Source organism: Saccharothrix sp. BKS2 (assembly GCF_047689505.1).
GTDB classification, from domain to species: Bacteria; Actinomycetota; Actinomycetes; order Mycobacteriales; family Pseudonocardiaceae; genus Actinosynnema; species Actinosynnema lopnurensis.
In genome coordinates this window covers 55,972-281,958 of the sequence record NZ_JAUQOL010000012.1, presented here as the reverse complement: position 1 = coordinate 281,958, position 225,987 = coordinate 55,972, and the positions used below count along the sequence as shown (strand labels likewise).

Here is a 225,987-nt window from a genome sequence, read left to right as displayed (position 1 = left end):
TGGTGGTGGAGTGCAGCACCACGTCCGCGCCCAGCTCCAGCGGGTTCTGGAGGTACGGCGAGGCGAACGTGTTGTCCACGACCAGCTTCGCGCCCGCCGTGCGCGCGATCTCCGCCAGCACCGCGATGTCGGCGATGTTCAGCAGCGGGTTGGTCGGCGTCTCGACCCACACCACCCTGGTGTTCGGCCGGACCGCCGCGCGCACCGCGTCCGGGTCCGACAGCGCCACCGGCGTGTGCTGCACGCCCCACTGCGACAGCACCTTGTCGATCAGCCGGAACGTGCCGCCGTAGGCGTCGTTCGGGATGACGACGTGGTCGCCGGGACGGCACATCGCCCGCAGGGCCGTGTCGGTCGCGCCCATGCCGGAGGCGAACGCGCGGCCGTGCCGCCCGCCTTCGAGCGCCGCCAGGCACTCCTCCAGCGCGGTCCGGGTGGGGTTGCCGGTGCGCGAGTACTCGAAGCCGCCGCGCAGCCCGCCCACGCCGTCCTGCGCGTAGGTGGAGGTGGCGTGGATGGGCACGATGACCGAACCGGTCGTCGGGTCCGGGTCCTGCCCGGCGTGGATGGCCCTGGTCGCGAAGCCGTGCCGGCCGCTGTCCGTCATGGTGCCAGGTTACGGCGGGCGCAAAAACAACCGCCCATCGGTGGAGGCCGATGGGCGGTTGGGGTGAGGAACCGGGTCACCACTGCTGCGGCGGCTGCTGCCCGTAGGGGTTCTGCTGCTGCGGCTGGCCGTAGCCGGGCTGCTGCCCGTACGGGTTCTGCTGGCCGTAGCCGGGCTGCTGCTGGCCGTAGGGCTGCTGGCCATGGGACTGCTGCTGCCCGTAGCCGCCCGCGCCCGGGTACCCGCCGGGGGCGCCGGTGTCCGGGACGTTCACCACGACGGTGCCCAGGATCTTGTCGGCCCACGTCTGCTTCTTCGCCTCCCACAGGGGGGCGAACCAGCCCGCGTAGCACGGCAGCGAGTCCACGGCGTGGCACAGGTGGCGGACGAAGGCGTTGCCGAAGCCGATCGGCTGGCCCGTCTCCTCCTTGATCAGCTTGATCTTGGCCATCTTCTTGCCCATGGACTGGCCGGTGGTGCCCGCCAGGTACCAGGCGTTGTAGATCTGGAAGCCCGTCACGAGCACGGCGCCGACGATCACCAGGATGAGGTAGACCGTGGGGTCGCCGACCAGGACGCCGACCAGGATCAGCAGGCTGAGCACGAGGCCCGGCGCGACGTAGTCGATCAGGGCGCCGAACGCGCGGCTGCCCCACTCGGCGTAGCCGCCGGCGGGTGCCGGGTAGCCGGGCTGCTGCCGGCCGTAGGGCTGCTGGCCGTAAGGCTGCTGCTGCCCGTACTGCTGGGGCTGGCCGTAGGGCTGCTGCCCGTACGGGTTGGCCTGCTGCTGGCCGTAGGCCGGGGGCTGGCCGTAGGGCTGCGGCTGCTGCCCGTACTGCTGCTGCTGGCCGTACTGCGGCGGCTGGCCGTAGCCGGGCTGCTGCCCGTACGGGGGCGGCTGCTGGGCCGGGAACCCGCCGGAGGCCGACGGCGGCTGCTGCGCCGGGAAGCCGCCGGAGGCCGGCTGCTGCTGCCCGTACGAGGGCGGCTGCGCCGTGGCGCCCGGCGCCACGACCTGCGTGGCGTCGGGGTTGGCCGCGGGCTGCGCGCCGGTGGTCGGGACGACCTGGGTCGCCTCCGACGGGGGGAACGCGGGGGGCTGGCCACCGCTCGGCACGACCTGGGTCGCGTCGGCGCCGGGCGACTGCGAGCCCTGCCCCTGCTCCTGGCTGTGACCGCCGAACTGCTGGTTGCCCGGCGGCTGTGGAGCGTTCATCGGAGTTTCCAACCCCCTTGGCACGGGCCGTAGGCGTACGAGTCGGTGGCCAACGCTAGCGGATCGCCCCGCGCCGGCCACCGGCAACCGGTCAACCCGCCCCGCTACCGACCTGCGAGGAAGCCCAGCACGTCCTGCCTCGTCACCACGCCGGCGGGCTTGCCGTCCTCCAGCACCAGCGCGCCGTCCGCCGAGGACAGCGCCCGCATGGCCGAGCCGATCGACTCGCCCGCGCCGATGGTCGGCAGCCTGGTCGACATGTGCTTGTCGAGCCGGTCGGTGAGCTGCGCCTTTCCGGTGAACAGCGCGTCGAGCAGGTCCCGCTCGTTGACCGAGCCCGCGACCTCCGCGACCATCACCGGCGGCTCGGCGTTGACCACGGGCATCTGGGACACGCCGTACTCGCGCATGATCGCCACGGCCTCGGCGACGGTCTCGTTGGGGTGGCCGTGCACCAGGTCGGGCATGGTGCCGTCCTTGCGCCGCAGCACGTCGCCGACCGTCGCGCCGGCCGCGTCCGGGGACAGGAAGCCGTACTGCGCCATCCACTGGTCGTTGAACACGCTGGACAGGTAGCCGCGCCCGCCGTCGGGCAGCAGCACCACGACCACGTCGTCCGGGCCCGCCCGCTCCGCCACGCGCAGCGCCGCCGCGACGGCCATCCCGCACGAGCCGCCGACCAGCAGGCCCTCCTCGCGGGCCAGCCGCCGGGTCAGCTCGAACGACTCGGCGTCGGACACCGCGATGATCTCGTCGCAGATGTCCCGGTCGTAGGCGTCGGGCCAGAAGTCCTCGCCCACGCCCTCCACCAGGTACGGCCGGCCGCTGCCGCCGGAGTAGACCGAGCCCTCGGGGTCCGCGCCGATGACCTGGACCCGCCCACCGGAGACCTCCTTGAGGTAGCGGCCGGTGCCGGAGATGGTGCCGCCGGTGCCGACGCCCGCGACGAAGTGGGTGATCCGCCCCCCGGTCTGCTGCCACACCTCGGGGCCGGTGCCGTGGTAGTGGCTGGCCGGGTTCTCCGGGTTGGCGTACTGGTTCGGCTTCCAGGCGCCGGGGATCTCGGCCACCAGCCGGTCGGAGACGTTGTAGTAGGAGTCGGGGTGCTCCGGCGGGACGGCGGTCGGGCACACCACGACCTCGGCGCCGTACGCCTTGAGGACGTTGCGCTTGTCCACCGACACCTTGTCCGGGCACACGAAGACGCACTTGTAGCCCCTGCGCTGGGCCACGAGCGCCAGGCCGACGCCGGTGTTGCCGGAGGTGGGCTCGACGATGGTGCCGCCGGGCTCGAGCTCGCCGCTGCGCTCGGCCGCCTCGACCATCCGCAGCGCGATGCGGTCCTTCACGCTGCCGCCGGGGTTGAGGTACTCCACCTTCGCCAGGACGAGCGGCCGGAGCCCTTCGGCGACGGTGTTCAACTTCACCAGCGGCGTGTTGCCGACCAGGTCGACGACGCTCTCGACGTACTCCACGGCGGCCCTTCCACTTCTTGGGATGACCCGCTGAGGGTATATGCCGGTCGCGGTGGCCGCCCCGTCCCGCGAGCGCCGCGCTTCGGCGTTCTCCGTCACGAGTGGTGGTCGCGCTGAACAAGCGTTAACTAGGCTGCACGTTCCACGTTGCGGCGAAACAAAGGAGTTCCGTAATGCCGGAAGCCGTGATCGTCTCCGCCGCCCGGTCCCCCATCGGGCGGGCGGGCAAGGGATCGCTCAAGGACGTGCGCGCCGACGACCTGACCGTGCAGGTGCTCAGGGCCGCGCTGGAGCAGGTGCCGCAGCTCGACCCGCGCGACATCGACGACCTCATGCTCGGCTGCGGCCTGCCGGGCGGTGAGCAGGGCTTCAACCTGGCGCGCGTGGTGGCCGTGCTGGCCGGGTACGACGGGCTGCCGGGCACCACGGTGACCCGGTACTGCGCGTCCAGCGTCCAGACCACGCGGATGGCGCTGCACGCCATCAGGGCGGGCGAGGGCCACGTGTTCGTCAGCGCGGGCGTGGAGACGGTGTCCAGCTTCGCGCGCGGCTCCTCCGACTCCTGGCCGGACACCCACAACCCCCGCTTCGCCGACGCCGAGGCGCGCACGGCCGCCGTGGCCGCGTCCGGCGCGGCCGAGTGGGTGGACCCGCGCTCGACGGGCGGGCTGCCCGACGTCTACGTCGCCATGGGGCAGACCGCGGAGAACCTCGCGCTGGCCAAGGGCGTGACGCGCGAGGAGATGGACGAGTTCGGCGTGCGGTCGCAGAACCTCGCCGAGAAGGCCGTCGCGGCCGGCTTCTGGGCCCGCGAGATCACCCCGATCACCCTGCCCGACGGCACCGTGGTGTCGGCCGACGACGGCCCGCGCGCGGGCGTGACGCTGGAGGGCGTGGCCGGGCTCAAGCCGGTGTTCCGCCCGGACGGCCGGGTGACCGCGGGCAACTGCTGCCCGCTGAACGACGGCGCGGCGGCCCTGGTGATCATGAGCGACACCAGGGCGGAGGAGTTGGGGATCACACCCCTGGCCCGCGTGGTGTCCACCGGTGTGTCCGGTCTCTCCCCCGAGATCATGGGCCTCGGGCCGGTCGAGGCGTCGAAGCGGGCGCTCGCGCTCGCCGGGATGTCGATCGGGGACATCGACCTGGTCGAGATCAACGAGGCGTTCGCCGCGCAGGTCATCCCGTCCTACCGCGACCTGGGCGTCGACCTGGACCGGCTCAACGTCAACGGCGGCGCGATCGCGGTCGGGCACCCGTTCGGCATGACCGGGGCCCGGATCACCACGACGCTGATCAACTCGCTCCGGTTCCACGACAAGCAGTTCGGGCTGGAGACCATGTGCGTGGGCGGCGGCCAGGGCATGGCGATGGTGATCGAGCGCCTGAGCTGACGCCGCGGCCCGGCCGAACGCGGAAGGACCGAACGCGGAAGGACCGAACGCGGAAGGACCGAACGCGGAAGGGGCGCCCCCGGTGACCGGGGGCGCCCCTTCCGCGTCTCGCGGAGTTCGGTCAGTCGCCGCTCTGGAAGTACGAGAGCAGGCGCAGGATCTCCAGGTACAGCCACACGAGGGTGGTCATCAGGCCGAACGCGACCCACCAGGCCCACTTGGCCGGCACGCCGGAGCGGATCATCTCGTTCGCCGCCTCGAAGTCCAGCAGGAAGCTGAACGCCGCGACGCCGATCACCACGAGGCTGAACACGATGGCGATGGGGCCGCCGTCGCGCAGGCCCATGTTCACGCCGAACAGGCTCATGACCAGGTTGCCCAGCATGAGCACGACCACGCCGACGGTCGCGCCGATGATCCACTTGGTCAGGCGCGGCGTGACGCGGATCGCGCCGGTCTTGTAGACCACGAGCATCGCGGCGAACACGCCGAGCGTGCCCAGGATCGCCTGCCAGGCGATACCGGGGAAGATGCTCTCGAAGACACCCGTGATGCCACCGAGGAACAGGCCCTCGGCCGCCGCGTAGGTCAGCACCAGCGGCGCGCTCGGGGTGCGCTTGAAGATGATGACCAGCGACACGACCAGGCCGACGATCAGGCCCGGCAGGACCAGCGTCATCGGCTTGACGGAGCCCGAGAGCACCAGCCACGCGGAGATGAACCCGGTGACCAGGGTCAGGCCGAGCGTCATCGCGGTCTTGGTGACCACGTCGTCGATGGTGATGGGGCGCTCACCGGTGGTGGGCGGCGCGCCCTGGTAGCCGCCGTACTGCTGTGCCTCGTTCGGCTGCCCGAAGCCTGCGTAATTGCCGTAACCGCCGCCTGTCGGCAGGTTGCGGAACGCGGGGTTGCTGCTGGTACGCACCTCGTCCTCCTGTGGCGTTCCTACGCCGTCACGGGGTCCAACGACCACACGAGTCGATTCGTTCCCGTCGGGTAAAAGTGATTTTACCCGGCTTGTCGATCTAGGCTCGACCGCCCGCCTGCGGAGCGTAGCCGCCCTTCCACCCCGCTGGCGGCTTGCCGAGGTGATCCGGCACCCGAAAGGCTGCCCACGGCAGCTCGTGCAGATCATGCGGACGCGCCACCAAGAGGGGTTGCAGACGACTATGTTGAGACGACTCGCGGGCGCGGCGCTGACCGCCGGCCTGGCGGTGCTCGCCGTCCCCGTCGTGGCGGACGCCCAGCCCGTCCAGGCGTCCCGGACCATCGGGCACGCGACCGCCGCCCAGGGCTACCTGGGCAAGGACCCGGCCGACCCGGACAACACCGACTGGCTGGGCGCCTACGACTGGGACGGCCAGCGCGTGTGGTGCGTGCAGTACTCGCTGTACGCGCCCCGCAGCGACCAGAAGTACGTCGACGGCGACGTGCTGCGGTCCAAGGGCGGCGTGGCGCTGTCCGCCGAGGTCGCGGCGAACATCTCCTACCTGCTGCTGCGCTACGGCAACACGACCTCCAACGACGAGGCCGCCGCGCTCGCGCACCTGCTGCACACGTGGACGTCCTACCCGGACCCCACCAACGGCGTGCACCTGCGCAAGGACGTCGGCTTCGTCGAGGTCGCCTACGACGAGAAGTTCCACTACGACGCGCTGGCCGCGAAGTTCCCCGCGGCGCGCGAGGCGGTCGACCGGTTCCGCGCCGACGCCGAGGCCAACCGCGGTCCGTGGACGACCAAGGTGACCGCCCCGGACAAGGAGCAGTTCATCGGCACCGCCGGCACCTGGCGGGTCGACGTCAACAAGGCGGGCGGCGGCCAGGTGACCGGCCTGCCGGTGACCGTGGAGCTGACCGACGCGACCTTGGAGGACGGCTCCACCGGCGGGCGGCTGAACACACCGACCGACGGCAGCCCGCTCGGCGTCGAGGTCGTGCCCACCGGCCCGAACCCGTCGTTCACGGTGAAGCTCGCGAGCCCGGCCGCGCAGCCCAAGGTGCGCGTGCCCGAGGGCCGCGACGACATGCAGCGGGTCGTCGCCACGGGCGGCGAGCAGGAGCTGACCGCCAACGCCTCGGTCACCGCGAAGACCCCGCCGGGCACCGTCCAGGTGGCCAAGACCGACGAGGAGACCGGCAAGCCGGTCGCGGGCACCGCGCTCAAGGTCACCGCCGCGGACGGCAAGACGCCCGCCAAGCGGCAGGACGACACCGACCTCACCGGCCCCGAGGGGCAGCCGATCGTGCTCCAGACCGGCGCCGACGGCCTGGCCACCGTGCCCGACCTCCGCACGCCGCAGGAGATCTGCGTGGTGGAGGTGGCCCCGGCCAAGGGCTACCAGGAGTACTTCGACCCGAACGCGCCGCCCAAGGCGTGCGGGAAGGTCGAACCCGGGCAGACGCTGGCGCTGGCGATGTCCAACAAGCCCGACAAACCCGTGGTGCCCATCACCATCCCGGCCGGCTCCGGTGAGCTCGTGGCCAGGGCGTCGTACACCTCCGAACCCCGGACGGGCGCGCTCGTCGGCTTCGGCGGCGTGGCGCTGCTCGGCGCGGCGCTGGTGGGCCTGCTGGTCCGGCGACGGGCGACCGCGCGACCGTGAGGGGCCCGACGGCGAACGCACTGCTGACCGGCGCGGCGGTGGCGGCCCTGCTCGCCTCCGCCGCGCTCGTCGCGACCGGGGGCGAGCGCGTCGCGCTGGCGGGCCGGGCGGAACCGGCCGAGGCCGGCGTGCCGCACCCGCTCGGCGACAGCGCGCGGGACGGGCGGCTCCCGGCCGGGATGCCCGCCGGGGCGAACGCGCCCGCGTCGCCGCCGCCGTCGGCGCCCGCCACCACCACCACGGCCCCGGCGCCTCCCCCGGCGCCGGCCGGGCAGCGCCCCGGCACGGTCCGGCTGCCGCGGGGCGGCCTGGCCACCCTGGTCCGCGCCGAGGTCTCCGCCGACGGCGTGCTGCCGGTCCCCGAGGGCATCGGCGAGGCGACCTGGTGGGGCGTGGACCTGGGCGCGGCCGAGGGCGCGACGGTGCTGGCCGGCCACGTGAACTGGCGTGGCGCCACCGGCCCGTTCGACGAGCTGTGGCGGGCCTCGGTCGGCCAGGACGTCACCGTGGTCGACACCACCGGCACGAGCTTCCGGTACCGGACCAGCGCGGTGGAGACCGTCCGCAAGGACGACCTGCCCCACCGCGCGGTCGAGCTGTTCGGCCCGCGCGGCGGCCACCGCCTGGTGCTGGTGACCTGCGGCGGGCGGTGGGTCGGTGGTGACACCGGCTACGAGGAGAACCAGGTGGTCACCGCCACACCGGTGACGTGAGGGCAACCTCCCGCCACACCCGGTCGTCCTGGTTGGTGTGAGGCGATGGGGCTTGGCGAGCACGGGCGTCGCGCTGGCGCTCACCCTGGTGGTGCTGGCCGTGATGGGGGCCCGCGACCCCGGCCCCACCGACGACGTGGGCGACCTGGCCTCCCCGCTGCCGATGGCGCCCCGCGCGACCACCGGCAGCAGCGCCGCCGCGGCCCCGCCGCCGACCGTGCCCATGCCCGCGGACCCGCCGGCGTGGATGCGCCGCGTGCAGCCCGGCGAGAAGCCGCCCCAGTTCGTCCTCTTCTCCTTCGACGGCGCGGCGTCCAAGGCGCACTGGGACCGCATCCTGCCGCTGAGCCGGGAGGTCGGGGCGCACGTCACCGGCCTGCTCTCCGGGGTGTACCTGATCGCCGACCAGGACGCGGCGACCTACACCGGGCCCGGCCACCCGACGGGGCGCTCGTCGATCGGGTTCGGCGGCAGCCGGGCGGACGTGGAGCTGCGGATCGGCTACCTCAACGACGCCATCGCCGCGGGCCACGAGATCGGCACCCACTACAACGGCCACTACTGCCAGGGCGACGAGCCCAGCGTGGGCCGGTGGAGCACCGAGCAGTGGGACCGGGAGCTGGACCAGTTCTTCGCCGTCATGGAGGAGGCGCGGGGGAAGGGCTTCGCGCTCGACCCGGCCGCCGTGCGCGGCGGGCGCACGCCGTGCCTGGAGGGCGACTGGGGCCAGGCGTTCCCGGCGATGAGGGGCCACGGCCTGGTCTACGACACCAGCCACGTGAGCCTGGGCGTGGTGTGGCCGTCGGTGCGGGACGGGCTGTGGGAGTTCCCCATGCCGGAGGTGCGCGTGCCCGCGCTGGACCGGCAGGTCGTGATGATGGACTACAACCTCTGGTACGCGCTCAACGGCGCCCGGGACGAGCCCGCGCGGGCCGACGACTTCAAGCAGGTCGTGCTGGACACCTACCGCTCGGTCTACCAGGCGGCGCTCAACGGCAACCGCGCGCCGGTGGTGGTGGGCAACCACTTCAACGAGTGGGCGGGCGGCGCGTTCAGCCGGGCCGTGGAGGAGTTCATGCGGGAGGCGTGCGCGCGGCCGGAGACGGTGTGCGCCACCTACACCGAGGTGATCCAGTGGATGCAGCTCCAGGACCCCGGTCTGCTGGAGCAGCTGCGGCGGATGCCTCCGGCGATGAACACCTCGTCGGGGGGTTAGCCCCACCGACCGCGGTGGCGCGGGCCCGGAGAACCCGGGCCGATGGCGATCGCGCCGTTCGAACGGCGCGATCGCCACGCGGCTGTTCGTCACCGGGAAAGCGGCGGGCAAACACATCGCGAACATCTTCGGGAAGTCGGACCCGCCGTTGTCCGAGGACGACAACCGACGGGTGCTCGCCGTACCCGCCTATTCGGATGGGGTGCAAATCGTTTCTTCGGCTAAGTACCATCTGGTTCAACTACGAAGGCGGAGGGTCTCCATGGGTACGACGGCGGAGTTGGCCGACGAACTGCTCGACGTGGTTCTCCGGCACTCACCGACCGGTGCGACGGTCCTCGGTGTGCCCGGTTACGACCACCTGCTCCCCGACCACCGCGCGGAGGCCGAGCAATCGCTGCGCGCGCGGGCCGCGGACATCGCGGAGCGCGCCCGCGCGCTGCCCTCCGACGACGACCCGGTGACCCGGGCGGTGGTCGTGCAGCAGGCCGGGGCGATGGTCGACCTGATCGACGCCCGCGGTGTCGAGTACACGATCACCGACACGTTCATGGGCGCCGTGGGCGAGCTGCTGACCGTCCTGCCGATGACCGTGCCGGGCGGCCCGGAGGGCGAGCAGGCGTACCTGGACCGGCTGGCCGGGGTCCCCGCGTTCCTGCGCGCGGTCGCCGAGCGGCACCTGGACGGGGCGGCGGCGGGCCGCACGCCGGTCCGGCACCTGGTGGCCAACGCCGTGGCCCACCTGGACCGCTACCTGGCCGCCGACGAGGACCCGCTGGCCAGGCCGTCGGGCGGCGAGGCGTTCGCCGCCGAGCGGGACCGGCTGCTGGCCGAGGTCGTGCGGCCCGCGGTGGCGGGCTACCGGGACGTCATCGCGGGCATCGAGGGCCGCCCGGCCGACCGGGTCGGGGTGGGCCTGCTGCCCGGCGGCCAGGAGATCTACGCCGCGCTGGCCCGCCTGCACACCACCACCGACCGCATCCCCGACGACCTGCACCGGACCGGTCTGGAGCTGATCGCCGGGCTGGCCGCGGAGTACGCCGAGGTGGGGCGGCGGGTGTTCGGCACGTCGGACGTGGCCGAGGTGTTCTCCCGGATGCGCACCGACCCGGCGCTGCGCTGGGACTCGGCGGAGGAGCTGCTCACCGCCGCCCGCGCGGCCGTGGCCCGCGCCGAGGAGGCCGCGCCGCGCTGGTTCGGCCGGCTGCCCGGGCAGCGCTGCCGGGTCGAGCCGGTGCCCGAGGCCGACGCGCCCGGCCAGCCGATGGCGTTCTACGCCCCGCCGTCGCTGGACGGCCTGCGCCCCGGCACCTACTTCGCCAACACCCACCGGGTCGGGGAGCGGTTCCGCTACCAGTCGGAGGCCACCGCGTTCCACGAGGCGGTGCCGGGGCACCACTTCCAGTTCAGCCTGGCGCAGGGCCTGACCGGACTGCCCGCTCTGCGCCGGTTCGCGCAGGTCACGGCCTACGCGGAGGGCTGGGGCCTCTACACCGAGCGGCTGGCCGACGAGATGGGCCTGTACTCCTCGGACGTGGCGCGGCTGGGCATGTTGGCGCTGGACTCGATGCGCGCGGGGCGGCTGGTGGTGGACACCGGGATGCACGCGCACGGCTGGAGCCGGCAGCGGGCGGTGGACTACCTGGTCGAGCACACGCCGCTGGCCCTGGTGGAGATCGAGAACGAGGTCGACCGGTACATCGCCGCGCCGGGCCAGGCGCTGGCGTACATGGTGGGCAGGCTGGAGATCCAGCGGCTGCGGGCGGGGGCCGAGCGGGCGCTGGGCGACCGGTTCGACGTCCGGGACTTCCACGACCTGCTGCTCGGCGGCGGCCCGCTGCCGCTGGCCGTGCTCGACGAGGTGGTCACCGCGTGGGTGGCCGAGCGGTCCTGACGTGGCGGGGGACTCCGGTGGCGGGGTCCCCCTCACGCGCGGCGCCGGGACCATGATCACCCGGTAGAAGGGTGAAACCGCGAACGGCGCAGGACGTGCCCCCGACGGGATTCGAACCCGTACTGTGACTCTTTTAAGGAGCCTGCCTCTTCCGATTGGGCTACGGGGGCAGCGGGGAGCTTAAGCCGTTACCGAGCGTTCGTGGGGCAGGTTCGATAGAAGTCGCCCGCACGGCTCAATGCGATCCGCTATTGCGCTCATTCAGGTAAAGGCCCCAGCGCGCTCATCCCGAGTACTACTTCGTGATAAGCGTCACACCGGAGTGCCTGTTCCAGGAGCTCATCCCGCAATGCTGCGGTGAAGCCGATACCAAAACCCATGGCCGTAGCAACCAGATATGCGGTTTGGGACAGATGTCCGACGTCCATTTGCACAACGCGGTACGCGCGGGCCGTGTCGTAGCGCCAACTCGTCCGTTCGAGGACCCCGGTGTAGGCCAGGACGAGCGGCGCCCGGCCGACCCACTCCTGGTCCCCCGCCGCCCTCGCCATCTCGGCCGGCTCCCACGCCACCCCGAGGGGCTCCAGGGCGTGGGTGAGGCCGTCGTAGTGGTACCAGCCGGGAGCCAGGCCGTCGACGCCGCGCGCGTGCGCGTAGAGCTCCACCGGGTGCCGCCCGCCGCCGGACGGGCTGGTCTTGAACACGGTGCCGGAGCGGCCGATCCGGGAGCGCGCGGGCGACGGGCCCGCCAGCACGGCCAGCAGGTCGCCCATCCGGGTCACCGACATCCGGCCGGGGCCGAACTCCCGGGTGGTGCGGCGGGCCAGCAGCACCTCGCGCAGGCCCCGGTCGCCCCACGCCGGTTCCTCCGAGGGCGGCGGCAGCAGCACGGCGGTGCCGCCGAGGCTGCGGAACGGGGCGGGGGCCGGGCGCACCGCCAGCTTGGCGTCCAGCGCCGCGTCGTGCTCGTCGGCGTCCTGGAACGGCGCGTCGACCAGGGTGCGGCTGGCGAAGTGGAAGTGCCGGGCCGCCTGGCCCCAGTCGCCCCAGCCCGCCAGCAGCCGGCGCTCCCGCTCGTGCCGCGGCGAGCCCTCCACCACCAGCACGCCCGCCTCGACCAGCTCGTCGACCACCTTGCGCAGCGCCGCGCGGTCGTCCTCGGCGAGCGGGGCCAGCAGCTCGTCCACGTCGGTGAACTCGGCGAACTTGCGGCACAGCAGCTCCGCCGTCTCGCTGATGGCGAACCGCCGGTGGTGCAGGTAGTCGTCCCAGACCACGGCGCCGTCCTGGTAGAACAGCGTCGCGTGCTCAGCGACCTTTGCCCGCACCCAAGAGCTCCTTGAACCGCGCCGCCACCCACTCGTGCACCGCCGCGGACACCCGGTGGTCCCCGGCGCGGTGCTCGAACCACCGCCAGTCGCAGTTGACGTTGACCTCCAGGAACACGTGGTCACCGCCCGCGACGAGCAGGTCGAACGCGGCCACCTGGAGGCGCCAGTGCCTGGCCAGCGCCAGCAGCCGGTCGGCCAACCCGCCCGGCACCTCGACGGGTGTCACCCGGACGGCCCCGGGATCCACCCACAGCTGCGCCGGGTCCAGCTTGTCGACCTGGAAGGCCAGGCAGCTCTCCCCCACCACGAACACCCGCAGCTCGGTCTCGGCGGGCACGTACTCCTGCACGATCACCGGCGCGGACTCGGGCACGTCGCCGGCGCGGCTGGTCTCCAGGGGGCGCGGGAACAGGCCGTGCTGCCTGCCGGGGCGCGGTTCCAGCAGGTGGCGGCCCGAGGTCTTGACGATGCAGCGCCCGCCGCCCGGCCGGGTGCGACCGGGGCGGGTGGTGACGGTGGTGCGCGGCACGCGCAGGCCGAACGCGGCGGCGTCGGCCAGCTGGGTGAGCCGGTCGAGGTGGGCGGTGGCGCGGCTGGGGTTGACGTGCGCCCAGTCGCCGCGGCTGGCCAGCCAGTTCGCCACCGAACCCCACTGGTCCACGGCGTAGGCGCCGGCCAGGGTGCCCGGCTCGACCGGGATGGAGGCGAGCTCGAAGTGCCGCCGCCACACCAGCAGCGGGCGCAGCAGCCAGCGGTCCAGCTCCAGCAGCGGCTGGTCGGTGTAGACGGTGAGCGGCAGGTCGACCGAGCGGTCGGCGTCGATGCGGGCCATCCGGATGCCGCGCTCGGCGAGCGCGACGGACAGCTCGTTCATCTCCATGTCGGCGGCGCGGGCGAGCACCAGCACGCAGGGCACGGGGCCGCCGTCGCCCTCGTCGACCATGCCGAGGCGGTGGACCTGCTCCTGGAAGTCCAGGCACCGGGGCTGCGACCGGAAGAGGTAGTCCTGGCCCTGGAGGAGGAGCGGGACGGGCGGCGCCGGTGCGGCGGGCCGGGGCGCGGGCGGCGCGGCGGGCCCGGTTTCCGCAGGTCTGTCGACCTCGGACGGGGGGACCCTCTCGTCCCCCCGTCCGGCGGCGGTCATCCTCAGTCGTCTTTCTTGCTGCAGAAACGCTTCTCCGCGGTGGCGTACTCGGCGGAGAACTCCGCCAGCGCGCGATCCTCGATCTCACCGCGGCGAAGCTGTGCGGCCAGCTCCTCGAGCGACATCGCGGTCACCTCTCTCCCACTGATGCATCACACATTCAGGCGATACATCAGCCGTATTCTTCGGATCACGTAACGCAATGTCAAGCCGATCGGAGCGTGGTTAGCCCGATCGGGTGCTCAAGTTGCGGCACTGAGCCAGACGGTCCTCGCCCGTGGCCACCCGAACGGCGCAGCGTGACGAGGACCGTTCGCGGATCAGCTCTTCACGGCCCGGTCGAACTCGGCCTTCGGCTCGTGGATCTGCCCGAGCGCGACCACCTCGCGGCCCGAGAACAGCGCCTGCGTCCAGTCCACGAAGACCCGGAACTTGCGGTTCACCGTGGGCATGAACATCACGTGGTAGCTGCGGTGCATGAACCAGGCGACCACGCCCTTGAAGCGCATCCCGTACACGTCCGCGACGCCCTTGTAGAGGCCGAGGCCGGCCACCGAGCCCACGTACTTGTGGTGGTAGTCCTTGGGCTTGTGGCCGCGCAGGGCGGCCACGATGTTCTTGCTCAGCAGCTTCGACTGGCGGATGGCGTGCTGCGCGTTGGGCACGCAGGTCGCCGACGGGTCCTCCTCGGTGCGCGAGAGGTCCGGCACGGCCGAGCAGTCGCCCGCGGCCCACACGCCCGGCAGGCCGACCACCTGCATGGCCGCCGTGCACTGCACCCGGCCGCGCGCGTCCAGCGGCAGGTCGGTGTTGCGCAGCACCGGGTTGGCCTTCATGCCCGCGGTCCAGATGATGGTGTCCGAGTCGAACTCGGTGCCGTCGTCGAGGACGACGTGGCCGCCCTCCATCGACTTCACCCGGGTGTCGAGGTAGCACCTGATGCCGCGCTTCTCCAGCTGCTCGACGGTCCAGACGCCGAGCCGGGCGCTCACCTCGGGCATGATCCGGCTGGTCGCCTCGACCAGCACCCAGTGCATGTCCTCGGGCTTGAGGCCCTCGTAGTAGCGCAGCGCGTAGCGGGCCATGTCCTCCAGCTCCGCCAGCGTCTCGATGCCCGCGAAGCCGCCGCCGATCACCACGAAGCTCAGCAGCCGCCTGCGCAGCTCGGGGTCGTTGGTGCTGGCCGCCTGGTCCAGCCGCGACAGCACGTGGTTGCGCAGGTAGATGGCCTCGCCGATGGTCTTCATGCCGATGCCGACCTCGGGCAGGCCGGGGATCGGCAGCGTGCGCGAGATCGCGCCGAGCGCCGAGACCAGCACGTCGTACTCGAACTCCTCGACGTGCCCGTCGGCCAGTTCGACCGTCACGGCCTTGCGCGCGTGCTCGACCTTGGTGGCGCGGCCGGTGACGACGTGGCAGCGCTTGAGCACCTTGCGCAGGGGCACCACCACGTGGCGCGGCTCGATCGAGCCCGCCGCCGCCTCGGGGAGGAACGGCTGGTAGGTCATGTGCGGCTGGGGGTCGATCACCGTCACGGACGCCTCGCCGGAACGCAGCTTCCTCTGCAACCCCAGCGCGGTGTACATGCCGACGTACCCACCGCCGACGATCACGATCCGTGTGGGTTGCGACTTCACAGCAGCCATACACACATGGTCCCACCGGGGACCCGGTTCACGCGCATCGGAGCACCCCGTTGTGACCACTGTCGCCGGGTGACGCCCGCCACCACCCGACTGACCAGCGCGTCGCGGAGAACCCGCTGAGAGGAACGATCCAGTTGTTCAGCTCGCGCTGAGCCGGGAGGCCCCTTCCCTCAGCCCCTGCGGCGCAGCAGGAGCACGGTCACGAGCACCAGTCCCACCGCGCACGCCAGCCCGATCAGCTCGACCGGCACGTCCGTTCGGCGGGCGGGCAGCAGGATGACCAGACCGGCCAGCGCGAACACGGAGAGTTGAACGAGGGCGAACCGCCTCGCGGGTGCCCCTAGCGCTTCCGGGTGAATCCTGGAGTGGAGCGGGAGGACCGCCGCGTAGGCGCACAGCACGTGCACCAGGTGCAGCAGGACCACCAGCGCGAGGACCGCCGGCCAGGACGGGCCGTCGGTGGCGAACACGGCGGCCACGGCCGGGTAGCCGATCAGCAGCGCCGCCGCGGCGGACGCCGGGATCGCCGCGGCGGCGACCGCGATCGCCAGGTAGAGCGCCAGGGCCAGGGGCTCGACCCCGACGGCGGCGAGCACCGCCGCCACCGCGCCGCAGGTGAGCGCGATGGCGGCGCGCAGCACCCAGCCGGGGAGGCCGGGGCGCAGCTCGATGCGCTCGCCGGGGCGCGGGTCGGGTTCGCCGGGGCGCGGGTTTGGTCCTCCGGGGTTCGGGTCGGGGTTCGCCGCGCCGGTCCCGCTGTTCGCGGGGCCGCTGACCGGGCCGGTCACCGGGTCACCCGCCGGGCCGCCCGCGCCTGCCGCAGCACGCCCCCGATCGGCGCGCCCCACGACACCACGGCCACGCCGTGCTGCCGCATCGCCTCCAGCCGCACGTCGTGCTCCAGCCGGATCACCTTCATCGCGCTCTCCTCCCACACCGACTCCCCGTCGGCCCGCAACCGCTCCGGCAGCACGTCCACCGCCAGCACGAGGTTGCCGCGCCGGGCCGCGTGCACGGCCAGCTCCACCACGTCGGCGTCCAGGAACGGCGACAGCACCACCACCAGCGCGCCGTGCGGCACCTGCTCGGGCCGCAGCACCGGCCGCTGCGCCCAGCCCGCCCACCGCGCGCACACCACCAGCTGGTTGCGCAGCCGCAGCAGCTGCCGCCGCCCCACGCCCGCCCGCAGGCTCAGCCGGGGCCGGGCCAGGTCGACCAGGCTCACCCGGTCCCCCTGCCGCAGGTAGCCCGCCGCCAGCGAGGCCGCCGCCCGCACCGTCCGGTCGAGGGTGCCGCCGCGCCGGGCCGTGGTGTCGCGCAACGCCACCGCCCAGTCGCCGACGTCCTCGCCCAGGTCGACCCGGGTGTCCAGGGCCAGCACCACGTCAGCGTCGGCCTCCGCGTGGTGCTCGCGGACGTGCAGGGCCCCGGTGCGCACCGACACGCGCCAGTCGATCCGCCGCAGCCGGTCGCCCGGCTGGAACGCCCGGATGTCGCGCAGCTCCACCGAGTCGCCCGGCCGCCGCGCCCGGTGCGCGCCGACGAGGCCCGCCGCGCGGGCGGGCAGCAGGCCGGCGGGCAGCCGCTCGACCGGCGGCAGGATGACCCGGCCGCGCTCGGGCGCGGTGACCGGGCCGTGCACCAGCAGCGCGTCCGGGCCCGCCACCAGGTGGTCGGGGCGCAGGTCGACGCCCTCGCCCCAGGCGTCGCGGCGCAGCACGAACCCGATCTCACGGGCCGAGGCGGGCAGCAGGTGCACCGGGCCGATGCCCTCGCCCGCCACCGGCAGGCGGATCGCCAGCACCTCCGCGCCGAAACCGGCGTCGACCTCGACCGAGGACTTCGCCGCGCCGACCTCGCCGGTGAGGGGCAGGCCGCGGACCCCGACCACCGGCGTGCCGCCGACCGGGGTGACCAGCGCGACCAGCGTGGAGATCAGCAGCGGCGCGCCGATCAGCACCAGCTCGACCCGGTGCAGCACCGCGCCCGCCACCACCAGGCCGACGCCCAGCACGAGCCCGCGCACCAGCGCGTCGGTGGGGTGCCACCGCGCGCCGCGCCCGCCGGTCAGCGCCTCCCGCAGCCGCTCCGCGCGGCTCACGAGCGGCTGCTCGCGGGGCCCGCCACCCGGCCCAGCAGCTCCGTCACGACCTCGACGCCGGTGGTGCCGGAGGTCCACGTCTCCGGGCGCAGCGTGAGCCGGTGGGCCAGCGCGGGCACCGCGCACTCCTTGACGTCCTCGGGCAGCACGAAGTCCCGCCCGTCGAGCACCGCGAGGGCCCGGCCGACCAGCACCAGCGCCTGCGCGCCGCGCGGCGACGCGCCGACCTCGACGGCCTTGTGCCCCCGGGTCGCGGCGGCGAGGTCCACGCAGTAGCGCAGCACGTCGTCGTCCACGCCCACCCGCTCCACGCCCTGCTGGAGGGCGAGCAGCCGCTCGGTGTCGAGCACCGGCGGCACCTCGGTCTCCTCCTGCCGGCGGACCAGCCGGCGGCGCAGCACCTCGACCTCCTCCTCCGCCGGCGGGTAGCCGACGTCCAGCCGGAGCAGGAACCGGTCCAGCTGCGCCTCGGGCAGCGGGTAGGTGCCCTCGTACTCGACCGGGTTGGCGGTGGCCAGCACGTGGAACGGGCGCGGCAGCCGGAAGGTGCGGCCCTCGACCGTGACCTGGCGCTCCTGCATGGCCTCCAGCAGCGCCGACTGGGTCTTGGGCGGGGTGCGGTTGATCTCGTCGGCGAGCAGCAGGCCGGTGAACAGCGGGCCCTCGCGGAAGGCGAACTCGCGCGTGCCCGGGTCGTAGAGGAACGAGCCGGTCACGTCCGCGGGCAGCAGGTCGGGGGTGCACTGGAGGCGCGTGAAGTCCAGCCGCAGGGCCTGGGCGAGGCTGCGGGCCATCAGCGTCTTGCCCAGGCCGGGCACGTCCTCCAGCAGCACGTGGCCGCCCGCGAGGACGGCGGCCAGCGCGAGCCGCAGCGACCGCTCCCGGCCCACGACCACCGTGCCGACGGCGTCGAGCACGGCCCTGGCCTCGGCGGCGATGGTGCTGGTGTTCGGCGGCGTCACAGGTTCTCCAACAGGTCGGCGAGCCGCGCGGGCCCCGGCAGGGGCGCGCCCGGGTCGGTGAGCAGGCGGTGCAGTTCGGGGCCGAGCAGGTCCGGGGCCCGGGGGTCGTCGAGGTCGGGCACGCCGTGCCGCTGGCGCAGGCGCGCCTCGGCGAGGCGGCGCAGGCGGGGCTGGACGCGCCGGGCGAAGCGGTCCTGGTCGACCGCGGCCTCCGCGAACCGGCCGGCCAGCCCGCTCGCCTGGGTGGACGTGGCGCCCGCGACCTGCGCCGGGGGCGGCGCCCAGAGCACGTCGGTGGCCCGCGGCAGGCACGAGACGAGCAGCGCCAGCGCGCCGACGGGCAGCGCGAGGACCGCCGCCCAGTGCACCGGCGCGCCCGCGCGGTAGAGGACGAACCCGGTGACGGCGACCCCGAGGAGCCCCACCGCGGCCGCCTTGCCCAGCGGGAGCAGCGGGGTCGCGGCGAACCCGGTCGCACGATCGTCCCCGGTCACCGCGGCCCCCGCACGACCCTCTCCAGCCCTCGCCCGGTCGCGCCCCGTCACCGCAGCCCCCGCACGATCGTCTCCAGCGCCTCGGTCGCGGCGCGGGCGTCGTCCCGGGTCACCGCGGCCGTGCCGAAGCGGGCCCGCTGGTACGCGCGGCGCAGCGCGGCCGTCGCCGCCTCGTCGACCCGGTAGCGGGCCAGCAGGTCGCCGGTGAACTCGGTGGAGGTCTGGTGGCCCTGCCGCGGCAACCCGCTGTCCCCGGCCGCCCGCTCCAGCGACAACCAGGCGGCGATCACCGCGTCGCCCGGCGGGCCGTCACCCCGTTCCCGCAGCTCCCGCAGCGCCTCGGCGGCGCGCCGGACGAGGATCTCGGGCGGCGCCGCGTGCCCCTCGTCGAACTCCGGGTTCTCCACCCCGCGCCCCGTGGCCCGCCGGCGGCGGCGCCGGGCCTCGGCGAACGCGTAGAGCAGGACCGCCAGCACGCCGACGACCGCGACCACCACGACGACGAGCACGAACACCAGGAACGACCCGGCCGCGGCCGAGCCCTCCACGTCGCCGAGCGGGACGGGGCTCCGGGAGGGCGGCGTCGGGGTGGGCGTGTCGTCACCGCCGCCACCCCCGCGGTCGACGTAGGTCACCGGCGACGTCCCGCGCGCGGCCAGCGCCACCAGGACGAGCGCGGAACCCACCGCGAGGGCGAGCGCGAGCCGGGGTTTCATGGCACCAGGATGCCCGGCACCCCCTGGTTCCCGCCGGGGTTTCGCGGCGGACGGGGTCCCGGACCGCCGCCCGCCACCCCCTCCCGCGACCCCCTCCCGCCACGCCCTCCCGCCACCCCTCCGGCCACCAACGGGCCCGGCAAGTGGTAACGCCTCCGCCCGGGGCGGAAAGCCCGCGCGGGACCGACCCCGCTCGTAGAGTTCCGGGCATGACCGACAAGGACACCGCCGACGAGCAGCCCGTCAACGACGAGTCCGCCGGCGCGGAGGACCTCCCCGCCGACGACCTCGTCACCACCCGGCACAGCATCACCGTCAAGCGGCGCAAGCTGAACTACACCGCGACCGCCGGCCGGGTCGTGCTGCGCCAGGAGGTGCTGACCGACGGCAAGTTCGACGGCCACCTGCCCAAGGCGGAGGTCTTCGTCACCGCCTACACCCTGGACGGGGCCGACCCCTCCCGCCGCCCGGTGACCTTCGCGTTCAACGGCGGCCCCGGCTCGTCCAGCGTGTGGCTGCACCTCGGCCTGCTCGGCCCGCGCCGGGTGGTCTCCGGCGACGCCGGCGCGCCCGTCCCGCCGCCGTACGACCTGGTCGACAACGCCGAGACCCTGCTCACGCACAGCGACCTGGTGTTCATCGACCCGGTGTCGACGGGCTACTCGCGCGCGGTCAAGGGCGAGAAGCCCGGCGCGTACCACGGGTTTCAGGGCGACCTGGAGTCCGTCGGCGAGGTGATCCGGCTGTGGACCTCCCGCAACGGCCGCTGGATGTCGCCGAAGTTCCTGGCCGGCGAGTCCTACGGCACCCTGCGCGCGGCCGGCCTCGCCGAGCACCTCCAGAGCCGCTACGGCATGTACCTCAACGGGCTGATGCTGATCTCCTCGGTGCTGGACTTCACCACCCTGGACTTCAGCGACAACAACGACGTGCCGCACACCCTGTTCCTGCCGACCTACGCGGCGATCGCGCACTACCACGGCCTGCACGGCGACCGGTCGCTGGAGGACGTGCTGGCCGACGCCGAGGACTTCGCCTCGCGCGACTACCCGTGGGCGCTGGCGCGCGGCAACCGGCTGTCCGCCGAGGAGCGCGCGGGCGCGGTGGCGCGGCTGGCGGCGCTGACGGGCCTGTCCGAGGACTACGTGGACCGGGTGGACCTGCGCGTCGAGCACGTGCGGTTCTTCACCGAGCTGCTGCGCTCGCGGCGCCTGGTGGTCGGCCGGCTGGACTCGCGGTTCACCGGGCCCGAGCGCGACCACGGGCGCGAGCACTTCAGCCAGGACCCGTCGTACGCGGCGATCCTCGGGCCGTACACGGCGGCGCTGAACCACTACGTGCGCACCGACCTCGGGTACGAGAACGACCTGCCCTACGAGATCCTGACCGGCAACGTGCGGCCCTGGTCGTACAAGGAGTTCGAGGGCACGCACGTGTCGGTGGCGGACAAGCTGGCCACCGCGATGCGCGCCAACCCGCACCTGAAGGTGCACATCGCCTACGGCTACTACGACGGCGCGACGCCGTACTACGCGGCCGAGCACGTGGTGGCGCACCTGCGGATCCCCCAGGAGCTGCACGACAACATCGAGTCGGCGTACTACCCCGCCGGCCACATGATGTACGTCCACGAGCCTTCTCGGCTTCAGCAGTCGAAAGACCTGGCCGACTTCGTGCAGGCGTCCTCGAACCGCTGAACCCCGGTCCGCCCGGTCGGGGATCGACCCCCGGCCGGGTGACCGCGCGCCTCAGACCTGGGAGAACGCGATCCCGTCGAGGATGTCGTGCTCGCTCGCCACCAGCTCGGTCACGCCGCGCTCCGCCAGGTGGTCGGCCAGCGCGCGCACGATCAGCGCCCCACCGCAGATGACGTCCACCCGGCCGGGGTGCACCGACCCGAGCGCGGCCCGCTCGTCGTGGTCCATGGCGAGCAGCGCGGCCGTGGTCTCCCGGACCTGGTCGGTGGTCAGCCGGGCCAGGTGGATCTCGGCCGGGTCGTAGCGCGGCAGCCCCCTGGCCACCGCGACCAGCGTGGTCACCGTGCCCGCGACGCCGATCCAGGTCTTCGCCCGGTCCACGGGCACGGCGTCGAACGCCTCGCCCAGCACCTCCCGCGTCACCCGGACGGCGTCCTCGACCTCGCGCCCGGTGGGCGGGTCGGAGCGCAGGCAGCGCTCGGTGAGCCGCACGCACCCGATGTCGACCGACCGGGCCGCCGCGACCTCGCCCCGGACGCCGTCCCAGTCGCCCAGCACCAGCTCGGTGGACCCGCCGCCGATGTCGGAGACCAGGAACGGGCCGTCCGCGCCGTCCAGGTCGGACACGGCGCCGGTGAAGGACAGCCGGGCCTCCTCGTCGCCGCTGATGACCTCGGCCTCGACGCCCAGCACCTCGCGGGTCATGGCGAAGAACTCGTCCTTGTTGGCCGCGTCGCGGGTGGCCGAGGTGGCGACCATGCGCACCCGCTCGGTCCCCTTGCGGCGCAACACGCCCGTGTAGTCGACGAGCGCGGCCCTGGTGCGCGCCAACGCCTCCGGGTGCAGCTCACCGGTCGCGTCCACGCCCTGGCCCAGGCGGACCACGCGCATCTCCCGGTGCACGTCGCGCAACCAGCGCGCGCCGTCGTCCGAGGTGGTCACGTCGGCGACGAGCAGGCGGATCGAGTTCGTCCCGCAGTCGATCGCGGCCACGCGCGCCATGCCTGGTCCCTCCGGTCGGTGGTCGTCCCACCGCCAGCGTAGTCCGCCGTTCAGGGGATCAGGCGGGCCGCATCGAGGAGGTCGTCGACGACGAGCCCACCGACGAACCGGTCGACGAGCTGGACCCGGCCGACGAGCTCGCGCCCGGCGTGGAGGCCGGCCCGGTCGTCGCCGCGGAGCTCTCCGCGGCCGTGGTGGTGGCGGTGGTCGTCGTCGTGGTGGTCGGCGTGGTCGTGGTCGTCGTCGGGCAGTTCGGCGGCACCGGCACGGTCGTCGTGGTCGTCGTCGGGGACGTCGTGGTGGTGCCGGTCGGGGTCGGCGTCCCGGTCGGGCACTGCGGCGCGGTCGTCGTCGTGGTCGTGGTGGTCGTCGTCGGGTTCGACGGGACCAGCGTGATCGTGGTCGGGTTCGTCGACGGCGGGTTCGTGGTGCTCGGCGGGGTGCTCGTCGACGGCGGGTTCGACGAGCCCGGCGGGGTGCCGCCCGGCGAGTCGCTGCCGTCGTCGCCGAAGTCGTCGTCCGAGCCGATCACGTCGGGGGTCGGCGTCACGCCGTTGGCGTACAGGTCGGCCCAGTACAGCACCGTCGCCACGTACGAGTTCGACTGGTTGTAGCGGAACACCGACCGGGCCCGCTGCTGCGGGTCGCCCAGGTCGGCGTCGTGGGCGCACAGGTAGTTGCCCGCGCCGATGGTGGCGTCGTAGACGTTGTTCGGGTTGCGCTCGCCGTCCTCGTTGCCGTCGGCCGCGTAGCCCGCCCAGGTCGAGGGGATGAACTGCATGGGCCCGACCGCGCGGTCCCACGTGGTGTCGGCGTCGAACCGGCCGCCGTCGGTGTCGCGGATCGCCGCGACGCCCGGCGAGCCGTTCAGCACCGGGCCGAGGATGCGCTCGACCGTGTCGCCGTTCTCCGCGACGCGACCGCCCCTGGCGTGGCCGGACTCGATGCGGCCGATGCTCGCCAGCAGCGGCCAGTCCAGGTTGCAGCCGGGCGTGGTCTCGGCCAGCCGGTCGGCCGCCCTCAGGTACGCGTCGAGCATGACGCCGGGGATGCCGTGCTGGCCCTCGCGCAGGAAGCCGCCCTCCAGCGGGGGCAGGTCGTCCTCGAACTCGCCGGGGTCGTCCGCGTCGGCCAGCAGGGACGCGCTCAGCTCGTCGGTCTCCGGCAGCTGGCCGGTGGCGCCCAGCGCGCCCCCGTCCAGGGCGAGCGTGCCGAGCACGTCACCGGGCCCCGGTGGGACGGCCTCGATGTCGGTCCGGCCCGCCAGGTTGACCCAGTCGAGCGGGACGCCGCCGTGCAGCAGCGTGGGGACCAGCATCGCGCCGATCGCGGCGGACGCGAAGCCCCACTGCCGAGGCGTCATCGTGCCCGGCCGGACCCTCGTCCGCTTCCTCGCCCGTCGCTTGGACTTCGGCACAGCCACGAACTCCCCATCGCCTCGTCACCCGGCCCCGCGATCCAGCCTGCCTGATCCGAACGGCGGTGTCACGGTGATGTGCCCGCTTTGTGCGTGGAGAACTGCCCGTAGGGTCAGTTTTTCACCTTTGACGCGCAATCCCCGCCGGGCCACTCGTCCGCCAACAGGTCCAGGGCCTCGTCGCCGAACGGGTTCACGCCCCGGCCGGCGGCCAGCGAGTGCGCCACGTGCACGTGCAGGCACTTGACCCGGCTGGGCATCCCGCCGGCGGTCACGGTGGTGCCCAGGGACTCGATCGCGTCCCGCTCGGCCAGGTACGCCTCGTGCGCCCGGAGGTACCGGCCGGCCAGCTCCTCGTCGACCGCGAGCCGGTCGGTCATCCCCCTCATCACCCCGGCGCCCTCCAGCGTGCTGACCAGGGAGGTCAGCCGGGGGCAGGTCAGGTAGTAGAGGGTCGGGAACGGGGTGCCGTCCTCCAGCCTCGGGTTGGTCCGCACGACCGCCGGGTGCCCGCCGGGGCACCTCGCCGCGATCGCCCTCATGCCGCGCGGGGCGCGCCCCAACTGCGCCGCGACCGCCGCCCGGTCCTCGTCGCTCACCGTCATCGCGCCGCCGCCGAATCCCACAACTGCTCGTACCACGCCTTGTCCTCGGCCGGCTTGGTCGCCGGTCGTTGCTGTTCCAGTTCGCGTTCCGCGTCACCGGGGAGCTGCACCACGTACGGTGTCTCGCCGGGTCGGACGTAGTGCAGCCGGCGCCGGGCCTCGGCCTCCAGGTGCGCCGGGTCGGCCAGCTCCCGCTTGCGCTGCTCCAGCCGCTCGACCTCGGCGCGCAGCGTCTCCTGCGAGGCGCCGACCTCGCGCAGCTCCTCGCGCTGCGCCAGGTACGTGCGCAGCGGCACGGCGATGCTCAGCGCCAGCGCGCACACCACCATGGCCAGCAGCGCGGCGCGGCGGGTGCCGGTCATGCCGAACGCGCCGCCGGTGCCGGCGCCCGCGCCCGCCCTGGTCCGGGCCCTCGACTGGGGCCGCCGCGCCTGCGGGCGGGCCGTCGACCCACCCCCGGCGGCCCTGCCCCTCGGGACCGGCCCCCTCGTGGTCGAACCCTTCGGAGTCGAACCCTTCGGGGCCGAACCCCCGGTGGTTGAACCCGGCGGCACCGAACCCGGCGTCGAACCCCGGGGAGCCGAACCCGGGGGGGCGGGCCCGCCCTTGGGTGGCGTCGACCTGCCCGGCGAGGGCGTCGGTCCGCCCTCGGAGGCCGCCGACCGCCGGGCCGCGCCCCCCGCCCGGTCGGTCCCCTGGCCGGGGGTCGCGCCCCCGGCGGTCCCGCCCCGGTCCGCGCGCTCGGCCGCCCGGCGGTCCCGGGCAGCCCGGGACCCCCGCGCGGCGTCGCGGCCGCGCCGGGGGTCCCGGTCCCGACGTGCCATCAGCCCTCCGGCGTGTACCGCGGGAAGGCCAGGTCGCCGGCGTAGCGCGCGGCGTCGCCCAGTGCCTCCTCGATGCGCAGGAGCTGGTTGTACTTCGCGGTGCGCTCACCGCGGGCGGGGGCGCCGGTCTTGATCTGGCCCGCGCCGACGGCCACCGCGAGGTCGGCGATCGTGGTGTCCTCGGTCTCGCCGGAGCGGTGGGACATCATCGACTTGTAGCCGTAGGAGGTGGCCAGCGCGACCGCGTCCAGCGTCTCCGACAGGGTGCCGATCTGGTTGACCTTCACCAGCAGCGCGTTGGCCGCGCGGCGGGAGATGCCCTCCTCCAGCCGCTCCGGGTTGGTCACGAACAGGTCGTCGCCGACGATCTGCACGCGCTCGCCCAGCTCGGCGGTCATCTGCACCCAGCCGTCCCAGTCGTCCTCGGACAGCGGGTCCTCGATCGACACCATCGGGTAGGCGTTGACCAGCTCGGTGTAATAGCCGGTCATCTGCTCGGCGCTGCGCTTGGTCTTCTCGAACGTGTAAGCGCCGTCCGAGAAGAACTCGGTGGCGGCCACGTCGAGGGCCAGCGCGATGTCGCGGCCGGGGGTGAAGCCGGCCTTCTCGATCGCGACCAGGATCAGGTCCAGCGCGTCGCGGTTGCTCGACAGCGCCGGCGCGAAACCGCCCTCGTCACCCAGACCCGTGCCCAGGCCCTTCGACTTCAGCACCGACTTCAGCGCGTGGTACGTCTCCGCGCCCCAGCGCAGGGCCTCGCGGAAGCTCTCCGCGCCGATCGGCGCGATCATGAACTCCTGGATGTCCACCTCGGTGTCGGCGTGCGCGCCGCCGTTGAGGATGTTGAGCATCGGCACCGGCAGGACGTGGGCGTTCGGGCCGCCGATGTAGCGGAACAGCTCCAGGCCGCTCGACTCCGCGGCCGCCTTCGCCACGGCGAGCGACACGCCCAGGATGGCGTTCGCGCCCAGGCGGGACTTGTCCGGCGTGCCGTCCAGGTCGACCAGCTTCTGGTCCACCACGCGCTGCTCGACGGCCTCGATGCCGACCAGCTCCGGACCGATCTCGTCGAGCACCGCGGCGACCGCGCGCTCCACGCCCTTGCCCAGGTAGCGCTTGGCGTCGCCGTCCCTCAGCTCCACCGCCTCGTGCTCACCGGTCGAAGCCCCCGACGGCACCGCGGCGCGCTCCAGCGTGCCGTCGTCCAGCGCCACCTCTACCTCGACGGTGGGGTTGCCTCGCGAGTCCAGGATCTCGCGGGCGCCGACCTGCTCGATGACCGCCACGTGCGCTCCCTAGTCAGACCATCTTCTGTATCGGTGACGAGCCTAGTTGGTGCAAGGTGTGGGACGGCCCCGGCTCGGGTGTTGGGGCCCGGGTCGGGAGGGGTTCACGCGTGGTTCACGTCTCGCGGGGTGGTGACGGCCCCCTGCTGGTGCTGCTGCACGGGCTGGGTGCGACGGGGTCGGTGTGGCGCGGAGCTGCGCGGACGTGGCCCGGGGCGTGGTTGGCGGTGGACCTGCCGGGGCACGGGCGGTCGGCGCCGCTGGAGCGCTACACGTTCGGCGCGCTGGCGGAGGCGGTGGCGACGGCGGTGCCCGCCGGGCCGGTCGCCGTGCTGGGGCACTCGCTGGGCGGCGTGGTGGCCCTGGAGCTGGCCGGCGGGTCGTCCGGGGTGGACGTGCGCGCCGCGGGCGCGGTGGGCGTGAAGCTCCGGTGGACCGACGACGAGCTGGCCAGGGCGGCGGGGCTGGCGGCGAAGCCGGCGCGGGTGCTCCCCACCCGGGAGGAGGCCGCGGCCTGGGCGGCGAGGCTGGCCGGCGTGCCGCTCCCGGACGGGGTGGTCGAGGCGGACGACGGGTGGCGGGCGGCGCTCGACCCGGCGGCGTTCGGGGTGGGCGCGCCGGACGTGGACGGGCTGCTCGCGGCGGCCCGGTGCCCGGTGGTGCTGGCGGCCGGCGAGGAGGACCCGATGTGCCCGCCGGAGCACCTGCTCGCGGCCGACCCGGGTGGAATCGTGCTGCCGGGGGTGGGTCACAACGCGCACGTGGAGGACCCCGCGTCGATCACGCCGGTGCTGGAGCGGCTCCACCACGCTCTGGTGGCCTGACACGCCGGTCCCGTCATCCGGTCGGCTGTCGTACGCCGGGCGGGTGCGCGGGTAGCGTTGATCGGACCATGACTGACGGCACCTTCGAGGCGTTCCGCCGGGCCGAGGCGCTGCTCGCGGAACGCCGACCGCTGGAGGCGCTGCGCGAGCTCGCCGTCGTGCTCGAAGCGGCGCCGGAGCAGGCGGGCGTGCAGCTGCTCGCCGGGCGTGCCTACCTGGGGTCCGCGCAGCTCAAGCGGGCCGAGGCGGCGTTCCGGAAGGTGGTGGAGCTGGACCCGAGCGACCACTACGCGCGGTTCGCGCTGGGTCGGACGCTCCAGCGGCAGAGCCGGTTGCCGGAGGCGTTGACGCAGCTGCGGATGGCGGCGGCGATGAACCCGTCGCCGGAGTACCAGGAGGCGTTGGGCGAGGTCAGCGCGCGGTTGGCGGTCGAGCGGGACCGCTGAGAGCCGCCGGTCCGGCGTCAGCCGCCGGTGCCGGCCCAGCCCCCAGCCCGGCTCCAGCCCCCAGCCGCCGGTGTCGGCCCGACCCTCGGTCCGGACTCAGCCCCAGCCCCCGGCCCGGCCTCAGCCCGGCCTCAGCCCCCGGTGCTGGCCCGCGCGTAGGCGTCGGCCCCGCTGAAGACCTCCTGGCCGTACTCGGTCGAGTTGTTGTAGTCCAGCACGGCGTCCCACCAGCCGGCGCCCGTGCCCAGGTCACGACCGCCCGAGCAGAGGTAGCGGGCGGCGGCCAGGGCCGCGTCGTCGATGTTCTGCGGGTCGGGCGCGGCGCCGTCGCCGTTCGCGCGGACCGCGTAGCGCGCCCACGTGGTGGGGATGAACTGCATCGGGCCGACCGCGCGGTCCCAGCGCGTGTCGCCGTCCAGGACCCCGCCGTCGCTGTCCGCGATGGCCCGGATGCCCGGTGACCCGTCCAGCGGGATGCCGACGATCGGGCTCGACGGGCGGCCGTCCTCGCCCAGGCGCAGGCCGCCGATGGTGCCGTGGTGCGACTCGATGCGGCCGATGCCGGCCAGCGTCGCCCACGAGATGCGGCACGCCGGGTCCTGGGTCCGCATCGCCAGGTCCGCGACGGCGTAGGCGCGCAGCGCGCGGGCCGGGACGTCGATCTTCTCCGACAGCGCGGCGGCCCACTGGCGCAGCGGCTCCGAGGTCTCGGTCACACCGGGTGAGACCCGGGGTTCACCCGAAGTGGGGACGTCACCACCCGAACCGGGAACACCGGCGCCTGGCTCGACCTCCTGGAACGGCACCGGGAACGGCGGGTCGGCGGCGTTCCTCGACGCGGACCGGTTGAACGTGGCCAGGGCCCAGGCGCCACCGGCCACGAACGCCAGCAGGAGCGCGACCAGCGCCAATCGTCCGACGAGGTTGCCGATGCGGCCGCGCGCCGGCGGGCGCGGCTCCTCGGTTTTCGACGGCGGCGGGAGGACCACGACCCCAGGCTACGTGCTCGTGACGCGTACTCCGGGGTCTCGACCCGAACAACCTCGCGTTCACGAACGGGGGACCTCGATTGGGGGACAGTCCAGGAGGGGTCAGGACCCGCCGGGTTCGGTCGGCGCGGTGGTGCCCGGGTCGGTGGTACCCGGGACCGTCGTGTCCGGATTGGTCAAGTCCGGATCGGTCGTGCCGGGCGCGGTCGGGACCGGGGTGGTGGGTTCGGTCGCGGGCGGCGCGGTCGTCGGCGGGACGGTCGTCGACGCGGTGGTGGGCGCGGTCGTCGGGTCGTCCGGCGAGGTGGGCCGGGGCCTGGTGGGCCACCCGGTCAGCACGGCGGAGGACGGCCGCGGCGACAGCGGTGGCGGCGTCGACCGGGACGGCTCACCCCGCGCCGGCCCGACGGGCACGACGGGCGCCGAGGTGTCGGGCCGGCCGGTCGGCACCTTCCCCCCTTGGAGCCCCCGGCGGTCCGCACCGGCCCGGACCGCGCCCGCCCGCGGCTCCGGTGACCGCGCGGGCGTGGCGGGCAGCGCGGTGGCCCGCGCGCTCACCGGCACCTGCCCGGTGACCCGCACGGCGTCGCCGGCCCCGGTGCGCGCCGGCGGCTCGGGCCGCGCGACCACCAGCACCAGCACGACCAACCCGCCCACCGCGAACAGCGGCGCCAGCACCACCGCCGACAGGTACCCGCGATGACTCTGCGTCAATGAACGATGACTCAACGTAACCAACCCCTGCCCCGATCTGGTGATGTCCATTGATCGGGTTCGGCCCACCGGTCGCAATGACCCCGGTGTCACACGCCTGGGTGGACTCGATCGGGTAAGCCGCCTGACCTGCCCCAACCGGCACGACCGGCTCACCCCAGCGGGGGCAGCTCGGGCGGGGTGGCGGCCGGGCGCGACTCCAGCGCCTCCAGCGCCAGCCGCACCGCCGTGTCCAGCTGCGGATCGCGCCCCGCCACCCGGTCCTGCGGCGTCACCACCACCTCGACGTCCGGGTCCACGCCGTGGTTCTCCACGCCCCACCCCGGCCCGGCGAACCACGTCGCGTACCGGGGCTGGGTCACCAGCGTCCCGTCCACCAGCGTGTACCGCATGTCGATGCCGATCACCCCGCCCCACGTGCGGGTGCCGACCACCGGCCCGATGCCCATCTCCCTGATCGCCACGTTCACGATGTCCCCGTCCGACCCGGCGAACTCGTCCGCGATCGCCACCACCGGCCCGCGCGGCGCGTCGTTCGGGTAGCTGTCGGCGGTGGTGTACCCGCGCGCCACCGACCAGCCGATGACCCGCCGCCCGAGCTTCTCCACGACCAGCTCCGAGGTGTGCCCGCCGCCGTTCTCGCGCACGTCCAGCACCACCGCCTCGCGCGCCAGCTCCACCCGCAGGTCGCGGTGCAGCTGCGCCCAGCCCGCGCCCGTCATGTCCGGCACGTGCAGGTACCCGACCCGCCCGTCGGACAGCTCGTGCGCCCGCGCCCGCCGGTCGGCCACCCACGCGTGGTAGCGCAGCGGCTCCTCGTCGGCCAGCGGCACCACCACCACGCGCCTCGGCCCGCCGCCACCGCCCGGCCGCACGGTCAGCTCCACCGGCTTGCCCGCCGTGCCCACCAGCAGCGGCGCGGGGCCGGTCACCGGGTCGACCTGCCGCCCGTCCACCGCCGTGATCGCGTCCCCCGCGCGCACCGCCACGCCGGGCGCGGCCAGCGGCGACCGCGCCGCCGGGTCCGACGTCTCGCCCGGGATCACCCGCACGACCCGCCACGCGCCCTGCTCGTCCCGCTCCAGGTCCGCGCCCAGCAGGCCCACGGCCCGGCCGCGGGAACTCCCCGAGGGGATGACGTAGGCGTGGGACGTGCCCAGCTCGCCCTGCACCTCCCACAGCAGGTCCACCAGGTCGCCGTAGCTGCCCAGCCGGTCCACCAGCGGACGGTAGCGCTCCAGCACGCCCGCCCAGTCCACGCCGCCCATGTCGGTGCGCCAGAAGTGGTCGCGCATGAGCCGACCTGCCTCGGCGTACGCCTGGCGCCACTCGGCCCCCCGGTCCACCACCACCCGCAGGCGGGACAGGTCGACGTCCACCGAGTCGTTGTCCTCCGCGTCGACCTTGCGGTCGGCGGGCACCACCCGCAGCTCGTCGCCGTCCTGCACGACCACCCGCTGCCGGTCGCCGGTCACCTCGAACGCGTCGACGTCGTCCACCAGCGCTTCCGCCCGGCACCTGGTCAGGTCGAACCGCTCCAGCACGGCGCGCGGCGCGCGGGCGGCGGGGGTGGCCAGGTTGTCGCCCAGCACGCCACGCAGCGGCGAGCGCAGCCACAGCAGGCCGCCCTTGGCGGCGGTGAGGCCGGCGTAGCGGGCGGCCGGCACGGGCACCGCCACCACCCGGTCGGCCAGGCCCTCCAGGTCGACCACGGTGATCGGGTTCTCGTCGTCCTTGTCCTTGTCCTTCTCGGCCGGGTCGTCGCCGACCGGGCGGCCCAGGCGCAGCGGGTCGAACGGCGACGGCGTGGTGGCCGCGAGCGGCACCAGGTGGGGGCGGCAGCCGGTGGGGAAGGACAGGTCGAACACGTGCGCGTCGTACACCGGGTCGAAGCTGCGCACGGACAGGAACGCGAGGTAGCGGCCGTCCTCGGTGAACGTGGGCGAGAAGTCGGAGAACCGCAGCGGGGTGACGTCCACGACGGACAGGTCGGTGGTGTTGGTCATCCGGATGTGCTGGAGCGGGCGCGGGCCGGGGTGCGACCAGGCCAGCCAGTTCGAGTCCGGGGAGAACGCCAGGTCGTCGACGTGCGGGTTCGCGCCCCGGAGGACCTCGCGCACCTCGCCGGACTCGACGTCGACCAGCAGCAGCCTGCCGTCGTGGGTGGCGACCGCGAGCCGCCGGCCGTTCGGCGACACGGCCAGCTCCAGCACGCGGCCGAGCCTGCCGACCGCCACGCGGCGCGGCTCGTCGCCCGGTTCGGCGCCGCCCACCGGGGAGAACTCCAGGCCCTCCTCGCCGTCGGCGTCGGTCACCCACACCACGCCGTCGCCGACCACGCGCGGCAGGCGGGCCCGCACGCCCGGCCGCTCGGCCAGCGCCCGGACCGGGCCGTCCCGGTGCGTCACCCAGTGCACGGTGCCGCGCACCTCGACCACGCTCGCGCGGCCGGTCCGGTCGGGGTGGAAGTCGTCGGGGTGCGGTGCGACGTGGCGGGGGCGGCGGGCGGTGCGCGGGCCGCCGAGGGAGACCTCCAGCCTGCGGGGCGTCGCGCCGTCGAGGTCGTCGAGGAGCCACAGCTCGCCCGCGTGCTGCCAGACGACCCGCGTGCCGTCGGTGGTGGCGACGCGCGCGTAGAACTCCTGCTCGGTGTGGCGGCGCAGGTCCTCGCCCGCCGGGGTCGTGGAGTAGAGGCTGCCGACGCCCTCGTGGTCGGACAGGAACGCGATCCGGTCCCCCACCCACAGCGGCGAGGTCAGCGAGGAGGTCAGTCCGGGCAGGATGCGCGCGAACCCGCCGTCGCCGGTGCGGTCGACCCACAGCTTGCCCGCCGCGCCGCCCCGGTAGCGCTTCCACCAGGCGGGGTCGCGGCCGTAGACGGAGGTGACGACGACCTGGCGGTCCGGGCCGAACGCCACGTCGTCCACCCAGCCGAACGGCAACCGGCGCGGCGGCCCGCCGTCGACGGGCAGGGCGTGGGCCCACTGCCGGTTCGCGGTCGCCTCGCCGGCGGTGGTGACCGCGACGACCTCGCCGTCCCCGGTCCACCCGCGCACCCCGGTGCACCACGAGCCCCAGTAGGTGAGCCGGGTGGCCTCGCCGCCCGCCACGGGCGCCAGGTGGACCTCGGGCGCGCCGTCCCGCCTGCTGGTCCACGCCAGGCGCGTGCCGGTCGGGTCGAAGCGCGGGGAGGACACCGGCACCTGGTCGGCGGTGACCCGCCAGGCCCGGCCGCCGTCGAGCGGCGCCAGCCACACGTCGTCCTCGGCCACGAACGTGACGAGGTCGCCGTGCAGGTGCGGGAAGCGGAGGTAGGCGGGTTCGCTCACCCCCTCGACGTTAGCGCCCCGGTGATCGCCCCCAACCCCACCCTCGCGAGTCGTACGCCCAGACCCCGCGAGTCGTACCTACAGACCCCCCGAGTTACACGTTCAGACCCCGCGAGTCGAACGTTCAGGACCACCGTGTCGAACGCTCAGGACCCCCGAGTTCCACGTTCACGACCCACGGCACGGCCTGAGCAGGTGCGCGAATGTGGAACTCACCCGTCCTGAGCGTTCGACACGGTCGACGTGGGTGTTCGACTCGCGGGCTGAACGTGTGGTTCGGGGGTGTGAACGTGCAACTCGGGGGGGTCTGGACGTACGACACGCGAGGTCTGGACGTACGACTCGCGGGTCTAGGTGGGCCAGTGGGTGCGCCAGGCTTCGGGAGGCAGGGGGGTGGTCAGGCCGGCGGTGCGGGCCGAGAGTTCGGCGGCGCGGACCCGCTGGGCGAAGGCGCGGGCGGCGGCGCGCAGCTCGGTTTCGGGGTCCTCGCCGGCCAGCTTGGCCAGGGCGGCCACCGCGAAGAGGGTGCTGCCGGTGTCGTCGCCGGTCGGGAGCAGGTCGGCGGGGAGGCCGGCGCGGGCGGCGCGCTGGACCAGCTTGGCGGCCAGGGCCACGGCGGGCTGGGTGGTGGCCACGCCGTCGAGGCTGGAGGTGCGCTGCTTCTCGGCCTGCTTCAGCTCCTCCCAGCGCTGCTGCTGGGTGGTCGCGTCGCGCACGGCCGGGTCGCCGTCGCCGGAGAACACGTGCGGGTGCCTGCCGACGAGCTTGGCGACCAGGTCGGCGGCCACCTCGTCGATGCCGAACGGGGCGGACGGGTCCTCGGCGGCGATGCGGGCGTGGAAGAGGACCTGGAGCAGCACGTCGCCCAGCTCCTCGCGCAGGGCCGCGCGGTCGCCGTCCTCGATCGCCTCCAGCAGCTCGTAGGTCTCCTCGACCAGGTACTGCCGCAGCGACTCGTGGTCCTGCTCCGCGTCCCACGGGCAGCCGCCCGGCGAGCGCAGCCGGTCCATCACGGCCGCCGCGTCCAGCAGCGGCGCGCCGGGGGTGCGGATCACCGGCGAACCGGCGGCCACCAGCGCGCGGGCCGCGGGCTCGGCCGGGTCGGTGGTCAGCAGCACCACGTCGGGGGCGGGGGTGAAGGCGGCGACCGGCGGTACCGGCTCGGCGCCCCAGACCCCCGGGTCCACGCCCTCCCCCGCGTACACCGCCGCCGCGCCGCGCACGGCGGGCAGCGCGGCGGCGGGCAGCACGGGGGCCTCCCCGACGAGGACGACCGTCACGAGTCGGTCTGGCGGGCCGCCGCCTGGAAACCGGACAGCTCGCCCTCCGAGGGCGCCAGGGAGATCGCGGTCGGGTCCCACACGCCGTAACGCGGGTTGACCTCGACCTCCGGGTTGCCCGCGAGCGTCTGCACCAGCCGCAGGCCGATCTGCTCCAGCAGCTGCGGCGTGAGCTGCTCGGTGGACGACTCGCCGGAGACCCGCACGTCGGTCTTGCGGTCGGTGACGTACGCGACGATCCACTGGGCGCTGCCCGGGTCCGGCGGGAACGCCACCACGGTGCCCGGCTCGACGCCGAACAGCGGCGACTGCACCGACTGCGGCGACTCGGCCGACCGCACCACCTGGCCGAGCCGGCCCAGGGACTGGCCCTGCTGGCTGCGCGGCGCGGCCTCGACGAACCCGGCCATCCGCCCCGGGTCCGCCGCGACCTGCTTGGCCTTCTCGACCGCGTCGGCGTTGTCCTCGGCGAAGAAGTAGTCGAACGTGACCTCCATCCGGTCCACGTACCGGCGCGCCAGCTCCACCAGCAGCAGCTGGTCGCGGGCGCGCTCACGGAAGGTGGCCGCGTCGTACACGGTGTTCTGCGAGGCCAGGTCCGCGCCGCCCGCCTGCTCGACGGACTCGGTCACGTCCTCCTCGGACACCGTGATGCCCTCGCGCCGCGCGGCCAGGTCGACGAGCTGGTGCTGCACGCCGAGCGTGACCAGCTGCCGGGAGACCTGGTCGAGCTTGCGCTGGTCGTGCAGCTTCCGGGCCTCGGGCTCCTTCTGGAGCACGACGTCCAGCCGCTGCTGCACGGTGTTCAGCGGCAGCGCGGTGTCGCCGACGATGGCGGCCGCGCCGACCTGGCTGGGACCGCTGCCGCAGCCCGCCACGAGCAGTGCGACGGCCGCGCCGATCAGGGTGAAGCGCCTCTGCACAGTCCTCACGACCGGTACCTTCTCACGACCGCGATGAAGCCCCCGTGACGGGGCTCACCGCCAGGGACCGCAGGAACTGGGCGCACCAGTCCAGCAGCTCCTGGTCGCGCAACTGGGGCGCGCCCATCCGGCCGCCTGCCGCTCCCTCCGTCGGCCTAGGCACGCTGACCGAGGAGGTCGCCTGCTTGTGCACCGCCTTGGGGTGCAGCCGCCGCAGCCGCACCAGCTGGCTGTCCTTCAGGTCCAGCGGCGTGAACCGGATGTTCTGGCCCATCAGCACCACCTCGGTCACGCCGTGCTCGCGGCACCCCTGCCGGAACCGCGCCACCGCCAGCAGCCGCTCCACGGGCAGCGGCGGCGTGCCGTAGCGGTCCTTCAGCTCGTCCCACACGGCCTGGAGCGCCGCCTCGTCGACCGCCGCCGCGATCTTGCGGTACGCCTCCAGCCGCAGCCGCTCGCCCGGCACGTAGTCGTGCGGGATGTGCGCGTCGACCGGCAGGTCCACCCGGACCTCGGCCGGCTCCTCCTCGCCGTCCGCGCCCGCACCCGCGTGCCGCCGGAACGCCTCCACGGCCTCGCCCACCAGCCGCACGTACAGGTCGAAGCCGACGCCCGCGATGTGCCCGGACTGCTCGGCGCCCAGGATGTTGCCCGCGCCGCGGATCTCCAGGTCCTTCATGGCCACGGCCATGCCCGCGCCCAGCTCGGTGTTCTGCGCGATGGTGGCCAGCCGGTCGTGCGCGGTCTCGGTGAGCGGCGACTCCGGCGGGTACAGGAAGTAGGCGTAGCCGCGTTCCCGGCCGCGCCCGACGCGCCCGCGCAGCTGGTGCAGCTGCGAGAGGCCGAGCAGGTCGCCGCGCTCCACGAGCAGCGTGTTGGCGTTGGAGATGTCCAGGCCGGTCTCCACGATCGTGGTGCACACGAGCACGTCGTACTCGTTCTCCCAGAAGCCCTGGATGATCTTCTCCAGCTTGTCCTCGTTCATCTGGCCGTGCGCGGTGATCACGCGGGCCTCGGGGACCAGCTCGCGGATGCGGCGGGCGGCCTTCTCGATCGTCGACACGCGGTTGTGCACGTAGAACACCTGGCCGTCGCGCAGCAGCTCGCGGCGGATGGCCGCGCCGACCTGCTTGTCGTCGTACGGGCCGACGTAGGTCAGGATCGGGTGCCGCTCCTCGGGCGGGGTGAGGATGGTGGACATCTCGCGGATGCCCGCCAGCGACATCTCCAGCGTGCGCGGGATGGGGGTCGCGGACATAGTCAGCACGTCCACGTGCGTGCGCAGCGCCTTGATGTGCTCCTTGTGCTCGACGCCGAACCGCTGCTCCTCGTCCACGATGACCAGGCCCAGGTCCTTGTAGCGCAGGCCCTTCTGGAGCAGCCGGTGCGTGCCGATGACCACGTCCACCTCGCCGTCGGCCAGGCCCGCCACGGTCTGCTCGGCCTCGGCCGCGTCGGTGAACCGGGACAGGCCCCGGACGTTCACCGGGAACGCGCGCATCCGCTCGGTGAAGGTGTTCAGGTGCTGCTGGGCCAGCAGCGTGGTCGGCACGAGCACCACGACCTGCTTGCCGTCCTGCACCGCCTTGAACGCCGCCCGCACCCCGATCTCGGTCTTGCCGTAGCCGACGTCGCCGCAGATCACCCGGTCCATCGGGACGCCGCTCTCCATGTCGGCCTTGACCTCGTCGATCGCGGCCATCTGGTCGACGGTCTCGGTGAACGGGAACGCGTCCTCCAGCTCCCGCTGCCACGGCGTGTCGGCGCCGAACGCGTGGCCGGGCGCGGACTGGCGGGCGGCGTAGAGCTGCACCAGCTCGGCGGCGATCTGCTTGACCGCCTTCTTCGCCTTGGCCTTGGTGTTCTTCCAGTCGCTGCCGCCGAGCCGGTTGAGCGTGGGCAGCTCGCCGCCGACGTAGCGGGACACCTCGTCGAGCTGGTCGGTGGGCACGAACAGCCGGTCGCCGGGCTGGCCGCGCTTGGACGAGGCGTACTCCAGCACCAGGTACTCGCGGGTGGCCCCGGCCACGGTCCGCTGCACCATCTCCACGTACTTGCCGATGCCGTGCTGCTCGTGCACGACGAAGTCGCCGGGCTTGAGCGCCAGCGGGTCCACCGCGTTGCGGCGGCGCGAGGGCATCCGGCGCATGTCCTTGGTGGACGTGCCGTGCCGCCCGCCGGTCAGGTCGGTCTCGGTGAGCACGACCAGGGCCAGCTCGGGCAGTGCGAACCCGTCCTCCAGCGCGCCCCGGACCACGGTGACCTCGCCCGGTCGGGGCGCCGCGGTGAGGGCGTCGGCGCAGGTGGCGGCCACCTCGGCGTCGCGCAGCTGCTCGGTGGCGCGGTGGGCGGTGCCCGCGCCGGGCACGACCAGCACGGCCGTGCCGCCGGCCGCGGTGTGCGCGCGCAGGTCGGCGAAGGCGCGGTCCACGTCGCCCTGGTACGCCTCGACGTGCTCGAGCTCCATCCGCAGGACGTCCGAGCCCTCGGTGGTGAGTTGGCTGAGGGTCCACCACGGCCGGCCGGCGGCGCGCGCGGCCTCGCCGACCTCGGCCAGGCCGCGGTAGGCCGACGCGCCCAGGTCGATGGGCGCCTTGCCGCCGCCCGCCGCGGCCATCCACGACGCCTCCAGGAACTCCTGGCCGGTGCGCACCAGGTCGTGGGCACGGGCGCGGATCTTCTCGGGGTCGTTGAGCACCACGTGCGTGCCCTCGGGCGCCACGTCGGTGAGCAGCTGGAGCGCGCCCTCGCACAGGGCCGGGATGAGGGCCTCCATGCCCTCCGACGGGATGCCGTTGGCCAGCTTCTCCAGCATCTCGTGCAGCTGGGCGTCGGCCTCGTGCTCGGCGGCGAGCGCGGCGGCCCGCGCCCGGATCTGCTCGGTGAGCAGCAGCTCCCGGCACGGCGGCGCGGTGAACGCCCGCACCTCCTCCGGCAGCGAGCGCTGGTCGGCGACGGAGAACGGGCGGATCTCGCTGACCTCGTCGCCCCAGAACTCCACCCGCAGCGGGTGCTCGGCGGTCGGCGGGAACACGTCCAGGATGCCGCCGCGCACGGCGAACTCGCCGCGCTTCTCGACCATGTCCACGCGGGTGTAGGCGAGGCCGGTCAGGTCGACGAGCAGCTGCTCGAAGTCGTGCTCGGAGCCGACCTCCAGGTCGACGGGCCGCAGCTCGCCCAGGCCCGGCGCCATCGGCTGGATCAGGCTGCGGACCGTGGTGACCACGACCCGCAGCGGGTTGTCGCCGGGGTGGGCGAGCCGGCGCAGCACCTGGAGGCGGGCGCCGACGGTGTCCGCGCGCGGGGACAGGCGCTCGTGCGGCAGCGTCTCCCAGGACGGGAACAGCGCCACCTGCTCGGGCCCGATCAGGTCGCACAGGACGGCCCGCAGCTCGTCGGCCTCGCGGCCGGTGGCGGTCACCGCCAGCACGGGGGTGCTGCCCGCCAGGGCCGCGGCGACCAGCGGCCGGGCCGCCGGTGGTCCCTCCAGCTCCAGTTCGGGCACGCCGACGGAGTCGACGAGGGCGCGCAGCGCCTTGTCGGGCAGGACGGCGGTCAACAGGCCGGACAGCGGACCGGGCTGGGGCATCGTGAGCAGCTCCCGGGGGCGATGCGGACAGACCCCTGCCCGGGACCTGGAGGAAGCCGCCGCGGGAGGGGTTCTCTGGACACCAGCCTACGGGCACGCCCGACGGGCCGCGCGCGGATTAGCGGGGACGGGAGCGGGGCGGGAGGCAGGGCTGGGGTGGGCGCACCACCGCCCACCAGGGCTGTTCGCGCGCGGGGGCGGAGCGCCCGGTCGACGCCCCGGCAGGATCACCCGATCGTGGTCGGTCGGGAGGAGCCGCCAGGGGGCGCGGAGGGGAGCCGCCGGGGCGCGGGGGGAACCGTCGGGGAACCGCGGGGCCGGAAAGCCGCGAAAGTCCGGAAGCAGCCCGGGGAAGGCCCCGCAGACGGCGAGCACACGGCCGACCCGTCATGCTGGGCGACATGCGCCGAGTCGTCGGGTTTGCCGCTGTCGTGGTGTTGGCCGGGTGCACGTCGCAGGAGGCCGGCGGCAGCGCCCCCTCCGCCGCCGCGCCCGCCGGTCTCGAGGTCGAGGTCGTGGCGTCCGGCCTGTCCCACCCGTGGGACGTCGGCTTCCTGCCCGACGGGCGGATGCTCGTCCCCCAGCGGCCCGGCCGGATCGCCCTGGTCGACGACGGCGCGGTGACCGACGTCGAGGCCGACCTCGGCGACGTGGCCGCCCGGGGCGAGGGCGGGCTGATGAGCCTGGTCGTGCACCCCGACTTCGACACCTCGAAGAGGTTCACCACCTGCTTCAACACCGACTCGGACGTGCGGCTGGTGACCTGGGTCCTCGACGGGACCAGGGCCACCAGGGTGAAGGACCCGCTGCTCGCCGGCCTGCCGAGCAGCTCCGGCGGGCGGCACTCGGGCTGCCGGATGGCGCTGGACGACGAGGGCCGCCTGCTCGTGGGCACCGGCGACACCGCGCGGGGCGAGGTCCCGCAGGACCTGGGCAGCCTCGGCGGCAAGGTGCTGCGGATCGACCTGGAGACCGGCGAGGGCGCGCCCGGCAACCCGTTCGGCGACCGGATCTACACCTACGGCCACCGCAACATCCAGGGCGTGGCCGTGCGCGAGGACGGCCTGGTCCTCACCGCCGAGCACGGCCCGAGCACCGACGACGAGGTCAACGTGCTCCAGCCGGGCGGCAACTACGGCTGGGACCCGTCCCGCGGCGGCACGACCGGCGGCTACGACGAGAGCGTGCCGATGACCGACCTGGAGCGCTTCCCGGACGCGGTGCCCGCGGCGTGGTCGTCGGGGCAGCCGACCGAGGCGATCTGCGACGCCGCCTTCCTGCGCGGCGCGCAGTGGGGCGACCTGGACGGCGTGCTGGCGGTGACCGCGCTCAAGGGCGAGAAGGTGCTGCTGTTCACCATCACCCAGGAGGGCGGGGTGCACTCGGTGGCGATCCCGCCGGAGCTGGAGGGCACCCACGGCCGGCTGCGCGGCGCCGAGTCGGGACCGGACGGCGCGCTGTACGTGACCACGTCCAACGGCGAGGACGACGAGGTCCTGCGGATCACCAACGGCTAGCGGTGGCGCAGCCGGGGCTTGTGGTCCATGTGCGACAGGCCGTTCCAGGCCAGGTTGACCAGGTGCGCGGCCACCTCGTCCTTCTTCGGCCGGCGCGCCTCCAGCCACCACTGGCCGGTCAGCGCCACCATGCCGACGAGGGCCTGGCTGTAGAGCGGGGCGAGCTTGCGGTCGTAGCCCTGCCGGGAGAAGTGCAGGCCCAGTATCGACTCGACCTGCGAGGCGATGTCGTTGAGCAGCGACGAGAAGGTGCCGCTGGAGGAGGCGACGGGTGAGTCGCGCACCAGGATGCGGAACCCGTCCGTGGAGCCCTCGATGTAGTCGAGCAGCGCGCACGCGGCCTGTTCGAGCAGTTCGCGCGGGTGCCCGCCGGACAGGGCGTTGACGATGTGGTCCATCAGGGACTGCATCTCGCGGTCCACGACGACCGCGTAGATGCCCTCCTTGCCGCCGAAGTGCTCGTAGACCACGGGCTTGGACACGCCCGCCCGGTGGGCGATCTCCTCGATGGAGGTGACCTCGAAGCCCTTCTCGGCGAAGAGGGCGCGCGCCACGTCGAGCAGTTGTTCCCGCCGCTCCTTGCCGGTCATCCGCACCCGGGGGACCGGTGTGTCGTCGCCGCGCCTTCTCCCGACCATTCAGACCACACTAAACACCCGCCCCTCGCGCCGGGCGCGAGGGGCGGGTGCGGTAAAGGGGCGTTGAGCTCACTTCTTGGCGGTGATCCGCGCCAGGCGCTGCTCGGTGGGCCAGCGCACGTCCGTCGCCCAGCCGAACTTCTCGAACAGCCAGATCGCCCGCGCGGAGATGTCGAGCTGACCGCGCTTGACGCCGTGCCGCGCGCAGGTCGGGTCGGCGTGGTGCAGGTTGTGCCAGGACTCGCCGAAGCTCAGGATCGCCAGCGCCCACACGTTGGCGGAGCGGTCGCGGGCGGCGAAGGGGCGGTCGCCCACCATGTGGCAGATCGAGTTGACCGACCAGGTGACGTGGTGCAGGAACGCGACGCGCACGAAGCCGGCCCAGAAGAACGCGCTCAGCGCGCCGCTCCAGGACATGGTGATCAGGCCGCCGAGCAGGGCGGGGGCGAGCAGGCTGATCGTGGTCCACAGCGGGAACAGCCGGTCGATCCGGACCAGGTCCTTGTCGGCCAGCAGGTCGGGCGCGAAGCGGGCGGCGTTGGTCTGGTCGCGGTTGAACAGCCAGCCCGTGTGCGCGTGCCAGAAGCCCTTGGCCAGCGCCACCGGGCCGGTGCCGAACAGCCACGGCGAGTGCGGGTCGCCCTCGCGGTCGGAGAACGCGTGGTGGCGGCGGTGGTCGGCGACCCAGACGATCACCGGGCCCTGGAGCGCCATGCCGCCCGCGATCGCCAGCGCGATCTTCAGCGGGCGGTTGGCCTTGAACGAGCCGTGCGTGAAGTAGCGGTGGTAGCCCACCGTCACCCCCATGCCGGCGAGGTAGTAGAAGACGACGAACAGCGCCACGTCCACCCAGCCCAGGCCCCACCCCCAGGCGAGCGGGACCGCGGCGAGCAGGGCCAGGAACGGCACGATGACGAACACGTACACGCTGAACTGCTCGACGTGACCGCGTCGTCCGCTGATCAGCGGCTTGGGCCCGCGGTCGGATCCGTCTTGCGGCCTGCTGTCCAGGGTGCTGGTCATACATCTACCTCTTGGGTTCGGGGCTACCTACGGGACCGTAACTTACGCAAGCGTAGGTTGGGTGACCCGATCCCGCCACACCCTGGCGGAAAGTCACGGCGTGTTCTCGGAAGCCGGGCGTGTCGGGCGCGTCGCGGGCATCATGCGGTGGTGGGTTCACCGAACGGTCGGGCACGACGTCGCACCAGGCTCCTCGTGATCACGGTGGTGGTGGTGTCGGTGCTGCTCAGCGCTGGTGCGCTGGGTGGCGGCTGGTACTACAGCGGCGAGCTGCTCGACCCCGCGAACGCGCGCCCCGGCTACCGCGACGAGGTCGTCTCGTCGACCGCCGGAACGGTGGTGTTGCGCGAGTCGAGGGTCACAGCGCTCCCCGGCACCTGGGGCCTCGTCTGGCCGGGCGGCAGCGCGGAGGTCGGCGCGGTCGTGGAGCGCGCCGGGGGCGGGGTGGTGCGCGAGCTGCGGGGCGCGGCGCCGCCCGACGGCACGCGGGTGCGGCTGGAGACGGCCGTGTGGCCCACCGACCCGCGGACCGCGCGCGGCCTGGACTACGCGGAGGTGCCGATCCGGACCGAGCTGGGGGACGCGCCCGCGTGGCTGGTGCCCGCGACCTCGTCCACCTGGGTCGTGGCGGTGCACGGCCGGGGCGGGTCGCGGGCGGAGGTGCTGCGGGTCGCGCCCACCCTGCACGCCCTGGGGCTGCCCGTGCTGGCCGTGACCTACCGCAACGACGAGGGCGCGCCGCGCTCCCCCGACGGGCTGTACCACCTGGGCGACACCGAGTGGCGCGACGTGGAGGCGGCGGTGCGGTACGCGCTGGAGCACGGGGCCCGCGAGGTCGTGCTCTACGGGTGGTCCATGGGCGGCGCGGTCGTCGGGCAGTTCCTGGGCCGGTCCGCCGAGGCGGGCGCGGTGGCCGCCGTGGTCCTGGACGCGCCGGTGGTGAGCTGGACCAGGACGCTGGAGCTCCAGTCGCGCCGGCGGGGCGTGCCGGAGGCGTTCGTGCCGGTCGCGGAGCTGGTCTCGGACTGGCGGGCCGACCTGGACTTCGACCGCTTCGACCTGGCCGAGCACCCGCCCGCGCACCGGCCGCCGACGCTGCTGGTCCACGGCGGCGCGGACGGCACCGTGCCGGCGGGCGCGTCGCGGGACCTGGCGGCCGCCGCGCCGGGCCTGGACTGGCCGGTGCGCTACGTCGAGGTGCCCGGGGCCGAGCACACCGCGGCGTGGAACGCGGATCCCGCCGCCTACGAGCGGGTGGTGGCGGGATTCCTGCGCGCGGAAGTCGTCCGCTGACCCGATCAGGCGATGGTTCGGCCACCCGGAGAGGCGATGTCCACGCCTGTTCACCGGGGACCAGAAGTGCATATGCACTGTCGCCACGACCCCAACTTTGACCCCCTGACCAGGCAGAACACGGTTAGTCATGATCGGGTTACCCAGGGCGTGCCGCCACTTGAGTGGTGCTGCTGACCTCCGAGGGGGACTCGTGACAACATGTCTTCGCGCGGTCGGGGCCAGCCCGGCCGTTCCGCCATGGTGTAAAGGCAGCACCTCGGATTTTGGTTCCGATGGTCCAGGTTCGAATCCTGGTGGCGGAGCGAGGGTCGGGTCGGGGCGTCCGGGTCGGCCGCCCTGCGTCTGCATGGGGGTGGGAGTCGCTGCACGGGGAAGCGGTCGACGAGCAGGGCAACGTGGCGCCGACGCTCCACGAGATGTCCGACGCGTGGCTGGTGGGCCGCGCCAGCGAACTCGTGGCCGTGGCCCAGAGCAGCCACCTCTCGGACCAGCTCGACGCCGCCCACGAGGTCGACGACATCCTCGCCGAGGCCCAGGGCCGCGGTGAGCCCCGGATCGTCGGCCAGCTCCTGCGCGCGGCCGCGGTGGTCCGGATCGTCACCCCCGGCCTGGTCGACCTGTCGGACTCCGTCCTGGACGAGATGCTGGCGCACTGCCGCCGGCACGGCCTGGTGGTGCTGGAGGCCGAGGCGCACGCGCTGCGCGGCCGCCGCTACCTGCTGGGCGGGTTCGAGGACAAGGCGCTCACCGAGGTCGCCGGCGGCCTGGCCATGCTGGAGGAGAACCTCACCCCCGACCCGGTGATGGACAAGCGCACCTGGGACCGGCTGCTCGCGTCCGCGCTCCAGACCACCGGCCTCGTGCTCACCCAGCTGGGCGTCTACGAGATGGCCGACGAGGTGCTGGCCCGCGCGCACAACGCGATCCGCGACAGCGCCAACCCGCACCTGATCTACGTGCACCTGGTCAACCGGGCCCGCCTGCTCATCGGCTGGGGCCTGCGCCTGGAGCGGGTGGACAACCTGGGCGAGGCGACCGAGCGGTTCGCCACCGCCTCGGCCATCGCCACCGCCTCCGAGCTGCCGTTCCGCGAGTCGCTGCACCCCGGCCGGCGCGACCGCTCCGCCGCCGAGCAGGTGCCGGTGATCGGCGCGGCCCACGCGCTGGCCAAGCCGGGGGCGGGGCACATCTCGCGGCTGTGGACGCTGCGCGAGCTGGCCATGTACGCGCGGGAGCTGATCATCGTCTCCATCGCGCTGGCCCGCTGCCTGGAGATGGAGGAGCTGCCGCAGCAGGCGCTCCAGGTCCTGCACGACGCCCGCGGCCGGCTGGAGCACGACACCTCCGAGCCGACCCTGATGCTGTGCCTGACCCGTGAGTTCGCCCGCATGTCCGGCCCCCGCGGCGAGCGCACGATCTCCGCCCTCCAGACCTACGCCAACGCGCTGGAGGTCGAGCTGTGGCTGATGCAGGAGGCCCGCACGGCCACCCTGCTCACCCGCCGCGACCACGAACGGCTGACCCGGGCGCACGGCGCGATCGCCCAGCAGGCGCTCCAGGACCCGCTCACCGGCCTGCCCAACCGCCGCGCCCTGGACGACCGCCTCGACGCGCTCATCAGCGCCCAGACCCACCCGATGGCCATCGCGCTGGTGGACCTCGACGGGTTCAAGGTGGTCAACGACAAGTACTCGCACGCCGAGGGCGACAACGTCCTGCGCGTGATTGCCAGCACACTCCGGAGCGCCCTGCGGGGTGACGACCTGGTGGCCCGGTACGGCGGCGACGAGTTCGTCGTGCTGCTGCCCGGCGCGCCGCTGCACGCCGCCGAGGCGGCCCTCGGCCGGGCCGTGGATGCCGTCGCGGAGCTGCCTTCCGACCTGTCCAGGGGGGTCACGCTGTCGGTCGGCGTGATCTCCGTGCGCCCCCTCGAAGCCGCCCACGCGGCCCTCGCCCGAGCCGACTCCGCGATGTACGCGGCGAAGCGCAGAGGTGGCTGCCGGGTTGCCGCCGTGGAGGGCGAGCCCTCCTCGGAGGCTTAGTATCAACACCTGGCGGGAGCCAGGTCTCTCCCGCCGCCAGGCACGCCTAGCTAGGGAGAGCGCTGATGCTTGAGGGTGTTCCCACCCCGGTCAGCACCATCGTCCTCGCGGCGGGTGAGGGCACCCGCATGCGCTCAGCCGTCCCCAAGGTCCTGCACCGCATCGCGGGCCGCTCCCTCGTGGAGCACGCGGTGCGCGCGGCCGCCGGGACCGACCCCGATCACCTGGCCGTCGTGGTCGGGCACGGCCGCGCCGCGGTCACCGAGCACCTCGACTCGCTGTCCACCGCGCTGGACCGCAAGGTCACCGTCGCGGTGCAGGAGGAGCAGAAGGGCACCGGGCACGCGGTCGGCTGCGGCCTGGCCGAGCTGCCCGCGGACCTCGGCGGCACCGTCGTGGTGACCTACGGCGACGCGCCCCTGCTGGACTCCGACACCCTGCGCGCCCTGCTCGTCGAGCACGGCGCGCGGGGCAACGCGGTGACGGTGCTGACCTCCGTGGTCGCCGACCCCACCGGCTACGGCCGGATCGTGCGGTCGGCCGCCGGCGAGGTGGAGGCCATCGTCGAGCAGAAGGACGCCACCGAGGCGCAGCGCGCGATCGCCGAGGTCAACTCGGGCGTGTACGCGTTCGACGCGGCCGTGCTGCGCGACGGGCTGTCCCGGCTGTCCACCGACAACGCCCAGGGCGAGCTGTACCTGACCGACGTGCTCACCATCGCGCGGTCGGACGGCCGGCGCGTGGGCGCGCTCGTCATCGACGACCCGTGGCTGGTCGAGGGCGTCAACGACCGCGTGCAGCTGGCGCGGCTGGGCGCGGAGCTGAACCGCCGCCTGGTCGAGGCCGCGATGCGCGCGGGCGCGACCGTGGTCGACCCGGCCACCACGTGGCTGGACGCCGACGTGCGGCTGGGCCGGGACGTGCTGGTCGAGCCGGGCGTGCAGCTGCGCGCGGGCACGGTGGTCGGCGAGGGCGCGGTCGTCGGCCCGGACACCACCCTGAGCGGGTGCTCGATCGGCGCGGGCGCGACCGTGGTGCGCACCCACGGCAGCGGCGCGGAGATCGGCGCGGGCGCCTCCGTCGGCCCGTTCGCCTACCTGCGGCCGGGCACCCGGCTGGGCGCGGACGGCAAGATCGGCACGTTCGTCGAGGTCAAGAACTCCGACATCGGCACCGGGTCGAAGGTCCCCCACCTGAGCTACATCGGCGACGCCACCATCGGCGAGCACTCCAACATCGGCGCGGCGAGCGTCACGGTGAACTACGACGGCGTGCGCAAGCACCGGACCACGATCGGCTCCCACTGCCGCACCGGCTCGGACAACATGTTCGTCGCGCCGGTGACGGTCGGGGACGGCGCCTACACCGGCGCCGGGACCGTCGTGCGGCGCGACGTGCCACCGGGCGCCCTGGGCGTGTCGGGCGGACCGCAGCGCAACCTCGACGGCTGGGTGATCACCCGCAGGTCGGGCACCGCCGCCGCGGAGGCGGCGGAGCGCGCCCTGTCGCCCGACAATGCAGGCACAACCGACGGAGGGCGCTGACGTGAACCCCACGATGGCCGGGACGCCGAAGAAGAACCTGATGCTGTTCGGGGGGCGGGCCTATCCCGAGCTGACCGAGCAGGTCGCCAAGCACCTGAACGTGTCGATCACCCCGCAGTCGGCCTACGACTTCGCCAACGGCGAGATCTTCGTGCGCTTCGAGGAGAGCGTGCGCGGCTGCGACGCGTTCGTGGTCCAGTCGCACTGCGCCCCCATCAACCAGTGGCTCATGGAGCAGCTGATCATGGTGGACGCGCTCAAGCGGGCCTCGGCCAAGCGCATCACCGTGATCATGCCGTACTACCCGTACGCGCGGCAGGACAAGAAGCACCGCGGCCGCGAGCCGATCTCCGCGCGCCTGGTGGCCGACCTGTTCAAGACCGCCGGGGCCGACCGCCTCGTGTCGGTCGACCTGCACACCGCGCAGATCCAGGGCTTCTTCGACGGCCCGGTGGACCACCTGTGGGCCATGCCGCTGCTGGCCGAGCACATCCGCGACAAGTACGCGGGCCAGGAGCTGACCGTGGTGTCGCCGGACGCGGGCCGCACCAAGCTGGCCGAGAAGTGGGCGGACACCCTGGGCGGCACGCCCATCGCGTTCATCCACAAGACCCGCGACCCGCTGCGGCCGAACGAGGTCGTGGCCAACCGCGTGGTCGGGCAGGTCAAGGACCGCCTGTGCGTGGTGATCGACGACATGATCGACACCGGCGGCACCATCACCAAGGCGGTCGAGCAGCTGCTGGCCGAGGGCGCGTCCGACGTGGTCATCGCGGCCACCCACGCGATCCTGTCCGGTCCGGCGGTGGAGCGGCTGCGCGACTGCGGCGCCCGCGAGGTCGTGTTCACCGACACGCTGCCGATCCCGGCCGAGAAGCGGTTCGACGCGCTGACCGTGCTGCCGATCGCCCCCCTGCTGGCCCGGGTGATCCAGGAGGTCTTCGAGGACGGCTCGGTGACGTCCCTGTTCGACGGCAACGCCTGACGCGGTGCGCCGCGAGGGGCCCCGACCGCCGGTGCGGTCGGGGCCCCTCGCTCGTTCACGGGCGCGGTGCGGGTGTGCTGTTCGGTGCGGGTGCGGGTGCGCGGTCGGTGGTCGGCCACGCCGCCGGCCCGGATCCACCACCCGTTCGGAGCACCACCCGAATGGCCCAACAGCACTGGACAGCGCGACCGGAACGCCCGCCTGAAGTCGAGCTGAACAGGGGGTTTCACCGGTGGGTGGCGGGGAAACAACCCCCGGTTGGGACTCGTCGCGGGTCCGGCTTACACTGGTCGGGTTGCCTCGGCGAGGGCGAGCTCCAAGCTCGGCGTGATCGACGCGGCGGTGTTGTGATGCCGCGCGTGTCCACCATCCGCGCGCACCCGCCGCCGCAGGCCGACAAGCCCCCGCTCCTCGCCAGCCCGACGTCAAGGCCATACCGTTAGGAGAGCCCCACCGTGTCCGAGGTCCGTCTCGCCGCAGAACAGCGCACCGAGTTCGGCAAGGGCGCCGCCCGCCGCACCCGCCGCGCAGGCAAGATCCCCGCGGTGCTCTACGGCCACGGTTCCGACCCGAAGCACCTGGCCCTGCCGGCGCTCGAGTTCGCCCGTGTCGTCCGCGAGCACGGTCACAACGCAGTGCTGACGCTGGACATCGACAACGCCAGCGAGCTCGCGCTGACCAAGACCGTCACCACCCACCCCATCAAGAACTACATCGAGCACGTCGACCTGCTGCTGGTGCAGCGGGGCGAGAAGGTCACCGTCGAGGTGCCCGTGGTCGTCACCGGCGAGCCCGCCTCGGGCACGCTGGTCCAGCAGGACCTGACGACCATCCAGCTGGAGGTCGAGGCCCTCAACATCCCCGACCAGGTCGAGCTGTCCATCGAGGGCGCCGAGGCCGGCACCCAGGTGCACGCCTCCGACCTGACCCTGCCGCAGGGCGCCACCCTGGCCACCGACCCGGAGGCCATGGTCCTCGCGATCGGCGCCGCGCCCACCGCCGAGCAGATGGAGGGCGGCGACGCCGCCGAGGCCGGCGAGGCCGGCGAAGAGGGCTGAGCCCATCACGTCGGGCAGTTCTGACGGCACGCCTCCCCCGCCTCACGGCTGGGGCGGCGTGCCGTTCCCGTACCTCAGCCCGGCGCAGGTGCGCTCGACGCGGTTCCCGCACAAGCGCGGCAAGGGCTACGACCCGGCGCAGGTCGACGCGTTCGCGCTGCGCATCGCCGACTCGCTGGCGGGCCGCGTGCCGCTGCACCCCGACCAGGTGCGCGGGGCCGTGTTCACCGAGGTGCCCGGCGGGTACGACCAGCGCGCCGTGGACGCCTTCCTGACGGCCCTGGAGCAGCAGCTGCGCAGCGGCCACGTGCCGCCGACCAGCCTCCAGAGCGGCGAGGCGCTGCTGGCGGTGAAGCTGGCGAGGTCGTCGAACGGCTACGATCGCGGCGAGGTCGACGCGTTCCTCGGCCGGGCCGCCGCGACGCTGGACGGCCGGGGCCGGATGACCTCGGTCGAGGTCCGCCACACCAGGTTCAGCACCACGTCGGGGCTCCGGCGCGGGTACCGGGTGGACGCGGTGGACGCCCTGTTGGACGAGCTTGAGCAGGAGTTGCGGTTCCGTGGCCGATGACGTGCACCTGGTCGTGGGGTTGGGCAACCCGGGCCCCAAGTACGAGGGCAACCGCCACAACGTCGGCTTCCTCGTGCTGGACGTGCTCGCCGACCGCGTGGGCGGCCGGTTCAAGGCGCACCGGGGCGGGGCGGAGGTGCTGGAGGGCCGGTTGGCCGGGCGCCGGGTCGTGCTGGCCAAGCCGCGCGGCTACATGAACACCTCCGGCGGGCCGGTGGCCGGCACCGCGAACTTCTACAAGGTGCCGCCCGCGTCGGTCGTCGTGGTGCACGACGAGCTGGACCTGCCGTTCGGCACGGTGCGGCTCAAGCTCGGCGGCGGCGAGAACGGGCACAACGGCCTGCGGTCGATCACGAAGTCGCTGGGCACCAAGGACTACCACCGGGTGCGCTTCGGCATCGACCGGCCGCCGGGTCGGATGGACCCGGCCGACTACGTGCTGCGCGACTTCTCGGTGGTGGAGCGCAAGGAGCTGGCGTTCGAGCTGGACCGCACGGCCGACGCCGTCGAGGCGCTGCTGGAGCTGGGGCTGGAAAGCGCCCAGAACAAAGTGCACTGAACAAAGTGCACTGAACGCGGTCCGCTGGACGAGGCGCACTGAACGAGCGCCACCGGCACGAGCGCCGTCGGCGCCCGAAGCGGGCGAGCAGGTGCCAGACCTCACCCGCGGGGCGCGGTCCAGGGGTGGCCCCGTCGACCGCGCCGCCACGTGCGCGAGTGCCCGCCGCGCCGCCGTCACCCCGCCCTCACCCCGCGGCGGGCACCAGGACCGCGGCGGCCGAGCGGCGCAGCTTGCCCGAGGGCGTCTTCGGCAGGCTGCCGGGCTTGAGCACGACCACCGAGTACGGCCGCAGCCCGACCGCGTCCACGACCCGCGCGCCGATCTCCTTGGCCAGCACGCGCACCGCCTCGTCGTCGCCCGCGAACCTCGACTCCACCACCACGGCGAACCGCTCGCGCCGGGTGCCCGCGTCCAGCCGCACGGCCACCGCGTTGCCCGCGCGCACGCCCTCGACGGAGGTCGCGGCGCGCTCGATGTCGGTGGGGTAGATGTTGCGGCCGCCCATGATGATCACGTCCTTGCGGCGCCCGCAGACCACCACCTGGCCGTCCACCACGTAGCCCTCGTCGCCGGTGTCGAGCCAGCCCTCGTCGTCGCGGGTGGCCCGCGGGCCGTCCACGGTGAGGTAGCCGGGGGTCACCGCCTCGCCGCGCACCCGCAGCCGGCCGACGCGCCGCTCCCCGAGCGCCTCGCCCGCCTCGTCGACGACCCGCACCTCCAGGCCCGGTAGCGGCGGCCCGAGCAGCGGGAACGCCCGCGCGTTGGGGTGGTCGGCCGGGACCGGGGCGGCGTGCTTGCCCGCCTCCAGCTCCTCCGGGTCGACCACGTCCACCGCCATGCCGGTGAACACGGGCGCGAACGCCACGCCCAGCGTCGTCTCCGCCATGCCGTAGGCGCACAGGATGCTCTCGGGGCGCAGGCCGAACCGCTCGCCCTCGTCGGTGAACGCCGTCACCGCGGCCGGGTCGATGGGCTCGGCCCCGTTGAGCGCGATGCGCAGCCTCGACAGGTCGTACGCGCCGTCGTCCACGCCCCTCATGCGGCGGGCCGCGATGGCGTAGGCGAAGTTCGGGGCGGCGGTGATGGTGCCGCCGTACCGGCTGATCAGGTCCGGCCACAGGGTGGGGCCGGCGAGGAAGTCGACCGGGGTGACCTTGACCAGTTCGAGGCCGAACAGCATGGGCACGGTCAGGAAGCCGACCATCCCCATGTCGTGGAACAGCGGGAGCCACGACACCATCACGTCGTGCTCCGGGTCCAGCTCGGCGGCGGTCCACATGGCCTCGGCGTTGGACCACAGGTTGCCGTGGGTGATCCGGACGGCCTTCGGGTCGGCGGTGGAGCCGCTGGTGAGCTGGAGCAGGGCGGACGCGTCCTCGTCCACCCCGACCGGCGCGGGCAGCGGGTCGCCGTCCAGGTCCTCGATCCGGCGGTAGGCGACGCCGTGCCCGTCGAGCACGTCGGCCAGGGCGTCGAACGGCGCGCCCAGCAGCACCAGCTCCGCGCCGATCATGCGCAGCACGCGCAGGGTGTCCTCGGCCCACTCGGCCAGGTCGGTGCGGGCGGTGGGCTGGTGCAGCATGGTGGTGCTGCCGCCCGCGAGCCACACCGCCTGCACGGCGGGCGCGATGGCCGCCGGGTCGCCCGCGAGGACCGCGACCGCCGCGCCCCGCTCGACGCCACCCGCCACGAGCGCGCCCGCCGCGCGGGCCGCCCGCTCGTGCACCTCCAGCCACGTCCGGCGGACCGGGGTGCCCGGCTCCCCCGTGGTCATGCCCTTGTCGCGCCCCAGGGCGCCCGCGGCGGTTGCCACCATCGTGTCCACGAACCGGCTCATGACCGCCAGGGTAGAGCGATCCGGTGGGCTCATTGAGCCGATAGGGCGAAACATCCGGCCCATCGGCCCGCGATACTCCCCGGTACACCACACGGAGGAGGTAACCGGGTGACCGGGTTCGACGCGCGTCAGCACACGCCGGCACACCCGGCGCCGCTGCTGAGCGCCCGCGACCTGCGGCAGGTCGCCTTCCACCGCCCGCCGCCCGGTCGACCGGGGTACGACGAGGGCCAGGTGGACGCCTTCCTCGACCGGATCGAGGAAACCCTGCTCGGTCGGGACGACGTGACCGAGCGGGACGTGCGCCGGGTCCGGTTCAGACCCGCGCTGCCCGGTTACCACGCGGCCGAGGTGGACGCGTTCATGGACCTCGTCGCGGACACCCTCGGCTCCACGCCGCAACGCCGCCAGGCGTCCGCGCCCGCCATCGGCGCGCACGCCACGTCCACCGGGATGCGCCCCGCGCCGCGGCTGACGCCCGAGGACGTGCGCGGCGTGCGGTTCCACAAGCCCAGGCCCGGCAACCGCGGGTACCACGAGGGCCAGGTCGACGCGTTCCTGGACCGGATCGAGGAGACGCTGGCGGGCCGGGACGTCCTGACCGCGACGGAGGTCCAGGACAAGGAGTTCGGCCACGCGCCACCGGGCACGGTCGGCTACGACGAGGACGACGTGGACACGTTCCTCGACCTGGTCGTGGTGACGCTGGAGCGCACCCCGCCCCCGCCGCCGACCCGGCCGCGACCGGGGCCGGGCACCCGGCCGCTGACCGCGCGGGACGTGCGCACGGTGTCGTTCGGCAAACCGCCGCGCGGGCGGCGCGGCTACCTGGAGTCCCAGGTGGACAGGTTCCTGGACCGCGTCGAGAACACCATGCTGGGGCAGGACGACCTGACGGCGGGCGAGGTGCGGGAGGTCCGCTTCAGCCGCCCCGTGTTCGGCCGGCGCGGGTACGACGAGAACGAGGTGGACGCGTTCCTGGCGCGGGTGGAGAAGCAGCTCACCGAGGGTCCGCCGCGACCGGCCGCGCTGCCCCCGATCACGTCGTGGAAGCAGCTGCGGCAGCTCAAGATCCCCCTGGCGGGCCCCGCCGCGCGCGGCTACCGGACGTCCCAGGTGGACCGGGTGCTGGAGGAGGTCGGCATCGCGCTGGACGGCATGGTCGGCGCGTCGGCGGCGGAGGTGGCCAAGGCCCGGTTCGCCCAGTCGCTGATGACCGGGCAGGGCTACGACTGCGCGTTCGTCGACGAGCTGATGCCGCTGCTGGTGGCGGAGCTGCGCCGCCGGGGGAGGTAGGGGCGCGCGGCCGGGGTGCCACGGCCGGGCGGGCCGCCGGAGGGGCCCGGAGCACCCGCGGCCCGGCGGGGTCGTCCCGTCGCGGGGCCCCGCCGGCGCGCCTCAGCCCTCCGGCGCCTCAGACCTCCGCACCCCGTCGGCCCTCCACGACCTCAGCCCTCCACCGTCTCCGCCGCCTCCAGCCACCGGGCCTCGACGTCCTCCGCCTCCGCCAGCACGGCCTTCAGCTCGGCGTCCAGGGCCAGCAGCCGCTCGGGGTCGGTGGCCGCCCCCGCCAGCTTCGCGTGCAGGTCGGTCTCCTTCTTCTGCAACGTCTCCAGCCGCCGCTCCAGGCGGGCCAGCTCCTTGCGCGCCGCGCGCTGGTCGGCGCCCGTCGTCGGGGCCGCCGCGGGCTTCGCCGCCGGGACCGCGACCTCCAGCTGCCGGTCGCGCCGCCGCAGGTACTCCTCGATGCCGCCGGGCAGGTCGGTCAGCCCGCCGTCGCCGAGGAGGGCCACCACCTGGTCGCACACCCGCTCCACCAGGTACCGGTCGTGGGAGATGACGACCAGCGTGCCGGGCCACGAGTCGAGCAGGTCCTCCAGCTGCTGGAGGGTGTCGATGTCCAGGTCGTTGGTCGGCTCGTCGAGCAGCAGCACGTTCGGCTCGGCCATCAGCAGCCGGCACAGCTGGAGCCGCCGCCGCTCGCCGCCGGACAGGTCGCCGACCGGGGTCCACTGCCGCTGCGAGGAGAAACCGAACCGCTCGGCCAGCTGCGAGGCCGACATCTCCTGCTTGCCCAGCACCACCCGGCGGGCGATCTCCTCGACCGCCTCCAGCACCCGCATCGAGCCGTCGAGGTCGTGCAGCTCCTGGCTCAGGTGCGCGAGCTTCACCGTCTGGCCCTGGACCCGGCGCCCCGTCACCAGCGGCTGCTCGCCGGCCAGCGCCCGCAGCAGCGTGGTCTTGCCCGAGCCGTTCACGCCGACGATGCCGACCCGGTCGCCGGGTCCGATGCGCCACGTCAGGTCGCGCACCAGCACGCGGTCCGGCACGGCGAGCGTGGCGTCCTCCAGCTCCAGCACCGTGCGGCCCAGGCGGCGCTTGGCGAAGGCCAGCAGCTCCACCGAGTCGCGCGGCGGCGGCACGTCCGAGATCAGCGCCTCGGCCGCCTCGATCCGGTAGCGCGGCTTGGACGTGCGGGCGGGCGCGCCGCGGCGCAGCCACGCCAGCTCCTTGCGGGCCAGGTTGCGGCGCTTCTCCTCGGCCGTGTCGGCCAGGCGGGCGCGCTCGGCCCGCGCGAAGATCCAGTCGGCGTAACCGCCCTCGTACTGCTCGACCCGGCCGCCCGTGACCTCCCACGTCCGGCTGCACACGGTGTCCAGGAACCACCGGTCGTGGGTCACCACGACGAGGGCGGTGCGCCGGGCCAGCAGGTGGTCGGCCAGCCAGCGCACGCCCTCCACGTCGAGGTGGTTGGTCGGCTCGTCCAGCACCACCAGGTCCAGGTCGCGCACCAGCGCCGAGGCCAGCGCGACCCGCCGCCGCTCGCCGCCGGACATGGTGCCCACCGGCGAGTCCAGCCCGAAGCCGGTGATGCCCAGGCCGTCGAGGATGGAGCGGACCCGCGCGTCCGCCGCCCACTCGTGCTCCGCGCCGTACCCGAGGGGGTCGAGCACGGCGTTGCGCACGGTCGAGCCCTCGGCCAGCTCGGTGCGCTGCGTGACCACGGCCATGCGCAGGCCGCGGTTGCGGCTGACGCGCCCGTCGTCCGGTTCGGCGACGCCGGCCAGCACCTCCAGCAGAGTGGTCTTGCCACCGCCGTTGAGGCCCACCACGCCGATCCGGTCACCCTCGCCGACGCCGAGGGACACGCCGTCGAGCAGCGGGCGCACGCCGAACGACTTGGACACGTTCTCAAGATTGACCAGGTTGGCCACTACCAGCACCTTCGTCGAGACGGGCGGAACGGTCGAGCTCAGGCGTGCACTTCCGGCGGGGTCGGCCGGGGCTCCTCGGTGCCGATCACGCGGGCGCCGTGCACCGGGCCCTGCGCGACGCGCACCGTCCGGCACACCCCCGCGCCCGCCAGCTCGGCCGCCACCCGGACCGCCGAGTCGCCGTCCGTGCACAGGAACGCGCAGGTGGGGCCGGACCCGGACACCATGCCGGCCAGCGCGCCCGCGTTCACGCCCGCCCGCAGCGTGCGCCGCAGGTTCGGGCGCAGCGAGACCGCCGCGGCCTGGAGGTCGTTGCCCAGCAGCAGCGCGAGCTGCCGCGGGTCGCCGGACGCCAGGCCCTCCAGCACCGCCTCCGCGTCGCCGACGCGCGGCGGGTCGCCGTCCGCGCGCAGCCGGTCCAGCTCGTCGAACACCTCGGGGGTGGCCAGGCCGCGCCGGTCGAAGGCGAGCACCCAGTGGAACGGGTGGCGCGCCAGCACGGGCACGATCCGGTCGCCGCGGTCGGTGCCCAGCGCGGTGCCGCCGTAGATGGCGAACGGGACGTCCGCGCCGATCTTGGCGGCCAGCTCGGCCAGCTCGTCCCGGGAGACCTCCAGCCGCCACAGCGAGGACAGGCCGACCAGCGTCGCGGCCGCGTCCGCGCTGCCGCCCGCCATGCCGCCCGCGACCGGGATGGACTTGCGGATCACCACCCGGACCTTCGGGTCCTCGGGGTCCCGGCCGACGTGCTCGGCCAGCACCCGCACCGCCCGCCAGGCCAGGTTGGACGCGCCGGTGGGCACCGAGTCGGCGCCCTCGCCGTGCACCTCCACCCCGGGGTCCTCGGCGATGGCGACGGTGACCTCGTCGGTCAGCGACAGGGCCTGGAAGATCGTCACCAGGTCGTGGTAGCCGTCCGCGCGCGGATCACCCACGGCCAGGTGCAGGTTGACCTTGGCCGGGACGCGGACGGTGACCGGGGGCGGGACGACAGCGAGCACGCCCTGAAGCCTACGGGCGTCCCGGGGGTGCCCGCGCCCACCCACCCCTGACCAGCACCGGATCCCCCGAACGCTCAACTCGGGGGTCCCGAACGTACGACACGACAGTCCCGAACGTACGACTCGCGCGAGTCGTACGCCCAGACCCCGCGAGTCGTACGTCCAGGACCCCCGAGTTACACGTTCAGGACGGTCAGACCGGGAGGACCGAGCCCGAGAAGGTGGCGGCGATGTAGTCCTTGACCTGCTGGGACTGGAGCAGGGCCAGCAGGTCCCGGACGCGCCGGTCGTCCTTCAGCTCGGCGCGGGTGACCAGGCCGTTGGCGTTGGGGTTGCCCTCGGTCTTCTCCAGCGCCAGGGCGTCGTCGGCCGGGTTGAGTCCCGCGTCGATGGCGTAGTTGCCGTTGATCACGGACGCGTCGGTGTCGTCGAGCGAGCGCGGCAGCTGGGCGGCCTCCAGCACGACGAACTCCAGGTTCTTCGGGTTGTCCTCGACGTCCCGGACCGTCGCGGTCCTCTCGGTGCCCGCCTTCAGCTTGATCAGGCCGTTGGCCTGGAGCAGCTGGAGGGCGCGCGCCTCGTTGGTCGCGTCGTTGGCCACCGCGATCCGCGCGCCGTCCGGCAGGTCGGCCGCGGCCCGGTGCCTGTTCGAGTACAGGCCCAGCGGTTCGAGGTGCACCGGGCCGATCCACTCCAGGTCCGCGCCGCTCTCGGCCTTGAACGTGTCCAGGTACGGCACGGTCTGGAAGTAGTTGGCGTCCAGCGACCCGTCGACCAGCGCGGTGTTCGGCTGCACGTAGTCGGTGAACTCCACCACCTCGATCCTCAGGTCCTTCGAGGCGGCCAGGTTCTCGGCCACGTACTTCAGCACCTGGGCGTGCGGGACGGGGCTCACGCCGACCTTCAGCGGCGCGCCCGGGTCGGAGGCGGCGCCGGTCGGGTCACCGCTCCCGCAGCCCGCCGCGGTCAGCAGCACGGCCAGCAGGGCAGCACGGATACGCATGTCGTTCCTTCGGGGGTGAGAAGCTCGCGGGGGTGTGCGAGAGAGGTCAGACGGAGGCGTGGCGGCGCCGGTCGACGGCCCGCGCCACGCGGTTGGAGGTGAACTGGATCGCGGTGGCGACGACCGCGAGCACGGCGACCGTGCTCCACAGGTAGCGGTCGTTGAACCGCTGGTAGCCCTCGCGCACGGCGAGGTCGCCGAGCCCGCCGCCGCCGACCACGCCCGCCATGGCCGAGTAGCCGAGCAGGGCGATCGCGGTCACGCCGATGGCGTTGACCAGCGCGGGCAGCGATTCGCGCAGCAGCACGCTGCGCACGATGCGGGTGGTGGAGGACCCGGTGGTCACCGCCGCCTCCACCACGGAGACGTGCACCTCGGACAGCACGTTCTGGACCAGCCTGCCGACGAACGGGATGGCGCCCACGGCCAGCGGCACGATGGCCGCGGTCGGTCCGATGGTGGTGCTGAGCAGGAGCCTGGTCAGCGAGGTGAGCACCACCAGCAGGACCAGGAAGGGCATGGAGCGGCCGAGGTCCACCACGAACCCGAGCACCTTGTGCGCCAGCGGCCGGGGCTTCAGCCCACCGGGTGCGGTGAGCTGGAGCCAGATGCCGACGGGGGTGCCGAGCAGGACCGCGATCAGGGTGGAGACGCCCACCATGTACAACGTCTCGCCGGTGGCGAGCAGGACCTCGTCGAACACGGTGGACCAGGGTGTCGCAGACCTCACGCAGCGACTCCCTGCGGCCCCGCCAGGGTCCGCCGCACCGAGCCGCCCGCCTCCGAGATCCACTCCAGCGCCGAGTCCGAGCGCTCGCCCTTCAGCCCGACGCGGAACCGCGCGACCGGGGTCTCCCCCAGCCTGGTCAGGCCGCCGCCCAGCAGGTTCAGCTCGATGCCGAACCGGTTGGTCACCTCGGGCAGCAGCGCGCCGACCGCGGCGAAGCCGACCAGCACCACGTCGGCGACCCGGTCGTAGGCGCTGTCGACCGCCGGGTTCTGGTCCGCGGCGGGCAGCAGCGACGCGGCCGTGCGGCTGCCGGCGTCGGACACCAGGTCGAGCACCTTGCCGTGCTCCACCACGCGCCCGTCCTCCAGGACCGCGACGTCGTCGCAGATCCGGCGCACCACGCCCATGTCGTGGGTCACCACGAGCACCGTCACGCCCAGCTCGGCGCGGGCCCGGTCCAGCACGGTGAGCACCGAGCCGGTGGTGTCCGGGTCCAGCGCGGAGGTCGGCTCGTCGGCCAGCAGCACCGAGGGCTGCGCGGCGAGCGCGCGGGCGACCGCGATGCGCTGGCGCTGGCCGCCGGAGAGCTGGTCGGGGTAGCTGCCGGCCTTGTCGGTCAGGCCCACCAGGTCCAGCAGCTCGGCGACGCGGGTGCGGCGCTGCGGCCCGGCCACGCCGGCGGCCTCCAGCGGCAGCGCGACGTTGCCCGCGGCGGTGCGCTGGCGCAGCAGGGAATCGCCCTGGGGCACGACGCCGATGCGCCGGCGGGCGGCGCGCAGGGCGGTGCCGTCGAGGGAGACGAGGTCGGTGCCGTCGACGCGGATCGCGCCGCTGTCGGGGCGCTCCAGCAGCGCGACGCACCGGGCGAGGGTGGACTTGCCGGCGCCGCTCGGGCCGACCACGCCGAGCACGGTGCCCGCGGCGACGTCCAGGTTCACGCCGTCCAGCGCGCGAACCTGCCCGGTACTCCCGGGGAAGGACTTGGTGAGGTTCTCGACAGTGATCACGTTTTCACTCCACGACTGCGTGCGGCAGCGCGCGCTCGGGGCGCGGGCGACCGGGGGTCTTCAGCTGGCAGGTGCGTCCGGACGGGGACGCGGCGGTGGGGAGGGGAGGAGCGCCGGGGCGATCAGCTCGTCAGCTGCGACAGCCGGAGACCGTGCGGCGGCCGTGGTCCACGACTCGCCGGCGCGTGAGCATTCGCATCCTGGGCACGTGATCCTCCATCGTTCCTGGCTGAAGCACCTGCCCCCAGGTGGGGTGGTTGCTGCGGCGTCGTGGAGCCAGGTCTCTCGGCCGCTCGGGATGGCAAGTCGAGTACACCTGAAGGACCCCGCCCGACGCAAGCCCGTAACGGAACCGTCCGGCAAATCACACTGATGGCCGAAAAGATCGATGTTTAGAGGGGGGTGGCGGCTTCGACTATCCGGATGAAGTCTCTGATACCGAGCTTTTCGCCGCGCGCGCCCGGGTCGACCCCGGCGGCCAGCAGCACGCGCTCGGCCTCGGCGGCCGAACCGGCCCACCCGGACAGGGCGCCGCGCAGGGTCTTGCGCCGCTGCGCGAAAGCCGCGTCCACCAACGAGAACAGCGCTTTGCGGTCCACAGTGGACAGCAGCTCGTGGCGCTCGAACGCGACCAGCGCGGAGTCCACGTTGGGCACCGGCCAGAACACGGAGCGGGACACCGGGCCCACCCGGCGGGCGTCGGCGTACCAGGCGAGCTTGACGCTGGGCACCCCGTAGACCTTGCTGCCCGGACCGGCGGCCATCCGGTCGGCCACCTCCGACTGCACCATCACCAGGCCGGTGCGCAACGACGGCAGCTCGGCCAGCAGGTGCAGCACCACGGGCACCGCCACGTTGTACGGCAGGTTGGCCACCAGCGCGGTCGGCGCGTGCGGCAGTTGCGCGACCGTGACGCGCATCGCGTCCGCGTGGACGACGGCGAGCCGGTCGGCCAGGTCGGGCGCGCGCTCGGCGACGGTGACCGGCAGGCGGTCGGCCAGCACCCCGTCGATCTCCACCGCCACCAGGGCCCGGCACGAGGGCAGCAGCGCCAGGGTCAGGGAACCCAGGCCGGGCCCCACCTCCAGCACGACGTCGTCCGGCCGCAGCGCGGCCGAGGACACGATGCGGCGCACCGTGTTCGGGTCGTGCACGAAGTTCTGGCCCAGCTTCTTGGTCGGGCGGACGTCGAGGTCGGCGGCCAGCCGACGGACGTCGGCCGGGCCGAGGAGCGCGCTGCCCCCCGGCCCGGCCGGCGATGAAGCTCCGGTCACGCGCCCATTCTTACGGCAGGCCCAGCTTGGACCGGCAGCCGGGCCACGCGGAGTAGCCGCCGCGGGCGTCGCGCAGCTTGGTCGCGATGGCGATCTGCTGCTCGCGGGACGCCTGGTGCGGGTACGCGGCGTACTGGCTGCCGCCGTAGGCGTCCCAGGTGCCCTTGTTGAACTGGAGGCCGCCGTAGTAGCCGTTGCCGGTGTTGATGGCCCAGTTGCCGCCGGCCTCGCACTTGGCCAGCGAGTCCCACACCGCGCCGTCCGGCGGCAGCTTGGTGCCGACCTTGACCTTGCGGGCCTTGGGCTCCTTGGTGATCTTCACGCCCAGCTTCTCGCGGGCGATCTCCTTGCCGTTCTTGGTGGTGACGCGGTAGGTGACGATCTGCTCGCCCGCCGCGCCCTCCTCCACGACCTGCTTCTGGCCCTTCATCATGGTGTCGTCCTTGACCTCCTCGACGGCCGGCTGCACCGGCTCCGTCGCGTTGATCACCGAGACACCGGTGCGGCTGATGTGGACCTCGGCGCCGCTGGTGATGCGCAGGTCCGAGGCCGTCTCGAGCTTGTCGTCCGGGCCCAGGGCGAGGTTCTCGACCCGCATGAGCTCCTCGACCGTCACCGCGGTCGTCCGGAGCCGGCGCGGCTCGTGCCCGCCGTCGTAGAGCGTGATCGTCTTGAGGCTCTTGACCTCCAGGGACATGCCCGAGAGCGGGACGTCCATGCCGCGCTCGTGGGAGACCCAGGCGCCCTCGTCCTCGATCCTGAGCTGGTCCAGGGCCTCGTCCACGGTGACCGAGCGGACCCAGCCCTCGCGCTGCTCGCCGTCCACGGTGGCCTTGACCAGGCGGCCGCGGTCGAGCGTGATCCGGCCGCCGTCGCCGACCTTGGCCTGGGGGCTCGGGCTCAGGGCGTCGTGCGCGCCGACCGTGATGCCCTCGTCGGCGAGGATCTCGCCGACGGTGCCCTCGTAGGTCCGCACGGTCTTGGCCTCGCCGTCCACGTCGACCGTGATCGACTTGTCCATGGCGATGGCGGTCGCGCCGCCGCCGGAGATCGTCACCAGCACGGTGGCGACCGCGGCCTTGAGGAAGCGGCGCTTCCACTTCCCGGCGGCCTCGACCAGGGCGGCGGGCGGGGCGTCGGGCCGCTCGGCGGCCAGGGCGCCCGCCACGCGGTCCTGGGAGACCTCGTCCGGGATGATGATCGGCGGGAGGAGCGTGGTCTCGGCGTTGATGAGCCGGATCAACTCGTCGACGTCGACGTTGGCGCTCGCGAGCAGCTCGTCGGCGTCGGGGCCGAGGACGTCGAGGACGTCGTTCGGCGTGATCGTGAAGACCGCGGTCTCCCAGTTCGCGTTGTCCCACTCGACGGACGCGGTCGGCCGCTCCAGGACGTCGACCGAGGCGGCCGGGACGTCTGTCACGGGCGTAAACCAGTCGGTGTCCTCGTTGAACGAGTTCACGGGGTTCCATACCTCCTGAAGGCGCGAAGTCCCGCAACGCGCACGGTCGTCGTCGGCGGTCAGCTACTGATCTCCGGCAACTCCCGTGCTGTTGGTCCTTCTCGCTTCTGGTGTGTCGACCCGCCCCGACCGCGGGTGCGCCCCGGCACTGGATACGTGGGGCACGGTCACGGGACCGTAACGGGTGTCGGGAGGTTGTGCAAACACCCCGGCAAGACTTGTGAGTTCAGTCACCCCGTCGGCGGTGCAGGGCGGTACTCCGTTCGTCGCAAGGAGCATCAGTGCTGCGCTGCGTCACGGAGCCCGAAGATCCGCTCGGCGTTCCGGGTGATCGCGGAGGCGAGTTCCGCCAGGTCAACCTCACGCAGGGTCGCCAGGTCCCGCAGCGTGTAGTTCGCGCAATAGGGTTCGTTCGGATGACCCCGGTACGGGTGGGGGGTGAGGAACGGCGCGTCCGTTTCGACCAGCAGGCGTTCCTCCGGCGTCCACCGCGCGGCTTCCCGGAGCGCGTGGGCGTTGCGGAAGGTCGCGGGGCCCGCGAAGGACAGCGTGAAGCCCCGTTCCACGCACCGCCGCGCGAAGTCGAGGTCGCCGGAGAAGCAGTGGAACACCACCTCGGCCGGCGCGCCCTCCTCGTCCAGCACCCGCAGGACGTCCTCGTGCGCCTCGCGGTCGTGGATCATCAGCGGCTTGCCGGTGTCCTTGGCGAGCCCGACGTGCCACCGGAAGGCGGCGCGCTGGTCCTCGGGGGAGGCGTGGTCCCAGTAGTAGTCCAGCCCGGTCTCGCCGATGGCGACCACGCGCGGGTGCCCGGCCAGCTCCGCCAGCACGGCCCGCTCGTGCTCGCCGAAGCCCGTGGTGCGCGTGGGGTGCAGCGCGACGGCGGCGAAGACCCGGTCGTCCCACGTGGCCGCCTCGGCGGCCCAGCGGGCGGCCTCCAGGTCGTCGGCGACGGTGATGACGCGGTCGACCCCGGCCGCGTTGGCCCGGTCGAGCAGGACCGCCACGTCCCGCGGGGTCTTCGCGCCGCAGGCGTCGAGGTGGGTGTGCGCGTCGACCACCGGCGCCGGGAGTGGTTCCGGCGCCGGCGGTCGTTCGCCCCTGCGCCCGGTCACCGGACGATCGGGGCCCACTCGGGGCCCTTCTCGCCCAGCTCCGGGTCGAGCTTCGCGAACAGCGGGGTCGGCTTGTCCAGCGGCCGGCCCACCTCGATCGGCGTGGACCCCCACGTCGCCTGCTCGGCGGCGTAGTCCCCGGTCAGCACGGGGTACTCGCGGTCGGGCACGTCGAGGTCGGCCACCTCGGTGATCTCCGGCTGCGCCGCCCACACGCCCCGGCCGCCCAGCAGCTCGTGCACCTTCTGCGCGGAGTGCGGCAGGAACGGCGTGAGCAGGGCGTTGGCGTCCTGGACGACCTGGAGGGCGGTGTGCAGGACGGTGTCCCGGCGCTCCGGGTCGTCCTTGAGCTTCCACGGCTCCTGGTCGGACAGGTAGCGGTTGGCCGCGCCGACCACCCTCATCGCCTCGGTCGACGCCTGCTTGAACCGCGAGCGGCGCAGGTGGCCGCCGACGACGTCGAACGCGGTGCGGCTCAGCGACAGCAGCTCGTGGTCGGCCTCGGTCGGCCTGGTCGGTCGCGGCACCGCGCCCACGTTCTTGTGGGCCAGCGAGATGGACCGGTTGACCAGGTTGCCCCACTCGTTGGCCAGCTCGAAGTTCGTGCGGCGGACGAACTCCTCCCAGGTGAAGTCGGTGTCCTGGTTCTCCGGGCCGGCGACCGAGATGAAGTAGCGCAGCGCGTCCGGGCCGAACTCGCGCAGGAAGTCGGTCACGTAGATGACCGTGCCGCGCGAGGTGGAGAACTTCGAGCCGCTCATGGTGAGGAACTCGGACGACACGACCTCGGTCGGCAGGTTCAGCGGGCCGAACGAGCCGGGCTCGCCGCCCTTCGCGCCCTGCCCGTTCTGGCCCAGCAGCAGCGACGGCCAGATCAGCGAGTGGAAGACGATGTTGTCCTTGCCCATGAAGTAGTACCCCTGGGCGTCGCCGGTCCAGAACTCGCGCCAGGCGTCCGGGTTCCCGCTGCGGCGGGCCCACTCGACGCTCGCGCTGAAGTAGCCGATCACCGCGTCGAACCACACGTAGAACCGCTTCATCGGCTGGTCGCGCCAGCCGTCCAGCGGGATGGGGATGCCCCAGTCCAGGTCGCGGGTGATGGCGCGCGGGCGCAGGTCGCCGATCAGGTTCCGGCTGAACTTGAGCACGTTCGGGCGCCACTCGGTGCGCGTCTGGAGCCAGGTGCCCAGGGCGTCGATGAACTGCGGCAGGTCCAGGAACAGGTGCTCGGTCTCGACGAACTTCGGGATCTCGCCGTTGATGCGCGAGCGCGGGTTCTTCAGGTCGACGGGGTCGAGCTGGTTGCCGCAGTTGTCGCACTGGTCGCCGCGGGCGCCGTCGTAGCCGCAGATCGGGCAGGTGCCCTCGATGTAGCGGTCGGGCAGGGTGCGGCCGGTGGACGGGCTGATCGCGCCCATCTCCGTCCTGGGGACGATGTAGCCGTTGCGCCAGAGGGAGAGGAACAGCTCCTGGACGACCTGGTAGTGGTTGCCGGTGGTGGTGCGGGTGAACAGGTCGTAGGACAGGCCCAGGCCGTGCAGGTCCTCGGTGATCACGCGGTGGTACTTGTCGACCAGCTGGCGGGTGGTCAGGCCCTCCTTCTCGGCCTGGACCGAGATGGGGGTGCCGTGCTCGTCGGAGCCGGAGACCATGAGCACCCGGTGGCCCGACATGCGCATGAAGCGGGAGAACACGTCGGAGGGGACACCGAAACCGGAGACGTGACCGATGTGGCGGGGGCCGTTGGCGTAGGGCCACGCCACCGCGGTCAGCACGGAGGCACTCATGCGTTAAGCCTACGGAGGGGGTGCGAGCGGGTTTGCGCGGGTGGGCGGGTCGGCCCGGACGGGTGACGCGGCGCGGCCGGGCCGGTCGCGGCGGTCGTGGACGCGGCCGTTGTCGATCACCGGCCGACGCCCGCCGGCGAGCGTCGGCCGCCGGTCACCCCCCGCTGATCGCGGCGTCGTACAGCGCCTTCTTGCTCACCCCCGCCGCCGCCGCGACCTCCGCCGCCGCCGTCTTCAGCCGCTCGCCGTCGGCCACGCGCTGCTTCACCTCGGCCACCAGGGACCCCATCGAGGGACCCTCGCCGGGTTCGGCCGGCGCGAGCACCACGGTGACCTCCCCGCGCACCCCGTCGGCCGCCCACTCGGCCAGCTCGCCCAGCGTCCCCCGGCGGACCTCCTCGTAGGTCTTGGTCAGCTCCCGGCACACCGCCGCCCGCCGGTCCGGGCCCAGCTCGGCCACCGCGTCCGCCAGGCTGTCGGCCAGCCGGTGCGGCGACTCGAAGAACACGCAGGTCCGGGGCTCGTGGGCGAGGCCGGCGAACCAGCGCCGCCGCTCGCCCGACTTCCGGGGCGGGAAGCCGTCGAAGCAGAAGCGGTCCGACGGCAGGCCCGAGACGGCCAGCGCGGTGGTCACCGCGGACGGGCCGGGCAGGCACGTGACCCGGATGTCCTCCGCCGCGCACGCCGCCACCAGCCGGTAGCCGGGGTCGGACACGCTGGGCATGCCCGCGTCCGTCACCAGCAGCACCGTCGAGCCCTCCCTGAGCACCTCCAGCAGGCCGGGCAGGCGGGCCTGCTCGACCTGGTCGTAGAAGCTCACCACGCGGCCCGAGGGGGTCACGTCGAGCGCGGCGGCCAGCGACCGCAGCCGCCGGGTGTCCTCGGCGGCGACCACCTCGGCCGTCGCCAGTGCGTCGACCAGGCGAGGCGAGGCGTCCCGAACGTCTCCGAGCGGAGTAGCCGCCAGCACCAAACGGCCTGATCCCGATACAGGTCTCACACCGCTCACCCTACGATCGGCCTCGTGAGCCTGATCGCACCGCAGTCCGCAGACGACGTGGTCGCCCCCGGGGAAGTGCCGGCGGCCGGCCCGCCACCGGGCAACGACCGCGAGTCGCGGGCCCGCTCGCTCGAACCCGGCCCGGTGAGCGCCCCCCTGCGGGGCTGGCTGATCACCCTGGCCGTGGCGCTGGTCGGCGGCGTGGTGCGGTTCTGGAACCTCGGGTTCCCGACCGACAAGGGCACCCCGATCTTCGACGAGAAGCACTACGTGCCCCAGGCGGCGCAGGTGCTGCGCAACGGCGGGTACGAGGACAACGCCGGCTACGAGCTGATCGTCCACCCGCCGCTGGGCAAGCAGCTGATCGCGATCGGCGAGTGGCTGTTCGGCTACGACGGCGTGGGCTGGCGGTTCGCCTCGGCGGTGGCGGGCACGCTGACCATCCTGCTGGTGGTGCGGATCGCGCGGCGGCTGACCCGGTCCGACCTGATCGCGGCCATCGCCGGCGTGCTGCTCATCGCGGACGGCCTGAGCCACGTGCAGTCGCGGATGGGGATGCTCGACGCCGCGCAGGCGTTCTTCGTGGTGGCCGCGTTCGCGTGCCTGGTGGTGGACCGCGACCAGGTCCGCGCCAGGCTGGCGGTGGCGGTGCGCGAGGGCTGGGTGACCGACTCGCCGTACGGGCCGTGGCTGGGTTTCCGCTGGTGGCGGTTCGCCGGGGGCATCTCACTGGGCCTCGCGTGCGGCGTGAAGTGGTCCGGCCTGTGGTACATCGCGTTCTTCGGCGTGATGTCGGTGCTGTGGAGCGCCACGGCGCGGCGGGCGGCGGGCGTGGAGCGGCCGTGGCTGGGCTCGTTCGCCAAGGACCTGCTGCCGTCGCTGTTCGCGCTGCTGGTCGTGCCGCTGCTGGTCTACCTGGCGACGTGGTGGTCGTGGTTCGCCTCGGAGACCGCCATCGACCGGCACGTGGTGGGCTCGAAGCTGCCCGACGACTCGTGGGTGCCCGACCCGCTGCGGGCGCTCTGGTACTACAGCTCCAACGTGTTCGAGTTCCACACCAACCTGGTGACGTCCGCGACGAACCAGCACCCGTGGGAGTCGAAGCCGTGGACGTGGCCGATGGGCCTGCGGCCGATGCTCTACTACTTCGAGGGCGCGGTGACGGGCTGCGGCGCGGCGACCTGCGTGGGCGCGATCATGCTGGTCGGCACGCCCGCCATGTACTGGCTGGCGTTCCCGGTGCTGGCGTGGGCGCTGTGGCAGGCGATCAGCCGGCTGGACTGGCGGTACGCGGCGGTGCTGGTCGGGTACGGCGCGGGCTTCCTGCCCTGGTTCATCAACGTCGACCGGCAGATGTACCTGTTCTACGCGTTGCCGATGGCGCCGTTCCTGGTGCTGGGCATCGCGCTCGCGCTGGGCGAGGTGCTGGGCCGCGCCTCGGACGGCCCGGAGCGCCGCGGCACGGGCCGCTTGGCGGTGGCCCTGTACGTCGGCCTGGTGGTGGCCAACTTCGTCTGGCTGTGGCCCATCCTCAACGGCAACCCGATCACCCCCGAGATGTGGGACGCCCAGAAGTGGCTGCCGTCCTGGAACTGAACCCGCGGTGACGGCGGCGGTCCCGGCCGCCGCCGTCGCGCTCCCGCCCGGTCAGGCCGGGGATCCGGCGTGCCCGGGAGCGGCCGCCGTCCTGGCGGTGACCTCGGGCCCGTCCTGCGAGGACGGCGCGGTGGACACCAGGGCGGGCGGCACGTCGGCGGGCGGCGTGAAAACCTCTTCCGGACGGATGCGCGGCGGCGGCGTCGACGTCCACGGCTTGAGGTTCTGCACGACGTTCTCGTAGAAATCGGTCACGGCATCGAGCACGGAATCGATGAACGAATTCCGGCCCGTTCCGCGCTTGCTCCCCATCGGCGTCGTGGTGGCCACCCGGAAACCGCGGATCTCCTTCGCCGGATCCACCACGAGAACCGCCGGGTCGGTCCTCACCACCCGCAGCAGCTCCGACGCGCCGGCACCGCGCCCGTGCAGCGTGAAAGCCTCCAGCCGAACGGTTTCCGGGGCGTCCTTCAACTGCCGGACCAGCCAGTTGACCCGCGTGGTGGGACGGCCTTCGCGGGGACCGTCGAAGTCGACGTGGCAGACGACCCGACCCGCGCGCAGGTCGGCGGTCACCTGGAGGGTGCCGACCGTGCCCGGGATGCGGATGCCACCGGTGAGGCGCCCGTCGGAGACGAGCTGCCCGACCTGCGAGGTGACGCGCAGCTGGGGCTCGGCCAGCTCCTTGCGGGTGAGGGCGGGCGTGACCTCCGCGCCGAGGCGACGGCCGAGCTGGAGGCAGGCGAAGCGGATCAGCGCGTCGAAGCGCACCGCGACCTCGGGGGCGGTCTTGTCGGTGGCGCGCAGCGTCCCGGCCTGGATCGCCTCGCGCAGCGGGACCCACGAGGCGCCCATGTCCTCGAACGCCATCGCGCCTGATCGCGGGTGCCCAGGTAGCGGATCAGCTCACCGAGGATTGCACGGCCGCCGCCGCGGGGGGCGCCGAGCGGTTGCGTGGGGGTGCGCCCGAATTCACGCACCGCGGACATCACCGCAAGCAACGCGGAAGTCGCTCGGCGTTCCTGTTCTTCCACGCCGTTGATCCCCGAAGTGGGAATCAGCCGGGCAGGTGTTACCGGAGCACCGCGCGTTCACCCTTTTGCCGCAACGGCCCGCACCGGGCACGGCGGACCCGACCGCCGCCGTGCTCGCGCCCCTCGGCCCGGGTCAGCGCACGGGCCGGGTCGGCGGCTCCGGCCGGTCGATCATCCTGGTCACCGGGCCCTCCTTGCTCAGCCCCGCCTGCGACAGCCACGAGGACAGCTCGGCCCGGATGGAGGCCAGCGACGGCCGCTTGGCCGGGTCCGCGTCCAGCGCGCTGGTCAGCAGCCGGGCGTGGGCGCTGCGCTGGGGCAGCTTCACGCACGGCTCGCCCTGCGCGGCCGCCATCAGCGAGGAGATCGGGTTCTCCCGCGACCCGCGCGGCGGGTGGCCGGTCAGCGCGTAGCTGACCGTGGCGGCGAGCTGCCAGGCGTCCGAGGCCGGGCTGGCGGCCTCGCCCCGGGCGGTCTCCGGGGCCAGGAAGTCGGGGGTGCCGACCATCATGCCGGTGGCGGTGAGCGTGCTGTCGCCCTTGGACCGGGCGATGCCGAAGTCGATCAGGTGCGCGGTGCCGTGGGTGTCGACGATGACGTTCGACGGCTTCACGTCCCGGTGCAGCACGCCCTCCTCGTGCGCGGCGACCAGCGCGTCGGCCATGTTCACCCACAGCCGGGCGGCCAGCGTGTCGGCCAGCAGGCCCTGCTTGAGCACCACCTCGGACAGCGGCTGCCCGTCGATGTACTCCATGATGATCGCCAGGCCGTCCGGGTCCTGCACGATGTCGAACACGCGCACGCAGTTCGGGTGCCGCACGGCCGCCAGGGCGCGGGCCTCGCGGACCATGCGCTGCTCGGTCTCGTTGTCCGGGGCGTGCGCGAGCTTCACCGCGACCGTGCGGGCCAGCTGCTCGTCCACGGCCAGCCAGACCGTGCCGAACCCGCCCCGGCCGAGCTGGCGGATGCGCCGGAACCGGCCGCTCGCCGGGTTCCACACCCTGCCGGAGTCGGTCACCGGGGTCGGGTTGGAGCCGCCCGTCGAGTGCCCGCCCGCGTTCGGCCCGAACGGCAGCGGACCGGGGGTGTCGGCCAGCTTGGCGGGCTGCTCCACGCGCGTGGGCGGGTAGGAGGCGGGTGGCCTGGGCGTCGGCTGCGAGGGTGCCGGCTGCGAAGGAGTGGGTTGCGAGGGCGCCGGCTGTGAGGGGCGCCCGTCGGCGACCCGCGTCGGCGGGTACTGCCGGTGGGGCGGCGGCACGGGCCGGTACGGCGCGGGCTGGTAGGGCGGGATCTTCGCGGGCTGGTACGGCGGCGGCTTCTCCGACTGGTAGGGCGGCGGCTTCTCGGGCTGGTACGGCGGCGGCTGGTGGGCCTGCGGCTGGGTCTGCTTGGGCTGCGACTGGGTCTGCTTGGGCTGGGACGGCAGCTGCTTCTGGGACGGCTGCTGCGGCGGCGTCCTGGACGCCGCGGGTTGCGGGTTCGGGTTCCCGCGATCGCGACCGGGGCGGTTGAGCATGGCGGTAGTCAACCCGAAAACCTTGACCACCAGGGAGCCCATCAGGGCGATCGGGAAGAACCCGAGCAGCAGGTGGCCCACCAGCGTCACGGGCAGTGCCGACGTGGCCACCAGCAGCACCAGGAACGGCGGCCAGAACACCCGGCGCGGCCAGCTCGGGCCGAGCCGGAAGGCCGAACCGGCCTGGAGCATGACGAACAGCAGGCACAGCAGCGCCAGCAGGCCCGTCACCCCGCCCGCGATCATGAACACCACGCCGCCGTTGAACGCCTCCAGGATCGACGGCGCGCCGACCAGGTAGTCGAACTGGGTGAACGCCACGCACGGCGACCCGTCCAGGGACCGGACGCCCTCGGCCGCGCCGGTGCGCAGCAGCTTGTAGGTGGCCGAGAAGGCCACCCACGGCAGGACCAACGTGCTCGTCACGCCGAGCACGGCGAAGATCGCGCCCGTGATCGGCCCGTAGGAGTTGCCGACCACCCGGCGCACGGTGATCGACAGCAGCGCGGCGACGGTCGGCAGCGCGCCGACGAGCGCGCCGAACGCGGTGGCGGTCCACGCCCAGTCGCCGGGGCACAACCCCACGCCGGCCCAGCCGTGCAGCCACGCCAGCAGCGACTCGGCCAGCTCCACGACGCGCACCACCCCTTCTCCTCGCCCCTCAGGGTACGGGTGCGGGGCCCGCCGCCGGGGTCGCTCGACCGACGCGGTCCCGTTCCGCACCGGTCACGCCGGTGTCACGGCGGGTCGGGCGGGCGGGTTCGGCGGCCGGTTCGGGAGCGGATCCGGGAGCGGGTCCGGCGGCGGATCCGGGAGCGGGTCCGCCGGGCCGGGAGCGGGTCCGCCGGGCCGGGAGCGGGTCCGGGAAGTCCGGGGAGCGGGTTCGGGAGCGCGGGGAAGGGGCCCGGCCGGAGCCGGACCCCCCGCGCGTGCGGTCGCCGCTAACCCACGCGCTCCCACAGGGCGGGCACCGCCGGTGGATCCCAGCCCGTTTGGGACGTGTGCCCCTGCAAGCACCTGTACCCGGCGCCGTCGTACGTCACGAGGGAGCCCGCCGCGTACGCGACACCCGGCTGCCAGGTGGTCTGACCCGGGTTCGTGGTCGTCGTGGTCGGTGACGTCGGGTCCGTCGTCGGCGACCCGCCCTCGACGACCAACCGCAAGCCGTAGACCTGGAGGATCTCGTTGACCGGCTGGAAGTAGATCGTCCCGCCGGACGTGCAGTTCCCGGAACCACCGGAGGTGACGCCCTGCGCCTGGTCACCGGTCAGCCACGAGCCGCCGGAGTCGCCGGGCTCGGCGCAGGCGTTCGTGCGGGTCAGACCGGTGATGGTGCCCTCGGGGTAGGTCACCGAGGCGTTCTTCTGCTGGATCGTGCCGCAGCGCCAGCCCGTGGTGGAGCCGGAGCGGCACACCGACGCGCCCACCGCCGCCTCGGTGCTGCCCCGCACCGGCACCGTGCCGGGGTAGCGGTTGACCAGCGGCCGGCCGGTGTTGCCCGCCGCCGTGCGCACCCACGCGTAGTCGTTGCCCGGGAAGCTGGACGCGACGACCGACCCGGTGGGCTGGGTGGTGGCGGTGCCCGCGCGCCCGCAGTGCCCGGCCGTGACGAACCCGCCCTCGACCGGGAACCCGACCGAGCACCGGGAGCCGCCGAAGTAGTAGGCGTTGCCGCCGATCACGTCGATCAGCGGGCGCGGCTCCTCGGCGGAGCGCTCGACCCGGACCGCGTCCCCGGTCAGGCCGCCGGCCTCGGCGAACGCCCGACCGGCCGCGACGTCGCGGGCCAGCACGACGACCGCGTTGGTGGGCGTGTCGACGTACCAGCCGGGCACGCTCCCGGGCGCGTTGCGCGCGTTCCCGTCGAGCCTGGCCTTGAGCGCGTCGAGCTGCGCCAGGGTGCGCGGAACGAGCCTGGGGGTGGCGCCCGCGTCCCGCACCGACTGGACCTGGGAGGCGGTCGTGACGCCGACCACCAGCTCGCGGGCGTCGGCTTCGAGCCAGGCGCCCGCGAACGCGGGGCCGAGGCGGGCCTTCAGGGTGCGCTCGGTCACGGCCGCGGCCGCCTCCCGGTCGAGGCGGTCGCGCGCCTGGTCCGGGGTGATGCGGAAGTCGCGGGCCATGGCGGCGACGAGGCCGCCGTCCGGGTCGGTGCGCGGGGGTGGGCCGGCGCTCGCCGTGGTGGTCAGGGCCGCCGCCAACCCGGCAGCGCCCAGGACCGCCGCGGCGATCGCGGCAACTGGTCGTCGAGTCATCCGCTGTCTCCTCGCAGGGGGTGGTGACACGGGATCCGAGGACCGACGCTAGCCGGCGAGGCGGTGCGGGGGATGTGTCAGTCGAGTCCTAACGTCGCGTTATGGTCCAGTCCAATTCCTAGAGCAGGCTGAGCTGCGTGCCCTTGCGCCTGCGCCGCGGCCGGGGGTCGCCGACCTGCTCGAAGGACGCCAGCGACGCCAGGAACGGCGACCGCGGCCGCGCGGTGGTGTGGCTGAGGAACAGGTGCCGCTGCGCCCGGGTCATGCCGACGAACAGCAGGCGGCGCTCCTCGGCCACGGCCTCCGCGTCGTCCTCGCCCGGCCACCGCATCGGCAGCAGGCCGTCCTCGCAGCCGACGACGAACACCACCGGGAACTCCAGGCCCTTGGAGGCGTGCAGGGTCAGCAGCGAGATGCGGTCGGCCCGCGGGTCCCACGTGTCGACCTCGACGCCCAGCGCCAGCTCCGTGCGGAACCGCTCGACGTCCGCGCCGCACTCGCCGGCGAGCGGTTTGAGCAGCTCGTAGGCGGTGTGGTCGTCCCCGGCCACGGCGCGCACGCGCTCCAGCACGGTCCCGCCGGGCGCGTGCGCGACCTCGTGCGCGATCCGGGCCACGCCGGGGCGGTCGGCCAGCCGGTCGTGCGAGCGCTTCTGGAACGGCAGGCCGGACCTGGTCAGCGCGTCCACCAGGGCGCGCGACTGGCGGTCGGTCCGGTAGAGCACCGCGAAGTCGGAGAAGCCCAGACCCCGTGTGCCGTCGGAGGACACCCGGCCGCTGTCGAACGAGTGGAACGAGGCCCCGCCCAGCACCTGCTCGACCGTCCGCGCCACGAACGCCGCCTCGGCGGCCTCCGACGGGGCGTGGTGCACGCCGATCGCCGCGTCGCCGTGGTCCACCATCGGCGTCAGCTCGCGGCCGGGCACCAGCGACGACGGCGCGATGACCTCCAGCGCGCCGCGCACCACCGCCGCGGACGACCGGTAGTTGCGGGTCAGGTGCACGGTCCGGGCGGTCGGGAAGTCCTCCCGGAAGCGCAGGAAGAACCCGACGTCCGCGCCGCGGAACCGGTAGATCGCCTGGTCCGGGTCGCCGATCGCGGTCAGGTTGCCGTCCGGCGGCGCGAGCAGCCGCAGCAGCCGGTACTGCTGCTCGTCCACGTCCTGGTACTCGTCGACCGACACCCACCGCCACCTGTCGCGGTAGGCCGCCACCAGCTCGGGCGAGCCCTCCAGCAGGGCCAGGGGCAGCGCGATCAGGTCGTCGAAGTCGACCAGGTCCTGCTCGCGCAGCGCCGCGAGGTACCGCTCGTCCCGCGTCGCGACCAGCGCCTTGGCGGTCTTGTCGTCGGCGGCCAGGGTCCGCGCCACGGTCAACTGCCGGTCCGGGTCGGCCACGCCGAAGGACGCCGACAGCCCCACCGCCGCGTGGTGCTCGCGCAGCACCAGCACCCCGAGCGAGTGGAACGTGGCGATGGTCAGGTCGGCCGCGTGGTCGGGCGCGAGCACGGCCAGCCGCTCGGCCATCTCCTCGGCCGCGCGGCGGGTGAACGTGATGGCCAGGCACGACGGGGCGGGCACGCCGCGCGAGGTCACCAGGTCCGCGATCCGGTGCGTCAGCGTGCGGGTCTTGCCCGTGCCCGGCCCGGCGATGATCAGCAGCGGTCCGCTCTCGACCTCGGCGGCCGCGCGCTGCTCCGGGTCCAGCCCGTCGAGCAGCGACCCGTCCGCGCGGACCGGTCCCGGCTCGGTCCGACCCTCCACAACGGACTCCTCCGGCGCCTTCGCGGGCGCCTTGCGCGGCGCCTTCGCCGGCACCGCGGGTTCGACGGGCTCGGCGTCGAACAGGGCCAACGAGGACGCGCGCCGGGTCAGCTCACCGGGCTCGAACACCCGGATCACGCCGTACTCGCCGTCGTAGCCGGAGTCCCGAACCACCTCGCCGCGCCGCAGCCGCGCCACCGCCTCGGCCAGCAGCGGCGAGTGCGCCCCGATGTCGTCCACCGGCACGTCCTGGAGGATGACCAGCTCCGGCCCCAGCGCCGCGGTGAGCTTGTCGACCTGCGCCAGCACCCTCTTGCTCTTCGGCCCCACGCCGAGGATCTCGCCCACGATCTCCGGCAGCGGCACCAGGCTGGTGAAGCCGCCGGAGGGCGCGGGGGTGTCGCGGTCGGCCAGCTCCTCCACCCGGCTGAGCACGCCCACCGTCAACGGCTTGGCGCAGACCGGGCAGATCCCGTTGTGCGCCAACGTCTCCCGCGGCTCCAGGCGCACACCGCACTTGCGGTGGCCGTCGACGTGGTACTTGCCCTCCTCGGGGAAGAACTCCAGCGTGCCGCCGAACCCCTCCCCCGTCTCCAGCGCGCGCCGCACCGCGTAGTAGTCCAGGTCGGTGTCGAACACCGTGGCCTCGCGCCCCAGCGCGGGCGGCGAGTGCGCGTCGGAGTTGCTGACCAGCCGGTACCGGTCCAGACCGGACACCCGCCGGTTCATGTCCGGGTCGGACGACAGCCCCGTCTCCACCGCGAAGACGTGGTCGGCCAGGTCGGCGTAGCAGTCCTCGACCGCGTCGAACCCGGACTTCGAGCCGAGCACCGCGAACCACGGCGTCCAGACGTGCGCGGGGACCAGGTAGCCGCCGCACTCCAGGGTGATCTCCAGCAGGTCGCGGGAGTCGAGCCCGAGGATCGGCCGCCCGTCCGAGCCGATGTTGCCGATCTTGGCCATGCGCGCGTTGAACCGGGCCGCGGACTCCAGGTCCGGCATGTAGACCAGGTGGTGGACCTTGCGCGTGTGGCCGTCGCGCTTGTAGATGGTCGAGATCTCCACCGACAGCATGAACCGCACCGGCGCGGCGGCCAGCGACGGCGGCAGCGTGCGGTCGATCTCCCGGTCGAGGTCCTCGCGCAGCCGGAAGAGGCCCGGCGCCGCCTCGACCAGGTTCTCGGTCAGGTGGTCGTACCAGGCGGGGTGGGTGAAGTCCCCGGTGCCCACGAGCGAGATGCCCTTGCGCCGCGCCCACCACGTGAGGTGTTCGAGGTCGCAGTCGCGGCTGCACGCCCGTGAGTACTTGGAGTGGATGTGGAGATCGGCCACGAAACGCACCGAACCGATGGTAGTCCCGACCCCCGACACCGCCCGGACGGGCCGCCGCTCAGCCGGTGGCCCCGTCGACCGACGGCACCGGGACGTTCTCCCGCCCCCACTCCCCCAGCGGCTCCAGCGCGAGGTTGAGCGCGCGCCCCCGGTCGGTCAGCGAGTACTCGACCCGGGGCGGCACCTCGTCGTGCACCTCGCGGCGCACCAGGCCGTCCCGCTCCATCTCGCGCAGGTGCGAGGCGAGCACCTTCTCGGTGACCCCCGGCAGCAGCCGGCGCAACCGGCCGAAGCGGCAGCACGGGTGCTCGCCCAGCGCCCAGAGGATCGAGACCTTCCACTTGCCCTCGATCACGGTCATCGCCGCGTCGAGCCCGCACCGGTGCGCGATCGCCCTCATGCCCCCACCCCTCCGGCCCCCACCCCTCTGGCCTGCTCGCTTCCCCCAGAGTAACCACGCACTCCCAGGTGCGTACTTGATCAACTACACGGCCCGCAGCGACCCTGGACCCGTGACCAAGACCCCGCTGACCCTCCTCGGCCTCGGCGCGATGGGCGCCGCCCTCGCCGAGTCCTGGCTCGCCGACGACCACCCCCTGACCGCCTGGAACCGCACGCCCGCGCGCACCGAGGCCCTGGCAGGCCGGGCGGCGGTGGCGGGCACGGCCGCCGAAGCAGTGGCGGCCAACCGCCTCGTCGTGCTGTGCCTGCTGGACGACGCCTCGATCACCGAGGCCCTGGACGGCGTCGACCTCACCGGCAAGGACGTCGTCAACCTGACCACCGGCACCCCGGCCGAGGCACGGGCCCGCGCCGGGTGGGCGCGGGAACGGGGCGCCCGCTACCTGGACGGCGGGATCATGGCGGTCCCGCCGATGATCGGCGTGCCGGACTCGGGCGGCTACGTGTTCTACAGCGGCTCGCCGGACCTGTTCGAGGAGCACGGGGCGACCCTCGCCGTGCCCGCGGGCGCCCGGTACGTCGGCGAGGACGCGGGCTTCGCCGCCCTGCACGACCTGGGGCTGCTCAGCGCGATGTACGGGATGTTCGCGGGGGTGACGCACGCCTTCGCCCTGATCCGAGGGGAGGACGTCTCCCCCGCCGCGTTCGGCGTGCTGCTGGCCGAGTGGCTCACCGCCATGGGGCCGCACGCGGTCGAGACGGGGAAGCGGTTGGAGAGCGGCGACCACACCACGGGCGTCGTGTCCAACCTGGCCATGCAGGCCGCGGGCATCCCGGCGTTCCTCGGCACGGCCGAGGCGCAGGGCGTGAGCCCCGAGCTGCTGGCGCCGTTCTTCTCCCTGGTGCGGCGCCACGTCGCCGCGGGGCACGGCGACGAGGACGGCGCGGGCCTGGTCGACCGGCTCCGCGCCGGCTGACCGGCGCTCCGGGCGGGGGTGGCCGACGACCACCCCCGCCCGGAGCCGGGATCAGCTGGCCCCGTCGGCGCCCAGCGGGCGCTCCGGCTCGGCGGTCCCGTCGTCGGAGACGGCGCGCAGGTGGACGAACCCGGTGAAACCCTGCGCCTCCAGGCGGTTGAGCTGCGCCGGCAGCTTGCCGCTGCGCCGCAGCACCGTGGTCTCCCGCCCCCGCGCGCGTTCGGCGCGGGCGCGCTCCAGCGCGTAGGAGACGGGCACGTCGGCCTCGAACAGCACGGCCAGGGCCGAGCGGGCGGGCACCTCGGGGATCAGGTCCACGATGCGCTCGAAGCCCAGGGAGAACCCGCAGGCCGGCACGTCCCTGCCCAGCGAGCGGCCCACGAGCCGGTCGTACCGGCCGCCGCCCGCGACGGACGAGGACGAGTCCGGGTGCGAGATCTCGAAGATCTGGCCCGTGTAGTAGCCCATGCCCCGCACCAGGGTCGGGTCGAACTGCCAGCGGATCGGGCGGGTCGAGTCCAGGTCGGCCAGGCACCCGACCGTCGTGGCCAGGTCGGACACCACCTCGTCGGCCAGGTTCGGCACGGCGTCGGCGAGCCGGTCCGCGACCTGGTCCGCCGCCAGCCCGGTCAGCCCCTCGATGACCGACCGGACCTCGTCCACGGCCGTCGCGGGCAGGCCGCGCTTCTCGACCAGCTCGGCGCGGACGCCGTCCCAGCCGATCTTGTCGAGCTTGTCCAGGCCGATGAAGAACCCGGACCACTCGGTCTCCGCGAGCCCCGCGTGCGCGGCCAGCGCCGACAGGAAGCGCCGGTCGGACAGCCGCACGGTGGTGCCGGTGATGCCGACGGCGTCCAGCGCCTCGGTCGTCGCCTCGATCAGCTCGACCTCGGCGAGCACCGAGGCGTCGCCGACCAGGTCGATGTCGCACTGGTAGAACTGGCGGTAACGGCCCTTCTGGGGGCGCTCGGCCCGCCACACGGGGGCGATCTGGAACGCCCGGAAGGGCGTGGGCAGCGCGGCGTGGTTGTTGGCGTAGAAGCGCACCAGGGGCACGGTCAGGTCGAACCGCAGGCCCAGGTCGACGAGGTCCCCGACCCGGGTCCCGGCCTCCACGTCCTCACCGAGGCCCCGCTTGAGGACCTGGAAGATCAACTTCTCGTTCTCGCCGCCCTCGCCGCCCCGCAGCCGCCGGATGTCCTCCAGCGCGGGCGTCTCGATGCGGTGGTAGCCGTAGCGGTGGTAGACCTCGCTGATCCGGCCCAGGACGTGGTCGCGCGCGGCGACGCGGTCCGGGAGCAGGTCACGAGTGCCACGCGGCGGACTGTTGTCGATCTTCACCTATCGGCCCCTGCGGTCGCGGTTTGCGGTCTGCCCGGACCGCGGCGCACTCCTCCGCGCCCACCGGGCGGTCTGTCCGCACACCACGACCCGAACTGCTGAAAGGTACTATCCCGGCCCCGTTCGACGCCCGGCGGTTTCCCGGCGGGGCCTTCCGCGAGCCCGGTCGAACCGGTCGCCGGCACGCCCGATCCGCACCGGTCCCTGGCGGACCACAGGACGTCCGACTAGACTGAATCAGGATTACCGATCATGATTCAACGCTGCGGGGGCAACCATGACGACGAACGTCGGCGCACTGGTCGACCGTGCTCGTGTCGCCGCCGACCTCAGTCAGCGGGCCCTCGCCGACGCGACCGGGATCTCGCAGCCGACCCTGTCCCGGATCATCTCCGGGGATCGCCCGGCAAAGATGCCGGAGGTCGTGGCGATCGCCCGGGCGACCGGGCACACGGTCGCCCAGCTCACCGGGGCCGGAACGGTGGCCGACCGAGCGGAGTGCGCGGCTCGGGCCACCAACGACTCCGGCATGGACCGTATGCGGGAAGCGCTGCTGCACTTCCTGGAGCTGGACGACTACCTGAACGACCAGGCCATCCCCACCACGACCTGAGGCGAGAACACGAAACCGTGGACGTAGAAGCCGAGGGGCGCACCGCTGCCGCGCGGTTCCGCGAGGAGCACCGCTTGGGCGTACAGCCCTTGGGCGACCTCGTAGCGCTCGTCGAACAAACAGCCGCGATCGACGTGGCGGTGCTCGAGGCGGGACCGGACGAACACGGTCTGAGCATGCGGGACCCGGCGAGCGGCGCCGTGTTCGTCGGCGTGGCCCGCACCCGGAACCCGATGCGCCAGCGCAGCACGCTCGCCCATGAACTCGGCCACGTGCTGTTCGGGGACTGGGTGGACAGTGGTGCCGGCAACTGGAGCGACCGGACCCCGGTCGAGGTCCGGGCCGACAGCTTCGCCCGCCACCTGCTCGTGCCGGTCGACGGCCTGCGCGAGTTCCTCAGCCCCCGGACGGCCGTCACCCGGTCCACCTTGTCCGCGATCGTCCAGCGGTTCCTCGTCTCACCCGCGGTCGCTTCCATCGCCCTGCACCAAGCCGGGTACATCGACGCCACCGTCAAGCAGGAGTGGATGGCGCTGTCGACGCCCCACCTGGCCACCCGGTTCGGGTGGGGTGACCAGTACCGCGCGCTGCAGACCGAATCCGACCAGCGGAGGGCACCGCAACGGCTGCTCGCCCGAGCGATCAGGGGTTACGCGGAGGGGGTGCTGCCCGCGCAGACCATCGCCACCCTGCGCCGCGTCGCGGTGGAGACCGTCGAAGCCGACCTGCGTGAGGCGGGCATCGCACCCGTCGAGCGGGCGGTCGAGTGGGCCGACCCCGCCGAACTGCCCGACGTGCAGGTGGACCTGGCCGCCTTGGACCGGGACCTCAACGCGCCGGGTGGCCGTGACGACCCGGCAGCGGGAAGAGACGACCGATGAGCCACCGGCCGATCATCGACGCCGGCCCCGGCCTCAACTTCCTCTCCATCAACAAGGAACGCCTCCTCATCGGTGTCCTGGGACGCCTCAGCGCCCCGGAAGCCGTGCAAGAGGAGGTGCTCCGAAAATCCCGACAGGACGTACGGTTCCGCGCCGCCGAGAAAATCTGGCAGAAGCTGACACCCAACTGGGTGGAAATCCTCTCCGACGATCAGACACCCGAGCTCGCAGCCGTCGTCCACCGGATCACCAGCCAAACCATGGAACAACGGCTGGAACACTCGAAGGACCTGGGCGAGACCATGGTCATCGCGCACGCGGTCGTCGCCGCCGAATCAGGCGAGACGGTGACCGTGCTGATCGATGACGGCTCGGGCGCGCGGATCGCGACCTCGGAGATCCGCCGACTCGAACGCCGGCGGGCCGGCGGGCACGCCGCGGGTTCGATCAGGTTGGTGAGCACGCTGACGGTCCTGGGGCGCGCGGCAGGCGGGCAGCACATCCCGGACAAGGCCGCGATGCAGGGCATCTATGAGAGGCTGCGTCGTCTCGATGACGGTCTACCACCGATCACGACGACCGATCTCCTGTCCTCCGGCCTCTGGACCCGAGCCACAACCAGGTGATCAAGAAGAACACGCGCCACGAGGACGAGACCTCCGGAACAGCCCCGGATCGGGGGTCGGGGGTCCGGGGGGTACACCCCCGGGACAAACGACGAGGCGGGGTGTGTTTGCGCTCTCCGCAAACACACCCCGCCCACTCGACGAGTGGAGCTGAGGGGAATCGAACCCCTGACCTACTCGATGCGAACGAGTCGCGCTACCAACTGCGCTACAGCCCCGTGTTCAGTTGTCGTTCCGTCGTGCGGGCGAAGCATATCAGGCCCGAGGGGGTGGTCCAGCCACCCCCCTCTACTCCCCCACCGCCCGCCGGTACGGCAGCGCCTCCGGCCCGTCCAGCTCCACGAACACCGGGTCCTCGTCGTCGGTCTCCACCACGACCGTGCCGGGGCGGACCTCGTGGCGGAAGCGCGGCTGCGGGGCCAGTCCCGCCTCGTCCTCCACCTCGCCGACGAGCTCGTCCTCGTGCCGGGCCGGCTGCGGCGCGTGCCGCCGCCGGGTCTGGGCCAGGCGCGCCTGCCGCCGGGCCCGGACGTCCTCCTCGATCTTCACCTGGCGGCGCAGGTACCCGAGGTAGGACACGAGGGTCACGTCCACCGCGGCGTGCGCCCACCACAGCACCGGCAGCACCAGGCCCGCGACCAGACCCGCGACCAGGGCGAGCAGCAGGAGGGCGCCGACGACCCGGCGGCGGAACGCATACTTGGCCTGGGCCGCGATCGCCGCGCCCTCCGGGTCGTACCCGCCGCGCCCGGGGCGGAACGGCCGGGGCGCGTACTCCAGGTCCGGCTCGTCGTACTCGTCGTAGTCGTCGAACTCGTCGTCGGGCATGGCGTCGTACTCCTCCTCCATGCTGCCGCGCGACGCATCGGCGCGCTTGCGCGCGACCATCGGGACGAGGACGACCAACCAGGCCACGACCAGTCCCACGACGATCAGCGAACTCGGCATCCCCGTCACCTCCCCCTACCTCGCGGCGCGCTCGGTGCGCACGCCACGCTAGTCACAACAGTCACACCTGTGTCGGAGGCTCGCCGCCCGGCATACGTACGAAAGTGTGGTGTATCACCCACTTTCGGGGGATTCGAATAAGCCTCTTGGCCCAAGATCACGCGGTTCGGACGTACCCCTGGGCGGCCAAACGGCGCACCAGCCCCTCCGGCGAGGTCTCCTCGGAGGTCATCGCGAAGCACAGGTGGTCGCGCCAGGCGCCCGCCACGTCGAGGTAGCGCCGGAACAGGCCCTCCTCGCGGAACCCGGCCTTGGTCAGCACCCGCAGCGACGCCGCGTTCTCCGGCCGCACGGTCGCCTCCAGCCGGTGCAGGCCGCCCTCGCCGAAGCAGTGGTCGACCGCCAGCGCCAGCGCCGCCGTGGCCACGCCGCCGCGCGCCCGGTCGGCCGCCACCCAGTAGCCGACCCACGCCGAGCGCAGCGAGCCGCGCACGACGTTGCCCACGGTGATCTGCCCGGCCAGCTCACCGTCCACGGTGATCGTGAACGGCATCGCCTGGCCGCGCCGGGCCGAGGACTTCAGCGCCGACCACTGGGCGGGCCAGGCCAGCACCGCGTTGCGCTCGTGCCACCCGTCGACCGCGGTGGGCTCCCAGTCCTCCAGGTACGCCTGGTCGCGCAGCCGGATCCGCGACCACGGCGAGGCGTCGAGCAGCTTCGGCGGGCGCAGCGCCACCAGGCCCGCGGCGACCCGCAGCGGTCCGAGCCGCGCGGGCCAGCCGGGGTGTCGCCCGCCCTCCCACGCCAGACCCATCTATCCCCTTTGCGCCAGGAAGGTGACCAGGACCTCGTCGCCGACCGCCACGTCCGTCACGTCCTCGTCCACCACGACCAGGCAGTTCGCCTCGGCCAACGAGGCCAGCAGGTGCGCACCCGACGTACCCAGCGGCTGCACCAGGTACTCGCCGCTCTCGGCGTCGCGCAGCAGTTGGCCGCGCAGGTAGCCGCGCCGCCCCTTGGTCGAGGTCAGCGGCGACAGCAGCCGGGCGCCGACCGCCCGCCGGTACGGGTTGCGCTTGCCCAGCGCGGCCCTGATCAGCGGCCGGACCAGCACCTCGAACACGACCAGCGCGCTCATCGGGTTGGCGGGCAGCAGGAACGTGGGCACGGCGTCCGGGCCGAGCCGCCCGAAGCCCTGCACCGAACCGGGGTGCATGGCCACCCGCGTGCAGTCCAGGTCGCCCAGGTCGGCCAGCGCGGCGCGCACCTCGTCGCCGATGACGCCCCCGACGCCACCCGCGATGACCACGATCTCCGACAGCAGCAGCCTGCCCTCGACGACCTCCCGCAGCCGGCGCGGGTCGGCGGACAGGATGCCGACCCGGCTGACCTCGGCGCCCGCGTCCCGCGCGGCGGCGGCCAGGGCGTAGGAGTTCACGTCGTAGACCTGCCCCTGGCCGGGGGTGCGGTCGACGTCCACCAGCTCCTCGCCGACGGAGATCACCGACACCCGCGGCCGGGGGTGGACCAGCACCTTGTTGCGCCCGACGGCGGCCAGCAGGCCGACCTGGGCGGCCCCGATGGACGCGCCGCGGCGGACCGCGACGTCACCGGTCTGCACGTCCTCGCCGGTGCGCCGCACGTAGGCGGCGGACGGCACGGACTGCCGCACGGCCACCTTCGCCGGGTGCTCGTCGGTGTGGCCGAGGGGCACCACGGCGTCGGCCAGCGTCGGCAGGGGCGCGCCGGTCGCGACCCGGACCGCCTGGCCCGGTTGCAACCGCCGCGGTTGGCGCGACCCGGCGGGGATCTCGCCCACCACCGGGAGCGTGACCGGGTCCTCGTCGGCGTTCTGCACGTCCACGCTGCGCACCGCGTAGCCGTCCACCGCCGCCTGGTCGAACCCCGGCAAAGCGCGCTCGGCGACGACCTCCTCGGCGCAGAGCAGCCCCTGCGCCTCGGAGATCGCGACCCTCACCGGGGCGGGCCGCACCGCGGCGGCCACCACCCTGGCGAGCTGCTCGTCCACTGACCTCATGTGTTGTTGACCCTCGTTCAGGAGTTGTCGAGGCGTTCCCGCAACCACTCCCCCAGCTCGGCACCGTAGTCCGGGTGCTCGAGTGCGAAGTCAACCGCAGCCTTGAGGAAACCCCCGGGATTGCCGAGGTCGTGTCGCCCACCCCGGTGGACGACGACGTGCACGGGGTGACCCTCGTTGATCAGCAGCGCGATGGCGTCGGTGAGCTGGAGCTCGCCGCCGGCGCCCGGCGTGATGCGCTTGAGCGCGTCGAAGATCGCCCGGTCGAGGAGGTAGCGGCCGGCCGCGGCGAACGTCGAGGGCGCGTCCTCGGCCTTGGGCTTCTCCACCATGCCGATGACCTGCTTGACGTCGTCGTCACCGGTCTCGCGCACGTCGAAGACGCCGTAGGCGGAGATCTGCTCCCGGGGGATGTCGAACGCGCACAGCACGCTGCCGCCGAACTGCTCGCGGACGGCCGCCATCTTGCCCAGCACGCCGGTGGGCAGCACCAGGTCGTCGGGCAGCAGGACGGCCACGGCCTCGTCCTCGCCGGTCAGGTTGCCCTCGGCGCAGCCGACCGCGTGGCCCAGGCCCAGGGCCTTGTCCTGGATCGCGGTCTCGACGGTGAGCAGGTTGGAGGCGCGGCGGACCTTGGCGAGCAGGTCGGACTTGCCGCGGGCTTCGAGCGTCCGCTCCAGCTCCGGCTGCGGGCGGAAGTACTCCGCCACCGCGTCCTTGCCGGGGGAGGTCACGATCACCAGCCTGGTCGCGCCCGCCTCGGCGGCCTCGGCGGCGACCAGTTCGATGCCGGGGGTGTCGACGACCGGCAGCAGCTCCTTGGGCACCGCCTTGGTGGTCGGGAGGAAGCGCGTGCCCAACCCCGCCGCGGGCACGATTGCTGTCTGGAAGGCGCTCATGAACTGCGAGGGTAACGGCGTGCGTGAGGTGATCTGTGACGACGTCCGGTGAACGTGACCAGAAGCTCACGCTGCGCACACGGCTGCGGGCCCTCCGGCGCAGCGGACCGGTGCCCGACATGTCGGCCGAAGTGCTGCTCGCCGCTGATGCTTTTGCCGTTTCCGCCGGTCGGACCGTGTGCGCTTATCTCGCTTCGCGGTTCGAGCCGGGGTCGTTGGCGATGGTGGAGGCGCTGCGGTCGCGCGGGTGCCGGGTGCTGCTGCCGGTGGTGGTCGGGCCGGCGCTGGACTGGGCGGTCTACGACGGGGAGCTGAGGGCCGGGGCGTTCGGGCTGCGGGAGCCGGTGGGGCCGCTGCTGGGCCCGGCGGCGGTGGGGTCGGCGGCGCTGGTGCTGGCGCCCGCGCTGGCGGTCGACCACGCGGGGGTGCGGCTCGGCAAGGGCGGCGGGTACTACGACCGGGCCCTCGGGTTGTCCACAGGTCCGGTGGTGGCGGTTGTGCGCGACGAGGAGTTCGTGCCCTCCCTGCCCGCCGAGCCCCACGACGTGCCGGTGGACGCGGTCCTGACGCCGTCGCGGGGGCTGGTCCGGCTGCCGCTGTGACGTTGACCTGTGGTGTTTGCGCGGTCTATGCCGGGTGACGCATCATTGGTGTTGGCACTCTCGACGTCCGAGTGCCAAGAGGACTCGTTGGAGGGCCTGCCGTGCCGACCTACCAGTACGCCTGCACCGAGTGCGACCACCGGTTCGAGGCGGTGCAGTCCTTCTCCGACTCCGCCCTGACCGAGTGCCCGCAGTGCTCCGGCAGGCTGCGCAAGCTGTACGGCGCGGTGGGCGTGGTGTTCAAGGGCAGCGGCTTCTACCGGACGGACAGCCGGGCCTCGTCGTCCGCGGCCGCGTCCTCCTCGAAGGGCGAGTCGAAGGGTGACTCGAAGAGCGAGTCGTCCTCTTCGCCCGCTTCGCCGACGCCCTCGTCGTCGTCCGCGTCGTCTTCTTCCTCGTCTTCGTCGTCTTCGTCCGCACCGGCCTCCGCCGCGTCCTGACGTTCCCGACCACCGCCCCCGAGTTGTCCACAGCTCGGGGGTTCGCCCTTTTCCACCCCCCGCCACCCCCCTAGCGTCGAAGCCGTGATCCTCCACCTGAGAAGGTTCCTGGCCCTGCTGCTGGCGCTGGTGGCCGCCGTCCTGGCCGTGCTGCCGGACGGCCCGCTGGTCGACGTGCTCGTGGCGGCGCGCGACCTGCCGCCGGACGTGCCCCTCACCGAGGCCGACATCCGCGAGGTCGCCATGCCACCGCCCCTGGCGCCGTCCGGGGCCGTGTCGCGGGCCGCGGCCGTGGGGCGCGGGCTGGTGGGCGCCGCGCGGGCGGGCGAACCGCTGACCGACGCGCGGTTGGCGCCGGTCGACCCCGGGGTGTCGGCCGTGGCGGTGCGGCTGGCCGACGGCGGTGTGGCCGGGTTGCTGCGGCCGGGCAGCCGGGTGGAGGTGGTCGGCGCCGGGGCTCAGGTGCTGGCGGCGGACGCCTCGGTGGTCGCGGTGCGCGACGAGGAGGTGGTCGTGGTGTCGGCGGCGCGCGCGGCGGCCCGGCGGGTGGCCGCCGAGTCGCTGGCGGGGCCGGTCACGCTGATCCTGCGCTGATCCCGCGCCGAGGAGTCCGGACGCGTACCCGGCACCCCCTCGGGGTAGGTCGTGGGGTCGTTACCCTCCGCTCGCCCCATCGACTCATGCGAACAAGGAGCCGGCTCGTGATCAAGGGCTTCAAGGACTTCCTCATGCGCGGGAACGTCATCGACCTGGCCGTGGCCGTGGTCATCGGCACCGCGTTCAACGACATCGTGAAGTCGTTCACGGAAAAACTGATCAACCCGATCGTGGCGTCCTTCGGCGGCGCGAACGTGAACGGGCTGGCGGTCCAGCTCGGCGACAACGAGAAGACGGTGATGGATTTCGGCTCGGTCATCACCGCGATGATCAACTTCCTGATCGTCGCGGCGGTCGTCTACTTCATCTTCGTGCTGCCGGTGAACACGGTCCGGGAACGGCGCAAGCGCGGCGAGGAAGCCGGGCCGCACGAGCCGACCGATGTCGAGCTGCTGAAGGAGATCCGGGACCTGTTGGTGGCGCAGCAGGGTGGGTCCGGGCCGAGCGTGCCGAGGAAAGGACCGTTCAACGAGAGCTGACCGACGCGGCGCACCGGGCTGGTGAGCCCGGTTCGGCGCGGCCCCTGGTGTCGCAGGTCCGGTGTCGCAGGTCCGGTGTCGCAGGTCCGGTGTCGCAGGTCCGGTGTCGCAGGTCCGGTGTCGCAGGCCGGGCACCACGGGCCTGATTGCCCCGGACGGGTGCCGCGAGCCCGGGTGCCGCGAGCCCAGGTGGCACCGAGGCAGGGGCACCGAGGCAGGGGCACCGCAGGCTCGGCACCGCAGGCCGGGTCGTGCCGCGAACCCGGTCCGGCGGTGGGCGCGGGAAGGGGTTGTCCGACCGACGCGGCCGGCGGCCGGGCGTGCCTAGCATCGGGCGGTCACCACCCTGAACCCATCGGAGGTCCCGTGCTCACCGCCGTCCGTTCCGCGGCCGCCGCGCTGGCTGTCGCGGCCGGTCTGACCGTCGTCACCGCGCCGGCCGCCACCGCGGCGCCCCGCGTCCTCTACTTCTCGGACCTGGACCGGTGCCGCGTGGCGCAGCTCAACTACGCCCGTTCGGGGTGGTTCATCCGCCAGGGCTGCACCGCGGACGTCCACGTCAACGGCAAGCCGGCCCGCTGGCGGCTGATGGTCGAGTAGCGGGTCAGCCGTGGTGGGGCGGGCGGTTCTCCTCGTACCACTCGTCCCCCCGCGCCGCGGGGCGCGGCTCGTCCGACGACGACTCCGGCAGCACGTCGCCGAAGACCTCCGCCAGGCGCCGGCGACGTGCCGCCTCCTCCGCGTCGGCAGCGGCTGCCGGCGCGGAGGGGGCGGCGGTGTCGTCCGGTCCGGTCACGCCTCGTCCAGGCCGGACAGCTGGTCGATCACGTACGGCACGAGCGCCGACAACGTCGCCATGCCGTCGCGCACCGCCGCCCGCGAACCGGCCAGGTTCACCACGAGGGTGCTGCCCGACACGCCGACCAGGCCGCGGGAGATCCCCGCGTCCACCGCGCCCGCCGCCAGGCCCGAGGCCCGCAGCGCCTCGGCGATGCCGTTGATCGGCCGGTCGAGCACGCCCTGCGTGGCGTCCGGTGTCATGTCCCGGGGCGACACACCGGTGCCGCCGACGGTGACCACGAGGTCGACGCCACCGATGACCGCGGTGTTGAGCGCGGCGCGGATGCCCGCCACCTCGCCCTCCACCGCGACGGTGCCGTCGACGATGAACCCTGCTTCTTCCAGCAGCTCCGTGACCAGCGGCCCCGTGCTGTCGTCGTGCTCACCGTGCGCCACCCGGTCGTCCACGATCACGACCAGGGCGCGTCCGAGGCGCTGCGCGCTGCGTTCCATGCGGATCACCGTATCCGGTGCCCCGATCCGGTGGTTCCGTGCCCTTCCGGCCGTCAAGCGGCGCGCGACCGGTCCGACGCGCTCAGCGGCAGGCGCACCTCGAACCGGCAGCCCGGCCCGTGGTTGCGGGCGGCGATCGTCCCCCGGTGCGCCTCCACCAGCCCGCGAGCGATCGCCAGCCCCAACCCGCCACCCACCGGCTGCCGGTGCGGCGCCCCCCGGAAGGCCACCTCGAACACCCGGGGCAGGTCGGCCTCCGGGATGCCGCCGCACGAGTCGTCCACGCGCAGCAGCGCCGACGAGCCGTCCACGTCGACGCGCACGGCCACCGTCCCGTCCGGCGGCGTGTGCCGGATCGCGTTGGACAGCAGGTTGCGCACCACCCGGGCCAGCTCGGGGTCGCTGCCGAGCACCACGGGCCAGGTCGCCGCGTCCGCCTTGAGCACCACGCCCTTGCGCGAGGCCACCGGCCCCTCCGCCGCCACCACCTCGCTCACCACGTCCGCCAGCGGCACCTCGGACAGCGTCAGCCGCAGCGCGCCCGCGGTGATGCGCGACAGCTCGAACAGGTCGTCGACCATCCCGGACAGCGCCGACGCCTCCCCCGAAATCCGGTCCGCGTAGTCGGCCACCTCCTCCGGGCGCGCCACCACGCCGTCCGCCAGGGCCTCGGCCATCGCCCGGATGCCGGCCAGCGGCGTGCGCAGGTCGTGGCTGATCCACGCGACCAGCTCGCGCCGCGACGCCTCCGCGGCGCGCTCCCGGGCCCGCGCCTCCCGCTCCCACACGCTGCGCCGCGCCAGCGCGCGCCCCAGCAGCACCGCCGTCGGCACCGTCACCACCGCGACCAGCAGGCACACCAGCAGGGTGGTCGTCAGCATCGGCGTGAACATGAACCCGCTGACCGCCAGCACACCGCCGATGGTCGACACCACCGGTACGAGCCCCAGCACGGTCAGCGCGGTGGCCAGCGACCCGTGCGACAACCGCCGCAGCAGGACCGCGCCCAGCAGCGCCGGCGGCAGCGAGAACAGCACCGCGTACGGGAGGACGTGCCAGACCTCGACCAGCATCACGCACCGCCGCCGTACCGGTAGCCGACGCCCCACACGGTCAGGATGCGCCCGGGACGCGCCGGGTCCGCCTCCACCTTCTCCCGCAGCCGCCGCACGTGGACGGTCACCGTGGACTGGTCGCCGAACTCCCAGCCCCACACCCGCGACAGCAGCTCGGCGCGGCCGAACGCGGTGCCGCGGTGGGTCATGAAGAACACCAGCAGGTCGAACTCGCGGGTGGTCAGCGCCAACTCGCGGCCGTCCAGCCCGGCCGACCGCGCGCCCACGTCGACCCGCAGCCCGCCGTCGACGAGCACCGACGACGACCGCGCCGGCGCCACCCGCGACCGCCGCAGCACCGAGGTCACGCGCAGGGCCAGCTCGCGCGGGCTGAACGGCTTGGTCACGTAGTCGTCGGCGCCCAGCCGCAGCCCGGCGATGCGGTCCTCCTCCTCGCCGCGCGCGGTGAGCATCACCACCGGCACCGCGCTGCGCGCCCGCAGCCGCCGGCACACCTCCAAGCCGTCCACGCCGGGCAGCATCAGGTCCAGCACCACCAGGTCCGGCTCCCGCTCGGCGAACCGGCGCAGCGCGCCCTCGCCGTCACCGACCAGGTCGACCTCGTGCCCGGCCAGCTCCAGGTACCGGCGCACGACGTCGCGCACCGTCACGTCGTCGTCCACGACGAGCACCCGTCCGACTGCTTCTTCCACCAGAGCCTCACCAGTTGGTCGACAGGAGGTGGTCGACCGCGGAAGCGATCACCGCTCGCGCCGTGGGCCGCGGTCGTCGCCGGGCGGGCGCCGGCACCACCGACCACATGGTGGACGACAGCCGGATCCGCTCGACCTCGGCCTTACCCGGCCCGGACACGTCGGCCGGCCGGATCGCCGTCGCCGTCGCCGTCGCGGTCGCGGTCGCGGACAGGAGGCCGCACGCCGGCAGGTGAGGGGCGGCCTGCCGGTATGCGGCCTCGGTACCGGCTCGGGGCACGTGAGCCGGGGTCTTTGGGGGGGTGTCGGTCAGCGCACCTCGACGGGCTGGCCGCCGAGGGTGACCTCCACGGTGCGGCCGTCACCGGTGGTGAGCTGCACCTTGTCGCCGGGCGCGCGGGACCGGACGGCCGCCACCAGGGCGTCGGAGCTGTCGATGGGCCGGTCGCCGAACCGGGTGATCACGTCGCCGTCCCGGATGCCGGCCGACGCGGCGGCGCTGCCCGAGGTGACCTCGCTGACCTGCGCGCCACCGCGGGGCGCGTCGGTCACCTGCACGCCCAGCACGGTCTGGGTGGCCTTGCCGGTCTCCGCCAGCTCCTTGGCGGTGCGGCGGGCCTGGTCGATCGGGATGGCGAAGCCGATGCCGACCGAGCCGGCCTGCGACTGGCCGGTGTTCGGGCTGTAGATGGCGGAGTTGATGCCGACGACCCGGCCCCGCATGTCCACCAGCGGGCCGCCCGAGTTGCCGGGGTTGATCGCGGCGTCGGTCTGGATGGCGTTGAGCACGGTCGCCTGGCCGCCGCGCTCGCTGCCGGCGCTCACCGGGCGGTTCAGCGAGCTGACGATGCCGCTGGTCACCGTGCCGTTGAGGTCGAACGGCGAGCCGACGGCCACCACCTGCTGGCCGATCCGCAGGTCGCCGGAGTTGCCCAGTTCGGCGGTCGGCAGGTCGGAGACGTCCTCGGCCTTGACCACGGCCAGGTCGGACGTCGGGTCGCGGCCGACGACGCGGGCGTCGAACGCGCGGCCGTCCTGGAGCTGCACCTGGATCGCGCCGCCGTTCGCGGCGGACTCGACCACGTGGTTGTTGGTCAGCACCAGGCCGTCGGAGCTGAGCACGAAGCCGGAGCCCGCGCCGCCCTGGACCTGCACCTGCACCACGGTGGGCAGCACCCTGGCCGCCACCTGCTCGATGGAGCCGTCGGGCGAGCTGCCGGTCTGCTGGGCGGGTGGCACCTGGTTGAGCGCGTTGACCACCGGCCCGGACCGGTCGGCCGCCTCGTAGCCGACGTAGCCGCCGACCCCGCCCGCCACGCCGCCCACGGCGAGCACGAGCGCGGCGATCCCCGCGACCACCTTCCCCCGGCCCCGGCGCGGGGCGGGGGCGGGTCCGAGCGATCCGGGTGGCGCGTAGTAGGGGCCGGGCGAGCCGGGTCCGAACGGCGGCATCGCGCCCGAGGGGGTGGGCGACGACGCGCCGTGGTCCGCGGCGTGGGTCTGTGAACCGGGGTGGGTCTGCGAACCGGGGTGACCGGGGTGGAAGCCTCCCTGCCAGGCTCCCGCCCCGGCGCCCGGCAGTCCGGCGCCGCCCTGCACGGCGCCGAACGAGCCGGTCCCCGTCTGACCGGTGCCGCCCTGCGCGGCACCCGTCGAGTCGAAGGCGGTCCGGCCGGGGTCGCCCTGCACGACCCCGGCCGAACCGAACGCGGCCCGGTCGGCGTCGCCCTGCACGCCGCCGACCGGACCCGAGGTGGTCTGACCGGTGCCGCCCTGCACGCCACCGGCCGAACCGAACAGGGTCTGACCGGCGTCGCCCTGCACGCCACCGGCCGAACCGAACGTGGTCTGACCCGAGCCGCCCTGTGCGGCGCCCGCCACACCGGGACCGGGCTCGTCGGATCCGAATCCACCCGGGCGGCCGGCGCTGCCCTGCACAGCGCCCGCCGGCCCGGTGTCCGACCGACCGGTCCCTGCCACCGGTCCGTCGGGGTCCGGCCGACCAGCACCCTGCTGCCGGTGACCGGAGTCCTCATGACCTCGCTCGGCGCCGCCACGGGCCCAGGGGCTCGACTGCTGGGGATCGCGCGGCTGCTCGCTCTCGGTCATGTCCACAACTCTGCGGTTTCCGCCTGAGAGGAGCCTTAAACGAAACTGGGCATCAGTTGTGAAGTCCTCGGGCGGACCCCTCGGGGGTTCACGCACCGTGACGACCACCTGCTGGGACCATGGGCCCATGCGCGAGGTCCAGCTGCCCGAACCCCGGTGGATGCGGGCGCGGTGGGCCGCGTTCGCCGCCGTCTGCGCCGCTCGCGGCTGGGGCGACAACTGCCACGCCGCCGGCCCGCGGTGGCACTACGACGACGGCGGCGGCAACTGGGCGGACCTGGTCCACGTCGACGCGGACCGGGCCGTGCTGCTCGGGCACGACCACGAGTACTCCGAGACCTACCACGGCCGGGCCGCCGAGTACTTCGGGGAACCGGAGACCGACCTCCTGGCCGGCGCGCCCGACTGGTGGGCGGCCCCCGTGCGCGCGGCCGAGGCCGACGGGCTGTGGGTCGGGTTCGCCTACGGCTTCCGGGACGGCTGGCTGCGCGCCGACTACGACGCCGACGACGGCTTCGACTCGGTGAACCCGCCGTTCGCCGACGAGGCCCGCTGCCGCGGGCTCATCGACGAGTACACCGGCGGGCACGCCACGACGGCCGCGGTCGACGCGCTGATCGCGGCCGACGCCGACGTCACCGGGGAGCTGGTGGCCGCCGTCGTCGGTCCCGGGCTCGACGCGCGGGCGGGCGCGGCCGCCGCGCGGGCGTTCCTAGGCGCGTAGCCGCTCCGCGATCTGCTCGGGCGTCGCGTCGTTGATCCACACGCCCATGCCGGACTCCGAACCGGCCAGGTACTTGAGCTTGTCCGCGGTGCGCAGCACCGAGAACACCTCCAGGCGCAGCCACGCCAGGTCGCGCCCGGTCCGCACGGGCGCCTGGTGCCACGCCGCGATGTAGGGCAGGGGCCGGTCGTACAGGGCGTCCAGCCGGTGCAGCACGGTCAGGTACAGCGCGGCGAAGTCGTCCCGCTCGGCGTCGGTCAGCGCGGGCAGGTCGGGCACCTGCCGGTGCGGCACCAGGTGCACCTCGACCGGCCAGCGCGCCGCGGCGGGCACGAACGCCGTCCAGTGCTCCCCCTCCGCGACCACGCGCGTGCCCGCCGCCCGCTCGGCCGCCAGCACGTCGCCCACCAGGGGTCGGCCGTGGGCTTCCCGGTACCGCCGCGACGCGGACAGCACCCGCTCGGTCCGGGGCGTCACGAACGGGTAGCCGTACACCTGCCCGTGCGGGTGGTGCAGGGTCACGCCGATCTCCTCGCCCCGGTTCTCGAACGGGAAGACCTGCTCGACGCCCGGCAGCGCGCCCAGCGCGGAGGTGCGGTCCGCCCACACGTCCACCACGGTGCGCACCCGCGACACCGGCAGCCGCCCGAACGAGCTGTTGTGGTCGGAGGTGAAGCAGACCACCTCGCACCGGCCGCGACCGGCGGCCCGCGCCACCATCGGCATCCCGTCCACCGCGGCGGGCAGGTCCGGCACGCTCTCCGCGAAGGACGGGAACCGGTTCTCGAACACCGCCACGTCGTAGGACGGCTCGGGGATCTCGGTCGGCTTGCCCGGGGTGGACGGGCACAGCGGGCACAGGTCGGCCGGCGGCTTGTACGTGCGCGTCTGCCGGTGCGCCGCCATCGCCACCCACTCGTCGGTCAGCGGGTCGCGCCGCACCTCCGAGAGGGGCTGCGCGCGCGGCAGGTCCCGGGTGTCCACCGCGTCGCGCGCCGGCGCGTCCGGGGTGTCGTCGAAGTAGATGATCTCCCGGCCGTCCGCGAGCCTGCCCGTCGTGCGCCTCACGCCAGTTCCTCTCCCCGCCCCGGCACCCGCGCCAGGACCAGTTCACCGACCTGCTCCCCCAGCACCACCCGGGCCTGCTCGGGCAAACCCCCGTCGGTCACCAGCACGTCCGCCTCGTCCAGCGCGGCGATGGTGGAGATGCCGACGGTGCCCCACTTGGTGTGGTCGGCCACGACCACCACCCGGCCCGCCGCGTCGACCAGCGCGCGGTCGGTCTCGCTCTCGTTGAGGTTGGGCGTGGTGAAGCCGGAGCGCTCGGCCATGCCGTGCACCCCCAGGAACACCACGTCCAGGTGCAGCGACCGCAGCGCCTGCACGGCCACCGGCCCGACCAGGGCGTCCGACGGCGTGCGCACCCCGCCGGTGAGCACCACGGTCCGGTCGGTGCGCCCGCTCTGCTGGAGCACGTCGGCGACCCGGATCGAGTTGGTCACCACGGTCAGGTCCGGGATGTCGTCCAGGAACCGGGCCAGCGTCCACGTGGTGGTGCCGGCGGACAGGCCGATCGCGGTGCCGGGGCGCACCAGGCCCGCGGCGAACGCGGCGATGGCCTCCTTCTCCGGCAGCGAGCGCACGGACTTGGCCTCGAAACCGGGCTCGTCGGTGCTGCGGCCGACCACGGAGGTGGCCCCGCCGTAGACCTTCTCCACCAGGCCGCGGGCGGCCAGCACGTCCAGGTCGCGGCGCACCGTCATGTCCGAGACGCCGAGCCGCACCACCAAGTCGCTCACCCGCACCGCGCCCGTCCGGCGGACCTCTTCCAGGATCACCGCTTGCCTCTGCCGCGCCAGCACCTCACACCTCTCCCCTGACCACGACCACGCCCCCGGCGGGCACCACCACGCGCCCGGTCACCCGCTCACCGGACAGCAGTTCGACGCCCGCCGCGGGCAGCTCCGCGTCGCCGCCCCCGTGGTTCACCGCGACCAGCCACGATACGGGCGCGCCCGCCCGCTCCCCCCGACGGCGGACGACCTCGACGCCCTCGGGCCCGCGCGGCACGCCCGCGTGCTCCAACACCCCGCGGACCAGCCGGTCCAGCCCGTCGCCGGTCAGGCCGCACGCGAGGTACCAGGCGGCGCCGTCGCCCCGGTCGTTGCGGGTCACCGCGGGCACGCCGGCCAGCGGCCCGTCCGCGTAGGAGGCCAGCACCCGCGCGCCCTCGGTCCGCAGGTCCTCGGTCCACACGCGCGCGGTCGAGCCGTCGTCCAGCGCCACGGCCGCGCCCTCGCCCAGCGGGTGGAACTCCTCGGTCCGCACGCCCAGCAGCTCCCGGAACGCGCCGGGGTAGCCGCCGAGGTGGACGTGGCCGCGGCCGTCGGTGACGCCGGACAGGTAGGTCACCAGCAGCCGGCCGCCGTCCTCGACGTAGCGCTCGTAGGGGGTGGCGTCGTCCACCAGGTACAGCGCGGGCAGCACGGCCGCGGCGTAGCCGGACAGGTCCGCGCCGGGCGGCACGAAGTCGACCGTCACCCCGGCCCGCCACAGCGCGCGGTACAGCGCCAGGGCGTGGTCCTGGTAGGAGAAGTCGGCCGTGGGGTGCGCGGGCTGCCCCAGCGCCCACCGCGACTGCCAGTCGTAGACCAGCGCCACCGACGCCTCGACGGTCGAGCCGACCAGCTCGGCCAGCCGCGCGTACTCCGCGCCCACCCGCTCCACCTCGCGGAACACCCGGGTGTCCGGGCCCGCGTGCGGGACCATCGCCGAGTGGTAGCGCTCCGCGCCCGCCCGCGACTGCCGCCACTGGAAGAACAGCGTGCCGTCCGCGCCGCGGGCGACGTGCTGGAACGAGTTGCGCCGCAGCTCGCCCGGCCCCTTGGCGAGGTTGCGCCGCTGCCAGTTCACCGCCGAGGTCGAGTGCTCCATGAGCAGCCACGGCCGCCCGCCGGCCAGGCCGCGCACCAGGTCCGCGGAGAACGCCAGCTCGACGTGCCGCTCCGGGTCCTCGGCGCGGGTGTAGTGGTCGTTGGACACGAAGTCGACCTCGGCGGCCCACCGCCAGTAGTCCAGCGCGCCGAACGTCCAGGTCACCATGAAGTTCGTGGTCACCGGCACGGCGGGGGTGACCTCGCGCAGCACGTCCCGCTCGGCCGTGAACAGCTCCAGCAGGGCGTCGGAGGAGAACCGGTCGAAGTCCAGCAGCTGGCCGGGGTTGCCGAGGGACGGCGTGGCGCGCGGCGGCAGGACCTGCTCCCACGAGCTGTAGCGCTGGCTCCAGAACGCGGTGCCCCACGCCTCGTTCAGCGGCTCCAGGTCGCCGTACCGGGCCCGCAGCCACGCGCGGAACGCCACCGCGCACCGGTCGCAGAAGCACCGCGACACGTGGCAGCCGTACTCGTTGCCCACGTGCCAGGCGGCGAGCGCCGGGTGCTCCCGGTACCGCTCGGCCAGGGCGCGGGCCAGCGCGACGGCCTTCTCCCGGTAGACGCCCGAGGAGGGGCAGTAGGACTGCCGGGAGCCGTGGGAGAGCCGCACGCCCTCGGCGGTCTCGGGCAGGACCTCCGGGTACGCGGTGGTCAGCCAGGGCGGCGGCGAGGCGGTCGCGGTGGCCAGGTCGACCCGGACGCCGCCCTCGTGCAGCCGGTCGAGCGCCCGGTCCAGCCAGCCGAACTCGTAGCGGCCCTCCTCGACCTCGATCAGGGCCCAGGAGAAGATGCCCACGCTGACCAGGTTCACCCCGGCCCGCCGCATCAGCTCGACGTCCTCCGCCCACACGGACTCGGGCCACTGCTCGGGGTTGTGGTCGGCGCCCCAGGCCAGGCCGCGCACACCGGTGGGCCACGTCGTCATGCCGCCAGGGTGCTCGATCCAGAGCGCAAACGTCAACACAGTCCAACAAGAGCACTCGTCGGAACCAGCGATTTTTCCGACGATCACCACACCCTGGTGAGTCTTGTTTACTGTGTGTTCGGTCTACCGGCTTGCGTCACCCGACGAGTGGTTGACCGGGTGCGCCAGCGGCGCCGGCCGGCCGGGCAGCCGCAGCGCGAACAGCGCGCCGCCCTCCGGGGCCCGCCCCACGTACGCGGCGCCGCCGTGGCGCTCCGCGACCTGCTTGACGATCGCCAGCCCCAGCCCGGAGCCGGGCAGCGTGCGCGCCTCGTCCGAGCGGTAGAAGCGCTCGAACACGTGCGGCAGGTCGTCGTCCGCGATGCCCGGACCGGAGTCCGCCACCTCGACCACCGCGCTGCCGTCGCCGAGCTGCCGCAGCCCCAGCCGCACCACGCCCCGCGCCGGGCTGAACTTCACCGCGTTGTCCAGCAGGTTCAGCACCGCCCGCTCCAGCGCCGAGGAGTCGCCCAGCAGGGACCACGGCTGCACGTCGACGACGAACCGCACGTCCGACGCGCGGCGCCGGGCCCGGTCCAGCGCCCGCTCCACCACCTCGACCAGGTCCACCGGCTCGTGCACGACCTGCGGCGCGTCCTCGCGGGCCAGCTCCACCAGGTCGCCGATCAGCGTGGTCAGCTCGTCGAGCTGGGCTCGCACGTCGGCGTGGATCTCGGCCTTGTCCTCGTCGGCCAGCGTCGGCGAGCCGGGCCGCTCCGAGGCCAGCAGCAGCTCCAGGTTCGTGCGCATGGACGTCAGCGGCGTGCGCAGCTCGTGCCCCGCGTCCGCGACCAGCCTGCGCTGCCGCTCCTGCGACTCGGCCACCGCGCCGAGCATCGCGTTGAACCGCTGCGACAGCAGCGCCAGCTCGTCGTCGCCGGAGACCGGGATCGGCCGCAGGTCGCCGGTCAGCGCGACCCGCTCGGTGGCCTCGGTCAGCCGCTGCACCGGCCGCAGCCCCGTGCGCGCCACCGCCGTGCCCGCCACCGCCGCGACCAGCACGCCCAGGCCGCTGATCACGAACAGCACCACGGCCAGCTTGCCCAGCGTGGTGTTGAGCGGCTTGGTGGACTGGGCGATCAGCATCGCCTGCCCGTCGCCGTAGGGCAGGGTCAGCACCTGGAACCCCGACCGGGTGTCGACCCAGGAGTTCTCCAGCGCCACCCCGCGCGCCACGTCCAGGTCGGCGGGCTGCGTGGGCGGCGGGCTGGTGCCCTTCGGGTAGTAGATCTGGCCGGAGGTGTCCAGCACGCCGATGCGGATGTCCCCCGCCGCCAGGAAGGCGCCGGGGATCTCCGTCACGTCGTTGTTGACCTTGGGCGCGGTGACCGCCGCCTGCGCCCGCTGCCGGAGGTTGGACTCCAGCTGGTCGTGCAGGTTCCGGCTCACGGTCATGTAGGCGCCCAGCGAGACGACGGCCACCGCGCCCGCCACGCAGAACGCGGCGAGCAGGGTGACCCGGGCGCGCAGCGAGACCCGCTGCAACCGCCCGTTGGCGGCGTCGATCACGGAGGGGTCTCCCGCAGCACGTAGCCCACGCCGCGCACGGTGTGCAGCAGCCGGGTCTCGCCCTCGGCCTCGGTCTTGCGGCGCAGGTAGCCCACGTAGACCTCCAGGGCGTTGCCCGAGGTCGGGAAGTCGTAGCCCCAGACGTCCTCCAGGATGCGGCCGCGCGTGAGCACCTGCTTGGGGTGCGCCAGGAACAGCTCCAGCAGCGCGAACTCGGTCCTGGTCAGGCTGATCGGCCGCTCCCCGCGCCGCACGTCGCGCGTCCCGGGGTCCAGCTCCAGGTCCGCGAACCGCAGCACCGCGCCCGCCGACCCGTCCCTGGGGTCGTCCGGCGTGGCGCGCCGCAGCAGCGCCCGCAGCCGGGCCAGCAGCTCCTCCAGCGCGAACGGCTTGGGCAGGTAGTCGTCCGCGCCCGCGTCCAACCCGGACACCCGGTCGGACACGGCGTCGCGGGCGGTGAGCACGAGGATCGGCAGGTCGTCGCCGGTGCTGCGCAGCCGGCGGCACACCTCCAGGCCGTCCAGGCGGGGCATCATCACGTCCAGCACCATGGCGTCGGGGCGCTGGTTGACGACGGACTCCAGGGCCTGCTGGCCGTCGCCGGCCAGGTCGACCTGGTAGCCGTTGAACTGCAGCGAGCGCCGGAGCGACTCCCGCACGGCCCGGTCGTCGTCGACAACGAGGATGCGCATGGGATCAGTTTTGCCGGTGGTCCTGAGAGCCGCCTGAGAAGCCCGTGTGAGCTACCCGTCAAGTTTTCCGGGCACCGGGGCGTTCCAGTCGCGCCACAGGGCGAGCAGCCGCAGGCCGACGATGAGGGCCGACCCGACCGGGCTCACCAGCGCCGCCGGCAGCCCGAGCTGGTGGCCGACCACGACGACGACCGCGCCCGCCAGGGCCGCCACCGCGTAGATCTCGCGCCGCAGGACCAGCGGGATCTCGCGCAGCAGCAGGTCCCGCAGCGCGCCGCCGCCGATGCCGGTGGTCATGCCGACCAGGCACGCCGCGTACGGCGGGGCGCCCAGCGCGAGCGCGGTGGCGGTGCCCCCGGTGACGAACAGGCCCAGGCCGACCGCGTCGAGCAGCAGCACGGCCCGCCGGAGCCTGGCCACGGTCGGGTGAGCCCAGAACACGACCAGCCCGGTGCCCCCGGCAACGGCCAGGTAGGGCCAGTTCACCAGGGCGGCCGGCGGGTGCACGCCGAGCAGGACGTCCCGGATCGTGCCGCCGCCCAGCGCCGTGGTCAGGGCCAGCACGACCACGCCGAACACGTCCAGCCGGGCGCGCACCGCCGCGACGGCCCCGGAGGCGGCGAACGCGGCGATCCCGACCAGCTCCAGCGCGGCGAGCAGCACGGGTGGTCAGGTTAGAAGAAATCCGCCAGGCGGGGGACACCCGGTGCGCCGACCAGCCGATCGAGCACCCGGCCGTCACCGTCCAGCAGGCCCGCGCGCCGCAGCGCGTGGCTGTTCTGCATCCCGCTGAACCAGGGCCCCAGCGCGCGGGCGTGCAGCCGCACGTCGCCGCCGCCGCCCGCCTCCACCCGCACCCGGCCGTCCTCGACCACGAGCCGCCGCCGGCCCGCGTGCCACGGCGCGTGCCCGTCGACGACCTCCAGGTCCACGGTCGTGGTCAGCCCCTCGGCGGCGGGCCAGCCGCGCGCCGCCACGGCCGCCGGCAGGTCCACCACCCGCAGCAGCCAGGCGGACGCGGTCGTGGTGAACCGGATCGCCTGGTCGGTCAGCAGCCCGGTGGTCGCGGGGTCGGTGACCCGCACCGCCACCCGCTCCAGCACCCCGGCCCAGCTGCGCAGCTGGGCCAGCAGCCCGAGCTGGGTCGCCGCGTCCCGGGCGACCAGGTCGTGCACCCGCAGCCCCTCGGCGTCGCGCTCGGCGGTCAGGTAGCCGCGGACCTCGCCGTCGTGGCCGGGCACCACCGACACCACGGCGCGCTCCAGCACGTCCGCCGCCCGGAAGGCGGGCGCGGCGCGGTCGAGCATCCCGTTGACCGTGGACGCGAGGTCGCAGTAGCAGGCGTGCAGGGCCGCGAGGTCGCCCTCGACGGCCGGGCGGGCGTCCGCGCGGGCGCCCGCGGGTATCCGGTCCAGCGGGAAGTCCAGGCGCTCGAACACCCCGGACCGCTCCCACCCGCGCGACCGGTACAGCGCGGGCACGGTGGCGTACAGCACCGACAGCGCCTGCCCGCGGTCGCGCATGTCGCGCAGGGCGGCGTCCAGCAGCGCGCTCGCCACGCCGCGCCCCCGAGCCCACGGGTCGACCGCCACCCCGCCGATCCCGCCCGTGGGCACGGTCGAGCCGCCCCAGAACTGGTGGAAGTCCGAGATCGCGAGCGCGCCCGCGAGCCGCCCGTCCAGCTCGGCGGCCAGCCCCCGCGTGCCGGGGCGCGCCTCGACCGGGTCGGACCGGCCGAACGCGACCCGGTGCAGCCGGCCCAGCGGCTCCAGGTCGTCGGGGGTCAGCTCGCGGATCGGCACGGGTCCCCGCCTACCAGGTGAAGAAGCCGCGGCCGGTCTTGCGCCCGAGGTGGCCGGCGGCGACCTTCTCCCGCAGCAGCGCGGGCGGCGCGAACCGGGGGCCCAGCTCGGCGGCCAGGTGCTCGGCGATGGCGAGCCGGACGTCCAGGCCGACGAGGTCGGTCAGCCGCAGCGGTCCCATCGGCCAGCCGTAGCCCAGGCGCATCCCGGTGTCGATGTCCTCGGCGCTCGCCACGCCCTCCTCCAGCATCCGGATCGCCTCCACCCCGACGGCGACCCCGAGCCGCGAGGTGGCGAACCCGGGCGCGTCCCGCACCTCGATCACGGTCTTGCCCAGCTGCTCGGCCCAGGCGCGGGCCCTGGCCACGACCTCGGGCGACACGCCGTCGTGGTGGACCAGCTCGACCAGCTGCTGGACGGGCACGGGGTTGAAGAAGTGCATCCCGAGCACCCGCTCGCCGGGCAGGCCCGAGGCCAGCGCGGAGATCGAGAGCGACGAGGTGTTGGAGGCCAGCACGGCGTCGGGGCAAGCGCTTGCGGCGGCGGCCAGCACGCGCCGCTTGAGCTCCACGTCCTCGGGCACCGCCTCGACCACCAGCGCCGCGGCCACCGGCTCCAGCCGCTCCGCGACCACCAGCCGCGCGAGCAGCTCCTCCGGGTCGGCGTCGAGCCTGCCCCGGTCGGCGGCCTTGCCCAGCGACGCCGCCACGGCCCGCCGGGCGGCGGGGACCCGGTCCGCCCCGGACTCGACCAGCACCACCTCGTGGCCGCCGGCGAGCAGGAGGTGCGCGATCCCGGCGCCCATCGTGCCGCCACCGATCACCACGGAGATCATCGGACCGCCTCCATGTAACACCCGAGGGCTGGTTTTCCGGCGAACTGTAACACCGGGGCCGGGCACCATGGTCCCGTGAGGATCATCCTGCTGCGCCACGGCCAGAGCCTGGGCAACGTCGACGAGCTGGCGTACTGCCGCATCCCCGACCACGCCCTCCCGTTGACCGAGACCGGCGAGCGGCAGGCCCGCGCGGCCGGCTCGCGGGTCAGGGGACTGCTGGGCGGGAACCGGGTCGCGGTCTACGTGAGCCCCTACACGCGCACCCGCAACACCCTGCGGCACCTGGACCTGGGCGCGCTGGCCGAGCGGACCACCGCCGAGCCCCGGCTGCGCGAGCAGGACTGGGGCAACCTCCAGGACCCGGTCCAGCAGGAGGTGCTCAAGCAGCAGCGGCACGCGTTCGGCCACTTCTTCTTCCGGCTGCCCAACGGCGAGTCGGGCGCGGACGTGGACGACCGGCTGGCCGCGTTCCTCGTCGACCTGGAGGCGCGGATGCGCGAGCCCGGCCACCCGGCCGACGCGCTGGTGGTCTCGCACGGCCTGACCATCCGCCTGCTGTGCCGGCGGCTGTTCGGCTGGAGCATCGAGCTGTTCGAGTCGTTGTCCAACCTCGACACGTGCGAGGACCGGGTGCTGACGGACGACGGCGGCGGCTGGCGGCTGGACCGGCCGTTCGAGCAGTGGCGCGACTCCCCGGACGGCGAGGTCCAGGGACCGCTCGGCTAGCCCGTCACAGCTCCTCCGGCCCGGACCGCGCCAGGCCGCCGAGCGAGGCGGTGCCCGCCACCGCGAGCACGAGCAGGGCGTGCCAGTCGGGCGCCAGGTGGCCCTCGTCGCCCACGACGAAGCCGGCGTAGAGGCCCCAGCACTGCGCCGCCGCCAGCAGCGAGCCCGCCGGGGTGGTCCACCAGGAGACGACGAGCACCACCACGACCAGCAGGGCCAGGGCGGGCGCCGGCCAGCGGCCCACCACCGCGGTCACCACGACCCCGCCGGCGAACCCGAGCGCGGACCCGTGCGCTGTGCCCATCATGACCGGGCATTCAACGCCCGGCTGAGACGCACACCACCCCCGTCGACGAGGAGTTCACCGGATCGCGTGAGGCACGATCGTCCGAATGAGGTTCTACGACGTCCTGCACCGCCGGAGGGACACCCGGGGTGAGTTCACCGGCGCCCCGATCCCGCCGGAGGTGCTGCGCCGGGTGCTCAGCGCCGCGCACGCCGCACCCAGCGTGGGCCTGTCCCAGCCGTGGGACTTCATCGTGGTGCGCGACGAGCGCACCCGGCGCGCCTTCCGCGACCACGTCCAGGCCGAGCGCAGCGTCTTCGCCGCCGGGCTGGACGGGGAGCGCGCGGAGCTGTTCGACCGGATCAAGGTCGAGGGCGTCCTGGAGTCCACCCTCGGCGTCGTCGTCACCTACGACCCGGAGCGGGGGTCGCCGGCGGTCCTGGGCAGGCACGCCATCGCCGACGCGGGCCTGTACTCGGTGTGCCTGGCCATCCAGAACCTGTGGCTGGCCGCGACCGCCGAGGGGCTGGGCGTGGGCTGGGTGAGCTTCTACCGCGAGGACGTGCTGCGCCGGCTGCTGGACGTCCCGGCGCCGCTGCGGCCGGTGGCCTGGCTGTGCCTCGGACCGGTCGCGGCGCTGCCGGACACCCCCGACCTGGAGCGGCACGGTTGGCGCAACCGGATGCCGCTGGAAGAAGTCCTGCACGAGGAGAGGTACACCCGGCGTCCGGGCCGGTAGCCTGTGGTAGCCGTGCCGGCGGCGGGCGGGCTCCGCGTACCCGTCCCGCCGAGTCGGAATGGGGTGTCAGCACGAGTGGAGCAGCGAGAGCCACCGGCCTCGGAGCAGGCGTCGCAACCGGACCACGAGGTCAGGGAGTTGCTGAACGCCGGTCGGCTGGCGGAGGCGAACACCCTGTTCGACCGGGTGGTGAACCACGTCCCGGCCGGGGCTGACCGCTGGGAGCGCTCCGCGGTCCTGGTCAACCGGGCCAAGCTCGCCTGGCGGCTCGGCCGCATCCCGCTGGCCCTGGAGCTGGCCGCCGAGGGCTGGACCGACCTGGAGGGCGAGCCGAGCGACAAGCCGGCCGCCGCGCAGGCCATGCACGCGCTGGGCTACCTGCTGGAGGGCATCGGCAACCGGCGGGCCGCCGTGGACATGCTCCGGCTGTCGGTCCAGGTGGCCCGGCGGGCGGCGCGGGCGTCCGGGTCGGCCACCGAGGTGCTCGCCTACTGCCTCCAGGCGCTGGGCGGCACGCTGAACTTCCGCGCCATCTCCTCGCCGCCCGACCTGGCCCCGGCGATCTTCGAGGAGGCCCGCGGCTACCTCGGCGAGGGCCTGGAGCTGGCGAAGGACGAGCAGATGCGCCGCGCGCTGCTGGGCGCGTACAGCCGGTCGCTGGCGGGCGTCGGCGAGCTGGAGCAGGCCGAGGAGCACGCCCGGGAGACGCTGCGGCAGGCGCGCGAGGCCGACGACAAGTGGGCGCTGGCGGTGGCCAACTGGGTGCTGGCGGTGGTGTGCCGCGAGCAGGACCAGCTGGTGCGGGCCCGCACCCTGGCCAGCCGGGCGGTGGCCGCGTCCGAGGCGATCAACGACCCGTCGCTGCTGCTGCGGTTCTCCCTGGACCTGGCCGACATCTGCGCGCGGATGAACGACCACGTGGGCGAGGCGGCGGCGCTGCGCTGCTCGGTCGCGGCCGGCCGGACCGCCACCGAGACGCTCCAGGAGGGCTTGGCGCAGGCGCTGGAGCAGCGGCGGGTGGCGGTGCAGGCCCAGCGGCTGGCGGTCGCCGCGCAGGAGGCCGCGGCCCGGGACCCGCTGACGGGCCTGGCGAACCGGCTGGGCCTGGAGCGCTCGGCGCCCGCCCTGCTGGAGGGCACGGCCGCGAAGGGCCGCGTGCCGTGGCTGGTGCTGGTGGACGTGGACCGGTTCAAGGGCGTGAACGACGACGCGGGCCACGCGGCGGGTGACGCGACGCTGCGCGAGATCGCCCAGCTGCTGCGCCGCGAGTGCCGGGCCGACGACCTGGTGGCGCGGTGGGCGGGCGACGAGTTCGTGGTGCTGCTCGGCGACGCGGGCGGCACCCGGGACGTGGGGCCGGCGGTGGCCGAGCGCATCCGCGCGGCGGTCGACGACCACGACTGGACCGTGGTGCTCGGCCCGGTGCGGCGGCCCACGGTGAGCGTCGGCGTGGCCGCCGGCCCGGCCGGACTGGACCAGCTGTTCGCGGCCGCGGACATGGCGCTCTACCGCGCGAAGCGCCACGGCCGCAACCGCGTCGAGGTGGAGCCGCTGGTCTCGGGGCTCGTGAGCGGGAACTGAGCCGGCGGAGTCGGTTTTGTTGACCGACCGTTCCATTATGGCTAGCGTGGCGGCATGGCCAGGACGAAGGAGTTCGACCCGGACGCGGCGCTGCGGGCGGCGCTGGACCTGTTCTGGCGCAAGGGGTACGAGGCGACCTCGGTCCAGGACCTGGTGGACCACCTGGGGATCGGCCGGGCCAGCCTCTACGCCACCTTCGGCACCAAGCACGAGCTGTACCTGCGGGCGCTGGACCGGTACTGCGAGGAGACCGTCGGGCGCTCGGCCTACCTGCTGTCGCCCGCGGGTCCCGCGCTGCCCGCGGTGCGGGCGCTGATCCGCTCGTTCGCCGAGGACGCGCTGACCGACCCGGACCGCCGGGGCTGCTTCGTCACCAACACCGCCGTGGAGTGCCTGCCGCACGACGAGGCCGCGGGCCGGCGCGTGGACACCGGCCTCAACGGACTGGAGTCGGCGATCGCCGGCGCCCTGGTCCGGGCCCGCGACCAGGGCGAGCTGGGCGCGGACCGGGACCCGCACTCGCTGGCCCGGTTCCTGGTCACCCTGGTGCAGGGCCTGCGCGTGATCGCCAAGCGCCCGGACCCGCGCCGCCTGCGCGACGCCGTGGACCACGCGCTGTCGCTGCTCGACTAGCGCTCGCCGCGCCCTCTTCGGCGTTCGTGCCGCCCTGATAATAGAACGATCAGTCAAGAATGGATGCCATCGTGGACCGACGAGCACTGCTGACCTCCGGCCTCGCGACCGCCGCCCTGGCCGCGACCGGCCCGAGCGCCACCGCCTTGGCCGACACCTCTTCAGCCGACATCTCCTTGACCGACACCGCCTTGGCGGACACCGCCGGCACGCCCTCGGACGCGGCGCTGGCCCGCTCCCTCGGCTTCCGCAGCGCCCACGCGGAGGTCAACGGCACGCGCCTGCACTACGTCACGGGCGGCGAGGGGCCGCCGCTGGTGCTGCTGGGCGGCTGGCCGCAGACGTGGTGGCAGTTCCGCAAGATCATGCCGCCGCTGGCCCGGCGGCACCGCGTGGTCGCGGTGGACCTCCGCGGCATGGGCGGGTCGGCCACCCCGGCGGGCGGCTACGACAAGAGGACCATGGCCCGCGACGTGCTGGAGCTGGTGCGGGAACTGGGGCTCGGCCGGGTCGACGTCGCCGGCCACGACATCGGCGCGATGGTCGGCCACAGCCTCGCGGCCAACCACCCCGGGGCGGTCCGCGGGCTCGCCCTGCTCGACGTGGCCCACCCGGACGAGAGCATGTACGACCTCACCCTGGTGCCCCGCCCCGGACAGCCCCTCTTCCTGTGGTGGTTCGCCTTCAACCAGGTCCGGGCGCTGCCCGAGCAGCTGCTCGCCGGCCGGTACCGGCTGCTGGTCGACCACCTCTGCGCGATGCTGCTGAAGGACCAGGGCGCCATCACCGACCGGGACCGGGCGATCTACGCGGCCGCGTACTCCTCCCCCGACCACGTCCGGGCGGCCAACGGCTGGTACCAGACCTTCGGCCAGGACGTCGAGGACCACCGGGGCTACCCGCGGCTGGCGCTGCCGGTGCTCGGGCTGGCGAACGAGGACGCGCCGGAGTACCTGGCGGAACCGCTGCGCCGCCACGTCGTGGACCCGGAGCTCGTGGTCGTCCGGGGCAGCGGGCACTACTTGGCCGAGGAGCGGCCGGAGGTCGTGACCCGCGAGCTGCTGGCGTTCTTCGGCCGGTGACGGCGGGCGCCCGGCCGGGGGTCGTCGACCCGGCCGGGCGTCGCCCGGGACCTAGGCGATCAAGCCGCCGCGGAAGGCGACCAGCGCCGCCTGCACGCGGTTGACCGCGCCGATCTTGCCCAGCACCGAGGAGACGTACCCCTTCACGGTCGCCTCGGACAGGTGCAGCGTGCCGCCGATCTCGGCGTTGGACATGCCCTGCCCGATGAGGACCAGCACCTCGCGCTCCCGCTCGGACAGCGAGGCCAGCAGCCGGCGGGCGGGTTCCGCGGCCCGCTCGCCGTCCGCGACCGCGGCCAGCACCCTGGCCGCCACGCCCGGGTCGAGCACGGCCCCGCCCAGGGCGAGGTCGCGCACCGCCCGGACCAGCTGCTCCGGTTCGGTGTCCTTGAGCAGGAAGCCCGAGGCGCCCAGGCGCAGGGCCTCGGACACGTACTCGTCCACGTCGAACGTGGTCAGCATGGCGATCCGCGGCGGGTCCGGGATGGTGCGCAGCTTGCGCAGCGCCATCAACCCGTCGGAGGAGCGCATCCGGATGTCCAGCAGCACGACGTGCGGGCGGTGCTGGCGCGCCAGGTCGGCCACCAGGTGCCCGTCGTCGCACTCGGCCACGACCTCGATGTCGCCGGCGCTGCTGAGGATCATGCGAAGGCCGGACCGGACGAGGTCTTCGTCGTCGGCCAGCATCACCTTGATCACGACGCCTCCCCGCGTTGGCGTTTCGTGTTCGTACCCGCCCAGCATCGCGCACGAACACGCAAGCTGACGTTAATTCACCGTTATCTCACCACGGAACCACACGGTCACCGCCCGTTGACAGTTGCCAGGCGGAAAGCGAGGTCAGGCGGGTACTCAGGGTAATTTCCGCAGGCTAACGCGAAGGACTTTCGCGAATCTTTACTTCTGAGTAACGTGCGTCACACGACCCCTGCCTGGAAGGAGCTTCGCGTCATGCGAAGAGCCGCCCGATCGCTCGCCGTCGTGCCCTTGCTGGCCGCCGCCCTCGCCGTGCCGCCCGTCTCGCCCCTCGCGGCCGCCGCGCCGCCCGAGCAGGTCCGGACCGCCGCGTTCGCGCCCGACGACCACTGCCTCGGCCAGTGCCACGACGTGCTGCCGCCCGGCCAGAACGGCAACGCCACGCTCACCGACATCCTCGCCCACCAGGTGTTCGGCACCCGGCCGGCGCACTCCGCCGACCAGCTCGGCAAGTACGACGCCCTGCCCTCCGGCTACGGCGGCCTCACCAACGAGCAGCTGGGCGCGTTCTTCAACGACGCCTCCTTCGGCGTGCCCGCCGACCAGGTGGAGAGCACGATCCGGCCGCGCGAGGACGTGACCATCGTCCGCGACAAGACCCTGGGGATGCCGCACATCCACGGCACCACCCGCTCCGGCACCGAGTTCGGCGCCGGGTACGCCGCCGCGCAGGACCGGCTGTGGCTGATGGACCTGTTCCGCCACCTCGGGCGCGGGCAGCTGTCCGGGTTCGCGGGCGGCGCCGAGGGCAACCGGGCGCTGGAGCAGAGCTTCTTCGGCCAGATCCCCTACACCGAGGCCGACCTCCAGCGCCAGATCGACCAGGTGGCGACCCAGGGCCCGCGCGGCGCGCAGGCGTTGCAGGACGTGCGCGACTACATCGCGGGCATCAACGCCTACCTGGAGGACGCGGTCGAGGGGCGGTACTTCCCCGGCGAGTACGTGCTCACCGGCCACGCCGACGCCATCACCAACCGGAACGACATCCAGCCGTTCCAGCCGACGGACCTGGTCGCGATCGCCGCCGTGGTCGGCGGGCTGTTCGGCGCGGGCGGCGGCGGCGAGGTGCAGAACGCCCTGGTGAAGCTCGCCGCCCAGAACCGCTACGGCGCGGTGGAGGGCGAGCGGGTGTGGCGGTCGTTCCGCGAGCAGAACGACCCGGAGGCCGTGCTGACCCTGCACGACGGGCAGCGGTTCCCCTACGCCACCACGCCCGCCGCGCCGCAGGGCGTGGCGCTGCCCGACGACGGCGCGGTGACGCCGGAGCGCATGGTCTACGACGAGACCTCCTCCCGGGCGTCCACCGTGGACGTGCCGGACGGGCTGGAGGCGGTCGAGGGCCTGTTCTCCGACGGCGTGCTGCCGCGCGACCTGCTCAGCCGCAAGCAGGGCATGTCCAACGCGCTGGTCGTGTCCGGCCCGCACACCGACAGCGGCAACCCCATCGCCGTGTGGGGACCGCAGACCGGGTACTTCGCCCCGCAGCTGCTGATGCTCCAGGAGCTCAACGGGCCGGGGCTGCGGGCGCGCGGCGTGTCGTTCGCGGGCGTGTCGATGTACGTGCAGCTGGGCCGGGGCCTGGACTACTCGTGGAGCGCGACGTCCTCGGGCCAGGACATCACCGACACCTACGCGGTCGAGCTGTGCGAGCCGTCCGGCGCGCCCGCCGCCGCGGGGTCGATGCACTACCGCTACCACGGGCAGTGCCTGCCGATGGAACGCCTGGAGCGCAAGAACTCCTGGAAGCCGAGCGTCGCCGACCCGACGCCCGCCGGCTCCTACACGCTGGTCGTGCACCGGACGAAGTACGGGCTCGTGCAGAGCCGGGCGCGGGTGGGCGGGAAGTTCGTCGCCTACACCTCGCTGCGGTCGACCTACCTGCACGAGGTGGACTCCATCATCGGGTTCCAGGAGTTCAACGACCCCGACGCGATCCGGTCCGCACCGGACTTCCAGCGCGCCGCCGAGCGCGTCGGGTACGCGTTCAACTGGTTCTACGTGGACTCCCGGGACACCGCGTACTTCAACTCGGGCGCGAACCCGGTGCGCAGGTCGACCGTCGACCCGCACCTGCCGGTGAGGGCCGAACCCGCCTACGAGTGGGAGGGCTGGGACGCCGACCGCAACACGGCGACCTACGTGCCGTTCGCGCAGCACCCGCAGTCGGTGAACCAGGACTACTACATCAGCTGGAACAACAAGCAGGCGCTGGACCACTCGGCGTCGGGCTACGGCATGGGCTCGGTGCACCGCGGCGACCTGCTCGACGACCGCGTGCGGGCGCTCATGGCGCGGGGACCCGTCACCCGGGCGTCGCTGACCAGGGCCATGGCCGAGGCCGGCCTGGCCGACCTGCGGGCCGAGCAGGTGCTGCCGGTGCTGCTGCGGGTGCTGGACTCCGCGCCGGTGACCGACCCGGCGCTGGCGCAGGTCGTCGCCGGGCTGCGCGAGTGGCAGCGGACCGGCTCGCTGCGCACCGAGACCAGGCGCGGGAGCAGGGCGTACGCGCACGCCGACGCGATCCGGGTGCTGGACGCCTGGTGGCCGCGGCTGGTGGAGGCCCAGTTCAAGCCCGGCCTGGGCGACGCGCTGTACGGGCAGCTGACCCGGGCGCTCCAGGTGGACGAGGCGCCGTCCGATCCCAACGGCACCACGCCGCACAAGGGTTCCGCGTTCCAGAACGGCTGGTGGAGCTACGTGCACAAGGACCTGCGGTCCGTGCTCGGCGACTCCGTGCAGGGCCCGCTGGGCGGGCGCTACTGCGGCGGCGGGCAGCTGTCGGCGTGCCGCCAGGTGCTGCTGGACAGCCTGCGCGCGGCGGCGGCCGTGCCCGCCACGGCGGTGTACCCCGGTGACGGCACCTGCGCGGCCGGTGACCAGTGGTGCGCGGACAGCATCGTGCACCGGGCCATGGGCGGCATCACGCACGACGAGGTGAACTGGCAGAACAGGCCCACGTACCAGCAGGTCGTGCAGTTCCCGTCCCGGCGCGGGGCGGAGTTGCGCAACCTGGCGGCCGGCGCCACCGCGACCGCGAGCAGCTACGAGAAGGGCTGGTACAGCTCGCCGCCGTCGAACGCGGTGGACGGCAGGTCCGACACCCGGTGGGCCAGCGACTGGTCGGACGACCAGTGGTTGCAGGTCGACCTGGGCTCGGTGCGCCGGGTCGGCCGGGTCGTGCTGTCCTGGGAGGGCGCCTACGCCAGGGCGTACCGCGTGGAGCTGTCGACCGACGGTTCCCGGTGGCGGACCGCGTACGAGACGACGGCGGGCGACGGCGGAAAAGACGTTGCGCCGTTCACACCCGATGAGGCACGATTCGTACGAATGACGGGTATCCAACGGGCCACGAGTTACGGATACTCGGTTCACGAGCTTGAGGTCTACGTTTCGTAGACCGGTCCGCAGGAAGACCCCGGTCCACCCCCAGGGACCGGGGTCTTCCGCCTTTTCCGGGCCTCTCCCCCGGCTCGTGCGGGCTCAGGGCAGGGGCCAGGCGCCGTTGGTGGGGTGGGTCCCGTTGCCCGGCGTGCCGTTGTTCCGGACCCCGTTGTTCTGCGCCGCACCGCTGCCCTGCGTGGCACCGCTGCCCTGCGTCCCGCTGCTGCTCGGCGCCGCGCCGCTCTGAGTTCCGCCGCTCGGTGCCGCACTGCTCGGCGTCGCACTGCTCGGCGTCGCACTGCTCTGCGGCAGCTCGTGGTGTTCGTGGTGGTGGACCGACAACCCCACCTGCTCGGCGAACTCGGTGGCGACGTTCGAGCCCCCGTACACGCCCAGCGCCTTGGCCAGGTGCAGCCGCACGTCGGCGCGGCTGCCGTCGTCCAGGCGCGGGAGGGCGTTCTCGAAGCTGGTCACCAGGGTGTCCGCCCAGTGCCGGTCGCGGCGGTTCGCGGCGATCTCCACCAGCTCCGCGAGGTGCCTGCTCAGCGCGACGGCCTGCTCGACCTGGTAGCCGTTGCGCGTGAGCCACCAGACGGTGGCGCTGGACAGGTCGCCGAACACCTCCTCGCGGAGGTACGTCATCTCGGCGCGCTCCGCGTCCCGCTCGGCCTGGCGCATCGCGCTGGTCTGCAACAGCTCGATGTGCTTGCGCGCCACCGCCAGGTCACCCTCGGCCACGCTCAACGCCACCCCGTCGGCACGGGCCCACACGTGCGTGCCGTCGACCTGCCGCTCGGCCGCCAGCTCATCCCCGAGCTGGTGCTGGAGCGGGACGTGGTGCACGAGCATGGTCCGCTCGGTCAACCCCCTGGCCCGCTGGATGATGTCGTTGACCGCGGCGTTGCGCGGCGAGTTGTGCCGGGCGCCGCTCGTCAGGTCGACCCGCCAGTGGATCGTCATCTTGACGTGGAAGTCCAGCCCGTAGACGGCGCTGGGCAGCGGCGACTCGAACTGGTGCTGGTGGGTCGTCGAGGCGGGCACGAACGTGTACTCGTCCGCTTCGGCCCGGTTCCGGCGCCACCAGGCGCGGGTGGAGGCGAGGGGGCCGGGACGGAAGTCGGGCCAGGGTCGACTGGTCATGGAGTGGCTTTCGTCAGAGGGGAGGTGCCCTCTCTGTACCCCACCGGACGCGGGCGGAGAAGATGGTCCGCACCACTTCCCCCGGACAGCCGCAGTGCGGAGACCCCGGACCTCACCGGGGGTGCACAACGCTGCCCCCAGGCGGGTGACACCCCCGTCGGCCGGAGCTCGACGGGGGACGCGGTAGGATCCTGCACGCGCCCTCGTAGCTCAGGGGATAGAGCATCGGTTTCCTAAACCGTGTGTCGCAGGTTCGAATCCTGCCGGGGGCACTCACCTTTCGCCGGGTGAATCAGGCCCTGAGCTGCGGCAACGCGCTCGGGGCCTGATCTTTTACCTCAGTCGTTGTCGGTGGGGATCTGCCCCTGTTTGCCAGGGTTCACGGACTCACCACGGACTGATCTTGGACGTGGCGAAGGCCCCCGAACGTGGTCCGAGGGCCTTCAGCACCGGCCGGTGATCACTCGTCGAACAATCCTTCGATGGTCCTGTTCACGGTCTCCCGCTGCCCGTCGATGCACTTCGCGTAGACCTTCAGCAGCACGTCGACCGAGTGGCCCGCACGCTCCGCGACCTCCGGGGCCGGAACGCCGCCGTTGAGCCACAACGACACCGCCGCGTGACGCAGGTCGTAGGGCCGCCCAGCGAGCGGAGAGGCGGCCTGAGCGGGCGGCAAGGCGTACCGACGCGCCTCCTCCCACACGCGGAAGTAGGTGGACGAGGACACCACCCCACCGCCCGGCGACCGGAACAGCCTGCCGTCAGGCGCGGTGCCGTACCGGTCGAGGTGGTCCCGCAGCACTCCAACGAGGACCGGCGGGACGGGCACCGGCCGGACCTCCTTCCGCCCCCGGTGCTTCAGGCCGCGCCGGTCGTGCACCTCCCCCGAGTCCGTCCACCGCTTGCCCGCCGCCGGACGTGATTCACCGAGCATCAACATTCCCCAGCCCTCCGCAGGCAGGGTGCAGTCGTCCTCGCGGAGCGCCAGGCCCTCGGCTGGCCGGGCAGCGGCGTAGTAGCCGGTCGCGAAGAACGCCGCCAGGTGCGCGCCCCGGTCCCGGTTCCGCCGCCCGACGTAGGTCACCGCCGTCAGCAGCCGCGCCACCTGGCCCGGGTTGGCGACGACACGCGGGTCAACCTGCTCCACCACCTTGGCCGCTTTGCGCTTCACCCTGGTCAGCGGGTTGTCCGGGATGAGGTCCCGTTCGACCGCGTAGGCCAGCAGGTTGAACAGGACCGCCCGCTTCCGCTGGTAGACCGTCGCCGCCGCGGCTTTGCCGTCGAGCTTGGAGGCGAGCGCGTCCAGCAGGCCCCGAGCCGCCACGGCGTCGGTCACCTCGAACAGGGGCCGTGAGTTCCGGGCCAGCCAGTCGACGACCTCCCGGTCCTCCGCCGACAGCTCCGCGTTACGCGTGGTCGGGGGTAGCAGGTACCGCGACAGCACGCCCCGCAGCTCCGCCACCTCAGGCCGCCCGACCCCGTCCCGGACGAACGCGGCCCCCGCCGTCGCCAGGGCCTCCACGGTGCTCCCCCGCGTCGTCGCAGCCGCGTCCGGCCACTTGATGTCTACATAGGACTGGGAGAACTCCAAGAAGGACAACGAGTTGCGCCGCCGGAGTTCCGAGACAGGAAGCCCGGAGTCCACGTCGAACGGCTCGCCGTTCCGCGCCGCCCTGGTCAGCTCGGACAGTCGACCGGTGGCCAACGCCTTGGTCGCGTACCACTCCGAGTGCTCCCGCTTGTCCGTCAGCCACCGCACCGGGTAGGGCCGCTTCCGCCCCGCCCGCTTCTTGACCTCCCAGAACTTGACCTTGAACGTGGTGGTCACGCCGCCGCCCCGTACAGGTCGTCGAGCCACGTCAGGAAGTCGGTCCGCCTACACCGCAGCTCACCGTTGGGCAGCGTGAAGCAGCGAGGCCCCTTGCCCGTCTGCCGCCACTTGTAGAACGTGTCCCGCGAGACCTCCCCGCCGAGCGCTTCCAGCATCTCCGGGACGGACATCAACTGACCCAGCTCACGCACCTTGCCGTTCATCGTTCCCCCTGTTCACGCAGCTTGAGCGGTTGCCGAACTCCTGGGAGGACCGGCCGAGGCGAGCAGTGCCGCCGTGTACTCGGCCTTCCACCGTCGCCGCTCCGCGACCGCCCGCAGCAGCAGGTGAGGTCGTGGGGGCACGTTCGGGTCACCGGGCTGGACGTTGTTCCAGACGACCCGTTTCGGCTGGTCGTCCTGGGTGATCCCGACATCGGCCAGGAGTTGCCGAACGAACTTCACCCGGTCGTGCTTGTGGTCGGCCAGGGACTTGCCCGACCACTTCCGCGACACGAGCACCCGCCGCCCGGCCACGCCGAGGGTGGAGCGCTTGTGCGCCTTGCCCTTGCAGCGGCCGGGTTCCATCGACAGGCGAGCGCCCTTGGGTTGGACGCCGTAGAGCAGCCACACCGGGCACTGAGGCGAGCACGGGGTGACGGCCAGCTCCGCGCACAGCCGCTCCGCGTGCTGCTCCTGGCGGGCGGTCTTCGCTTCGAAGCACTCCCCGATGCTCTTGGTCAGGTACTTCGTCAGGTAGCCGATGTGGCGTCCGGCCTCTTCGGTCCCGCCGAGGATGCCTTTCGCGTGCACCTGGACACCGAACCGGGCAACGTGCGCGGGCACGTCGACCTGGTCAAGAGCCTGCTCCCAGGTGGGCAGCGGTTCGCGGGTGGTCGGGTCGACGAACCCCTTGGCCCGCGCGTCCCACACCGGCCGGTGGTCGCCGCCGTACTTGATCTCGTCGTGGGCGGGCCACCACACCTGGTGGTAGGTGGCTTCGGCGACCGCCCGCAGCTCCGTCCGCGAGACCGAACCACGAATCGCGGCGTGCCAGTGCGGCGCCAGGCGACGCTGGGGTTCGACGGTGGAGAAGTACTGCACCTCCCAGCCGACGCAGCGGCGCAGGTTCTGCACGAACCGGTCCAGCAGGGCCGCGAAGTGCACCGCGTCCCGAGCCGCCCGCCGGTAGTCGTAGGTCGCCGGGTCGACCGGGGTACCGTCGCTGCGCACCTTGCCGTAGCTGTCCAGGGTCAACGTCAGGAACGTCGAGGGCTGGTACCTGCCCCCGAACACCCGTCCCACGGTCCGCTTGCTGACCGGCCGTCGAGGCAGGTTCGGCGCGTCCTGCCGCCGCCTGGTCGACCGCTTCCGGACAGCCCGGGACCGGGCCTCCAGAGCGGGGAGCGCACCGCGGACCCCGAGTTGCCGCAGCTCCTCATCGACCCCGGCGACCTCGTCGCGCACCTCCTCCGCCCCGATCTCGTCGTCCTCATCCACGGCCGCCCGGTACGCCTTGACGAGATCGGCCCGGTAGGCGGTCAGCGCCCGCTGGTCCTCACTCGGGGTGTTCGGCGTGAAGTCGGGTTCTTCGGCCAGGTGCCAGCCCTCCCGGCACTGCGCCATCCGCAGCCGCCGGTTCTTCTCCGCACAGGTCGGGCACACGCTCGCGACCGTCGAGCCGCACGGCACGGGCACGATGTCCACGCGCCCGGTGTCCAGGTCGATCCGCTCCTTGGCCAACGGCCGGACGCACACCCCGTGTTCCTCCGCCACCGCCCGAGCCACGTCCAGCGCCGCCGGCTGCCTCATCCGATCGGCACGGGTCAGGTACTCGCTCACGCCGCCACCTCCCCCGTACCGCCCGGCCGGGTCGGAAAGTTGTGCACGGTCGCGTCAGCCAGGAACGCGCCCAGCTCGCCTAGGTCGGCGTCGGTGACGTGGAAGGCCCGAGCGCGCTCCGGCTCCCGCTGCCCGTCCTGTTTCACCCAGGCCACGCCGGGGGTGTTCTCGCTGATCTCGTGAGCCGCCGCGCCCCGCTGCCGGACGCCGTCGCCCAGGACCATGTCGACCTGTTGCGGTTCGTCCAGGCGCAGGGCGACGCGGGTGGTGAACAGGTGCCGGAAGCCCACGACCTCCTTGCGCGGGTCCTGGACCAGGCCGACGACGGCATAGCCGGGTGCCCGCCCCTGGGAGGTGATCGTCTGAATGGCCCGTGCCGCCCGTTCCCGGAGCTGCTTGTCCGGTTGGTAGGCGATCAGGTCCGCCAACTCGTCAACCACCAGGACCGTGAACGGCTCACCGGTCGACCGTGCCCACAGCCGCCGGACGCCCCGGTAGCGGGTGGCGCGTTCCTTGACCTCTGCGGCCATTTCCTCAAGCAGGGCAACGGCTTCCGGCCCGTTGTCGTAGACAGCGCGGTCGAAGGCGTCGGGGCACTGCCCCAGCTCCATACCGCCCTTGGGATCGATCCCCACGAGCCGCACCAGGCCCGCGCGGATGGCCGGGGCGAGCTGCCACACCAGCGACCACAACACCGAGCCCTTACCCGCGCCGGGTACACCGACCACGAGCACCTGAGAGCCCAGCAGCCGTAGCCGCCACGGCTTACCGGTCTCCGTACGCCCGACCACCACCCGCTTGAGGTCGACTTCAACGTCAGCCAGCGCAGGCACCCGAAGCGGACGGTTCAGCGGGTCACGGTGGACGAAGTCCAGTTCGATCACCCTCGGCCGCAGTACCCGGACCCGGCAGGACTGCGCGTGGAACGAGTGCGCCAGGCCGTCCCGGCGCAGCTCCCAGACCTCCGGCGACTGGGCCGGGATCATCCGCACCCGAACCCGGTCCCGCCACCCCTCCGACCGCACCCGCCGCAGCTTCGGCCGGTACTCACGGCCCCGATCACGCTTGGCCAGGTCCGCCAGCCGCATCACCGACCGCCAACGCGGCACGTACACCGTCGCCCGCCGCCACTCGGTGACCAGCCGATACCAGCCATGCCGAAGGAACGACGCCCGGTCGTACCCCGCCCACAACAGCAGGAGCGCGACCAGCGTCAACAGCGTCAACACCAGCGGCGACAAGCCGAAGCGCCACCAGCACCAGGCCGCCGACACCGGCACGACTGTGGCCACCGGGTACCGGACCGCGACGAGCACCAGGCGCACGACGCCGAGGACCACGAACCACACCAGTGCCACCAACGCGGCCAGCCACTTCGCCTTACCCGGCACTAGCGCCCACCAGGGCAGGCGGGGCCGAGCGCCCTCGAACGGAGCCGGATCGACCCACTTCCCGCCGTTCACCGCACACCCCCTACGGGGGCGAAAATCAACGGCAGCCAACCCAGACACGCACAACAAACAAGCTGGTTGGGCGCATAAACACCGAACCGCCTGCATGCCCCACAGGGGCGACCATTGGTCAGCTTCCACACATCCGGGGCAACCGCACGACTTGACGCACGTCCCCCGTCAACAGATACCCTCGACATGACCGGACCTCTTTGGCTGAAGTATGTGGAACGGTCACGTGAGTCGCCGGGAGACAGTCCAACGCCCGCCAAGACTGCGGACTGCTTCCGGCGACCCACACCAACCGAAGAACAGCGGCTCAGTTCCCAGAGCCGTCGAGCCTGTCCACCTCATCGGCCAGGCCCGCGATCAACTCCCGCGATCGCTCCGCGCTCAGCGCGTTACCCAGAAGCAACTCTGCCGCCCTCTGGTATTCCTCGGTTTCCCGAGGCTCATCGAGGAAAATGCTGCACGTCATGACACCGATGTGGACCACCGGACGAAATTCCGGCGACTGCATCAACGTGAACGAGTAGCTTTCCCAACAACCGGCCGGGGCATCACACGCGATCACGCGCACCTCAACGTTTTCGCTATCACCCAACCAAATCAGGTTCATCAACTGACCCCAGGCCACCTCCGGGTCAGGCCCCAGGCGCCGCAACACCAGCTCCCGCACCACGAACGTGTACCTGGCCGACAACCGCCCACCCAACACCGCCTGACGCTTGCCACGGGCGGTCACACGCCGCTCGATCTCCACGTCACAGCCGAACACCTGCCGCATGTGGCCATTGGACTGCACCAACGCCGGTACCGACGACGCCTCATAACAGAAGATCTCGTGCGCCGTCGCCTCGTGGCCGAGCACCACCGGCACCTCGTCCACACCACCCGGACCGTGCTCCCACACCAGGACACCGTCATCCACATCCCGGCACAGTCCCATCACCCGGTCGAAGGTCTCGGAATCCACCCGGTAGAAACCCAACAATCGGGCGACGTTGCGCGCATCGGTCCGCCGGTTACCCGTCTCCAACTTCGACAACCACCCGGGGGAAACACCCAACACCTCCAACAACGCGGCCACCTTCAGCGACAACCTACGCCGCGCCGCCCGCAACTCCGCGCCCAACGCCCGACTGCGAACAGTCGAACCCAACCGCACATCATCAACATCAGCCACGACAAACCCCGAGTATTTGGGCACAGCTCTCCCGTGCTCCCAATCCAACAAACCGACAGCGCCCTACGAGCGATAGCTCACGATCTCGAACAAATCATCGAAGACCATCGGAGCCAACGCCGTCAACGCACCACCGATGAACGCCGGACCAGGCCGAAGAGACCCCGCCCGCACCCGCAGCACCGTCGACCGGTTCACCTTCATCGCCTCCGCCAACGCATAATCCGACTCGAACCGCGCCAACCGCACAGCCTTACCGAACGCCTCACCGCGAAGCCGAATCGAGTACCCCGGAGGATCTCTACGGACAACGGCACGACGAGCCGAAACCTTTGACGCGCCACGCCCGGTCACCCGCCTTCACCGTCCTCTGAGGACTGAACCGCCAGGGAACGGGCGATCTCCTCACCCTTCTCCCGCTCACGCTGCGCCCAGTACAACGCCTCGTGGTGATGCCCCCGATCAACCTCCGCGACCCGCGCGTACACCTCCACCGACACCCGGTAGAACACCTGCCACCGCGACAACTCGGCATCCGGCGCGGGCATCACCTTCCCCAACGCCTCATGCGCGTCCTTCAACGTCATGGCCGCCCGAGCCGCCGCCCACCGATCGGGCCGTTTCGGCTGTGCCATCACCGATCACCACCCTCGACAGGTGCGTGCAGGTGATGAGCTCCCGCCGCTTTCCCGCCGGCCGCGACGCGTTCGTTGACCTCGGCCTGGTGGTCGAACGTCTCGGCCGCGTGCAGCGCCGCCGCCTTGGCCCACCAGGGGGTGCTGTCCAGCGCCGCGAGCTGCCGCCACAACCAGGCCACCTTGCGATAGGTAGGTGCGATCCGGGCGGCGGCCTTCGGGTCGTCGGCGGCCACGTAGCGATTGGCCTCGTGCGCGTCGGCGTAGGCCCGGTACGCGGCCTGCCACTGCACCACCAGTTGCCGAAGATCGGACATCGGGTCACGCGGCCTTGGCGTCGGCGCCACCACCGGGCTTGGCCCCACTCGGCCCCGAACCCACCGACCTGCCCACCTGCCGGAACCCGGACGCCCGGAACACGAACGACTGGTACTTGAACTCCCCGTTGCCCGCCACGCGCGGTTCAGCGGTCAGCCCGTCGAACTCCACCGGCCGCATCCCGGGCAGCACCTCCCCGGTGGTCGGCACCGGCTGCACCTCCGCCAAGAGGGTGACCTCGAAGCTCTGACGCTTGGCGTTGGGCTCGTGCGGGTCGGTGACACTCACCTTCCACTGCCGCTTGCCGGTGGCCTCGTCAACCCGCTGACGCACCGGCCGACCGGCCGCCCTCTCGTCCCGCGTCTGGTACTCGGTGTCCGGCCGGACCTCCCCGACCATCACCAGACCCTGAGGGAAGGCGTCCTCGAACGAGACGGGGAACCGGAACCCCTTGCTGATCGCCATCGGTGTTCGCTCCTCTGACCGGGAGCCGCCTGTTCGCGGCCTGCCCACCCAGAGTCGTTGGCCAATGGTCCCGTCCCAGGTCCGCCGCTGTCTCACCTGCCGCACCCAGGCCGCGCGGCAGACTCAAGTTGTCTCGTCTTGGTCTCGTCTCAGTGCTAGCCTCCACCAATCGCGCCAAGCGAGGGAGGCCACATGGCCACAGAGACAACGCTGCTGAGGGTGCTGCTGCGCCAACGCCACATGCAGGGCTACCGCACCTTCTGCAAGGAGTACGACCGCATCGCCAAGCAACTCGACACCGACCTGATCGGCCGCTACCCCAGCAAGGCCCAGTTCTACCGCTGGCTCTCCGGCGACCTACTCGGCCTGCCCTACGCCGACCACTGCCGCATCCTCGAAAAGATGTTCCCCGGCTGGACCGCCGAACAACTCCTGTCCCCACACGAGGACGACACCGAAAGCCCCATCACGCCACCACAGCGAACCGCGGCTTCCACCCAGCCGGTGCCACGCCCGGTCCAGATGCCCCAACAGGCCCGCCTGGCCGACGTGACCGCCGTCTACGTCAGCCGCACCGAGTTCCTGCACAACATGCCCCCACGCGCCCTGTTCGAAGGCGCGAAGACGATCGACATCGTCGGCCTGTCGCTCAACGTCCTGTGCCAGCAGTACTCCGACAAAGCCCTGCTGGACTCCATCGAGACCGGCACCGTCATCAAGGCTCTGTTCCTCGATCCCGAGGGGCAGCACACCACCGCCCGGGAGCAGGAAGAGGGCCTGCCCGAAGGCCACCTGTCCATGCTGACCCGCCTCAACATCGGGGCCCTGCGCAGAGTCGGCGCGAAGGTCTCCCCAAACGCACGCGGCGAACTCCACATCCGCGTCTACGACGAGCCCATCCGCTACAACATCCTCATCACCGACCAGATCAGGTGCGTGGTCCAGCCCTACTTGCCCGACGCCCGAGGCGTCGAGTCCCCCACCCTCGTGATCGAGAAGGACGACGCGGTACCGGGCCTGTTCGCCACCTTCTCCCACGTGTTCGAGACCATGTGGGACCGCGCGAAGGAGACCGCGTGAAGCGACCCCTCGACGAGCTGGCCGAGATCGCACAAAAGGCCGTCAGCATCGGCAACAACCTGATCAAGCACACCCGCCCCCGGACCGTCACCGAGAAGTCCGACCGCGACACCTACACCGACGTAGACGTCCGGATCGAGCAGGACGTACGCGCCTACCTGGCCGAAGCCACACCCGAAATCGGCTTCCTGGGCGAAGAAGGGGGAACCAGCGAGCAGGCGGCGGACAGCGAGCACTTCTGGGCACTCGACCCGATCGACGGCACGGCGAACTTCGTCCACGGGGTACCGCTCTGCGGCGTCTCCCTGGCCCTCATGCACGGTGACAGTGCCATCGTCGCAGCAATTGTCCTCCCGTACTTGGAGCTGTACTACTCCGCCGCGCAGGGACACGGTGCGCACGTCAACGGCGAGGCGATCCACGTCAGCGAGACGGCCGAACTCTCGAAGGCGATGATCGCCGTGGGCGACTATGCAACCGGCGAAGGTTCAGACGAGAAGAACAAACAGCGGATAGCACTGACCGCAGCACTTGCCGCCAAGGTCGAACGCATCCGCATGTTCGGCTCAGCAGCCCACGACCTCGTGTGGCTGGCAGAAGGCCGCATCGACGGCACGGTGATCCTGTCCAACAAGACCTACGACATCGCAGCCGGTGTACTTATCGCTCGCGAAGCTGGAGCTGTTGTAATGGATAGCACCGGACAAGAGCACTCTTCTCTGTCAACACACACAATTGCAACCACCCCAAAGATCACAGAAGCAATACTCTCTATCACCCGCACAGCCACAGGCAAGATAATAGAGCCTTAAGCAAAGCAAGCCACTCGCTTAATTCAACCAACCCGCCAATACCACTACCGAAAATCTCTGAAATAGTTAATCATTTGAATACCGAGGGCAGCATCCCAGGAGTTGTGGAGCCAACTCATCGCACAGGCCCGGATGAAAATCCCCGTCCTGGTTCACTCGGACATATTCCTCACCGACAACCCCGGTCTGATCAAGACCCTCCGCGCCAAGGCCGAGGCAGGCGCCAAGATCCGCATCCCCCTGGGCGACCCCGCCAGCCGAGAGGTAACCCGCCGCAGCGAGGAAGAGGGCATCGGCCGAGGCACCCTGGCCGTCAAGGTCCGCAACGCCCTCGCGTTCTTCAAGCCCTTGGCGGATACCGGTCATGCGGAGATCAGGTGCCACCGCACCACGCTCCACAACTCGACCCACCGCTTCGACGACGAGATGCTGGCCAACGCCCACGTCCACGTCCACGGCTTCATGGCAGCTCACGCCCCGGTCCTCCACCTGCGCCGCCTCTCCAGAGGCGACCTCGTCGAGACCTACGCGGAGAGCTTCCAAGGCGTCTGGGACGACGCGAAGCCACCCAAGTGGTAGGGAAGAGGCCATGGCACGCACAGACCACTACAACGACCCGAACGCCCCTAAGGCGACCAACATCGTCGTCGCGGTAACCGCGTTCGTCCAAGATGACCAGGGGCGCCTACTGATGATCAGGCGCACCGACAACGACCTGTACTCGATCCCCGGTGGAGCCCAGGATGTAGGCGAAACCATCGGCCACACCGTCATCAGGGAAGTCAAGGAAGAGACCGGCATTGACGTCGAGCCCACCGGCGTCATCGGCATCTACTCCGACCCCGCTCACGTCATCTCCTACACCGACGGCGAAGTCCGCCAACAGTTCTCCATCTGCTTCCGCGCCACCCCCACCGGAGGCCGGCTCCGCACCAGCGACGAGTCCGGCGAAGTCCACTGGATAAGCAGCAGAGACTTGGCCGCTCTCAATATCCACCCGTCGATCCATCTCCGCATCAACCATGGATTTGAGAACCGGCCAAGCCCCTACTTCACCATCTGATTTAACCTATCACTCGCAGTCGCCCCCAGTTCGACCAACAGCAGCAATCAGACTGGGCCGAGCTTGACGAAGTTACAGAAAATAGTCATCCAGGCCAGCGGCGCGCCATGTCAAGACCTGACGATGCATCAATTTTTTCATTTACCATTCCTTTGCCGTCAACATGGCAATGAATCTAAGGACCGATACAGAAGGATTCCCGCTATAGATGTCCGTCAAACTTACCCCGTAATGGGCAAGCCTTTTCGTATCCAGATAATAATGATTACTTTCCTTGCTAAGAACTCCAAGCCTAATCAAGTCATCCATAAAAGACTTGCGAGTTATATTGTTCTTAACAACGCTCTGTTCGAGCTTTTCATAGTAGACACTTGGAGCGTGACCTATGCCTTGCTGAAAAACACGCAGTATTGCGCGAAGATCAACATACCTCGAGTGCTCGACGTACCCATGCCCGACAGATCGTTTCGCGAGGAACCTCCTCAGTGCAGGCCATGGATGTTCACCACGCACGATAAGCGACTTCGCTATAGGTGCATCGACTACAAGTCGGCCAGTCGGAACAGTAATTTTTCCTGCATCAATGAGAGAAAGGTTTTCACCGACACCGCCGATGCCCGGATCAACAGAAATAGTCGTCGCCGAGATTTCCAACTCTGCGCAAATAATCTGAATTCTTGGCCCCAACAAGAACGTTTCCGACCTGGAGGATAGAACAACTCCACCATCAGTGATGACAACACCACGCGCGGCATGATCGACCAACGTAAGCGCGCCTGAAAGTTCGACCACGTCGAACATCAAGATATCTTCACTTCCATTTTGGTCATTACCGGCGAGAACTAATGTTCCATCATCACCAGACTGCAAATAAGCGAAGGAGCCTTTATTTACTCCCGTAATTGACTGCGAGTAGGAGGAAAGCAGTAAGGAGACCAATCCCTCCTCGATTACCGGCTCTCCTTGGTTTCCCTTAGTCGCAAACTCGTACACAAACTGATAGAAAAAGGGACCTACTGATCGGACCTTCGAACGAGGGTCAGGTCGCAATGATGTAAGACACTCGAGATCCACCGCAGCTTTAGCCTTGATGTAATCATCGAATACTACATTTACAGCATCTCGCCCAGCCAGAAAAGGATGATCGGCAATAAACTGCACCGCATGGCCCTCGTACTGCTGGCGTAGCGACTCTGGAAGTGAAACAGGGGGCGGCACGATAATATCGACATCCAAGCTGCGTGCAACAAGTCTTACACTTTGCTCGTTGGCACCATAAACCTGATTCGAGTCATCCCATGTCTCTTCAACTGGCAGTAGCGCCCTCAGCTTGTCGTTTACTTGCACGAGAAATTTGCGACTTTCTCTTGTCAGCAAGTTTGCAATAATCTCAAGCAGTACATTCCGAGCTGCAAGATGACGACCGCTACCAATATTTGATTCACGCTCTGACTGAGGGTTGGATACCGCAAGATACTCACCTAGGACAGATAGCACGGGAGCATAACCGAGAAATGACTTCACATCCTCCCAGTGAGCGCTCAAGTCGCCTACTGAAGTCGTCAGCAACGCCGAGGCAATCTCCTTCATCCTCAAATCGCGCAAATCGGCAAATGCCTTCCGATACTTGGCTGCCACACCGTAATGGCGAGTAGGATGAAGTCGTTCTTGGTTGGCCATGTATGAAAGGATGTATTGACAAGCTTGCGAATAATCGAAGAACTCAATCATGACAGACATCAGAGGCTGCTGGGCATCCTCGAAGAAAAGTCTAACGAGAACAGCAGTATCAGGACGCGAAAATATGACGATGCTCGGGACGGCACTCGCTGAACTATCAGCCAAGCGACGAATATTTTCAAGAAAAGCTTGGAAGTTGCTGGTCCCAGCACGAAGATGCGCTTCATCGAGTGCATCGACTATAATCCCGGCTCTGCCCCCTGCAACTTCGCTCAGGAAATTCGATTCGAAACCGAGCGCGTCATGAATCAAGCCAGAAAGAGAGTAAGAGCCCACTTGAGCTTGGGCAGCGTTCACCAAAGGCCAATTTAGTGTACCAGCCATTGCCGTTGCAGCCGCAGTTTTCCCTACAGCGCCAGCAGCTTCTACCAAAACCACCCTGTGATGAGCATTAAGTTCCATTCCCCTCAATGCTGGCCATACATATCCTTCTGGCATCACCGGAGACACATCAAGGGCCGTAACTGTAGGATCACTTTTAACCACCGGCACCTCGAGCTTCACAAGGTTCTCAACTAATTCGTAGAGACTTGACATCTATCCTCCCGACCAAGTGTCGTCTCACGACACGACATGTGTGCAGAGCACATCGCCGTCAGATTCCGTTTCATTACACAGTTTCTACATCCGTTGCAGAATTGCGCTCTACGGGATCAAGGCGCGCCGCCTGCGGCAGCGCGCGGCCGGGCGGTCACCGCGTTGGCACCGACTCCCGCATCACGGCACGCCGGGCTCCCGCTCCGCTCCGCCCGGCGACCGTGCGCGGAGTCGGTGCACGTGGTCCGGTGGCGGCGCGCTGAGGCAGGACCGAGCTGGAGGCCGAGGAGCCCTGCGGCTTGCCGGTCGGGACGATCGCGCGGTGACGTGACTAGGGTGGGCTGGGCACGGCGATCGGCTGCCGCGACGGCTGCGCCGTCTTGCCATCGGATCATGGGGCAGGCCGACCGGCACCAGGACAGCGACTACGCGCGGACTGCGGACTCCTCACGGACTGGGGCTGCGGCGCACCGAGGCGGAGTACAGCGTTCAAGCTGGTCAGCGGACATGGGCCACCGTGTAGCCCACACGCCTTCCTAAACCGTGTGTCGCAGGTTCGAATCCTGCCGGGGGCACTCACCTTTCGCCGGGTGAATCAGGCCCTGAGCTGCGTCTTCTCGCTCGGGGCCTGATCTTTTACCTCAGTCGTCGTCGGTGGGAATCTGCCCCTGTTTGCCGGTGTTCACGGACTGGAGGAGCGGGCACCTGCCCCGAGTCCGTCCACCGCCTCCACCGCCTCCACCGTGCTCCTCCGAGTCCTCGCGGCCGGGCCAAGCCGCTTCACGTCCACGTTGGACCGGGCGAACTCGCAGAAGGACACCGAGTCGCAGCGCTTCAGCCACGCGGGTCGATCCCCTGGAAGTCCAGGACCCAACTGGTAGGCAGGAAGGCATGGCACGCACGGCCCACTACCACGACCCCAACGCCCCCGAAGCGACCACCATCGTCGTCGCGGTGACCGCGTTCGTCCAGGACGACCGAGGCCGCCTGCTCATGATCCGCCGCACCGACAACGGCCTCTACTCGATCTCCGGCGGAGCCCAGGACGTGGGCGAAACGATCGGCCACACGGTCGTCCGCGAGGTCAAGGAAGAAACCGGCGTCGACGTGGACCCCACCGACATCATCGGCGTCTACTCCGACCCCGCCCACGTCATCTCCTACACCGACGGCGAAGTCCGCCAGCAGTTCTCCATCTGCTTCCGCGCGACCCCCACCGGCGGCGAACCCCGCACCAGCGACGAGTCCAGCGAGGTCCACTGGGTCACCCGCGAAGACCTCGACGCCCTCGACATCCACCCCTCCATCCGCCTCCGCATCGACCACGGCTTCGCCGACCGCACCACGCCCTACTTCGCCAGGTAACCGGACCCGGTCAGCGCCCCGCAGTGCCGCTTCCCCGCACCACGGCCCACCCGACTTCCCGCCCCACTCCACCCGGCAGACGTGCACGTGGTCCGGAAGTGGTGCGCCCGAGCAACAACCCGAAAGGGAGCGCGGAAGCAACAACGGCCACCCGGGACGGAACCGCGAGCCGAAAAATCCCGTGGCCGGGCACACCGGTCGGCCGGGTCGTGCGGGAGTGGGGCGAACACCGGCCAGGCGGAAACGGGGGTTCGCACCGCGGAGGGCCGAGCGAAGACCACCGGCAACGGCGGAAAGGGGATTACCCGCTCCTCTCCACCATCAACGTATAGCGCACCGGGGGTCTTGCCACAAGCCCCCGGCAGTGCCGCAGAATTCCCGGCCGAAGCCAAGACCTGCGGAAACGGGAGTCACCGGATGCGTGTGCTGTTGTCGACCTACGGATCACGCGGGGACGTCGAACCGCTGGTGGGGCTCGCGGTGCGGTTGCGCGAGCTCGGGGCGGAGGTGCGGGTCTGCGCCCCTCCCGACGAGGACTTCGCGCGGCGGTTGGCCGGGGTCGCGGTGCCGCTGGTGCCGGTCGGGCCCTCGGCCCGCGCGTTGACGGTCGCGGCGCCCTCGCCGGCCGACCTGCCGCGCCGCGCGGCGGAGTTGATCGCCGACCAGTTCGCCACGCTCACCGCGGCGGCCGAGGGGTGCGACGTGGTGGTGGCCACCGGGATGCTGCCCGCGGCCGCCGGTGCGTTGTCGGTGGCGGAGAGGGTGGGGCTGCGCTCGGTGTCCGTGACGTTCCAGCAGCTCACCCTGCCCTCCCCGCACCACCCGCCGCTGGCCTACCCGGGTCGGCCCTTCCCGCCCGGGGTGACCGACAACCGGGTGCTGTGGGAGCTGGACGCCGAGAGCGTCAACGCCCTGTTCCGCGAGGCGCTCAACGACAACCGGGCCTCGGTCGGGCTGGCGCCCGTGGCGGACGTCCGCGACTTCGTGATCGGGGAACGGCCGTGGCTGGCCACGGACCCGGTGCTGGACCCGTGGCGGCCGGCGGACCTCGACGTCGTGCAGACCGGCGCCTGGACCCTGCCCGACGAGCGCCCGCTCCCCGACGGGCTGGAGGCGTTCCTCGCCGCCGGGCCGCCGCCGGTCTGCGTGGGCTTCGGCAGCATGCCCCTGCACGCCGCGCGGGACGCCGCCGCGGTGGCCGTCGCGGCGGTGCGGGCCCACGGCCGGCGCGCGGTCGTCCTGCGCGGGTGGGCCGGGCTGGGGCCGGTCGACGGCGGGGACGACTGCCTCGGCGTCGGCGAGGTCAACCACCAGGCGCTGTTCGGTCGGGTGGCGGCGGTCGTGCACCACGGTGGCGCGGGCACGACGACGACCGCCGCGCGGGCGGGCGTGCCGCAGGTGGTGGTGCCGCAGGCGGCGGACCAGCCGTACTGGGCCTCGCGGGTGGCGGAGCTGGGCATCGGGGTGGCGCACGACGGGGCGGTGCCCACCACCGCGTCCCTGACGGCCGCGCTCGGGGTGGCGCTGGACCCGGGAACCTCGGCACGGGCCCGCGAGGTGGCCGGTTCGGTCCGCGCCGACGGGGCGGCGGTGGCCGCGGGGATGCTGCTGGCCGGGTGAGCAGGGCCGCGTGGCTTGACACGGGGTGGACAATAAAAAATTGGCGTGCTCTCCACTGAAAAATGGAAAACCCGCCTTAAGGTAATTTCAGGTTAGCCGTTGTGAGGGGCATGTGTCAACTCAGGGGTACGAAGAGGAACTGCGGTCCGAGCGCGCCTACATCGCCGGGCTCTACGCGCGGCTCGACGCCGAGCGCGCGCGGGTGAAGGGCGCGTACGACGCGGCGCTGCTGGGCACCGGCGGGACCCCCGTGGAACGCGACTCCGAGGTCCGCGCGCTGGCCGCGGCGGCGAAGCGGCTGGACGTGGCGGACAACGGGCTGTGCTTCGGCCGGCTGGACACCGCGTCGGGCGAGCACTCCTACATCGGCCGGATCGGGTTGTTCGACGAGGGGGACGGGTACGAGCCGGTGCTGCTCGACTGGCGGGCGCCGGCGTCGCGCGCCTTCTACGTCGCCACCGCCGCGAACCCGGAGGGAATGCGCCGCCGCCGCCAGTTCCACACGCGCGGGCGCCGCGTGGTCGAGTTCACCGACGAGGTGCTCGGCCGCCCCGACGGCGACGAGCGGGGTGACGCGGCCCTGCTCGCGGCGGTCAACGCGCCGCGCGGCACGGGGATGCGCGACATCGTGGCGACGATCCAGGCCGAGCAGGACGACATCATCCGGCTCGACCACCCCGGCGTGCTGGTGATCGAGGGCGGTCCGGGCACCGGCAAGACCGTGGTGGCGCTGCACCGCGTCGCGTACCTGCTCTACACCCAGCGGGAGCGGATGGAGCGCCACGGGGTGCTGGTGGTCGGGCCCAACCCGGCCTTCCTGAACCACATCGGCCGCGTCCTGCCGTCGCTGGGCGAGTCGGACGTGGTGTTCACGACCCCCGGCGACCTCGTACCCGGCCTGCGCGTCACCGCCGAGGACGAGCCGGGGGTGGCGCGGCTCAAGGGGTCGCTGAAGATCCTCGACGTGCTCGCGGCGGCCGTCGCCGACCGGCAGCGGCTGCCGGCGTCCCCGCTGCCGGTCGAGCTGCGGGACGTCGAGCTGCGGATCGACGCCGGGACCGCCGAGTGGGCCCGGGAGGAGGCGCGCGCGAGCGGCCTGCCGCACAACGAGGCCCGCTCGGTGTTCACCGAGATCGTCACCTACGTGCTCACCGAGCGGGCGATCGCCCGGATCGGCCGGGGCTGGCTGACCCGGGAGGACCGCGAGGCGTGGGAGCAGCTGCGCGCGGACCTGCTCAAGGACCTCGCGGGGGACGAGGCGTTCACCGCCGCGCTCGACGAGCTCTGGCCGGTGCTGACGCCCGCCGCGCTGCTGTCGTCGCTGTACTCCTCCCCCGAGCGGCTCCGCGCGGCGGGCGGCGACCCGGCGCTGGCGCGCGTCGACGGCGAGGCGTGGACGGTGTCGGACGTGCCGCTGCTCGACGAGCTGGTGGACCTGCTGGGCCGTGACGGGACGGTCGACCGGGCCGCCGAGCGGGAGCGGAAGAAGGAGGCCGAGTACGCGGCCGGCGTGCTGGACACCATGGTGGACCGCCGGGACATGATGGACGACGAGGACCACCTGTTCGCGCAGGACCTGCTCTACGCCGAGGACCTGGCGGAGCGCTTCCTCGAACAGGACACCCGCGAACTCGTCGAGCGCGCCGCCGCGGACCGGGACTGGACCTACCGGCACGTCGTGGTCGACGAGGCCCAGGAACTGTCCGAAATGGACTGGCGGGTGCTGATGCGGCGCTGCCCGGGGCGGTCCTTCACGGTGGTCGGCGACCTCGCCCAGCGCCGGTCGGCGGCCGGGGCGACCTCGTGGGGCGCGATGCTGGAGCCGTACGTGCCCGGCCGCTGGGTCTACCGGTCGCTGACGGTGAACTACCGCACCCCGGCGGAGATCATGACCGTCGCCGCCGCGCTGCTGGCCGAGTTCGCGCCGGGGGTCCGGCCGCCGGAGTCCGTGCGCGCGTGCGGCGTGCGGCCGTGGTCCAGGAGGGTCGACGGGGACGGGTGGGCCGCCGCGATCGAGGAGTTCACCCGGGACGAGGCCGGGCGCGAGGGCACCAGCGTGGTGATCGGGCCGCCGGGGGTGCCGGGCGCGGTGCCCGCCTCGGAGACGAAGGGCCTGGAGTTCGACGCCGTCCTGGTCGTGGCGCCGGAGCGGATCCTCGCCGAGGGCCCGCGCGGCGCGGCCGAGCTCTACGTGGCCCTGACCCGGGCCACCCAGCGCCTCGGCGTCCTGCACCGGGACCCGCTGCCGCCGGCCCTGGCCGGGCTCGTCGAGGCCGGGGAACCGGTCCGGGCCGGGGACCGGCGGCCGGTGTGACGCCGTCGCGGTTCCGGCGGGGGGCCGGAACCGCGACGGGCCCCGGGGGCGTCCCGCGTCCTGGTCGGCCGTGGCCGGCGGGGCGTCCCGAGGCGCCCCCGCGGCCACCGCTTCGACCCGCGGGCCGGACATCGCGCGTGTTCGGGCTCGGCCGGTGACCGCTGGTCCACAGAGGACCCGACGGGACGTCAGTCCCGGGTCCGCTCCAGCCGGCGGGTCAGCTCGGCGACCAGCTCCTGGTCGGTCAGGTCGGCCGGGTCGGGGCGGGCGCGCTGGAGCCGCGCCTCCTCGTCGGTGATCAGCTCGGCCGCCACCCACGCCTCCAGCGGGCTGACCTCGAACAGGCGGGCCACCGCGCGGGCCGTCTCCAGCGAGACGCCCCGGCCCCGCTTCCACTCGCTGATGCGGCTGCGGTCGACGCCCGTCACCCGGGTCAGGTCGCCCGTCTTCAGGCCGCGGTTGCGGAGGTTGGTCTCGACGTACTGCCACCAGCGCGTGGTCACCCGGCGATATTAGTGGCCCGGACGCAACACGCGCCACGCGCGGCCAACACGGTGAAGTGCGTAGTTGTTGTCGCACAAGGGAAACCGTCGTTGCGTCGAGGAAACCGAGCTACTGTTGTGTTGCCACACCGGACGGTGTGCGCACACGACAGAGTCCGAGGCCGGCCATGCCCCACACCATCAGGCTCCGCTCCGAAGCCTTCTCCAAAGCCGTGCGACTCGCGGGGTTCCGGTCCGACTACGCCCTGGCCCGGGCGATGGACGTCAACCGCTCCACGGTCACCCGCGTGCTCAGCGGCGCGCTCCAACCCGGTCCGGCGTTCATCGGCGGCGCGCTGGTCGCGCTGACGCCGATGCAGTTCGATGACCTGTTCGAGATCATCCGCGTGCCCCGCTGACCACTCTCCGTGTTGTGCGCGGGGGTCTTTTCAGGTACGCGGAGGCGTAGGCGAGTGGAGTGCGGTGGCCCGTGATGTGGAGCCTCACCCGAATGCGTGACACTAGAAGGCGTGGGACCGGTCTGAACTCGATGTGACCATTGGCCAACGCTCGAGGTTCGGCGGCGGAAGGACAGCGGCAGGTGAGCGACGAGTCGCGGCACGCGGCTTCGGCATTGCGCCGGGACCTGGGGGACGCCCTGCGCGCACCCGACCCGCGGGCCTGGTTCGACGCGAACCACGAGCGCGTCGTGGACGTCCTGCGCGCGGCGGTGGACGAGCCTGAGGCGGCCGCGGCGCTGCTGGCCGAGGTGTGGCCGGCGGTGCCCGCCGACGCGGACGAGGACTGGTGCCGGGCGCTGCACGAGGTCGGCGCGCGGCTGGCCGAGGCGCTGCCCACGTCGCTCGTGCTGGCCGCGGCCTTCCGCCGGGGCGCGCGGGCGCTGCGCGCCAAGGGGCTGCTCCCGCTGGCCGCCGCGCAGGGGATGCGCGAGCTGGCCGTGCACCGGACCCGCGACGACGACCCGGCCGCCACCGCGGACGCCCTGCGCGACCTCGCGGCCACCTACCGGGCGCAGGGGCGGGTGCACCGGGTCGTCGGCTGCGCCGACGAGGCCCTGGAGACCTTCTTCCGGCACGGCGACCGGGTCGGGGCCGCGCGGGCGCTGACCCACCTCGGCGAGCTGATGACCGAGGTGGGCAGGCTGGACGCGGCGGTCCGCTACCTGACCCGCGCGGACCGGGTGTTCGGCGAGGTGGCCGCGGGGTTCGGCGCGGAGACCAACGCAGGGGCGGGCGCAGGGGCGGGCGCGGCGGTCGGCGCGAAGGTCGGCGCGGCGGGCGGCGCCGGGGCGAACGCCGCCGACCGGGCCGCGGCGCTGGCCCCGCTGGGGCGGGCGCTGTGGCTCTCCGGCGACCGGGCGGCCGCCCACCGCGCGTTCAACCGGGCGCTGGCCCTGCTGATCGGCGTGGACGACGCGGCCGCGCAGCGGGTGCGCGACCTGGCGGCGGAGCTGGAGCTCACTCCCGGAACAGGGTGACCAGCGCCAGGACGACCTGGATCAGCAGGCCGGTGGCGAACCGGGGCCCGGCCGGGCCCCCGGAGCGGTGGCGCGGCCGGCGGCAGCGGGCCCGGTGGCAGGCCGGGCGGCGGCAGGGGCGGGTCGGGGGTCCATCGGGCTCGTTCATCACTTCGGTGCGGTCCCTGGTGGTCGCGGGGTCAGAACGCGGCGGTGGTGTCCGGGTGGTCGGCGAGCAGGTCGAGCACGTCCCGGCAGAGGAACACCCGGCGGTAGCCGCGGAACTCCCACGGGACCAGGATGCCGAGCTCGACGAGCCGGTTGGTCAGGTCGGCGGCGGCCCTCTTGCTCACGCCGTGCCGCTCGCACAGCCCGGGGTGGTCGACCACCGGGAAGCCGATCAGCTCGGCGGCCACGCGCGGGAGCCTGCCCTTGTCGGGCAGCCGGCGGGCGTAGTCGGCGGCGAGCGCCTCCAGGTGGTCGATCAGGCGCAGCTGGGCGAGCGCCTGCTCGCGCAGGCCGGTGGTGAAGAACTCGACCCAGCGGTGGACCAGCCCGGTGTCGACCACCGCGCGCAGCTGCCGCCGGTAGTCGGGCATGGCGTCGTCCAGCCACACCGACAGCGGCAGGACCTGGTCGCGCAGCAGGCCGGTGCGCACGAGCTCCAGCAGCGAGAACAGGCGCGCGACGTGCCCGTTGGCGGTCGGGAAGGGTTGCAGCACCTCCAGCTGGTAGTGCGCGATGGCGATCCGCGCGCTGCGGGGCTGCCCGTCCTCCTCCCGCGACCACGTCGACCACTGCTCCAGCGACCCGACCAGGTGGGCGCCGGTGGCCGTGAGCAGGTAGGCGTCCTCCGGCCCGGCGCCCAGCCGGCCCGGCGCGTCGCGCAGCACGTCCCCGGGCCGGTCCGGGGAGCGGCCGGCCATGATCGCGGCCATCTGCCCGACCAGCGCGACGTCGGTGGGCTCGTCGGGGCGGACCCGCCCGACGCCGTGCTCGTAGGCCCGCCGGTAGGGCGCGACGGCCTCGTGGGCGGTGCCCTCCAGCGGCGCCGCGCCCCGGGAGGCCAGCAGGTCCACCGCGAACGCCTCGCGCAGGCCCACCGCGATCCCGGCCAGGCCGGCCGAGCTGTTCGCGTCGCGCACCTGCGTCGCCCGCACGAGCGCGGAGCGCGCGCCGAGCCGGTCCGCCGCCTCGTCGAGCCTGCCGAGCGCGTGCTCGGCGTCGGCGCAGGCGCGGTAGGTCGACACGGGCAGCCGCAGGTCCGAGGGCAGCGGCGACGGGAGGTAGGCGCCTTCGCGGAGGAGTTCCCCCGGAACGCCGGGCTGGTGGGGGACCGGCACCCATTGACCCGGCGGCAGAGGCCGAAAATCCATGGCGGGAAGCATCCACGAAGAACACCGCCTTGGCAATAGTTCAACGAAGTGAAGTCAGATGGCAGTTCTCTTCTCTTTACCCGGAGTGCCGGGACCGGACCGTCCGGGGCGGAGGGCTGCTCCACCCGGGTCACCCGCATTTATGCGGATTCGCCACCTGTGACGGGGAAATGATAAGCCCAGTTCACCAATGGTGGAGTGGACGATCCGAGTGGACCACCGGTCAATTCTCGGCGGATCCGGTCCGACCAGCTTTATTCCACTCGACGGGAAGCGTCGGCGCCGGGCCCCGGCCGAAAACCCACCGGCCCGGCGACCGCTCCCCGCCTCTCACCCGATCGAGAAGCGCCATTTCCACGACCCGGTCCGCGGGCCGCGCCACCGGAACCGCCGCGCCGAGCGGTCCGGACGGCACCCGGCGGCGCTACGATCCCGGGCGTGCGCCCCCTGGCTCCCGGAGTCCACCAGCTGCTCGGTCGGCCTCCGCACATGATGAACGCCTACCTGGTCGAGGACGTGCTGGTGGACGCGGGCACGCCCGCCGCCCGCAAGCGGATCGCGCGCCAGCTCGACGGCCGCCGGCTCGCCGCCCACGTCGTGACGCACGCCCACCCCGACCACTTCGGCTCCAGCCACGCGCTGTGCGAGCGGTACGACGTGCCGCTGTGGGCCGGCAGCCGCGACGTCGAGGCGATCCAGGACGCCCGCCCGGTGCCCGCGCCGGGCCTGCTCCCCGCGCTGCTGGCGAAGATGCCGATGCCCGACCCGCACCCGGTCGCCCGGGGCCTGGCCGAGGGGGACGAGGTCGCCGGGTTCACCGTGCTGGACGCGCCCGGCCACTCCCCCGGCCACATCGCCCTGTGGCGCGACCACGACGGCGTGCTGATCTGCGGCGACGTGTTCTTCAACGTGCTGCGGCCCGCGCCGCCGCCCCGGTTCCTCACCCACGACGTCGAGCGCAACCGCGAGTCCATGCGCCGGCTCGCGGAGCTGCGGCCGAAGCTGGTGCTGTTCGGCCACGGCCGCCCGCTGCGCGACCCCGACCGGCTCCGCCGCCTGGTCGGATGAGCGCCCCGGCGCCGACCGGACCGCCGGTGGCCCCCACCATCTTCTCGAACGCCTGTTCGATCCGTCCACACCTGGGGACAGACCTGTGGACAACTGGGTCTTAGCTGGTCAGCGCCTGTGCATGAGTGAGCAGTTCGTCCACGGTCCACTGGTCGTAGGCGTGCTGCCCGCGCTTCTCCGCGACGATCCGCCCGTCGGGGGCGATGAGGAAGTCCGCCGGCAGCCCGAGCCGACCCCCCGCCGGGTCGGGCAGCGGACGCCGGCCGCGCAGCAGCGGTCCGAGGTCGCGCGCGACGCCGCGGGCGATGGCGCCCCACGCGCGCGGGTCGAGCAGGGCGCGCGGCCGGGCCTCGACGCCGAACTCCGCGTACAGCCGCTTGTCCGGGTCGGCGACGACGGCGAACGGGAGGTCGGCGACGTGCGGGCGCAGGTCGGCCGCGGTGGAGTGGAACACGACCACCTCGACGATCCCGCGCGACGAGATCTCGTCGTGCCGCAGCACCACCGACCGCAGGTGCAGGTTGCAGACCGGGCAGCCGGCGAAGCGGCGGAACTGGAGGTGCACGGGTCCGCCCGGGTCGGGCACCCGCACCGTCCCGCCCGTCACGGTCCCCCACTCGCGTGCTTCCACGGTTCCCCCTTGAGCGTGCGCCGTACGCTTACGACCGACGTTATGCGCGTATGTTGTACGCTGTCAAGGAGATGCCCCGCCCCAAGTCCCTGACCAGCACCGCGCTCGCCGCCGCCGCCCTGGCCGTGGTCGACCGCGAGGGCCTGGCCGCGCTGTCCATGCGCGCGGTGGCCGCCGAACTGGGCGTGGGCACGATGTCGCTCTACCGGTACGTGGCCGACCGGGGCGAGCTGGAAGCGCTCGCCGCGGAGTTCGTGCTGTCCGGAGTGGACACCTCACCACCCCCGCACGCGTTGTGGGACGAGCAGGTCGCGGTGCTGGTGGAGCGGGTGCGCGCGGCAGTGGGGAAGCACCCCAACGCGGTGCCGCTGACCACGGCGCACCGGCACCGGTGCCCGAGCGTGCTGCGCTGGTCCGAGGCCGTGCTGGGGGTGCTGACCCGGGCCGGGTTCGGCGGGACCGAGCGGGCGATCGCGTTGCGGACCCTGCTGGGGTACGTGATCGGCGCGGTCGAGCTGGAGCACCGGGGGTCGCTGACCGGGCCGGGCACCGCCGCGATGACGGGGCTGGGCGCGGAGTTCCCGCTGCTGGCCGAGACCGCCGCGGTGGCCGGGGGCATCGACGCGGACGAGGAGTTCCGGCGCGGCCTGGCCGTGGTGCTGCGCGGGTTGCGGCGGCCCTAGGAGCCGGCGGTCGCGGGGTTTGGCCGGTGCGGGGACCGAAGCCGACCTCGGTCCCCGCACCGGACGCGACGAACACGGAGTTGCGCTCCGAGCGTGGTGTCGACGTGGGCGCGGCCGACTCCCGCTGCGTCTCCAGGTCAGGTTCGCCGAAGAGGGACCGGGTGGTCCCTCACCCGTCCACCACCGCGGACGCGGACGGGACATCGTCGGGCGGTCCGAACCGCGGGGGAAGCGGGTCGGTCACGCGATCCGGTCATCGGGCAGGTCGAGCAGCTCGTCGAGCACGTTCGTCGCCGGGCCGTGCGCGCGCCAGGAGAAACGGCTGGGCGCCAGGACGTTCACCTCGTCGGCGGGCATCCGCATCGCGATCGCGTCGTCGGCCGTGTGCAGCCGCACGACGTCGATCACCGCGTCGTGGGCGCGGACGCCGACCACCGCCGCGATCTCACCCCGGGCGTCCCGGGGGTGGAGGAACTGGAAACCGCGTGCGATGAGTTCTCGCAGTTGGCAGGACGTGCGGTTGGCCGTCTGGTCAGCCCACGAGGTCATCGAACTCCCCGTCCCTGGCCCCGGCCACGAAGGCCGCGATCTCCGCCCTGGTGTAGACCAGGGCGGGGCCCTCGGGGAAGCGGGAGTTGCGCATCGCGACCGAGCCGTCGGTCAGCGCGGCGAGTTCGACGCAGTTGCCGAGCGCGCCGCTGCGGGCGCTCTTGCGCCACGCCACACCGGCGAGATCGGCAGCGGACATACCGTTGTGGACCTCGGCGGTCATCGACATCACCCTCCAACCCCGGACGACATGTCGTCGCGGTGATGCATCTGCACGTGCATTCGACTGTGCACGGACCGTAGCACCGGCCCGCGCACGGGTAAATGCACGTGCAGATGCAGAGCGTGAACTTCCCCCGTACGGACGAAGGGCTACAGGTCCGCTCGGATCTTGCTCAGCAACTGCCTGCTGCGGTCGGGCGTCTCCGCGTCCACGGTGAGCCGGTCGAACACCCGGCTGTAGACCTCCAGCTCATCCAGTTTGTCCAGGTAGAGGGCACCGGCGAGGTGTTCGAGGTACACGATGTCCGGCAGGTCGGGCTCCCCGAAGCGCAGCATCGTGAAGGCGCCCTCCGCCGCGTAGCCGCTCAGCTGGTAGGGAACCACCTGGAGGGTGATCGAACTTTCCCTGGTCACGCTCAGCAAGTGCTCGACCTGCTCCAACAGCACGCGCCGCCCGCCGATGGGCCGGTGGAGCACCGACTCGTCGATCACCGCCCACAGCCGCGGGGCGCCCGGCCGCTGGAGGATCTTCTGCCGCTGCATCCGCAGCGCCACCCGCCGCTTCACCGCGGGACCCGCCAGCTCGGGACGGCCGTGGCTGGCGATCGCCATGGCGTAGTCCTCGGTCTGGAGCAGGCCCGGGATGAACTGCGTCTCGTAGGTGAGGATGCGCGAGGCCGCCTCCTCCAGGCCGACGTAGTCCTGGAACCAGTCGGGCATCAGGTCGGAGTAGCGGTGCCACCAGCCCGGCGAGTTCGAGCGGCGGACCATGTCGAGGAACTTCGCGCGGACCTCGTCCTCGGTCACCCCGTACATCATGAGCAGGTCGTTCACGTCGCGCTCCTTGAGCCCGACGCGGCCCAGCTCCATGCGGCTGATCTTCGACTCCGAGCCGCGGATCGCGTAGCCGGCGTCCGCGCGGCTGATCTCGGCCGCCTCGCGGAGCCTGCGCAGCTGCGCGCCGAGCACGATCCGCAGCGCGGTCGGCCCGCTCTCCCGCTCGGGGGTCGGCTCACCCGTGATCACCGTGGCACCTCCCGACCGTCATGCCCCTGAACCACTCCCGGCCCACTGCCGGTCGACGCCCACCCGGAGCCGTCCACCCGAACAGCGGTTGCGCCCGAACGGGGCCAACTCGCATCGTCACTGAACGTACACCCCCGATCTTGTCGCGCCAGACGTACGCGGTCCGCTCACGCGATGGGCCCATACGCTTACGCTGAGCGGACTGTGACGCGGTGCACGGAAACATCGCCCTTCTCCCCCATTATGCGAGGTCATCACAATGTCGGGTACGTCCTCGGACGCCGCCACCCCCGTCTACATCGACACCACCAAAGCCAGCATCGCCAGGGTTTACGACGCCTTCCTCAACGGCAAGGACAATTACGAGATCGACCGCGAGGTCCTGCGGCGGGTCCAGCAGGTCGCGCCGGAGGCGGCGACGCTGGCCGTGGACAACCGCAACTTCCTCATCCGCGCCACCCGTTTCGTCGCGAGCCAAACGGGGATCACGCAGTTCCTCGACTGCGGCTCGGGCCTGCCCACCGCCGAGAACACCCACCAGGTGGCGCAGCGGATCAACCCGGATGTACGAGTCGTGTACGTGGACAACGACCCCGTGGTGCTGGCGCACGGCCGGGCGCTGCTGGAGGAGAACGACCAGACCCACTTCTCGGCGGCGGACATCTTCAAGCCGCAGGAGATCCTGAACGACCCGGTGGTGCGCAAGCACATCGACTTCTCCGAGCCGGTGGCGTTCTTCCAGATGGGGACGCTGCACCACTACAACGGCACCTCGCCGACGTCGGCGGAGATCATGGCCGAGTACGTCGAGGCCCTGCCGTCCGGGTCGTTCGTCGGCATCTCGCACTTCCTCGACCCGGAAACCGAGGAGCACTCGGCCATCGCGCGGCGGATGGAGGAGACGTTCCTGCACTCGCCGATGGGGAGCGGGCGGTTCGCGACCATGCGCGAGCTGGAGGGGCTGTTCCACGGGTTGGAGCTGGTGGACCCGGGCATCGCGATCTGCGCGGAGTGGTGGCCGGACGGGCCGCGGTTGAAGGAGCTGGACGCGGTGAGCTACTGCATCGCGGGTGCGGTGGGGCGCAAGCCCTGACGATCTTCGGTAGCCTCGTGCGCCGCGGGGAGGGCACGAGGCTGTCCGTGGGGTCTGCCGCTACACGATCGAGTGAACATCGCCGGATGATGTACGGAAACGGTGTTCTCGATCATCGGTAGAGGAGAAATCGACGGCCGAGCGACCACCCCGCTTCGGGCCGACGGGGCGGTGCGCGTGAAGACGGGGTGGTTGCCCGGCCGGGGTGGTTGGGTGGGGTGGAGGTGGACGGATGCGGGGAGCGGGTTGCGGAGGACGGGCTGTCGCCGCGGGGCGAGCCGAGGGTGAGCCGAGCGGCGCGGTGACCTGGGCAGCGCGTGAGCTGCGCGGCGCGGTGACCCGAGCGGCGCGGTGACCCGAGCGGCGCTGCCACCCAGGCAGCCGCAGCCACCCGAGCGGCGCGGCGCGGCGACAAGTGGGCGAGCCGCGCGGCGACAGCGGGTGACCCGGGTCCGGTGGGGACGGTCAGCCGGTGAAGAAGCCGGTCAGCACCGGGGCCGTGACCTTGGCCTTCACCATGTGGGTCTGTCCCGGTAGGACGACCAGCTCGCCCTTCGGCAGCGCCGAGGCCAGGTACCGCTGGGCGTTGCGCATGTACTCCGGGCTCTTCCCGCCCGCGATCACCAGCGCGGGCACCGCCGCCCCCGACCACCGCCCCGCGGGCGGCGGGGTGCCGTGCTGGTACTCGCCCACCACGGCCAGGTCGTTCGGCAGCGTGTGGGCCACCCCCTTGAGCTTCTTCCACGGCGGCATGAGCTGGAGCGCCACGACGAAGAACCCGGGCGTGCCGACGTAGCGCATGAACAGCTTCACGGCGTCGCCCCGGCGCTCCTCCGCGATGGCCCGGGCCACCCGCGCCGGGAAGTCGGGTTCCATCGGTCGGTGGGTGTCGTCGACGATCATGGGCGACTCGTAGATCGCCACCCGCTCCGCCGCGACGCCGCGGTGGACCGCCTCGGCCACCAGCGTCCCGCCCGACGACATGCCGAACAGGTGGGCGGTGCCGCCGGCCTCCTCGATCAGCGCGGCGATGTCCTCGACCTCGCGCCCGACGTCGTACGGCCCCGCGTCGCCGCTCTCGCCCCGGCCCCGCCGGTCGTAGGTGTAGACGGTGAAGTCGGACGACAGGGACTTCGCCAGCTCGGTGGCCGGGCCGAACTCGCGGTAGCACATGGCGCCGTCCACGATGATCAGCGCCGGGCCCGACCCGGTCCTGCTGTACGCGATCCTGGTGCCGTCCGCGGACACGACGTGCGTCATCTCGCTCGGTTCTCCTCAAGCTGGTCGGGGTGCGGTCTCGCGGACCACGAAGGGGGACCCGGCACCCGGGACGGGGCCGGAGCGGGCGACGACACGCCTGCCGGCGCGCGTTCGACCGGCATCCCCCGAAGGTGCCCCGGGGGCATGGCGCGCGGTCAGGACAGGTCGGTCAACCAGTCCACCCAGGTGCGCTCGTCGCGGTCGTCCCCGGCGAACACGTGGTGCATGGCGACCAGCCCGCCGGGCCGGCCGCGGAAGAACCGGTACATCGCGTCGGACGTGCGGACGCCCGCGGTCTGGGAGTTGGCGAAGTACACGGTGCCGGGGACACCGTCGAGGGTGACCTCGTCCCCGGTGCGCGGCGCGCGGTCCAGGCCGAGGCGGCGGCCCAGGCCGGTCCACGTCGCGGGCCAGTCGTCGACCGGCGGGCCGAAGGCGGTGATCGGGCGGGCGGTGCGGGCGGTGAAGTGGCGCAGGTAGGTGACGAGCGTCCACCGGAACATCTCGCCGCCGACCCTCATGGCCTCGAACTCGTCCGCCCAGTCGTCGCCGGGCAGGAAGCCGCTGGTGACCATGCGCAGCACGGTGCTGCCCCGGTCGCGCCCCTCGATCAGGAACTCGTAGGCGACGAACCGGCCGTCGGGGGCCTGGTCGCCGCCGTAGGCGAGGCGCTTGCCCGGTTCCCAGGCGGTGACGGGGTGGCTGGGCTCGTACCCGCCGAACGCCTGCCGCACCGCGGTGCCGGGCTCGACCTCGTTGCCGCCCATGAACCAGGAGTCCAGGCCGGGGCCGGTGGCGATCGCCTCCCAGACCTGCTCCGGCGTCACGCCGGCCAGCTCGACCTCGTCGGAACTCTCGAACGCGTGGCCCATCGTCACTCCTGGGGGATGCTGGGGTGGACGGCGACGACGACACGGTGCGCGCGCCCGCCCTCCGCCGACTCGTCGTGGTACTTGGCGACCAGGCCGGTGACGGCGGCCGCGAGCTCCTCGGCGAACGCCGCGCGTTCGGCCGCGGAGGCGAAGCGGACCTCGCCGTCGAGCGCGAAGGTGGCGACCCGCTTCCCCGCCTTGGTCGCGCCGGTGATGAGGTGGCCGACGTCGCGGACCGTGCGGGCGGCGACGGCCAGCAGCCAGCGCGCGGACAGCCGGTCGGGTGAGCGCGCGGGATCGGGCTGCACGGCGGCCAGCGCGACGGGCGAGATGACGTAGGACGCGGCGGTGGCGCGCATGACCCGCTCGGTCATGTTGCCCCTGCGGCGTTCCTCGGCCAGCTCGACCAGGCCGTGCTGCTCCAGCGTGCGCAGGTGGTAGTTGACCTTCTGCCGCGGCAGCCCCACCTTGGCCGCCAGCGTGGTGGCCGAACCCGGTTCGACGAGTTCGGCCAGCAGCCTCACCCGCACCGGGTCCAGCGTGACCTCGGCGGTCGCCGGGTCCTCGATCACTGCCACGTCAAGCATGGGGGAACCCTCGCACCGACAACTTGAGTTGTCAAGACAAACTTTGTTGTCGGTGGAGGGCTGGAGAGGGTGGCCCGCTTGGGGAAAGGGGACGGCCCCATGTGGAGAGGGTGGCCCTACGTGGAGAGGGGCGGCCCCCTGGGAGGCCGCCCCACCCGCAGAAGGGCCGGCCCCGCCCGGCTCAGAGCGGCAGTCGGTCCCCCTCCGCGCCGCGCTCGAAGTCGAGCAGCTGCCGCTTGCGCGCCAGCCCGCCGCCGTACCCGGTGAGGCCGCCGGTCGAACCGACGACGCGGTGGCACGGCACCACGATGCCGACCGGGTTCTTCCCGTTGGCCAACCCGACCGCGCGCGCCGCCGACGGCCGGCCGAGCAGCGCCGCCAGCTCCCCGTACGACACGGTCTCCCCGTAGGGGATCCCGCGCAGCGCCTGCCACACCGTCCGCTGGAACGGCGTGCCGATCAGGTCCAGCTCCAGGTCGAACACCGTGCGCTCACCGGCGAAGTACTCGGCCAGCTGCCCGATCGCCCGGCCGAAGGGCGCGGGGTCCTCCGGGCCGAACGTCTCCTGCGCCGGCCGGTGCCGCTGGTCGGTCATGTAGACGCCGGACAGCGCGTCGCGGTGCGCGACCAGCGTCAGCGGGCCGACGGGGCTGTCGACCACGGTGTGGGTCATCGATCTCCTCCTGTCACGCGGGCATCCGGTTGACCGCGTGGTCACCGGTCGCCCAGAGGTGCTGGACGGCGTAGGCCCGCCAGGGGCGCCACGCCCGAGCCCGCCGCACGAGGGCGGCGGGGGTGCCGGGCAGTCCGAGGTCGCGGGCGGCGATCCGGATGCCCAGGTCGGTGGGGATGAACGCGTCGGGGTCGCCCAGCGCGCGCATGGCGATCACCTCGACGGTCCACGGCCCGAAGCCGGGCAGCGCGAGCAGGTCCGCGCGGGCGCGGTCCCGGTCGGCACCGACGCCCAGGTCGAGCGAGCCGTCGGCCAGGGCGGTGACCAGGGCCCGGAACGCGGTGCGGCGCGACCCCGGCACGGCGAGCACGGCCGGGTCCAGCTCGGCCAGCGCCCCGGGGGTGGGGAACAGGTGGGTGAGGCCGACGTCCTCGACCGGGTCGCCCACCGCCCGGACCAGTCGGGCCGCGTGGGTGCGGGCGGCGGCGGTGGAGACCTGCTGCCCCAGCAGGGCGCGCACGGCGAACTCGTCGGCGTCGACCGTGCCGGGCACGCGGCGGCCGGGCGCGCGGGCGACCAGGGGCGCCAGCAGCGGGTCGGCGCCCAGCTGCTCGTCGACCGCGACCGGGTCGGCGTCGAGGTCCAGCAGCCGGCGGCAGCGGGCGATGGCGATCGACAGGTCGCGCAGGTCGCTCAGCGACAGCCGGCACGCCACGTGGTCCGGTCGCGGGCTCAGCGAGACCACGCCGTGCCCGTGCGGCAGGCGCAGCGTGCGCCGGTACGCGCCGTCGCGCCACTCCTCCACGCCGGGCACGCCGGTCGCGGCCAGGTGGCCGAACAGGTTGTCCGGGCACAGCGGCGCCCGGAACGGCAGCCGCAGCGACAGCACGCCGGGCGTGTCCGGGGCGGGGCCCCGGCGGGCGCGCAGGTCGGTCGGCGACAGGGCGAAGACCTCGCGCACCGTCTCGTTGAACGCCCGCACGCTGGCGAACCCGGAGGCCGCCGCGACCTCGGCCATCGGCAGCGAGGTGGTCTCGACGAGCAGCCGGGCGGTCTGCGCGCGCTGCGCCCTGGCCAGTGCCAGGGGTCCCGCGCCCAGCTCGGCGAGCAGCAGCCGTTCGAGCTGGCGGACGCTGTAGCCGAGGGCGCGGGCCAGGCCGGGCACGCCCGCGCGGTCGACCACGCCGTCGGCGATCATCCGCATCGCCTTGGCCACGGCGTCCGCGCGGTGGCTCCACAGCGGCGAGCCGGGAGAGGCGTCGGGGCGGCACCTCTTGCACGCCCGGAATCCCGCTTGTTGCGCCGCCGCGGCACTCGGGTAGAAGCGCATGTTCTCGACCTTGGGCGGCGCCACCGGACAACTCGGCCGACAATAGACACCGGTGGTGAGCACCGCCGTGAAGAACCAGCCGTCGAACCGGGAATCCTTGGACCGGACGGCTCGGGCACAGCGTTCCGCGTCTTCGTGCACCGCACCAGCATCCGTCAACGGCGGGTCGTTGGCCGGCGGAAAAGCGACATCGGGTTACCGGGCCGAACCGCGCGGTGCGCGTCCGCCCGGTCGGATCCGGTGGGAGGAAACCCGGTCAGCCGCGCGGCGGGGTGACCAGTTGGGCGAGCAGGTCCAGCCTCACCTCGGCCCGGTCCCGGCCGCGGGCGTCGGCAGCGGTCCGCAGGATCGGGCAGACCCGTGCTTCACCGGGGAGCCCCCGGTCCTCACGGGCCGTGACCGGCGGCGCGCCGGTCGGATCGCCGTCAACCGCGGTCGGCATGGCGGGTCGCCGCGCCGTTCCACCGACCGCGGCCGCTGGGCGCGCACCGTTGAGAAGACCCCCAGGACTCCTCAGCCGGGGCCGCGCCACCAGGGGCGTCGGTTGCCTGCAGAACCACTTCGACCGGTACCTCCGCACCACATCCGTGACGTCACCGGCAACGTCCGGGCCAGCTTGGCACCGGAACTGGTTAGGGTGGACCGCCTGCTGCTCCACCGGCCCACAAAAGACCTGTTCACGCGCTCACACCGGTTTTCCGGTCCGGAAGAACGGCCCGAGGAGGCTCGCCGCGGATGACTGCTTCCGGCCGGGGTTCGGGTCCCCGGGCCCTGTTCGCGGAGCGGTTCGCCCTGCTCTACGCCGAGGCGGGTGACCCGCCGCTGAAGCGGGTGACCGAGTCGGTGGGCCGGGCCAGGCGCACCGACGAGCGGGGCAGGCCGGTCCGGGCGAGCGCCCAGCGGGTCAGCGACTGGCGTCGCGGGCGCAACGTGCCGGCGCGGTTCTCGGCACTCTCGGTAGTCCTGGAGATCCTCATCGGGGAGGCGCGCAAGATCCGCCCGCAGCCGCCCGCGCCCGACCTGTACGACCTCGACGCGTGGCGGGCGCTGTGGGAGGAGGCGCTGGCCAGCCCGGCGTCGCCGACCGAGGACGAGGAGCCGCCCAGCTCCGACGAGATCGGCGTGTGCCCCTACCGGGGACTGGCCGCGTTCCAGTCCGAGGATTCGAGTTGGTTCTTCGGCCGGGAACGCAGCACCGCCGCATTGGTGTCGCGGTTGGGCAACGCCGCGGAATCCGGCGGAATCGTGATGCTGGTCGGCGCTTCGGGCGCCGGGAAATCGTCACTGGTGCGCGCGGGCGTCATTCCGGCCGTGCGCGCGGGCGAGTTGGCCGTGGACGGTTCCGGTAAATGGCCCGCGGTGGTCGTCACGCCCGGCGCGGACCCGATCGGGGAACTCGTCCGGCAGGTCCCGGAACTGGCCGACGTGCTGGCCCTGGCGCTCGGCCCGGACCGGGTGGAGCGGGGCCCGGGGGCGGGCGGACCGGCCCCGGACACGTTCCTGGGGCAGACGCTGCTGGGGGTGATGCGGTTCGCCGGGCAGATCCGGGCCGCGTTCGCCGCGTACGCCGCGCGGCACGGCGGCGACCGGGTCGTGGTGGTGGTCGACCAGTTCGAGGAGGCGTTCACGCTCACGCGGGACGAGAACCGGGTGCGGGTGTTCGTGCAGGCGCTGCACGTGGCGAGCACGCCCGCGGTCCCCGGCGGCGAGCCGGCCGCGCTGGTGCTGGTGGGGGTGCGGGCCGACTTCTACGGCCGATGCCTGGCGTTCCCGGAGCTGGCCGACGCGCTCCAGGACCGGCAGATGGTGCTGGGGCCGATGACCTCGGCCGAGCTGCGCGAGGCGGTGTCGCGGCCGGCGAGGGCGGCGGGGCTGCAACTGGAGCCGGGCCTGGTCGAGCTGATGCTGCGCGACCTGGGCGTGCGCAGCAACCGGTCGCCGTCGCGCACCCGCCAGGACGCCTACGACGCGGGCGCGCTGCCGCTGCTCTCCCACGCCCTGCTGGCCACCTGGCAGCGGCGGCAGGCGGGCAAGCTGACCATCGCGGGCTACCGGTCGGCGGGCGGCATCCAGGGCGCGGTCGCGGCCACCGCCGAACGCGCGTGGGCCGACCTGGCGCCCGAGGCCCAGCAGGCCGCCCGGCCGCTGCTGCTGCGCCTGGTCCGCGTCGGCGAGGACACCCAGGACACGCGCCGCCGCTCCACCCGGCACGAGCTGGTCGAGCAGACCGCCAACCGGACCGCGGGCGAGCAGGCGCTGGAGACGCTGGCCCGCGCCCGCCTGGTCACCCTCGACGCGGGCTCGGTGGAGCTCACCCACGAGGCGCTGCTCCAGGCGTGGCCGCGGCTGCGCGGCTGGATCGACCAGGACCGCGAGGGCCAGCTGCTGCGGCAGCGGCTGGAGGAGGACGCGGCGGCGTGGGCGGCGCAGGACCGCGACTCGTCCCTGCTCTACCGGGGCGCGCGGTTGGAGACCGCCCGGCACTGGGCGGGCGCCGCCGGACCCGGCGGGCTCACCGGCACCGCCCGGGACTTCCTCGCCGTGTCCACGCAGCACCGCAGGCGGGCCGCGTGGGCGGTGCGCGCGGCGGTCGCGTTCGTCGTCGTGCTCGCGCTCATCGCCGCCACCGCCGCCGTGGTGGCCGTGCGGCAGCGCGACGACGCGGTGTTCCGGCAGGTCGTGGCCGAGGCCGACCGGTTGGAGGAGAGCGACCCGTCGCTGTCGGCGCTGTTCGACCTGGCCGCCCACCGGATGCGCCCGGACGACGCCGAGGTGCGCACCCGCCTGCTGTCCACGCAGACCGCGCCGCTGGCCACGGTGCTCACCGGGCACACCGGCCCGGTGTACCTGACGTCGTTCTCCCCCGACGGCAGGACGCTCGCCACGGCCAGCTACGACCAGACCGTGCGGCTGTGGGACCTGCGCGACCCCGACCACCCCCGGCCGCTCGGCTCGCCGCTGCTGGGGCACCGCAGCTGGGTGTCGTCGGCCGTGTTCAGCCCGGACGGCAAGACCCTCGCCACCGCCGGCAACGACCGCACCCTGCTGCTGTGGGACGTCAGCGACCCGACCCGGCCGCGCTCCCTCGGCCAGCCGCTGGGCCGCGACCACGACACCATCTACCTGCTGGCGTTCACCCCGGACTCCAGGACGCTGGTCACCGCCAACGCCGACCACACCGCGCAGCTGTGGGACGTGACCGACCCGGCGCGCCCCGAGCGGCTGGGCGAGCCGCTGCGCGCGCACACCGGGCAGGTGCGCTCGGTCGCGTTCAGCCCCGACGGGACCCTCCTGGCCACCGCGGGCGACGACGACGCGATCGCGCTGTTCGACGTGCGGGACCGCACCGCGCCCCGGCTGCTCGGCACGCGGATCACCGGGTTCGACGACGACGTGCACTCCGTCGCGTTCAGCCCCGACGGCCGGGTGCTGGCGGCGGGCAGCGAGGACTGGACCGTGCGGCTGTTCGACGTGACCGACCCGACCGCCCCGGCCCCGCTCGGGCGCCCGCTGCCCGGCCACACCGGCGGCGTGTGGTCGGTCGGCTTCGCCCCCGGCGGCCGGGTGCTGGCCTCCTCCGGCGCCGACGGCACCACGCGGCTGTGGAACATCACCGACCCGGCCCGCCCGCGCTCCCTGGGCCCGCCCCTGACGGGCCGCAACGGCACCGTGTACGCGGTCGGCTTCAGCCCCGACGGCCGCACGCTGGCCACCGGCAGCCACGACTCGGCCGTGCGGCTGTGGTCGATGCCGGGAGGGGTGCTGGTCGGGCACTCCGCCGGCACCACCGACCCCCGGTTCACCCCGGACGGCCGGCGGCTGGTGACGGCCGCCGAGGACGAGGTGATCCGGGTGTGGGACGTCCGGGAGCCGGGCTCGCCGCGCGCCACCGCCGCCGTCCGGCACGGCGCGGCCGTGTGGGCGCTGGCGCTGAGCGACGACGGGCGGACGCTGGTCAGCGCGAGCGACAAGGTCGTGAGGCTGTGGGACCTCACCGACCCCGACCGGCCCCGGCCGCTGGGCGGCCCGATCGAGGTCGGCACCCGGTACAGCTCGCCGGTGGCGCTGCGCCCGGACGGGGAGGTGCTGGTGACCGGGCACGACGACGAGTCCGTGCAGCTGTGGGACATCAGCGACCGCGAGCACCCCGAACGCCTCGGGGACCCGCTCGTCGGCCACGAGGGCTACGTCTACTACGCCGGGTTCACCCGGGACGGCCGGACGCTCGTCACCGGCGGCGCGGACCAGACCGTGCGGCTGTGGAACGTCACCGACCCGGACGCCGCCCAGCCGATCGGGCAGCCGCTGCGCGGGCACAGCGGGGCGGTGCGCGCGGGCGACGTCAGCCCGGACGGGAAGGTGCTGGCCACCGCCAGCGACGACAAGACCATCAGGCTGTGGGACCTGGGCGCGCCGAACCGGGTCAAGCCGATCGGCGTGCCGCTCACCGGGCACGTCGAGGGCGCGGTCACGGTCGACTTCAGCGCCGACGGGCAGTACCTGGCCGGTGGGGGCGAGGACCGCACGATCCGGCTGTGGGACGTGCGCAACCCCCAGCGGCCCTCGTCGCTCGGGGACGTGCTGGGCGGGCACGAGGGTCCGCTGCGCGGCATCGCGTTCGGTCCGGGTCGGGCCACCACGATCGCGTCCGCCAGCACGGACGGCACGGTGCGGTTGTGGGACCTCTCGCTGGACCACGTGATCCAGCGGATCTGCGCCAAGACCGAGGGGACGCTGACCGAGGAGCTGTGGCGCGAGCACCTGCCGCAGTTGGAGTACGAGCCGCCCTGCTCGTGATGTTCTCGCGGGATCGGGGGTGGTCGGCTCGCGCTGGGGTGCGGAGTGGCGTCCCGCCGGCGGGTGGGGGCAGGGCTCGGGGGACGGGGAGGACCGGGCTCGGGCGAGGGTAGGGCAGGCGGCGAGTGGCAGGTGGCAGATGACCGGCGGGCCGGTTTCCGGACGGCTGACTGCGGGGGTGTCCCTATGTGGTTGTCAAGCAGCGATCGGGGTGGGGACGACTTCGGGGTGTCGGTAGTGGGTGTTGGTGCGGAGCATGGCGAACAGGACGTCGCAGCGGCGGCGGGCCAGGCAGATCAGGGCGGCGTTGTGTTTCTTGCCTTGGTCGCGTTTGCGCTGGTAGTAGGCGCGGCTGGTCGGGTCGGAGAGGGCGGCGAACGCGGCGGGGAAGAACGCCCGTTTGAGTTTGCGGTTGCCGGTGCGGGCCGGGTGCTCGCCCTTGATGCTGCTGCCGGAGCTGCGGGTGACCGGGGCGATGCCGGCATAGGCGGCCAGGTGCCCGGAGGACTTGAACCCCGTGGCGTCTCCGATCTCCGGCAGGATGCGGGCTGCGGTCCTGACCCCGATGCCGGGCATCGAGGTCAGGACCCCGGCAAGAGGGTGCGCATCGAGTATCCCCTCGACCTCGGCGGCGACCTGTTTGCGTTGCAGCAGAACGGTTTTCAGGCTGTCGGCCAGGCGGGGCAGCACCGTGTCCGCCGCGGTGGTGCCGGGGACGACGACGCTTTGCTCGTCCAGCGCGGCCAGGATCGCGGTGACGAGTTTGTCGCCCAGGCGGGGCGCGTGGGCGGTGGCGATCGCGGTGAGCTTGCGGCGGCCGGCTTTGGCGATGCCGGTGGGCCCGCCGCAGCGGGAGAGGATCTCCAGCACCGCCGGGTGGCTGATCCTGGGGCCGATGGCGCGTTCGAGTGCGGGATGGACGCCGGTGAGCAGGCCGCGGATGCGGTTGGCGATCCGGGTGGCCTCGCCCGCCAGGTCGTCGTCGAATCCGACCAGCACGTCGAGTTCGGCCAGGGCGTCGTCGCCGACGTCGACCGGCCGCAGCGTGTGCGGCAGCGAGCGGGCCGCGTCGGCGATGACGAAGGCGTCCCGGGCGTCGGTCTTCGCGCGGCCGGGGTAGAGGTCGGCGATGCGGCGCATGGCCAGGCCCGGCAGGTAGGCCACCGTGTGGCCGGCGGCGCGGGCCACCGCGACCGGCAACGCGCCGATCGTGGCGGGCTGGTCGACCACCACCAGCAGCGGCCCGTGCCCGGCGAGCTTGTCGAACAGCGCCCGCAGCCTCGGTTCGCTGTTGGGCAGCGGTCCGTCGTGCAGCCGCTTCCCTTCGGGGTCCAGGCCGACGGCGTGGTGTTCGCCCTTGCCCACATCCAGGCCGAGGAACACCTGGTAATCGCTGGTCATCGGTCGTGCCGTTCGTTCGTCGCGGGTGGTCGCGGGGTGGGCATCGCAGGCCGGCACCCACGTTACGACGAGACCTGCCCGGCGGGCGGCCGTGTCCCTATCAGCGGTCCGGCGATGCCACCGGGTCCGGTGACACCACCCCCCGGATCATGCCTTCGACTGGGGGCGCAAGTCATGCCGGACCCGGCGACCACAACTCCCTGATCAGGAGCTACGAAAAAGGTAACGGGGGGTGGCGGGCGGTGAGCGGGCTGCCAGCGGGGGGTGCGGGCGGTAGCGGGCAGCAGGTGGCTGGTGGCGGGTGGGTAGTCCGCCGACAACTCCGTGGACTTCCGGCGGATTGTGGCTATGTTGCGCTACATGCGTTTTCTCGCCCAGGTGGGGAGCCCGCAGACCGCGATCGCGGCGCTGACCGGCGTCACCGCGCTCTACATGGCCCTCGTGGTGTTCGGCAACATCACCGACTACGAGACCAACCACGCGTTCGTGCGGCACGTGCTCGCGATGGACACCACGTTCGGCTCGCCCAACACCTCGTGGCGCGCCATCACCAACCCGACCCTGGTGACCATCGCCTACGTGCTGATCATCCTGTGGGAAGCGGTGACCGCCCTGGTGCTGATCGCGGCCCTGGTGTCCTGGCTGCGGCGCCGGGAGGACCTGGCGCGGCGGCTGTCGTCCACCGGTTGGGTCATGCAGGCGCTGCTGTTCGGCGCCGGGTTCATCGCCATCGGCGGCGAGTGGTTCGCCATGTGGCAGTCCAAGGAGTGGAACGGGCTGACGCCCGCCTTCCAGAACTTCGTCATCGCGGGCATCGGCCTGGTCCTGCTGCACGCGAGCCGGCGCGACTGACCCCGTCCCGGTCCGCCCGGCCCGGGTGGGAGCCCGCCCGGTCCGCCTACTCGTCCTCCCAGAAGTCGAGCCGGTGCGCCGCCCGGAAGTCCACGCCGGTGATCGCGCCCGGCGCGAGCGACTGCACGTGCTCGCCCTCGGCGAAGCCGGGCCACGCCGGCAGGCCGTCGCCGTTCGGGTCGCCGGTGCGGGCGAAGTTGGACCAGTACCCGATCATCACCTCCGACAGTTCGCGTTGACCACCGGTCAACTCCTCGTCCGGGAACAGGTACCCGATGTCCGTGCTGTGGCTCGCGCCCAGTTCCGAGGCGGCCGGGTCGGCGAACTCGAACGCGAACGTCGGCGTGTGCGCGGCCAGCAGCCGGTGCTGCCGGAACGCCGGTCTCGCCCACACCCGGTCCGTGAGCACGGTCGCCCACGCCCGGGTCGCGTCGTCGAACGCGTGGAGCGGGTACTCCCGCTCCACCTCGGCGGCCCGGTCGCCGAAGGCGAGCGCGAGCAGCCGCGGGTAGTCCTCGGCCCCGACCTCGCCGCGGAAGGTCGCCACGATGCCGCGGTGCTCGTCCCGCGTGGTGCCCGTCAGCACCGGGACCCGCGCGAACCCGCCGGCCTCCAGCGCCTCGGCGGGCACCACGGGCAGGTCGGGGTTGCCGTAGCCGTAGGGCTGGAAGATGTTCATCACCATCGGGTGCCCGACCACCCGGGCCGCGGGCAACCCGCGCAGGCAGGCGATGTCCGCGCAGCCCAGTTCCCCGGCCACGACCTGCCCGGCGGCCCGGACCTCGGCGGTGTCGCGCCAGCCCAGCCACGGCAGCGCGGGCAGCTCCGGGTACCAGGTCTCGGCGGGCAGGTCGGCCAGCGCGAAACCGCTGTGCATCACGGCCTTGTCGAACAGGCCCCGCGACTTCGGCGAGACCAGGTGCGCCGCGATCGAGGTGGCACCGTAGGAGACGCCGAACAGCGTGACGTTGCCCGGGTCCCCGCCGAAGCTCCCGGCGTTGCGCCGCACCCACTCCAGCGCGGCCCGCTGGTCCTGGAGGCCGAACGTGCCCGAGCCCTCCAGGCCCGGCAGCCCGAAGCCGCCGAACACGCCGAGCCGGTAGTTCAGCGTCACCACCACCACATCGCCCCGGGTCGCCAAGGCGCGGGCGTCGAAGTGGTGGCCCGCGCCGACCGCGCCGTCACCGTGCACCCACACCAGGACCGGCCGGCGGCCCTCGGTGCCCGGGGTGGTGACGTTGAGGAACAGGCAGTCCTCGTCCGTCGCCGCGGTGTCCGAATAGGACGATCCCACCTGCGGGCACGGGTTGCCCGGCCTGGTCGCGTCCCGGACCCCGCCCCAGGGCAGCGGGAGCCCCGGCGCCCGCCACCGGAGCTCCCCCTCCGGCGGCGCGGCGTACGGGATGCCCTGGAAGACCACGCGGTCGGCGTGGGCGGTGCCCCGGACCTCCCCGGTCTCGACCCGCACCACGTCGGCCCGCACCACATCGCCTCCCGCTCGCGCTCCCCCGTCGCCGCCGCACGCCGTCGCCAGCAGTGCGGCGGTCAGGACCAACGTCCCCCGACGCATGTGCCTACCCCCTCGTCACGGCGAGCCCCACCAGGGTGATCAGCTCGCGTTCACAGAGGTCGAGGTCGACCTCCGCGTGATCGGCCGCCCGGGCGAGCACCCCGTTGCGCAGGGCCAGGACGAAGATCGCCATCGCGTCCGCGTCGAACTCCCGGAACTCCCCCGCCGACCGGCCCTCCCGGAGGAGGTCGGCCATCTTGCGGTGGTCGTCGTCGGCGTTGTCCGCGGCGGAGACGTGCGGCCGGACCTGGAGCAGCGCCACCGTGTCGGCCCGGTGCGCCGCCATGAACCGCAGGTTGGCCCGGAGGAACGCCTCCAGCTCGCCCAGCGCGGTGCCCGACCGGTCCATCCGGTCCAGCACGAACGCGGTGAACCGGCGGCGCACCTCGGCGTAGACCTCGTCGACCAGCTCCTGCTTGCCCTTGAAGTGGTACGAGATCAGGCCCGTGCTGCTGAGGCGGGCGCGGGCGGCGATCTGCTTGAACGACGTCGCCCCGTAGCCCAGCTCGGCCAGCGTGGCGATCGCCGCGTCCACGATCTGCGCTCGGCGGGCCCGCTCGGTCAGCGACTTTGCTCGCATGAGCAAAATTTAGCACGCTTGAGCAAAGCGAGGGGGACGAGGAAGGCGCGGAGGCGAGGATCGGCAGGTGGGAGGTGGCGGGGTGGAGGCCGGGTGGAGTTCGCATGACTCCATGTTCGAACGGTTGTTCGAATGGCACAAGATCACTTTAGGGTGATCAACCGACCAGGTGACCGGCGGGGGGATGGGTGGCGGGCCGGCGGTGGGGTGGCGGGCCCGCGGCGGGGGCGGGCCCGCGGGGAGTGGCGGGCAGCCCGTCAGCCGACGATCTGGCGGAGTTGTTCCAGCAGTTCCGCCCGGCTCCCGCACCCGAGCCGCTGCCTCATCCGCGCCACGTGGTGCTCGACCGTCTTCGCCGAGATGAACAGCCGGTCGCCCACCTGCTTGTACGTCAACCCGCCCACGACCAGCTCCGCCACCTCGCGCTCCCGGTCGCTGAGCTTGCCCGCGTCCGACTCGGCCACCGGTTCCGACTGCTTGCGCCCCGACCCGGCCCCCGTCCCCGCACCGGCTCCCGCACCACCACCGGACCCCGCGACCCGCCCCTGCAACAACCGCGCGCAGTCCAGCAGCCGCACCATCGCCTGCCGGTCGGACGTCCGGATCGCCGCCTGCCCCGCCAACCGCGACGCGTCCCACCACTGCCCCACCGCGTGCAACCCCCGCGCCGCCCCCTCGACCCGGTCCGCGTCGACCTTGCCCGCCAGCACGTCCAGCCAGCTCTCCGCCGCCGCCGACACCACCGCCGCGTACCGGCTCCGCGACGCGCACGCCGCCAGTGACGCCGCGTGCTCCTCGGCCACCGACGTCTCCTCCGCGATGATCGCCGCGTGCAGCGCGCTCCAGTGCAGCGGCACCGCCCACAGCGGCGGATCACCCAACTCCCGCAACAGGTTCCGCGCCGCGCCCAGGTGGTGGGCCAGCCGGTGCTGGTCGCGCAGCCGCGCCGCCGCCGCCGCGAACTCGCCCAGCGGCAGGAACGCGAACAGGTCGACCGGGTGCCGCAGCACGGCCTCGCACGCCTGCTCCCAGGTGCGCTTCAACGTCGCCAGGTCGCTGTCGCGCCGCGCGATCCCGACCTCCAGCGCCACCGCGAACAGCCAGTCCCGCGCCTCCAGCGGCCGCCCGGCCCGGCGCAGCGCCAGCAGCGCCTCGCGCGCCGAGCCGAGGTTCCCGCGCAGCATCGCGGCCCACGCCCGCAACAACCGGTGCCGCACGACCATCAGCGCCCCGCCCAGCGACGTCGCCACCGCCCGGTCCAGCACCGACTCCGCCACCGGCAGCTCACCGCCGTGCAGCGCCACCAGCGCGGCCAGCGCGGCGGGCGTGTCCGGCAGCAGCACCGACCGCCCGGCCGGCTCCAGCAGCCCGGTCGCGCGCACCAGGGTGGACAGCGCCGAGGTGGCCGGCCCGGTGACCGACTCCACCACCCCCTGCGCCATCAGCGAGGCCGCGCCGTCGAGCATCGTCGGCGGGGCGGGCGGCAGCGCGGCGGACGGCAGCCTCCCCGTGCCGACCTGCCCGATCACCGCGAACGCGCCGGAGGTGGCGCTCGGGGACCACCGGTGCAGCTCGGTGCTGCGGGCCAGCTGCCCCCGGTGCGCCAGCGCGATGGCGGCCACCTCGGCGGCCGCGCCCCGGTGCGCCGAACCGCCGGCGATCACCTGGTCGGCCAGCCGCAGCGCCGCGTCGAGGTCGCCGGCCATGGCCGAGGCCACCGCCCGCCGCACAGCGATCTCGGCGGTGGGAGTGCCCACGGCGGCCAGCAGCCGGGCCGCCAGCGCCGGGTCGGACGGCAGCGCCTCGACCGCCGCCGCCTGGAACGCCTCCGCCATCTCCGGGCCGGCGACGCCGACCAGGGGGCGCACCAGCTCCAGCACCGGGCCGCCGGAGCGCAGTTGCAGCTCGGCCAGCCGCTGCCGCACGGCGATGCGCCGGTCGGTCCGGCTCAGCGCGGCCACGGCGGCGCGCGCGATCGGCAGCAGCGCCCCGTCGGACCCGAGCAGGCCGGTGGCGCGGGCCGCCTCGATGACGTCGCCGACCGCGTCGCCGTCCAGGCCGAGCAGCCCGCCGAGCAGGTCCAGCCGCAGCGCGGCCCCGGCCTCGGCGGCCAGCAGGAACTTCCGCACGTCCGGTTCGAGCCAGTCCAGGTCCGCCCGGAACGAGGCGATCACCTCGGCGGGCACCTCGGGCGCGGTGAGCCCGGACAGCCGCGCCACGAACCTCGGCACGCCGCCGGTCTGCCGGTGCACGAACTCCGCCAGCCCCCGCGCGGGCGCGGGCAGCACGGCCCGCACCTCGTCGCGCGTGAGCGGTTCGGGCATCAGCGCGGGCCGGACCCGCCCCAGCGACTCGGCCAGCGCCGCCAGCGCCCGCGGCCTCGGCCACGGCCGGTGGGCCACGACGACCGGCCGGTCGCCCCGCTCGACCGCGGCGCGCAGCTCCAGCAGCTCGCCTTCGGGCAGCAGGTGCGCGTCGTCCACGACGACCGCCTCCACACCCGCGTCCTCGAACGCCCGCGCGAACTCCCGCAGCACCGCGCTCTTGCCGTACCCGCCGGGGGCGACGACGCCGAGCCGCACGGCGACGCCGGACGCGATCTCCTCCAGCACCCCCTTGACCTGCCCGGACAGCACCGGTGGCGACATCATGGCCTGGTTCAACGACCGTCCTCGTGGTTGCGGGTGCGGCGGTGGCCGCCGATCGGGGCGAGGCCGCGCACGACGCGCTTCACCGAGCGCCGCTCGGGCAGCTCCAGCGGGGGGATGTCGACGGGCGGCCGGGGCGGCGGCGGGGTGAACTCGACGTCGGCCGGGTCGGCGCCGCCGACGGGGAAGCGCAGCAGCGGGTCGTCGTCGCGCAGCATCACGGAGGTCTCGATGGGCTCGGGTTCCGCCCCGGGCCCGACGACCAGCCGGCGGGCCGCGAGCGCCGCGCCCTTGACCACCGAGGTCTCCGGCGCGGCCTCCACCAGCACCGGGCCGGGCAGCGACGCGGCGACCAGCGGGATGCGGGCGCTGCCGCCGACCAGCACGGTCGTCCCCACGCCGGTGGCGAGGCGCGCGTGCAGCGCGGCGGCGTGCTCGACCGCCGGCCGGACCAGCTCCTCGAACCGGGCCCTGGTCAGCGGCACGTCCACCCGCCCGGACGGCAGGTGCACCGGGATCGAGGTCTCCGCGGTGCCCGAGAGCAGCCGCTTGGCGGCCTCGCAGTCGCGCCGCAGCCGCGCGAACAGCGCGCGGGCCCTCGGGTCCTCGGCGTCCGGTTCGGCCAGCTCCCGCCCGAGGCAGGCGCGGACGTGCGCGAACACCGCGTCGTCGAAGTCGGCGCCCGCGTCCTGGTCGACGCCCTCGACGGCGGCGACCAGCTCGAACCCGCTCCCGACGACGGCCGAGGAGAACGCGTGGCTGCCCAGGCCGAACACCCCGAGGGTGCCGGTGAACGGCCGGTTGAACGCGTGGTTCTCGGCCGCCGCGACCGGTTCGGGCACCAGGGACGCCTCGACGCCGGCGGTCCGCAGCGCCCGGTGCAGCAGCCCCTTGGCGTGCCCGCCCCAGCCGGGCGGGTGGGTGACGACGACGTGCGCCGGGTGCTCGCCCTCGCGGGCGGCGACCTGGTTGACGACCCACTTGACCAGCAGCGCGGTCAGCTCCTCGGGCGTGCACCGCTCGTGGCCCAGCACCAGCGGCACCGGGTCCCCGATCCGCCGGGCGAACCCGGTCGCCGTCCACGCGGGGTCGCCGGGCTCGCCGACGAGGACCGTGCCGTCCGCGGTGAGCTGCACCGTCGTCGCCACCCCGCCGCCGGGGCCGCCCAGGCCGACGGGCTCGGGCTCGCCGCGTCCGCCGCCGCCCAGCCGGCACACGGCCGCCGCGGTGCGCGTGGTGCCCACGTCGACCCCGAGGACGTACGGCAACGCGACGCCTCCTTCACTCGCCCGATCGAAGTACGGCTCTCCCTACACGGGTCACGGGTAGGTCACAAGGCCATCCCCTAATCCCCTAGGGAGTGAACGAATACCACCCCATAGTGGATGCGGGATCTACAGGGAGTAATCCCCGATGGCCGCTCGATCCCCCGGCGATACGTTGGTCACCACACCGACCCCACCCCTGCCAGGTCGGCTCACCGCGTCCTATCTGACCAGGAGAAATCCACCATGGGCACCAGCCCCAACACGCTGCACGACTTCGTCCTCGACCTGCTCAGCGACCCGACCGCGCTGGCCGACTTCCAGGCCGACGCCGCGGGTTCCCTGGCGCGGGCCGGTCTGGGCGACATCAGCGCCGCTGACGTGCAGGAGGTCATCCCCCTGGTCCTCGACTACGTGCCGACCGGGAGCCTGCCCGCCCTCGACGGCTCGCTGCTCGACGACCTGCCGCTGGACCTCGCCGACGCCGGCACCGCGGCGGCGATCTTCCGCCTGAAGGTCGTCACCGACCAGATCGCGGTGTCCGGCGCGACCGGCGCGTCCGACCTCAAGGCCGCCGTGGCGGGCACCCTGAGCGCGGACGCCGGCGGCCTGACCGTGTTCGGCGGCGTGTCCAGCTGGGACCTCCTCGACGCGTCGGCCGCGGCGAAGCTGACGGTCGGGGGCGACTTCTCCGCGGTGAACGACGTGACGGCCACCCTGGACGGCACGCTGCACACCGCCACGGGTCAGGTGCACGACCTGACCGCCACGGCGACCGGCTCCCTGGACGGCGCCATCGCGGGTGGGGTCACCGGCGCGTTGCCGGACGCGGGGAGCCTGACCAGCACCGCGTTCGGTTCCCTCGACACGCTGACCGGCGTGGTCGACGGCGTGACCGGTGGCCTCACCAGCACCCTGCCCGGCGACCTCGGCGACCTCGGCGGCGTGACCAAGGTCGTCGACCTCGACATCGAGGCGCACGTGGCCGGGCAGCACCACTCCTTCGACACCGACGCGCCCCTGGTGACCGTGACCGAGACGGTCGCGAGCACCGCGCACACCGTCGGCGTCGGCGGTGTCGTGAGCAACGTCACCGACGCGGTGAGCGACGTCGACCTCCCGGTCGTCGGCTCCCTCGGGGTGGACGACCTGCTCTTCTGAGACTGATCCACTGCCGGAGAGCCGGTCCCGTCCGACCAACGGGACCGGCTCTCGCTTTCCCCCGGGTGGGATTTGGCGGCACACTCTGACGGGTGATGTCCGCGCCTTGGCTCGACGTGCTAGACGACACGATCCGGGCTTGCGCCGCGCACCACCGGCCCGACCTGGCCGAACGGTTGCGCGACAAGCGCGCCCGCCAGCTCGACCCCAAGCTCCGGGTCCTCGTGGTCGGGGAACCGAAGCAGGGCAAGAGCCAGCTGGTGAACGCGATGGTGAACGCGCCGGTGTGCGCGGTGGGTGACGACGTCACCGGCACCGTGCCCACCTTCGTGCAGCACGCGGAGACACCCTCCGCGGCGCTCGTGCGCGGCGCGTCCCCGGCGAACACCCCCACCGAGCGCTTCTCCCCCCACCACGTGCCCACCGAGCGCATCCCGGTGCCGATCGACCAGCTGGCCAGCCAGGTCAGCACCGGCCAGGGCGACCTGGTCCGGGCGGAGGTCGGCATCCCGCGCGCCCTGCTCGACTCCGGCCTGGTGCTGATCGACACCCCGGGCGTCGGCGACCTGCGGCCCGCGCACACCGCCAGCACGTTCACCGCGCTGCTCCAGGCCGACGCGGTGCTGATGGTGTCCGACGCGACCGCCGAGCTGACCGACTCCGAGCTGGAGCTGCTCAAGCAGGTCATGACCTCCTGCCCGAACGTGGTCGTGGTGCTCACCAAGATCGACATCGCGGCGCAGTGGCGGCGCGTGGTCGAGGGCAACCGGGCCCGCCTGGCCCGCGCGGGCGTGACCGCGAAGCTGATCCCGGTGTCCTCGGCGCTGCGGCTGCGCGCGGCCAGGACCGGCGACAAGGCGCTCAACGCCGAGTCCGGGTTCCCCGAGCTCATGGCGTGCGTGCAGCAGGACATCCTGGCCGCCGCCGACCTGCTGGCCCGCCGCTCGGTCGCGGTCACCGCCGCCTCGGCCATCCGGCAACTGGTCGTCCCGGTCCGCGAGGAGCTCTCCGCGCGGGCCTCGCACCGCGCCGAGGACACGATGGCCGCGCTCAACGAGGCGCAGCGCCGCATCGACGAGCTGCGCCGCCGGTCCGCGCGCTGGCAGACGGTGCTGGCCGACGAGATGGCCGACCTGGTCTCCGACATCGAGCACGACCTGCGCGACCGCACCCGCCGCATCCTGCGCGAGGTGGAGCGGACCTTCGAGACCGCCGACCCGGAGCTGGGCTGGGACGAGTTCGAGAGGTGGCTGGAGGACAACCTCACCGAGGCAGCCACGACGAACTTCGCCTGGCTGCTCGACCGCTCGGAGTGGGTGGCGGAGAAGGTGGCCAAGAGCTTCCCGGTGGCCCGCGACGACCTGCTGCCCGGGTCGGTCTTCCCGGACGACGTGCTGGACCGGCCGGCCCCGCTGGACAAGCCGCTGATCGAGAAGTTCGGCCTGGCGCAGAAGGCGTTCACCGGGCTGAAGGGCTCCTACGGCGGCGTGCTGATGTTCGGCCTGGCCACCAGCCTGGCCGGGATGCCGCTGATCAACGCCATCTCGCTGGGCGCGGGCGCGCTGTTCGGCGGCAAGTCGATCCTGGACGAGAGCGACCAGCGGCTGCGCCGCCGCCAGGCCGCCGCCAAGGCCGCCGCCGCGCGGCACGTGGACGACTTCTTCCTCAAGTTCGGCAAGGACTGCCGCGACGCGGCCCGGCACGTCCAGCGCAGCCTGCGCAACCACTTCACCACGCTCGCCGAGGAGCTCCAGGAGACGCTGCTGGAGTCCGCCCGCAGCGCGCGCCGGGCCGTGCAGGAGGACGCCACCGAGCGCGAGCGCCGCACCCGCGAGGCGCAGCGCGAGCTGGACCGGCTGGTGACCCTGTACCAGCGGGTGCAGGCGCTGGCGGGCGGGCAGGCGCCCCCGCTGGGGATCAGCGCCTGATGGCCGTGGAGGACGAGGTCCGGGCGCTGCTCGCGGACGCCCTGGCGGTCTACCGCGACAGCCCGCGCGCGGTCGCGTGGCTGCGCGGGCACCTGGAGCGGATGGACGAGCCGGTGCGGGTGGCCGTGGCGGGCGCGCCGCGCTCGGGCAAGTCGACCCTGGTGGGCGCGCTGGTCGGCGAGGAGTTCGCGCCGCCGGCGGCGACCACGTGGTACCGGGACGGGACGCGGGCGCGGGCGTTCGCGGGCCAGTACGAGGTGCCGGTGGGGCGGCGCGGCGGCAAGGCGTTCGTGGACGCGCCGGACGCCGAGCGGGTGGTGGTCGAGTGGCCGTCGCGCGCGCTGCGGGACCTGGTGCTCGTCGACACCGCGGCGGGCGCGCCGGTCGAGCAGGTGTGCGGCGAGGCCGACGCCGTGCTGTACCTGACCAGGCACGTGCACGCCGACGACGTGCGGTTCCTGCGGGCCGCGCACGACCACCCGGTGGCGCGGGCCGCGCCGGTGAGCACCGTGCTGGTGCTCGCGCGCGCCGACGAGATCGGCGGCGGCCGGATCGACGCGCTGTCCTCGGCCAAGCAGATCGCCCGCCGCTACCGGCGCGAGACCGCGGTCCGGCCGCTGTGCCAGAACGTAGTCGCGGTCGCCGGGCTGCTCGCGGTGGCCGCCCGCACGCTGCGGCCCGAGGAGTTCGCCGCGCTGGCCGCGCTCGCGTCGCTGGCCCGGACCGAGCTGGAGGACCACCTGCTGTCCGCCGACCGGTTCGTGGGCGAGGACTTCCCGGTGCGGCTCGACCCGGAGGTGCGGCGCGGGCTGGTGGACCGGTTCGGCATCTTCGGCGTGCGGCTGACCACCACGCTGGTCCGGCAGGGCTTCGACACGCAGGTCAAGCTGACCGGCCAGCTGGTGCAGCGCAGCGGCCTGGGCGAGCTGCGCGACTCGATCGGCGTCTACTTCACCGAGCGCCGCGGGGTGCTCAAGGCCCGGTCGGCGCTGCTGGGCCTGGACGTGGTGCTGCGGGCCGAGCCGCGCCCCGGCTCGGCGGGCCTGGTCACGGCCGTGGAGCGGGTCCTGGCCTCCACGCACGACTTCCGGGAGCTGCGGCTGCTGGCCGCGCTCCAGGGCGGGCGCACCCGGCTGCCCGGCGAGCTGGACGCCGAGGCGTCCCGGCTGGTCGGCGGCCTGGGCACGGACCTGCTGACGCGGCTGGGCGTGGAGGACGACGTGGACCCGGGCGAGTACGGCGCGGACGAGCTGCGGCACGTCGTGCTGGACGCGCTGGTCCGCTGGCGGGACCAGGCGGTCAACCCGGCGCTGGACCACGCGCAGCGGCGGGCGGCGGCGGTGGTGGTGCGCAGCTGCGAGGGGATGCTGGCCGGGCTGGAGCGGGCCGGCTGATCGCGCCGACCGCCTCCACCACCGCCCGCACCGCCGCGGACGGCGTGCGGCGCGGGTCGGAGACCAGGAACAGCGTGGTGTCGGGCAGCCCGCGCACGCGCCGGAGCGTGCCCGCGTCCAGTTGCTCGGCCACGGCCACGCGCGGCAGCACGGTCCGGCCCAGGCCCGCCACCACGCACGACCGGACGGCCTCGATGCTGCCGAACCGGGTGATGCCCGACGTGGCGGGCAGCCCGCGCACGAACCGGTCGCTGTAGGAGCAGCCCTCCTCCAGCAGGAAGTACCGCTCGTCCGGCACCGCGCCGGGCGCGGCGACCAGCTCGATCGGCTCGACGCCGACGGCGGTCGCCTCCAGGCCCGGCGCGACCACGGACTCCTCCAGCACCAGGGCCAGGTCCAGGGTGCCGTCGCGGACCCCGGCCAGCGCACCTCGGGTGCCGGCGGGCGACAGGTGCACGGTGATGCCGGGGTGCCGCAGGGCCACGGCGGCGATCCGCTGCGGCAGCCGGTAGGCGCACACGGACTCCGGCGCGGCGACCCGGACGTCACCCTCCACGGCGGTGCCGCCGCGCACCGCGTCCCGCAGGCGCTGCTCGGCGGTCAGCACCTCGCGGGCGTGCTCGACGGCCTGCCGGCCCGCCCCGGTCAGCCTGGCGCCACCGGGCAGCCGGTCGAACAGGCGCGCGCCGAGGTCCCGCTCCAGGGCCTTGACCTGGCTGGTCACCGTGGACTGCACGAGGTGCAGCTCGGCCGCGGTGGCGGTGAAGCTGCCCGTGCGCGCGAGCACCAGGAGGGTGCGCAGGAGGCGGGTGTCCACCCCATCGACACTACCGATAGGACCGATCGCCGGGAATCGTTGGACTCGATGACCGCGGGCGGGGGACGCTTAAGCCCATGACCGCAGAAGTGCTCCGCTACAGCGCCTTCACCACCGACCCCGCGGGCGGCAACCCGGCCGGCGTCGTGCTCGACGCCGGCGGCCTCGACGAGGCCGCCATGCTCCGCGTCGCCGCCGAGGTCGGCTACTCCGAGACCGCGTTCGCGTTCCCCCGCGCGGCGGACGGGGAGTTCGACGTGCGCTACTTCAGCCCGCTGGTGGAGATCCCGTTCTGCGGGCACGCGACCGTGGCCACCGCGGTCGCGCTGGGGCGGACCGGCCGGCTGCGGTTCCACACCAAGGCCGGACTGGTCGAGGTCGACGCCGCGCCCGGCACCGCGAGCCTGACCAGCGTGCCCACCTCGTCGGAGGCGGCGGCGCGGGAGGACGTGCGCGCCGCGCTGGCGGCGCTCGGGTGGTCGGCCGACGACCTCGACCCGCGCTACCCGGCGCACTGGGCGTTCGGCGGGGCGCGGCACCTGGTGCTGGCCGCGCGCACCCGCGAGCGGCTGGCGGCGCTGGACTACGACTTCGACGCGCTCGGCGACCTGCTGCGGGCGCACGACGCGGTGACCGCGCACCTGGTGCACCGGCGCGGGGACGGCGTGTTCGACGCGCGCGACCCGTTCCCGGTCGGCGGGGTCGTGGAGGACCCGGCGACCGGGGCGGCCGCGGCGGCGTTCGGCGGCTACCTGCGGGTCGTCGGCGAGATCACCCGGCCGAGCGTGCTGACCATCCACCAGGGCGTGGACCTGGGGCGCCCGAGCACGCTGGAGGTCCGGGTCTCGCCCGACGACCCGCGGGTCACCGTGACCGGCGCGGCGGTCCGGATCTAGCGGTCCGGACCTAGGCGCGCTCCAGGACCACCACCGGGATCTCCCGGTCGGTCTTCCTGGTGTACTCGTCGTAGTCCGGCCACACCTCGGTCATCAGCCGCCAGAGCCGCTCGCGCTCCTCGCCGGTCGCCACGCGGGACCGGACCTGGAACCTGTCGGCCAGGACCTGCACCTCGGCGGTGTTGTCGGCCTGCATGTTCTTGAACCACGCCGGGTCGTCGCTCGCGCCCCCGTTGGAGGCGACGACCACGTAGGCGTCGCCGTGGGGCTGGTAGATCAGCGCGGTGCGCCGCGGTTGACCCGATTTGCGCCCCTGCGTGGTCAGCAGGAGCGTGAAGACGCCGGGCCGCCACTCGTGGCCCTCGGCGCCGTCGGTCTCGACGTACTTCCGGATGTGCTCTTTCACCCAGCTGACGGGACTGTCCACCACTGACATGCCCTCGACGCTACCGACGGGGGCGGTCGGCCGCCCGCCGGGAGCGGTGCGCCGGGGCCGCCGGTCGCTACTCCGCAGTCACGACCGGCGGCCCCGCGCGGGGTGGGGACGTCCGCCTCGCACCCCTCCGGCCCACCCCGGTCCTCCGGCGCCGCCGGACCCCGCCCGCGTGAACGGGGCCAGGGTCGCCCGGCCGCGCCCGTGGGGACGCGGTCCGGACCGGGGTGGCCGCGGCTCCCTAGTAGATCTGGCTCGTGCGGTTCATCCGCTCTCCTCGGCTCTCTGCTCGCCCCGCTCCGGGGACCTCGCCCACTATGACCGGACAGGGGGCTGGCGGCTCATACGAAAGGGGGATAGAAGAGCGTTATGCCCGAGCTGGAAATCCGCCACCTGCGCGCGGTCTGCGCGATCGCCGAAGAGGGCAGCCTGACCAAGGCCGCCACCCGACTGGGGCTCACCCAGCCCGCGATGAGCGCCCAGCTGCGGACCGTCGAGCGGATCATCGGCGGCCGGCTGTTCGACCGCACCCCCAACGGCTCGGCGCCCACCGACCTGGGCAGGCAGGTCGTCGGCACGGCCCGGCTGGTGCTCGACGAGGTCGAGCAGCTGGTCACGTTGGCGCGGGGGCGCAGCCGCGGCGGCGCGCCCGGACCGCTGCTCGTCGGCGGGGTGCCCACGCTGTTCTTCGGGTACTTCGTGGAGGAGCTGCGCAAGGCGATCCCCTGCTCGGAGGTCCGCACCGAGATCCTGCCCGGCGCGTCGGACCTGCTGGAGCTGCTGGTGTCGGGGCAGGTCCACCTGGGCGTGCTGGACCGGTTCGAGGGGCTGGAGCGGCGCGAGCTGCGCGGCCTGGAGATCCGGCGGCTGGTCAGCGAGCCGCAGTTCGTCGCGCTGCCCGAGACCGACCCGCTGGGCGCGCAGGAGGAGGTGGACCTCGCGCAACTCGCCGACCGGGACTGGGTGTCGCCGCCGGACGAGATCGTCGGCAACCGCCTCCAGATCCTCACCGCCTGCGCGGAGGCCGGGTTCACGCCCCGGTTCACCCACCACGTCAACGAGGCCAGCACCGCCCGCAGCCTGGTGGCCAACGGCGCGGTGTCGTTCGCGATGCCCCAGTCGCGCGGCGGCGACGGGATCGTCATCCGGCCGCTGCGCGGCGCGCCGCTGATGGTGGACCTGCTGCTGGCCACCCGGCGCGAGGGGCCCGCGGCCGGTCGGGCCGACGACGTGTTCGCCGCGGCGGCCAGGGCGTACCGGGAGGTGCTGCCCCGCAACCCGGGCTACGCCACGTGGTGGCGGGAGCACCCCGAGGCGCACCGCGAGATCGACGCGGCCCTGCTGCTGGGGTGAGTGCCGGGTCGAGCCCGCGGCGGGCGCGGGCAGGGACGGGTGGGGCAGGGACGGGTGGGGCAGGGACGGGTGGGGCAGCGACGGGTGGGCCGGCGCGCCGGGGGCGGCGCGGGTGCGGGCCGGCGCGGTCGGGAGGGGCGCTCTCCCCCGCCCCCGCCCGCGCCGGCCGCCCCCCGCTCAGAGGGCGCGCACCGCGTCCTCGATCGTGGTCGGCGGGCGGCCGATCAGCTTCTCCAGGTCCGGCCGCACCTCCGCCAGCACCCCGCGGCCGATGTTGACCTCGATGTCGGCCAGCAGCCCGGCCACGAAACCCGGCAGGCCGAAGCCCTCCAGGCCCGCCACGCGCTCCGCCCCCGTGACCCTGGTGTGCGTGGTGCCGCGCAGCGCGGCCAGCTCGTCGAAGCTCCACGCCCGCGGTCCGGTCAGCTCGTGCACCGTGTTCTCGTACCCGGCCCCGGTCAGCGCGACGGCGGCGGCCAGCGCCAGGTCGTCCCGCGAGGCGCTGGCCACGCGCCCGTCGCCGGAGGCCGTCACGACGGGGCCTGGGTTGAGGTAGTTCTCGTGGTACATGCCGTTGCGCAGGAAGGTGAACGCCACGCCCGTCTCCCGGATCGCCTCCTCCGTCGCCCGGTGCGCGGCGGCCAGGGACAGCGGCGAGGTGTCGGCGTCGGTGACCGAGGTGTAGAGCACGTGCCGGACACCGGCGTCGACGGCCGCGCGCACGGCGGTCCGCTGCATCGCGATCCGCCGCTCGTCCGGGCCGTCCGCGGACACCAGCAGCAGCTTGTCCACGCCCGCGAAGGTCGCCGAGAGGTCCCCCGCGAAGTCGCCCGCGCGCACCTCCACGCCCAGGTCGCCGACCCGCTCGGGGTGGCGCGTGGCCGCGACCAGCTCGCCGGCGGGGACGCGGGTCAGGGCGTGCTCCAGGATCAGGGAACCGAGGTGGCCGGACACGCCGGTGATCAACGTCGTCATGCCGGTGAACCTAGGCGGGTAACTAACTATTCGTAAGTACCTACTTTTTCGTGGGGTACTAACGATTCGGAAAGCATCGAGCTAGAGTGCCTGCCATGGTCCAGCAGGCTGACGTGTACGACCCCAACTGCCCGTCCCGGCTGATCGCCGACCACGCCACCAGCCGGTGGGGCACCCTGGTGCTCGCCAAGCTGGTGCGCGGCACGCTGCGGTTCGGCGAGCTGCGCCAGGAGGTGGGCGGGGTGAGCGAGAAGATGCTCGCCCAGACGTTGCAGGCGCTGGAGCGCGACGGCCTGGTGCGCCGCGAGGTCCACCCGGTGATCCCCCCGCGCGTGGACTACTCCCTCACCCCTCTGGGTACCCAGATCGCGGAACGGGTCAAGGGGCTGTTCACCTGGATCGAGGACAACCTGCCGAGCCTGGTGGCCGCGCAGGAGGCGTACGACGCGCGACGCGCGGAGAACGTGTGACAGGTCACGGCCGGCCCTCGGACCTGTGCCGCCCAGGAGCAAGCCGACCGCGGGTGTCCGGCGTGCCGGGAGGTGTGGACGTCCGACCTCTGGCCCGACCGGCGAACCCGACGTCGGGTTAATTCCCGGTGAGCTTTGCCAGGATGGGGTCATGACGCAGCCGTTCACGGACGACAGTCACCCGGCCGAGCCCTACCCGGGAGCTCGACCGGGTCACTGCTTCGTGCACCTGGACGGCGCCGGCTGGCCGGTCGCCCCCGACCCGACCGCGGTGTCCGGGTGGCGGGTCGTGCCGGACGGGCGGGACCTCGACGACTGGCTGGCCGGGCACGGCGAGCCGCCGCTGGCGGGCCGGGTGCCGGTGCTGGCCTACGGCTCCAACGCCAACCCCGCCAAGGTGACCTGGCTGCGCGAGCAGCTCGGGCTCACCGGCCCGGCCGTGGTGCTGCGGGCCCGGTGCGAGGGGCTCGCCGCGGTGTGGGCGGCCGGGCTGCGCAAGGCCGACGGCCAGCGGCCGGCGACCCTGGCCGCCGCGCCGGGCGTCGAGGAGGAGCACGCGGTGTGGTTCGCCACCGCCGAGCAGCTGCGCGTGCTCGACCGCTGCGAGGGCCGCGGCCTGCGCTACCGGCTCGTCCGGGTGCGCACCGGCCGGGTGACCCTGTTCAACGGCGCCGTCGTCGACTCCGTGCTGGCCTACACCGGCGCGGGCCGGTGGCGGATGCCCCTGCTGGTCAACGGCAGACCGGTGCGCTGCGCCGACGTGGACCAGCGGGGCGCGCACCGCCTGGGCGGCCGGCCGGCGGACACCGACGGCCTCGACGTCACGCCGGTGCACGGCGACCCGACGCCCGACGACTGGCCCGACCGCCTGTTCGTCTACGGCACCCTCCAGCCCGGCATGGGCGCGTGGTCCCTGGTCGAGCCGTTCGTGCTCGACGACCCGGAGCCCGCCGCGCTGCCCGGCGCCCTGCACGACACCGGCCTGGGCTACCCGGCGCTGCGCCCCGCGGGCGGTCCGCTCGTGCCCGGCCACCTGCTGCGGCTGGCCCACCCCGAGGACGCCCTGCCCGTGCTCGACGAGTACGAGGGCGACGAGTACGCGCGCGTCCGCGTCGCCCTGCCGGACGGGCGGGTGTGCTGGACCTACGTGTGGACGGCCGAGGTGGGCGACATGCCGCGGCTCGAGGGCGGCTGGGTCGGGAACTACCGGTGATCAACCCGATCCGGTGAATTTTTCGCCACAGCGGCCAACCGCCCGGCAACGGGGTACGTCCTCCGGGTAGTACCCGAGCAGGAGGTGGACATGAGGCGACTCGTCGTCTTCGGCGCCCTCGCGGTCGCGCTCACCGCGTGCGGCAACCCGGGCCCGGTGGCCGGGGGTTCCAGCGCCGGGATCGAACCGGGCGGCAGCGAGGCGGCGCCCGTGCCGCCGTCGTCCGCCCCCCTGACCACGACGCCGGCGGCGTCGACCGCGCAGGCGTCCGGCCGGTGCACGGCCGCGGTGCTGGCGGCCGAGGTCCAACCCGGCGACCCGGCCGCGGGCAACCGGTACGCCAAGCTGGTGGTGACCAACAACGGCACGGCGCCGTGCACGCTCAACGGCTACAGCGGCCTCCAGCTGCTCGACGCCTCCGGGCAGGCGGTGCCCACCGACCTCCAGCGCACCACCGACCCCGCGCCCACCCTGGTGGCCCTGCCGCCGAAGGGCCGGGCGGTGGCGGATCTGCACTGGACCGTCGTGCCGGGCGGCGAGGACCCCGCCCAGGGGCCGTGCGAGCCGGAGGCCGCGCAGGCCAGGGCCATCCCGCCGGACGAGACCCAGCCGATGAGCCTGGACTGGTCCCTGGGTCCCGTGTGCGGCGGTGGGAAGATCGAGATCAGCGCGTTCTACCCTGCCTAGGTGATCGAGTCCAACGTTTCCGGCCACGCCGGGGAGCTCGCCGTCCACACCTGGCCGAACCTCGACGCCACGTGGCTGGCCGTGCTGGTGCACGGCTACGGCGAGCACGGCGGCCGGTACGGGCACGTCGCCGACGCCCTGGTCGGCGCGGGCGCGCTGGTCGTGGCGGCCGACCACGTCGGGCACGGCCGCTCGGAGGGCGAGCCCGCGCTGATCACCGACTTCGACGGCGTGGTGGCGGACGTGGCCGCCGCGGTCGGCTCCGCGGCGTCCGACCTGCCCACCGTGCTGGTCGGCCACTCGGTGGGCGGGCTCGTCGCCGCCCGCTACGCCCAGCTGCACCCGTTGGCCGCGCTGGTGCTCTCCGCGCCGGTGCTCGGCACCTGGCAGGGGCTGGACCTGCTGTCGCTGCCGGAGATCCCGGACACCCCGATCGACCCGGACGTGCTGTCCCGCGACCCGGGGGTGGGCGAGCGGTACGCCGCCGACCCGCTGGTGTGGCACGGGCCGTTCCGGCGGGAGACGCTGGAGGCGCTGGAGCGCGCGCTGGACGAGGTGAACTACGGCCCCACGCTGGAGCACCTGCCCACGCTGTGGCTGCACGGCGAGGCGGACGAGCTGGTGCCCCTGGCCGACACCCGCACCGGCACCGACCGGCTGCGCGGGCTGCTGTTCGAGGAGCGCCTCTACCCCGGCGCCCGGCACGAGCTGTTCAACGAGACGAACTCGGACGAGGTGCTGGCCGACGTGGTCGGGTTCGTCCGCCGGGTGCTCGACCCGGGCCGGGCCACGCGGGGCTGAACTACTCGGGCTGAACCACTCGGGCTGAACCACCGGGCCGGACCACCGGGCCGGACCACGCGGGGCTGACCACGTGAGGCCGAACCACCGGGCCGACCACCAGACCGGATCACCCGTGCCCAGGAGCCGCGCGACGCGTCGTGCGGCCACCGCCCGCGCCCACGCCCACCCGCGCGGCGGGACCGCGATCGCTTCCCCGGTGCCCGACGACGCGCCCGTGACGCGACGCCCGGCGGGGGTCGCCCCGCCGCGCGGTCGTGCGCGCGGTGGGGCGACCCCCGGTTCGAGCCGGTCACGTCACGCGGGTGGAGCGGCAGGCGCGGACGCCGCGCCACCCGTCAGACGCGGGGTCGCGAGGTCAGTCGTCCTCGCCGGACTCGTGGTCGGACTCGTCGTCGGACTCGTCGTCCCACTCGGCGTCGTCGTCGCCCCACTCGTCGTCCATGGCGGTGGCGTTGGTGTGGCCGGTCGCGGCGCCGTCCTCACCGGCGGCGCTCCACACCTCGTGGTGGCCGGCGTTGTCCCCGTACACCCACGACAGCTCGCCGAAGTAGCCGGCGCCCTCGGTGCCGGCGTACAGGAACTCCTGGGCGAAGTACGCGCCGTCCTCGGACGCGCCGGAGGCGAGGCCGTGGATGAACGCGCCGTCCTCCCCCGCCGCCACGGTGCCGTGGTCGTACTCCACGGCGTCCGCGGACGCGACGCCCGCCGCGCCGATCACGAGCGGCAGCGCGGCGGTGCCGGCGACCAAGAAACGGATGATGCTGCGCATGGTGGAACCTCCTGGGTGTCGTGTGGTGCCATGCGAGGACATCGTTACCGGGGTCACCCCTACCTCGCCGGGCTCCTACCGCATCGTGTGACGCTCCGTTTGAGCAGGCAAAACGCCCTGATCAGCGGTCATCACGAGGGGTGTTCGCAAGGGTGAGCTTGTGAGTGACGGCGGATGAACCACGGTGTCCACCCGACCGGGTCGTCGACATCGCCGCGCCGAAGGGGTAATGGCTGTGGATCCCGTGTTGTCCCAGGTGCGGCGGGTGCGCCGGCGCGGGTCCGAAGCGGGTCGCTGACGCCGCGCGCGCGGATCGTGGACAATTTCACCCCGAGATGGCAGAGGACGACCTGGAGCTGCTGATCACCGCGGTGGTGGCGGCCGACGACGAGCGGCAGGCGCGCGCGGCCTGCGACGAGCTGCTGCGCCGGGTCGGCGGGCGGGTCGTGCGGGTCTCCGACTGCTCCGACGAGGAGCCGGGCTGCTGGTCGGTGACCATCAGCCTGGTCAGCGGCGAGCGGGTCGGGCAGAACGTGGCGGGTGCCCTGGCCCGCGCCGTGCGGACCTTCGTGCGGCAGCTGGGCGACGAGCTGCCGCTGCCCCGGGTGGCGTGCGAGCCGCCCACCGCGTGGACCGTGCTGGACGACCCGGACCCGCTCGACGAGCTGCTTCCGGGCGTCGAGCGGCTGCTGGTGGAGGCGTGGGCGGGCGGCGACCCGCAGCACCGGGGGCAGGCCGAGCCCGCGCCGCCGGCGGCGCCGGCCGACGAGCCCGCGTCGAGCACCAGGCTGCTGCTGCGGGTCGACGTGGCCACCGACCGGTCCGCCGGGGCCGAGTGGCAGGCACGGGCCGTGGCGAGCCGGGTCGCGCGGAATGGCAAGATCACCCGGGTGGCTCCGCACGGGCATCTACTGAGCGTGCACGTCGACCTCGGGTCCACCGAGAATTCACCTGACGTGGCGCTACGGGACGCGGTGGCGTCGCTGGGCCGTTCGGGGTGGTCGGTACCCGACCGGTCCGGCCCGTCGACGACCTCGCGCTGGTCAGCCGCCCCCGTCCCGCCGGCCGGGATCACCGCGCTGGAACTCACCGCGACACCGGCTTCGGCATTCGTGTGGACGGTGCCGGACTGAGATGCCCGTCACTAATCCGATCGAGTGGATTTCGTCGCCACCCGATTAGCCGATACCGCTTGTGAAACGTGACAATTCAGGTACTAATTTCAACAATAGGAACACCAACTTTCGCAGGAGGGTCGGGAGCGCACATGGCCAGCATCGGAGAGGTCCGCGGCTTGATCGAGCAGGCCATCGCGAAGGCCAACGAGAGCGTGAGCGCCCTGCAACAGGCCGCCGACCTGGTCGAAGACGCCCAATCGCTGCTCAGCACCGCCACCGAGGGCAGCAACCGGTCCGAGGCCGATCAGGTGAACGCGCGATTCCAGGAGGTCGTCAGCGGGGTATCCGATCTGCAGAAAACCCTCAGCGCCGGGATCTCCCAGGCCGAGGGCATGAATTCCGAGCTGTGACGTGACGTCGATCGGCGAGGTGAAGCTCGCGCTCGACCAGGGCTGCGAGCTGCTCCGCGACGCCTACCGGTGCGTCCGGGAGGCCCAGGGCGCGTTGGACGAGGCGGTCGACGCGCTGGGCAAGGCGAGCGCCAACCACCACCAGCCCCTGGTGCCGCCGGAGTTCGCCAGGGCCCGGGAGATGTTCGAGGACGAGCTGGAGCTGATCGTCGCGAGCCTGGAACTGGCCCGACGACTGACGACGGAGCTGTGACGTGAGCAGGCGGGAGGATCGCCAGAAGCGGATCGAGGACGCCTTCGAGGAGTTCCGGCGGTCCGTGGCCGCCGCGCTGGGCAACGCCACCCGCGAGCACCGCCTGGCGGCCGAGGAGCACGCCCGCGGCATCTTCGAGGCCGTCCTGCGCGGCGAGGGCGTCGACCGGGCGTTCGAGGACCCGGCGCTGGCCGAGGTGCTGCGCAACGAGCTGTTCGACCAGCACGTGGCGCAGGCGGTGCTCGACCGCGCCGAGGCGTTCCGCGAGTGGTCCGAGCACGGCCCCGACCGGCTGACCGCGCTGGTGGGCGCGGTGGCCGAGGGCCCGGCGTCCTGGCCGCCCGAGTCGTGGCTCGGCGCGCCCGGCACCGCCGACGGCAGCGAGGGCGTGCCGGAGCTGTGGCGCATCGGCACGGGCACGGTGCCCAGCGCGCCGGAGCGCCGCGGGTTCCCGGTCGCCGTGCCGCTGCTCGACCAGGCGCACCTGCACGTCTCCTCCACCCACGTCAGCCGGGTCGCCGCCGAGGGCCTGGTGGAGAACCTGCTGCTGCGCCTGCTCAGCCACTTCCAGCCCGGCCTGGTGCACGTCCACGTGTGGGACGTCGCCCAGCTCACCGGTGCCCTGCCCGGCCTGTACCCGCTGACCCGCGCCGGGCTCCTCACCGTGCACGACCCGGCCCGGCTGCACGAGCTGCTGGACGAGCTGTCCGACCACATCCGCCGCGTGCACACCGGCGTGCTGGTCGAGGGCCACCACTCGGTGGGCGCGCACTCGGCGGGCGTGACGGGCGGCCGGCGCACCGAGCCGTGGCGGGTGGCCGTGCTGTTCGGCAACCGCCGCCCGCTCAAGGAGGAGCACCAGCAGCAGCTCCAGCGGGTGGCCCGAAACGGGCTGGCCGCGGGCATCCAGCTGGTCGTGGTGGACATCCCGGTCACGGTCAACTCGGCGGTCGAGACCGTCACCGTGGCCGACGACCTCACCGCGAAGTGCACCATGACCGGCGAGCACGTGACCGTCGAGCTGGACCCGCCGTTCCCCCGCGACCTGGTGCCCCGGGCGTGCGCGGTCATCGCGGAGGCCCGCGAGGCGCGCCGCACCCGGCTCAGCTCGTTCGGCGACCTGCTGCCCGAGCACCTGTGGCTGGAGAGCTCCTCGGCGGGCGTGGTCGCGCCGGTCGGCTTCCAGGAGGGCGAGCCGGTGCACGTCGCCCTGGGCGACACCTCGCCGCACGCCCTCATCGGCGGCCCCAGCGGGTCGGGCAAGACCAATTTCCTCTACGCCATGCTCGGCAGCCTGGCCGCCCGGTACGCGCCGGACGAACTGGAGCTGTACCTGCTGGACTTCAAGGAGGGCGTGTCGTTCGCGCAGTTCGCGCCGGGCCGCAAGGACCCGACGTGGCTGCCGCACGCGCGCCTGGTCGGCGTGAACGTCAACACCGACCGCGAGTTCGGCCTGGCGCTGCTGGCGTTCCTGGCCGACGAGATGCGCCGGCGCGCCGACGCGGCCAAGCGGCACGAGGTCACCAAGCTGGAGCAGCTGCGCGAGGAGGACCCGCACGGGCACTGGCCGCGGGTGGTGGCCGTGATCGACGAGTTCCAGTACCTGTTCGCCGAGCGCGACCAGGTCACCGCCAAGGCCACCCAGCTGCTGGAGGACGTGGCCCGGCGCGGCCGGTCGCAGGGCATCCACCTGGTGCTGTCCAGCCAGGACGTGTCCGGCATCGAGGGCTTCTGGGGCAAGTCGGCGATCTTCGAGCAGTTCACCGTGCGGATCGCGCTGCCCAAGGCGCGGCGGGTGCTGGCCGAGCCGCAGAACGACGCCGCGGTGGAGCTGCCGCGCTGGCACGCCGTGGTCAACCACGAGTCGGGCGTGCGGCCGGGCAACGAGGTCGCGCGCATCCCCGACGCCACCCGCAAGGGCACGATCGACGCGCTCCAGGTCGAGCTGCACCGCCGCCGCCCGGCGGACCTGGCCGAGCCGATCCTGTTCGACGGCAGCAAGGTGCCCGTGCTGGCCTCGCTGCCCGACCACCGGGCGCTGCGGTCGGGCGCGGCCCACCCGACCGTGCTGCTGGGGCAGGTCATCGACGTGGCGGGCAGCGCGGCCAAGGTGCGGTTCGCCCGCACCCCCGGCCGCAACGTCGCGGTCATCGGCTCGCTGGCGGAGGACGCGGCGGCGGTGCTGGCGGCCGCCGCGCTGTCGCTGGGCCGCCAGCACGAGCCCGGCGAGGCCCGGTTCACGCTGGCGTGCCTGGCCGAGGACGCCGCGCCGCACGCGGACAAGCTGGCCAAGCAGCTGTGCGACGCGGGCCACCAGGTCTCCCAGGCGACCCTGAAGGACATCTGCGAGATGGTCCGGGACATCGCGGACGGGCTCACCGCGGGCATGACCGGCGCGGCGGGCGCGCCGCCGGACCCCCACTACGTCGTGGTCTACGCGGTGGACGCGGCGCAGGCCCTGCTGGAGATCAAGGACGACAAGCGGGTCTCCGGCGTGGACCGGCTGCGCACGGTGCTCAAGCACGGCCCGGAGCACCGGACGCACGTGCTGGGCTGGTGGCGGGGCGTGCAGCGGCTCAAGAACAGCCTGCCGCCGGGTGTGTACGACGACGTCGGCGCCTGGGTGGCGTTCGACGTGCAGGGCAAGGACCTGGTGTCGTTCGGGCCGGAGCAGGTGCTGTCGTGGTCGCCCCGACCGCGGCGCGGCCTGTTCTTCGACCGGTTCGAGCACTCCCGTCCGCAGGTGGTCATCCCGTTCGACACCGAGTCGCCCCGCGGCTCGGCCCTAGCCGGGGAGGAAGCATGATCGGACACGCGTCCTTGGTGCCGGTGCAGCGCACCAGTGGGGAGCTCGTGGCGCGGACCGTGCCGGGCTCGGCGGTCGAGCGGTACAAGGAGATCGCCCGGCAGGTGGACCAGTCGCTCGACCGGATGCGCGAGCACGACCGGGAGCGGGTGCGGCTCATGGTGGGGTGGCTGATCGCGTCCCAGGAGCGGATGGCCGAGGTGATCGGGCAGGAGCGGGTCACCAGGGGCCTCGCGCGGGTGCACTGGGAGGCCGTGGTCGAGCTGCTGTGGGAGGAGCGGTGGATGAAGATCACCCCGATGCCCGCGCCCGACGAGTCGGTGCCGCCGCGCCCGCAGCGGGAGTACGACGAGGCGATGGACCGGGCCTACCGGGCGCTGGAGGAGGCCGCGCAGAAGCGCTCCCTGCTGCGCCGCAAGAGCGCCTGAGGGGACCCGCCAGAGGGGACCCGCCCAGAGGGGACCCGCTCAGAGGGGACCCGCTCAGAGGGGACCCGCTCAGAAGCCCCAGGAGACCACGACGGTGTCGTGGTCCAGTTCGGCGCCGGTGCCGCGGTAGGTGGCCAGCGCGGCGGCGTTGTCCTGCTCGGTGCCCGTCCACGCGCCGGTGCAGCCGCGGTGGCGGGCCAGGTCGAGCAGGGCGCGCACGAGCGCGGTGGCGATGCCGCGGCGCCGGTGCCCGTCGTCCACGCCCAGCTCGTAGAGGAACATCTCCACGCCCTTGTCGGGGTGGATGGTCTCGACGCCGGAGACGAACCCGGCGGGGTGGCCGTCCACGTAGGCGATGAGCAGGTGGTGCCGGTCGTCGGCGAGGAACGCGCGGGTGGCGTCCTCGCGCGGCGGGGCGTCGAACAGGTGGCCGGCGGCCACCACGTCGTCGAGCGAGGTGACCCGGCGGATGTCCACGCGGGCGAGGGTAGCCCGTGGGTGATGATGCGGTCATGCGCGTTCTCCCCACCCCCGCCGACGTGGCCTCGGCCTCCCCGGACCCGCTCCTGCGCTGGGCGGCGCAGGCCCTGCTGCCCGGTCGCGGCGGGTCCGCGTGGGCGCGCGGCGACGCGGTGGCCGTGTGGGCGCCGGGCCTGTACCGGCACGACCGGCTGGTGCTGGCCGGGCCGCCGGGCGACGTGCTGGCGCTGCTGCGCGAGCACTCCCGCCCGGGGTGCCGGCCGGTGGTGACCGCGGCGCTGGCCGAGGAGCTGGACTGGCCGCTGCGGGGCGTGTTCGGCTGGATGGACCGCACCGGGCCGCCGGCTGGGCCCGCCGCCGGCGCCCGTTGGCTGGCCGAGGACGAGTGGGACGAGGTCGGGGCGCTGCTGCGGCGGGCCAACCCCGACTCGTGGGCGTGGCCGGGCGAGCCCGGACCGACCAGGTGGGCGGGGGTGCGGGCGGGGGACGGCGAGCTGGTGGCGGTGGCCGCGGACGCGTGGTCGACGCCCGGGGTGGGGTTCATCGCGGGCGTGGCGACGCACCCGGAGCACCGGGGCCGGTCGCTGTCGGTGCGGGTGTGCTCGTTCGTCGCGGCCGCGCTGCTGGCCGAGCACGGCACGTGCGCGCTGATGGTGGACGCCGGGAACGGGCCCGCGATCGGCGTCTACCGGCGGCTGGGGTTCGCCTACCGGGGCCTGGCGGCGCTGCGGGACGCAGGTCACAGCTGACGGCCGGAACAGCGCCCGCGGCCCGCGCTGTTGTGGTGCACATGACCGCACCGAGCACCGCGCGCGAGATCCGCCTCGCCTCCCGCCCCGTGGGCTACCCGACCGCCGCCGACTTCGAGCTGGTGGAGGTCCCCGTGCCGACGCCCGGCGACGGGCAGCTGCTGGTCCGGAACCTGGTGATGAGCGTCGACCCGTACATGCGCGGCCGGATGAACGCGGGCGAGTCCTACGTGCCGCCCTTCGAGCTGGGCGAGGTGCTGGACGGCGGCGCGGTCGGCGAGGTCGTGGCGTCCCGCGCGCCCGGTTTCGCCGCGGGCGACGTGGTGCTGCACGGCGCGGGCTGGCGCGAGTACGCCGCGGTGGACGCCTCCTCGGCGGTCCGGGTCGACCCGGACGCCGCGCCGCTCGGCGCCTACCTGGGCGTGCTGGGGATGCCCGGCATGACGGCCTACGCGGGCCTGCTGGACGTGGCCGGCCTCCGGGAGGGCGACGTGGTGTTCGTCTCCGGCGCGGCGGGCGCGGTGGGGCAGGTCGCCGGCCAGGTGGCCAGGCTGCGCGGCGCGAAGCGGGTCATCGGCAGCGCGGGCAGCGCGGCCAAGGTGAAGCACCTGGTCGAGGAGCTGGGTTTCGACGCGGCGTTCGACTACCACGACGGCCCGGTGGCCGACCTGCTCGCGGCGGCCGCGCCGGAGGGCGTCGACGTGTACTTCGACAACGTCGGCGGCGAGCACCTGGACGCGGCGCTGCTCTCGTTCAACCCCCACGGGCGCGCCGCGCTGTGCGGCGCGATCTCCAACTACAACACGCCCGACCCGGTCGGCCCGCGGCACCTCGGCCTGGCCGTGGGCAAGCGGCTGACCCTGCGCGGCTTCCTGGTCCGCGACCACGAGCACCTGCGCGAGCGGTTCACCCGCGAGGTCGGCGGCTGGGTGGCCGACGGCAGCCTGCGCTACCGCGAGACCGTCACCGAGGGCATCGAGCGCGCGCCGGAGGCGTTCATCGGGATGCTGCGCGGCGAGAACCTGGGCAAGGCGCTGGTCACGCTGTAAATCGTTGGCGGGCCCGACGCGCGACGCGCTAGGTTCGCCCGCATGTGCGCAGCCTCGGTGGCAGTGACCCGGATCCGCCGCTCCTAGCGGCGGTCCTCCTCCTCTGACGACGAGCTCCGCCGCTCCCGCGAGTCATCGCCGGGCGGCCCGTTCCGCGCTGCCCGGCTCCACTCCCAGAGCCGCGGAGCCCCTGTGCGCACCCACCACGACGGCCGGCACGAACTCGGCCAGAACTTCCTCACCGACCCCGCCGCGATCCGCGCGGTGGTGGACCTCGTCGCCCGCACCAGCGGCCCGATCGTCGAGATCGGACCCGGCGCCGGCGCGCTGACCCTGCCCCTGGCGGCGCTCGGCCGCCCGCTGACCGCCGTGGAGGTGGACGGGCGGCGGGTCCGCGAGCTGCGCGACCGGCTCGGGCCCGGCGCCTCGGTCGTGCGAGCCGACTTCCTGGACTTCCGGCTGCCCGCCGCGCCGCACGTGCTGGTGGGCAACCTGCCGTTCCACCGGACCACGGCGGTGCTGCGGCGAATCGTCCACTCCGGGCACTGGACGGACGCGGTGCTGCTGGTGCAGTGGGAGGTCGCGCGCCGCCGGGCGGGCGTGGGCGGCGCGACCATGATGACCGCGCAGTGGTGGCCCTGGTACGACTTCGCGCTGCACCGGCGGGTGCCGGCGGAGGCGTTCCGCCCGCGCCCCGGCGTGGACGGGGGCCTGCTGACCGCGACCCGCCGGACCCGGCCGCTGGTACCCGACCCGGACCGGCGGGCGTACCAGGCGTTCGTGCACCGCGTGTTCACCGGCCGGGGGCGCGGGCTGCGGCAGGTGGTGCGCGCGGCGTTCCCGGCGGCGCGCACCTCCGCGTGGGCGCGGCGGCACGGCGTCACCGACCGCGTGCTGCCGCGCGACCTGCGCGCCGAGCAGTGGGCGGAGCTGTTCGAGCTGGTCCGCCGGGCTTAGCCCCGCGGTCCGCTGTGGACGGATCGGGTCAACGGCCGTCGGCCGCCCGGCCCGGCCGGGTGCCGCCGTCGGCGAGGAGCTTGCCGGGGTTGAGCACGCCGGTCGGGTCGAGCGTGCGCTTGACGGCCGCCAGCACGTCCAGGCCGAGCGCGCCGACCTCCGCTTCGAGGTAGGGGGCGTGGTCGACGCCGACCGCGTGGTGGTGGGTGATCGTGCCGAGCCCGGCGATGGCCTCGCTCGCGGCGGCCTTGGCGACCTGCCACTGGCCGACCGGGTCCCCGGGGTCGCGGGCGGCGATGGCGGTGAAGTACAGCGACGCGCCGGTCTCGTAGGCGTGCGAGAGGTGGCACATGACCACGCACCGGCCCAGCGCGTCGAGCAGGGCGCCGCGCACGGCGGTCCGCAGGTCGTCGAGCCGGGACCAGTGCGCGGCGGTCTCCAGGGTCTCCACGCACACGCCGACCTCCATCAGCGCGTCCCGCTGGCGCGGGCCGTGGAACCGGCCGCGCCGCCACGCCTCGCCCAGCGGGCGGCCCAGCGACACCAGGCGGTGGCCCCGCAGGGTGTCGCGGCGCTTGCGCGCGACCTCCGCCTCGTCGCGGCCGTGCCAGCCGAGGACCAGCAGGCACGGCCGCGCCACGCCGCGCGCCCCGAGGTACGCCTTGAGCGCGGTGGTCTTCCAGCCGCCGGCCAGCGCCAGCGACACCTCCGTCTCCTCCACGTCGGACAGCCGGGTCACGTCCGCGAGCACCCGGTCCTGGGCCAGCGCGCGCACGACCCGCTGCCCGTGCTCCCAGCCGTCGACGACGAAACCGCCGTAGCGCTCGACCCGGGGTCGCGGCCGCACGCGCAGCGCCACCTCGGTGATGACGCCGAGCGCGCCCTCGCTGCCGACGACCAGCTGCTTGAGGTCGGGGCCGGCAGCGGACGCGGGCGCGCCGCCCAGCCGCCACTCGCCCGCGGGGGTGGCCAGGCGGACGCCCTCCACCAGGTCCTCGAACCGGCCGTAGCCGGAGGACGCCTGGCCGGCCGACCGGGTGGCCGCGAACCCGCCGATCGTGGCGCGCTCGTAGGACTGGGGGACGTGACCGGTGGTCAGGCCGTGCGCGGCGAGCAGGTGGTCCGCCCGCGGCGCGGTCACGCCGGCCTGGAGCACGGCCAGCCGGGAGACCGGGTCGACGTCCACCAGCCGGTCCAGCCTGGCCAGGTCGAGCGCGACGACCGCGGCCTTGTCGCCGCGCAGGGCGTTCACGCCGCCCACCACGGACGTGCCGCCGCCGAACGGCACCACCGCCACGTCGTGCTCCGCGCACGCCTTGAGCACGTCGACGACCTGCTCCGGCGTGCCGGGCAGGACCACCGCGTCCGGCACGGCCAGGACGCCCTCGCCGCGCTGCCGCAGCAGGTCCACATAGGACAGACCGCCCGCGCGGCCCAGCCGCGAGTCCCGGTCGACCCGCACGAAACCGGGGCCGACGACGTCGTCGAGCGCGGCGCGCGCGTCGTCGTCGAGCGCGGACCCGGGCACGGCGGGCAACCGCACGGGCGTGGCCTCACCGGTTCCGGTTTTGGCCTCGGTTTTACCCCCGTCTCCGGTCCCGGCTCCGGTCCCGATGGGACCGATCCGCTGCCCGAGCCACTTCAGGGCGTGCGGCGGGAGGTGCCCGGCCTCGGGGGTCCAGCGAGCCCGGAGGGTGTGGTCGATGCGCTCCGTCACCGCTACAGTGTTACACATGACGTCCCAACGTCACAGTGATGACGCCCTGCTCGACGCGGCCCGCGACTGCGTGGTCGAGGTCGGGGTCCGCCGCACCACGCTGACCGACGTCGCCAAGCGCGCGGGCGTGAGCCGGATGACCCTGTACCGGCGGTTCCCCGACGTGAAGACGCTGGTCCGCACCCTGATGACCAGGGAGTTCACCGCGCTGCTCGGGCGCGTGGAGGTGACCGGGGACAACGCGCGGCAGCGCCTGGTCGCGCAGGCGATCGCGGGCATCCGGCTGCTGGCCGCCGACCCGCTGATGCGGCGGGTGCTCGACCTGGACGCCGAGCTGATGCTGCCCTACCTCGTGCAGCGGCTGGGCAGCACGCAGAAGCTCGTGGAGGCGTTCCTGGTGGCGCGGGTCGAGGAGGGGCACGCGGACGGCTCGATCCGGCCCGGCTCCGCCGCCGCGCAGGCCCGGCTGGTGCTGCTCACCACGCAGTCGCTGGTGCTGTCCGTGCGACCGGCGACCACCGACCTCGACTTCGAGGAACTGCTGGCCGAACTGTCCGCCTACCTGGAAGCGGCCCTGACATGACCCCCTCCCCGAACGCCTCGCCGGGCACGTCACCGGACATTTCCCCGGGCACGTCCCTGAACGCGGCCCGCCGCGCCCGCGACCTGGACCACGTCGCCGCCGAGCCGGTGGACCTGCTCGTGGTCGGCGGCGGCGTGACCGGCGCGGGCGTGGCCCTGGACGCGGCGTCGCGCGGCCTGTCGGTGTGCCTGGTGGAGGCGCACGACCTGGCGTTCGGCACGTCGCGCTGGTCGAGCAAGCTCGTCCACGGCGGCCTGCGCTACCTGGCGCAGGGCGAGGTGGGCCTGGCCCACGAGAGCGCGGTCGAGCGCGGCATCCTGATGACCCGCACCGCGCCGCACCTGGTCCGGGCGCTCCCCCAGCTCGTCCCCCTGCACGACCGCTCGCGCTCGTCCGTGGTGATGGCCGGCCTGCGCGCCGGCGACGCGCTGCGCCGCCTGGCCCGCACCCCGGCGGGCGTGCTGCCGCCGCCGCGCCGGGTGCCCGCGGCCGAGGCCCTGGCCCTGGCGCCCGGCCTGCGCCGCGCCGGGCTGCGCGGCGGCCTGCTGAGCTTCGACGGCCAGCTGGTCGACGACGCCCGCCTGGTGATCGCCCTGGCCCGCACCGCCGCCGGCCACGGCGCGCGGATCCTCACCCGCGTCCGCGCGGTCGCCCTGACCGGCACGGGCGCGCAGGTCGTCGACACCCTGACCGGCGAGTCCCTCGACCTCCGGGCCCGCGCGGTGGTGAACGCCGCGGGCGTGTGGGCGGGCGACCTGGTGGACGTGGACCTGCGCCCGTCGCGCGGCTCGCACCTGGTGCTGTCGGCCTCCACCGCGGGCCTGACCGGCACCGCCCTGACCGTGCCCGTCCCCGGCGCGCGCAACCGCTTCGCCCTGCTGCTCCCCCAGCACGACGACCGCGTCTACGTGGGCCTGACCGACGAACCGGTCACCGGCCCCGTCCCCGACGTCCCGACCGTGCCCCGGTCCGATGTGGACTTCCTGCTGCGGGTCGCCTCCTCGGTCCTGGAGCACCCCCTGTCGCCGGCCGACGTCCTGGGCGCCTTCGCCGGCCTGCGCCCGCTGCTCAACGGCGGCGACGGCCCCAGTGCCGACCTGTCCCGCCGGCACGCCGTGCTGACCTCGGGCAACGTCACCACGGTCGTGGGCGGCAAGCTGACCACCTACCGCCGCATGGCCGCCGACGCCGTGGACGCCACCCGCCTGACCACCGTCCCCTGCCGCACCGCCACGCTCCCCCTGGTCGGCGCCACACCCCCGACCGCCCCCGCCCCCGCCCACCTGGTGGCGCGCTACGGCGGCGAGGCCCCCCGCGTGGCCGAGCTGGGCGAGGTCGCCTGGGCCGTCCACCACGAGGGCGCCCTGACCGCCGACGACATCCTCGACCGCCGCACCCGGATCGGCCTGGTCCCGGCCGACCGAGCCACCGCCGAACCCGCCGTCACCGCCCAACTGGCAGCCCTGACCACCGACCACGAACGCAGAACTCACCAGTCCTGAACGTGGGACACGGTGCTCACGAACGTTCGACTCGCGCCCCCTGAACGTACGACTCGCCGGTCCTGAACGTACGACACGCCCGACCTGAACGTACGACACGCGAGGTCTGAACGTACGACTCGCGCGTTCTGAACGTACGACTCGCGGGGCCTGGGTGTTCGACACGCGCGCGAGTCGTACGTTCGGGACCACCGTGTCGTACGTTCGCGACCCCCGAGTTCAACGTTCGGGATCCCTGGGTGGGTTGTGGAGGCATGAGAAAGGGGGACCTCCGTGGGAGGTCCCCCTCTTTGGTTGGTTATTCGCCGATGATCGGCTTGGACGCCTTCGGCGGTTCCTCCACCAGGGCCTCGCCCTCCAGGCGGACCTTGCGCTGGTGGTCCTTGCCGTCGCCGCCCTGGCCCGGGGGCGCCATCATCGGGGCGCCGCCCATCATGCCCGCGCCGCCCGCGCCACCGGGGCGGCCGCCGGCCGCGGGACCGCCCGCGGCGGGTGCGCCGGTGGGGCTGCCCGCGGCGCCGACCGCGCCGGACTGGCCGCCGGCCTGGAGGGTCGAGCCGGAGGCGCCGCCGCCGCTCGCACCGCCGCCACCGCCGCCACCGGCGAAGCCGCCACCGCCGCCCGCGAAGCCGCCGCCACCGCCACCGACCCCGCCGCCGCCACCACCGGCGCCGCCGAGGCCGCTCGGGGTGCTGTGGGGCACGTCGGGGGTGGTCGGGCGGACCGGCGGCACGTAGGCCGCGCCGGCGCCGACGTTCGTGGCGTGGGTCGTGTCGTAGCCGCGGCCCGTCGGGGAGCCGCCGGGGTAGCCGCCGCTGCCGGGGTAGCCACCGGTCGAGCCGCTGCCGTCGGAGACCCAGCGGCCCGGCTCCCAGTGGCCGCCGCCGGGGCCGGGGCGGGGAGCGCCGGTGCCAGTGCCCGAACCCGAGCCGCCGGAGCCGGAGCCCGAGCCCGTGCCGGGGGGCATGGTGCCGCCGCCGAGGTTCGGGGGACGGTTGATGACCTGGCCGCCCGGACCGGCGGGGTAGGTGTTGACCGGCTCGGGGTGGCCGCCGGCGCCCACGCCCACCATCGGCGGGCGGTCGATCACCGGGCCGGCGCCGTGACCGCCGCTGCCGCCCGAGGTGTTGGTGGTGCCGCCCGGACCGGTGTAGCGCTGGTCGGCGCGGCGGTCCATGTCCCGCAGCTGCTCCTCGGTCATGCCGAGGCCGCCCGCGCTGGGCCGCTGGTTCAGGCCGCCGCCGCCCCGGTTGGACGAGGTCATGGCGGTGATCGCCTGGAGGATCTGCTTGGCGGTCTGGGCGATCTGCGAGACCGACTTGATCAGGTCGATCAGCTTCTTGAGCGAGTTGCCGAGCTTCTGGAGGAAGTCCGCGAGCTTCTTGGCGTAGTTGCACGCCATCTGCACGATGTCCGAGATCGCCGCCGCGATGGCCGCGCCGAAGGTCAGGAACGAGGCCGCCAGCCACTGGACGATCTTCATGACCATGTCGGACACGGCCTTGCCGATCAGGTCCATGATGGTCTTGCGGACGGTCGCGACCAGCTCGCCCGCGCCCTTGGCGGCCTGCGAGATGCCCTGGGTCGCCTTGGCCAGGGTCTCCAGGCCGGAGGTGTGCTTCTGGCTGGCCGCGCGGTAGCCGTCGGCCGACCGGCCCGTCCAGTTCCGCGTCTCCTCGACGGAGGTCCGGCGGTAGTCCGCGACGATGCCCTCGATCTGCTTGGACGCCGACAGCCAGCTGTCGGACATCCGCTGGATCGCCTGCGGGCTGCCCAGCAGCGCGTCGAACGGCTCGCGCAGGAAGTCGACGTGCTGGATGGCCCAGCTGAACCCGGCGGACAGGAAGCCCGACAGCGGGTTGGCGGCCAGGCCGACGATGCCCATGGCGGTGTTGGCCATGCCGAGGCCGGCCTGCACCCAGTCGCCGCGCTCAACGGCCGCGACGGTGCCCTGCACGTCTTTGATCAGGTAGGACGGGTCACGACCCTGTGTGCTGGCCGGCGCGTTCATCCACGTGCCCTTCCGTTGAAGCCGAACGCGTTGTCGAGGTCGACGTTCTCGTAGAGGTCGGCGACCTCGCGGAGGCCCTGGCACATGTCCGCGACGGTCTCCGTGGCCTGGCCGAGGATGTCCTGGGAGTTGCCGGCCGCCTTGAGCAGGAACTCGGCCAGGAACGAACCGAACACCCCGAAGGCGTCGGTCGACAGCGACGGGTCGGCGGTCTGCGTGGCGGCGAGCATCCGCTGGGTCAGCTGGTCGACCGTGCCGGCGTGCGTCCGGATCTGCTCCGGACTCACGTTGAACGATTCGGATCTGGTCATGATGTCCCCCTGGTCAGGCCATGACATCGGGCGGGTTGGTGAAGTAGTCGTCGTCGGGCCTGGTGTCCCGACGCTGGATCTCGGGGACCGGTTCCACCTCGTCGGTGCCGTCACCCGAATAGCCGTTCGGCATCTTCGCCTTCACGAAGTCCAGCGCGGGGCCGTCGCCGAAGGACTCCGACATGATCTGGACGACCTGGCCGGCCGCGGCGCGCTGCGCCTGGGCGACGGCGGTCATGATGGCGCCGGAGACGCGCTCCGGGTCCTCACCGCGCAACTGCGGGCGCAGGACCAGGTCGGTCAGCGCCCCGGAGGCGTTCACCGACACGGTGATCAGCCCGTCGGGTGACGTCGCGCTGCCGCCGACGCCGCCGAGCTGCGTCTCGACCGCGGCCGCGTTCCGCTTGGCCTGCTCGATCTTCTCTCCGTACTGCGCGAGCCACTGGTCCGGCTCCATGTTCACCCCTCACGACAACGGGGCGCGACCCCGATGCCCCTTCGACCCGTCGCCAGTCGATTCGGTTCCCGGCCCCGTATCGTTTCACCGAAACGTGATTTCCGGTCAAGCCCGGTCCGGATGCCGCCGTTCGGCCCCACGTCCGGGCGGTTTGCTTGCCGTCGCGTTGGGTTTTCGCAACACTTCGTCGGGTGAGTCCGGTGCGACGCGGCTCCGGCCGGCCCCTCCACAACCGGATCGGGGTGCTCAGGGTCGAACGGGGCATGACGCGGGCGGGGTTGGCGGAGGCGGTGGAGGTCAACCCCCAGACGATCGGCGCGCTGGAGCGGGGGGACCACTACCCCAGCCTCGACCTGGCGATGCGGATCTGCGAGGTCTTCGGGCTGCCCGTGGAGGCGGTGTTCGGCCGCACCCCGTTCGAGCCGCTGTCCACGCAGGTCTACCGCTAGCACGACAGGAGGGAAGGCACCGTGCCACAGGGGGTGCTGGAGATCGACCGGGTCTCCAAGCGCTACGGGGAGGTCGTGGCGCTGGCCGACATGACCTTCGACGTGCGGGCGGGCGAGCTGTTCGGCTTCGTCGGCAGCAACGGGGCCGGCAAGACCACCACCATGCGCATCGCGCTGGGCGTGCTGGCCGCCGACTCGGGCGAGGTCCGCTGGAACGGCGAGCCGATCACGTTCGAGACGCGCCGGCGCATCGGCTACATGCCCGAGGAGCGCGGCCTCTACCCCCGGATGAAGGTGCTCGACCAGCTGGTCTACCTGGCCGAGCTGCACGGCCTGCCCACCAACGCCGCGCACCGCTCCGCCGAGGACTGGATCGGCAGGCTGGGCCTGCGCGACCGCCGCGGCGACGAGGTGCAGAAGCTCAGCCTGGGCAACCAGCAGCGGGTGCAGCTGGCGGCCGCGCTGGTGCACGAGCCGGAGGTGCTGGTGCTCGACGAGCCGTTCTCCGGCCTCGACCCGGTGGCCGTGGACGTGATGAGCCAGGTGCTGCGCGAGAAGGCCGCCACCGGGGTGCCCGTGGTGTTCTCCAGCCACCAGCTGGACCTGGTGGAGCGCCTCTGCGACCGGGTCGGCATCGTGCGCAGCGGCACGCTGGTGGCCTGCGGCGCGGTGGACGAGCTGCGCGCCGGCGGCACGTCCAGACTGGTCGTGGACGCGCCGCGGGCGCCGTCGGGGTGGGCCGACGCGGTGCCGGGCGTGCGCGCCGCCACCACGTCCGAGGGCCGCACCCTGGTGGAGCTGGAGCCGGGCGCGGACGACCAGCCGGTGCTGCGCGCCGCCCTCGCGACCGGGCCGGTGCACGAGTTCTCCCGGCAGCGGCCGTCGCTGGCCGAGCTGTTCCGCAGCGCGGTGGCGCGGGAGGCCGCGGCGTGAGCGGCCTGACCACGGGCCGGGCGGTGTTCCTGGTGGCGCGCCGCGAGTTCACCAACCGGGTGCGCACCAAGGCGTTCGTGTGGGGCACCGCGGCGATCCTGGCCGTGCTGGCGGGGTACGTGCTGCTCCAGGCGGTGCTGTTCGACGACGCGGGTCGCGACCGGGTGGCGCTGAACGGCCAGGCCACCGTGCTGGCCGAGCCGCTGGCGCGGACCGCCGCGTCGTTCGGCCGCGAGCTGGAGCTCGTCGACGTGGCCGACCCGGTCGACGGCGAGGCCCGGGTGCGGTCCGGCGACCTCGACGCCCTGGTCACCGGCGCCCCGGACGCCCTGCGCGTGGTGGTCCGGGAGTCGCTGGGCGAGCAGCTGCGCAGCTCCATCGACCTGATCGTGAAGCAGCAGGTGCTCAACGCGCAGCTGGCCGAGGCGGGCCTGGACCCGGCCGACGTGGCGCGGAACGTGGAGCGGGCCGGCGTGGACGTGGTGGTCCTGGAGCGGCCGGACGATCAGTCGGGCCGGCGCCTGGCGATCGGTCTGGTGATCGCCGCGCTGCTGTACTACTCGCTGCTGGTGTACGGGACGATGGTCGCCCAGGGCGTGGTGGAGGAGAAGTCCAGCCGGGTGGTGGAGATCCTGCTGGCGACGCTGCGGCCGTGGCAGCTGCTGCTGGGCAAGGTCGTCGGGCTGGGCGCGGTCGGGCTGCTCCAGCTGGCGCTGATCGGCGGTGGCGGCCTGGTGCTGGCCGGCGCGTCGGGCGTGGTGGACGTGGCGGGGGTGGCCGGCGGGGCCCTGGCCACCGGGCTGCTGTGGTACCTGCTCGGGTTCTTCCTCTACGCCACGGTGTTCGCCGCGGCCGCGTCGCTGGTGTCCCGGCAGGAGGAGCTCCAGTCGGTGCTCACGCCGATCAGCACGGCGATCGTGGTGGCGTTCGTGGTGGGCATCAACCTGATGATCAGCGATCCGACCGGGTCGGCGGTGACCGTGCTGTCGATGCTGCCGCCGTTCGCGCCGATCCTGATGCCGGGGCGGATGGCGATGGGGGTCGCGCCGACGTGGCAGGTGCTGCTGGCGGTGGCGCTGGCGCTGGCGGCGGTCGCCGCGATCACGTGGCTGGGCGGGAAGGTGTACGCGAACGCGGTGCTGCGGACGGGCGCGCGGGTGCGGCTGCGGGACGTGCTGCGCTAGGGGCCGCCGTCCTGGTGGGACGGAGGCCGGACGCGGAACGGCCCGCACCCTTCGCGGGTGCGGGCCGTTCGCTCCACAGGGGACGTCAGCGCCGGGACGTCGGCGCCGGGACGTCGGCGCCGGGACGTCGGCGCCGGGGACGTCAGCGCTGGTCGAGCGGCACGAAGTCGCGCTCCGCCGCACCGGTGTAGACCTGCCGCGGGCGGCCGATCTTGGTGGCCGGGTCGTTGATCATCTCGCGCCAGTGCGCGATCCAGCCCGGCAGGCGGCCCAGGGCGAACAGCACGGTGAAGAACTTCGTCGGGAAGCCCATCGCGCGGTAGATGAGGCCCGTGTAGAAGTCCACGTTCGGGTACAGCTTGCGCTCGACGAAGTAGTCGTCCGCGAGGGCGGTCTCCTCCAGCGCCTTCGCGATGTCGAGCAGCTCGTCGGACGCGCCGAGCTTGCCGAGGATCTCGTCGGCGGTCTTCTTGATGATCGCGGCGCGCGGGTCGTAGTTCTTGTAGACCCGGTGGCCGAAGCCCATCAGGCGGACGCCGTCCTCCTTGTTCTTCACCTTCTTCACGAACGCGGACACGTCGCCGCCCTCGTTGCGGATCTTCTCCAGCATGTCGAGCACCGCGCTGTTCGCGCCGCCGTGCAGCGGGCCGAACAGGGCGTTGATGCCCGCGGAGATGGAGGCGAACAGGTTGGCCTCGGACGAGCCGACCAGGCGCACGGTCGAGGTGGAGCAGTTCTGCTCGTGGTCGGCGTGCAGCACGAACAGCAGGTCGAGTGCGCGGACCAGGTCCGGGTCCACGTCGTAGGGCTCGGCGGGGAAGCCGAAGGTCATCCGGAGGAAGTTCTCCACCAGGCCCAGGGAGTTGTCCGGGTACAGGAACGGCTGGCCCACGGACTTCTTGTAGGCGTAGGCCGCGATGGTGGGCACCTTCGCCAGCAGGCGGATGGTGGAGATCTCGACCTGGTTGGCGTCGAACGGGCTGAGGCTGTCCTGGTAGAAGGTCGACAGCGCGGAGACCGCCGAGGACAGCACGGGCATCGGGTGCGCGTCGCGCGGGAAGCCGTCGAAGAAGCGCTTCAGGTCCTCGTGCAGCAGGGTGTGCCTGCTGATCTTGGAGGAGAACTCCTCCAGCTGGGCCTGGGTCGGGAGCTCGCCGTAGATGAGCAGGTAGCTGACCTCGTTGAAGTTCGACTTCGCGGCCAGCTGCTCGATCGGGTAGCCGCGGTAGCGCAGGATGCCGGCGTCACCGTCGATGTAGGTGATCTCCGAGGAGCAGGACGCGGTGTTGACGAAACCGCTGTCCAGCGTGACCAGGCCGGTCGTGGCCAGCAGCTTGCCGAGGTCGATGCCGGGGGCACCCTCGGTGGCCGGCACCACCTTCATCTCGTGCTCTCCGCCCGGATGGCGCAGCGCGACGGTACGGGTGTCGTTCGGCGCAGTCGTCGCGTCGGGCATGCAGAGTCCCTCTCACGCTCGGGCGGGGTGGCTCGTGCGGGTCTCGCACGCGGGGCCCGGACGCGGGAACGCCCCTGCACCGCAGCACCACCCCGTTGGGGTCCTGTCAGTTCTCCGCACGCTAGCCGGCGGGCTACCCGCTCCTCAGCCGCGGCATGAACCGGTTCCGGGAGATGGGATCGGCATCACAGCGGAGGTGCGCGAATGCCTAGCGTGCAATCACCACCGTAACCCTTCGGGCCTGTCCCTCCACGTCGAGCGGGGTGAGAGCTAGGTCATCCCAGCTCTGCCCGGAACGGCGGTTCCGCGCCCGCGCGGGAGCACGTGATCGCCGCCGCCGCGCCCGCGTGGGCCAGCGCCGCGCGCCAGCGCCCGTCGTCCAGACCCCGGACGGCCTCGGTGGACAGCGCGTCGTGGTGGTGCAGCCACGCCAGCAGCGCGCCCTGCACGGTGTCGCCCGCCCCGATCGTGTCGACCACGTCCACGGGCGTGGGTGGGACGTGGATCACGTCGCCGGACGGGGTCAGCACGGCCAGGCCGTCACTCCCCCGGGTCAGCACCACCGCGGCGGGCCCGTGCCAGCCGCGGACGCCCTCCAGCACCTCGTCCTCGGACGCGTCGGCGGGCAGGTCGGCCAGCCAGCGGGCGTCCTCGACGGACACCTTGAGCAGCCCCACGTGCGGCAGCCACGAGGCGTAGCGGGCGCGGTAGGCGTCCGGGTCGTCGATCAGGCCGGCCCTGATGTTGGGGTCCAGCACGGTCAGCGCGCCGCGGTCCGCCTCGCGCCGCAGCACCCGCTCGTAGACGCTCGCGCCCGGCTCCAGGACCAGCGACAGCGTGCCGAACGAGACCGCGCGCACGTCGTCGGGCAGCGGCCCGGGGTCGGCGACCAGCCGGTCGGCGGTGCCCTCGACGTAGAACGAGTAGCGGGCCGACCCGTCGTCGGCGAGCCCGACCACGGCCAGCGTGGTCGGCTCCGGGCCGCGCTGGACCAGGTCGGTGCGCACGCCGGAGGCGTGCAGGCGCTCGACCAGCCGGTCCCCGAACAGGTCGGCCGAGACGCGGGACAGGAAGCCCACCGGGGCCTCCAGCCGGCCCGCGGCCACCGCGACGTTGTACGGGCCGCCACCCAGCCGCGGCGCGAGGTCACCCCCCGGCGTGGGCACGAGGTCGACCAGGGCCTCTCCGGCGACGACGATCACGACTGGCTCCGTTCTCTCCGCAAACCGTCCAGCAGCAGTTCACCCAGGGCGGTGAACGCCTCGGCGTCGGACACGCCCGCGCGCCGGGTCAGCACACCCGTCTGGATGCCCTCGATCAGCAGGCCCGCCATCTCGGCGACCAGGGTGGCGTGCACCTCCCGGAACACGCCCTCGCGCACGCCCTCCTGGATGAACTCGCGGATCCGCTCGGCCGCGGCGCGGGCGTTGCGCTCGTAGGTCGAGCGGGTGGGCGCGAACGCCGCCACGTCCGCGATGAACCGGGCCGACGCGCGCCGCAGCTCCTCGGCGGCGCCCGCCAGGTACGTGCCGACGCGGGCGCGCACGTCCTCGACGCCGGCGATCCGCCGCTCGATCCGCTCGGCCGCGCCCTTGAAGTACCGGCCGACCACGCGGACGGCCAGCTGCTCCTTGCTGGCGGCCAGCGCGTAGAGGGTCGACTTGGAGCAGTGCAGGCGCGCCGCGAGGTCGTCCAGGGTGAAGTGCGCGAAACCCTCGGCGAGCACCAGCGCTTCGAGCCGCCCGAGCAGTTCCACCTGACGGGGCGTCAGCGGTCCGCGCGCGATCGGGGTCATGGTCGGGACTCTGTCACACTCCCGCTCGACAGTACTGTGGTACGTCCTGGAGTACTGTCGCGAGTACTGCGGTTCACCGGACGGGGTGAGCCGTCCCACGGAGGTCGACGATGCCCGCCGAACGCCTGCTGCCCACCACCGAGGCCGAGGACCTGCTCGACCTGGTCCGCGAGATCGCCCGCGAGGAGCTGGCGCCCCACGCGGCCGAGCACGAGGAGCACGAGCGGTTCCCGCGCGAGAAGTTCCGGCTGCTCGGCCGGAGCGGACTGCTGGGCCTGCCCTACCCGGAGGAGTTCGGCGGCGGCGCGCTGCCGTACGAGGTGTACCTCCAGGCGCTGGAGGAGGTCGCCTCGGCCTGGATGTCGGTCGGCGTCGGCCTGTCGGTGCACGTCATGTCCTGCTACGCGCTCGCGACGTTCGGCACGGACGAGCAGCGGGCCCGGTGGCTGCCCGACGCCCTGGCCGGCGACCTGCTGGGCGGGTACGCGCTGTCCGAGTCGCACGCCGGCTCGGACGCGGCGGCGCTGTCCACCCGGGCCGCGCGCGACGGCGACGAGTACGTCGTGAACGGCACGAAGGCGTGGATCACGCACGCCGGCGTGGCCGACTTCTACACCCTGATGGCCCGCACCTCCGACGACGGCGGGCGCGGCATCAGCTGCTTCCTCGCGCCGGGGCGGGTCGAGGGCCTGACCGCCGCGCCGCCCGAGCGCAAGATGGGCCTGACCGGGTCGACCACGGCGCAGCTGACCTTCGAGGACGTGCGGCTGGCGGCGGACCGGCTGGTCGGGGCCGAGGGCGACGGGCTGAAGATCGCGCTGTCCGCCCTGGACTCCGGCCGGCTCGGGATCGCCGCCTGCGCCGTGGGGTTGGCGCAGGCCGCGCTGGACGAGGCCGTGGCCTACGCGAAGACCCGCACGCAGTTCGGCCGGGCGATCATCGACTTCCAGGGCCTGGAGTTCCTGCTGGCCGACATGGCCGCCGCGGTGGACTCGGCGCGGGCGACGTACCTGGACGGCGCCCGCCGGCGGGACCGGGGGCTGCCGTTCCGGCGGCAGGCGGCGGTGGCGAAGCTGGTCTGCACGGACGCGGCGATGAGGGTGACGACGGACGCGGTGCAGGTGCTGGGCGGGGCGGGGTACACGCGCGACTTCCCGGTGGAGCGGTACATGCGGGAGGCGAAGGTGCTCCAGATCTTCGAGGGCACCAACCAGATCCAGCGGCTGGTGATCGGGCGCGAGCTGCGCCGCTGACCGCGCGGCCTAGTCCAGCGCGTCCCGCAGCCGCTTCCGGTTGATCGCCAGGGAGGCGACCAGGGCCGCCGCCGTGGTCAGCCACAGCTCGGTCGACCCGAGGCTGCCCAGCAGGCCCAGCAGGAAGGTGAGGGCGAGGGCCAGCACCACCCACACGACCAACGTCAGCAGCAGAGCCCGAACCCACGCCATGTCGTCCCCCGGTCGGTCGTCCGTCCGCCCAGTCTGGCGGACGGACGGCCCGGGGCGACAGGGTCCGGTTGGGGATCGGCGGCGTTCGGGACCACGGGGGCGGAGCCCCCACGTGAGCGGCGGTCGCGTTGGGTGGTCGGTCACCGGTCCGGGCCGACCGGGTCGTACCGTGTGCCGCCGTGAGCGATGTGCGCCTGTTCTACATGGACGACTCGGGGGCGCAAACCTCCCAGCTCGTCGTCTACGGCTGGGTGGAACTGTCGGTCTCCGACTGGCGTCCGGCCCTGCGCTCGTGGCTCGACTGGCGCAAAGCCCTCCACGCCTCCGTGGGGCTCCCGGCCAGCTACGAGCTGCACGCCACCAAGTTCGTCAACGGTCGGGGCAGACCGACGGGGACGGGCTGGGACCGCAGCAAGGCCAACCGATCGGCGGTGGTGGTCAACGCGTTGAGCGCGATCGCCGCCATGCCCGGCGTGCGCACCGGCGCCGTCTGCCGCGACACGACCGGAACCCGGTACGTCGACGCCAAGGCCGGCCTGTACGCGGACCTGGTCACCGAGATCGACGCACGCCTCGTCGCGACCGGGCACCACGGGTTCGTGGTCATGGACGGGGACGGCACCGATCCCTCCTACCGCCAGGCGCACCGCTCCCTCGAACTCGCCACCCGCAACCTCGTGGAGGACCCGTTCTTCCAGGGCTCGCACCTCAGCCAGTGGGTGCAGGTGGCGGACCTGGTCGCCTACGCCGCCTACCAGTGCGTGCTGCGCGCTCCCGGGAAGGAGTTCATGTGGGACTGGTACCCGGAGCTGCTCGGCCGGGTCTGCGCCGTGGGCGGCAAACCGCAGGTGATGTGATCCGGTCGAGGTGGACCCGACGGGGAAAACCCGGAAAAGAAGCTGGACCCGCTTCCCCACGGGAGTGGGACGGGTCCGCGGGCAAAGTTTAGCAAATTGACCAGCCGCCGCAACAGCGGCTGGTCAACCCGACCCGGACAACACCCGGGAGCCGCTCAGGACTCCGCGTAGAACGGGTTCGCGACGACCTCTTCCCCGTCCTCGTACCGGTAGACCTCGCGCCCGGACACGAAGACCTTCAGCGCCCGGCTCATCACGTCCAGCGGGTCGCCCGACCAGATCACCACGTCACCGTCCAGGCCCGGCGCCAGCGACCCGACCCGGTCGTCCAGGCCCATGATCCGCGCCGGGTTCACCGTGATCGACTCCAGCGCCACCCGCCGGTCCAGGCCCTCCTTCACGGCGAGCGTGGCCTGGTGCACCAGGAAGTGGATGGGCACCACCGGGTGGTCGGTGGTGATGGCGATCTCGACCCCGGCCCGCGCCAGGATGCCCGGGTTGCGCAGCGACCGCTGCCGCACCTCGACCTTCGACCGCGAGGTGAACAGCGGCCCGATGACCACCGGCACGCCGCGCTCGGCCAGCAGGTCCGCGATCAGGTGACCCTCGGTCCCGTGGTTGACGATGAGCCGGTAGCCGAACTCGTCGGCCAGCCGCAGAGCGGTGGCGATGTCGTCCGCGCGGTGGCAGTGCTGGCACCACGGCAGCTCGCCCGACAGCACCTTCGCCAGCACCTCGGACGTGGGGTCGCGGTCGAACGGGCCGTCCGCCGCGTCGCGCCGGGCGACGTAGTCCTGCGCCTTGGTGAGCGCGTCCCGGATCACCGCCGCGACGCCCTGCCGGGTGGACGGCAGCTTCTTCTGGTCGCCGTAGACCCGCTTGGGGTTCTCGCCCAGCGCGCTCTTCACGCTCACCGGGTTGCGCAGCAGCATCTCGTCGGCCGTGCGGCCCCAGCACTTCACGGCGACCGTCTGACCACCGATGACGTTGCCCGACCCCGGCTTGACGACCACCGTGGTCACGCCGCCGGTCAGGGCGTCGGCGAAGCCCTGGTCGGCGGCGTTGATCGCGTCCAGCGCCCGCAGCCGCGCGCCGTTGGGGTCGGTCATCTCGTTGGTGTCCTGCCCGGCCCAGCCCTCGCCCTCCTCGTGCACGCCGAGGTGGCCGTGGGCCTCCACGAAGCCGGGCAGCACCCACCCGCCCGCCGCGTCGACGACCGGCACGCCGTCCGGGACCTCGACGTCCGCGCCGACCGCGACGATCTTCCCGTCCTGGACCAGGACCGTGCCGCCCTCGATCGGCGGCCCGGCCACCGGCACGACGTACCCACCCGTGATGGCGACGTTCATAGTTAGCGAGGCTAACGACCTACGACAGCGGGCGCAAACCCCAGCGGCCGGCCCACGACTCGCCGGGCTCCAGCCAGAGCAGGTCGACCCCGCTGTTGAGCGCGTCCGGCGGGCACGTCATGGGCTCGACGGCGACCGCGCGGCCCCGGCCGGGGAAGTTGTCCGGCGTGTAGACCTGCACCCACCGGAAGTCCGGGTCCGCCCACAGCTCGACCCCGCCGGCCGGGCCCTTCAGCACGTGCCGCACCAGGCCGTCCACCGGCTCGCAGCCGCCGAACGCGGTGTCCAGCTTCACCCCGTCGAGGAGGCGCGCCACCCGGAAGTCGTAGTCGCCCGACACGGGCACGGCCGGGCCGTTGGGGATCATGGTCTCCGGGTCGACCGGCAGCACGGTGGTGGCGGCCAGCGACAGCGAGGTCTCGTCGGTCAGCGACGCGCCCGCCCTCGGGTACGGGTGGGTGCCGACGCCGAACGGGGTGCGCTTCTGGCCCACGTTCGTCACGCCGTGCGACACGGTCAGGCCGTTCTCGTCCAGCGCGTAGGTGATCGTGGTGCGCAGCGGCACCGGCCAGCCGAAGCCCGCGACCGGCGTCTCCAGCGACAGCAGCGACCCGGTGTGCTCGACGACGTGCCACAGCGCGTGGCGCACGAGGCCGTGGATGGCGTTGCCGCGCGCGGGCTCGCCGATCTCCAGCTGCTGCTCCTCGCCGTCGAGCACCCACTTCCCGCCCGCCGTGCGGTTGGGCCAGGGGACGAGCACCGCGCCGCAGCCCATGGGCGGCTCGTCTTCGTACGTCTCCGCGTACGGCACGTCGCCGACCTCGTAGGACTTGAGGTTGGCACCCTCGGGTGCGATGACGGCGCGGGACGCGCCGTGGGCGATTTCCAGCATGGATCAAGAGCGTATCCGGGTGGCGGGCGCGGGGCGTCACATCCCGGAACGCGAAACTCTTTCGGACCAGGGGGGCGAAAGCGCTTTCCGCCATTCGGGCCGATGGGCGGCGGCTGACGGGTGGAGGGCGGCAGCCGGCGGGCACCCCACAGAACGTGAACACCGCTCACTACGCGCCACCGCAGTGACCCCGGGTCCATCGGCCCACCATGCTTCGGCCCGACCGCTCACCCGACGAAGGAGCCGAGTTGAACAAGATCATCGGTGCCGCCGCCACGACGCTGCTGGCCGCGGGCCTCGCCCTGGGCACGGGCACGGCCACCGCCTCCGCCGAGGTGGGCGCCGCGTGCACGCAGGTGTGGCAGTACCAGGTCACCGCCTACGGCGACATGACCGACGCCGAGAGCGGCGGGTCGTTCGTCGGCTGGGCGGTCCAGGGGGACGTCCTCAACGTCCGGATCAAGGGCAACCCGCGCTACTACGGCGCGAACGTCAACAACGGCAAGTGGGGCTGGGTCATGGCGGGCAAGCTCCAGTACACCGGCAACACCTGGTGCGCCTGACGCGGGTCCGGGCCGGGGGCGCGACGGCCCCCGGCCCGGGGCCGGGTCACTTGGCCAGCTTCTCCGCGTCGACCTCGGTCCTGCCGTGCACCACGCGGTTGACGGCCCACAGCACGACGCCCGCGGCCAGCAGGTACAGCGCGATCCGGTAGTCGTCCCACGGCCGGCCCGACAGCGGGCTGGCCAGGTACGCGCAGGTCACCGCGCCCAGCACCGGCGCCCACGTCGGCGCGCGGAAGTGCTTGTGGTCGGCCTTCTCCTTGCGCAGCACCAGCACCGCGACGTTGACGATGGTGAACACGATCAGCAGCAGCAGCGAGGTCGTGCCGCCGAGCTTGGCGATGTCGGTGGTGGACACCAGGATGATCGCGATGCCGCTGGTGAAGATGATCGAGATCCACGGCGTGCGGCGGCGCGGGTGCACGGCGCCGAAGGACTTCGGGATGATCCGCTCGTTCGCCATGCCGTAGACCAGGCGGCTCGCCATCAGCATGTTGATCAGCGCCGAGTTGATCACGGCGAACAGGCCGATCAGCGAGAACAGCCACAGCGGGAAGCCGGGCGCGCCGACCTCCACCACCCGCAGCAGGGCGGAGGACCCGGCCTTGGCCAGCTCGTCGGACGGGATGAGCAGCGACGAGGTGATGGCCACCAGCACGTAGATCACGGCCGCCACGACCATGCCCCACAGCATCGCGCGCGGGAAGATCCGCACCGGGTCGCGGCACTCCTCGGCCATGTTCACCGAGTCCTCGAAGCCGACCATCGCGAAGAACGCCAGCGCGGTCGCCGACGTGACCGCGACCAGCGCGCTCTGGCCGGGCGCCGGGTCGACCTGGGTGAGGCGGCTCGCGTCGCCGTCGCCGGAGAGCACCGCGAACAGGCCGATCGCGATGATGATGACCAGGCCGGACAGCTCGATGCAGGTCAGCACCACGTTGGCCTTGACCGACTCCGAGACGCCCCGGAAGTTGATCGCGGCCAGGCCGAGGATGAACAGGATCGCGACCAGCGTCGCCGACACCGCGAACGTGTCGGAGAAGAACTCGCGGATGACCGACTGGAGGTAGGTGCGCCCGAACGCGAGCGCGGCGGAGGAGGCGGAGGTGATGCCGGAGCTCATCACCGCGAACGCCACCATGAACGTGAGGAACTGGATCTTGAACGCGCGGTTGGTGTACAGCGCCGCGCCCGCCGCCCTCGGGTACTTGCCGACCAGTTCGAGGTAGCTGAACGCGGTGAGGAAGGCGACCGCGAACGCGATCAGGAACGGCAGCCACAGCGCGCCGCCGATCTTGCCCGCGACGTTGCCCGTGAGGGCGTAGATGCCGGTGCCGAGGATGTCACCGATCACGAAGAACAGCAGGAGCTTGGGGCCGATGGCCCGCTTCAGTTCCGGTTGCGCCGGGGCGCTCGTCGCTTCCGCCATGCCGGGTGAGTGTGCCGGATCACAGGGTGGCCGCACAGCTGAAAGGCCAATCTTGGGCAACTCTTGATGTTCGGCCGGTCGACCGGCTGCGGAGGTCCGATCCGACCCCGGAGCCGGCCCCTGAGCCGAAATCTCAGTGCTTCCCCGGTTCCGGGGCGGTCCCCAGGGGCTTCGCGACGAACCGGTAGCGCCCGATCGCCGGGATGGCCACCACCGCGAGGCCCGTGCCGACCACCACCAGCACCCCGCCCAGCGCGCTGGCCAGGCCGGGCCCGATCAGCGCGCCGGTCGTCCCGTGCAGCAGGTCGGCCACGCGCGGCCCGCCGGCGACCACGACGATGAACACGCCCTGCATCCGGCCGCGCATCTCGTCGGTGGCCGCCGCCTGGAGGATGGAGCTGCGGAACACCATGCTGATCATGTCGGCCGCGCCGCCGATGGCCAGGAACACCACGGCCGGCCACAGCGCGTTCGACAGGCCGAAGCCGACCATCGCCACGCCCCACACCACGATCGCGACCACCACGCCCACGCCGTGCCGGTGCACGCGCGAGGTCCAGCCGGACGTCAGCCCGCACAGCATCGCGCCCAGCGGGATCGCGGCGAACAGCCAGCCCAGGGCCAGGCCGCCGCCGGGCGGGTCGCCGAAGGTGTGCTCGGCCATCTCCGGGAACAGCGCCCGGGGCATCCCGAAGACCATGGCGATGATGTCGAGCAGGAAGCTGGCCAGCAGGATCTTCTGCACGGCCAGGTAGCGGAACCCGTCGACCACGTCGCGCAGGCCGGCCCGCCGCGTGGTGCCGTCGAGCGGCGGCAGCGGCGGCAGCTTCCACACCGCCCAGATGGTCGCGGTCAGCGCCACCGCGTCCACGAGGTACAGCGTCGACAGCCCCACCACCGGCATGAACGCGCCGGCCAGCATGGGCCCGAACACGCCGCCGAACATCATCACCGTCGAGGACAGCGCGGTGGCCGCCGGGAGCTGCTCGGCGGGCACCAGCCGGGCCACGGACGCGGTGCGGGCGGGCGCGTTGGCGGCGAAGAAGACCTGCTGCAACCCGAGCAGCGCGATGACCAGCCACACCGAGTCGACCGCGAACGCCGCCTGGAGCCACAGCAGCACCGAGGTCAGCGCGATGCCGGTGTTGGTGACGACCAGCAGCTTGCGGCGGTCCACCACGTCGGCGATCGCGCCGCCGTAGAGGCCGAACACCAGCAGCGGCACCAGCGCCACGCCCGCCGACACGCCGACCCAGCCCGACGACCCGGTCAGGTCGTAGACCTGCTTGGGCACGGCCACCGCGGTGAGCTGGCTGCCGACCGCGGTCACCACGGTCGTGAGCCACAGGCGCCGGAAGGCCACCACCTTCAGCGGGCGCGTGTCGATGGCGATGCGCCCCAGGACTTTCCGCACGGTCGTTAGCCTACGATAACTAACAAGTTCTCCACCGAGACGTCGCACACCCCGGGCCCGACCCCCGACGGCGCGCGGCCGGACGTCGGGCGGACGTCGAGCGAACGTCGCGGGACCCGCCCCCGGCACGCCACGAGCCCCGCCGGTCGGGATCGGCGGGGCTCGTGGCACACCCGCCTCGCGGGTGCGGTGCTCAGGGGTCGGTGACGCTCAGGGGACGACGCTCAGGGGACGACGCCCTAGGGACGACGCTCAGGGAACGGCGCCCGGGGAACGACGCTCAGGGCGCGATGCGCTGGAGCTCCCAGCCGTCGCGGCCGAGGCGGAAGCGCAGGCGGTCGTGCATGCGGTCCCGGCGGCCCTGCCAGAACTCGACCTCCTCGGGCCGGATGCGCCAGCCGCCCCAGTGCGGGGGCACCGGCACCCGGTCCGCGTCGGCGAACTGCCGCTCGACCTTGTGCAGCGCGCTCTCCAGCGTCGTGCGGCCGCTGACCACCCGGGACTGCGGCGAGGCCCACGCGCCGAGCTGGGAGCCGCGCGGGCGGCCGGCCCAGTAGCGGGCCGTCTCCTCCGCGCCGACCTTCTCCACGGTGCCCCGCACGTGCGCCTGCCGCTGCATGGCGAACCACGGGAACGTGGCGGAGGCGTAGCGGGTGGCCATCAGGTCGTGGCTCTTGGTGGAGGTGTAGTTGGTGAAGAACACCAGACCGCGCGCGTCGAGGCCCTTGGCCAGCACCGTGCGGGACGACGGCCTGCCCTCCGGGTCGGCGGTGGCGAGCACGAACGCGTTGGGCTCGGGCAGACCCGCGCCGGTCGCCTGGTCGAGCCACAGCTGGAGCTGCTCGTGCCAGCTGCCGGCGAGGTCGCTCTCGGTGAGCGAACCGTGCTCGTAAGACACGCGCATCGACGGCAACGCGATGTTCGTGGTCTTCGACATCCCGACCTCCCGGAGCGTGGTGTAACTAGCGCCCGCCAGGCACTTGTGGCACTTGGCGATCCCGCGACGGTACGGGTTCCCGGCTTGTCGCGGAACCGCCCGCACGGTGATGACCACCACCCGATCCGTCACTTTCGGTGTGATGCCCGACTCGGAATCGAGTTCGGGATCGAGTCAGACGATCATGCGATCCCGGGTGTTCGGCGAGTGCCCGGTCCAAAGCGCGTTCCACGGTTACGGCGTCGTTGCCGAGGGCCGTGGCGAGGCTGCCGCCCCGGGCCAGCGGCACCAGCGACCACCAGTCCCCGCAGACCACTTCCCGCAGGTCCTCGCCCCAGCACAGCAGTTCGGAGCCCAGCACCCGGTGACCCGCCACCCCCGCCGCGCCGCGGTCCACCGCGGGCACGCCGAGGCGAGATGTCTGTTTTATTACGGTCCCGTTTCTCCGGACGTCCAGCGTGGTGTCGAGCAACCCGGAGGACTCGCCGTGCCGGCCCAGCACGAGGATTTCCCTGGTGCGAAGTCGAGCGCCTTCCGTCAAGTCCGCGCGGAACACCGCCTCGTGCCGCGCCCGTGCCGTGACGACGGTGGGCTCGGGCAGGTGTTCCAGCGACGCGCCCTCGCCCAATTCCACCCGGACGAGTGACCGACTGCCGGTGTCGCGGTGACCCGGGAGGGCGAGCGTGGCGGCTACTCCCCGCAACACCAGCGCCGCCCCCGGCCCGACCCGGACGTCCAGTTCGAGGTCGTCGCCGCCCAGCGGCGCGGTGACCGAGCTGACCAGGTGGACCAGCGCGGTCTCGGCGCGCCCGCGGTGCGGCACCAGCCGGAGCGGGGCCATGGACCTCAGCTCGCGCACCGACGTTCGCCCGTCCGGGTCACGCGCCACGACCAGGCGGGCCCGCGCCCTCACCGGTGCAACCCCTGTGACGCCCGACACGTCTCTCCATCGGGTGGGAATTCCACCCGCGAATCTCGGGGGAGATCGTGATGAGGAAATTTGTCGCAGCGGTCGCGGCCGGCGCCGCGCTGCTGAGCACCGGGGGAACCGCCGTCGCAACACCGGGCACCGGACAGCAGGTCACCGGACAGCGGGTCACCCAACAGCGAGCCGAGACCACCACCTGCCGCTCGGCCGACCTGGACGTCCGGTTCGGCCGCGTCAGCGGGACGGCGGGCACCACCTACCGCGAGGTCGTGCTGACCAACCGGGGCCCGGTCGCGTGCGTGCTGCGCGGGTTCCCCGGCGTGTCCTACGTGGACGCGGCGGGGAACCAGGTCGGCGCGGCGGCCGTGCGGGTCGGCGAGCGGGGACCGCTGCTCACCCTGCCGCACGGCGCGGCGGCCACCTCGGACGTCGGGTTCGCCGCGGTCGACAACTTCGACCCGGCCGACTGCCTCAAGACACCCGTGTGGGGCATCCGCGTCTACCCGCCGGACGAGACCGCGCCGCTGCACCTGCCGCTCGTGGACGCCTACGGCTGCGCGGGGGACGTCGGTGAATTCGGCGCTCACCTGACCGTCGCGAGCGTGCGGAGCTGAGCGCGCACCCAGTCGGCCACCGCCGGGGCCTGCGGGGTCTCGACCAGCGACTGGCTGACCACGGGTAGCCCGCCCCGCACCCGGTGGGCGTCGGCCGCCATGACCTCGAGGTCGGCGCCCACCAGCGGGGCCAGGTCGGTCTTGTTGATCACCAGCAGGTCGGCGGTGGTGACGCCGGGGCCGCCCTTGCGGGGCACCTTGTCGCCGCCGGCCACGTCCACGACGAAGACCTGGCGGTCGACCAGGCCGCGGCTGAACACCGCGGTGAGGTTGTCGCCGCCGCTCTCGATGATGATCAGCTCCAGGTCCGGGAAGCGGTGCTCCAGCAGCTCGACCGCGTCGAGGTTGGCGGTGATGTCGTCGCGGATGGCGGTGTGCGGGCACGCGCCGGTCTGCACCGCCTCGATCCGCCCGGGGTCGAGCACGCCCGCCCGGCGCAGGAAGTCGGCGTCCTCGGTGGTGTAGATGTCGTTGGTCACCACGGCCAGCTCCAGCTCGCCGCCCAGGGCCCGGCACAGGGCGGCGGTCAGGGCGGTCTTGCCGCTGCCGACCGGGCCGCCGATGCCGAGGCGCACCGCCCGGCCGTGGTCGTGGGTGTCGGGGTCGTGGTGGTGCCCGTGGGGGTCGTGCCCGGCGTCGGTCGGGTCGAAGTTGACCGGGTGCACGTGGTCAGCTGACAAAGAGACGCACCTCTTCCCTGTGGTGGCGGTCGTGGGCCTCGGCCAGCAGGTCGAGGCCGGGCGAGGCGGGCGCGGGCAGGTCGACGGGCGCGGTGCCGGCGTGGTCGGCGGCGGCGCGGGCCACCGCGTCGATCTCGTCCGCCAGCCGGGCCAGCACCGCGTTGACGCCGAACGGGTCCAGCCCGAGCAGCCGGACCGCGCCGGTCGCCGGCCCGGTCACCGCGTGGTAGGCGACGGTCTGCGCGGCCTCGAACGGGTCGCCGACGAGCACGCCGACGACGATCGGGTGGTGCGGCCGGGGCGTGGCCCGCAGCAGCCCGGCCAGGGCGGGCGAGGGCCAGGCCCGGCGGGCGGCGCGGGCGGCGCCGCGCCCCTGCGCCCGCGAGGCGGCGCGCTGGGCGGGCGAGGGGGTGCGGGCGTCGAGCTCGGCGTCCAGTTCGGCGTAGCGGCCGGGCGCGTCCGCCGCCCGGGTCGCGGCGGCGGCGAACACCGCGCCCAGCGCGCCGGCCGTGCGCAGCCGGCCGAGCAGGAACGGGGCCAGCGTGCCCTCGTCGGTGACCAGCCGCCGCGCCACCGCCTCCTCCAGCCCGCCGGAGTGCGCGTGGCCACCGCCGGGGAAGCGGGAGTCCGCGAGCATCAGCGCCACGAGGTTCATCAGAACAGGAAGTAGCGCTGGGCCATCGGCAGCTCGGCCACCGGCGCGGGCTCGATCAGCTCGCCGTCGACGCGCACCGCGAAGCTGTCCGGGTCGACCCGCACGTCCGGCAGCGCGTCGTTGAGCACCATGTCGGCCTTGGTCACCCCGCGCGTGTCCCGGACCGGCACCAGCGGCCGCGCGAGGCGCAGCAGGTCCGCCAGGTCCGCGTCCACGGCCTGCCGCGACACGAAGTGGACGCTGCCGCGCGCCGCCGAGTACGCGCCGAACATGGGCCGCGACAGCACGGGCTGCGGGGTCGGGATGGACGCGTTGGCGTCGCCCATCGCCGCGTGCGCGACGAACCCGCCCTTGAGCACCACCGACGGCCGCACGCCGAAGAACTTCGGCTCCCACAGCACCAGGTCGGCCAGCTTGCCGACCTCCACCGAGCCCACCTCGTGGTCGATGCCGTGCGCGATGGCCGGGTTGATCGTGTACTTGGCGACGTAGCGGCGGGCGCGCAGGTTGTCGGCCGGCTCGCCGCCGCCCGACCCGCCGCGCCGCAGCTTCATCACGTGCGCGGTCTGCCACGTCCGGATGATCACCTCGCCCACCCGGCCCATGGCCTGCGAGTCGGAGCTGATCATGGAGATCGCGCCCAGGTCGTGCAGCACGTCCTCGGCGGCGATCGTGGTCGGCCGGATGCGGCTCTCCGCGAACGCCAGGTCCTCGGGCACCGAGGGGTTGAGGTGGTGGCACACCACCAGCATGTCCAGGTGTTCCTCGATGGTGTTGACGGTGTGCGGGCGGGTCGGGTTGGTCGAGGACGGCAGCACGTTGGGCTCGGACACCACGCGGATGATGTCCGGCGCGTGCCCGCCGCCCGCGCCCTCCGAGTGGTAGGCGTTGATCGAGCGACCCGCGATGGCGGCCAGGGTGGACTCGACGAACCCGGCCTCGTTGAGCGTGTCGGTGTGGATGGCCACCTGCACGCCGGACTCGTCGGCCACGCGCAGGCACGCGTCGATCGCGGCGGGCGTGGTGCCCCAGTCCTCGTGCAGCTTGAACCCGCCCGCGCCGCCGGCCAGCTGCTCGCGCAGGGCCTCCTCGCGGACCGTGTTGCCCTTGCCCAGCAGCAGCACGTTGACCGGCAGGTGGTCCAGGGAGGCGAGCATCCGGCCGAGGTTCCACGCGCCGGGCGTGACCGTGGTGGCCTTGGTGCCCTCGGCCGGGCCGGTGCCGCCGCCGACGAGGGTGGTCAGGCCGGAGGCGACGGCGGTCTCGACGATCTGCGGGCAGACGAAGTGCACGTGGCAGTCGATGCCGCCCGCGGTGAGGATCTTGCCGTTGCCCGCCAGCACCTCGGTGCCGGGTCCGATGACCAGGGCCGGGTCGACGCCGTCCATGGTGTCGGGGTTGCCGGCCTTGCCGATGCCGACCACGCGCCCGTCGCGCACGCCCACGTCCGCCTTGACCACGCCCCAGTGGTCCAGCACGACCGCGCCGGTGATCACCAGGTCGGGCGCGCCCTCGGCGCGGGTGGCCACGCCCTGGCCCATGGACTCGCGGATCACCTTGCCGCCGCCGAAGACGACCTCGTCGCCGGCGCCCGCGCCCCGGCTGCGGTCCTCGGTGACCTCGATGAACAGCTCCGTGTCGGCCAGCCGGACGCGGTCGCCGACGGTGGGGCCGAGCAGTTCCGCGTAGCGCTCGCGGTCGATCCGGTGCGCCCCCGGCCCGGTCACCGGTCCAGCTCCCCGGCCCACTCGGGCCGCAGGCCCGGCACCCGCCGCGCCCCGGCGATCGGCACCAGCACGACCTCGCGCTCCACGCCCGGCTCGAACCGCACGGCCGTGCCCGCGGGGACGTCCAGCCGCTTGCCCCACGCGGCCTCCCGGTCGAACTCCAGGCCCGGGTTGGCCGCCGCGAAGTGGTAGTGCGACCCGACCTGCACCGGGCGGTCGGCGGCGTTGACCACGACCAGCGTCGTGCGCGGCCGGCCGGGGTTCAGCTCCACCGGCTCGTTCCCGGGGATCACCTCACCAGGGACCACGTCGGTTCCTCCTCACGCGATCGGGTGGTGCACGGTCACGAGCTTGGTGCCGTCCGGGAAGGTGGCCTCCACCTGCACGGACTCGATCATCTCGGGCACGCCCGGCAGCACCTGGCCGCGCGCGAGGACGTGCCGGCCGCTGTCCATCAGGTCGCTGACCGAGCGGCCGTCCCGCGCGCCCTCCAGCACGTGGTCGGTGATGAGCGCGACGGCCTCGGGGTAGTTCAGGACGACACCGCGCTCCAGCCGCTTGCGCGCGACGTCGGCCGCGACGTGGACCAGCAGCTTGTCGCGCTCGTGCGGCGTCAGGTGCATGGTCGGTGGTCTACCACGGCGAAACGCCGGTACCCCCGGCCGGAAACAAGGGCTTAACGATCCGCTTGCACTCCGCTTCCGTTCTGAATCGGTTCCTTGATCGTGACCGACGCCACGCACGCCCGTGATTGCCGGCGCGTGCGCCGCGGAGGAAGGTGCTGTCAACCCCTGGACCAACCCCTGGGACCTTCGTCGGAAGAGGAGCGCACAGCGTGGTGCACAGCGAGGACGACGGCGTCAAACCAGGACTCGAGGGCGTGGTCGCCTTCCGCACCGAGATCGCGGAGCCGGACCGCGACGGCGGCGCGCTGCGCTACCGGGGCGTGGACGTCGAGGACCTGGCGGGCAAGGTCACCTTCGGCAACGTGTGGGCGCTGCTGGTGGACGGCCGCTTCGGCCCCGGCCTGCCGCCCGCCGAGCCGTTCCCCATCCCGGTGCACACCGGCGACGTGCGGGTGGACGTGCAGGCGGCGCTGGCGATGGTCGCCCCCATCTGGGGCTACCAGCCGCTGCTGGACATCGACGACGAGCGCGCCCGGGAGCAGCTGGCGCGGGCCTCGGTGATGGCCCTGTCCTACGCGGCGCAGTCCGCGCGCGGCATCGGCCGGCCCGCCGTGCCGCAGGCCCGCATCGACGAGTGCCGCACCATCACCGAGCGGTTCCTCACCCGCTGGCGGGGCGAGCCGGACCCGGCGCACGTGAGGGCCCTGGACGCCTACTGGGTGTCGGCCGCCGAGCACGGGCTCAACGCCTCCACGTTCACCGCGCGGGTCATCGCGTCCACGGGCGCGGACGTCGCGGCGGCCATGTCCGGCGCGATCGGCGCCATGTCCGGCCCGCTGCACGGCGGCGCGCCCGCGCGCGTGCTGCCGATGATCGAGGAGGTCGAGCGGACCGGCGACGCGAGGGGCTTCGTCAAGGGCGTCCTCGACCGGGGCGAGCGGCTGATGGGCTTCGGCCACCGGGTGTACCGGGCGGAGGACCCGCGGGCGCGCGTGCTGCGGCGCACCTGCCGGGAACTGGGCGCGGCCCGCTACGAGGTGGCGGAGGCGCTGGAGCAGGCCGCGCTGGCGGAGCTGCGCGAGCGGCGGCCGGACCGGGCGATCGAGACGAACGTGGAGTTCTGGGCCGCGGTGATCCTGGACTTCGCGCAGGTGCCGCCGCACATGATGCCCGCGATGTTCACCTGCGCGCGCACGGCCGGCTGGTCGGCGCACATCCTGGAGCAGAAGCGCACCGGCCGGCTCGTGCGGCCGTCCGCGGCCTACGTGGGCCCCGGCCCGCGCACGCCCTCCGAGGTCGAGGGCTGGGACCGGATCGCGTAGTCCCGGGGGCCGGTGGTGGCGCGGTCGAGGCGCCGCCACCGGTCACCGCGCGTGCCGGGGGTGTCCACCGACTGGGAGGACCGGGTGACCCACGACACCCGGTTGCCACCTCCCGGTCACCGCCCTGCAACACTTGGACCCCCGGCAACGGCGCCGGTCGGCCGACCCCCTCCCCGCTACCGGAGGCTCCGCGATGACCCAGACCGCCGACCCGACCACGTTGGTCCTGCCCCCCGAACTGCGGCCGTCCGACGGCCGGTTCGGGTGCGGGCCCTCCAAGGTCCGTCCCGAGGCGCTGGAGGCCCTCGCGGCCGAGGGCGCCGCGCTGATGGGCACCTCCCACCGCCAGAAGCCGGTGAAGTCCCTGGTCGGCAAGGTGCGCTCCGGCCTGCGCGAGCTGTTCTCGCTGCCCGAGGGCTACGAGGTCGTCCTGGGCAACGGCGGCACCACCGCCTTCTGGGACGCCGCCGCGTTCGGCCTGGTGCGCGAGCGCGCCCAGCACTTCACCTACGGCGAGTTCTCGTCGAAGTTCGCCAAGGTCACCTCGGACGCCCCGTTCCTGGGGGACTCGATCGTGGTCAAGGCCGACCCGGGCTCCGCCCCGGAGATCGCCTACGCCGAGGGCGCCGACCTGGTCGGCTGGGCCCACAACGAGACCTCGACCGGCGTCGCGGTGCCCGTGGCCCGCCCCGCCGGCTCCGACGGCGCGCTGGTCGCGATCGACGCCACCTCGGGCGCGGGCGGCCTGCCGGTCGCGGCGTCGGAGTTCGACGTCTACTACTTCGCGCCGCAGAAGTGCTTCGCCTCCGACGGCGGCCTGTGGATCGCCCTGATGTCGCCCGCGGCCCTGGAGCGGGTCGCCGAGATCGGCGCGTCCGGCCGGTGGGTGCCGGAGTTCCTGTCGCTGACCACGGCGCTGGACAACTCCACCAAGGACCAGACCTACAACACCCCGTCGCTGGCCACCCTGTTCCTGCTGAACCACCAGGTCGAGTGGATCCTGGGCAACGGCGGCCTGGACTGGGCGGTCGGCCGGACCGCCGACTCGTCGTCGCGGCTGTACTCCTGGGCCGAGTCGACCTCCTTCACCACGCCGTACGTGGCGGACCCGGCGCACCGCTCGCAGGTCGTGGGCACCGTCGACTTCGACGACTCGGTGGACGCCTCGGTGGTGGCCAAGGTGCTGCGCGCGAACGGCGTGGTCGACGTGGAGCCCTACCGCAAGCTGGGCCGCAACCAGCTGCGCGTGGCGATGTTCCCGGCCGTCGAGCCCGAGGACGTCACCACCCTGACCAAGGCCGTCGACTGGGTGGTCTCGCAGCTCTGACCCCCGCCCGCGACGCGGTACCACGAGGGGCCTCCCGGCGCGCCCGGGAGGCCCCTTCCGCACGTCCGGGGGTGAACCTTCGGGTAACGGACGTGCGGACACCCGCGACATACGGCAAGATCACACGAAGATATCGGTGACACGGCGAGCCTCCCCCGTCAAGGCGGCACGCCGCATTAGCGTTGCGTACTCGGCGAGGTGAGCCAACCGGGAGGCCATGATGCGAGCGTTGCGGGTCATCGGGCTCGAAGACGACGGCAAGACCGTCCTCTTGGAGGACCCGGATCGCGGCGAGCGCTTCGTGCTGCCCGCGGACGAGCGGCTGCGGGCGGCGGCGCGCGGCGACCTCACCCGGCTCGGCCAGATCGAGGTCGAGTCCGACAGCCAGATGCGGCCCCGGGAGATCCAGGCCCGCATCCGCGCCGGCGAGTCCGTGGAGCAGGTCGCGGTCGCGGCCGGCATCCCCAAGCACCGCGTCGAGCGGTTCGCCTACCCGGTGCTGCTGGAGCGCTCGCGCACGGCGGACCTGGCGCAGCGGGCCCACCCGGTGCGCGAGGACGGCCCGGACGTGCAGACGCTCGGCGAGGTCGTGGCGCACTCGTTCGGCCTGCGCGGGCAGGACTACACCGACGTGAGGTGGGACTCCTGGCGCGGCGAGGACGGCCGGTGGGTCGTGCAGCTGCACTGGACCGCGGGCCGGTCGGACAACCGGGCGCACTGGGCGTTCCACCCGGGCGTGCGGGGCGGCACCGTGACCGCGCTGGACGACGCGGCCGTGGACCTGATGGACCCGAACCCGAACCGGGGGCTGCGCAGCCTGCGGCCGGTGACGCAGCTGGCGCGGGCGGCGCTGGAGATGGACAAGCCGCCGGTGGTCGTCCTGGAGCCGGAGATCCTGGTCCGCGAGGAGCCCCTGCCCGTCCCGCCGCCGGTCGTCGAGCAGCCGGAGCCCGAGCCCGTGCCGGCCGCCCCGGTGGACGAGGAGCCGCTGCCGGCCCCGGTGCCGCCGCAGCAGCAGCCCGCGACCAAGCAGCCCCGCATGGAGCCGCCGAAGCGCGGCAAGAAGAACCACCCGATCGTGCCGTCCTGGGAGGACGTCCTGCTGGGCGTCCGGTCCAACCGGGGCTGATCGTCGCCGAAGAAGGGCCCCCACCGCCGGGTGGGGGCCCTTCTTCGCGTAGTTCTGCTCATGACCGCGCGCCGGTGCCCGGCCCATGCTTCACCGGTATGAGGCGGGTGGCGTGGCGGTACGGGTGGGCGGCGGTGGTCGGCGCGGTGCTCGGCACGGGCTGGTGGTGGTTCCTGCACCGGGCGCCCGTGGAGTGCGGCGGGGAGATCGGGTGCGGCGTCACCCTGGCGCTGGCCACGCCCCTGGTGCCGGTGGCGAGCTGGGTGCTGGGCTGGGCCGGGCTGCGGTCGGCCCGGGTGGCGCGACCGGCCGCGACCTCCGCCGCCGGGGTCGGGGTGGCGGTGCTGCTGACCCTGACCGGCGCGACGGGGGTGGCGCCGGTGGCGGTGGGCGCGCTGGCGTTCCTGATCGGCGCCGCGTTCGTGTCGTGAACCGGCGTTTGCGGAGCGTGACCGATCGGGTAACCGGTGGTCATGGTGCGACGGCTGATCATCGGCGTGCTAGTCGGGGTCTTGGTGGGCGCGGCCTGGTGGGGTCTGCGCGAGTTCATCGCGGCGGGCGTGGTGTGCTCGACGGAGGACTGGGACTGCCTGGGCCTGGGGCTGGTCTCGATCCCGGTCGGCCTGGTGCTCGGGGTGCTGGGGGCGTGGCTGCTGTTCGTCGCGACCCGGCGGGAGCGGCCGCTGGGGTTCGCCGCGTGCGGCGTGGCGTTCACCGCGGTGCTGACGCTGACCACGGTGTGGGTGCAGGTGCCGGCGGGCGGGCTGCTGGCCGGCGCCCTCGGGTTCGCGCTGGCCGCGCCCGTGACAGCCCGCCACCCGGTGGGGCACACTGCCGGCCGTGACTGACACCCCGCGCCCCACCGCGGGCGGTTTCGCGGTCAAGGTGCTCGTGCGCGTCCTGCTGTCGGCGGCCGTGGGGGCGGTGCTGCTGCTGGTGTGGGTGCGGGCGCACCAGGCCGGGATGCTCGACCGGGTGGTGAACGAGACCACGTTCGGCGAGTTCGTCATGCTGGTGGTGATCGGGTTGCCGGTCGCGCTGGTGGTCAGCGGGCTGCTGGCCGGGCCGGTGCTGTGGCTGCTCGGGGTGCGGCCGGTGTGGCCGGTCGTGCTGACCGGGCCGGTGCTGCTGGCGCTCGCGCACCTGGTGGGGCTCCCCGGGCGGCTGACCGGCGTGGGCGACCGCTGGACCGTGCTGATCCTGCTCGCCGGCCTCAGCTACGGCCTGGCGGGCCTGCTGACCGTGCCCGCCATGCGGCGCCGCCGCGGGTAGCGGGCGGTCAGCCGGGGGTGGGCACGGTGTCGAGCAGCGCCGGGTCCGCGCCCTCGTACCGGCACCACTCCTCGGCCTCGGCGCGGCTCACCGGGCGCGCCCCCTCCGGCCGGGCCCCGCCCACCACGTCCCAGCCGTCGTGCGCCAGCACGTGCAGCCGGCCGCCGCGCACGGCCAGCAGCCTGCCGCGCGGGAACGCCATGGTCGGCTCCGCGCGCATGAACCTCACGTCCACCTTGACCTCCACCTGGGTCGAGCCCGCAGTCTTCACGACGGGAAAACAGGATGCCGAGCAGCGGTCCCCTTCGTACCGTCGGGGTGGACCGGAGGGGGACTCGTGTCTCGAGAACGTACTTCCACGGCGGCCACCGTGCGCCGCCTGTGGCCGTACCTGAAGCCCGTGCGCGCGCCGATCGCGCTGAGCATGGTGGCCACGCTGCTGGCGATGCTGTGCGGCCTGGGCATCCCGCTGATCACCCAGAGGATCGTGGACGGCCCGATCGCCGGCCGCGACCTGACCGCGTTGCCGCCGCTCATCGGCCTGATCGTGCTGCTGGGCTGCGCCGAGGCGGCGCTGTTCTACGCGCGCCGCAGGCTGATCGCCCGGCCCGCGTCGGAGGTCGAGGCGCGGATGCGCGCCCTGCTCTACCACCACCTCCAGGACCTCCAGGTGTCCTTCCACGACCGGTGGCAGTCGGGGCAGCTGCTGTCGCGCGCCACGACCGACCTGACCCAGGTCCGCCGGTTCGTGGGGTTCGCGCTGGTGTTCCTGGTGGTCAACACCCTGGTCGTGGTGACGGGGCTGGGCGTGCTGTTCTGGCTGTCCCCGGCGCTGGGCGCGGTCGGACTGGCCTGCACGCTGCCGCTGCTGGCCCTGTCCTACCTGTTCGAGTCGAAGTTCAAGGTGGTGGCGCGGCGGGCGCAGGACCAGGCCGGCGACCTGACCACCGTGGTCGAGGAGTCGGTGCTGGGCATCCGGGTGCTCAAGGCGTTCGGCCGGGGCCCGCACCTGACCGGGCGGTTCCTGCGGCAGGCCCGGGAGCTGCGGGCCAGCGAGATCGCCAAGGTGAAGGTGTTCGCGGCGCTGTGGGCGGTGCTGATCGTGCTGCCCGAGCTGGGCATCGCCGGGCAGCTGGCGTTCGGCGCGGTCGGCATCGCGGACGGGACGCTGACCGTGGGCACGCTCGTCGCGGCCGTCACGGTGAGCGCCTACCTGCGCTGGCCGGTTGACTCGATCGGGTGGCTGCTGGCGGAGACGAACTCGACCGCGTCGGCGCTGGAGCGGTACTTCGAGGTGGTCGACGCGCCCGTGGAGATCACGGACCCGGCCCGGCCGGTGCCGCTGCCCGCCCCGGTGCGCGGGCACCTCCGGTTCGAGGGCGTGCGCTTCGCCCACCCCGGCGCCGACCGCGAGGTGCTGCGCGGCGTGGACCTGGAGGTGCGGCCGGGCGAGACGATGGCGCTGGTCGGCGCGACCGGCTCGGGCAAGACCACGGTCACCGCGCTGGTGCCGAGGCTGGCCGACGTCACGGCCGGGCGGGTCACCGTGGACGGGGTGGACGTGCGGGACCTGGAGCTGGCGCGGCTGCGGGAGGTCGTGGGCACCGCGTTCGAGGAGCCGATCCTGTTCTCCGCGAGCGTGGCCGAGAACATCGCGCTGGGCGTGGACGGGGTGGACGAGGCGCGGGTGCGCGAGGCGCTGCGGGTGGCGCGGGCGGAGGAGTTCGTGGACGCGCTGCCGTGGGGCCTGGACACCCGGATCGGCGAGCAGGGCCTGTCGCTGTCCGGCGGCCAGCGGCAGCGGCTGGCGCTGGCGCGCGCCGTCGTCGGCCGGCCCGCGGTGCTGGTGCTGGACGACCCGCTGTCTGCGCTGGACGTGCACACCGAGGCCGAGGTGGAGGCGGCGCTGCGGCGGGTGCTCAAGGACGTGACGGCGCTGGTGGTGGCGCACCGGCCGAGCACGGTGCAGCTGGCCGACCGGGTGGCGGTGCTGGTCGACGGCCGGATCGCGGCGGTCGGCACGCACACCCAGCTGCTGGCCGACAACGAGGTCTACCGGCACCTGCTGGCGACCCTGGAGGACGAGGGGGTGGCGGCGTGACCGCCACGAGGGAGGACCCGGCGCCGGACGGGACGACGCCCGGGAAGGTGAAGCCCGGTGAGGTGACACCCGGGGATGTGGTGTCCGGGGAGGTGGCGCCCGGTGAGGAGTCCTGGCGGGGTGTCGCCGCCGAGGACGTCGAGGAGGTCGACCGCGCCACGGGCGTGAAGCTCCAGGCCCGGTCGCGGCGGCTGCTGGCGGAGCTGCTGCGGCCCCACACCGGGGCCGCGGCGCTGGCGCTGCTGATCGTGGTGGCGGAGAACCTGGTCAACCTGGCCGGGCCGCTGCTGATCGCCGCCGCGATCGACACCGGGGTGCCCGCGGCGCTGGACGGGCGGCCGGACGCGCTGGCGTGGTGCGTCGGCGGGTACGCGGGGGTGGCGCTCGCCGCGACCCTGCTGCGCTGGTCGTTCGTGCGGCTGACCGGGCGCATCGGCCAGGACGTGCTGCTGGTGCTGCGGGAGCGCATCTTCCGGCAGGCGCAGCGGCTGTCGATCTCGTTCCACGAGAAGTACACCTCGGGCAAGGTCATCTCGCGGGCGACCAGCGACGTCGACTCGCTCCAGGACCTGCTGGAGGAGGGCCTGGACGGGTTCTTCACCTCGCTGCTGTCGCTGCTGGGCATCTCGGTGGTGCTGCTCTGGCTGGACGCGCCGCTGGCGCTGGTGGTGCTGTCCGGGTTCGTGCCGCTGGTGCTGCTGACCCGCTGGTTCCGGCGGCGGTCGGGCACCGCGTACCGGGACACGCGCGGGGCGATCGCACGGATCATCGTGCAGTTCGTGGAGACCATGAACGGCATCCGCGCGGTGCAGGCGTTCCGGCGGGAGCGGCGCAACTTCGCCATCCTGACCGGGCTGAACGGCCGGTTCCGGGACGCCAACACCGACGCCCTGGGCGTGATGGCGACCTACACCGCGTCCGTGCGGGTGATCGGCAACCTGTCGCTGGCGGTGATCCTGGCGTGGGGCGCGTTCCGGGTCGCGGGCGGTCAGCTGGAGCTGGGCGTGCTGGCCGCGTTCACGCTGTACGTGCGGCGCTTCTACGACCCGTTCGACCAGCTGGCGATGTTCACCAACGCCTACGCGTCGGCGACCGCGGCCCTGGAGAAGATCTCGGGGCTGCTGGAGGAGGAGCCGGCCGTGCGGGAGCCCGAGGACCCGACGCCGCTGGGCGAGGTGCGCGGCGCGGTGCGGTTCGAGGACGTCGAGTTCCGGTACGCGCCGGGGTCGCCGGTGGTGCTGCCGAGGTTCGCCCTGACCGTGCCCGCCGGGCAGACGGTGGCGCTGGTGGGGGCGACCGGGGCGGGCAAGTCGACGCTGGCGAAGCTGGTCGCCCGGTTCTACGACCCGGCCGCCGGCGCGGTGCTGCTCGACGGCGTGGACCTGCGGTCGGTGGCGGACGCCGAGCTGCGGCGGGCGGTGGTCATGGTGACCCAGGAGAACTTCCTGTTCGACGGGTCGGTGCTGGACAACATCGCGCTGGGCAGGCCGTCCGCGACGCGCGAGGAGGTCGAGGCGGCGGCGCGGGCGGTGGGCGCCGACGAGTTCATCCGGTCCCTGCCCGAGGGCTACGACACGGACGTCCGCAAGCGCGGCGGGCGGCTGTCCGCGGGGCAGCGGCAGGTGGTGGCGTTCGCGCGGGCGTTCCTGGCCGACCCGGCGGTGCTGGTGCTGGACGAGGCGACGTCGAGCCTGGACGTGCCCACCGAGCGGCTGGTGCAGGACGCGCTGGAGACGGTGCTGGCGGAGCGGACGGCGTTCATCATCGCCCACCGGCTGTCGACCGTGCTGATCGCCGACCGGGTGCTGGTGCTCGACGGCGGGCTCGTGGTGGAGGACGGGACGCCGGAGGAGCTGATCGGGGAGCGCGGCCGGTTCGCGGCGCTGCACGCGGCCTGGAAGGACTCGCTGGTGTGAGGTCGGGTCCGGTCGGCCGGCGGAGGTCGGCCGACCGGACCCGCGCCCGGGGCTAGCCGAGCAGGTTGTTCAGCAGCAGCGACAGCCAGGCCACGCCGATGCCCGCGACCACGCCGTAGGCGACCCACCGCCACACCGGGGTGTTGCGGGCCAGCCACACGGAGGGCGAGATGCCGCCGACCACCAGCACGTTCGCCAGCACCGCGAGCCACTGGCTGGTCTCGCCCAGCCCCACCGACAGCATGTAGACGGTGAACGTGACCACCGCGCCGACGATCACGGTGACGGCCAGGCCCGTGCCCCAGGGCGTCGGCTCCCGCGGTGCGGGGTCCTCGGCCGGGTCCCCGGGCAGCTCGTCGTCGAGGCCGTCGAGGCGGTCGGGGTCGGTGGAGCCGTCGGGGTCGTCGAGGTCCTCGGGCGCCTCCACGGTGACCAGCTCGCCGGTCACCGGGTCGGCGTACCGGACGGGCGTGCCCATGTCGGCGGCCAGCCGACCGGCCAGCTGCCGCCCGCGCCGGGTCACCAGCGCGCTCGCCGCGCCGTCGGAGGGCGTATCGCTGCGGATCACCGCGTCGGCCACCTTCGCCCACTCGTGCAGCGCGTCCGCCAGGCCCGCGCCCAGCGGCAGGCTGTGCGGGTCGACCTCCCGCTCGCCGCCGTTGCCGCCTTCGCCGTTGCCGCTGTCGCCGCCGCTGCCGTCGCCGACCCCGTCGCGGCCCGCGAGCACGGCCCGGCCGTCCTGAACCCGCAGTTCCACCTGCGCCCTCCTCGTGTCCGGGAAGAACGTAGCGCGTTCAGGCGATCGCGTAGAAGGCGATCGCGGCGGCGGTGGCCACGTTCAGCGAGTCGACGCCCCCCGCCATGGGGATGCGCACGGCCAGGTCGGCGGCCCCGATGGCCAGGTCGGTCAGGCCCGGCCCCTCGGACCCGAGCAGCACCGCGACCCGCCGCCCGCGCAACCCGGCGTCGGCCAGGCCGACCGCGTCGGCGCGCGGCGTCAGGGCGGCGGTGGTGAAGCCGTTGGCGCGCAACAGCTCCAACCCGGCGGGCAGGTCGGGCATCGAGGCGAACGGCACGCGCAGCACGTGCCCCATCGAGACGCGCACGCTGCGCCGGTAGAGCGGGTCGCTGCACCCCGGGCCGAGCACGACGCCGTCGATGCCGAGGGCGGCGGCGTTGCGGAACAGCGAACCCAGGTTCTCGTGGTCGCCGACGCCCTCCAGCACGGCCAGCCGGCGCGAGGACGCGACCAGGTCCGCGAGGTCGGCCTGCGGCGCCCGGTCGGCGGCGGCGAGCACGCCCCGGTTCAGGTGGAAGCCCACCACCTCGGCCATGACCTCGGCGGAGGTGACGTAGGCGGGCGCCGGGAGGTCGCGGCCGCCGTCGCCGAGCGCCTCGACGCGGCGGCGCACGCCCAGCAGCGCCCGCACCGGGTAGGGCGAGGCCAGGAGGCGCTCGACGACGACCACGCCCTCCGCGATCACCAGGCCGCGCCCGCCGGGGCGGTCGGGACGGCGGTCGGCCGTCGACAGGTCCCGGAAGTCGTCCAGGCGCGGGTCGGCCGGGTCGTCGATCTCGATCACCCGGGCAGTGTCCCACCTCCCGGTACGTGAACACCGCTCGCAGAACCGGGGGTTATCGGCTCAAGCCCACCACCAGGCAGTTCTCGCTCATTGTTACCGTCAGGTGACAGAGAGCACCGATTTGGACGCTGGCCGGCCCGGTCACGCTGTGCCACGGTTGACCTCCGCTGAGCCCGCCGGAGCAGCCCGAACCGATTGGGAGGCGGCATGGGTAGGGATGTGTCCACCCGGACTTTCACCAGGGAAGACCGCCAACGCTACCGGGAACGCATGCAGCGGTGCATGGACGCGCTGGGCACCATGCTGGCGGAGGGCAGCTTCTCCTTCCCGCGCCAGCAGATGGGGCTGGAGATCGAGCTGAACCTGGTCGACCGGGCGGGCCGGCCCGCGATGGCCAACTCCGAGGTGCTGGAGAAGATCGACGACCCGTCGTTCACCCTGGAGCTCGGGCAGCACAACCTGGAGGTCAACGTCCCGCCGCGCGAACTGGCCGGGGACGAGACGCTCGACCTGGAGCGCGAACTCGTCTCCACCCTCGCGTCGGCCGACGACAAGGCGCACGACGCGGGCACCTCGATCGTGATGATCGGGGTGCTGCCCACGCTGCGGCACGAGCACTTCGACCGGCGGTGGCTGTCGACGCAGCCGCGCTACGCCGTGCTCAACGACCGGATCCTGGCCGAGCGCGGCGAGGAGGTGGCGCTGTCCATGGAGGGCGCGCCGCTGCCCGGCCGTCCCGGCGAGCGGCTGTCCAGCTACTCGGAGTCGATCATGCCGGAGGCGGCCTGCACGTCGGTGCAGCTGCACCTCCAGGTCGCGCCGGACGACTTCGCGGCCCACTGGAACGCGGCCCAGGCGCTGGCCGGGGTGCAGGTGGCGATCGCGGCGAACTCGCCGTTCCTGCTCGGGCGGGCGCTGTGGCACGAGACCCGGATCCCGCTGTTCCTCCAGGCGACCGACACCCGGACGCAGGAGCTGAAGAACCAGGGCGTGCGGCCGCGCGTGTGGTTCGGGGAGCGGTGGATCACGTCGATCTTCGACCTGTTCGAGGAGAACGTGCGCTACTTCCCGGCGCTGCTGCCCGAGACCGGCGACGAGGACCCGCTGGACGTGCTCGGCGCGGGCGGCACCCCGTCGCTGACCGAGCTGCGCCTGCACAACGGGACGGTGTGGCGCTGGAACCGGCCGGTGTACGACGTGGTGGACGGCGTGCCGCACCTGCGCGTGGAGAACCGGGTGCTGCCCGCCGGGCCGACCGTGCTGGACACCATGGCCAACGCCGCGTTCTTCTACGGGGCCCAGCGCGCCCTGACCACCTCGGAACGTCCACTGTGGAGCCAGATGTCCTTCCACGCGGCCGAGGAGAACCTGTACTCGGGGTCGCGGCACGGGATGAACGCGCAGCTGTACTGGCCCGGGATCGGCTGGGTGCCGCCGGACGAGCTGGTGCTGCGGCGGTTGCTGCCGCTGGCGCACGAGGGCCTGCGGGACTGCGGCGTGTCCGACGAGGCGCGGGAGCGGTACCTGGGGGTGATCGAGGCGCGGTGCCTGGCGCGGCGCACGGGGTCCCAGTGGCAGCGCGAGACCGTGACGATGATGGAGGAGAAGGGCGTGGAGCGGGAGGAGGCGCTGTCGGCGATGCTCACGCGGTACGTGGAGCTGATGCACGAGGGCGAGCCGGTGCACACGTGGCCGGTCTCGCCGTGAGCCACGGGTGGGAGCTCCCCTCGAGCCGGGAGCACCCACCCCCGCCTCACCTCACGCGACCGTCCGTACGTGAGCCGCCGCAGGAGGGCCTCACCCGGCCCCGCCGGCGCACCCTCCGACTGCCTGCGCGTGTCCCAGGCGCTGTTCGGCGAGGTGTTCGCCAAACGCGGGGACACGTCAACCAGCACGGTGCCCCGCCAGCCGCGCCGCCTCCTTGATCCCGGCAACGTCGGCGGCGTTGACATCGATCCCGGATCCGCCCACTTTGACCCGTTCGTGTCATCACCTCGACGACACGACCGAATCATAGCCCACCTCAGCGGCGGCGGCCGGCCTTCAGCGGCGCCACATCGGCCCCGTCATGCGTGTTGCGGCACTCGTCGGGCGTCACCGCCTCGACCGCGAGCGTCAGCATCCCCTTCACCCCGGTGTAGATGCTCTCGCCCATCGACGCCAGCGAGGTGTGCACGCGGTTCGAGTCGGAGAAGTCGCGCTCGTCCTTGGTGCGCTTCTTCCCCGCCTCTTCCGGCTTGGTCGCGCTGCGCAGGTTGACCTCCAGCCACGCGGCCACCTCCGCCGGCGTGGTCAGCACCTCCTCCGGCGTCCGCTCCAGGCGCTCGGACCTCGGGGACGCGTGATCAAGAGAGGTGTGCTCCACGTACGCGTGCCAGTGCGTGTTGCGCAGCGACCACGTCTGCTCGATCGGCCAGTCCTCCTCGGTGCCCATGCGCCTATCTTGCCAGGGTCGTCACGTCCGGGGTGCGGTCCACCCCCACGGCTTGGGCCGGTTTCCGGTCGCGCGTCACGAGCAGCAGCGTGCCCCGGCAGTCCTCCGGCGCCCGCGCCGGCCGTTCGACGGTGTCCAGGCCGAGGTGGTTCGCCGGTTCGTCCGGCCCCAGGCACGTGGTACCGCGCGGCCGGAGCACGGCGAGCCCGGCCCGGATCCACTCCCCCAGCATCGAGCGGCAGGCGACCGAGGAAGGCCGACTTGCCGGTGCCCTCGAGCGCGAGGGTCCTCCGCGTCGGCCTGCCGGAACACCCAGGCGCGCTTCCGAGAACACGGTCCGCGAACCGAACGGCAGCGTGACGTTCCGGGCCACCGACAGGGCCACGCCCCCGATGGTGGCAAACCCGCCGTGGAACACGCGCCCGACTTTCGCCACGGCTCAATCGCAAGTAGGTTGCAACTACAAGTGATCTGCAACGAGGGGATGCCATGGCGCGGTACGTCCTGCCGGACCTGGAGTACGACTACGGCGACCTGGAGCCGGCGATCATCGGCGAGATCAACGAGCTGCACCACGGCAAGCACCACGCCGCCTACGTCAAGGGCGCCAACGACACGCTCGAACAGATCGACGAGGCGCGCGACAAGAACTCGTTCGGGTCGATCGTCGGGCTGGAGACCACGCTCGCGTTCCACCTCGCCGGCCACGCGCTGCACCAGGTCTGGTGGAAGAACCTGTCCCCGAACGGCGGCGACAAGCCGACCGGCGAGCTGGCCGCCGCGGTCGACGAGCACTTCGGGTCGTTCGACGGGCTGCGGGCGCAGCTCACCGCGGCGGCGGGCAGCATCCAGGGCTCGGGTTGGGGGATCCTGGCGTGGGAGCCGGTCGGGGAGCGGCTGATCACCCAGCAGCTCAAGGACCACCACTCGAACCTGTCGATCGCCACGACGCCGCTGCTGGTGTTCGACATCTGGGAGCACGCCTACTACCTCCAGTACCGCAACCTGAAGGCGGACTACATCTCGGCGCTGTGGAACGTCGTGGACTGGGACGACGTCGCCGCCCGCTTCGAGGCGGCCCGGGCGGGGCGGAACGGGCTGCTGCTGCCGCAGCGGTGAGCGGGCGGCTCTCGTGATCTTCGGCGGTGGATGCTCCGACAAAGCCCCGTCGCCGAAAATCGACGAGGCCCCGCCCCCGGTGGTACGACCGGGGGCGGGGCCTCGTCTGTTCCCGAACTGACTGCCGCTCCCACCACGAAGCGACGTGAGTTAGGTTAGCCTAACATCACCTTCTTGGGAACCCCGCCGCACGAAACCGCGTGCGACCAGCTCCACCACCACCGCGATCGCGGTCGCCTCCACCAGCAGCAGCCCCAGCAGCACGACCAGCTGGAGCGCCCCCGCCTGCCACACCGGCGCGCCGCCGAGCAGCATCCCGACGAACGCGCCGGGCAGCGTGACCAGCCCGACCGTCCGGGTCTGGTCGAGCGCCGGCAGCAGGGCCTCGGCAGCGGGGCGGCGCACCAACTCCCGCACCGCGACCGGCTCGGTGAAGCCCAGCGCCAGCGCGGCCTCGTACTCGCCGTGGCGGTCGCGCAGGGTGTCCAGGGCCCGCCGCACGGACAGGGTGGTCGCGGTCATCGCGCCACCGACGAGGATGCCGCCGACCGGCACCAGCGCGATCCCCCGCACCGGCACCAGACCGCTGACCAGCAGGATCGAGATGGCGGGCGCGGTGCCCGCGAGGATCGCCACGGCCACCCACCACCCGCGGCGGCCGGTTTTCGCCCGTGCCGCGGACGTGCCCGTGGCGACCACCGCCATGAGCAGCAGGAACGCCGCGGTCAACGGCAACGACGCCAACACCGCCGCGATCACCGCCGACACGGCGGCCAGCTGGACCGCCGCGCGCAGGGCTGCCCGAACCACCGGTCGAGGCGAGGCCAGCCCGCCGAAGTGCAGCACCGCGCCCGCACCGGCGGTGAGCACCAGGCACACGACGAGCAGGCGGACCCAGTCCGCGTTGATCACCACATCGGGATTGTCGGGTTCCCCTCTCACGCGCGCCTGCGGTACCGTGATGGCGGATGTCATCACTCCGATGACACGAACGGGTTAAGAACATCAAATCCGGGATCGATGTCAACGGCTCGCACGTTGCCGGAAATATGGAGGCGGCGCACGGCGGGCAGCACAGGTACCCGGCGGCGATGAGGCAGGAAGAGAGGAAGGAGGTCGATCAAGGCCCAGGCGGGAACGTCACCGAGACCCGGACACGCAGGCGGCCCTGAGGTGCAGGAGCGTGGGTGACCTCCGGCGCCTGGGCGCGCAGGGCGACCGGCGGCGGTTCAGGAGCGCAGACGGGCAGCCGGTTCAGACGCGCAGGCGGCGGCGGTTCAAGCGCGCCGGACGGCAGCCGGTTCAGGAGCGCAGGCGGCGGCGCAGTCCCAGGCGGGACGCCGACAGCGTGATCCCGCCCCGACGGGCCAGCACCACCCCGCCGACCAGGGCGGCCACGATCGACACCACCCCGCCGAACACGATGGGCGCGCGGGCGGTGAAGTGCTCGGCCAGCCAGCCCATCACCGGGCCACCCACCGGGTTGCCGCCGAGGAAGACCAGCATGTAGAGGCCCATGACCCGGCCGCGCATGGCGGGCTCGACGGCCAGCTGCACGGTGGCGTTCGCGGTGGTGGTGAAGGTCATCATGGCGATGCCGACCGGGATCAGGGCCGCGCCCGTGAGCCACAGCGTCGGCATCAGGCCGACCACGATCTCCAGGACGCCGAACGCCAGCGCGCCGGTGATCAGCAGCCGCAGGCGGGGTTTGCCGCGCGTGCTGCGGCGGGCGGCGAGGGTCGCGCCGGCGAACGTGCCCACCGCGAGCATCGTGGACAGCAGGCCGTAGGCGTCGGCGTCGCCGTCGAAGGTGTTGCGGGCCAGCACCGCGAGGGTGACGAAGAAGTTCAACCCGAAGGTGCTGATGAAGAACACCAGGCACAGCAGGATGACCAGGTCGGGGCGGCCGCGCACGTACCGCAGGCCCGCGCGCAGCTGGCCCTTCTCGCGTGGCACGGGATCGCCGCGGTGCAGGTCGGCCGGGCGCATCAGCAGCAGGCCGGCGATGACGCCGACGAACGTGACCGCGTTGATCAGGAACACCCAGCCGGTGCCCACCAGGATGATCATGCCGCCGGCGATGGCCGGGCCGATCATGCGGGCCAGGTTGAACGTCATGGAGTTGAGCGCCACGGCGTTGGTGAGCTGGTCGCGGCCCACCATCTCGACCACGAAGCTCTGCCGCACGGGCGTCTCGACCGCCGACACCGCGCCGAGCAGCAGGCACAGCAGGTAGACGTGCCACAGCTGGGCCACGCCGGTGACGTCGAGCAGACCGAGGACGAGCGCGCACAGGCCGAGGCCGGTCTCCAGGAACAGGAGCAGCTTGCGCTTGTCCATCCGGTCGGCGAGCACGCCCGCCCACAGGGACAGCACGAGCGTGGGCGCGAACTGGAGCGCGGCGGCGATGCCGAGGGCGACGGGTGAGCCGTCGGAGAGTTCCAGGACGAGCCAGTCCTGGGCGACGCGCTGCATCCACAGGCCGATCAGGGAGATGACCTGGCCGGAGGCGTAGAGGCGGTAGTTGCGGACTTTCAGGGATGCGAACGTGCCGGCGCGCCGGCGCCGGGGCGGGGGTGCGGTCGAACCGGGTTCGAGCTGGTCGGCCCCTGCACCACCCGCGTACGCCGGCACGTCGTTACTGCCCCGCCATCCTGTCGATTATCCCGGCGGCGCGCGAGAGCACGCCCCGTTCGTCGGGGGTCAGCTCGGCCAGGCGCTTGTCGAGCCACGCCTCCCGGGCGGAGACCTCCTCGTTGATGTAGCCCATGCCGGTCTCCGTGAGCTCCACGATGGCCTGGCGGCCGTCGGTGGGGTGGGGGCGGCGGGTGGCGAACCCGTACTCCTCCAGGGCGGCGATGACCCTGGTCATGGAGGGGGGTTGGACGCCTTCGCGGGCGGCCAGCTCGCCGGGGGTCAGGGGTCCGCACTTGTGCAGCGTGGACAGCGCGGACACCTGGGTGAGCGAGATCGCGGAGTTGACCCGTTGGGCGCGGAGCCGCCGGTTCAGCCGGACCACGGCCAGCCGCAGTCGGCTCGCCAGTCCGGGTTCCACCTCGGTCTCCGTCACGTAGTTAGCATACCTCACGATCTCGCGTCCCGTCCTGGTGAAGTGGGTCGGATCGCCCGGTCAGCCGTTCAGCGCGGCCTGGAGGGGGCCCATCGCGAAGTAGACGACGAACGCGGCCGCCACCACCCACATGAGCGGGTGGACGCTGCGGGCCCGGCCGGTGAGCGCGCGCAGCAGCACGTAGCTGACGAAGCCCGCGCCGATGCCGTTGGCGATCGAGTAGGTGAACGGCATGACCACGATGGTGAGGAACGCGGGCAGGCCGATCGAGAAGTCGGCGAAGTCGATCTCCCTGACCTGGGCGATCATCAGCGCGCCGACGATGACCAGGGCGGGGGCCGCCGCCTCGATCGGCACGATCGCGTACAGCGGGGTGAGGAACATGGCGGCCAGGAACAGCAGGCCGGTGACGACGTTCGCCAGGCCCGTGCGCGCGCCTTCGGCGACGCCGGAGGCCGATTCGACGAAGACGGTGTTGGACGACGAGGAGGCGACGCCGCCGGCCACCGCGCCCACGCCGTCGACGAACAGGGCCTTGGACACGTTCGGCAGCTGCCCGTCCCGGTCGATGAGGCCCGCTTCCCTGCCCAGGCCGGTCATGGTGCCGACGGTGTCGAAGAAGTCCGTGAGCACGAGGGTGAACACGAGCAGGGCGGCGGTGAGGGCGGGCAGGCGGGTCCAGGCGCCGAAGGAGACGTCGCCCAGCAGCGACAGGTCGGGCAGGCCGAAGACCTGGTCGGGCAGCGCCGGGTAGCCGAGGTTCCAGCCGGTGGGCCTGGTGCCCTGGGACGGGCCGGCGTCCACGAGGGCCTCGACGACGAGGGCGAGCACGGTCGCGGACAGGACGCCGATGAGGATGCCGCCCTTGACCTTGCGGGCGACGAGGACGCCGGTCACGACGAGCCCGACGACGAACACGAGCGTCGGCCAGGAGGCGATGGAGCCGTTGATGCCGAGGCCGACGGGGACGGTGGTGCCGGCGGCGTCGGGGACGCGGCGCACGAACCCGGCGTCGACCAGGCCGATGAAGCAGATGAACAGGCCGATGCCGACGGCGATGGCCGCCTTGAGCTCGGCGGGCACGGCGTTGAACACCGCGGTGCGCACGCCGGTGACGACGAGCAGCAGCACCACCAGGCCGTTGACCACGACCAGGCCCATCGCCTCGGGCCAGCTGACCTGCGGCACGATCGACACGGCCACGAACGAGTTGATGCCCAGGCCGGTGGCGAGGGCGAACGGGTAGTTGGCGACGAGGCCGAACAGGATCGTCATGACCCCGGCGACGAGCGCGGTGACGGCGGCGACCTGGGGGATGGTGAGGATGTTGCCCAGCACGTCCACCTTGGCAGACGGGTCGTCGGCGGCGAAGCTGCCCAGGATCAGCGGGTTGAGCACGACGATGTAGGCCATGGTCACGAAGGTGACGAGGCCGCCGCGCACCTCCCGGCCCACCGTGGACCCGCGTTCGGTGATCTTGAAGAAGGCGTCCAGCTTGGAGCGGGGCGACGTCTCGGCGGGGGTGGCCATCTCATCTCCTGGGTGGGGGTGGCGGAAAGGCGGGGTGTGGCGGAAAGGCAGAGCGTGCCCCACCCGTGTTTCGGGGAGGTAGCCTGCCTGACGTGGCAGAACAGGACGCAACCGACCTCCCCGCGCCTCCGCCGCTGCCGCCGCGGCTGGCCGATCCGGTGCCGGCGATCGTCGGCGGGGCGGTGCTGTGGCTCCTGGCGGCCGCGGTCGTGCTCGTGTTCTGGCGCGAGGAGCGGACGCTGCTGTGGACGTGCCTGTCGGGCGCGGCGCTGGGGCTCGTCGGTTACGGCGTCTTCGCCTGGCAGCGCTCCGCCGCGCGGCGCGGGAAGCGGACCGCGCAGCGGGGTCAGGGGCTCACCGGCTAGGGGGCGGCCCGCCCACCGGCGGTCGCGGCGGGACCCGGTGGTGGACGCCGGGGGCCGGGGACGTCGAGCGAGCCCCCGGCGACGCGGGGTCAGCCGAGCAGCACGGCCGGGGTGGGGTCGTGGATGAGGGCGGCGAAGGTGTGCCGGTCCTCCCAGCGGCCGGTGGTCCAGGCCAGGGCGCGGGCCAGGCCCTCCGGGGTGTCGGCGGCGTGCACGACCTCGCCGTCGACCCACCAGGACACCGGGTGCTCCGCGCCCTCCGCCGACACGACCAGCTCGTCGTGCACGACGAGGGTGCCGGTCGGCAGGTCCACGCCGAGCAGCTCGCACGCCAGGCGCACCGCGCCCAGGTCCGACCAGACCGCCTCGTCGCCCTCGTCGACGACGGAGCCGGTGACCTCCTCCGAGGCCAGGGGCAGCGCCAGCAGCTCGGCCAGCACCGGCGCCGCGCCGCGCGAGGCCAGCACCTGGTCCGGCGGCAGCACCCCCAGCAGCCACGGCAGGTCCGGCACGAGCACGTCGTCCGCCGGGACCGCGGCGCCCGTGAGCACCCGCACCCGGTCGGGCGGCTCGACGCCGACCGAGTCGGCGACCTCCGCCAGCAGGGCGTGCACGCGCAGCACCAGGGCGTCGGACAGCTTGCGCGCCGGGTCGCCGAGCCGCGCCAGCAGGTCCTTCACGTCGTCCTCGTCGGCCACGCCGAGGTCGGCGCGCACGCCGACGGCGGCCAGCACGTGCGGGGGCAGGTCGACCTCGGGGACCACGTCGTACAGGCCCTCCAGCGCCTCCGCCGTCGGCAGTCGCCACGCGGCCGGCGGCGCGCCGTCCAGGCTCGCGTAGCGGGCCAGCCACCACGAGGTGTAGCCGTCGGGTTCGGTCACGGCCCGCCACACCACCGGGTCGGCGGCCATCATCGCCAGCGCCCGCGGCCACCTGTCGCGGGCGACCAGGTCGAGGTCGCGCACGCCCACGACGCGCGTGGGCGGCACGTCGAACCCGTCCCACCAGTAGCCCTCGTCGGCCAGGTCGTGGTCGGGTTCGGTGGGCGAGTCGTCCTTGACCACGGTGAACCCGTCGACCACGCCCACGGCGGTGAGCACCTCGCGCGGCCACGCGCCGGCGGTGGCGGCGTCGAGCACGCCGAACGGCGCGTCCGCCTCCAGCACCTCCAGCAGCGCCGAGTCGGGCAGCACCAGTTCGTCGGCGCGCCGCCACTCGCCGTCCGCGGCGGGCAGCGCCAGCTCGGCCAGCCACGGTCGCCCGCCGGCCCGCTCCACCAGCCGCAGCACGGTGTCCACCAGTTCGGGGCCGTCCATGCCGGGGTCGTCGAGGCTGTGCCGGACGGCCTCGCGCACCGCGTCGGAGTCCAGCAGCTCGGCCGACGTCGCCTCGGTGGCGCCGAGCCGCAGCAGCAGCGGGTGGGCGGCGTCCGGGTGCGCGATCCGCAGGCCCGGCACGGGCATCAGCTCGTCGCCGACGAGCACGCCGCGCGGGCTGCCCACCAGCCGCCCATCGGCCAGCGGCACGGGCAGCGCGCCCATCGCCTCGCGGGCCGCCGCGTCGACGTCCGCGATCGGCGACAGCGCCCGGTAGACCTGCCGCCACCAGGCCGGGTCGCCGCCGACGCCGGCCAGCGCCTCGACGACCTCCGCCACCGACATGCGGGGCACGTCCAGGGCGGCCAGGGCCTTCGCGTGCTGGGGCAGCGTCAGCTCGTGGTCCAGGAGGCCGGGGACCACGTCCTCCAGCAGCTCCACCAGCTCGAACGACGCGACGTCGAGCACCCTGGCCGCCGCGGGCGCGGCCCACTCGCCGTCGGCCAGGGGCAGCCAGGGCGCCGAGCGCAGCGCCGCGAGCAGGCCGGTCCGCAGCCGGTCGTCCACCTCGGACAGCGGGAAGCCGGGCAGCGGCACCAGCGAGGTGCGCTCCACCGCGGGCAGCGACGACACCAGCGCCGGGTACGCCGCGGCCGCCCGGTCCAGCACGAACGTCGCGGCGGGGCCCGCCAGCACGCGCCGCCGCGACGGCTCCACGGGCAGCGTCGCGATCAGCCGGGCCGGCAGCGACAGCTTCTCGTCGGTGGGCGTCGGCGCGTGCAGCACGTCGCCGGTCAGGGGCTCGTCCACCGGCCACGCCCAGCACACCGACCACCGGGGCCGCGACTCGACGCCCGTCACCAGCTCGGCGGGCAGCTCGCCGCCGTCGCGGTGCACCAGCCAGCGCCGCACCCCGTCCGGGCCGGTCAGCTCGACCACGCCGGCGGACTCGGTCCGCTCCCACGCCCGCCCGTCGACCTCGACGCGCCGCAGTCCGGGCAGCGCCAGCAGCAGGTCGGGGGCCTGGGCGGCGAACTCGGCCAGCAGCCCGGCCGGGTTCGCCCGCAGCGGCAGCCGCACCTCGGTGTCGAAGCCCCCGGGCAGGTCGGCCTCGTCGGTCGGCCACACCAGCCGCAGCACCGGCACGTCGCCGCCGCGCGCGGACGCCAGGTCGGGCACCAGCTCGCGCGTCCGGTCGGCGGAGAACGCCACGCCGCCGTCGCGGGACACCACGCGCGGCGCGTCGGTCACCGCCAGCACGGCCGCGAACCCGACGCCGAACCGGCCGACGGCGCCCGTCGACTTCGACGACGCCCGCAGCGACGCCAGCGCCGCCACCCCGGCCGCGTCCAGCGGCGCGCCCGTGTTGGCCGCCCGCAGCTCACCGTCCACAACGGACAGCCGCAGCACGCCGGGCGTGGCGCCGGCCGCGTCGGAGGCGTTCTGGGCCAGCTCCACCAGCAGCCGGTCGCGGTAGCCGCCGAGCCTCAGGTCCTCCTCGGCGTTGGCGTCCTCGCGGAACCTCGTCGGCGACCCGCGCCACGCCGCCAGCACCGACTCGCGCAGCGCCGCCGTGCCGAACGGGTCACCCTGCTCCGGGCTCACCGCCCGGTCTCGTCGGCGGCGGTGCCGTCGGCGGTCCCGGCCGCGGCGGGGGTCTCGCCGCGCGGCGCGGCCACGGGCGCGTTGGCCTCCACGTCCAGCACCGCGTCGTCGTAGACGAGGTCGGCCACCGGCACCGCCGAGCCGCCCTCCACCTCGACCTCGGAGTGCGCGCCGCACCCGTACTCCACGTGCACCACGTGCCCGTCGGCGGGCGTCAGCTCGTTCGCGCACACGCCGAACGCCGCGCCCAGGGACCCGGCGATCCGCTGGTAGAAACCACACGTGCCGCAGGTCGCGGGCGCGCTGCGGGCCATGTCGCTGCGCGGCCCGAAGTCGCCGGTGTGCCACCGCTGGGCGGCGTCGAGCACGCCCTCGCGGGACAGCACCCGCACGCGGCCGAGCCCGACCTCCAGCGCGACCTCCTCGACCGCCGGGTCGTCGGAGCCGACGTAGCCGGGCGCCAGGCGCGGGTCGTCCTCCTTGGTCGGCAGCAGGTCGCCCACGCCGAGGTCGCCCGCGCGGACCCGCTCGTGCCACGGCACCCAGTCCGGCGCGACCAGCGCGTCGTCGCCGGGCAGCAGCACGACCTCGCTCACCGACAGGGGCGTGCCCTCGCCGGCGAACGCGACGGTGGCCGCCCAGTTCCAGCCCCGGTAGCCCGAGTGCCTGGCCTCGAACAGGTGGGTGACCGCCGTCCGGTCCTCGGCGACCACGCCCACGTGGTCGCCCACGGCGTCGGCGCCCGCCTCCTCCTGCGCGGCGGCACGGGCCAGCCGGACGGCCGCGTCATCGGCGAGCACTGGATGGGGCTGCTGGGTCGGCGTCGCGGTCACAGGTGAATTGTGCCGCACGTCTTCGCACTCCCGCGCACACGTGCCACCCTTTCGGACGTGCGGTGGCTCCTGGTGACGGCGGTCCTCCTCCTGTCGGCGGCGTGCGGGGGGCCGACGGGCGGCCCGATCGGCGGGTCCGGCGCCACGTCGACCGGCGGGTCCGGCGGCGTGCCGACCGGCTTCGAGGTGCTGGGCACCCTGCCGCACGACACCGGGGCGTTCACGCAGGGCCTGGAGCTGGTCGACGGCGTGCTCTACGAGGGCACC

The 225,987-nt window shown here is 73.3% G+C and carries 214 protein-coding genes, 4 tRNA genes and 1 riboswitch (2 of these 219 cut by a window edge); of the genes, 90 read left to right on the top strand and 128 right to left on the bottom strand.

All coding sequences use genetic code 11. The annotated features are described in order from the left end of the window. From Q5530_RS26055 to Q5530_RS26045, 3 genes are all read right to left on the bottom strand, one after another. On the bottom strand, nucleotides 1-607 hold the 5' portion of the coding sequence (locus tag Q5530_RS26055) for a cystathionine gamma-synthase (protein WP_415365386.1). 545 nt of this gene lie to the left of the window's left edge; only the first 607 of its 1,152 coding nucleotides appear in the window; its start codon is at nucleotides 605-607; the stop codon falls past the left edge of the window. A gap of 76 nt (nucleotides 608-683) precedes the next feature. Then, nucleotides 684-1,823 (bottom strand): RDD family protein, encoded by a 1,140-nt coding sequence (locus Q5530_RS26050; RefSeq protein ID WP_415365385.1) that lies wholly within the window; start codon nucleotides 1,821-1,823, stop codon nucleotides 684-686. A gap of 104 nt (nucleotides 1,824-1,927) precedes the next feature. Next, complete coding sequence (locus Q5530_RS26045; RefSeq protein ID WP_415365384.1) at nucleotides 1,928-3,298, bottom strand: cystathionine beta-synthase; 1,371 nt, start codon at nucleotides 3,296-3,298, stop codon at nucleotides 1,928-1,930. Nucleotides 3,299-3,471: 173 nt separating this feature from the next. Here Q5530_RS26045 and Q5530_RS26040 point away from each other — a divergent pair, with 173 nt between their 5' ends. Continuing rightward, a complete protein-coding gene (locus tag Q5530_RS26040) occupies nucleotides 3,472-4,692 on the top strand; it encodes an acetyl-CoA C-acetyltransferase (protein ID WP_415365383.1) in 1,221 nt (406 codons plus the stop codon). 121 nt (nucleotides 4,693-4,813) lie between these two features. On the opposite strand, the gene Q5530_RS26035 is transcribed toward Q5530_RS26040, so the two are convergent. Continuing rightward, nucleotides 4,814-5,617, bottom strand: coding sequence for a Bax inhibitor-1/YccA family membrane protein (locus tag Q5530_RS26035; protein WP_415365382.1), 804 nt, complete (start codon nucleotides 5,615-5,617; stop codon nucleotides 4,814-4,816). Between the two features lie 244 nt (nucleotides 5,618-5,861). Between Q5530_RS26035 and Q5530_RS26030 the strand changes: the two genes are divergently transcribed. The 4 genes from Q5530_RS26030 (at nucleotide 5,862) to Q5530_RS26015 (ending at nucleotide 11,118) form a co-directional block, all read left to right on the top strand. Further along, nucleotides 5,862-7,295 (top strand): MSCRAMM family protein, encoded by a 1,434-nt coding sequence (locus Q5530_RS26030; protein WP_415365381.1) that lies wholly within the window; start codon nucleotides 5,862-5,864, stop codon nucleotides 7,293-7,295. Then, nucleotides 7,292-8,008 (top strand): class F sortase, encoded by a 717-nt coding sequence (locus Q5530_RS26025; RefSeq protein ID WP_415365380.1) that lies wholly within the window; start codon nucleotides 7,292-7,294, stop codon nucleotides 8,006-8,008. Before Q5530_RS26030 ends, Q5530_RS26025 begins: the two co-directional genes overlap by 4 nt. 52 nt (nucleotides 8,009-8,060) lie before the next feature. Beyond that, nucleotides 8,061-9,224 carry a polysaccharide deacetylase gene (locus Q5530_RS26020; protein ID WP_415365379.1) on the top strand — a complete coding sequence of 388 codons (1,164 nt, stop codon included), beginning with the start codon at nucleotides 8,061-8,063 and terminating at the stop codon, nucleotides 9,222-9,224. A gap of 262 nt (nucleotides 9,225-9,486) precedes the next feature. Further along, nucleotides 9,487-11,118: a DUF885 domain-containing protein gene (locus tag Q5530_RS26015; RefSeq protein WP_415365378.1), complete on the top strand. Its 1,632-nt coding sequence runs from the start codon at nucleotides 9,487-9,489 to the stop codon at nucleotides 11,116-11,118. Between the two features lie 96 nt (nucleotides 11,119-11,214). Here the strand turns inward: Q5530_RS26015 and Q5530_RS26010 are convergent. The 10 genes from Q5530_RS26010 to Q5530_RS25965 form a co-directional block, all read right to left on the bottom strand. Further along, nucleotides 11,215-11,288: transfer RNA gene (locus Q5530_RS26010), tRNA-Leu, on the bottom strand. 87 nt (nucleotides 11,289-11,375) lie between these two features. Then, nucleotides 11,376-12,446 (bottom strand): SagB family peptide dehydrogenase, encoded by a 1,071-nt coding sequence (locus Q5530_RS26005; RefSeq protein ID WP_415365377.1) that lies wholly within the window; start codon nucleotides 12,444-12,446, stop codon nucleotides 11,376-11,378. Then, nucleotides 12,427-13,593, bottom strand: a complete 1,167-nt coding sequence (locus Q5530_RS26000) for an ATP-grasp domain-containing protein (protein WP_415365376.1) — start codon at nucleotides 13,591-13,593, stop codon at nucleotides 12,427-12,429. The genes Q5530_RS26005 and Q5530_RS26000 overlap by 20 nt, the downstream gene beginning before the upstream one ends. Before the next feature lie 2 nt (nucleotides 13,594-13,595). Beyond that, a complete protein-coding gene (locus Q5530_RS25995) occupies nucleotides 13,596-13,718 on the bottom strand; it encodes a hypothetical protein (protein WP_344033734.1) in 123 nt (40 codons plus the stop codon). 195 nt (nucleotides 13,719-13,913) lie between these two features. Next, nucleotides 13,914-15,239 (bottom strand): NAD(P)/FAD-dependent oxidoreductase, encoded by a 1,326-nt coding sequence (locus tag Q5530_RS25990; RefSeq protein ID WP_380637417.1) that lies wholly within the window; start codon nucleotides 15,237-15,239, stop codon nucleotides 13,914-13,916. Between the two features lie 170 nt (nucleotides 15,240-15,409). After that, complete coding sequence (locus Q5530_RS25985; protein ID WP_415365375.1) at nucleotides 15,410-16,027, bottom strand: hypothetical protein; 618 nt, start codon at nucleotides 16,025-16,027, stop codon at nucleotides 15,410-15,412. Next, the gene (locus tag Q5530_RS25980; protein WP_415365374.1) at nucleotides 16,024-17,340 is read right to left on the bottom strand and encodes a DUF58 domain-containing protein; all 1,317 of its coding nucleotides are present in this window, start codon (nucleotides 17,338-17,340) and stop codon (nucleotides 16,024-16,026) included. The genes Q5530_RS25985 and Q5530_RS25980 overlap by 4 nt, the downstream gene beginning before the upstream one ends. Continuing rightward, on the bottom strand, nucleotides 17,337-18,302 hold the full coding sequence (locus tag Q5530_RS25975; protein WP_380637414.1) for an AAA family ATPase: 966 nt from the start codon (nucleotides 18,300-18,302) through the stop codon (nucleotides 17,337-17,339). The genes Q5530_RS25980 and Q5530_RS25975 overlap by 4 nt, the downstream gene beginning before the upstream one ends. Next, entirely contained in the window at nucleotides 18,299-18,796 is a 498-nt protein-coding gene (locus tag Q5530_RS25970; protein ID WP_415365372.1) for a hypothetical protein, read from the bottom strand. Before Q5530_RS25970 ends, Q5530_RS25975 begins: the two co-directional genes overlap by 4 nt. Nucleotides 18,797-18,843: 47 nt before the next feature. Continuing rightward, nucleotides 18,844-19,512 carry a DUF4129 domain-containing protein gene (locus Q5530_RS25965; RefSeq protein WP_415365371.1) on the bottom strand — a complete coding sequence of 223 codons (669 nt, stop codon included), beginning with the start codon at nucleotides 19,510-19,512 and terminating at the stop codon, nucleotides 18,844-18,846. A 209-nt stretch (nucleotides 19,513-19,721) separates the two neighbouring features. Between Q5530_RS25965 and Q5530_RS25960 the strand changes: the two genes are divergently transcribed. After that, complete coding sequence (locus Q5530_RS25960; RefSeq protein WP_415365370.1) at nucleotides 19,722-21,209, top strand: S10 family peptidase; 1,488 nt, start codon at nucleotides 19,722-19,724, stop codon at nucleotides 21,207-21,209. 51 nt (nucleotides 21,210-21,260) lie between these two features. Here the strand turns inward: Q5530_RS25960 and Q5530_RS25955 are convergent, their stop codons facing one another. From Q5530_RS25955 to eno, 5 genes are all read right to left on the bottom strand, one after another. Continuing rightward, nucleotides 21,261-22,211 carry an exopolyphosphatase gene (locus tag Q5530_RS25955; protein ID WP_415365369.1) on the bottom strand — a complete coding sequence of 317 codons (951 nt, stop codon included), beginning with the start codon at nucleotides 22,209-22,211 and terminating at the stop codon, nucleotides 21,261-21,263. A gap of 58 nt (nucleotides 22,212-22,269) precedes the next feature. Next, entirely contained in the window at nucleotides 22,270-23,574 is a 1,305-nt protein-coding gene (locus Q5530_RS25950) for a lytic transglycosylase domain-containing protein (RefSeq protein ID WP_415365368.1), read from the bottom strand. A 167-nt stretch (nucleotides 23,575-23,741) separates the two neighbouring features. After that, on the bottom strand, nucleotides 23,742-24,233 hold the full coding sequence (locus tag Q5530_RS25945; RefSeq protein WP_380637431.1) for a DUF501 domain-containing protein: 492 nt from the start codon (nucleotides 24,231-24,233) through the stop codon (nucleotides 23,742-23,744). Beyond that, a complete protein-coding gene (locus Q5530_RS25940) occupies nucleotides 24,230-24,595 on the bottom strand; it encodes an FtsB family cell division protein (protein ID WP_380637408.1) in 366 nt (121 codons plus the stop codon). The genes Q5530_RS25945 and Q5530_RS25940 overlap by 4 nt, the downstream gene beginning before the upstream one ends. A gap of 461 nt (nucleotides 24,596-25,056) precedes the next feature. Beyond that, nucleotides 25,057-26,343, bottom strand: a complete 1,287-nt coding sequence (gene eno / locus Q5530_RS25935; RefSeq protein ID WP_415365367.1) for a phosphopyruvate hydratase — start codon at nucleotides 26,341-26,343, stop codon at nucleotides 25,057-25,059. A 110-nt stretch (nucleotides 26,344-26,453) separates the two neighbouring features. On the opposite strand from eno, the gene Q5530_RS25930 reads away from it, so the two are divergent. Next, nucleotides 26,454-27,167, top strand: a complete 714-nt coding sequence (locus Q5530_RS25930; RefSeq protein WP_415365366.1) for an alpha/beta fold hydrolase — start codon at nucleotides 26,454-26,456, stop codon at nucleotides 27,165-27,167. 68 nt (nucleotides 27,168-27,235) lie between these two features. Beyond that, the gene (locus tag Q5530_RS25925) at nucleotides 27,236-27,613 is read left to right on the top strand and encodes a tetratricopeptide repeat protein (protein WP_415365365.1); all 378 of its coding nucleotides are present in this window, start codon (nucleotides 27,236-27,238) and stop codon (nucleotides 27,611-27,613) included. Nucleotides 27,614-27,744: 131 nt separating this feature from the next. On the opposite strand, the gene Q5530_RS25920 is transcribed toward Q5530_RS25925, so the two are convergent. Further along, on the bottom strand, nucleotides 27,745-28,602 hold the full coding sequence (locus Q5530_RS25920) for a lytic transglycosylase domain-containing protein (RefSeq protein WP_415365364.1): 858 nt from the start codon (nucleotides 28,600-28,602) through the stop codon (nucleotides 27,745-27,747). Nucleotides 28,603-28,765: 163 nt separating this feature from the next. Between Q5530_RS25920 and Q5530_RS25915 the strand changes: the two genes are divergently transcribed. Further along, nucleotides 28,766-29,305 (top strand): hypothetical protein, encoded by a 540-nt coding sequence (locus Q5530_RS25915; RefSeq protein WP_415365363.1) that lies wholly within the window; start codon nucleotides 28,766-28,768, stop codon nucleotides 29,303-29,305. A gap of 163 nt (nucleotides 29,306-29,468) precedes the next feature. Here the strand turns inward: Q5530_RS25915 and Q5530_RS25910 are convergent, their stop codons facing one another. From Q5530_RS25910 to mfd, 4 genes are all read right to left on the bottom strand, one after another. Further along, nucleotides 29,469-32,645 carry a S41 family peptidase gene (locus Q5530_RS25910; RefSeq protein ID WP_415365362.1) on the bottom strand — a complete coding sequence of 1,059 codons (3,177 nt, stop codon included), beginning with the start codon at nucleotides 32,643-32,645 and terminating at the stop codon, nucleotides 29,469-29,471. 350 nt (nucleotides 32,646-32,995) lie between these two features. After that, the gene (locus tag Q5530_RS25905; RefSeq protein ID WP_415365361.1) at nucleotides 32,996-33,925 is read right to left on the bottom strand and encodes a MazG family protein; all 930 of its coding nucleotides are present in this window, start codon (nucleotides 33,923-33,925) and stop codon (nucleotides 32,996-32,998) included. Continuing rightward, complete coding sequence (locus Q5530_RS25900) at nucleotides 33,922-34,857, bottom strand: SurA N-terminal domain-containing protein (RefSeq protein ID WP_415365360.1); 936 nt, start codon at nucleotides 34,855-34,857, stop codon at nucleotides 33,922-33,924. The genes Q5530_RS25905 and Q5530_RS25900 overlap by 4 nt, the downstream gene beginning before the upstream one ends. Before the next feature lie 13 nt (nucleotides 34,858-34,870). Next, on the bottom strand, nucleotides 34,871-38,437 hold the full coding sequence (gene mfd / locus Q5530_RS25895; RefSeq protein WP_415365359.1) for a transcription-repair coupling factor: 3,567 nt from the start codon (nucleotides 38,435-38,437) through the stop codon (nucleotides 34,871-34,873). A gap of 401 nt (nucleotides 38,438-38,838) precedes the next feature. On the opposite strand from mfd, the gene Q5530_RS25890 reads away from it, so the two are divergent. Beyond that, nucleotides 38,839-39,954 carry a PQQ-dependent sugar dehydrogenase gene (locus tag Q5530_RS25890; RefSeq protein ID WP_415365358.1) on the top strand — a complete coding sequence of 372 codons (1,116 nt, stop codon included), beginning with the start codon at nucleotides 38,839-38,841 and terminating at the stop codon, nucleotides 39,952-39,954. On the opposite strand, the gene Q5530_RS25885 is transcribed toward Q5530_RS25890, so the two are convergent. Both Q5530_RS25885 and Q5530_RS25880 read right to left on the bottom strand, forming a co-directional pair. Beyond that, entirely contained in the window at nucleotides 39,951-40,544 is a 594-nt protein-coding gene (locus Q5530_RS25885; protein WP_380637430.1) for a TetR family transcriptional regulator, read from the bottom strand. The two genes, Q5530_RS25890 and Q5530_RS25885, sit on opposite strands and share 4 nt — an antisense overlap. A 117-nt stretch (nucleotides 40,545-40,661) precedes the next feature. Then, nucleotides 40,662-41,615 (bottom strand): acyl-CoA desaturase, encoded by a 954-nt coding sequence (locus Q5530_RS25880; RefSeq protein WP_415365357.1) that lies wholly within the window; start codon nucleotides 41,613-41,615, stop codon nucleotides 40,662-40,664. 195 nt (nucleotides 41,616-41,810) lie between these two features. Here Q5530_RS25880 and Q5530_RS25875 point away from each other — a divergent pair, with 195 nt between their 5' ends. The 8 genes from Q5530_RS25875 (at nucleotide 41,811) to pth (ending at nucleotide 49,670) form a co-directional block, all read left to right on the top strand. After that, entirely contained in the window at nucleotides 41,811-42,908 is a 1,098-nt protein-coding gene (locus tag Q5530_RS25875; protein WP_415365356.1) for an alpha/beta hydrolase family protein, read from the top strand. A 234-nt stretch (nucleotides 42,909-43,142) separates the two neighbouring features. Beyond that, nucleotides 43,143-43,213, top strand: a tRNA-Gln gene (locus Q5530_RS25870). Next, nucleotides 43,184-44,953: a GGDEF domain-containing protein gene (locus Q5530_RS25865; protein WP_415365355.1), complete on the top strand. Its 1,770-nt coding sequence runs from the start codon at nucleotides 43,184-43,186 to the stop codon at nucleotides 44,951-44,953. Before Q5530_RS25870 ends, Q5530_RS25865 begins: the two co-directional genes overlap by 30 nt. Before the next feature lie 65 nt (nucleotides 44,954-45,018). Continuing rightward, complete coding sequence (glmU, locus tag Q5530_RS25860; RefSeq protein ID WP_415365354.1) at nucleotides 45,019-46,497, top strand: bifunctional UDP-N-acetylglucosamine diphosphorylase/glucosamine-1-phosphate N-acetyltransferase GlmU; 1,479 nt, start codon at nucleotides 45,019-45,021, stop codon at nucleotides 46,495-46,497. A 13-nt stretch (nucleotides 46,498-46,510) separates the two neighbouring features. Then, nucleotides 46,511-47,482, top strand: coding sequence for a ribose-phosphate diphosphokinase (locus tag Q5530_RS25855; protein ID WP_380637429.1), 972 nt, complete (start codon nucleotides 46,511-46,513; stop codon nucleotides 47,480-47,482). A 455-nt stretch (nucleotides 47,483-47,937) separates the two neighbouring features. Then, nucleotides 47,938-48,540 carry a 50S ribosomal protein L25/general stress protein Ctc gene (locus Q5530_RS25850; protein ID WP_415365352.1) on the top strand — a complete coding sequence of 201 codons (603 nt, stop codon included), beginning with the start codon at nucleotides 47,938-47,940 and terminating at the stop codon, nucleotides 48,538-48,540. A 58-nt stretch (nucleotides 48,541-48,598) separates the two neighbouring features. Next, nucleotides 48,599-49,111 carry a DivIVA domain-containing protein gene (locus tag Q5530_RS25845; RefSeq protein ID WP_380637391.1) on the top strand — a complete coding sequence of 171 codons (513 nt, stop codon included), beginning with the start codon at nucleotides 48,599-48,601 and terminating at the stop codon, nucleotides 49,109-49,111. Beyond that, a complete protein-coding gene (gene pth, locus Q5530_RS25840) occupies nucleotides 49,101-49,670 on the top strand; it encodes an aminoacyl-tRNA hydrolase (RefSeq protein ID WP_415365349.1) in 570 nt (189 codons plus the stop codon). The genes Q5530_RS25845 and pth overlap by 11 nt, the downstream gene beginning before the upstream one ends. A 187-nt stretch (nucleotides 49,671-49,857) precedes the next feature. Here pth and Q5530_RS25835 read toward each other — a convergent pair whose 3' ends face one another. Continuing rightward, entirely contained in the window at nucleotides 49,858-51,510 is a 1,653-nt protein-coding gene (locus Q5530_RS25835; protein ID WP_415365348.1) for a fatty acyl-AMP ligase, read from the bottom strand. A 108-nt stretch (nucleotides 51,511-51,618) separates the two neighbouring features. Here Q5530_RS25835 and Q5530_RS25830 point away from each other — a divergent pair, with 108 nt between their 5' ends. Beyond that, a complete protein-coding gene (locus Q5530_RS25830; RefSeq protein WP_415365347.1) occupies nucleotides 51,619-52,806 on the top strand; it encodes a DivIVA domain-containing protein in 1,188 nt (395 codons plus the stop codon). 152 nt (nucleotides 52,807-52,958) lie between these two features. Here the strand turns inward: Q5530_RS25830 and Q5530_RS25825 are convergent, their stop codons facing one another. The 10 genes from Q5530_RS25825 to rsmI form a co-directional block, all read right to left on the bottom strand. Continuing rightward, a complete protein-coding gene (locus Q5530_RS25825) occupies nucleotides 52,959-54,725 on the bottom strand; it encodes an ATP-binding cassette domain-containing protein (protein ID WP_415365346.1) in 1,767 nt (588 codons plus the stop codon). A gap of 38 nt (nucleotides 54,726-54,763) precedes the next feature. Continuing rightward, nucleotides 54,764-55,726, bottom strand: coding sequence for a 4-(cytidine 5'-diphospho)-2-C-methyl-D-erythritol kinase (locus tag Q5530_RS25820; protein ID WP_415365344.1), 963 nt, complete (start codon nucleotides 55,724-55,726; stop codon nucleotides 54,764-54,766). Nucleotides 55,727-55,919: 193 nt separating this feature from the next. After that, nucleotides 55,920-56,729 (bottom strand): MetQ/NlpA family ABC transporter substrate-binding protein, encoded by an 810-nt coding sequence (locus Q5530_RS25815; protein ID WP_415365342.1) that lies wholly within the window; start codon nucleotides 56,727-56,729, stop codon nucleotides 55,920-55,922. A gap of 46 nt (nucleotides 56,730-56,775) precedes the next feature. Beyond that, entirely contained in the window at nucleotides 56,776-57,459 is a 684-nt protein-coding gene (locus Q5530_RS25810) for a methionine ABC transporter permease (protein WP_380637384.1), read from the bottom strand. Further along, entirely contained in the window at nucleotides 57,456-58,466 is a 1,011-nt protein-coding gene (locus Q5530_RS25805; RefSeq protein ID WP_415365340.1) for a methionine ABC transporter ATP-binding protein, read from the bottom strand. Before Q5530_RS25805 ends, Q5530_RS25810 begins: the two co-directional genes overlap by 4 nt. A gap of 213 nt (nucleotides 58,467-58,679) precedes the next feature. Further along, nucleotides 58,680-58,771: riboswitch (SAM riboswitch) on the bottom strand. 87 nt (nucleotides 58,772-58,858) lie between these two features. Then, nucleotides 58,859-59,740: a 16S rRNA (adenine(1518)-N(6)/adenine(1519)-N(6))-dimethyltransferase RsmA gene (gene rsmA / locus Q5530_RS25800; protein WP_415365338.1), complete on the bottom strand. Its 882-nt coding sequence runs from the start codon at nucleotides 59,738-59,740 to the stop codon at nucleotides 58,859-58,861. A gap of 10 nt (nucleotides 59,741-59,750) precedes the next feature. Beyond that, nucleotides 59,751-61,199 carry a transglycosylase family protein gene (locus tag Q5530_RS25795; protein WP_415365336.1) on the bottom strand — a complete coding sequence of 483 codons (1,449 nt, stop codon included), beginning with the start codon at nucleotides 61,197-61,199 and terminating at the stop codon, nucleotides 59,751-59,753. A 278-nt stretch (nucleotides 61,200-61,477) separates the two neighbouring features. Then, nucleotides 61,478-62,314, bottom strand: coding sequence for a TatD family hydrolase (locus Q5530_RS25790; RefSeq protein WP_415365334.1), 837 nt, complete (start codon nucleotides 62,312-62,314; stop codon nucleotides 61,478-61,480). Next, nucleotides 62,311-64,101 (bottom strand): methionine--tRNA ligase, encoded by a 1,791-nt coding sequence (gene metG, locus Q5530_RS25785; protein WP_415365333.1) that lies wholly within the window; start codon nucleotides 64,099-64,101, stop codon nucleotides 62,311-62,313. Before metG ends, Q5530_RS25790 begins: the two co-directional genes overlap by 4 nt. 154 nt (nucleotides 64,102-64,255) lie before the next feature. Then, nucleotides 64,256-65,074: a 16S rRNA (cytidine(1402)-2'-O)-methyltransferase gene (gene rsmI / locus Q5530_RS25780; RefSeq protein WP_415365447.1), complete on the bottom strand. Its 819-nt coding sequence runs from the start codon at nucleotides 65,072-65,074 to the stop codon at nucleotides 64,256-64,258. Between the two features lie 51 nt (nucleotides 65,075-65,125). Between rsmI and Q5530_RS25775 the strand changes: the two genes are divergently transcribed. Continuing rightward, nucleotides 65,126-66,697, top strand: a complete 1,572-nt coding sequence (locus Q5530_RS25775) for a dolichyl-phosphate-mannose--protein mannosyltransferase (RefSeq protein ID WP_415365332.1) — start codon at nucleotides 65,126-65,128, stop codon at nucleotides 66,695-66,697. Nucleotides 66,698-66,748: 51 nt separating this feature from the next. Here the strand turns inward: Q5530_RS25775 and Q5530_RS25770 are convergent, their stop codons facing one another. The 5 genes from Q5530_RS25770 to Q5530_RS25750 all read right to left on the bottom strand — a co-directional run bounded on the left by Q5530_RS25770 (nucleotide 66,749) and on the right by Q5530_RS25750 (nucleotide 74,996). Next, the gene (locus Q5530_RS25770; protein WP_415365331.1) at nucleotides 66,749-67,567 is read right to left on the bottom strand and encodes a hypothetical protein; all 819 of its coding nucleotides are present in this window, start codon (nucleotides 67,565-67,567) and stop codon (nucleotides 66,749-66,751) included. A gap of 297 nt (nucleotides 67,568-67,864) precedes the next feature. Further along, nucleotides 67,865-69,892, bottom strand: a complete 2,028-nt coding sequence (locus Q5530_RS25765) for a protein kinase domain-containing protein (RefSeq protein WP_415365330.1) — start codon at nucleotides 69,890-69,892, stop codon at nucleotides 67,865-67,867. Between the two features lie 296 nt (nucleotides 69,893-70,188). Beyond that, nucleotides 70,189-71,502 (bottom strand): carbohydrate-binding protein, encoded by a 1,314-nt coding sequence (locus Q5530_RS25760; RefSeq protein WP_415365329.1) that lies wholly within the window; start codon nucleotides 71,500-71,502, stop codon nucleotides 70,189-70,191. A 118-nt stretch (nucleotides 71,503-71,620) separates the two neighbouring features. Next, entirely contained in the window at nucleotides 71,621-74,605 is a 2,985-nt protein-coding gene (locus Q5530_RS25755) for a UvrD-helicase domain-containing protein (protein ID WP_415365328.1), read from the bottom strand. Between the two features lie 49 nt (nucleotides 74,606-74,654). After that, the gene (locus Q5530_RS25750; protein WP_415365327.1) at nucleotides 74,655-74,996 is read right to left on the bottom strand and encodes a winged helix-turn-helix transcriptional regulator; all 342 of its coding nucleotides are present in this window, start codon (nucleotides 74,994-74,996) and stop codon (nucleotides 74,655-74,657) included. 112 nt (nucleotides 74,997-75,108) lie between these two features. Between Q5530_RS25750 and Q5530_RS25745 the strand changes: the two genes are divergently transcribed. Further along, on the top strand, nucleotides 75,109-75,975 hold the full coding sequence (locus Q5530_RS25745) for an NAD(P)-dependent oxidoreductase (protein ID WP_415365326.1): 867 nt from the start codon (nucleotides 75,109-75,111) through the stop codon (nucleotides 75,973-75,975). A gap of 51 nt (nucleotides 75,976-76,026) precedes the next feature. Here Q5530_RS25745 and hisS read toward each other — a convergent pair whose 3' ends face one another. Continuing rightward, nucleotides 76,027-77,316, bottom strand: coding sequence for a histidine--tRNA ligase (hisS, locus tag Q5530_RS25740; RefSeq protein ID WP_415365325.1), 1,290 nt, complete (start codon nucleotides 77,314-77,316; stop codon nucleotides 76,027-76,029). 277 nt (nucleotides 77,317-77,593) lie between these two features. On the opposite strand from hisS, the gene Q5530_RS25735 reads away from it, so the two are divergent. Beyond that, a complete protein-coding gene (locus Q5530_RS25735; protein ID WP_415365324.1) occupies nucleotides 77,594-77,929 on the top strand; it encodes a helix-turn-helix domain-containing protein in 336 nt (111 codons plus the stop codon). Here the strand turns inward: Q5530_RS25735 and Q5530_RS25730 are convergent. Further along, nucleotides 77,893-78,096: a hypothetical protein gene (locus Q5530_RS25730; RefSeq protein WP_415365323.1), complete on the bottom strand. Its 204-nt coding sequence runs from the start codon at nucleotides 78,094-78,096 to the stop codon at nucleotides 77,893-77,895. The two genes, Q5530_RS25735 and Q5530_RS25730, sit on opposite strands and share 37 nt — an antisense overlap. Nucleotides 78,097-78,105: 9 nt before the next feature. On the opposite strand from Q5530_RS25730, the gene Q5530_RS25725 reads away from it, so the two are divergent. Beyond that, nucleotides 78,106-78,810 (top strand): ImmA/IrrE family metallo-endopeptidase, encoded by a 705-nt coding sequence (locus tag Q5530_RS25725; RefSeq protein WP_415365322.1) that lies wholly within the window; start codon nucleotides 78,106-78,108, stop codon nucleotides 78,808-78,810. Then, the gene (locus Q5530_RS25720; protein WP_415365321.1) at nucleotides 78,807-79,436 is read left to right on the top strand and encodes a hypothetical protein; all 630 of its coding nucleotides are present in this window, start codon (nucleotides 78,807-78,809) and stop codon (nucleotides 79,434-79,436) included. The genes Q5530_RS25725 and Q5530_RS25720 overlap by 4 nt, the downstream gene beginning before the upstream one ends. A gap of 145 nt (nucleotides 79,437-79,581) precedes the next feature. On the opposite strand, the gene Q5530_RS25715 is transcribed toward Q5530_RS25720, so the two are convergent. The 5 genes from Q5530_RS25715 to Q5530_RS25695 form a co-directional block, all read right to left on the bottom strand. Then, nucleotides 79,582-79,654, bottom strand: a tRNA-Ala gene (locus tag Q5530_RS25715). Between the two features lie 70 nt (nucleotides 79,655-79,724). Next, nucleotides 79,725-80,384, bottom strand: a complete 660-nt coding sequence (glpR, locus tag Q5530_RS25710; protein WP_415365319.1) for a gephyrin-like molybdotransferase receptor GlpR — start codon at nucleotides 80,382-80,384, stop codon at nucleotides 79,725-79,727. A 157-nt stretch (nucleotides 80,385-80,541) separates the two neighbouring features. Then, entirely contained in the window at nucleotides 80,542-81,198 is a 657-nt protein-coding gene (locus Q5530_RS25705; RefSeq protein ID WP_415365317.1) for a GNAT family N-acetyltransferase, read from the bottom strand. Continuing rightward, entirely contained in the window at nucleotides 81,199-82,422 is a 1,224-nt protein-coding gene (glp, locus tag Q5530_RS25700; RefSeq protein ID WP_415365316.1) for a gephyrin-like molybdotransferase Glp, read from the bottom strand. 17 nt (nucleotides 82,423-82,439) lie between these two features. Then, the gene (locus Q5530_RS25695; protein WP_415365315.1) at nucleotides 82,440-83,321 is read right to left on the bottom strand and encodes a UTP--glucose-1-phosphate uridylyltransferase; all 882 of its coding nucleotides are present in this window, start codon (nucleotides 83,319-83,321) and stop codon (nucleotides 82,440-82,442) included. 35 nt (nucleotides 83,322-83,356) lie between these two features. Here Q5530_RS25695 and Q5530_RS25690 point away from each other — a divergent pair, with 35 nt between their 5' ends. The 5 genes from Q5530_RS25690 to Q5530_RS25670 all read left to right on the top strand — a co-directional run bounded on the left by Q5530_RS25690 (nucleotide 83,357) and on the right by Q5530_RS25670 (nucleotide 86,099). Continuing rightward, on the top strand, nucleotides 83,357-83,923 hold the full coding sequence (locus tag Q5530_RS25690) for a 5-formyltetrahydrofolate cyclo-ligase (RefSeq protein WP_415365313.1): 567 nt from the start codon (nucleotides 83,357-83,359) through the stop codon (nucleotides 83,921-83,923). Between the two features lie 101 nt (nucleotides 83,924-84,024). Beyond that, nucleotides 84,025-84,363 (top strand): FmdB family zinc ribbon protein, encoded by a 339-nt coding sequence (locus tag Q5530_RS25685; RefSeq protein WP_415365312.1) that lies wholly within the window; start codon nucleotides 84,025-84,027, stop codon nucleotides 84,361-84,363. A gap of 84 nt (nucleotides 84,364-84,447) precedes the next feature. Next, nucleotides 84,448-84,957, top strand: a complete 510-nt coding sequence (locus Q5530_RS25680) for an SAF domain-containing protein (RefSeq protein ID WP_380637358.1) — start codon at nucleotides 84,448-84,450, stop codon at nucleotides 84,955-84,957. A 107-nt stretch (nucleotides 84,958-85,064) separates the two neighbouring features. Continuing rightward, entirely contained in the window at nucleotides 85,065-85,499 is a 435-nt protein-coding gene (gene mscL, locus Q5530_RS25675; protein ID WP_415365311.1) for a large conductance mechanosensitive channel protein MscL, read from the top strand. A gap of 366 nt (nucleotides 85,500-85,865) precedes the next feature. After that, nucleotides 85,866-86,099 (top strand): hypothetical protein, encoded by a 234-nt coding sequence (locus tag Q5530_RS25670; RefSeq protein WP_415365310.1) that lies wholly within the window; start codon nucleotides 85,866-85,868, stop codon nucleotides 86,097-86,099. Between the two features lie 4 nt (nucleotides 86,100-86,103). Here the strand turns inward: Q5530_RS25670 and Q5530_RS25665 are convergent, their stop codons facing one another. The 4 genes from Q5530_RS25665 to Q5530_RS25650 are packed head-to-tail and all read right to left on the bottom strand — an operon-like array spanning nucleotide 86,104 to nucleotide 88,560. Next, nucleotides 86,104-86,295 (bottom strand): hypothetical protein, encoded by a 192-nt coding sequence (locus tag Q5530_RS25665; RefSeq protein WP_380637356.1) that lies wholly within the window; start codon nucleotides 86,293-86,295, stop codon nucleotides 86,104-86,106. Beyond that, nucleotides 86,292-86,792 carry a molybdenum cofactor biosynthesis protein B gene (locus Q5530_RS25660; RefSeq protein ID WP_344033797.1) on the bottom strand — a complete coding sequence of 167 codons (501 nt, stop codon included), beginning with the start codon at nucleotides 86,790-86,792 and terminating at the stop codon, nucleotides 86,292-86,294. The genes Q5530_RS25665 and Q5530_RS25660 overlap by 4 nt, the downstream gene beginning before the upstream one ends. A gap of 53 nt (nucleotides 86,793-86,845) precedes the next feature. Beyond that, complete coding sequence (locus Q5530_RS25655) at nucleotides 86,846-87,865, bottom strand: sensor histidine kinase (protein WP_415365309.1); 1,020 nt, start codon at nucleotides 87,863-87,865, stop codon at nucleotides 86,846-86,848. Further along, a complete protein-coding gene (locus Q5530_RS25650) occupies nucleotides 87,865-88,560 on the bottom strand; it encodes a response regulator transcription factor (protein ID WP_415365308.1) in 696 nt (231 codons plus the stop codon). The genes Q5530_RS25655 and Q5530_RS25650 overlap by 1 nt, the downstream gene beginning before the upstream one ends. Nucleotides 88,561-88,574: 14 nt before the next feature. On the opposite strand from Q5530_RS25650, the gene Q5530_RS25645 reads away from it, so the two are divergent. Continuing rightward, nucleotides 88,575-88,796 carry a hypothetical protein gene (locus tag Q5530_RS25645; protein ID WP_415365307.1) on the top strand — a complete coding sequence of 74 codons (222 nt, stop codon included), beginning with the start codon at nucleotides 88,575-88,577 and terminating at the stop codon, nucleotides 88,794-88,796. A 73-nt stretch (nucleotides 88,797-88,869) separates the two neighbouring features. On the opposite strand, the gene Q5530_RS25640 is transcribed toward Q5530_RS25645, so the two are convergent. Continuing rightward, a complete protein-coding gene (locus Q5530_RS25640; RefSeq protein ID WP_415365306.1) occupies nucleotides 88,870-90,441 on the bottom strand; it encodes a S1C family serine protease in 1,572 nt (523 codons plus the stop codon). A gap of 355 nt (nucleotides 90,442-90,796) precedes the next feature. On the opposite strand from Q5530_RS25640, the gene Q5530_RS25635 reads away from it, so the two are divergent. Continuing rightward, nucleotides 90,797-91,393: a proteophosphoglycan 5 gene (locus Q5530_RS25635; RefSeq protein ID WP_415365305.1), complete on the top strand. Its 597-nt coding sequence runs from the start codon at nucleotides 90,797-90,799 to the stop codon at nucleotides 91,391-91,393. Here the strand turns inward: Q5530_RS25635 and galT are convergent. The 8 genes from galT to Q5530_RS25595 all read right to left on the bottom strand — a co-directional run bounded on the left by galT (nucleotide 91,382) and on the right by Q5530_RS25595 (nucleotide 100,128). Then, nucleotides 91,382-92,461 carry a galactose-1-phosphate uridylyltransferase gene (gene galT, locus Q5530_RS25630; RefSeq protein ID WP_380637351.1) on the bottom strand — a complete coding sequence of 360 codons (1,080 nt, stop codon included), beginning with the start codon at nucleotides 92,459-92,461 and terminating at the stop codon, nucleotides 91,382-91,384. The two genes, Q5530_RS25635 and galT, sit on opposite strands and share 12 nt — an antisense overlap. Next, nucleotides 92,458-93,255, bottom strand: coding sequence for a DeoR/GlpR family DNA-binding transcription regulator (locus Q5530_RS25625; RefSeq protein WP_380637350.1), 798 nt, complete (start codon nucleotides 93,253-93,255; stop codon nucleotides 92,458-92,460). Before Q5530_RS25625 ends, galT begins: the two co-directional genes overlap by 4 nt. Nucleotide 93,256: 1 nt before the next feature. Continuing rightward, nucleotides 93,257-95,251: a beta-galactosidase gene (locus Q5530_RS25620; RefSeq protein WP_415365304.1), complete on the bottom strand. Its 1,995-nt coding sequence runs from the start codon at nucleotides 95,249-95,251 to the stop codon at nucleotides 93,257-93,259. Nucleotides 95,252-95,374: 123 nt separating this feature from the next. After that, nucleotides 95,375-96,799 (bottom strand): sensor histidine kinase, encoded by a 1,425-nt coding sequence (locus tag Q5530_RS25615; protein WP_415365303.1) that lies wholly within the window; start codon nucleotides 96,797-96,799, stop codon nucleotides 95,375-95,377. Continuing rightward, the gene (locus Q5530_RS25610; RefSeq protein ID WP_415365302.1) at nucleotides 96,796-97,491 is read right to left on the bottom strand and encodes a response regulator transcription factor; all 696 of its coding nucleotides are present in this window, start codon (nucleotides 97,489-97,491) and stop codon (nucleotides 96,796-96,798) included. The genes Q5530_RS25615 and Q5530_RS25610 overlap by 4 nt, the downstream gene beginning before the upstream one ends. 51 nt (nucleotides 97,492-97,542) lie before the next feature. Beyond that, complete coding sequence (locus Q5530_RS25605; RefSeq protein ID WP_415365300.1) at nucleotides 97,543-98,154, bottom strand: trimeric intracellular cation channel family protein; 612 nt, start codon at nucleotides 98,152-98,154, stop codon at nucleotides 97,543-97,545. 11 nt (nucleotides 98,155-98,165) lie between these two features. Next, entirely contained in the window at nucleotides 98,166-99,293 is a 1,128-nt protein-coding gene (eis, locus tag Q5530_RS25600) for an enhanced intracellular survival protein Eis (protein WP_415365299.1), read from the bottom strand. Nucleotides 99,294-99,303: 10 nt separating this feature from the next. After that, nucleotides 99,304-100,128 carry a 3-hydroxyacyl-CoA dehydrogenase family protein gene (locus Q5530_RS25595; protein WP_380637344.1) on the bottom strand — a complete coding sequence of 275 codons (825 nt, stop codon included), beginning with the start codon at nucleotides 100,126-100,128 and terminating at the stop codon, nucleotides 99,304-99,306. A gap of 75 nt (nucleotides 100,129-100,203) precedes the next feature. On the opposite strand from Q5530_RS25595, the gene Q5530_RS25590 reads away from it, so the two are divergent. Further along, the gene (locus tag Q5530_RS25590; RefSeq protein ID WP_415365298.1) at nucleotides 100,204-100,857 is read left to right on the top strand and encodes a histidine phosphatase family protein; all 654 of its coding nucleotides are present in this window, start codon (nucleotides 100,204-100,206) and stop codon (nucleotides 100,855-100,857) included. A 4-nt stretch (nucleotides 100,858-100,861) separates the two neighbouring features. Here Q5530_RS25590 and Q5530_RS25585 read toward each other — a convergent pair whose 3' ends face one another. Beyond that, the gene (locus Q5530_RS25585) at nucleotides 100,862-101,164 is read right to left on the bottom strand and encodes a hypothetical protein (protein ID WP_380637342.1); all 303 of its coding nucleotides are present in this window, start codon (nucleotides 101,162-101,164) and stop codon (nucleotides 100,862-100,864) included. An 85-nt stretch (nucleotides 101,165-101,249) separates the two neighbouring features. Here Q5530_RS25585 and bluB point away from each other — a divergent pair, with 85 nt between their 5' ends. From bluB to Q5530_RS25565, 4 genes are all read left to right on the top strand, one after another. Then, nucleotides 101,250-101,882: a 5,6-dimethylbenzimidazole synthase gene (gene bluB, locus Q5530_RS25580; RefSeq protein WP_415365297.1), complete on the top strand. Its 633-nt coding sequence runs from the start codon at nucleotides 101,250-101,252 to the stop codon at nucleotides 101,880-101,882. A gap of 75 nt (nucleotides 101,883-101,957) precedes the next feature. Further along, nucleotides 101,958-103,463 carry a diguanylate cyclase gene (locus tag Q5530_RS25575; protein ID WP_415365296.1) on the top strand — a complete coding sequence of 502 codons (1,506 nt, stop codon included), beginning with the start codon at nucleotides 101,958-101,960 and terminating at the stop codon, nucleotides 103,461-103,463. 54 nt (nucleotides 103,464-103,517) lie between these two features. Next, complete coding sequence (locus Q5530_RS25570; RefSeq protein ID WP_415365295.1) at nucleotides 103,518-104,096, top strand: TetR/AcrR family transcriptional regulator; 579 nt, start codon at nucleotides 103,518-103,520, stop codon at nucleotides 104,094-104,096. Between the two features lie 71 nt (nucleotides 104,097-104,167). Beyond that, complete coding sequence (locus Q5530_RS25565; RefSeq protein WP_415365293.1) at nucleotides 104,168-105,178, top strand: alpha/beta fold hydrolase; 1,011 nt, start codon at nucleotides 104,168-104,170, stop codon at nucleotides 105,176-105,178. A 51-nt stretch (nucleotides 105,179-105,229) separates the two neighbouring features. On the opposite strand, the gene Q5530_RS25560 is transcribed toward Q5530_RS25565, so the two are convergent. Then, nucleotides 105,230-105,877, bottom strand: coding sequence for a response regulator (locus tag Q5530_RS25560; RefSeq protein ID WP_415365292.1), 648 nt, complete (start codon nucleotides 105,875-105,877; stop codon nucleotides 105,230-105,232). Between the two features lie 252 nt (nucleotides 105,878-106,129). On the opposite strand from Q5530_RS25560, the gene Q5530_RS25555 reads away from it, so the two are divergent. Then, nucleotides 106,130-109,330 carry a penicillin acylase family protein gene (locus Q5530_RS25555; RefSeq protein WP_415365291.1) on the top strand — a complete coding sequence of 1,067 codons (3,201 nt, stop codon included), beginning with the start codon at nucleotides 106,130-106,132 and terminating at the stop codon, nucleotides 109,328-109,330. Nucleotides 109,331-109,414: 84 nt separating this feature from the next. Here Q5530_RS25555 and Q5530_RS25550 read toward each other — a convergent pair whose 3' ends face one another. Beyond that, nucleotides 109,415-110,455: a hypothetical protein gene (locus tag Q5530_RS25550; protein WP_415365289.1), complete on the bottom strand. Its 1,041-nt coding sequence runs from the start codon at nucleotides 110,453-110,455 to the stop codon at nucleotides 109,415-109,417. 199 nt (nucleotides 110,456-110,654) lie between these two features. On the opposite strand from Q5530_RS25550, the gene Q5530_RS25545 reads away from it, so the two are divergent. After that, nucleotides 110,655-110,727 (top strand) — tRNA-Arg (locus Q5530_RS25545). Between the two features lie 188 nt (nucleotides 110,728-110,915). Here the strand turns inward: Q5530_RS25545 and Q5530_RS25540 are convergent. The 9 genes from Q5530_RS25540 to Q5530_RS25500 all read right to left on the bottom strand — a co-directional run bounded on the left by Q5530_RS25540 (nucleotide 110,916) and on the right by Q5530_RS25500 (nucleotide 118,161). Then, a complete protein-coding gene (locus tag Q5530_RS25540) occupies nucleotides 110,916-112,283 on the bottom strand; it encodes a tyrosine-type recombinase/integrase (protein ID WP_415365288.1) in 1,368 nt (455 codons plus the stop codon). Then, nucleotides 112,280-112,489, bottom strand: a complete 210-nt coding sequence (locus Q5530_RS25535; protein ID WP_380637332.1) for a helix-turn-helix transcriptional regulator — start codon at nucleotides 112,487-112,489, stop codon at nucleotides 112,280-112,282. The genes Q5530_RS25540 and Q5530_RS25535 overlap by 4 nt, the downstream gene beginning before the upstream one ends. Nucleotides 112,490-112,501: 12 nt before the next feature. After that, nucleotides 112,502-114,076: a replication initiator gene (locus tag Q5530_RS25530; protein WP_415365446.1), complete on the bottom strand. Its 1,575-nt coding sequence runs from the start codon at nucleotides 114,074-114,076 to the stop codon at nucleotides 112,502-112,504. Nucleotides 114,077-114,102: 26 nt separating this feature from the next. After that, nucleotides 114,103-115,569 (bottom strand): FtsK/SpoIIIE domain-containing protein, encoded by a 1,467-nt coding sequence (locus Q5530_RS25525; RefSeq protein ID WP_415365287.1) that lies wholly within the window; start codon nucleotides 115,567-115,569, stop codon nucleotides 114,103-114,105. Between the two features lie 307 nt (nucleotides 115,570-115,876). Next, nucleotides 115,877-116,743, bottom strand: coding sequence for a helix-turn-helix domain-containing protein (locus Q5530_RS25520; RefSeq protein ID WP_415365286.1), 867 nt, complete (start codon nucleotides 116,741-116,743; stop codon nucleotides 115,877-115,879). 63 nt (nucleotides 116,744-116,806) lie between these two features. Then, nucleotides 116,807-116,992 carry a transcriptional regulator gene (locus Q5530_RS25515; RefSeq protein ID WP_415365285.1) on the bottom strand — a complete coding sequence of 62 codons (186 nt, stop codon included), beginning with the start codon at nucleotides 116,990-116,992 and terminating at the stop codon, nucleotides 116,807-116,809. Between the two features lie 101 nt (nucleotides 116,993-117,093). Further along, nucleotides 117,094-117,378: an AMED_5909 family protein gene (locus Q5530_RS25510; RefSeq protein ID WP_415365283.1), complete on the bottom strand. Its 285-nt coding sequence runs from the start codon at nucleotides 117,376-117,378 to the stop codon at nucleotides 117,094-117,096. Next, a complete protein-coding gene (locus tag Q5530_RS25505; protein WP_415365282.1) occupies nucleotides 117,378-117,695 on the bottom strand; it encodes a hypothetical protein in 318 nt (105 codons plus the stop codon). Before Q5530_RS25505 ends, Q5530_RS25510 begins: the two co-directional genes overlap by 1 nt. 4 nt (nucleotides 117,696-117,699) lie before the next feature. Beyond that, nucleotides 117,700-118,161 carry a hypothetical protein gene (locus tag Q5530_RS25500; protein ID WP_415365281.1) on the bottom strand — a complete coding sequence of 154 codons (462 nt, stop codon included), beginning with the start codon at nucleotides 118,159-118,161 and terminating at the stop codon, nucleotides 117,700-117,702. Nucleotides 118,162-118,353: 192 nt separating this feature from the next. Here Q5530_RS25500 and Q5530_RS25495 point away from each other — a divergent pair, with 192 nt between their 5' ends. The 4 genes from Q5530_RS25495 (at nucleotide 118,354) to Q5530_RS25480 (ending at nucleotide 121,116) form a co-directional block, all read left to right on the top strand. Then, nucleotides 118,354-119,241, top strand: coding sequence for a DUF5919 domain-containing protein (locus Q5530_RS25495; RefSeq protein WP_415365280.1), 888 nt, complete (start codon nucleotides 118,354-118,356; stop codon nucleotides 119,239-119,241). After that, on the top strand, nucleotides 119,238-120,053 hold the full coding sequence (locus tag Q5530_RS25490; RefSeq protein ID WP_415365279.1) for an inositol monophosphatase family protein: 816 nt from the start codon (nucleotides 119,238-119,240) through the stop codon (nucleotides 120,051-120,053). Before Q5530_RS25495 ends, Q5530_RS25490 begins: the two co-directional genes overlap by 4 nt. A 132-nt stretch (nucleotides 120,054-120,185) precedes the next feature. After that, the gene (locus Q5530_RS25485; protein ID WP_415365278.1) at nucleotides 120,186-120,632 is read left to right on the top strand and encodes a DUF5919 domain-containing protein; all 447 of its coding nucleotides are present in this window, start codon (nucleotides 120,186-120,188) and stop codon (nucleotides 120,630-120,632) included. 10 nt (nucleotides 120,633-120,642) lie between these two features. After that, nucleotides 120,643-121,116, top strand: coding sequence for an NUDIX hydrolase (locus Q5530_RS25480; protein WP_415365277.1), 474 nt, complete (start codon nucleotides 120,643-120,645; stop codon nucleotides 121,114-121,116). A 141-nt stretch (nucleotides 121,117-121,257) separates the two neighbouring features. Here the strand turns inward: Q5530_RS25480 and Q5530_RS25475 are convergent, their stop codons facing one another. Beyond that, nucleotides 121,258-123,393 (bottom strand): hypothetical protein, encoded by a 2,136-nt coding sequence (locus tag Q5530_RS25475; RefSeq protein WP_415365276.1) that lies wholly within the window; start codon nucleotides 123,391-123,393, stop codon nucleotides 121,258-121,260. 891 nt (nucleotides 123,394-124,284) lie between these two features. On the opposite strand from Q5530_RS25475, the gene Q5530_RS25470 reads away from it, so the two are divergent. The 3 genes from Q5530_RS25470 to helR all read left to right on the top strand — a co-directional run bounded on the left by Q5530_RS25470 (nucleotide 124,285) and on the right by helR (nucleotide 128,692). After that, nucleotides 124,285-124,758 (top strand): NUDIX hydrolase, encoded by a 474-nt coding sequence (locus Q5530_RS25470; RefSeq protein ID WP_415365275.1) that lies wholly within the window; start codon nucleotides 124,285-124,287, stop codon nucleotides 124,756-124,758. A 417-nt stretch (nucleotides 124,759-125,175) separates the two neighbouring features. Then, entirely contained in the window at nucleotides 125,176-126,378 is a 1,203-nt protein-coding gene (locus Q5530_RS25465; protein ID WP_415365274.1) for a glycosyltransferase, read from the top strand. A 112-nt stretch (nucleotides 126,379-126,490) separates the two neighbouring features. Then, entirely contained in the window at nucleotides 126,491-128,692 is a 2,202-nt protein-coding gene (gene helR / locus Q5530_RS25460) for an RNA polymerase recycling motor ATPase HelR (protein WP_415365273.1), read from the top strand. Between the two features lie 188 nt (nucleotides 128,693-128,880). Here helR and Q5530_RS25455 read toward each other — a convergent pair whose 3' ends face one another. After that, nucleotides 128,881-129,195, bottom strand: coding sequence for a helix-turn-helix domain-containing protein (locus tag Q5530_RS25455; RefSeq protein ID WP_380637320.1), 315 nt, complete (start codon nucleotides 129,193-129,195; stop codon nucleotides 128,881-128,883). A 167-nt stretch (nucleotides 129,196-129,362) separates the two neighbouring features. Here Q5530_RS25455 and Q5530_RS25450 point away from each other — a divergent pair, with 167 nt between their 5' ends. Both Q5530_RS25450 and Q5530_RS25445 read left to right on the top strand, forming a co-directional pair. Continuing rightward, entirely contained in the window at nucleotides 129,363-129,593 is a 231-nt protein-coding gene (locus tag Q5530_RS25450; protein WP_380637319.1) for a transcriptional regulator, read from the top strand. A gap of 182 nt (nucleotides 129,594-129,775) precedes the next feature. Further along, a complete protein-coding gene (locus tag Q5530_RS25445; RefSeq protein WP_415365272.1) occupies nucleotides 129,776-130,672 on the top strand; it encodes a hypothetical protein in 897 nt (298 codons plus the stop codon). Here Q5530_RS25445 and Q5530_RS25440 read toward each other — a convergent pair. Continuing rightward, the gene (locus tag Q5530_RS25440) at nucleotides 130,653-130,820 is read right to left on the bottom strand and encodes a hypothetical protein (protein ID WP_415365271.1); all 168 of its coding nucleotides are present in this window, start codon (nucleotides 130,818-130,820) and stop codon (nucleotides 130,653-130,655) included. The genes Q5530_RS25445 and Q5530_RS25440 overlap by 20 nt on opposite strands. 31 nt (nucleotides 130,821-130,851) lie before the next feature. Further along, complete coding sequence (locus Q5530_RS25435; protein ID WP_415365270.1) at nucleotides 130,852-132,027, bottom strand: Fic family protein; 1,176 nt, start codon at nucleotides 132,025-132,027, stop codon at nucleotides 130,852-130,854. Nucleotides 132,028-132,465: 438 nt separating this feature from the next. Between Q5530_RS25435 and Q5530_RS25430 the strand changes: the two genes are divergently transcribed. Further along, nucleotides 132,466-133,095 (top strand): MBL fold metallo-hydrolase, encoded by a 630-nt coding sequence (locus Q5530_RS25430; protein ID WP_415365268.1) that lies wholly within the window; start codon nucleotides 132,466-132,468, stop codon nucleotides 133,093-133,095. Between the two features lie 100 nt (nucleotides 133,096-133,195). Here the strand turns inward: Q5530_RS25430 and Q5530_RS25425 are convergent, their stop codons facing one another. Further along, a complete protein-coding gene (locus tag Q5530_RS25425) occupies nucleotides 133,196-133,726 on the bottom strand; it encodes a peroxiredoxin-like family protein (protein WP_415365267.1) in 531 nt (176 codons plus the stop codon). A gap of 50 nt (nucleotides 133,727-133,776) precedes the next feature. On the opposite strand from Q5530_RS25425, the gene Q5530_RS25420 reads away from it, so the two are divergent. Next, the gene (locus Q5530_RS25420) at nucleotides 133,777-134,409 is read left to right on the top strand and encodes a TetR/AcrR family transcriptional regulator C-terminal domain-containing protein (protein WP_415365266.1); all 633 of its coding nucleotides are present in this window, start codon (nucleotides 133,777-133,779) and stop codon (nucleotides 134,407-134,409) included. A 240-nt stretch (nucleotides 134,410-134,649) separates the two neighbouring features. On the opposite strand, the gene Q5530_RS25415 is transcribed toward Q5530_RS25420, so the two are convergent. The 3 genes from Q5530_RS25415 to Q5530_RS25405 all read right to left on the bottom strand — a co-directional run bounded on the left by Q5530_RS25415 (nucleotide 134,650) and on the right by Q5530_RS25405 (nucleotide 136,206). Next, a complete protein-coding gene (locus tag Q5530_RS25415) occupies nucleotides 134,650-134,958 on the bottom strand; it encodes a hypothetical protein (protein ID WP_415365265.1) in 309 nt (102 codons plus the stop codon). Further along, nucleotides 134,942-135,181 (bottom strand): DUF397 domain-containing protein, encoded by a 240-nt coding sequence (locus tag Q5530_RS25410; RefSeq protein WP_415365264.1) that lies wholly within the window; start codon nucleotides 135,179-135,181, stop codon nucleotides 134,942-134,944. The genes Q5530_RS25415 and Q5530_RS25410 overlap by 17 nt, the downstream gene beginning before the upstream one ends. Nucleotides 135,182-135,330: 149 nt before the next feature. Further along, the gene (locus tag Q5530_RS25405) at nucleotides 135,331-136,206 is read right to left on the bottom strand and encodes a helix-turn-helix domain-containing protein (RefSeq protein ID WP_415365263.1); all 876 of its coding nucleotides are present in this window, start codon (nucleotides 136,204-136,206) and stop codon (nucleotides 135,331-135,333) included. Between the two features lie 259 nt (nucleotides 136,207-136,465). Between Q5530_RS25405 and Q5530_RS25400 the strand changes: the two genes are divergently transcribed. Next, on the top strand, nucleotides 136,466-137,299 hold the full coding sequence (locus tag Q5530_RS25400) for an SAM-dependent methyltransferase (RefSeq protein ID WP_415365262.1): 834 nt from the start codon (nucleotides 136,466-136,468) through the stop codon (nucleotides 137,297-137,299). 465 nt (nucleotides 137,300-137,764) lie between these two features. On the opposite strand, the gene Q5530_RS25395 is transcribed toward Q5530_RS25400, so the two are convergent. The 6 genes from Q5530_RS25395 to Q5530_RS25370 all read right to left on the bottom strand — a co-directional run bounded on the left by Q5530_RS25395 (nucleotide 137,765) and on the right by Q5530_RS25370 (nucleotide 142,463). Beyond that, the gene (locus tag Q5530_RS25395) at nucleotides 137,765-138,559 is read right to left on the bottom strand and encodes an alpha/beta fold hydrolase (RefSeq protein ID WP_415365261.1); all 795 of its coding nucleotides are present in this window, start codon (nucleotides 138,557-138,559) and stop codon (nucleotides 137,765-137,767) included. A 155-nt stretch (nucleotides 138,560-138,714) separates the two neighbouring features. Continuing rightward, on the bottom strand, nucleotides 138,715-139,431 hold the full coding sequence (locus Q5530_RS25390) for an SRPBCC family protein (RefSeq protein WP_415365260.1): 717 nt from the start codon (nucleotides 139,429-139,431) through the stop codon (nucleotides 138,715-138,717). 2 nt (nucleotides 139,432-139,433) lie between these two features. After that, nucleotides 139,434-140,018, bottom strand: coding sequence for an ArsR/SmtB family transcription factor (locus Q5530_RS25385; RefSeq protein ID WP_415365259.1), 585 nt, complete (start codon nucleotides 140,016-140,018; stop codon nucleotides 139,434-139,436). A 181-nt stretch (nucleotides 140,019-140,199) separates the two neighbouring features. Next, nucleotides 140,200-140,691, bottom strand: a complete 492-nt coding sequence (locus Q5530_RS25380) for a methylated-DNA--[protein]-cysteine S-methyltransferase (RefSeq protein ID WP_415365258.1) — start codon at nucleotides 140,689-140,691, stop codon at nucleotides 140,200-140,202. Nucleotides 140,692-140,704: 13 nt separating this feature from the next. Further along, the gene (locus tag Q5530_RS25375) at nucleotides 140,705-142,162 is read right to left on the bottom strand and encodes a DNA-3-methyladenine glycosylase 2 family protein (protein WP_415365257.1); all 1,458 of its coding nucleotides are present in this window, start codon (nucleotides 142,160-142,162) and stop codon (nucleotides 140,705-140,707) included. A 115-nt stretch (nucleotides 142,163-142,277) separates the two neighbouring features. Beyond that, entirely contained in the window at nucleotides 142,278-142,463 is a 186-nt protein-coding gene (locus tag Q5530_RS25370; protein ID WP_415365256.1) for a hypothetical protein, read from the bottom strand. Between the two features lie 293 nt (nucleotides 142,464-142,756). On the opposite strand from Q5530_RS25370, the gene Q5530_RS25365 reads away from it, so the two are divergent. Next, a complete protein-coding gene (locus tag Q5530_RS25365) occupies nucleotides 142,757-146,818 on the top strand; it encodes an AAA family ATPase (RefSeq protein WP_415365255.1) in 4,062 nt (1,353 codons plus the stop codon). A 195-nt stretch (nucleotides 146,819-147,013) separates the two neighbouring features. Here Q5530_RS25365 and Q5530_RS25360 read toward each other — a convergent pair whose 3' ends face one another. Then, nucleotides 147,014-148,219: an IS110 family transposase gene (locus tag Q5530_RS25360; protein WP_415365254.1), complete on the bottom strand. Its 1,206-nt coding sequence runs from the start codon at nucleotides 148,217-148,219 to the stop codon at nucleotides 147,014-147,016. A gap of 360 nt (nucleotides 148,220-148,579) precedes the next feature. Here Q5530_RS25360 and Q5530_RS25355 point away from each other — a divergent pair, with 360 nt between their 5' ends. Next, complete coding sequence (locus Q5530_RS25355; protein WP_415365253.1) at nucleotides 148,580-149,071, top strand: DUF2165 domain-containing protein; 492 nt, start codon at nucleotides 148,580-148,582, stop codon at nucleotides 149,069-149,071. Nucleotides 149,072-149,117: 46 nt separating this feature from the next. On the opposite strand, the gene Q5530_RS25350 is transcribed toward Q5530_RS25355, so the two are convergent. The 4 genes from Q5530_RS25350 to Q5530_RS25335 all read right to left on the bottom strand — a co-directional run bounded on the left by Q5530_RS25350 (nucleotide 149,118) and on the right by Q5530_RS25335 (nucleotide 155,137). Beyond that, nucleotides 149,118-150,641, bottom strand: coding sequence for a carboxylesterase/lipase family protein (locus Q5530_RS25350; protein WP_415365252.1), 1,524 nt, complete (start codon nucleotides 150,639-150,641; stop codon nucleotides 149,118-149,120). Nucleotides 150,642-150,645: 4 nt separating this feature from the next. Continuing rightward, nucleotides 150,646-151,221: a TetR/AcrR family transcriptional regulator gene (locus Q5530_RS25345; RefSeq protein WP_415365251.1), complete on the bottom strand. Its 576-nt coding sequence runs from the start codon at nucleotides 151,219-151,221 to the stop codon at nucleotides 150,646-150,648. A 257-nt stretch (nucleotides 151,222-151,478) separates the two neighbouring features. Further along, nucleotides 151,479-153,872: a LuxR C-terminal-related transcriptional regulator gene (locus Q5530_RS25340; protein ID WP_415365445.1), complete on the bottom strand. Its 2,394-nt coding sequence runs from the start codon at nucleotides 153,870-153,872 to the stop codon at nucleotides 151,479-151,481. Between the two features lie 8 nt (nucleotides 153,873-153,880). Continuing rightward, nucleotides 153,881-155,137 (bottom strand): Hsp70 family protein, encoded by a 1,257-nt coding sequence (locus Q5530_RS25335; protein WP_415365249.1) that lies wholly within the window; start codon nucleotides 155,135-155,137, stop codon nucleotides 153,881-153,883. Between the two features lie 243 nt (nucleotides 155,138-155,380). Here Q5530_RS25335 and Q5530_RS25330 point away from each other — a divergent pair, with 243 nt between their 5' ends. The 3 genes from Q5530_RS25330 (at nucleotide 155,381) to Q5530_RS25320 (ending at nucleotide 159,617) form a co-directional block, all read left to right on the top strand. Continuing rightward, nucleotides 155,381-156,295, top strand: coding sequence for an IniB N-terminal domain-containing protein (locus Q5530_RS25330; protein WP_415365248.1), 915 nt, complete (start codon nucleotides 155,381-155,383; stop codon nucleotides 156,293-156,295). 95 nt (nucleotides 156,296-156,390) lie between these two features. After that, complete coding sequence (locus Q5530_RS25325) at nucleotides 156,391-158,223, top strand: dynamin family protein (protein WP_415365247.1); 1,833 nt, start codon at nucleotides 156,391-156,393, stop codon at nucleotides 158,221-158,223. After that, entirely contained in the window at nucleotides 158,223-159,617 is a 1,395-nt protein-coding gene (locus tag Q5530_RS25320; protein ID WP_415365246.1) for a hypothetical protein, read from the top strand. The genes Q5530_RS25325 and Q5530_RS25320 overlap by 1 nt, the downstream gene beginning before the upstream one ends. On the opposite strand, the gene Q5530_RS25315 is transcribed toward Q5530_RS25320, so the two are convergent. Then, nucleotides 159,523-160,434, bottom strand: coding sequence for a LysR family transcriptional regulator (locus tag Q5530_RS25315; RefSeq protein WP_415365245.1), 912 nt, complete (start codon nucleotides 160,432-160,434; stop codon nucleotides 159,523-159,525). The two genes, Q5530_RS25320 and Q5530_RS25315, sit on opposite strands and share 95 nt — an antisense overlap. Nucleotides 160,435-160,511: 77 nt before the next feature. Between Q5530_RS25315 and Q5530_RS25310 the strand changes: the two genes are divergently transcribed. Further along, the gene (locus tag Q5530_RS25310; protein WP_415365244.1) at nucleotides 160,512-161,330 is read left to right on the top strand and encodes a PhzF family phenazine biosynthesis protein; all 819 of its coding nucleotides are present in this window, start codon (nucleotides 160,512-160,514) and stop codon (nucleotides 161,328-161,330) included. Between the two features lie 10 nt (nucleotides 161,331-161,340). On the opposite strand, the gene Q5530_RS25305 is transcribed toward Q5530_RS25310, so the two are convergent. Next, nucleotides 161,341-161,766: a nitroreductase family deazaflavin-dependent oxidoreductase gene (locus Q5530_RS25305; RefSeq protein ID WP_415365242.1), complete on the bottom strand. Its 426-nt coding sequence runs from the start codon at nucleotides 161,764-161,766 to the stop codon at nucleotides 161,341-161,343. Between the two features lie 366 nt (nucleotides 161,767-162,132). Between Q5530_RS25305 and Q5530_RS25300 the strand changes: the two genes are divergently transcribed. After that, nucleotides 162,133-163,116 (top strand): LysR family transcriptional regulator, encoded by a 984-nt coding sequence (locus Q5530_RS25300; RefSeq protein ID WP_415365241.1) that lies wholly within the window; start codon nucleotides 162,133-162,135, stop codon nucleotides 163,114-163,116. 177 nt (nucleotides 163,117-163,293) lie between these two features. On the opposite strand, the gene Q5530_RS25295 is transcribed toward Q5530_RS25300, so the two are convergent. After that, nucleotides 163,294-164,091, bottom strand: coding sequence for an NAD(P)H-binding protein (locus tag Q5530_RS25295; RefSeq protein WP_415365240.1), 798 nt, complete (start codon nucleotides 164,089-164,091; stop codon nucleotides 163,294-163,296). A gap of 95 nt (nucleotides 164,092-164,186) precedes the next feature. Between Q5530_RS25295 and Q5530_RS25290 the strand changes: the two genes are divergently transcribed. From Q5530_RS25290 to Q5530_RS25275, 4 genes are all read left to right on the top strand, one after another. Beyond that, nucleotides 164,187-164,561, top strand: a complete 375-nt coding sequence (locus tag Q5530_RS25290) for a winged helix-turn-helix transcriptional regulator (protein WP_380637292.1) — start codon at nucleotides 164,187-164,189, stop codon at nucleotides 164,559-164,561. A 151-nt stretch (nucleotides 164,562-164,712) separates the two neighbouring features. Beyond that, complete coding sequence (locus tag Q5530_RS25285; RefSeq protein WP_415365239.1) at nucleotides 164,713-165,774, top strand: gamma-glutamylcyclotransferase; 1,062 nt, start codon at nucleotides 164,713-164,715, stop codon at nucleotides 165,772-165,774. 90 nt (nucleotides 165,775-165,864) lie between these two features. Continuing rightward, entirely contained in the window at nucleotides 165,865-166,461 is a 597-nt protein-coding gene (locus Q5530_RS25280; protein ID WP_415365237.1) for a DUF4232 domain-containing protein, read from the top strand. After that, nucleotides 166,462-167,262 (top strand): alpha/beta fold hydrolase, encoded by an 801-nt coding sequence (locus Q5530_RS25275; protein ID WP_415365236.1) that lies wholly within the window; start codon nucleotides 166,462-166,464, stop codon nucleotides 167,260-167,262. It begins immediately after the preceding gene. Nucleotides 167,263-167,620: 358 nt separating this feature from the next. Here Q5530_RS25275 and Q5530_RS25270 read toward each other — a convergent pair whose 3' ends face one another. After that, nucleotides 167,621-168,034 carry a hypothetical protein gene (locus Q5530_RS25270; protein ID WP_415365234.1) on the bottom strand — a complete coding sequence of 138 codons (414 nt, stop codon included), beginning with the start codon at nucleotides 168,032-168,034 and terminating at the stop codon, nucleotides 167,621-167,623. A gap of 335 nt (nucleotides 168,035-168,369) precedes the next feature. Between Q5530_RS25270 and Q5530_RS25265 the strand changes: the two genes are divergently transcribed. The 5 genes from Q5530_RS25265 (at nucleotide 168,370) to Q5530_RS25245 (ending at nucleotide 173,049) form a co-directional block, all read left to right on the top strand. Next, complete coding sequence (locus Q5530_RS25265; protein ID WP_415365232.1) at nucleotides 168,370-169,167, top strand: hypothetical protein; 798 nt, start codon at nucleotides 168,370-168,372, stop codon at nucleotides 169,165-169,167. A gap of 134 nt (nucleotides 169,168-169,301) precedes the next feature. Then, on the top strand, nucleotides 169,302-169,562 hold the full coding sequence (locus Q5530_RS25260; RefSeq protein ID WP_415365231.1) for a hypothetical protein: 261 nt from the start codon (nucleotides 169,302-169,304) through the stop codon (nucleotides 169,560-169,562). A gap of 1 nt (nucleotide 169,563) precedes the next feature. Continuing rightward, nucleotides 169,564-169,815 carry a hypothetical protein gene (locus Q5530_RS25255; RefSeq protein ID WP_380637285.1) on the top strand — a complete coding sequence of 84 codons (252 nt, stop codon included), beginning with the start codon at nucleotides 169,564-169,566 and terminating at the stop codon, nucleotides 169,813-169,815. 1 nt (nucleotide 169,816) lies between these two features. Continuing rightward, on the top strand, nucleotides 169,817-172,621 hold the full coding sequence (locus Q5530_RS25250) for an FtsK/SpoIIIE domain-containing protein (protein WP_415365230.1): 2,805 nt from the start codon (nucleotides 169,817-169,819) through the stop codon (nucleotides 172,619-172,621). Further along, the gene (locus Q5530_RS25245) at nucleotides 172,618-173,049 is read left to right on the top strand and encodes a hypothetical protein (RefSeq protein ID WP_415365229.1); all 432 of its coding nucleotides are present in this window, start codon (nucleotides 172,618-172,620) and stop codon (nucleotides 173,047-173,049) included. Before Q5530_RS25250 ends, Q5530_RS25245 begins: the two co-directional genes overlap by 4 nt. A gap of 69 nt (nucleotides 173,050-173,118) precedes the next feature. Here the strand turns inward: Q5530_RS25245 and Q5530_RS25240 are convergent, their stop codons facing one another. Beyond that, entirely contained in the window at nucleotides 173,119-173,526 is a 408-nt protein-coding gene (locus tag Q5530_RS25240) for a GNAT family N-acetyltransferase (RefSeq protein WP_415365228.1), read from the bottom strand. Between the two features lie 35 nt (nucleotides 173,527-173,561). Here Q5530_RS25240 and Q5530_RS25235 point away from each other — a divergent pair, with 35 nt between their 5' ends. The 3 genes from Q5530_RS25235 (at nucleotide 173,562) to erm (ending at nucleotide 176,284) form a co-directional block, all read left to right on the top strand. Continuing rightward, nucleotides 173,562-174,278, top strand: a complete 717-nt coding sequence (locus Q5530_RS25235) for a GNAT family N-acetyltransferase (protein WP_415365227.1) — start codon at nucleotides 173,562-173,564, stop codon at nucleotides 174,276-174,278. Nucleotides 174,279-174,319: 41 nt separating this feature from the next. Further along, nucleotides 174,320-175,327: an NADP-dependent oxidoreductase gene (locus Q5530_RS25230; RefSeq protein ID WP_415365226.1), complete on the top strand. Its 1,008-nt coding sequence runs from the start codon at nucleotides 174,320-174,322 to the stop codon at nucleotides 175,325-175,327. 192 nt (nucleotides 175,328-175,519) lie between these two features. After that, a complete protein-coding gene (erm, locus tag Q5530_RS25225) occupies nucleotides 175,520-176,284 on the top strand; it encodes a 23S ribosomal RNA methyltransferase Erm (RefSeq protein ID WP_415365225.1) in 765 nt (254 codons plus the stop codon). A gap of 28 nt (nucleotides 176,285-176,312) precedes the next feature. Here erm and Q5530_RS25220 read toward each other — a convergent pair whose 3' ends face one another. Further along, a complete protein-coding gene (locus Q5530_RS25220; protein ID WP_415365223.1) occupies nucleotides 176,313-178,001 on the bottom strand; it encodes an FAD-binding oxidoreductase in 1,689 nt (562 codons plus the stop codon). A 16-nt stretch (nucleotides 178,002-178,017) separates the two neighbouring features. Here Q5530_RS25220 and Q5530_RS25215 point away from each other — a divergent pair, with 16 nt between their 5' ends. Further along, entirely contained in the window at nucleotides 178,018-178,584 is a 567-nt protein-coding gene (locus Q5530_RS25215) for a TetR/AcrR family transcriptional regulator (protein WP_415365221.1), read from the top strand. After that, nucleotides 178,581-180,086 (top strand): glycerol-3-phosphate dehydrogenase/oxidase, encoded by a 1,506-nt coding sequence (locus tag Q5530_RS25210; RefSeq protein WP_415365220.1) that lies wholly within the window; start codon nucleotides 178,581-178,583, stop codon nucleotides 180,084-180,086. Before Q5530_RS25215 ends, Q5530_RS25210 begins: the two co-directional genes overlap by 4 nt. Nucleotides 180,087-180,384: 298 nt before the next feature. Here the strand turns inward: Q5530_RS25210 and Q5530_RS25205 are convergent, their stop codons facing one another. Genes Q5530_RS25205 through Q5530_RS25195 form a run of 3 tightly spaced genes read right to left on the bottom strand, consistent with a single transcriptional unit; the run spans nucleotide 180,385 to nucleotide 182,865 of the window. Continuing rightward, nucleotides 180,385-182,097: a WXG100 family type VII secretion target gene (locus Q5530_RS25205; protein WP_415365219.1), complete on the bottom strand. Its 1,713-nt coding sequence runs from the start codon at nucleotides 182,095-182,097 to the stop codon at nucleotides 180,385-180,387. Beyond that, the gene (locus tag Q5530_RS25200) at nucleotides 182,094-182,408 is read right to left on the bottom strand and encodes a type VII secretion target (protein ID WP_380640351.1); all 315 of its coding nucleotides are present in this window, start codon (nucleotides 182,406-182,408) and stop codon (nucleotides 182,094-182,096) included. Before Q5530_RS25200 ends, Q5530_RS25205 begins: the two co-directional genes overlap by 4 nt. Nucleotides 182,409-182,421: 13 nt before the next feature. Beyond that, nucleotides 182,422-182,865 carry a YbaB/EbfC family nucleoid-associated protein gene (locus tag Q5530_RS25195; RefSeq protein ID WP_415365217.1) on the bottom strand — a complete coding sequence of 148 codons (444 nt, stop codon included), beginning with the start codon at nucleotides 182,863-182,865 and terminating at the stop codon, nucleotides 182,422-182,424. A gap of 191 nt (nucleotides 182,866-183,056) precedes the next feature. Between Q5530_RS25195 and Q5530_RS25190 the strand changes: the two genes are divergently transcribed. Genes Q5530_RS25190 through Q5530_RS25180 form a run of 3 tightly spaced genes read left to right on the top strand, consistent with a single transcriptional unit; the run spans nucleotide 183,057 to nucleotide 185,431 of the window. Continuing rightward, nucleotides 183,057-183,314: a helix-turn-helix transcriptional regulator gene (locus Q5530_RS25190; RefSeq protein ID WP_380640347.1), complete on the top strand. Its 258-nt coding sequence runs from the start codon at nucleotides 183,057-183,059 to the stop codon at nucleotides 183,312-183,314. 21 nt (nucleotides 183,315-183,335) lie between these two features. Continuing rightward, nucleotides 183,336-184,247, top strand: a complete 912-nt coding sequence (locus Q5530_RS25185; RefSeq protein ID WP_415365216.1) for an ABC transporter ATP-binding protein — start codon at nucleotides 183,336-183,338, stop codon at nucleotides 184,245-184,247. Further along, a complete protein-coding gene (locus Q5530_RS25180; RefSeq protein ID WP_415365215.1) occupies nucleotides 184,244-185,431 on the top strand; it encodes an ABC transporter permease in 1,188 nt (395 codons plus the stop codon). The genes Q5530_RS25185 and Q5530_RS25180 overlap by 4 nt, the downstream gene beginning before the upstream one ends. Nucleotides 185,432-185,573: 142 nt before the next feature. Here the strand turns inward: Q5530_RS25180 and Q5530_RS25175 are convergent, their stop codons facing one another. From Q5530_RS25175 to Q5530_RS25165, 3 genes are all read right to left on the bottom strand, one after another. After that, nucleotides 185,574-186,887: a citrate synthase gene (locus Q5530_RS25175; protein ID WP_380640340.1), complete on the bottom strand. Its 1,314-nt coding sequence runs from the start codon at nucleotides 186,885-186,887 to the stop codon at nucleotides 185,574-185,576. Nucleotides 186,888-187,162: 275 nt separating this feature from the next. Further along, the gene (locus Q5530_RS25170) at nucleotides 187,163-188,089 is read right to left on the bottom strand and encodes a carbohydrate kinase family protein (protein WP_415365214.1); all 927 of its coding nucleotides are present in this window, start codon (nucleotides 188,087-188,089) and stop codon (nucleotides 187,163-187,165) included. Next, the gene (locus tag Q5530_RS25165; protein WP_380640336.1) at nucleotides 188,086-188,682 is read right to left on the bottom strand and encodes a TetR/AcrR family transcriptional regulator; all 597 of its coding nucleotides are present in this window, start codon (nucleotides 188,680-188,682) and stop codon (nucleotides 188,086-188,088) included. Before Q5530_RS25165 ends, Q5530_RS25170 begins: the two co-directional genes overlap by 4 nt. 110 nt (nucleotides 188,683-188,792) lie before the next feature. On the opposite strand from Q5530_RS25165, the gene Q5530_RS25160 reads away from it, so the two are divergent. Then, complete coding sequence (locus Q5530_RS25160) at nucleotides 188,793-189,935, top strand: acyl-CoA dehydrogenase family protein (RefSeq protein ID WP_415365213.1); 1,143 nt, start codon at nucleotides 188,793-188,795, stop codon at nucleotides 189,933-189,935. Nucleotides 189,936-189,944: 9 nt separating this feature from the next. On the opposite strand, the gene Q5530_RS25155 is transcribed toward Q5530_RS25160, so the two are convergent. Then, nucleotides 189,945-190,127 carry a hypothetical protein gene (locus Q5530_RS25155; protein ID WP_415365212.1) on the bottom strand — a complete coding sequence of 61 codons (183 nt, stop codon included), beginning with the start codon at nucleotides 190,125-190,127 and terminating at the stop codon, nucleotides 189,945-189,947. A 179-nt stretch (nucleotides 190,128-190,306) separates the two neighbouring features. Here Q5530_RS25155 and Q5530_RS25150 point away from each other — a divergent pair, with 179 nt between their 5' ends. Continuing rightward, nucleotides 190,307-190,984 carry a DUF3800 domain-containing protein gene (locus Q5530_RS25150; protein WP_415365211.1) on the top strand — a complete coding sequence of 226 codons (678 nt, stop codon included), beginning with the start codon at nucleotides 190,307-190,309 and terminating at the stop codon, nucleotides 190,982-190,984. A gap of 155 nt (nucleotides 190,985-191,139) precedes the next feature. Here the strand turns inward: Q5530_RS25150 and Q5530_RS25145 are convergent, their stop codons facing one another. Together Q5530_RS25145 and Q5530_RS25140 are read right to left on the bottom strand one after the other, a co-directional pair. Beyond that, on the bottom strand, nucleotides 191,140-192,333 hold the full coding sequence (locus Q5530_RS25145) for an amidohydrolase (protein WP_415365210.1): 1,194 nt from the start codon (nucleotides 192,331-192,333) through the stop codon (nucleotides 191,140-191,142). A gap of 19 nt (nucleotides 192,334-192,352) precedes the next feature. Then, nucleotides 192,353-193,225 carry an aldose 1-epimerase family protein gene (locus Q5530_RS25140; protein ID WP_415365209.1) on the bottom strand — a complete coding sequence of 291 codons (873 nt, stop codon included), beginning with the start codon at nucleotides 193,223-193,225 and terminating at the stop codon, nucleotides 192,353-192,355. A 248-nt stretch (nucleotides 193,226-193,473) separates the two neighbouring features. On the opposite strand from Q5530_RS25140, the gene Q5530_RS25135 reads away from it, so the two are divergent. Then, complete coding sequence (locus Q5530_RS25135) at nucleotides 193,474-193,788, top strand: hypothetical protein (protein WP_415365208.1); 315 nt, start codon at nucleotides 193,474-193,476, stop codon at nucleotides 193,786-193,788. A gap of 46 nt (nucleotides 193,789-193,834) precedes the next feature. Here Q5530_RS25135 and Q5530_RS25130 read toward each other — a convergent pair whose 3' ends face one another. From Q5530_RS25130 to Q5530_RS25115, 4 genes are all read right to left on the bottom strand, one after another. Further along, a complete protein-coding gene (locus Q5530_RS25130; protein ID WP_415365207.1) occupies nucleotides 193,835-195,217 on the bottom strand; it encodes an APC family permease in 1,383 nt (460 codons plus the stop codon). A gap of 133 nt (nucleotides 195,218-195,350) precedes the next feature. Further along, nucleotides 195,351-196,631: an MFS transporter gene (locus tag Q5530_RS25125; protein WP_415365206.1), complete on the bottom strand. Its 1,281-nt coding sequence runs from the start codon at nucleotides 196,629-196,631 to the stop codon at nucleotides 195,351-195,353. Nucleotides 196,632-196,911: 280 nt separating this feature from the next. Beyond that, entirely contained in the window at nucleotides 196,912-197,568 is a 657-nt protein-coding gene (gene pdxH, locus Q5530_RS25120; RefSeq protein WP_415365205.1) for a pyridoxamine 5'-phosphate oxidase, read from the bottom strand. A 25-nt stretch (nucleotides 197,569-197,593) separates the two neighbouring features. Further along, nucleotides 197,594-198,409, bottom strand: a complete 816-nt coding sequence (locus Q5530_RS25115) for an urease accessory protein UreD (RefSeq protein WP_415365204.1) — start codon at nucleotides 198,407-198,409, stop codon at nucleotides 197,594-197,596. A gap of 149 nt (nucleotides 198,410-198,558) precedes the next feature. Here Q5530_RS25115 and Q5530_RS25110 point away from each other — a divergent pair, with 149 nt between their 5' ends. Further along, on the top strand, nucleotides 198,559-199,110 hold the full coding sequence (locus Q5530_RS25110) for a DUF4232 domain-containing protein (protein ID WP_415365203.1): 552 nt from the start codon (nucleotides 198,559-198,561) through the stop codon (nucleotides 199,108-199,110). Here the strand turns inward: Q5530_RS25110 and ureG are convergent. From ureG to Q5530_RS25085, 5 genes are read right to left on the bottom strand one after another with little or no spacing between them, the layout of a single operon-like run. Beyond that, a complete protein-coding gene (gene ureG, locus Q5530_RS25105) occupies nucleotides 199,080-199,775 on the bottom strand; it encodes an urease accessory protein UreG (RefSeq protein ID WP_415365444.1) in 696 nt (231 codons plus the stop codon). The two genes, Q5530_RS25110 and ureG, sit on opposite strands and share 31 nt — an antisense overlap. A 4-nt stretch (nucleotides 199,776-199,779) precedes the next feature. Then, the gene (locus Q5530_RS25100; protein WP_415365202.1) at nucleotides 199,780-200,445 is read right to left on the bottom strand and encodes an urease accessory protein UreF; all 666 of its coding nucleotides are present in this window, start codon (nucleotides 200,443-200,445) and stop codon (nucleotides 199,780-199,782) included. Further along, nucleotides 200,445-202,172: an urease subunit alpha gene (locus tag Q5530_RS25095; protein WP_415365201.1), complete on the bottom strand. Its 1,728-nt coding sequence runs from the start codon at nucleotides 202,170-202,172 to the stop codon at nucleotides 200,445-200,447. The genes Q5530_RS25100 and Q5530_RS25095 overlap by 1 nt, the downstream gene beginning before the upstream one ends. Continuing rightward, on the bottom strand, nucleotides 202,169-202,480 hold the full coding sequence (locus tag Q5530_RS25090; protein ID WP_380640304.1) for an urease subunit beta: 312 nt from the start codon (nucleotides 202,478-202,480) through the stop codon (nucleotides 202,169-202,171). Before Q5530_RS25090 ends, Q5530_RS25095 begins: the two co-directional genes overlap by 4 nt. A 12-nt stretch (nucleotides 202,481-202,492) precedes the next feature. Then, on the bottom strand, nucleotides 202,493-202,795 hold the full coding sequence (locus tag Q5530_RS25085; protein ID WP_380640302.1) for an urease subunit gamma: 303 nt from the start codon (nucleotides 202,793-202,795) through the stop codon (nucleotides 202,493-202,495). Nucleotides 202,796-203,007: 212 nt separating this feature from the next. On the opposite strand from Q5530_RS25085, the gene Q5530_RS25080 reads away from it, so the two are divergent. The 6 genes from Q5530_RS25080 to Q5530_RS25055 all read left to right on the top strand — a co-directional run bounded on the left by Q5530_RS25080 (nucleotide 203,008) and on the right by Q5530_RS25055 (nucleotide 207,848). Beyond that, a complete protein-coding gene (locus Q5530_RS25080; protein ID WP_380640300.1) occupies nucleotides 203,008-204,120 on the top strand; it encodes a citrate synthase 2 in 1,113 nt (370 codons plus the stop codon). A gap of 193 nt (nucleotides 204,121-204,313) precedes the next feature. Further along, nucleotides 204,314-205,447: a phosphoserine transaminase gene (gene serC, locus Q5530_RS25075; protein ID WP_415365200.1), complete on the top strand. Its 1,134-nt coding sequence runs from the start codon at nucleotides 204,314-204,316 to the stop codon at nucleotides 205,445-205,447. Nucleotides 205,448-205,667: 220 nt separating this feature from the next. Continuing rightward, nucleotides 205,668-206,576, top strand: coding sequence for a septation protein SepH (sepH, locus tag Q5530_RS25070; protein ID WP_415365199.1), 909 nt, complete (start codon nucleotides 205,668-205,670; stop codon nucleotides 206,574-206,576). Nucleotides 206,577-206,674: 98 nt separating this feature from the next. Further along, a complete protein-coding gene (locus Q5530_RS25065; RefSeq protein ID WP_415365198.1) occupies nucleotides 206,675-207,007 on the top strand; it encodes a hypothetical protein in 333 nt (110 codons plus the stop codon). Between the two features lie 42 nt (nucleotides 207,008-207,049). Then, a complete protein-coding gene (locus Q5530_RS25060; protein WP_380640291.1) occupies nucleotides 207,050-207,424 on the top strand; it encodes a hypothetical protein in 375 nt (124 codons plus the stop codon). Then, entirely contained in the window at nucleotides 207,417-207,848 is a 432-nt protein-coding gene (locus Q5530_RS25055; RefSeq protein ID WP_415365197.1) for a hypothetical protein, read from the top strand. Before Q5530_RS25060 ends, Q5530_RS25055 begins: the two co-directional genes overlap by 8 nt. Before the next feature lie 7 nt (nucleotides 207,849-207,855). Here Q5530_RS25055 and Q5530_RS25050 read toward each other — a convergent pair whose 3' ends face one another. After that, the gene (locus Q5530_RS25050) at nucleotides 207,856-208,119 is read right to left on the bottom strand and encodes a hypothetical protein (RefSeq protein WP_415365196.1); all 264 of its coding nucleotides are present in this window, start codon (nucleotides 208,117-208,119) and stop codon (nucleotides 207,856-207,858) included. Nucleotides 208,120-208,185: 66 nt separating this feature from the next. On the opposite strand from Q5530_RS25050, the gene Q5530_RS25045 reads away from it, so the two are divergent. Further along, nucleotides 208,186-209,949, top strand: a complete 1,764-nt coding sequence (locus Q5530_RS25045) for an ABC transporter ATP-binding protein (RefSeq protein ID WP_415365195.1) — start codon at nucleotides 208,186-208,188, stop codon at nucleotides 209,947-209,949. Further along, on the top strand, nucleotides 209,946-211,865 hold the full coding sequence (locus Q5530_RS25040; RefSeq protein WP_415365194.1) for an ABC transporter ATP-binding protein: 1,920 nt from the start codon (nucleotides 209,946-209,948) through the stop codon (nucleotides 211,863-211,865). The genes Q5530_RS25045 and Q5530_RS25040 overlap by 4 nt, the downstream gene beginning before the upstream one ends. Nucleotides 211,866-211,917: 52 nt before the next feature. On the opposite strand, the gene Q5530_RS25035 is transcribed toward Q5530_RS25040, so the two are convergent. Continuing rightward, a complete protein-coding gene (locus Q5530_RS25035) occupies nucleotides 211,918-212,622 on the bottom strand; it encodes a DUF2537 domain-containing protein (RefSeq protein WP_415365193.1) in 705 nt (234 codons plus the stop codon). Between the two features lie 37 nt (nucleotides 212,623-212,659). Continuing rightward, nucleotides 212,660-213,448, bottom strand: a complete 789-nt coding sequence (locus tag Q5530_RS25030; protein ID WP_415365192.1) for a TrmH family RNA methyltransferase — start codon at nucleotides 213,446-213,448, stop codon at nucleotides 212,660-212,662. Between the two features lie 207 nt (nucleotides 213,449-213,655). Here Q5530_RS25030 and Q5530_RS25025 point away from each other — a divergent pair, with 207 nt between their 5' ends. After that, entirely contained in the window at nucleotides 213,656-215,155 is a 1,500-nt protein-coding gene (locus Q5530_RS25025) for a glutamate-cysteine ligase family protein (protein WP_415365191.1), read from the top strand. 316 nt (nucleotides 215,156-215,471) lie between these two features. Here the strand turns inward: Q5530_RS25025 and Q5530_RS25020 are convergent, their stop codons facing one another. Both Q5530_RS25020 and Q5530_RS25015 read right to left on the bottom strand, forming a co-directional pair. After that, nucleotides 215,472-215,882, bottom strand: a complete 411-nt coding sequence (locus tag Q5530_RS25020; RefSeq protein ID WP_415365190.1) for a hypothetical protein — start codon at nucleotides 215,880-215,882, stop codon at nucleotides 215,472-215,474. A 4-nt stretch (nucleotides 215,883-215,886) separates the two neighbouring features. Beyond that, nucleotides 215,887-216,114 carry a hypothetical protein gene (locus Q5530_RS25015; RefSeq protein ID WP_415365189.1) on the bottom strand — a complete coding sequence of 76 codons (228 nt, stop codon included), beginning with the start codon at nucleotides 216,112-216,114 and terminating at the stop codon, nucleotides 215,887-215,889. 257 nt (nucleotides 216,115-216,371) lie between these two features. On the opposite strand from Q5530_RS25015, the gene Q5530_RS25010 reads away from it, so the two are divergent. Further along, entirely contained in the window at nucleotides 216,372-217,001 is a 630-nt protein-coding gene (locus Q5530_RS25010; RefSeq protein ID WP_380640267.1) for a superoxide dismutase, read from the top strand. A gap of 150 nt (nucleotides 217,002-217,151) precedes the next feature. Here the strand turns inward: Q5530_RS25010 and Q5530_RS25005 are convergent, their stop codons facing one another. The 4 genes from Q5530_RS25005 to Q5530_RS24990 all read right to left on the bottom strand — a co-directional run bounded on the left by Q5530_RS25005 (nucleotide 217,152) and on the right by Q5530_RS24990 (nucleotide 221,601). Next, on the bottom strand, nucleotides 217,152-217,916 hold the full coding sequence (locus tag Q5530_RS25005; protein WP_415365188.1) for an ABC transporter permease: 765 nt from the start codon (nucleotides 217,914-217,916) through the stop codon (nucleotides 217,152-217,154). Nucleotides 217,917-218,303: 387 nt separating this feature from the next. Then, on the bottom strand, nucleotides 218,304-219,635 hold the full coding sequence (locus Q5530_RS25000; protein WP_380640263.1) for an MFS transporter: 1,332 nt from the start codon (nucleotides 219,633-219,635) through the stop codon (nucleotides 218,304-218,306). A 4-nt stretch (nucleotides 219,636-219,639) separates the two neighbouring features. Further along, entirely contained in the window at nucleotides 219,640-220,089 is a 450-nt protein-coding gene (locus Q5530_RS24995; RefSeq protein WP_380640260.1) for a MarR family winged helix-turn-helix transcriptional regulator, read from the bottom strand. Between the two features lie 42 nt (nucleotides 220,090-220,131). Further along, complete coding sequence (locus tag Q5530_RS24990; RefSeq protein ID WP_415365187.1) at nucleotides 220,132-221,601, bottom strand: NCS2 family permease; 1,470 nt, start codon at nucleotides 221,599-221,601, stop codon at nucleotides 220,132-220,134. Between the two features lie 92 nt (nucleotides 221,602-221,693). Between Q5530_RS24990 and Q5530_RS24985 the strand changes: the two genes are divergently transcribed. Beyond that, entirely contained in the window at nucleotides 221,694-221,966 is a 273-nt protein-coding gene (locus Q5530_RS24985) for a DUF2530 domain-containing protein (RefSeq protein ID WP_415365186.1), read from the top strand. A gap of 89 nt (nucleotides 221,967-222,055) precedes the next feature. On the opposite strand, the gene Q5530_RS24980 is transcribed toward Q5530_RS24985, so the two are convergent. Both Q5530_RS24980 and Q5530_RS24975 read right to left on the bottom strand, forming a co-directional pair. Next, a complete protein-coding gene (locus Q5530_RS24980; protein WP_415365185.1) occupies nucleotides 222,056-224,887 on the bottom strand; it encodes a sacsin N-terminal ATP-binding-like domain-containing protein in 2,832 nt (943 codons plus the stop codon). Then, nucleotides 224,884-225,720, bottom strand: a complete 837-nt coding sequence (locus tag Q5530_RS24975; RefSeq protein ID WP_415365184.1) for a DUF3027 domain-containing protein — start codon at nucleotides 225,718-225,720, stop codon at nucleotides 224,884-224,886. The genes Q5530_RS24980 and Q5530_RS24975 overlap by 4 nt, the downstream gene beginning before the upstream one ends. A 57-nt stretch (nucleotides 225,721-225,777) precedes the next feature. Between Q5530_RS24975 and Q5530_RS24970 the strand changes: the two genes are divergently transcribed. After that, nucleotides 225,778-225,987, top strand: the start of a protein-coding gene (locus Q5530_RS24970; protein ID WP_415365183.1) for a glutaminyl-peptide cyclotransferase. 588 nt of this gene lie beyond the right edge of the window; only the first 210 of its 798 coding nucleotides appear in the window; it begins with the start codon at nucleotides 225,778-225,780; its stop codon lies off the right edge, out of view.

Coding starts and splice junctions, on each gene's coding strand:
- Q5530_RS26050 (WP_415365385.1), bottom strand. CDS start 1,823: ATGAACGCTCCACAGCCGCCGGGCAACCAGCAGTTCGGCGGTCACAGC.
- Q5530_RS26040 (WP_415365383.1), top strand. CDS start 3,472: ATGCCGGAAGCCGTGATCGTCTCCGCCGCCCGGTCCCCCATCGGGCGG.
- Q5530_RS26030 (WP_415365381.1), top strand. CDS start 5,862: ATGTTGAGACGACTCGCGGGCGCGGCGCTGACCGCCGGCCTGGCGGTG.
- Q5530_RS26015 (WP_415365378.1), top strand. CDS start 9,487: ATGGGTACGACGGCGGAGTTGGCCGACGAACTGCTCGACGTGGTTCTC.
- Q5530_RS26000 (WP_415365376.1), bottom strand. CDS start 13,593: ATGACCGCCGCCGGACGGGGGGACGAGAGGGTCCCCCCGTCCGAGGTC.
- Q5530_RS25995 (WP_344033734.1), bottom strand. CDS start 13,718: ATGTCGCTCGAGGAGCTGGCCGCACAGCTTCGCCGCGGTGAGATCGAG.
- Q5530_RS25990 (WP_380637417.1), bottom strand. CDS start 15,239: ATGGCTGCTGTGAAGTCGCAACCCACACGGATCGTGATCGTCGGCGGT.
- Q5530_RS25965 (WP_415365371.1), bottom strand. CDS start 19,512: ATGAAACCCCGGCTCGCGCTCGCCCTCGCGGTGGGTTCCGCGCTCGTC.
- Q5530_RS25960 (WP_415365370.1), top strand. CDS start 19,722: ATGACCGACAAGGACACCGCCGACGAGCAGCCCGTCAACGACGAGTCC.
- Q5530_RS25955 (WP_415365369.1), bottom strand. CDS start 22,211: ATGGCGCGCGTGGCCGCGATCGACTGCGGGACGAACTCGATCCGCCTG.
- Q5530_RS25950 (WP_415365368.1), bottom strand. CDS start 23,574: ATGACGCCTCGGCAGTGGGGCTTCGCGTCCGCCGCGATCGGCGCGATG.
- Q5530_RS25945 (WP_380637431.1), bottom strand. CDS start 24,233: ATGACGGTGAGCGACGAGGACCGGGCGGCGGTCGCGGCGCAGTTGGGG.
- Q5530_RS25940 (WP_380637408.1), bottom strand. CDS start 24,595: ATGACCGGCACCCGCCGCGCCGCGCTGCTGGCCATGGTGGTGTGCGCG.
- Q5530_RS25925 (WP_415365365.1), top strand. CDS start 27,236: ATGACTGACGGCACCTTCGAGGCGTTCCGCCGGGCCGAGGCGCTGCTC.
- mfd (WP_415365359.1), bottom strand. CDS start 38,437: ATGCCCCAGCCCGGTCCGCTGTCCGGCCTGTTGACCGCCGTCCTGCCC.
- Q5530_RS25890 (WP_415365358.1), top strand. CDS start 38,839: ATGCGCCGAGTCGTCGGGTTTGCCGCTGTCGTGGTGTTGGCCGGGTGC.
- Q5530_RS25885 (WP_380637430.1), bottom strand. CDS start 40,544: ATGACCGGCAAGGAGCGGCGGGAACAACTGCTCGACGTGGCGCGCGCC.
- Q5530_RS25880 (WP_415365357.1), bottom strand. CDS start 41,615: ATGACCAGCACCCTGGACAGCAGGCCGCAAGACGGATCCGACCGCGGG.
- Q5530_RS25865 (WP_415365355.1), top strand. CDS start 43,184: ATGGTCCAGGTTCGAATCCTGGTGGCGGAGCGAGGGTCGGGTCGGGGC.
- glmU (WP_415365354.1), top strand. CDS start 45,019: ATGCTTGAGGGTGTTCCCACCCCGGTCAGCACCATCGTCCTCGCGGCG.
- Q5530_RS25855 (WP_380637429.1), top strand. CDS start 46,511: ATGGCCGGGACGCCGAAGAAGAACCTGATGCTGTTCGGGGGGCGGGCC.
- Q5530_RS25835 (WP_415365348.1), bottom strand. CDS start 51,510: ATGAGCCGGTTCGTGGACACGATGGTGGCAACCGCCGCGGGCGCCCTG.
- Q5530_RS25815 (WP_415365342.1), bottom strand. CDS start 56,729: ATGCGTATCCGTGCTGCCCTGCTGGCCGTGCTGCTGACCGCGGCGGGC.
- metG (WP_415365333.1), bottom strand. CDS start 64,101: ATGAGTGCCTCCGTGCTGACCGCGGTGGCGTGGCCCTACGCCAACGGC.
- Q5530_RS25770 (WP_415365331.1), bottom strand. CDS start 67,567: ATGGCGTTCGAGGACATGGGCGCCTCGTGGGTCCCGCTGCGCGAGGCG.
- Q5530_RS25760 (WP_415365329.1), bottom strand. CDS start 71,502: ATGACTCGACGACCAGTTGCCGCGATCGCCGCGGCGGTCCTGGGCGCT.
- Q5530_RS25750 (WP_415365327.1), bottom strand. CDS start 74,996: ATGAGGGCGATCGCGCACCGGTGCGGGCTCGACGCGGCGATGACCGTG.
- Q5530_RS25735 (WP_415365324.1), top strand. CDS start 77,594: ATGACGACGAACGTCGGCGCACTGGTCGACCGTGCTCGTGTCGCCGCC.
- Q5530_RS25725 (WP_415365322.1), top strand. CDS start 78,106: ATGCGGGACCCGGCGAGCGGCGCCGTGTTCGTCGGCGTGGCCCGCACC.
- Q5530_RS25720 (WP_415365321.1), top strand. CDS start 78,807: ATGAGCCACCGGCCGATCATCGACGCCGGCCCCGGCCTCAACTTCCTC.
- glpR (WP_415365319.1), bottom strand. CDS start 80,384: ATGCCGAGTTCGCTGATCGTCGTGGGACTGGTCGTGGCCTGGTTGGTC.
- Q5530_RS25705 (WP_415365317.1), bottom strand. CDS start 81,198: ATGGGTCTGGCGTGGGAGGGCGGGCGACACCCCGGCTGGCCCGCGCGG.
- glp (WP_415365316.1), bottom strand. CDS start 82,422: ATGAGGTCAGTGGACGAGCAGCTCGCCAGGGTGGTGGCCGCCGCGGTG.
- Q5530_RS25695 (WP_415365315.1), bottom strand. CDS start 83,321: ATGAGCGCCTTCCAGACAGCAATCGTGCCCGCGGCGGGGTTGGGCACG.
- Q5530_RS25660 (WP_344033797.1), bottom strand. CDS start 86,792: ATGGAACGCAGCGCGCAGCGCCTCGGACGCGCCCTGGTCGTGATCGTG.
- Q5530_RS25655 (WP_415365309.1), bottom strand. CDS start 87,865: ATGCTGGTCGAGGTCTGGCACGTCCTCCCGTACGCGGTGCTGTTCTCG.
- Q5530_RS25635 (WP_415365305.1), top strand. CDS start 90,797: ATGCGCGAGGTCCAGCTGCCCGAACCCCGGTGGATGCGGGCGCGGTGG.
- Q5530_RS25620 (WP_415365304.1), bottom strand. CDS start 95,251: ATGACGACGTGGCCCACCGGTGTGCGCGGCCTGGCCTGGGGCGCCGAC.
- Q5530_RS25610 (WP_415365302.1), bottom strand. CDS start 97,491: ATGCGCATCCTCGTTGTCGACGACGACCGGGCCGTGCGGGAGTCGCTC.
- Q5530_RS25595 (WP_380637344.1), bottom strand. CDS start 100,128: ATGATCTCCGTGGTGATCGGTGGCGGCACGATGGGCGCCGGGATCGCG.
- Q5530_RS25585 (WP_380637342.1), bottom strand. CDS start 101,164: ATGATGGGCACAGCGCACGGGTCCGCGCTCGGGTTCGCCGGCGGGGTC.
- bluB (WP_415365297.1), top strand. CDS start 101,250: ATGAGGTTCTACGACGTCCTGCACCGCCGGAGGGACACCCGGGGTGAG.
- Q5530_RS25570 (WP_415365295.1), top strand. CDS start 103,518: ATGGCCAGGACGAAGGAGTTCGACCCGGACGCGGCGCTGCGGGCGGCG.
- Q5530_RS25555 (WP_415365291.1), top strand. CDS start 106,130: ATGCGAAGAGCCGCCCGATCGCTCGCCGTCGTGCCCTTGCTGGCCGCC.
- Q5530_RS25550 (WP_415365289.1), bottom strand. CDS start 110,455: ATGACCAGTCGACCCTGGCCCGACTTCCGTCCCGGCCCCCTCGCCTCC.
- Q5530_RS25535 (WP_380637332.1), bottom strand. CDS start 112,489: ATGAACGGCAAGGTGCGTGAGCTGGGTCAGTTGATGTCCGTCCCGGAG.
- Q5530_RS25530 (WP_415365446.1), bottom strand. CDS start 114,076: ATGAGGCAGCCGGCGGCGCTGGACGTGGCTCGGGCGGTGGCGGAGGAA.
- Q5530_RS25510 (WP_415365283.1), bottom strand. CDS start 117,378: ATGGCACAGCCGAAACGGCCCGATCGGTGGGCGGCGGCTCGGGCGGCC.
- Q5530_RS25505 (WP_415365282.1), bottom strand. CDS start 117,695: ATGTCCGATCTTCGGCAACTGGTGGTGCAGTGGCAGGCCGCGTACCGG.
- Q5530_RS25500 (WP_415365281.1), bottom strand. CDS start 118,161: ATGGCGATCAGCAAGGGGTTCCGGTTCCCCGTCTCGTTCGAGGACGCC.
- Q5530_RS25495 (WP_415365280.1), top strand. CDS start 118,354: ATGGCCACAGAGACAACGCTGCTGAGGGTGCTGCTGCGCCAACGCCAC.
- Q5530_RS25485 (WP_415365278.1), top strand. CDS start 120,186: ATGAAAATCCCCGTCCTGGTTCACTCGGACATATTCCTCACCGACAAC.
- Q5530_RS25480 (WP_415365277.1), top strand. CDS start 120,643: ATGGCACGCACAGACCACTACAACGACCCGAACGCCCCTAAGGCGACC.
- Q5530_RS25475 (WP_415365276.1), bottom strand. CDS start 123,393: ATGTCAAGTCTCTACGAATTAGTTGAGAACCTTGTGAAGCTCGAGGTG.
- Q5530_RS25470 (WP_415365275.1), top strand. CDS start 124,285: ATGGCACGCACGGCCCACTACCACGACCCCAACGCCCCCGAAGCGACC.
- Q5530_RS25465 (WP_415365274.1), top strand. CDS start 125,176: ATGCGTGTGCTGTTGTCGACCTACGGATCACGCGGGGACGTCGAACCG.
- Q5530_RS25450 (WP_380637319.1), top strand. CDS start 129,363: ATGCCCCACACCATCAGGCTCCGCTCCGAAGCCTTCTCCAAAGCCGTG.
- Q5530_RS25440 (WP_415365271.1), bottom strand. CDS start 130,820: ATGAACGAGCCCGATGGACCCCCGACCCGCCCCTGCCGCCGCCCGGCC.
- Q5530_RS25435 (WP_415365270.1), bottom strand. CDS start 132,027: ATGGATTTTCGGCCTCTGCCGCCGGGTCAATGGGTGCCGGTCCCCCAC.
- Q5530_RS25420 (WP_415365266.1), top strand. CDS start 133,777: ATGTTGTACGCTGTCAAGGAGATGCCCCGCCCCAAGTCCCTGACCAGC.
- Q5530_RS25415 (WP_415365265.1), bottom strand. CDS start 134,958: ATGACCTCGTGGGCTGACCAGACGGCCAACCGCACGTCCTGCCAACTG.
- Q5530_RS25410 (WP_415365264.1), bottom strand. CDS start 135,181: ATGACCGCCGAGGTCCACAACGGTATGTCCGCTGCCGATCTCGCCGGT.
- Q5530_RS25400 (WP_415365262.1), top strand. CDS start 136,466: ATGTCGGGTACGTCCTCGGACGCCGCCACCCCCGTCTACATCGACACC.
- Q5530_RS25395 (WP_415365261.1), bottom strand. CDS start 138,559: ATGACGCACGTCGTGTCCGCGGACGGCACCAGGATCGCGTACAGCAGG.
- Q5530_RS25390 (WP_415365260.1), bottom strand. CDS start 139,431: ATGGGCCACGCGTTCGAGAGTTCCGACGAGGTCGAGCTGGCCGGCGTG.
- Q5530_RS25385 (WP_415365259.1), bottom strand. CDS start 140,018: ATGCTTGACGTGGCAGTGATCGAGGACCCGGCGACCGCCGAGGTCACG.
- Q5530_RS25380 (WP_415365258.1), bottom strand. CDS start 140,691: ATGACCCACACCGTGGTCGACAGCCCCGTCGGCCCGCTGACGCTGGTC.
- Q5530_RS25370 (WP_415365256.1), bottom strand. CDS start 142,463: ATGCCGACCGCGGTTGACGGCGATCCGACCGGCGCGCCGCCGGTCACG.
- Q5530_RS25365 (WP_415365255.1), top strand. CDS start 142,757: ATGACTGCTTCCGGCCGGGGTTCGGGTCCCCGGGCCCTGTTCGCGGAG.
- Q5530_RS25360 (WP_415365254.1), bottom strand. CDS start 148,219: ATGACCAGCGATTACCAGGTGTTCCTCGGCCTGGATGTGGGCAAGGGC.
- Q5530_RS25355 (WP_415365253.1), top strand. CDS start 148,580: ATGCGTTTTCTCGCCCAGGTGGGGAGCCCGCAGACCGCGATCGCGGCG.
- Q5530_RS25350 (WP_415365252.1), bottom strand. CDS start 150,641: ATGCGTCGGGGGACGTTGGTCCTGACCGCCGCACTGCTGGCGACGGCG.
- Q5530_RS25345 (WP_415365251.1), bottom strand. CDS start 151,221: ATGCGAGCAAAGTCGCTGACCGAGCGGGCCCGCCGAGCGCAGATCGTG.
- Q5530_RS25340 (WP_415365445.1), bottom strand. CDS start 153,872: ATGATGTCGCCACCGGTGCTGTCCGGGCAGGTCAAGGGGGTGCTGGAG.
- Q5530_RS25330 (WP_415365248.1), top strand. CDS start 155,381: ATGGGCACCAGCCCCAACACGCTGCACGACTTCGTCCTCGACCTGCTC.
- Q5530_RS25325 (WP_415365247.1), top strand. CDS start 156,391: ATGTCCGCGCCTTGGCTCGACGTGCTAGACGACACGATCCGGGCTTGC.
- Q5530_RS25320 (WP_415365246.1), top strand. CDS start 158,223: ATGGCCGTGGAGGACGAGGTCCGGGCGCTGCTCGCGGACGCCCTGGCG.
- Q5530_RS25310 (WP_415365244.1), top strand. CDS start 160,512: ATGACCGCAGAAGTGCTCCGCTACAGCGCCTTCACCACCGACCCCGCG.
- Q5530_RS25305 (WP_415365242.1), bottom strand. CDS start 161,766: ATGTCAGTGGTGGACAGTCCCGTCAGCTGGGTGAAAGAGCACATCCGG.
- Q5530_RS25300 (WP_415365241.1), top strand. CDS start 162,133: ATGCCCGAGCTGGAAATCCGCCACCTGCGCGCGGTCTGCGCGATCGCC.
- Q5530_RS25295 (WP_415365240.1), bottom strand. CDS start 164,091: ATGACGACGTTGATCACCGGCGTGTCCGGCCACCTCGGTTCCCTGATC.
- Q5530_RS25290 (WP_380637292.1), top strand. CDS start 164,187: ATGGTCCAGCAGGCTGACGTGTACGACCCCAACTGCCCGTCCCGGCTG.
- Q5530_RS25285 (WP_415365239.1), top strand. CDS start 164,713: ATGACGCAGCCGTTCACGGACGACAGTCACCCGGCCGAGCCCTACCCG.
- Q5530_RS25280 (WP_415365237.1), top strand. CDS start 165,865: ATGAGGCGACTCGTCGTCTTCGGCGCCCTCGCGGTCGCGCTCACCGCG.
- Q5530_RS25270 (WP_415365234.1), bottom strand. CDS start 168,034: ATGCGCAGCATCATCCGTTTCTTGGTCGCCGGCACCGCCGCGCTGCCG.
- Q5530_RS25265 (WP_415365232.1), top strand. CDS start 168,370: ATGGCAGAGGACGACCTGGAGCTGCTGATCACCGCGGTGGTGGCGGCC.
- Q5530_RS25260 (WP_415365231.1), top strand. CDS start 169,302: ATGGCCAGCATCGGAGAGGTCCGCGGCTTGATCGAGCAGGCCATCGCG.
- Q5530_RS25245 (WP_415365229.1), top strand. CDS start 172,618: ATGATCGGACACGCGTCCTTGGTGCCGGTGCAGCGCACCAGTGGGGAG.
- Q5530_RS25235 (WP_415365227.1), top strand. CDS start 173,562: ATGCGCGTTCTCCCCACCCCCGCCGACGTGGCCTCGGCCTCCCCGGAC.
- Q5530_RS25230 (WP_415365226.1), top strand. CDS start 174,320: ATGACCGCACCGAGCACCGCGCGCGAGATCCGCCTCGCCTCCCGCCCC.
- Q5530_RS25215 (WP_415365221.1), top strand. CDS start 178,018: ATGACGTCCCAACGTCACAGTGATGACGCCCTGCTCGACGCGGCCCGC.
- Q5530_RS25210 (WP_415365220.1), top strand. CDS start 178,581: ATGACCCCCTCCCCGAACGCCTCGCCGGGCACGTCACCGGACATTTCC.
- Q5530_RS25205 (WP_415365219.1), bottom strand. CDS start 182,097: ATGAACGCGCCGGCCAGCACACAGGGTCGTGACCCGTCCTACCTGATC.
- Q5530_RS25200 (WP_380640351.1), bottom strand. CDS start 182,408: ATGACCAGATCCGAATCGTTCAACGTGAGTCCGGAGCAGATCCGGACG.
- Q5530_RS25195 (WP_415365217.1), bottom strand. CDS start 182,865: ATGGAGCCGGACCAGTGGCTCGCGCAGTACGGAGAGAAGATCGAGCAG.
- Q5530_RS25175 (WP_380640340.1), bottom strand. CDS start 186,887: ATGCCCGACGCGACGACTGCGCCGAACGACACCCGTACCGTCGCGCTG.
- Q5530_RS25165 (WP_380640336.1), bottom strand. CDS start 188,682: ATGACCCCGATCGCGCGCGGACCGCTGACGCCCCGTCAGGTGGAACTG.
- Q5530_RS25160 (WP_415365213.1), top strand. CDS start 188,793: ATGCCCGCCGAACGCCTGCTGCCCACCACCGAGGCCGAGGACCTGCTC.
- Q5530_RS25155 (WP_415365212.1), bottom strand. CDS start 190,127: ATGGCGTGGGTTCGGGCTCTGCTGCTGACGTTGGTCGTGTGGGTGGTG.
- Q5530_RS25145 (WP_415365210.1), bottom strand. CDS start 192,333: ATGAACGTCGCCATCACGGGTGGGTACGTCGTGCCGGTGGCCGGGCCG.
- Q5530_RS25140 (WP_415365209.1), bottom strand. CDS start 193,225: ATGCTGGAAATCGCCCACGGCGCGTCCCGCGCCGTCATCGCACCCGAG.
- Q5530_RS25130 (WP_415365207.1), bottom strand. CDS start 195,217: ATGGCGGAAGCGACGAGCGCCCCGGCGCAACCGGAACTGAAGCGGGCC.
- pdxH (WP_415365205.1), bottom strand. CDS start 197,568: ATGTCGAAGACCACGAACATCGCGTTGCCGTCGATGCGCGTGTCTTAC.
- Q5530_RS25115 (WP_415365204.1), bottom strand. CDS start 198,409: ATGGCCCCGCTCCGGCTGGTGCCGCACCGCGGGCGCGCCGAGACCGCG.
- Q5530_RS25110 (WP_415365203.1), top strand. CDS start 198,559: ATGAGGAAATTTGTCGCAGCGGTCGCGGCCGGCGCCGCGCTGCTGAGC.
- Q5530_RS25100 (WP_415365202.1), bottom strand. CDS start 200,445: ATGAACCTCGTGGCGCTGATGCTCGCGGACTCCCGCTTCCCCGGCGGT.
- Q5530_RS25085 (WP_380640302.1), bottom strand. CDS start 202,795: ATGCACCTGACGCCGCACGAGCGCGACAAGCTGCTGGTCCACGTCGCG.
- serC (WP_415365200.1), top strand. CDS start 204,314: ATGACCCAGACCGCCGACCCGACCACGTTGGTCCTGCCCCCCGAACTG.
- sepH (WP_415365199.1), top strand. CDS start 205,668: ATGCGAGCGTTGCGGGTCATCGGGCTCGAAGACGACGGCAAGACCGTC.
- Q5530_RS25065 (WP_415365198.1), top strand. CDS start 206,675: ATGAGGCGGGTGGCGTGGCGGTACGGGTGGGCGGCGGTGGTCGGCGCG.
- Q5530_RS25060 (WP_380640291.1), top strand. CDS start 207,050: ATGGTGCGACGGCTGATCATCGGCGTGCTAGTCGGGGTCTTGGTGGGC.
- Q5530_RS25025 (WP_415365191.1), top strand. CDS start 213,656: ATGGGTAGGGATGTGTCCACCCGGACTTTCACCAGGGAAGACCGCCAA.
- Q5530_RS25020 (WP_415365190.1), bottom strand. CDS start 215,882: ATGGGCACCGAGGAGGACTGGCCGATCGAGCAGACGTGGTCGCTGCGC.
- Q5530_RS25015 (WP_415365189.1), bottom strand. CDS start 216,114: ATGCTGGGGGAGTGGATCCGGGCCGGGCTCGCCGTGCTCCGGCCGCGC.
- Q5530_RS25010 (WP_380640267.1), top strand. CDS start 216,372: ATGGCGCGGTACGTCCTGCCGGACCTGGAGTACGACTACGGCGACCTG.
- Q5530_RS24990 (WP_415365187.1), bottom strand. CDS start 221,601: ATGGCCACCCCCGCCGAGACGTCGCCCCGCTCCAAGCTGGACGCCTTC.